Annotated in this window: 238 protein-coding genes, 1 tRNA gene and 1 pseudogene (2 of these 240 only partly in view); 127 read left to right on the top strand and 113 right to left on the bottom strand. The window is 62.8% G+C overall.

The features are described from left to right. The 9 genes from B015_RS0114260 to B015_RS0114220 form a co-directional block, all read right to left on the bottom strand. Positions 1-1,606: the 5' portion of an ASKHA domain-containing protein gene (locus tag B015_RS0114260; protein WP_026227279.1), read on the bottom strand. 500 nt of this gene lie to the left of the window's left edge; the window shows 1,606 of its 2,106 coding nt (coding positions 1-1,606); it begins with the start codon at positions 1,604-1,606; its stop codon lies off the left edge, out of view. Between the two features lie 174 nt (positions 1,607-1,780). Beyond that, entirely contained in the window at positions 1,781-2,749 is a 969-nt protein-coding gene (locus B015_RS0114255; RefSeq protein WP_018428386.1) for a methyltetrahydrofolate cobalamin methyltransferase, read from the bottom strand. A gap of 75 nt (positions 2,750-2,824) precedes the next feature. Beyond that, on the bottom strand, positions 2,825-3,925 hold the full coding sequence (locus B015_RS0114250) for a methylenetetrahydrofolate reductase (RefSeq protein WP_018428385.1): 1,101 nt from the start codon (positions 3,923-3,925) through the stop codon (positions 2,825-2,827). Next, positions 3,922-4,530: a methylenetetrahydrofolate reductase C-terminal domain-containing protein gene (locus tag B015_RS0114245; RefSeq protein ID WP_018428384.1), complete on the bottom strand. Its 609-nt coding sequence runs from the start codon at positions 4,528-4,530 to the stop codon at positions 3,922-3,924. The genes B015_RS0114250 and B015_RS0114245 overlap by 4 nt, the downstream gene beginning before the upstream one ends. Further along, on the bottom strand, positions 4,523-4,825 hold the full coding sequence (locus B015_RS0114240; protein ID WP_018428383.1) for a virulence factor: 303 nt from the start codon (positions 4,823-4,825) through the stop codon (positions 4,523-4,525). Before B015_RS0114240 ends, B015_RS0114245 begins: the two co-directional genes overlap by 8 nt. Before the next feature lie 134 nt (positions 4,826-4,959). Beyond that, on the bottom strand, positions 4,960-5,727 hold the full coding sequence (locus B015_RS0114235) for a formyl transferase (protein WP_018428382.1): 768 nt from the start codon (positions 5,725-5,727) through the stop codon (positions 4,960-4,962). A gap of 5 nt (positions 5,728-5,732) precedes the next feature. Further along, positions 5,733-6,380 (bottom strand): exopolysaccharide biosynthesis protein, encoded by a 648-nt coding sequence (locus B015_RS0114230; protein WP_040456767.1) that lies wholly within the window; start codon positions 6,378-6,380, stop codon positions 5,733-5,735. 153 nt (positions 6,381-6,533) lie between these two features. Further along, positions 6,534-7,109 (bottom strand): DUF4893 domain-containing protein, encoded by a 576-nt coding sequence (locus B015_RS0114225; RefSeq protein WP_018428380.1) that lies wholly within the window; start codon positions 7,107-7,109, stop codon positions 6,534-6,536. Positions 7,110-7,154: 45 nt separating this feature from the next. After that, positions 7,155-7,793, bottom strand: coding sequence for a DUF1638 domain-containing protein (locus B015_RS0114220; RefSeq protein ID WP_026227278.1), 639 nt, complete (start codon positions 7,791-7,793; stop codon positions 7,155-7,157). Between the two features lie 64 nt (positions 7,794-7,857). Here B015_RS0114220 and B015_RS0114215 point away from each other — a divergent pair, with 64 nt between their 5' ends. Next, positions 7,858-7,992 carry an entericidin A/B family lipoprotein gene (locus B015_RS0114215; protein WP_018428378.1) on the top strand — a complete coding sequence of 45 codons (135 nt, stop codon included), beginning with the start codon at positions 7,858-7,860 and terminating at the stop codon, positions 7,990-7,992. Between the two features lie 63 nt (positions 7,993-8,055). Here B015_RS0114215 and B015_RS0114210 read toward each other — a convergent pair whose 3' ends face one another. After that, positions 8,056-8,754, bottom strand: a complete 699-nt coding sequence (locus B015_RS0114210) for a cobalamin-binding protein (protein WP_018428377.1) — start codon at positions 8,752-8,754, stop codon at positions 8,056-8,058. A gap of 252 nt (positions 8,755-9,006) precedes the next feature. Here B015_RS0114210 and B015_RS0114205 point away from each other — a divergent pair, with 252 nt between their 5' ends. From B015_RS0114205 to B015_RS0114150, 12 genes are all read left to right on the top strand, one after another. Then, the gene (locus B015_RS0114205) at positions 9,007-10,581 is read left to right on the top strand and encodes a trimethylamine methyltransferase family protein (protein ID WP_018428376.1); all 1,575 of its coding nucleotides are present in this window, start codon (positions 9,007-9,009) and stop codon (positions 10,579-10,581) included. A gap of 96 nt (positions 10,582-10,677) precedes the next feature. Continuing rightward, positions 10,678-11,361, top strand: a complete 684-nt coding sequence (locus tag B015_RS0114200; RefSeq protein ID WP_018428375.1) for a hypothetical protein — start codon at positions 10,678-10,680, stop codon at positions 11,359-11,361. 98 nt (positions 11,362-11,459) lie between these two features. Next, positions 11,460-12,137 carry an FCD domain-containing protein gene (locus tag B015_RS0114195; RefSeq protein ID WP_026227277.1) on the top strand — a complete coding sequence of 226 codons (678 nt, stop codon included), beginning with the start codon at positions 11,460-11,462 and terminating at the stop codon, positions 12,135-12,137. After that, on the top strand, positions 12,134-13,444 hold the full coding sequence (locus tag B015_RS0114190; RefSeq protein WP_018428373.1) for a CynX/NimT family MFS transporter: 1,311 nt from the start codon (positions 12,134-12,136) through the stop codon (positions 13,442-13,444). Before B015_RS0114195 ends, B015_RS0114190 begins: the two co-directional genes overlap by 4 nt. Before the next feature lie 59 nt (positions 13,445-13,503). After that, positions 13,504-14,235 (top strand): dienelactone hydrolase family protein, encoded by a 732-nt coding sequence (locus tag B015_RS0114185; protein ID WP_018428372.1) that lies wholly within the window; start codon positions 13,504-13,506, stop codon positions 14,233-14,235. Between the two features lie 97 nt (positions 14,236-14,332). Then, on the top strand, positions 14,333-15,511 hold the full coding sequence (locus tag B015_RS0114180) for an NAD(P)/FAD-dependent oxidoreductase (protein WP_018428371.1): 1,179 nt from the start codon (positions 14,333-14,335) through the stop codon (positions 15,509-15,511). 116 nt (positions 15,512-15,627) lie between these two features. After that, entirely contained in the window at positions 15,628-16,713 is a 1,086-nt protein-coding gene (locus tag B015_RS0114175; RefSeq protein WP_018428370.1) for a hypothetical protein, read from the top strand. Positions 16,714-16,778: 65 nt separating this feature from the next. Beyond that, on the top strand, positions 16,779-17,336 hold the full coding sequence (locus B015_RS0114170; RefSeq protein ID WP_026227276.1) for an RNA polymerase sigma factor: 558 nt from the start codon (positions 16,779-16,781) through the stop codon (positions 17,334-17,336). A 2-nt stretch (positions 17,337-17,338) separates the two neighbouring features. Then, on the top strand, positions 17,339-19,384 hold the full coding sequence (locus tag B015_RS0114165; protein WP_026227275.1) for a VWA domain-containing protein: 2,046 nt from the start codon (positions 17,339-17,341) through the stop codon (positions 19,382-19,384). 159 nt (positions 19,385-19,543) lie between these two features. Beyond that, positions 19,544-19,990, top strand: a complete 447-nt coding sequence (locus tag B015_RS0114160) for a hypothetical protein (protein ID WP_157632739.1) — start codon at positions 19,544-19,546, stop codon at positions 19,988-19,990. A 295-nt stretch (positions 19,991-20,285) separates the two neighbouring features. Beyond that, on the top strand, positions 20,286-20,828 hold the full coding sequence (locus B015_RS0114155; RefSeq protein WP_245262175.1) for a PadR family transcriptional regulator: 543 nt from the start codon (positions 20,286-20,288) through the stop codon (positions 20,826-20,828). A 187-nt stretch (positions 20,829-21,015) separates the two neighbouring features. Then, positions 21,016-21,396 (top strand): hypothetical protein, encoded by a 381-nt coding sequence (locus B015_RS0114150; RefSeq protein WP_018428365.1) that lies wholly within the window; start codon positions 21,016-21,018, stop codon positions 21,394-21,396. A 71-nt stretch (positions 21,397-21,467) separates the two neighbouring features. On the opposite strand, the gene bmt is transcribed toward B015_RS0114150, so the two are convergent. The 3 genes from bmt to B015_RS0114135 form a co-directional block, all read right to left on the bottom strand. Further along, entirely contained in the window at positions 21,468-22,484 is a 1,017-nt protein-coding gene (gene bmt, locus B015_RS0114145; protein ID WP_040456760.1) for a betaine--homocysteine S-methyltransferase, read from the bottom strand. Between the two features lie 60 nt (positions 22,485-22,544). After that, positions 22,545-23,147 carry an urea carboxylase-associated family protein gene (locus B015_RS0114140; protein ID WP_018428363.1) on the bottom strand — a complete coding sequence of 201 codons (603 nt, stop codon included), beginning with the start codon at positions 23,145-23,147 and terminating at the stop codon, positions 22,545-22,547. A gap of 68 nt (positions 23,148-23,215) precedes the next feature. Further along, positions 23,216-24,064, bottom strand: a complete 849-nt coding sequence (locus B015_RS0114135; protein WP_018428362.1) for a helix-turn-helix transcriptional regulator — start codon at positions 24,062-24,064, stop codon at positions 23,216-23,218. 217 nt (positions 24,065-24,281) lie between these two features. Between B015_RS0114135 and B015_RS0114130 the strand changes: the two genes are divergently transcribed. Further along, on the top strand, positions 24,282-25,292 hold the full coding sequence (locus B015_RS0114130; RefSeq protein WP_018428361.1) for a fatty acid desaturase: 1,011 nt from the start codon (positions 24,282-24,284) through the stop codon (positions 25,290-25,292). Between the two features lie 47 nt (positions 25,293-25,339). Next, a complete protein-coding gene (locus tag B015_RS0114125) occupies positions 25,340-26,140 on the top strand; it encodes a PhnD/SsuA/transferrin family substrate-binding protein (protein WP_018428360.1) in 801 nt (266 codons plus the stop codon). Positions 26,141-26,239: 99 nt separating this feature from the next. Here B015_RS0114125 and B015_RS0114120 read toward each other — a convergent pair whose 3' ends face one another. From B015_RS0114120 to B015_RS0114105, 4 genes are all read right to left on the bottom strand, one after another. Continuing rightward, the gene (locus B015_RS0114120) at positions 26,240-27,592 is read right to left on the bottom strand and encodes a Xaa-Pro peptidase family protein (RefSeq protein WP_018428359.1); all 1,353 of its coding nucleotides are present in this window, start codon (positions 27,590-27,592) and stop codon (positions 26,240-26,242) included. A gap of 81 nt (positions 27,593-27,673) precedes the next feature. Further along, a complete protein-coding gene (locus B015_RS0114115) occupies positions 27,674-30,247 on the bottom strand; it encodes an FAD-dependent oxidoreductase (RefSeq protein WP_026227274.1) in 2,574 nt (857 codons plus the stop codon). 49 nt (positions 30,248-30,296) lie between these two features. Then, positions 30,297-30,680: a RidA family protein gene (locus B015_RS0114110; protein WP_018428357.1), complete on the bottom strand. Its 384-nt coding sequence runs from the start codon at positions 30,678-30,680 to the stop codon at positions 30,297-30,299. Positions 30,681-30,689: 9 nt separating this feature from the next. Beyond that, a complete protein-coding gene (locus tag B015_RS0114105) occupies positions 30,690-32,267 on the bottom strand; it encodes a trimethylamine methyltransferase family protein (RefSeq protein WP_018428356.1) in 1,578 nt (525 codons plus the stop codon). A 259-nt stretch (positions 32,268-32,526) separates the two neighbouring features. On the opposite strand from B015_RS0114105, the gene B015_RS0114100 reads away from it, so the two are divergent. Continuing rightward, the gene (locus B015_RS0114100; RefSeq protein WP_018428355.1) at positions 32,527-33,669 is read left to right on the top strand and encodes an MFS transporter; all 1,143 of its coding nucleotides are present in this window, start codon (positions 32,527-32,529) and stop codon (positions 33,667-33,669) included. 63 nt (positions 33,670-33,732) lie between these two features. Here the strand turns inward: B015_RS0114100 and B015_RS0114095 are convergent, their stop codons facing one another. Beyond that, the gene (locus B015_RS0114095) at positions 33,733-34,110 is read right to left on the bottom strand and encodes a hypothetical protein (RefSeq protein ID WP_018428354.1); all 378 of its coding nucleotides are present in this window, start codon (positions 34,108-34,110) and stop codon (positions 33,733-33,735) included. A gap of 200 nt (positions 34,111-34,310) precedes the next feature. Further along, positions 34,311-34,688, bottom strand: a complete 378-nt coding sequence (locus tag B015_RS0114090; protein WP_018428353.1) for a hypothetical protein — start codon at positions 34,686-34,688, stop codon at positions 34,311-34,313. 321 nt (positions 34,689-35,009) lie between these two features. On the opposite strand from B015_RS0114090, the gene B015_RS0114080 reads away from it, so the two are divergent. From B015_RS0114080 to B015_RS0114070, 3 genes are all read left to right on the top strand, one after another. Further along, positions 35,010-36,389: an aspartate aminotransferase family protein gene (locus tag B015_RS0114080; RefSeq protein WP_018428351.1), complete on the top strand. Its 1,380-nt coding sequence runs from the start codon at positions 35,010-35,012 to the stop codon at positions 36,387-36,389. A gap of 54 nt (positions 36,390-36,443) precedes the next feature. Then, positions 36,444-36,854, top strand: coding sequence for a carboxymuconolactone decarboxylase family protein (locus B015_RS0114075; RefSeq protein ID WP_026227273.1), 411 nt, complete (start codon positions 36,444-36,446; stop codon positions 36,852-36,854). 114 nt (positions 36,855-36,968) lie between these two features. Further along, on the top strand, positions 36,969-37,340 hold the full coding sequence (locus B015_RS0114070) for a hypothetical protein (protein ID WP_040456220.1): 372 nt from the start codon (positions 36,969-36,971) through the stop codon (positions 37,338-37,340). A gap of 351 nt (positions 37,341-37,691) precedes the next feature. Here the strand turns inward: B015_RS0114070 and mmsB are convergent, their stop codons facing one another. Together mmsB and B015_RS0114060 are read right to left on the bottom strand one after the other, a co-directional pair. Beyond that, positions 37,692-38,576 (bottom strand): 3-hydroxyisobutyrate dehydrogenase, encoded by an 885-nt coding sequence (gene mmsB / locus B015_RS0114065; protein WP_018428348.1) that lies wholly within the window; start codon positions 38,574-38,576, stop codon positions 37,692-37,694. 108 nt (positions 38,577-38,684) lie between these two features. Further along, positions 38,685-39,851, bottom strand: a complete 1,167-nt coding sequence (locus B015_RS0114060; protein ID WP_018428347.1) for an isobutyryl-CoA dehydrogenase — start codon at positions 39,849-39,851, stop codon at positions 38,685-38,687. A gap of 116 nt (positions 39,852-39,967) precedes the next feature. On the opposite strand from B015_RS0114060, the gene B015_RS0114055 reads away from it, so the two are divergent. Both B015_RS0114055 and B015_RS0114050 read left to right on the top strand, forming a co-directional pair. Beyond that, the gene (locus tag B015_RS0114055) at positions 39,968-40,573 is read left to right on the top strand and encodes a dimethylsulfonioproprionate lyase family protein (RefSeq protein WP_018428346.1); all 606 of its coding nucleotides are present in this window, start codon (positions 39,968-39,970) and stop codon (positions 40,571-40,573) included. Between the two features lies 1 nt (position 40,574). Beyond that, positions 40,575-42,044 carry a cobyric acid synthase gene (locus tag B015_RS0114050; protein WP_018428345.1) on the top strand — a complete coding sequence of 490 codons (1,470 nt, stop codon included), beginning with the start codon at positions 40,575-40,577 and terminating at the stop codon, positions 42,042-42,044. Positions 42,045-42,050: 6 nt separating this feature from the next. On the opposite strand, the gene B015_RS0114045 is transcribed toward B015_RS0114050, so the two are convergent. The 3 genes from B015_RS0114045 to B015_RS0114035 form a co-directional block, all read right to left on the bottom strand. Further along, the gene (locus B015_RS0114045) at positions 42,051-42,470 is read right to left on the bottom strand and encodes a VOC family protein (RefSeq protein ID WP_040456758.1); all 420 of its coding nucleotides are present in this window, start codon (positions 42,468-42,470) and stop codon (positions 42,051-42,053) included. Positions 42,471-42,550: 80 nt separating this feature from the next. Next, positions 42,551-43,387 carry a helix-turn-helix transcriptional regulator gene (locus B015_RS0114040; protein ID WP_018428343.1) on the bottom strand — a complete coding sequence of 279 codons (837 nt, stop codon included), beginning with the start codon at positions 43,385-43,387 and terminating at the stop codon, positions 42,551-42,553. A gap of 60 nt (positions 43,388-43,447) precedes the next feature. Beyond that, positions 43,448-44,233, bottom strand: coding sequence for a TSUP family transporter (locus B015_RS0114035; protein WP_018428342.1), 786 nt, complete (start codon positions 44,231-44,233; stop codon positions 43,448-43,450). Positions 44,234-44,385: 152 nt separating this feature from the next. Here B015_RS0114035 and B015_RS0114030 point away from each other — a divergent pair, with 152 nt between their 5' ends. Continuing rightward, positions 44,386-44,817, top strand: a complete 432-nt coding sequence (locus B015_RS0114030) for a TerB family tellurite resistance protein (protein ID WP_018428341.1) — start codon at positions 44,386-44,388, stop codon at positions 44,815-44,817. A gap of 93 nt (positions 44,818-44,910) precedes the next feature. Here the strand turns inward: B015_RS0114030 and B015_RS0114025 are convergent, their stop codons facing one another. The 8 genes from B015_RS0114025 to B015_RS0113990 form a co-directional block, all read right to left on the bottom strand. Beyond that, positions 44,911-46,530 (bottom strand): dipeptide ABC transporter ATP-binding protein, encoded by a 1,620-nt coding sequence (locus tag B015_RS0114025; protein WP_018428340.1) that lies wholly within the window; start codon positions 46,528-46,530, stop codon positions 44,911-44,913. Further along, positions 46,527-47,396 carry an ABC transporter permease gene (locus tag B015_RS0114020; protein ID WP_018428339.1) on the bottom strand — a complete coding sequence of 290 codons (870 nt, stop codon included), beginning with the start codon at positions 47,394-47,396 and terminating at the stop codon, positions 46,527-46,529. The genes B015_RS0114025 and B015_RS0114020 overlap by 4 nt, the downstream gene beginning before the upstream one ends. Continuing rightward, positions 47,393-48,340, bottom strand: coding sequence for an ABC transporter permease (locus B015_RS0114015; protein WP_018428338.1), 948 nt, complete (start codon positions 48,338-48,340; stop codon positions 47,393-47,395). Before B015_RS0114015 ends, B015_RS0114020 begins: the two co-directional genes overlap by 4 nt. A 198-nt stretch (positions 48,341-48,538) precedes the next feature. Further along, the gene (locus B015_RS0114010; protein WP_018428337.1) at positions 48,539-50,020 is read right to left on the bottom strand and encodes an ABC transporter substrate-binding protein; all 1,482 of its coding nucleotides are present in this window, start codon (positions 50,018-50,020) and stop codon (positions 48,539-48,541) included. A gap of 137 nt (positions 50,021-50,157) precedes the next feature. Beyond that, positions 50,158-51,438 (bottom strand): acetylornithine deacetylase/succinyl-diaminopimelate desuccinylase family protein, encoded by a 1,281-nt coding sequence (locus tag B015_RS0114005; RefSeq protein WP_018428336.1) that lies wholly within the window; start codon positions 51,436-51,438, stop codon positions 50,158-50,160. Positions 51,439-51,552: 114 nt separating this feature from the next. Next, on the bottom strand, positions 51,553-52,053 hold the full coding sequence (locus tag B015_RS0114000) for a RidA family protein (RefSeq protein ID WP_040456756.1): 501 nt from the start codon (positions 52,051-52,053) through the stop codon (positions 51,553-51,555). 64 nt (positions 52,054-52,117) lie between these two features. Beyond that, positions 52,118-52,531, bottom strand: coding sequence for a cytochrome c (locus tag B015_RS0113995; protein WP_026227270.1), 414 nt, complete (start codon positions 52,529-52,531; stop codon positions 52,118-52,120). 50 nt (positions 52,532-52,581) lie between these two features. Continuing rightward, complete coding sequence (locus B015_RS0113990) at positions 52,582-54,183, bottom strand: flavin monoamine oxidase family protein (protein WP_040456215.1); 1,602 nt, start codon at positions 54,181-54,183, stop codon at positions 52,582-52,584. Between the two features lie 307 nt (positions 54,184-54,490). On the opposite strand from B015_RS0113990, the gene B015_RS0113985 reads away from it, so the two are divergent. The 4 genes from B015_RS0113985 (at position 54,491) to B015_RS0113970 (ending at position 60,009) form a co-directional block, all read left to right on the top strand. Further along, positions 54,491-54,916 (top strand): L,D-transpeptidase, encoded by a 426-nt coding sequence (locus B015_RS0113985; RefSeq protein ID WP_018428332.1) that lies wholly within the window; start codon positions 54,491-54,493, stop codon positions 54,914-54,916. Positions 54,917-55,319: 403 nt separating this feature from the next. Next, positions 55,320-58,160 (top strand): molybdopterin oxidoreductase family protein, encoded by a 2,841-nt coding sequence (locus B015_RS0113980; protein WP_018428331.1) that lies wholly within the window; start codon positions 55,320-55,322, stop codon positions 58,158-58,160. Between the two features lie 169 nt (positions 58,161-58,329). Beyond that, positions 58,330-59,091 (top strand): 4Fe-4S dicluster domain-containing protein, encoded by a 762-nt coding sequence (locus B015_RS0113975; RefSeq protein ID WP_018428330.1) that lies wholly within the window; start codon positions 58,330-58,332, stop codon positions 59,089-59,091. Positions 59,092-59,094: 3 nt separating this feature from the next. Next, on the top strand, positions 59,095-60,009 hold the full coding sequence (locus B015_RS0113970) for a DmsC/YnfH family molybdoenzyme membrane anchor subunit (RefSeq protein ID WP_018428329.1): 915 nt from the start codon (positions 59,095-59,097) through the stop codon (positions 60,007-60,009). A 6-nt stretch (positions 60,010-60,015) separates the two neighbouring features. Here the strand turns inward: B015_RS0113970 and B015_RS0113965 are convergent, their stop codons facing one another. The 6 genes from B015_RS0113965 to B015_RS0113940 form a co-directional block, all read right to left on the bottom strand. Beyond that, positions 60,016-60,975 (bottom strand): lipid A biosynthesis lauroyl acyltransferase, encoded by a 960-nt coding sequence (locus B015_RS0113965; RefSeq protein ID WP_018428328.1) that lies wholly within the window; start codon positions 60,973-60,975, stop codon positions 60,016-60,018. Positions 60,976-61,027: 52 nt separating this feature from the next. Beyond that, entirely contained in the window at positions 61,028-62,056 is a 1,029-nt protein-coding gene (locus B015_RS0113960) for a zinc-binding dehydrogenase (protein ID WP_018428327.1), read from the bottom strand. A 90-nt stretch (positions 62,057-62,146) separates the two neighbouring features. Beyond that, positions 62,147-63,418: a beta-ketoacyl-ACP synthase gene (locus B015_RS0113955; protein ID WP_018428326.1), complete on the bottom strand. Its 1,272-nt coding sequence runs from the start codon at positions 63,416-63,418 to the stop codon at positions 62,147-62,149. Positions 63,419-63,436: 18 nt separating this feature from the next. Next, positions 63,437-64,624: a beta-ketoacyl-ACP synthase gene (locus B015_RS0113950; protein WP_018428325.1), complete on the bottom strand. Its 1,188-nt coding sequence runs from the start codon at positions 64,622-64,624 to the stop codon at positions 63,437-63,439. Positions 64,625-64,641: 17 nt separating this feature from the next. Beyond that, a complete protein-coding gene (locus B015_RS0113945; protein WP_018428324.1) occupies positions 64,642-64,950 on the bottom strand; it encodes an acyl carrier protein in 309 nt (102 codons plus the stop codon). A gap of 136 nt (positions 64,951-65,086) precedes the next feature. Then, positions 65,087-65,632, bottom strand: coding sequence for a histidine phosphatase family protein (locus B015_RS0113940; protein WP_018428323.1), 546 nt, complete (start codon positions 65,630-65,632; stop codon positions 65,087-65,089). A 161-nt stretch (positions 65,633-65,793) separates the two neighbouring features. On the opposite strand from B015_RS0113940, the gene B015_RS0113935 reads away from it, so the two are divergent. The 4 genes from B015_RS0113935 to B015_RS0113920 all read left to right on the top strand — a co-directional run bounded on the left by B015_RS0113935 (position 65,794) and on the right by B015_RS0113920 (position 70,308). Beyond that, the gene (locus B015_RS0113935) at positions 65,794-66,744 is read left to right on the top strand and encodes an AEC family transporter (RefSeq protein ID WP_026227268.1); all 951 of its coding nucleotides are present in this window, start codon (positions 65,794-65,796) and stop codon (positions 66,742-66,744) included. Between the two features lie 181 nt (positions 66,745-66,925). Then, the gene (locus tag B015_RS0113930) at positions 66,926-68,383 is read left to right on the top strand and encodes an NAD-dependent succinate-semialdehyde dehydrogenase (RefSeq protein ID WP_018428321.1); all 1,458 of its coding nucleotides are present in this window, start codon (positions 66,926-66,928) and stop codon (positions 68,381-68,383) included. 271 nt (positions 68,384-68,654) lie between these two features. Beyond that, complete coding sequence (locus B015_RS0113925; RefSeq protein ID WP_026227267.1) at positions 68,655-69,095, top strand: FixH family protein; 441 nt, start codon at positions 68,655-68,657, stop codon at positions 69,093-69,095. A gap of 4 nt (positions 69,096-69,099) precedes the next feature. Beyond that, positions 69,100-70,308 carry a cytochrome c peroxidase gene (locus B015_RS0113920; RefSeq protein ID WP_018428319.1) on the top strand — a complete coding sequence of 403 codons (1,209 nt, stop codon included), beginning with the start codon at positions 69,100-69,102 and terminating at the stop codon, positions 70,306-70,308. On the opposite strand, the gene B015_RS0113915 is transcribed toward B015_RS0113920, so the two are convergent. Then, positions 70,309-70,761, bottom strand: coding sequence for an Lrp/AsnC ligand binding domain-containing protein (locus B015_RS0113915; protein ID WP_026227265.1), 453 nt, complete (start codon positions 70,759-70,761; stop codon positions 70,309-70,311). A 168-nt stretch (positions 70,762-70,929) separates the two neighbouring features. On the opposite strand from B015_RS0113915, the gene putA reads away from it, so the two are divergent. Then, positions 70,930-74,535, top strand: coding sequence for a bifunctional proline dehydrogenase/L-glutamate gamma-semialdehyde dehydrogenase PutA (putA, locus tag B015_RS0113910; RefSeq protein ID WP_018428317.1), 3,606 nt, complete (start codon positions 70,930-70,932; stop codon positions 74,533-74,535). 21 nt (positions 74,536-74,556) lie between these two features. Here the strand turns inward: putA and B015_RS0113905 are convergent, their stop codons facing one another. The 6 genes from B015_RS0113905 to B015_RS0113880 are packed head-to-tail and all read right to left on the bottom strand — an operon-like array spanning position 74,557 to position 79,412. Continuing rightward, a complete protein-coding gene (locus B015_RS0113905) occupies positions 74,557-74,928 on the bottom strand; it encodes a VOC family protein (RefSeq protein WP_018428316.1) in 372 nt (123 codons plus the stop codon). A gap of 2 nt (positions 74,929-74,930) precedes the next feature. Beyond that, positions 74,931-75,245 (bottom strand): antibiotic biosynthesis monooxygenase, encoded by a 315-nt coding sequence (locus tag B015_RS0113900; RefSeq protein ID WP_018428315.1) that lies wholly within the window; start codon positions 75,243-75,245, stop codon positions 74,931-74,933. Between the two features lie 11 nt (positions 75,246-75,256). Further along, positions 75,257-75,514: a hypothetical protein gene (locus B015_RS0113895; protein ID WP_018428314.1), complete on the bottom strand. Its 258-nt coding sequence runs from the start codon at positions 75,512-75,514 to the stop codon at positions 75,257-75,259. Positions 75,515-75,530: 16 nt separating this feature from the next. After that, complete coding sequence (locus B015_RS0113890; protein ID WP_157632738.1) at positions 75,531-76,811, bottom strand: TonB family protein; 1,281 nt, start codon at positions 76,809-76,811, stop codon at positions 75,531-75,533. 10 nt (positions 76,812-76,821) lie between these two features. Then, the gene (locus tag B015_RS0113885) at positions 76,822-77,250 is read right to left on the bottom strand and encodes a hypothetical protein (protein WP_018428312.1); all 429 of its coding nucleotides are present in this window, start codon (positions 77,248-77,250) and stop codon (positions 76,822-76,824) included. Positions 77,251-77,252: 2 nt separating this feature from the next. After that, complete coding sequence (locus tag B015_RS0113880; RefSeq protein WP_018428311.1) at positions 77,253-79,412, bottom strand: TonB-dependent hemoglobin/transferrin/lactoferrin family receptor; 2,160 nt, start codon at positions 79,410-79,412, stop codon at positions 77,253-77,255. A gap of 206 nt (positions 79,413-79,618) precedes the next feature. On the opposite strand from B015_RS0113880, the gene hemP reads away from it, so the two are divergent. Genes hemP through B015_RS0113855 form a run of 5 tightly spaced genes read left to right on the top strand, consistent with a single transcriptional unit; the run spans position 79,619 to position 83,746 of the window. Beyond that, the gene (gene hemP / locus B015_RS33575) at positions 79,619-79,843 is read left to right on the top strand and encodes a hemin uptake protein HemP (RefSeq protein ID WP_026227262.1); all 225 of its coding nucleotides are present in this window, start codon (positions 79,619-79,621) and stop codon (positions 79,841-79,843) included. Between the two features lie 10 nt (positions 79,844-79,853). After that, complete coding sequence (locus B015_RS0113870) at positions 79,854-80,909, top strand: hemin-degrading factor (protein WP_026227261.1); 1,056 nt, start codon at positions 79,854-79,856, stop codon at positions 80,907-80,909. Between the two features lie 11 nt (positions 80,910-80,920). Then, a complete protein-coding gene (locus B015_RS0113865) occupies positions 80,921-81,817 on the top strand; it encodes an ABC transporter substrate-binding protein (protein WP_157632737.1) in 897 nt (298 codons plus the stop codon). Positions 81,818-81,827: 10 nt separating this feature from the next. Then, positions 81,828-82,937, top strand: coding sequence for an iron ABC transporter permease (locus B015_RS0113860; protein ID WP_018428307.1), 1,110 nt, complete (start codon positions 81,828-81,830; stop codon positions 82,935-82,937). Between the two features lie 17 nt (positions 82,938-82,954). Next, positions 82,955-83,746 carry a heme ABC transporter ATP-binding protein gene (locus tag B015_RS0113855; RefSeq protein ID WP_018428306.1) on the top strand — a complete coding sequence of 264 codons (792 nt, stop codon included), beginning with the start codon at positions 82,955-82,957 and terminating at the stop codon, positions 83,744-83,746. Positions 83,747-83,780: 34 nt separating this feature from the next. Here B015_RS0113855 and rirA read toward each other — a convergent pair whose 3' ends face one another. Further along, complete coding sequence (rirA, locus tag B015_RS0113850) at positions 83,781-84,239, bottom strand: iron-responsive transcriptional regulator RirA (protein ID WP_018428305.1); 459 nt, start codon at positions 84,237-84,239, stop codon at positions 83,781-83,783. A 221-nt stretch (positions 84,240-84,460) separates the two neighbouring features. On the opposite strand from rirA, the gene B015_RS0113845 reads away from it, so the two are divergent. The 5 genes from B015_RS0113845 to B015_RS0113825 all read left to right on the top strand — a co-directional run bounded on the left by B015_RS0113845 (position 84,461) and on the right by B015_RS0113825 (position 89,212). Beyond that, on the top strand, positions 84,461-85,027 hold the full coding sequence (locus B015_RS0113845) for a GNAT family N-acetyltransferase (protein WP_018428304.1): 567 nt from the start codon (positions 84,461-84,463) through the stop codon (positions 85,025-85,027). Between the two features lie 69 nt (positions 85,028-85,096). Further along, complete coding sequence (locus B015_RS0113840) at positions 85,097-86,404, top strand: DUF445 family protein (protein WP_018428303.1); 1,308 nt, start codon at positions 85,097-85,099, stop codon at positions 86,402-86,404. Between the two features lie 71 nt (positions 86,405-86,475). Then, entirely contained in the window at positions 86,476-86,910 is a 435-nt protein-coding gene (phaP, locus tag B015_RS0113835) for a TIGR01841 family phasin (protein WP_018428302.1), read from the top strand. A 223-nt stretch (positions 86,911-87,133) separates the two neighbouring features. Further along, positions 87,134-88,642 carry an ATP-binding protein gene (locus tag B015_RS0113830; protein WP_026227259.1) on the top strand — a complete coding sequence of 503 codons (1,509 nt, stop codon included), beginning with the start codon at positions 87,134-87,136 and terminating at the stop codon, positions 88,640-88,642. 78 nt (positions 88,643-88,720) lie between these two features. Continuing rightward, positions 88,721-89,212 (top strand): MaoC family dehydratase, encoded by a 492-nt coding sequence (locus tag B015_RS0113825; RefSeq protein WP_018428300.1) that lies wholly within the window; start codon positions 88,721-88,723, stop codon positions 89,210-89,212. Between the two features lie 20 nt (positions 89,213-89,232). Here B015_RS0113825 and B015_RS0113820 read toward each other — a convergent pair whose 3' ends face one another. Beyond that, positions 89,233-89,931, bottom strand: coding sequence for a fumarylacetoacetate hydrolase family protein (locus tag B015_RS0113820; RefSeq protein ID WP_026227258.1), 699 nt, complete (start codon positions 89,929-89,931; stop codon positions 89,233-89,235). A gap of 268 nt (positions 89,932-90,199) precedes the next feature. Here B015_RS0113820 and B015_RS0113815 point away from each other — a divergent pair, with 268 nt between their 5' ends. The 7 genes from B015_RS0113815 (at position 90,200) to dusA (ending at position 97,354) form a co-directional block, all read left to right on the top strand. Next, positions 90,200-90,700 (top strand): (2Fe-2S)-binding protein, encoded by a 501-nt coding sequence (locus B015_RS0113815; protein WP_026227257.1) that lies wholly within the window; start codon positions 90,200-90,202, stop codon positions 90,698-90,700. Between the two features lie 122 nt (positions 90,701-90,822). Then, on the top strand, positions 90,823-93,174 hold the full coding sequence (locus tag B015_RS0113810; RefSeq protein ID WP_026227256.1) for a xanthine dehydrogenase family protein molybdopterin-binding subunit: 2,352 nt from the start codon (positions 90,823-90,825) through the stop codon (positions 93,172-93,174). Positions 93,175-93,298: 124 nt separating this feature from the next. Further along, complete coding sequence (locus tag B015_RS0113805; protein WP_018428296.1) at positions 93,299-94,096, top strand: xanthine dehydrogenase family protein subunit M; 798 nt, start codon at positions 93,299-93,301, stop codon at positions 94,094-94,096. Between the two features lie 73 nt (positions 94,097-94,169). Further along, positions 94,170-94,517: a VOC family protein gene (locus B015_RS0113800; RefSeq protein WP_018428295.1), complete on the top strand. Its 348-nt coding sequence runs from the start codon at positions 94,170-94,172 to the stop codon at positions 94,515-94,517. A 124-nt stretch (positions 94,518-94,641) separates the two neighbouring features. Further along, positions 94,642-95,784 (top strand): alpha-hydroxy acid oxidase, encoded by a 1,143-nt coding sequence (locus tag B015_RS0113795; RefSeq protein ID WP_018428294.1) that lies wholly within the window; start codon positions 94,642-94,644, stop codon positions 95,782-95,784. Between the two features lie 24 nt (positions 95,785-95,808). Next, complete coding sequence (locus B015_RS0113790) at positions 95,809-96,228, top strand: YbaN family protein (protein WP_018428293.1); 420 nt, start codon at positions 95,809-95,811, stop codon at positions 96,226-96,228. 121 nt (positions 96,229-96,349) lie between these two features. After that, positions 96,350-97,354: a tRNA dihydrouridine(20/20a) synthase DusA gene (dusA, locus tag B015_RS0113785; protein ID WP_018428292.1), complete on the top strand. Its 1,005-nt coding sequence runs from the start codon at positions 96,350-96,352 to the stop codon at positions 97,352-97,354. On the opposite strand, the gene B015_RS0113780 is transcribed toward dusA, so the two are convergent. Together B015_RS0113780 and B015_RS0113775 are read right to left on the bottom strand one after the other, a co-directional pair. After that, a complete protein-coding gene (locus B015_RS0113780) occupies positions 97,351-98,052 on the bottom strand; it encodes a TIGR02281 family clan AA aspartic protease (RefSeq protein ID WP_018428291.1) in 702 nt (233 codons plus the stop codon). The genes dusA and B015_RS0113780 overlap by 4 nt on opposite strands. Positions 98,053-98,067: 15 nt before the next feature. Beyond that, positions 98,068-98,298: a DUF1289 domain-containing protein gene (locus tag B015_RS0113775; protein WP_018428290.1), complete on the bottom strand. Its 231-nt coding sequence runs from the start codon at positions 98,296-98,298 to the stop codon at positions 98,068-98,070. A gap of 199 nt (positions 98,299-98,497) precedes the next feature. Here B015_RS0113775 and B015_RS0113770 point away from each other — a divergent pair, with 199 nt between their 5' ends. Continuing rightward, on the top strand, positions 98,498-99,493 hold the full coding sequence (locus B015_RS0113770; protein WP_018428289.1) for a nicotinate-nucleotide--dimethylbenzimidazole phosphoribosyltransferase: 996 nt from the start codon (positions 98,498-98,500) through the stop codon (positions 99,491-99,493). On the opposite strand, the gene B015_RS0113765 is transcribed toward B015_RS0113770, so the two are convergent. Further along, positions 99,490-101,001, bottom strand: a complete 1,512-nt coding sequence (locus tag B015_RS0113765) for an ATP-binding protein (protein ID WP_018428288.1) — start codon at positions 100,999-101,001, stop codon at positions 99,490-99,492. The two genes, B015_RS0113770 and B015_RS0113765, sit on opposite strands and share 4 nt — an antisense overlap. A gap of 76 nt (positions 101,002-101,077) precedes the next feature. Here B015_RS0113765 and B015_RS0113760 point away from each other — a divergent pair, with 76 nt between their 5' ends. From B015_RS0113760 to B015_RS0113745, 4 genes are all read left to right on the top strand, one after another. After that, positions 101,078-101,695, top strand: a complete 618-nt coding sequence (locus B015_RS0113760) for a thermonuclease family protein (RefSeq protein WP_018428287.1) — start codon at positions 101,078-101,080, stop codon at positions 101,693-101,695. A gap of 39 nt (positions 101,696-101,734) precedes the next feature. Continuing rightward, the gene (locus B015_RS0113755; protein ID WP_018428286.1) at positions 101,735-102,346 is read left to right on the top strand and encodes a glutathione S-transferase; all 612 of its coding nucleotides are present in this window, start codon (positions 101,735-101,737) and stop codon (positions 102,344-102,346) included. A gap of 8 nt (positions 102,347-102,354) precedes the next feature. After that, on the top strand, positions 102,355-102,981 hold the full coding sequence (locus B015_RS0113750) for a uracil-DNA glycosylase family protein (RefSeq protein ID WP_081623557.1): 627 nt from the start codon (positions 102,355-102,357) through the stop codon (positions 102,979-102,981). Positions 102,982-103,073: 92 nt separating this feature from the next. Continuing rightward, positions 103,074-103,565 carry an Lrp/AsnC family transcriptional regulator gene (locus tag B015_RS0113745; RefSeq protein WP_018428284.1) on the top strand — a complete coding sequence of 164 codons (492 nt, stop codon included), beginning with the start codon at positions 103,074-103,076 and terminating at the stop codon, positions 103,563-103,565. Here the strand turns inward: B015_RS0113745 and B015_RS0113740 are convergent, their stop codons facing one another. The 11 genes from B015_RS0113740 to B015_RS0113690 form a co-directional block, all read right to left on the bottom strand. Further along, positions 103,566-104,264 carry a DNA alkylation repair protein gene (locus B015_RS0113740; RefSeq protein ID WP_018428283.1) on the bottom strand — a complete coding sequence of 233 codons (699 nt, stop codon included), beginning with the start codon at positions 104,262-104,264 and terminating at the stop codon, positions 103,566-103,568. It lies immediately after the preceding gene. A gap of 9 nt (positions 104,265-104,273) precedes the next feature. Next, positions 104,274-105,143 carry an NAD(P)-dependent oxidoreductase gene (locus B015_RS0113735; protein WP_018428282.1) on the bottom strand — a complete coding sequence of 290 codons (870 nt, stop codon included), beginning with the start codon at positions 105,141-105,143 and terminating at the stop codon, positions 104,274-104,276. Between the two features lie 148 nt (positions 105,144-105,291). Beyond that, positions 105,292-106,122 (bottom strand): ABC transporter permease, encoded by an 831-nt coding sequence (locus tag B015_RS0113730; RefSeq protein WP_018428281.1) that lies wholly within the window; start codon positions 106,120-106,122, stop codon positions 105,292-105,294. After that, positions 106,119-106,832 (bottom strand): ABC transporter permease, encoded by a 714-nt coding sequence (locus B015_RS0113725; RefSeq protein WP_018428280.1) that lies wholly within the window; start codon positions 106,830-106,832, stop codon positions 106,119-106,121. Before B015_RS0113725 ends, B015_RS0113730 begins: the two co-directional genes overlap by 4 nt. A gap of 133 nt (positions 106,833-106,965) precedes the next feature. Continuing rightward, positions 106,966-107,745 (bottom strand): ABC transporter substrate-binding protein, encoded by a 780-nt coding sequence (locus tag B015_RS0113720; RefSeq protein WP_026227254.1) that lies wholly within the window; start codon positions 107,743-107,745, stop codon positions 106,966-106,968. Between the two features lie 164 nt (positions 107,746-107,909). Then, positions 107,910-108,425, bottom strand: a complete 516-nt coding sequence (mobB, locus tag B015_RS0113715) for a molybdopterin-guanine dinucleotide biosynthesis protein B (RefSeq protein WP_018428278.1) — start codon at positions 108,423-108,425, stop codon at positions 107,910-107,912. After that, positions 108,422-109,045, bottom strand: a complete 624-nt coding sequence (gene mobA / locus B015_RS0113710) for a molybdenum cofactor guanylyltransferase MobA (RefSeq protein ID WP_157632736.1) — start codon at positions 109,043-109,045, stop codon at positions 108,422-108,424. Before mobA ends, mobB begins: the two co-directional genes overlap by 4 nt. After that, positions 109,042-109,962, bottom strand: a complete 921-nt coding sequence (locus B015_RS0113705; RefSeq protein WP_026227253.1) for a DMT family transporter — start codon at positions 109,960-109,962, stop codon at positions 109,042-109,044. The genes mobA and B015_RS0113705 overlap by 4 nt, the downstream gene beginning before the upstream one ends. A gap of 90 nt (positions 109,963-110,052) precedes the next feature. Further along, positions 110,053-110,352, bottom strand: coding sequence for a hypothetical protein (locus B015_RS33845; RefSeq protein ID WP_245262173.1), 300 nt, complete (start codon positions 110,350-110,352; stop codon positions 110,053-110,055). 226 nt (positions 110,353-110,578) lie between these two features. Further along, entirely contained in the window at positions 110,579-111,583 is a 1,005-nt protein-coding gene (moaA, locus tag B015_RS0113695) for a GTP 3',8-cyclase MoaA (RefSeq protein ID WP_018428274.1), read from the bottom strand. A 181-nt stretch (positions 111,584-111,764) separates the two neighbouring features. Continuing rightward, on the bottom strand, positions 111,765-112,187 hold the full coding sequence (locus tag B015_RS0113690) for a lysozyme inhibitor LprI family protein (RefSeq protein ID WP_018428273.1): 423 nt from the start codon (positions 112,185-112,187) through the stop codon (positions 111,765-111,767). Positions 112,188-112,307: 120 nt separating this feature from the next. On the opposite strand from B015_RS0113690, the gene B015_RS0113685 reads away from it, so the two are divergent. The 3 genes from B015_RS0113685 to B015_RS0113675 all read left to right on the top strand — a co-directional run bounded on the left by B015_RS0113685 (position 112,308) and on the right by B015_RS0113675 (position 114,317). Next, positions 112,308-112,661 (top strand): DUF971 domain-containing protein, encoded by a 354-nt coding sequence (locus B015_RS0113685; RefSeq protein ID WP_018428272.1) that lies wholly within the window; start codon positions 112,308-112,310, stop codon positions 112,659-112,661. 62 nt (positions 112,662-112,723) lie between these two features. Further along, entirely contained in the window at positions 112,724-113,335 is a 612-nt protein-coding gene (locus B015_RS0113680) for a pyridoxamine 5'-phosphate oxidase family protein (RefSeq protein ID WP_018428271.1), read from the top strand. Positions 113,336-113,432: 97 nt separating this feature from the next. After that, positions 113,433-114,317: a ferric reductase-like transmembrane domain-containing protein gene (locus tag B015_RS0113675; RefSeq protein ID WP_018428270.1), complete on the top strand. Its 885-nt coding sequence runs from the start codon at positions 113,433-113,435 to the stop codon at positions 114,315-114,317. A gap of 257 nt (positions 114,318-114,574) precedes the next feature. On the opposite strand, the gene B015_RS0113665 is transcribed toward B015_RS0113675, so the two are convergent. After that, a complete protein-coding gene (locus B015_RS0113665) occupies positions 114,575-115,024 on the bottom strand; it encodes a MarR family transcriptional regulator (RefSeq protein ID WP_018428268.1) in 450 nt (149 codons plus the stop codon). 50 nt (positions 115,025-115,074) lie between these two features. On the opposite strand from B015_RS0113665, the gene B015_RS0113660 reads away from it, so the two are divergent. Next, positions 115,075-115,983 (top strand): alpha/beta hydrolase, encoded by a 909-nt coding sequence (locus B015_RS0113660; RefSeq protein ID WP_018428267.1) that lies wholly within the window; start codon positions 115,075-115,077, stop codon positions 115,981-115,983. A gap of 7 nt (positions 115,984-115,990) precedes the next feature. Here the strand turns inward: B015_RS0113660 and B015_RS0113655 are convergent, their stop codons facing one another. Continuing rightward, positions 115,991-116,386 (bottom strand): rhodanese-like domain-containing protein, encoded by a 396-nt coding sequence (locus tag B015_RS0113655; RefSeq protein ID WP_026227251.1) that lies wholly within the window; start codon positions 116,384-116,386, stop codon positions 115,991-115,993. A gap of 266 nt (positions 116,387-116,652) precedes the next feature. On the opposite strand from B015_RS0113655, the gene B015_RS0113650 reads away from it, so the two are divergent. Then, positions 116,653-118,518: a murein L,D-transpeptidase gene (locus B015_RS0113650; protein WP_018428265.1), complete on the top strand. Its 1,866-nt coding sequence runs from the start codon at positions 116,653-116,655 to the stop codon at positions 118,516-118,518. 61 nt (positions 118,519-118,579) lie between these two features. On the opposite strand, the gene B015_RS0113645 is transcribed toward B015_RS0113650, so the two are convergent. From B015_RS0113645 to B015_RS32190, 9 genes are all read right to left on the bottom strand, one after another. Further along, positions 118,580-119,650 carry a glycosyltransferase 61 family protein gene (locus tag B015_RS0113645; RefSeq protein WP_081623479.1) on the bottom strand — a complete coding sequence of 357 codons (1,071 nt, stop codon included), beginning with the start codon at positions 119,648-119,650 and terminating at the stop codon, positions 118,580-118,582. A 705-nt stretch (positions 119,651-120,355) separates the two neighbouring features. After that, a complete protein-coding gene (locus B015_RS0113640; RefSeq protein WP_018428263.1) occupies positions 120,356-121,399 on the bottom strand; it encodes a site-specific integrase in 1,044 nt (347 codons plus the stop codon). 154 nt (positions 121,400-121,553) lie between these two features. Further along, positions 121,554-121,925, bottom strand: coding sequence for a DUF4326 domain-containing protein (locus B015_RS0113630; protein ID WP_026227248.1), 372 nt, complete (start codon positions 121,923-121,925; stop codon positions 121,554-121,556). Next, complete coding sequence (locus tag B015_RS0113625) at positions 121,918-122,364, bottom strand: hypothetical protein (protein WP_018428261.1); 447 nt, start codon at positions 122,362-122,364, stop codon at positions 121,918-121,920. Before B015_RS0113625 ends, B015_RS0113630 begins: the two co-directional genes overlap by 8 nt. Next, complete coding sequence (locus B015_RS0113620; protein WP_018428260.1) at positions 122,357-122,587, bottom strand: hypothetical protein; 231 nt, start codon at positions 122,585-122,587, stop codon at positions 122,357-122,359. The genes B015_RS0113625 and B015_RS0113620 overlap by 8 nt, the downstream gene beginning before the upstream one ends. A gap of 31 nt (positions 122,588-122,618) precedes the next feature. Then, on the bottom strand, positions 122,619-123,131 hold the full coding sequence (locus B015_RS32195) for an HNH endonuclease (protein WP_018428259.1): 513 nt from the start codon (positions 123,129-123,131) through the stop codon (positions 122,619-122,621). Then, entirely contained in the window at positions 123,128-123,913 is a 786-nt protein-coding gene (gene dcm / locus B015_RS0113610) for a DNA (cytosine-5-)-methyltransferase (RefSeq protein ID WP_018428258.1), read from the bottom strand. The genes B015_RS32195 and dcm overlap by 4 nt, the downstream gene beginning before the upstream one ends. Positions 123,914-124,221: 308 nt before the next feature. Next, on the bottom strand, positions 124,222-125,064 hold the full coding sequence (locus B015_RS0113605) for a hypothetical protein (RefSeq protein ID WP_018428257.1): 843 nt from the start codon (positions 125,062-125,064) through the stop codon (positions 124,222-124,224). A 130-nt stretch (positions 125,065-125,194) separates the two neighbouring features. Continuing rightward, entirely contained in the window at positions 125,195-126,577 is a 1,383-nt protein-coding gene (locus tag B015_RS32190) for a hypothetical protein (protein ID WP_157632734.1), read from the bottom strand. A gap of 328 nt (positions 126,578-126,905) precedes the next feature. Here B015_RS32190 and B015_RS0113595 point away from each other — a divergent pair, with 328 nt between their 5' ends. Then, complete coding sequence (locus B015_RS0113595) at positions 126,906-127,340, top strand: hypothetical protein (RefSeq protein WP_157632733.1); 435 nt, start codon at positions 126,906-126,908, stop codon at positions 127,338-127,340. A gap of 193 nt (positions 127,341-127,533) precedes the next feature. On the opposite strand, the gene B015_RS33265 is transcribed toward B015_RS0113595, so the two are convergent. The 7 genes and pseudogenes from B015_RS33265 to B015_RS30860 form a co-directional block, all read right to left on the bottom strand. Then, a complete protein-coding gene (locus B015_RS33265) occupies positions 127,534-128,463 on the bottom strand; it encodes a DUF3800 domain-containing protein (RefSeq protein WP_157632732.1) in 930 nt (309 codons plus the stop codon). An 81-nt stretch (positions 128,464-128,544) separates the two neighbouring features. Beyond that, a pseudogene (locus B015_RS34085) lies at positions 128,545-128,673 on the bottom strand (helix-turn-helix transcriptional regulator); the annotation flags it as partial. 50 nt (positions 128,674-128,723) lie between these two features. Beyond that, positions 128,724-128,957, bottom strand: coding sequence for a hypothetical protein (locus B015_RS0113585; protein ID WP_018428253.1), 234 nt, complete (start codon positions 128,955-128,957; stop codon positions 128,724-128,726). After that, entirely contained in the window at positions 128,957-129,118 is a 162-nt protein-coding gene (locus B015_RS33260; protein ID WP_018428252.1) for a hypothetical protein, read from the bottom strand. The genes B015_RS0113585 and B015_RS33260 overlap by 1 nt, the downstream gene beginning before the upstream one ends. A gap of 56 nt (positions 129,119-129,174) precedes the next feature. Beyond that, entirely contained in the window at positions 129,175-129,414 is a 240-nt protein-coding gene (locus tag B015_RS0113575) for a helix-turn-helix transcriptional regulator (protein WP_018428251.1), read from the bottom strand. Further along, positions 129,398-129,724: a hypothetical protein gene (locus tag B015_RS30865; RefSeq protein WP_018428250.1), complete on the bottom strand. Its 327-nt coding sequence runs from the start codon at positions 129,722-129,724 to the stop codon at positions 129,398-129,400. The genes B015_RS0113575 and B015_RS30865 overlap by 17 nt, the downstream gene beginning before the upstream one ends. 18 nt (positions 129,725-129,742) lie before the next feature. Continuing rightward, positions 129,743-129,925 carry a hypothetical protein gene (locus tag B015_RS30860; RefSeq protein ID WP_018428249.1) on the bottom strand — a complete coding sequence of 61 codons (183 nt, stop codon included), beginning with the start codon at positions 129,923-129,925 and terminating at the stop codon, positions 129,743-129,745. A 147-nt stretch (positions 129,926-130,072) separates the two neighbouring features. Between B015_RS30860 and B015_RS0113560 the strand changes: the two genes are divergently transcribed. Next, entirely contained in the window at positions 130,073-130,321 is a 249-nt protein-coding gene (locus B015_RS0113560) for a hypothetical protein (protein WP_157632731.1), read from the top strand. 158 nt (positions 130,322-130,479) lie between these two features. On the opposite strand, the gene B015_RS32555 is transcribed toward B015_RS0113560, so the two are convergent. After that, positions 130,480-131,004 carry a helix-turn-helix transcriptional regulator gene (locus B015_RS32555; protein WP_081623478.1) on the bottom strand — a complete coding sequence of 175 codons (525 nt, stop codon included), beginning with the start codon at positions 131,002-131,004 and terminating at the stop codon, positions 130,480-130,482. Between the two features lie 83 nt (positions 131,005-131,087). Between B015_RS32555 and B015_RS32550 the strand changes: the two genes are divergently transcribed. The 5 genes from B015_RS32550 to B015_RS30845 all read left to right on the top strand — a co-directional run bounded on the left by B015_RS32550 (position 131,088) and on the right by B015_RS30845 (position 134,327). Continuing rightward, positions 131,088-131,294 carry a Cro/CI family transcriptional regulator gene (locus B015_RS32550; RefSeq protein ID WP_081623477.1) on the top strand — a complete coding sequence of 69 codons (207 nt, stop codon included), beginning with the start codon at positions 131,088-131,090 and terminating at the stop codon, positions 131,292-131,294. Continuing rightward, positions 131,291-132,790: an MT-A70 family methyltransferase gene (locus tag B015_RS32545; protein WP_018428245.1), complete on the top strand. Its 1,500-nt coding sequence runs from the start codon at positions 131,291-131,293 to the stop codon at positions 132,788-132,790. The genes B015_RS32550 and B015_RS32545 overlap by 4 nt, the downstream gene beginning before the upstream one ends. Before the next feature lie 82 nt (positions 132,791-132,872). Beyond that, positions 132,873-133,052 carry a hypothetical protein gene (locus tag B015_RS0113540; RefSeq protein ID WP_018428244.1) on the top strand — a complete coding sequence of 60 codons (180 nt, stop codon included), beginning with the start codon at positions 132,873-132,875 and terminating at the stop codon, positions 133,050-133,052. A 175-nt stretch (positions 133,053-133,227) separates the two neighbouring features. Continuing rightward, entirely contained in the window at positions 133,228-133,626 is a 399-nt protein-coding gene (locus B015_RS30850; RefSeq protein ID WP_157632730.1) for a hypothetical protein, read from the top strand. 152 nt (positions 133,627-133,778) lie between these two features. Next, the gene (locus tag B015_RS30845; RefSeq protein ID WP_157632729.1) at positions 133,779-134,327 is read left to right on the top strand and encodes a hypothetical protein; all 549 of its coding nucleotides are present in this window, start codon (positions 133,779-133,781) and stop codon (positions 134,325-134,327) included. A gap of 15 nt (positions 134,328-134,342) precedes the next feature. On the opposite strand, the gene B015_RS0113525 is transcribed toward B015_RS30845, so the two are convergent. Then, complete coding sequence (locus tag B015_RS0113525; protein WP_018428241.1) at positions 134,343-134,606, bottom strand: DUF982 domain-containing protein; 264 nt, start codon at positions 134,604-134,606, stop codon at positions 134,343-134,345. 172 nt (positions 134,607-134,778) lie between these two features. Here B015_RS0113525 and B015_RS0113520 point away from each other — a divergent pair, with 172 nt between their 5' ends. Beyond that, positions 134,779-135,333 (top strand): hypothetical protein, encoded by a 555-nt coding sequence (locus tag B015_RS0113520; RefSeq protein WP_018428239.1) that lies wholly within the window; start codon positions 134,779-134,781, stop codon positions 135,331-135,333. A 25-nt stretch (positions 135,334-135,358) separates the two neighbouring features. Here B015_RS0113520 and B015_RS0113515 read toward each other — a convergent pair whose 3' ends face one another. Beyond that, positions 135,359-136,015, bottom strand: coding sequence for a hypothetical protein (locus tag B015_RS0113515; RefSeq protein WP_018428238.1), 657 nt, complete (start codon positions 136,013-136,015; stop codon positions 135,359-135,361). A 101-nt stretch (positions 136,016-136,116) separates the two neighbouring features. Here B015_RS0113515 and B015_RS0113510 point away from each other — a divergent pair, with 101 nt between their 5' ends. The 10 genes from B015_RS0113510 to B015_RS0113455 all read left to right on the top strand — a co-directional run bounded on the left by B015_RS0113510 (position 136,117) and on the right by B015_RS0113455 (position 142,665). Next, positions 136,117-137,583, top strand: a complete 1,467-nt coding sequence (locus B015_RS0113510; protein ID WP_018428237.1) for a DnaB-like helicase C-terminal domain-containing protein — start codon at positions 136,117-136,119, stop codon at positions 137,581-137,583. Next, on the top strand, positions 137,583-137,765 hold the full coding sequence (locus B015_RS0113505; RefSeq protein WP_018428236.1) for a hypothetical protein: 183 nt from the start codon (positions 137,583-137,585) through the stop codon (positions 137,763-137,765). Before B015_RS0113510 ends, B015_RS0113505 begins: the two co-directional genes overlap by 1 nt. Continuing rightward, on the top strand, positions 137,762-138,109 hold the full coding sequence (locus B015_RS0113500) for a hypothetical protein (RefSeq protein ID WP_018428235.1): 348 nt from the start codon (positions 137,762-137,764) through the stop codon (positions 138,107-138,109). Before B015_RS0113505 ends, B015_RS0113500 begins: the two co-directional genes overlap by 4 nt. Then, the gene (locus B015_RS0113495) at positions 138,106-138,375 is read left to right on the top strand and encodes a hypothetical protein (protein WP_018428234.1); all 270 of its coding nucleotides are present in this window, start codon (positions 138,106-138,108) and stop codon (positions 138,373-138,375) included. Before B015_RS0113500 ends, B015_RS0113495 begins: the two co-directional genes overlap by 4 nt. Next, positions 138,372-138,815: a hypothetical protein gene (locus tag B015_RS0113490; RefSeq protein WP_026227242.1), complete on the top strand. Its 444-nt coding sequence runs from the start codon at positions 138,372-138,374 to the stop codon at positions 138,813-138,815. Before B015_RS0113495 ends, B015_RS0113490 begins: the two co-directional genes overlap by 4 nt. After that, positions 138,812-139,372, top strand: a complete 561-nt coding sequence (locus B015_RS0113485; RefSeq protein WP_157632728.1) for a DUF6362 family protein — start codon at positions 138,812-138,814, stop codon at positions 139,370-139,372. The genes B015_RS0113490 and B015_RS0113485 overlap by 4 nt, the downstream gene beginning before the upstream one ends. 366 nt (positions 139,373-139,738) lie before the next feature. After that, the gene (locus B015_RS0113475) at positions 139,739-140,047 is read left to right on the top strand and encodes a hypothetical protein (protein ID WP_018428229.1); all 309 of its coding nucleotides are present in this window, start codon (positions 139,739-139,741) and stop codon (positions 140,045-140,047) included. Positions 140,048-140,936: 889 nt separating this feature from the next. After that, on the top strand, positions 140,937-141,218 hold the full coding sequence (locus tag B015_RS0113465) for a hypothetical protein (RefSeq protein WP_051091907.1): 282 nt from the start codon (positions 140,937-140,939) through the stop codon (positions 141,216-141,218). Continuing rightward, on the top strand, positions 141,184-142,149 hold the full coding sequence (locus tag B015_RS30835) for a major capsid family protein (RefSeq protein ID WP_081623475.1): 966 nt from the start codon (positions 141,184-141,186) through the stop codon (positions 142,147-142,149). Before B015_RS0113465 ends, B015_RS30835 begins: the two co-directional genes overlap by 35 nt. Before the next feature lie 9 nt (positions 142,150-142,158). Beyond that, positions 142,159-142,665, top strand: coding sequence for a hypothetical protein (locus B015_RS0113455; RefSeq protein WP_018428226.1), 507 nt, complete (start codon positions 142,159-142,161; stop codon positions 142,663-142,665). Positions 142,666-142,708: 43 nt separating this feature from the next. Here the strand turns inward: B015_RS0113455 and B015_RS33565 are convergent, their stop codons facing one another. After that, positions 142,709-142,867: a hypothetical protein gene (locus B015_RS33565; RefSeq protein ID WP_018428225.1), complete on the bottom strand. Its 159-nt coding sequence runs from the start codon at positions 142,865-142,867 to the stop codon at positions 142,709-142,711. An 85-nt stretch (positions 142,868-142,952) separates the two neighbouring features. On the opposite strand from B015_RS33565, the gene B015_RS0113445 reads away from it, so the two are divergent. Next, positions 142,953-143,432, top strand: coding sequence for a DnaT-like ssDNA-binding protein (locus B015_RS0113445; protein WP_018428224.1), 480 nt, complete (start codon positions 142,953-142,955; stop codon positions 143,430-143,432). A gap of 191 nt (positions 143,433-143,623) precedes the next feature. Here B015_RS0113445 and B015_RS0113440 read toward each other — a convergent pair whose 3' ends face one another. Beyond that, complete coding sequence (locus B015_RS0113440; RefSeq protein WP_018428223.1) at positions 143,624-144,574, bottom strand: hypothetical protein; 951 nt, start codon at positions 144,572-144,574, stop codon at positions 143,624-143,626. A gap of 108 nt (positions 144,575-144,682) precedes the next feature. On the opposite strand from B015_RS0113440, the gene B015_RS0113435 reads away from it, so the two are divergent. After that, positions 144,683-145,039: a hypothetical protein gene (locus B015_RS0113435; RefSeq protein WP_018428222.1), complete on the top strand. Its 357-nt coding sequence runs from the start codon at positions 144,683-144,685 to the stop codon at positions 145,037-145,039. Here B015_RS0113435 and B015_RS0113430 read toward each other — a convergent pair. After that, a complete protein-coding gene (locus B015_RS0113430; RefSeq protein WP_018428221.1) occupies positions 145,036-145,443 on the bottom strand; it encodes a hypothetical protein in 408 nt (135 codons plus the stop codon). The two genes, B015_RS0113435 and B015_RS0113430, sit on opposite strands and share 4 nt — an antisense overlap. A 92-nt stretch (positions 145,444-145,535) precedes the next feature. On the opposite strand from B015_RS0113430, the gene B015_RS0113425 reads away from it, so the two are divergent. The 14 genes from B015_RS0113425 to B015_RS0113355 all read left to right on the top strand — a co-directional run bounded on the left by B015_RS0113425 (position 145,536) and on the right by B015_RS0113355 (position 160,618). Continuing rightward, the gene (locus tag B015_RS0113425; RefSeq protein ID WP_245262171.1) at positions 145,536-146,498 is read left to right on the top strand and encodes a head morphogenesis protein; all 963 of its coding nucleotides are present in this window, start codon (positions 145,536-145,538) and stop codon (positions 146,496-146,498) included. Beyond that, positions 146,498-146,950, top strand: coding sequence for a hypothetical protein (locus B015_RS0113420; RefSeq protein ID WP_018428219.1), 453 nt, complete (start codon positions 146,498-146,500; stop codon positions 146,948-146,950). The genes B015_RS0113425 and B015_RS0113420 overlap by 1 nt, the downstream gene beginning before the upstream one ends. Positions 146,951-147,135: 185 nt before the next feature. Continuing rightward, positions 147,136-147,555 carry a DUF4128 domain-containing protein gene (locus B015_RS0113415; protein WP_018428218.1) on the top strand — a complete coding sequence of 140 codons (420 nt, stop codon included), beginning with the start codon at positions 147,136-147,138 and terminating at the stop codon, positions 147,553-147,555. Between the two features lie 79 nt (positions 147,556-147,634). Next, positions 147,635-148,372, top strand: a complete 738-nt coding sequence (locus B015_RS33560; RefSeq protein WP_018428217.1) for a hypothetical protein — start codon at positions 147,635-147,637, stop codon at positions 148,370-148,372. Between the two features lie 9 nt (positions 148,373-148,381). Then, on the top strand, positions 148,382-148,780 hold the full coding sequence (locus B015_RS0113400; RefSeq protein WP_018428216.1) for a hypothetical protein: 399 nt from the start codon (positions 148,382-148,384) through the stop codon (positions 148,778-148,780). 185 nt (positions 148,781-148,965) lie between these two features. Further along, positions 148,966-149,115: a hypothetical protein gene (locus tag B015_RS33255; protein WP_018428215.1), complete on the top strand. Its 150-nt coding sequence runs from the start codon at positions 148,966-148,968 to the stop codon at positions 149,113-149,115. 42 nt (positions 149,116-149,157) lie between these two features. After that, on the top strand, positions 149,158-151,065 hold the full coding sequence (locus tag B015_RS32185; RefSeq protein ID WP_018428214.1) for a hypothetical protein: 1,908 nt from the start codon (positions 149,158-149,160) through the stop codon (positions 151,063-151,065). Next, a complete protein-coding gene (locus B015_RS0113385) occupies positions 151,065-151,754 on the top strand; it encodes a hypothetical protein (protein ID WP_026227238.1) in 690 nt (229 codons plus the stop codon). Before B015_RS32185 ends, B015_RS0113385 begins: the two co-directional genes overlap by 1 nt. Further along, positions 151,754-152,347: a hypothetical protein gene (locus B015_RS0113380; RefSeq protein WP_018428212.1), complete on the top strand. Its 594-nt coding sequence runs from the start codon at positions 151,754-151,756 to the stop codon at positions 152,345-152,347. Before B015_RS0113385 ends, B015_RS0113380 begins: the two co-directional genes overlap by 1 nt. 6 nt (positions 152,348-152,353) lie before the next feature. Further along, complete coding sequence (locus tag B015_RS0113375; protein ID WP_018428211.1) at positions 152,354-152,755, top strand: hypothetical protein; 402 nt, start codon at positions 152,354-152,356, stop codon at positions 152,753-152,755. Beyond that, positions 152,755-154,815 carry a phage tail protein gene (locus tag B015_RS0113370; protein ID WP_018428210.1) on the top strand — a complete coding sequence of 687 codons (2,061 nt, stop codon included), beginning with the start codon at positions 152,755-152,757 and terminating at the stop codon, positions 154,813-154,815. The genes B015_RS0113375 and B015_RS0113370 overlap by 1 nt, the downstream gene beginning before the upstream one ends. 45 nt (positions 154,816-154,860) lie before the next feature. Beyond that, complete coding sequence (locus tag B015_RS0113365; RefSeq protein ID WP_018428209.1) at positions 154,861-157,308, top strand: hypothetical protein; 2,448 nt, start codon at positions 154,861-154,863, stop codon at positions 157,306-157,308. Between the two features lie 71 nt (positions 157,309-157,379). Beyond that, complete coding sequence (locus tag B015_RS0113360; protein WP_018428208.1) at positions 157,380-158,579, top strand: polysaccharide pyruvyl transferase family protein; 1,200 nt, start codon at positions 157,380-157,382, stop codon at positions 158,577-158,579. A gap of 101 nt (positions 158,580-158,680) precedes the next feature. Beyond that, positions 158,681-160,618, top strand: coding sequence for a glycosyltransferase (locus tag B015_RS0113355; RefSeq protein ID WP_081623474.1), 1,938 nt, complete (start codon positions 158,681-158,683; stop codon positions 160,616-160,618). Here the strand turns inward: B015_RS0113355 and B015_RS0113350 are convergent. Both B015_RS0113350 and B015_RS0113345 read right to left on the bottom strand, forming a co-directional pair. Then, on the bottom strand, positions 160,615-161,310 hold the full coding sequence (locus B015_RS0113350; RefSeq protein WP_018428206.1) for a class I SAM-dependent methyltransferase: 696 nt from the start codon (positions 161,308-161,310) through the stop codon (positions 160,615-160,617). The two genes, B015_RS0113355 and B015_RS0113350, sit on opposite strands and share 4 nt — an antisense overlap. Before the next feature lie 160 nt (positions 161,311-161,470). Further along, positions 161,471-162,178 (bottom strand): hypothetical protein, encoded by a 708-nt coding sequence (locus B015_RS0113345; RefSeq protein WP_018428205.1) that lies wholly within the window; start codon positions 162,176-162,178, stop codon positions 161,471-161,473. A gap of 79 nt (positions 162,179-162,257) precedes the next feature. Here B015_RS0113345 and B015_RS30810 point away from each other — a divergent pair, with 79 nt between their 5' ends. From B015_RS30810 to B015_RS0113330, 3 genes are read left to right on the top strand one after another with little or no spacing between them, the layout of a single operon-like run. Then, the gene (locus B015_RS30810; protein ID WP_018428204.1) at positions 162,258-163,052 is read left to right on the top strand and encodes a hypothetical protein; all 795 of its coding nucleotides are present in this window, start codon (positions 162,258-162,260) and stop codon (positions 163,050-163,052) included. A 12-nt stretch (positions 163,053-163,064) separates the two neighbouring features. Then, positions 163,065-163,457 (top strand): hypothetical protein, encoded by a 393-nt coding sequence (locus B015_RS32180; RefSeq protein ID WP_018428203.1) that lies wholly within the window; start codon positions 163,065-163,067, stop codon positions 163,455-163,457. Between the two features lie 3 nt (positions 163,458-163,460). Continuing rightward, positions 163,461-163,787 carry a hypothetical protein gene (locus B015_RS0113330; RefSeq protein WP_018428202.1) on the top strand — a complete coding sequence of 109 codons (327 nt, stop codon included), beginning with the start codon at positions 163,461-163,463 and terminating at the stop codon, positions 163,785-163,787. A gap of 698 nt (positions 163,788-164,485) precedes the next feature. On the opposite strand, the gene B015_RS0113320 is transcribed toward B015_RS0113330, so the two are convergent. Both B015_RS0113320 and B015_RS0113315 read right to left on the bottom strand, forming a co-directional pair. Then, on the bottom strand, positions 164,486-164,671 hold the full coding sequence (locus B015_RS0113320; RefSeq protein ID WP_157632725.1) for a DUF3606 domain-containing protein: 186 nt from the start codon (positions 164,669-164,671) through the stop codon (positions 164,486-164,488). A 176-nt stretch (positions 164,672-164,847) separates the two neighbouring features. Further along, on the bottom strand, positions 164,848-165,039 hold the full coding sequence (locus tag B015_RS0113315) for a hypothetical protein (protein WP_018428199.1): 192 nt from the start codon (positions 165,037-165,039) through the stop codon (positions 164,848-164,850). A 113-nt stretch (positions 165,040-165,152) separates the two neighbouring features. On the opposite strand from B015_RS0113315, the gene B015_RS0113310 reads away from it, so the two are divergent. Then, a complete protein-coding gene (locus B015_RS0113310; protein ID WP_018428198.1) occupies positions 165,153-165,851 on the top strand; it encodes an SOS response-associated peptidase in 699 nt (232 codons plus the stop codon). Between the two features lie 48 nt (positions 165,852-165,899). Here the strand turns inward: B015_RS0113310 and B015_RS30800 are convergent, their stop codons facing one another. Beyond that, complete coding sequence (locus tag B015_RS30800) at positions 165,900-166,202, bottom strand: hypothetical protein (RefSeq protein WP_157632724.1); 303 nt, start codon at positions 166,200-166,202, stop codon at positions 165,900-165,902. Positions 166,203-166,273: 71 nt separating this feature from the next. Here B015_RS30800 and B015_RS0113300 point away from each other — a divergent pair, with 71 nt between their 5' ends. Further along, on the top strand, positions 166,274-166,585 hold the full coding sequence (locus B015_RS0113300) for a hypothetical protein (RefSeq protein WP_157632723.1): 312 nt from the start codon (positions 166,274-166,276) through the stop codon (positions 166,583-166,585). A gap of 7 nt (positions 166,586-166,592) precedes the next feature. Here B015_RS0113300 and B015_RS0113295 read toward each other — a convergent pair whose 3' ends face one another. From B015_RS0113295 to B015_RS0113285, 3 genes are all read right to left on the bottom strand, one after another. Beyond that, on the bottom strand, positions 166,593-166,979 hold the full coding sequence (locus tag B015_RS0113295) for a hypothetical protein (protein ID WP_018428195.1): 387 nt from the start codon (positions 166,977-166,979) through the stop codon (positions 166,593-166,595). Positions 166,980-167,094: 115 nt separating this feature from the next. Further along, positions 167,095-167,169, bottom strand: a tRNA-Val gene (locus B015_RS0113290). Between the two features lie 67 nt (positions 167,170-167,236). Next, on the bottom strand, positions 167,237-167,920 hold the full coding sequence (locus B015_RS0113285) for a phosphoglycolate phosphatase (RefSeq protein WP_018428194.1): 684 nt from the start codon (positions 167,918-167,920) through the stop codon (positions 167,237-167,239). A 143-nt stretch (positions 167,921-168,063) separates the two neighbouring features. Between B015_RS0113285 and rpiA the strand changes: the two genes are divergently transcribed. From rpiA to B015_RS0113265, 4 genes are all read left to right on the top strand, one after another. Continuing rightward, positions 168,064-168,762 (top strand): ribose-5-phosphate isomerase RpiA, encoded by a 699-nt coding sequence (gene rpiA / locus B015_RS0113280; RefSeq protein WP_018428193.1) that lies wholly within the window; start codon positions 168,064-168,066, stop codon positions 168,760-168,762. Between the two features lie 18 nt (positions 168,763-168,780). Continuing rightward, the gene (locus tag B015_RS0113275; RefSeq protein WP_018428192.1) at positions 168,781-169,344 is read left to right on the top strand and encodes a DUF2059 domain-containing protein; all 564 of its coding nucleotides are present in this window, start codon (positions 168,781-168,783) and stop codon (positions 169,342-169,344) included. Positions 169,345-169,537: 193 nt separating this feature from the next. After that, positions 169,538-170,932 (top strand): glutathione-disulfide reductase, encoded by a 1,395-nt coding sequence (gene gor, locus B015_RS0113270; RefSeq protein WP_018428191.1) that lies wholly within the window; start codon positions 169,538-169,540, stop codon positions 170,930-170,932. A gap of 157 nt (positions 170,933-171,089) precedes the next feature. Continuing rightward, on the top strand, positions 171,090-172,463 hold the full coding sequence (locus B015_RS0113265) for a 3-deoxy-7-phosphoheptulonate synthase class II (protein WP_026227236.1): 1,374 nt from the start codon (positions 171,090-171,092) through the stop codon (positions 172,461-172,463). Between the two features lie 51 nt (positions 172,464-172,514). Here the strand turns inward: B015_RS0113265 and B015_RS0113260 are convergent, their stop codons facing one another. The 3 genes from B015_RS0113260 to B015_RS0113250 all read right to left on the bottom strand — a co-directional run bounded on the left by B015_RS0113260 (position 172,515) and on the right by B015_RS0113250 (position 174,780). Beyond that, positions 172,515-173,285: an RES family NAD+ phosphorylase gene (locus B015_RS0113260; RefSeq protein ID WP_018428189.1), complete on the bottom strand. Its 771-nt coding sequence runs from the start codon at positions 173,283-173,285 to the stop codon at positions 172,515-172,517. Then, positions 173,245-173,625 (bottom strand): MbcA/ParS/Xre antitoxin family protein, encoded by a 381-nt coding sequence (locus B015_RS0113255; RefSeq protein WP_026227235.1) that lies wholly within the window; start codon positions 173,623-173,625, stop codon positions 173,245-173,247. The genes B015_RS0113260 and B015_RS0113255 overlap by 41 nt, the downstream gene beginning before the upstream one ends. Before the next feature lie 84 nt (positions 173,626-173,709). Then, positions 173,710-174,780, bottom strand: a complete 1,071-nt coding sequence (locus B015_RS0113250) for a GGDEF domain-containing protein (protein WP_018428187.1) — start codon at positions 174,778-174,780, stop codon at positions 173,710-173,712. Between the two features lie 331 nt (positions 174,781-175,111). On the opposite strand from B015_RS0113250, the gene B015_RS0113245 reads away from it, so the two are divergent. The 4 genes from B015_RS0113245 to B015_RS0113230 all read left to right on the top strand — a co-directional run bounded on the left by B015_RS0113245 (position 175,112) and on the right by B015_RS0113230 (position 177,477). Next, positions 175,112-175,531 (top strand): GFA family protein, encoded by a 420-nt coding sequence (locus B015_RS0113245; protein WP_026227234.1) that lies wholly within the window; start codon positions 175,112-175,114, stop codon positions 175,529-175,531. A gap of 104 nt (positions 175,532-175,635) precedes the next feature. Then, the gene (locus B015_RS0113240; RefSeq protein ID WP_018428185.1) at positions 175,636-176,433 is read left to right on the top strand and encodes a class III extradiol ring-cleavage dioxygenase; all 798 of its coding nucleotides are present in this window, start codon (positions 175,636-175,638) and stop codon (positions 176,431-176,433) included. 50 nt (positions 176,434-176,483) lie between these two features. Then, a complete protein-coding gene (locus tag B015_RS0113235) occupies positions 176,484-176,843 on the top strand; it encodes a diacylglycerol kinase (RefSeq protein WP_018428184.1) in 360 nt (119 codons plus the stop codon). 40 nt (positions 176,844-176,883) lie between these two features. Further along, positions 176,884-177,477, top strand: a complete 594-nt coding sequence (locus B015_RS0113230; RefSeq protein WP_026227233.1) for a hemerythrin domain-containing protein — start codon at positions 176,884-176,886, stop codon at positions 177,475-177,477. On the opposite strand, the gene B015_RS0113225 is transcribed toward B015_RS0113230, so the two are convergent. Both B015_RS0113225 and B015_RS0113220 read right to left on the bottom strand, forming a co-directional pair. Beyond that, positions 177,474-178,055, bottom strand: coding sequence for a DedA family protein (locus B015_RS0113225; RefSeq protein WP_018428182.1), 582 nt, complete (start codon positions 178,053-178,055; stop codon positions 177,474-177,476). The genes B015_RS0113230 and B015_RS0113225 overlap by 4 nt on opposite strands. Then, positions 178,052-178,615 (bottom strand): DUF1003 domain-containing protein, encoded by a 564-nt coding sequence (locus B015_RS0113220; RefSeq protein WP_018428181.1) that lies wholly within the window; start codon positions 178,613-178,615, stop codon positions 178,052-178,054. Before B015_RS0113220 ends, B015_RS0113225 begins: the two co-directional genes overlap by 4 nt. Before the next feature lie 120 nt (positions 178,616-178,735). On the opposite strand from B015_RS0113220, the gene B015_RS0113215 reads away from it, so the two are divergent. The 4 genes from B015_RS0113215 to B015_RS0113200 are packed head-to-tail and all read left to right on the top strand — an operon-like array spanning position 178,736 to position 182,895. Further along, positions 178,736-179,449: a DNA-3-methyladenine glycosylase I gene (locus tag B015_RS0113215; RefSeq protein WP_018428180.1), complete on the top strand. Its 714-nt coding sequence runs from the start codon at positions 178,736-178,738 to the stop codon at positions 179,447-179,449. 53 nt (positions 179,450-179,502) lie between these two features. Continuing rightward, the gene (locus tag B015_RS0113210) at positions 179,503-181,182 is read left to right on the top strand and encodes an NAD+ synthase (protein WP_018428179.1); all 1,680 of its coding nucleotides are present in this window, start codon (positions 179,503-179,505) and stop codon (positions 181,180-181,182) included. Between the two features lie 44 nt (positions 181,183-181,226). Beyond that, on the top strand, positions 181,227-181,646 hold the full coding sequence (locus B015_RS0113205) for a GNAT family N-acetyltransferase (RefSeq protein ID WP_018428178.1): 420 nt from the start codon (positions 181,227-181,229) through the stop codon (positions 181,644-181,646). A gap of 7 nt (positions 181,647-181,653) precedes the next feature. Further along, positions 181,654-182,895 carry an MFS transporter gene (locus B015_RS0113200; RefSeq protein ID WP_018428177.1) on the top strand — a complete coding sequence of 414 codons (1,242 nt, stop codon included), beginning with the start codon at positions 181,654-181,656 and terminating at the stop codon, positions 182,893-182,895. A gap of 3 nt (positions 182,896-182,898) precedes the next feature. On the opposite strand, the gene B015_RS0113195 is transcribed toward B015_RS0113200, so the two are convergent. Genes B015_RS0113195 through B015_RS0113185 form a run of 3 tightly spaced genes read right to left on the bottom strand, consistent with a single transcriptional unit; the run spans position 182,899 to position 184,246 of the window. Beyond that, positions 182,899-183,519, bottom strand: coding sequence for an ATP-dependent Clp protease proteolytic subunit (locus tag B015_RS0113195; protein ID WP_018428176.1), 621 nt, complete (start codon positions 183,517-183,519; stop codon positions 182,899-182,901). Positions 183,520-183,554: 35 nt separating this feature from the next. Beyond that, complete coding sequence (locus tag B015_RS0113190) at positions 183,555-183,935, bottom strand: SRPBCC domain-containing protein (protein WP_018428175.1); 381 nt, start codon at positions 183,933-183,935, stop codon at positions 183,555-183,557. Then, the gene (locus B015_RS0113185) at positions 183,932-184,246 is read right to left on the bottom strand and encodes a metalloregulator ArsR/SmtB family transcription factor (RefSeq protein WP_018428174.1); all 315 of its coding nucleotides are present in this window, start codon (positions 184,244-184,246) and stop codon (positions 183,932-183,934) included. Before B015_RS0113185 ends, B015_RS0113190 begins: the two co-directional genes overlap by 4 nt. Positions 184,247-184,584: 338 nt before the next feature. Here B015_RS0113185 and B015_RS0113180 point away from each other — a divergent pair, with 338 nt between their 5' ends. Together B015_RS0113180 and gltX are read left to right on the top strand one after the other, a co-directional pair. Continuing rightward, positions 184,585-186,387, top strand: a complete 1,803-nt coding sequence (locus tag B015_RS0113180; RefSeq protein ID WP_026227232.1) for an ABC transporter ATP-binding protein — start codon at positions 184,585-184,587, stop codon at positions 186,385-186,387. Positions 186,388-186,565: 178 nt separating this feature from the next. Next, a complete protein-coding gene (gltX, locus tag B015_RS0113175) occupies positions 186,566-187,939 on the top strand; it encodes a glutamate--tRNA ligase (protein ID WP_018428172.1) in 1,374 nt (457 codons plus the stop codon). Here gltX and B015_RS0113170 read toward each other — a convergent pair. From B015_RS0113170 to B015_RS0113160, 3 genes are all read right to left on the bottom strand, one after another. Beyond that, positions 187,857-188,924 (bottom strand): DUF2865 domain-containing protein, encoded by a 1,068-nt coding sequence (locus B015_RS0113170; protein WP_018428171.1) that lies wholly within the window; start codon positions 188,922-188,924, stop codon positions 187,857-187,859. The genes gltX and B015_RS0113170 overlap by 83 nt on opposite strands. A gap of 65 nt (positions 188,925-188,989) precedes the next feature. After that, entirely contained in the window at positions 188,990-191,323 is a 2,334-nt protein-coding gene (locus B015_RS0113165; RefSeq protein ID WP_018428170.1) for an NADP-dependent malic enzyme, read from the bottom strand. A gap of 239 nt (positions 191,324-191,562) precedes the next feature. Next, positions 191,563-192,342 carry an SDR family oxidoreductase gene (locus B015_RS0113160; protein ID WP_018428169.1) on the bottom strand — a complete coding sequence of 260 codons (780 nt, stop codon included), beginning with the start codon at positions 192,340-192,342 and terminating at the stop codon, positions 191,563-191,565. Positions 192,343-192,460: 118 nt separating this feature from the next. On the opposite strand from B015_RS0113160, the gene B015_RS0113155 reads away from it, so the two are divergent. Next, positions 192,461-193,282 (top strand): UDP-2,3-diacylglucosamine diphosphatase, encoded by an 822-nt coding sequence (locus B015_RS0113155; RefSeq protein WP_018428168.1) that lies wholly within the window; start codon positions 192,461-192,463, stop codon positions 193,280-193,282. Positions 193,283-193,596: 314 nt separating this feature from the next. Continuing rightward, positions 193,597-194,820, top strand: a complete 1,224-nt coding sequence (locus B015_RS0113150) for an MFS transporter (RefSeq protein ID WP_040456714.1) — start codon at positions 193,597-193,599, stop codon at positions 194,818-194,820. On the opposite strand, the gene dgcA is transcribed toward B015_RS0113150, so the two are convergent. Next, positions 194,782-195,765 (bottom strand): N-acetyl-D-Glu racemase DgcA, encoded by a 984-nt coding sequence (dgcA, locus tag B015_RS0113145; protein ID WP_018428166.1) that lies wholly within the window; start codon positions 195,763-195,765, stop codon positions 194,782-194,784. The genes B015_RS0113150 and dgcA overlap by 39 nt on opposite strands. Before the next feature lie 77 nt (positions 195,766-195,842). Here dgcA and B015_RS0113140 point away from each other — a divergent pair, with 77 nt between their 5' ends. The 4 genes from B015_RS0113140 to B015_RS0113125 all read left to right on the top strand — a co-directional run bounded on the left by B015_RS0113140 (position 195,843) and on the right by B015_RS0113125 (position 199,918). Further along, positions 195,843-197,030, top strand: a complete 1,188-nt coding sequence (locus tag B015_RS0113140; protein ID WP_018428165.1) for an ABC transporter permease — start codon at positions 195,843-195,845, stop codon at positions 197,028-197,030. 1 nt (position 197,031) lies between these two features. Beyond that, positions 197,032-197,853, top strand: coding sequence for an ABC transporter ATP-binding protein (locus B015_RS0113135; protein WP_018428164.1), 822 nt, complete (start codon positions 197,032-197,034; stop codon positions 197,851-197,853). Between the two features lie 14 nt (positions 197,854-197,867). Beyond that, entirely contained in the window at positions 197,868-199,241 is a 1,374-nt protein-coding gene (locus B015_RS0113130) for an MlaD family protein (RefSeq protein WP_018428163.1), read from the top strand. An 80-nt stretch (positions 199,242-199,321) separates the two neighbouring features. Next, positions 199,322-199,918: an ABC-type transport auxiliary lipoprotein family protein gene (locus B015_RS0113125; RefSeq protein WP_245262168.1), complete on the top strand. Its 597-nt coding sequence runs from the start codon at positions 199,322-199,324 to the stop codon at positions 199,916-199,918. A 375-nt stretch (positions 199,919-200,293) separates the two neighbouring features. Here the strand turns inward: B015_RS0113125 and B015_RS0113120 are convergent, their stop codons facing one another. After that, complete coding sequence (locus B015_RS0113120; RefSeq protein WP_026227229.1) at positions 200,294-206,836, bottom strand: kinesin; 6,543 nt, start codon at positions 206,834-206,836, stop codon at positions 200,294-200,296. 279 nt (positions 206,837-207,115) lie between these two features. Between B015_RS0113120 and B015_RS0113115 the strand changes: the two genes are divergently transcribed. The 3 genes from B015_RS0113115 (at position 207,116) to B015_RS0113105 (ending at position 209,008) form a co-directional block, all read left to right on the top strand. After that, positions 207,116-207,490, top strand: coding sequence for an Hpt domain-containing protein (locus B015_RS0113115; RefSeq protein ID WP_018428160.1), 375 nt, complete (start codon positions 207,116-207,118; stop codon positions 207,488-207,490). Between the two features lie 97 nt (positions 207,491-207,587). Then, positions 207,588-207,908: a 2Fe-2S iron-sulfur cluster-binding protein gene (locus B015_RS0113110; protein ID WP_018428159.1), complete on the top strand. Its 321-nt coding sequence runs from the start codon at positions 207,588-207,590 to the stop codon at positions 207,906-207,908. 71 nt (positions 207,909-207,979) lie between these two features. Continuing rightward, positions 207,980-209,008: an NAD(P)/FAD-dependent oxidoreductase gene (locus B015_RS0113105; protein WP_018428158.1), complete on the top strand. Its 1,029-nt coding sequence runs from the start codon at positions 207,980-207,982 to the stop codon at positions 209,006-209,008. Between the two features lie 18 nt (positions 209,009-209,026). On the opposite strand, the gene B015_RS0113100 is transcribed toward B015_RS0113105, so the two are convergent. Beyond that, positions 209,027-209,641, bottom strand: coding sequence for a DUF922 domain-containing protein (locus tag B015_RS0113100; protein WP_018428157.1), 615 nt, complete (start codon positions 209,639-209,641; stop codon positions 209,027-209,029). Positions 209,642-209,795: 154 nt separating this feature from the next. Here B015_RS0113100 and folP point away from each other — a divergent pair, with 154 nt between their 5' ends. From folP to folK, 3 genes are read left to right on the top strand one after another with little or no spacing between them, the layout of a single operon-like run. Further along, a complete protein-coding gene (gene folP, locus B015_RS0113095; protein WP_018428156.1) occupies positions 209,796-210,644 on the top strand; it encodes a dihydropteroate synthase in 849 nt (282 codons plus the stop codon). Between the two features lie 6 nt (positions 210,645-210,650). Next, positions 210,651-211,010: a dihydroneopterin aldolase gene (gene folB, locus B015_RS0113090; RefSeq protein WP_026227228.1), complete on the top strand. Its 360-nt coding sequence runs from the start codon at positions 210,651-210,653 to the stop codon at positions 211,008-211,010. Next, positions 210,994-211,518, top strand: a complete 525-nt coding sequence (gene folK, locus B015_RS0113085) for a 2-amino-4-hydroxy-6-hydroxymethyldihydropteridine diphosphokinase (RefSeq protein ID WP_026227227.1) — start codon at positions 210,994-210,996, stop codon at positions 211,516-211,518. Before folB ends, folK begins: the two co-directional genes overlap by 17 nt. A gap of 6 nt (positions 211,519-211,524) precedes the next feature. Here folK and B015_RS0113080 read toward each other — a convergent pair whose 3' ends face one another. Continuing rightward, on the bottom strand, positions 211,525-212,178 hold the full coding sequence (locus B015_RS0113080) for a hypothetical protein (RefSeq protein ID WP_018428153.1): 654 nt from the start codon (positions 212,176-212,178) through the stop codon (positions 211,525-211,527). Further along, positions 212,175-212,474: a DUF3572 domain-containing protein gene (locus B015_RS0113075; protein ID WP_026227226.1), complete on the bottom strand. Its 300-nt coding sequence runs from the start codon at positions 212,472-212,474 to the stop codon at positions 212,175-212,177. The genes B015_RS0113080 and B015_RS0113075 overlap by 4 nt, the downstream gene beginning before the upstream one ends. Positions 212,475-212,686: 212 nt before the next feature. Between B015_RS0113075 and B015_RS0113070 the strand changes: the two genes are divergently transcribed. The 4 genes from B015_RS0113070 (at position 212,687) to B015_RS0113055 (ending at position 216,859) form a co-directional block, all read left to right on the top strand. After that, positions 212,687-213,058, top strand: a complete 372-nt coding sequence (locus B015_RS0113070) for a response regulator (protein ID WP_026227225.1) — start codon at positions 212,687-212,689, stop codon at positions 213,056-213,058. Between the two features lie 30 nt (positions 213,059-213,088). Further along, complete coding sequence (locus B015_RS0113065; protein WP_018428150.1) at positions 213,089-214,462, top strand: PleD family two-component system response regulator; 1,374 nt, start codon at positions 213,089-213,091, stop codon at positions 214,460-214,462. Positions 214,463-214,827: 365 nt separating this feature from the next. Beyond that, the gene (locus B015_RS0113060) at positions 214,828-215,556 is read left to right on the top strand and encodes an alpha/beta fold hydrolase (protein WP_018428149.1); all 729 of its coding nucleotides are present in this window, start codon (positions 214,828-214,830) and stop codon (positions 215,554-215,556) included. 31 nt (positions 215,557-215,587) lie between these two features. Then, entirely contained in the window at positions 215,588-216,859 is a 1,272-nt protein-coding gene (locus B015_RS0113055; protein ID WP_018428148.1) for an alpha/beta hydrolase, read from the top strand. A 63-nt stretch (positions 216,860-216,922) separates the two neighbouring features. Here B015_RS0113055 and rpmG read toward each other — a convergent pair whose 3' ends face one another. The 4 genes from rpmG to B015_RS0113035 all read right to left on the bottom strand — a co-directional run. Beyond that, positions 216,923-217,090 carry a 50S ribosomal protein L33 gene (gene rpmG, locus B015_RS0113050; RefSeq protein ID WP_018428147.1) on the bottom strand — a complete coding sequence of 56 codons (168 nt, stop codon included), beginning with the start codon at positions 217,088-217,090 and terminating at the stop codon, positions 216,923-216,925. Positions 217,091-217,193: 103 nt separating this feature from the next. After that, on the bottom strand, positions 217,194-218,351 hold the full coding sequence (locus B015_RS30795; RefSeq protein ID WP_198292899.1) for an MFS transporter: 1,158 nt from the start codon (positions 218,349-218,351) through the stop codon (positions 217,194-217,196). Positions 218,352-218,397: 46 nt separating this feature from the next. Continuing rightward, positions 218,398-219,138, bottom strand: coding sequence for an NUDIX hydrolase (locus B015_RS0113040; protein ID WP_018428145.1), 741 nt, complete (start codon positions 219,136-219,138; stop codon positions 218,398-218,400). Between the two features lie 73 nt (positions 219,139-219,211). Continuing rightward, positions 219,212-219,636, bottom strand: the 3' portion of a protein-coding gene (locus B015_RS0113035; RefSeq protein WP_018428144.1) for a DUF983 domain-containing protein. 13 nt of this gene lie beyond the right edge of the window; the window shows 425 of its 438 coding nt (coding positions 14-438); its start codon lies beyond the right edge, outside the window; the stop codon is at positions 219,212-219,214.

Genomic DNA, 219,636 nt, shown 5'->3' with positions numbered 1-219,636 from the left:
GCGGCTCACCTTGGCGGCCTTCGCGCAGCAGGTAGGAGAAGGTGCGGCCGTTGGCGATGATGCGCGGGCTCTTGGCGGCGAGCGCGCCGTCGATGACGCCGTCTTCCGAAATGATCCCGGTGAGATACATTTCGGCCACGACCTCGATGATCGCCGAACCGCAGATACCTGTGACGCCGGTCTTCCAGGAGGCTTCGTCGAAACCTTCCTCGTCCGACCACTGCTCGGTGCCGATCACGTGGTAGCGCGGCTCCAGCGTTTCCGGGTCGATGCGGACGCGTTCGATGGCGCCGGGGGCAGCACGTTGGCCGGAGGAAATCTCCGCACCCTCGAAGGCAGGACCGGTCGGCGACGAGGCAGCAACGACGCGCTTGTTGTTGCCCAGTACGATCTCGGCATTGGTGCCGACATCGACGAGCAGCATCATCTTGTCCTGGCGATACGGGCCTTCCGACAAGGTGGCGCCGGCGGCGTCGGCGCCGACATGGCCGGCGATGCAGGGCAGCGTGTAGAGGCGCGCGCCCTGAGATACCTCGATGCCGATCTCATGCGCCCAGAACTGCAGGGCACCCGACACGGCGAGTGCGAAGGGCGCCTGGCCGAGTTCCGTCGGGTCGATGCCGAGGAACAAATGATGCATGATCGGGTTGGCGACGAAGACGCAGTCGAAAATGTCGTGACGATCGACATTGCCTTCCTCGCAGACCTTGCCGATCAGCGAGTTGACCGCCTCGCGAACGGCCTTGGTCATGGCCTCGCGTCCGTCCGGGTTCATCATCACGTAGGAGACACGGCTCATCAGGTCTTCGCCGAAGCGGATCTGCGGGTTCGACGTGCCCGAGGACGCAGCGATGCGCCCAGACAGCAGCGACACCAGATGCATGGCGATGGTGGTCGAGCCGATGTCGCAGGCGATGCCGTAGGCCTCGTTCTTGAGGCCGGGGTAGAGGCCGATGATGAAGGGCCGCGACGAATCCATGTCGCGGTGGACGACGGCGGTGACGCCCCATTTGCCGGGGCTGACTTCCGGCTGATCGGGCAGCTTGGTGCGCAGGATCTTCTGGACCTGGGGGATGAGATGGGGGGCAACCAGCAGGTCTTTCCAGCCCCAGTCCTTTTCCAGCGCGACCTTCAGCCGGTCGAGATCGCCGAGCGGCTTGTGCATGTCCGGCTCTTCCAGCTCGACATAGCAGAGCTGGACAGCGGCGTTGCGCTCGATGACGCGGTCGGTGGCAGCTTTGCGCACCACCTGGGCATTGATGACGGTGTCCTGGGGCACGTCGATGACGAGGTCGCCCATGATCATGGCCGAGCATGACAGACGGCGTCCTTCGGGCAGGCCGCGGACGCGTTCGTAGCGCTCCTCCTTGGGACCCTTGGGCGAGATATGGTCGTTGGACGAGACGATCTTATGCTTGGCGAAATTGCCTTCCTGCACCTCGATCTGGCAGCGCCCGCAGGTCGCACGTCCGCCGCAGACGCTCTCGACATAGACGCCAAGCTGGCGCGCCGCGTCGAGAACCGGCGTTCCCACCGGGAACCGTCCGCGCTTGCCCGAGGGCATGAAGAGAACCAGCGGATCGGTGATGTTGGCGGGCGAATTCATGGCAATGCTCCAGTCTGCACCGGCCATGCGATCGGGCTGTCCACGATCCGCAATCCGGCACCTTCTCCCCGGAACCGGGGAGAAGGAAAATTCCGAGACGCCGCGTCCTGTGGCTCCCCTGCAGCGGGAGCGCGACCAGGATTATGCGCGGCGTTCCTGTTCACGATAGGCTGGTTATCCCCTTGCCATGCGAGCTTCGCGGCCACCGCGGCGGCGACCGCCGGCGGCAGCGCCGTCAGCCGGCGAGGTGACGGCAACGGGGGCCGGCGCTGTGTGTTCGCCCGGCTTGTAGTCCTTGTAGGTCTTGATCCAGTTGGTGCAGTGCTCGTCGGTGCCGTTGAGCACGTTGGCACCGCGCACCGCTTCCATTTCCTGGGGGCGAACCGGGTTCATGATCGCCGAGGTCATGCCAGCGCCGATGACCATCGGGATGAAGGCGGCGTTGATGCCGTGGCGGTGCGGCAGGCCGAAGGAGATGTTGGACAGGCCGCAGGTGGTATTGACCTTGAGCTCCTCACGCAGGCGGCGCAGCAGGGCAAAAACCTGGCGACCGGCGTCGCCAAGCGCGCCGATCGGCATGACCAGCGGGTCGACGACGACGTCATGGGCGGGAATGCCGAAATCGGCGCAACGCTCGACGATCTTCTTGGCGACGGCGAAACGGACGTCAGGGTCCATCGAAATGCCGGTCTCGTCGTTGGAGATGGCAACCACGGGCACGTTGTACTTCTTGACCAGCGGCAGGATGGCCTCGAGCTTTTCTTCCTCGCCGGTGACGGAGTTGACCAACGGACGGCCCTTGGCGACCTTGAGCGCGGCTTCGATGGCGGCAGACACCGAGCTGTCGATCGCCAGTGGCAGGTCGACGAGATTCTGGACGATCTCCAGCGTCTGCACCAGCAGCGCCGGTTCAGTGGCGTTCGGGTCGACCGCCGTCACGCCGGCATTGATGTCGAGCATCGTTGCGCCGCAGGCGGCCTGTTCGAGCGCGTCCTTGATGACCGTCTCGAAATTGCCGGCGACCATTTCCGCGGCCAGCTTCTTGCGGCCGGTCGGGTTGATGCGTTCGCCGATGACGCAGAAGGGCTGGTCGAAACCGATGACGATTTCGCGGGTCGCCGAAGCAACGATAGTGCGGGTCATAAATCCTCCGTGGGATATAAAGATTTCTTTATATCGTTATCTGGTCTCGTTCAAGCGCCGGTCAGGCACCCTTGTTCAGTGTGCAGTCTTGACCATGTCGACCTGGGATTCGGTGACATCGTCATGCAGTATGTGTTCGAGCCTGTCGGCGACGAGCCGGTCGTCGGCGCGGGGCTCGCGGACCCATGGGCGGCGGCCCTTGAGCACGCCTGATTCATCGACGATCTCGGCGACATATTCCTCCTGGCGATAGGCCATCACATGGATGCCCGATACGCCCGAGATTTCCTTCACCTCGTTGATGATGTCGATGCAGATCTGCTTGCCTTCTTTCTTCTGGTCCTGAGCGCCTTCGAGCCGCGTGATGATGGAATCGGGAATGTGGATTCCCGGTACGTTGGAGCGGATCCACTTGGCCGTCTTGGCGGAAGCCAGGGGGCCGACGCCGCAGAGGATGAAGACCTTTTCGGTGTGGCCGAGGTCGCGTGCCCGCTCCATGAAGGTGCGGAACATCGGCACGTCGAAGCAATATTGTGTCTGCACGAACTGTGCGCCGGCGGCGATCTTCTTGCCCAAATGGATCGGGCGGAAATCGAAAGGCGGAGCGAAGGGATTGACGGCAGCGCCCAGGAAGACCTGTGGCGGCGTGGTGAGCTTGCGGCCGGAGAGGAACTTGCCGTTGTCGCGCATGATGCGAACGGTTTCGAGCAGCGACATCGAATCGAGGTCGAATACGGGCTTGGCGCCCGGCTGGTCGCCGGCCTGCACGCCGTCGCCGGTGAGGCACAGGATGTTGGCCACGCCCATGGCGGCGGCACCCAGCACGTCGCCCTGGATGGCGATGCGGTTCTTGTCGCGGCAGGCGATCTGCATGATCGGTGCGTAGCCCATGCGGGTCAGAAGAGCACAGATGCCGACCGACGACATGTGGCAGTTTGCACCAGAGGCATCGACAGCGTTGATGCCATCGACCCAGCCGTCGAAAATCCTGGCGCGGTTGTAGACGTCCTCGGGGTCGGCGCTGTCGGGCGGGTTGAGCTCGGTCGTCACCGCGAACTCGCCGCGGCGGAGCACGCGCTCCAGGCGTCCGCGCGAGGAATGGCCGGGCAGGGCGTCCAGCGGCAGGTCGATGCCATCGGGATGCTCGTCGATCTGGCGTGGGCGCGGCGGGGTCATGCGACTTCCTTGCTTGCGGTTTCGCGTGCGGCCGCTGCCTGCGCCGTCACTCTGAGCCAGGCCGAGGTTTCGCGCAGCGATTGGTCGACCGGCTTCTGGACGTTGAGGATGGCGTCGCCCTTGGCCATGTTGCGCGAGCCTTCCCAGGCCTTGACCCAGACGCAGGGCATGTCGGGCTCGACCTCGCAATTGCCGTTGGCGCGCACGCCGCCGCAAGGGCCGTTGCGCAGCTGCTTGGGGCAGTTCATCGGACACGACATGCCAGTCGAGGACAGCACGCACTGACCGCACATGCGGCAGTCGAACATGAAGCCTTTGACGTGCTTTTCGACGAACTTGACCGGCGCTTCGACGCGGCCGTAGCCGATCTTCTTCCACAGCGGGTGAAGCGTCAGGAATGCATCGGCGAAACGGCTGTAGAACCACTCCAGCATGCGCGAATGGCGGATCGACCATAGGCGCACTGCAAATGTGCGCTGTACGCGGCGCTGCGGCGACACGTCGGCCGGCTTGTAGTCGCTCTTGGGCGCGGCTTTCTTGACCAGCGTCGCCTGGGTGGCGCCGGAATGAGGTGTCGCGCTCGATGTCGGCTGGGTATCAACCATCTTCCTTGCCGCCTGCCTTGACGAGAGCGACCAGCCGCTCCCTGGTGAATTTTGCGTCGATGTCGGCCATTGCCCTGTCTGCCTCGGCTTCGAGGTCGTCGCCGACGGGAATCGGATCCGCCTTGCGCCATTCGGCCAGATAGGCGTCGGTGTCGCCGGCGCCTGTCCGCATCGCGCACATGTCGATTGCTTCGGTGAAGCGCAGCGGCAGTTCGCGCTTGGCGTTCTGCCGACCCTTCTTGACGATCACCTGTGCAGGGATGTCGCGCCAGTAGACGATGATCAGATCGGCCATTTCGGTCTCGCTTTCAGTGTGTCGAGCATTGCCGCAACCGGTGGGGTGCCGCTTGTTATGGGACGACGCGCGCGCCTTCAAAAGCGACGCGGCGAGGTGTCGCAAAGAGATATGCAGGGGACGTTGCTGCGGCGCTACCAGACACCGCGACGAATGCCGGTCCAAAGGTACTGCCAGATGGTCGGATGGTACCATTGCCGGGACGGCAATCCGGTCTCGACCGGGTTCAATCTGCCTGACAGCGCATCGTCGATGGCGCTGGCGCAAATGGCGCGCGAGAACGCCGCCTGGCGCAGGGGATAGGTTGAGATCGTGTCGCCTTTTTCAGGCTTTCCCCGAGCGTGATAGAGCACGCCGCCCGTGTCGACGCCCGCGTCGACAAGGTGGACGGTCGAGCCGAAATTTCCAGCGTCGCCCGAAGCAAGCGCCCAATAGCCGCCGTTCATGCCGCGATATTTGGGATTGATGCCGGCGTGGTAGTTGAGAACCGGGCAGGGGATGGCGGCCAGGGTCGTCTCCGACAGCAACCGGCATCCGGCGAGAAACACCACTGAGGGCTTCAGCCTGTCGACGATTTCAAGAACTTCCGGGCTGTTGGCCGAGGCGACGTCGATGATTTCCTGGCCGGGCCGCGGCTCTGGTTGTAGGCCCTCCGCCTCGACGATGTGCCGGATGCTGCCCCCAAACAGGCTCTTACCCAGGCGGACCAGCACCATGGTGCCCAATTGGCCAGCGACGTTCATCCAGCCGAGTTTCCTGGCCCGGCGCATGAGCAGGTCGCGTTTGGAGTAGGGTGTTTCCTGGATGACGGTGATGGGGCCGAAACGGTCGACGAGGCTGTTGGCGATCGCCCAAATATGTGGGCCGCCTTCGGTGACGAAGACGATCGGTCCGCGGCTCATTCAGGCTACCCCAGCCAGGCGAGAAATGCGTGGGTGGCAAAGCCGGCACCGCCGACGACCGCACCGACCACCACCAGCGAAGCGACGCCCACGACGCTGCCGACGGCAAAAAGGATGCCGTCGCGCTCTGAAAGTGCGAGCCCCAGAAGGGCGGTGGCAAAGGCCGGCAGCCAGTTGCCCAACGGTATGGGCAGCGTGATCGAGACCGACAGGATAAGGGCGATGATGCCGATGACGCGGTCGCCACGCCTGCGCCAGAACGGCCAGTAGCGCGGGCGCACCACCTCTTCGAGGCGGATCAGACGCGGAATGACCCAGTCGGTAACGTTGCGAAACTGTTCGGCCGACAGCGAGCGTTTGGTGATGAAGGCAGGCAGCCAGGCTTGATTGCTGCCGAAGGCCATCTGGGCGGCGACGATGAGCAAGGGCAGTCCGAGGATGGCCGAAGCGCCCGGCGGCAGGGGGAGAAGATTGAAAGCGGCAAACAGGACAAGAAGCGGCGCGAAGCTGCGTTTGCCGAGCGTATCCCTGATGTCGCCGATGGAGATGTCGCCTTTTGCGTTGTGGGCGAGTTCGGCGAAGATCGAGGACAGTCGGCGGCCACGACGGCGCCTTGGGGCGGTTTCGCCTCCTTGACCTTGCTCCCCGTTCAAGCCCTGCTCCATAAGTCCTTTTGCCTGTCTGCGACGTTGTTTGCCGGCACGTCGTCCCCGGTCGCAGTGTGCGACGGCGAGGTTAATCCTTGATGACGCCGGAAGGTTGCCTTGAACGCTGCAATGTGATGTCGGCTTGCGCCGATTGCAACGTCAGCGGCGGAATTCGAGAATATCCAGCTTGGATTCGTAATACGGGGCAGGGAGCTCCAGGCGCCATTCAGCCGGGCCGGTGCGGAAGGCGTAGCCGACCTGGTCGGTTTTCTGTCCGCGGCCATAGGCCTTGGGCTTTTCCCCCGACACATAACCCGAACCGAGATAGATCAGCCGCGTATCACTGTCGGTGTAGAAGCGCCCCCTGGTACGCTGCGAGCCCGAAATCTTCTCGAGCATCCAGCCCGATCCGTCGTCGGTGACCTTGCACTTGAACCAGTCGTAGACGACGAGCGGACCGATGCCCCCGGCCTTGATGGTGCGGCACTGCCAGTTTCCGGTCATGTCGAAATCGGAGAACGGCTGAGGTTTTTTGGCAACGATTGTGGCGAGAACATCCACCTCACGCTTGAGGCCACCCTTGGCCTCGTCGAGCGCCTCTTTGCGGGTGGCGTCGTATTTCTCGAGCTTGGCCTTGTCTGCCGGCGTAATCAGCTTCTGGACCACGCCGTCGGCGTGGGCAACGCCTGACGATACCAGCAGGAGTGCTGCAAGCGTCAATTTGCGAACGAGCATCGGACCTCTCCCGAACGTGCCTGTTCCTGTTGCGGAATCAGGCGTTCAGCGATTTGCCGCTGCAGACGTCGCGTTGGCAAGTGCCTGGGTGAGGTCGCCATAACCGGTGGCGCGACGCTCATAGACAAGGCCGAGCATTCTGGCGGCATCTTCCGCCACCTTGTCGAGGGCGGGGTCGTCGGTCTGGGCGAGGTAGATCAGCTTTTCATAATTGCCGAAATAATCGGTCACCAGCTCCGGGTGGCGGTCGAGACCGAGTGGCTTGATGAAGAAAGCCTGGAACTGGCGGCACAGGAAATCGGTCATGTAGAACGACATCATGTCGTCCTCGGCGACCTTGGCGTAGGCTTCGGCTCCCTGATAGAACGCAAAGCAGTGCGGCCCTTCGATGCGCTCGACGCCGTGCTTTTCGCAGACGCGGTCGAGCAGGCCGCCGGTGCCGCAATCGGCGTAGCCGACATAGATGTTCCGGTAGCCCTCCTGCCTGGCCTCGGCGATCGCCTTGTCCATGGCGGGCGCGATGCGGTCGGGATGGAAATGGAAGTCGGCCGGCAGGCAGGTGAGTTCGAGATGGTCGAGGCCGAGCCGCTGTTTGACCGCCAAAATCTCGCGCGCGATCATGCCGCAGCCTATGACCAGCACCTTGTCGGCGGATATCTGATGTTGTGTTCGCGGCGCGCTCATGCGACCAGTTTCGCAGGGTTTAGGGTCTCGGGGGCGAGTCTACAGAACGAGGGAGACATCGTCCATGAAGCTGTCACATCTGGCGCCGATCGCCGTCATCGCCTGCGCATTGGCGCTTTCATCCTGCGCCAACACCATCCGCGGCGTCGGCAAGGACGTCAAGGGCACCGCACACGCCATCCAGGACACGGTCCGCTAGGACGGCCCCCTGGGGCATAAACGAAAAGGCCGCGCTGCGAGGCGCGGCCTTTTCTGTTTTGGATTACGCCGAGGCGCGGACGTTGTGCCGGCGCTTCATGAAATCCTTGGCGGTTTCCACCGCAACGGCGGCGTCGCGGCAGTAGGCGTCGGCACCGACGGCCTTGCCGAATTCCTCGTTGAGCGGCGCGCCGCCGACCAGCACGACATAGTCGTTGCGGATGCCCTTTTCCTTCATCGTGTCGATGACGACCTTCATATAGGGCATGGTGGTGGTCAGCAGCGCCGACATGCCGATGATGTCGGGCTGATGCTCCTCGATGGCGTTGAGATAGTTCTCGACCGGGTTGTTGATGCCGAGGTCGATGACGTCGAAGCCGGCACCTTCCATCATCATGCCGACGAGGTTCTTGCCGATGTCGTGGATGTCGCCCTTGACGGTGCCGATCACCATCTTGCCCTGCTTCGGCGCGCCGGTGGCGGCGAGAAGCGGACGCAGGATGTGCATGCCGGCCTTCATGGCGTTAGCCGAGAGCAGCACTTCCGGCACGAACAGGATGCCGTCGCGGAAATCTTCGCCGACGATGCGCATGCCTTCGACGAGGGCCTCGGTCAGCACCTTGTAGGGCACCCAGCCGCGTTCGAGAAGGATGTTGGTGCCTTCCTCGATCTCTTCCTTGAGCCCGTCATACAGGTCGTCGTGCATCTGCTGCACGAGTTCGTCGTCGGAAAGCTCGGACAGGATGATTTCGTCGTCGGACATCTTGGAAGGCTCCCTGGTGCAGGCCGTATCGCGGCGTGCGGATACTTCGCTATTCCTAGCCTGCAAGCATTCCAAATCCATAGCTGATTTGCGACTTCCTGCAAGACGAAAGCGACTGACAATCTATCGTTTTTCTTGTCGAATTTGCGACAGCTCTTGGCGCTGACAAGCCGTTTCGATAAGGGTGCATGGCTACGATCCGGCAAGGAGCCGCGACAGGCGGCGCAAAACGGATTCAGGGAAGAAACGACGATGAGCGATAACCCGTCAGTCGATCAGGAACAGGCAGGCGGCAGGCGTGGGCGTGGCGCAAGCGGTGGTGCCGCGGCACGGCGCGCGGCGCGCAGCGGCGGCGGTCCGGGCACCCAGCTCACCTATATCAAGCGCAAGGTGAACGTGTACGAGGTGCTGAACGAGGAGGGTCTTGCCCTCATCGAGAGGAATGCCGACACGGTGCTGGAAGAGACCGGCATCGAATTCCGCGATGACGCCGAGGCATTGCAGCTGTGGAAAGAAGCCGGCTGCGACGTCAAGGGCGAGCGGGTCCACTTCCCCAAGGGCCTCTGCCGCGAGCTGCTGAAGACGGCACCGTCCATCTATACCCAGCATGCGCGCAACCCGGAGCGGTCGGTGCAGATCGGCGGCGACGCCACTGTTTTCGCGCCGGTCTATGGCCCGCCCTTCGTGCGCGATCTCGACGGCAACCGCCGCTACGCCACGATCGAGGATTTCCGCAATTTCGTGAAGCTCGCCTACATGGCGCCGTCGATTCACCATTCGGGTGGCACGGTGTGCGAGCCGGTCGATGTGCCTGTTAACAAGCGCCACCTCGACATGATCTACAGCCACATCAAATATTCGGACAAGCCGTTCATGGGCTCGGTGACCGCGCCCGAGCGCGCCGAGGACACGGTGGCGATGGCCAAGATCGTTTTCGGCGACGACTTCGTCGAAAACAACACGGTGCTGACCAGCCTGATCAATGCCAATTCGCCGATGGTCTTCGACGAGACCATGCTTGGGGCGCTGAAGGTCTATGCACGCCACAATCAGGCCTGCATCGTCACGCCTTTCATCCTCGCCGGCGCTATGAGCCCGGTGACGGTCGCGGGCACGCTGACCCAGGTTCTGGCCGAGGTTCTGGCCGGCGCCTCGTTCACCCAGCTGATCCGCAAGGGCGCACCTGTGCTGTTCGGCACCTTCGCCTCGTCGATCTCGATGCAGTCAGGAGCGCCGACCTTCGGCACGCCGGAGCCGTCGCTGGTGTCTTACGGTGCAGCGCAGCTGGCACGGCGGCTCGGCCTGCCGTTCCGCACCGGCGGTTCGCTCTGCGCCTCGAAGGTCCCGGACGCGCAGGCAGCCTATGAAAGCGCCAACACGCTCAACTCGACGCTGCTTGCCGGCACCAACTTCGTGCTGCATTCGGCTGGCTGGCTCGAAGGCGGTCTCGCCTCCTGCTACGAGAAGTTCATGATGGACATCGACCAGCTCGGCATGCAGCAGAAATTTGCCGAAGGCGTCGATCTCTCCGAGAACGGCCAGGCGATGGACGCCATCCGCCAGGTCGGCCCGGGCAGCCACTATCTTGGCTGCGACCATACCCAGGCGAACTTCCAGACGGCCTTCTACCGTTCGAACATTGCCGACAACAATTCCTACGAGCAGTGGCTGGCCGAAGGGCAGAAGACAGCACCCCAGCGCGCCAACGAACTGGCCCGCCGCTGGCTGGAGAGCTACGAGGCGCCATATCTCGATCCCAGCATTGACGATGGGCTCAAGGACTTCATCGCCGCGAAGAAGGCGTCGATGCCCGACGCCTTCACTTGAAGGGAGCCCGATACAGGCGGGGCTAAAGTCGCCAGCATCATCCACAAGGAAGTCTGGCGGAGCGCATTCTCCGACCCGGACCCGAAGGGGTAGCGCTTGCCGTCCCCCGACGTGGACATAATTTCCGCCGCGCTGGCCAGCCATGGCCTCATCCAGCGCGGCGGTTTCGTTTTCGGCAATGAGGAGACGGCACCGAATGGCCCGACAGGCAGGCCGGCGCAGTCGGTGCTGCTGATCGGGCAGGCGGGGGCGGCGCCGTGGCCGCATTTTCAGCGATGGCGCGCAACGCAGCCGGCCAAACTCGAAAACCCGCTCGACAGCTGGTCGCGTGAGGTGATCGGCGATGTCGCGAAAAAGTTCGGCGCGCGCGCCGTGTCGCCATCCGACAAGCCCTATCTGCCGTTCCAGCAATGGGCCATGCGGGCCGAAGGGCTCAAGCCGTCGCCGCTGGGCATCCTGATGCATCCCGAATATGGGCTCTGGCATGCTTATCGCGGGGCATTGCTGTTCGATGTCGGGCTGGAGTTTGCCGAGCTTCGCGAACAGAGTCACCTTTGCGATCTATGTGTCGGAAAGCCCTGCCTTAAATCCTGTCCTGTGGAAGCCTATTTGGTTGCGGGTTTTGCCTATGAACGATGCCTTGCGCATGTGCGCGGCCCTGACGGCGGGACCTGTCGCACGGCGGGGTGCGTTGATCGCAATGCATGCCCATATGGGACGGCCTATCGCTACCCGGCCGATGTTCAGGCCTTTCACATGAAGAGCTACGCCGGCCTCTGAGCTCGCTCGGCTGGCCCAATCGCTTTCCCGGCTCGCTTGTTGCCTTTGCCGGCCGACAGGCATATTCAAAGTCATCAGATGACTTGATGAATGTTGCCATGCAGCCAGCCACCCGAACCAATCTCACCGACAGCGCCGCCGACAGCCTGCGAGCCGAAATCGTCAGCGGCCGCTGGGCCGTGGGCGAGCGTATTCCCAATGAAATGGCATTGACCGACCTGTTGTCGGTAAGCCGCGGCACCGTGCGCGAAGCCGTGCGTGCCTTGGTCTCGCAAGGTCTGCTCGATACGCGGCAAGGCTCCGGCACCTATGTCCGCTCGGCAGTCGACCCTTCGGCGGTGCTGGACCGCGTCAAGCGCGCCGGCCTGCGCGACCAGTGGGAAACGCGCGCCGCCCTGGATGCGGAAGCGGCGCGGCTGGCAGCATTGCGCCACACACCAGCGGATCTGGTGAAAATGCGGCGGTTGCTCGAGGCGCGCGGCACCGTGGCCGATGGCGGGCACGAAGCCTTCATCCGCCGCGACATCGACTTCCACAAGTCGGTTGTCGAAGCTTCCGGCAACCGGGCGATGATCGAACTCTACGACTTCTTCACCGGAGCGATCACCGAGACCATCAAGGCGACGCTGTCGGGCGAACTGCCCGAGCCCGATGCGCCGGCCCATGAGGCCATCGTGGATGCCGTGGCCTCCGGCGATCCGGACCGGGCCGCAGCCGCGGTTCGCGCCTTCATGGCGCCCGTACTTTTCGAACTCGACAGGTTACTTGCCCAATGAACCAGACTTTTGTTCCCTCGGGCCGGGCCGCTGAGGCGGTGGCCATCGAAGGTCTCGACGACCAGCTGATCGATGCCGAGGTCGACAGCCGGCCGGCACCGCAGGCGCCGGTTCTGCGCAGCGGCATGGCGCGTTTCGTGCTCGGCGCCAGCCTGGTGCTGATCGCCTTCAATCTCCGCCCGATCTTTTCCAGCCTGTCGGTATTGTTGCCCGAGGTGATGCAGGCGACGGGCCTTTCGCCGGTCGGCGCCAGCATGCTGACGACACTGCCGGTGCTTTGTCTCGGCCTGTTTGCGCCGCTGGCGCCCAAACTCGCGCAGCGCTTCGGCGCCGAGCGTACGCTGCTCATCGCATTGTTGCTGCTCGCCTTCGGCACAGCCCTGCGGGGGCTTGGCACTGTGCCGCTGCTGTTTGCGGCAAGCTTCATGGCGGGTGCGGCAATTGCCATCGGCAATGTGCTGCTGCCCGGGCTGGTCAAGCGCGACTTTCCAGACAAGGCGGCGATGATGACCGGGCTTTATACCATGGCGCTGTGCGCGGGGGCCGCTTCGGCGTCCGGCCTCACATTGCCCATCGAACACCTTGTTACCGGGTCCTGGTCCGGGGCGTTGGCTGTCTGGGCGGTGCCGGCCTTCATCGTGCTGCTGATCTGGACCCCCCAGGCACTCGGCAGCCGCAGGCAGGTTAGCCACAGCGGCTTCCGCGTCGTTGGGCTGTGGCGCGACCGGCTGGCCTGGCAGGTGACGCTGTTCATGGGGCTGCAGTCGGCGCTCGCCTATTGCGTCTTCGGCTGGCTGGCGCCGATCCTGCGCGAACGCGGCTTCGACGCCACGACCGCCGGCGCCATCGTGTCGCTTTCGGTCATGGCGCAGGTGGTGACCTGCCTTGCCGTGCCATCCATCGCCGTCCGCCGCAAGGACCAGCGCGGCGTCAACGTGGCGCTTGCCGCGGCTGCGGTCATTGCACTGCTGGGCATCCTGTTTGCGCCGACCTCGACCATCCTGTTCTGGGCGGTGCTGCAGGGCATCGGTCAGGGCGGGCTGATTGCGGCGGCGATGACGCTGATCGTGCTGCGCTCGCCGGATTCGCATGTCGCGGCCCATCTCTCCGGCATGGCGCAGGGCGTGGGTTACACGCTGGCTGCCATCGGCCCGCTGCTGGTAGGGCTTATCCGCAACTGGACCGGCAGCTTCGCTGCCTCCTCGGTGCTGTTCGTGGCGCTTGGCCTCGGCGTCGCCGTGATGGGGCTGGGCGCGGGCAGGGCGCTACATGTCGGTGCCCGCGCGGAGCCGATCGACGCCGCCTGAGCTTGTCTGGCTGGCCGGAGTCCCTATGTTCGCGACGGGACATCAGAAGGAGCTTTGCCATGGCGACCAAGCGCGACATCGAAATTGTGACGGCGGATGGCGTCGCCAAGGCCGGACTGTTTGGACCTTCGAATGCGAAAGCCGGTGTGATCCTCTACATGGATGCCTTCGGGCCGCGAGCCGCGCTTGACGAGATGGCCGAGCGGCTGGGCAGCGACGGTTACGCGGTGCTAGTGCCCGACCTGTTCTATCGTGCCGGCGCCTATGGTCCCTTCGACGCCAAGACTGCCTTCTCCGAGGAAAAGACGCGGACGGAACTGCGGGCTCTGATCGGCGGCACCACGCAGGAGATGACGATGCGTGACACCGGCGCCTTCATCGAGGCGCTGGCGGATGCTGGCGTTGCTGGCCCGGTCGGCGCCGTCGGCTATTGCATGGGCGGCTCGCGCGCGCTCAATGCGGCCGCGACCCATCCCAACCGCATCGTTGCCGCGGCAAGCTTCCATGGCGGCAATCTTGCCGGTGATGCACCCGACAGCCCCTGGCGCAACGCCGCCAGGCTCAAGGCGCGCATCTATGTCGGCTCAGCCGGCGTCGACGGCAGCTTTCCGCCCGAACAGTCGGCGCTGCTCGCCGAGGCGCTGCGTTCGGCCGGGGTCGACCACATCCTCGAAAACTATGTGGGCATGGGCCATGGCTGGTGCGTGCCCGATCATGGCGTCTATGACGAGGCGGGCGCCGAGCGCCACTGGCGGCGCCTGCTGACGCTGTTTGCGGAGACGCTCAGCTAGCGCCCGGCTTTGCCAATTCCATCGATGTCGGCTATCAGGCCGGCACATGCGTCCGGCTTGCCGTCGGGCGCCGATTTTTTGCCAGCGGAAAATCCTGATGCAATCCTTTGATGTGGTCGTGATCGGCGCAGGCGCAGCCGGCATGATGTGCGCTGCCGAAGCGGGCAAGCGCGGCCGCTCGGTGCTGATCGTCGATCATGCCTCGGCACCCGGCGAAAAGATCCGCATCTCCGGTGGCGGACGCTGCAACTTCACCAACATCAACGCCAGCCCGAAGAATTTCCTGTCGCAGAACCCGCATTTCTGCATTTCGCCGCTCAGCCGCTACACCCAGCGCAACTTCATCAGTCTCGTCGAGCGTTACGGCATCGCCTATCACGAAAAGACACTAGGGCAGCTGTTCTGCGACGGCTCGGCGCGCCAGATCATCGATATGCTGGTGACCGAGATGCGCCACGGCGGCGTCGAGCTGCGGCTTGCGACGTCAGTCGAGAGCGTGACGCGCTCGATTGACGGCTTCGACCTGAAGCTGGACGGCAACAAGGTGCGCTGCAAGTCGCTGGTCGTTGCCTGCGGCGGAAAGTCTATCCCCAAGATGGGCGCCACAGGCTTCGGTTACGAGATCGCCGCTCAGTTCGGCCTGCCTGTCGTCGAGACGCGGCCGGCGCTGGTGCCGCTGACCTTCGACGCCAACACGCTCGAGCGGCTTGCGCCGCTGTCGGGTGTCGCCGTCGACGCCGAGGTTTCCTGCAACAAGACGCGTTTTTCCGAAGCGATGCTGTTCACCCATCGTGGCATCAGTGGCCCGTCCATCCTGCAGATCTCGTCCTATTGGCGCGAGGGCGACGAAATCGCCATCTCGATGCTGCCGGGAACTGACGTCGCCGCCATTCTGCGCGATGCCAAGCGGGGCAACGGTCGCCAGGCGGTGCAGACCGTGCTTGCGGCCCATCTGCCCAAGAAACTCGCGCAGACGATTGCCGAACGGCTCGGCTTCAACGGCAATCTCGCCGATTTGAACGATGCCCACCTGAGGTCGGTCGACGCGGCGGTCAACCAGTGGCGCATCAAACCGGCGGGTTCGGAAGGCTATCGCACGGCCGAGGTGACGCTGGGCGGGATCGACACGCGTGTGCTCGACCAGAAGACCCTTCAGGCGAAGACCGTGCCCGGCCTCTATTTCATCGGCGAGGTTGTCGACGTCACCGGTTGGCTCGGCGGCTACAATTTCCAGTGGGCCTGGTCGTCCGGCTGGGTCGCCGGGCAGGCCGTCTGATCTCTCCGGTCTCTGTCGCCGATCTGCATCCGGTGCGGAGGGCATCGCGACATCCTGCGGATACATAGGTTTCCGATACCGACCGACATCTTTCTCAATCAGAAGGTGTGGTGCGGATGTCGTCAACAATCAAGGCGTTTGCTGTTTCACTGGCGCTCGGAGGCACTCTGGCGATGCCAGCTTTGGCCAACCAGCAGCAATGCTCGTGCGGGAACCTGCAAAGCGTCCAGGAAGAGCTGAAGAACGCGGACTATCTGGCCAAGTTCTTCGCTGACATGGCAGCCCAGCTCAAGGCGGTCGAGGACCCGCTGATCGAGGCGCACAGGGACCCGACGCACCCCGATTCCGATGTCAGCATCCACGATCGCTCGTCGCGAAGGCGGGCCGAGATTATGTTGACGTTCAGGCTGCCCCATCGCCCCGCGCATGGTTACACGGGGCCGGCAACGGTGGATATGAGATATGGCAGCTGCGAGCAGAAGCCGGCCATGCTCGAAGCCTTGCGGGCAGGTTCCCAGTGCAAGGAACTTGCCGACTTTGCCTTGGAACACGAGGCCGCGCATCGCACGAAATGCACAAAAGACACCGTTGCCGCCTACTGGGACCGGTATCCGAGCCAGTTCGCTGCCGAAGAAGCCGAGCGCTACCGCGAGCAGGCCAAGGCCACGCGCGCGTTGCTCAAACGTATCATCGACGAGGGTACCGTTACCATCGAGGCGAAGCTCGAACCGCGCATTTCGGGGCCGCAGTTCGACGTGACCTATTCTTACGTCACGCAATCGGCGGAGATGGAAGGCAACAGCTCGCCGGGATCTGACACCTGGACGCTGAAGGGCAAGACGCGACGAGCGGGCAAGATCAAGAACATCAAGCTTGCCGGCATGTCGTGCACACCGAGCGGCCAGATAAACGACGATATCGACCTGGCGCTGAAGCTCGACGGCCTGACCATGGGGCTCGACAGCAAGTCCAAGGGCAAGCCGGGCGACGTCAAGATCCGCTGCAAGGGTGGTCACGGCATGTCGATGCGGCCGCAGGGCGAGGTCTCTGGCGGCAATATCTTTGCCGATGAAGCCTTCACCATTGGCACCGACGTGTCGCAGGACGTCCGCAGCTTGCCATTCGCGAGATACGTGCCCAGCGGCATGTCCGTCAGTGGAACGAACACGGTCAGCGTCAAGCTGGTCTGCCCGGGCAACTGAGGGAGGCGAAAAAAACTTCCCACCACCCCAAGGATCGCCCAAAAGCTTTCGTCCAAGTGGCGATGATGGCGATGATGCTGGAAGAGGGCGAGGCCTCCGACACTGATCTGGTCGGACGGGCCCGCGATGGGGACAGGCAGGCTTTCGGCGAACTCGTCGGGAGACATTACGACTTTATCCATCGCGTCGCCTGGCGCTGGTGCGGCAACGCATCTGATGCCGAAGACATCGCCCAGGACGTCTGCGTGCGCCTGGGGCGCGCCGTGAGGGACTATCGCGGCGGTGCGGCCTTCACCACCTGGCTCTACGCGATGACGCTGAACGCCGCGCGCGACGCCTTGCGCAAATCGTCAAGGGAAACCGCCAAGACCGCGGCCTATGGTGTTCACACGCTGGTCGCGGAAGGAGCGGCGCCGGTCGAAGACCCGGCGGAAGCCTTGTGGGCGGCGGTCAGGCTGCTGCCGGACAAGCAGCGCGACGCGGTGCTTCTGGTCTATGGCGAGGGCCTGTCGCATGCCGATGCGGCAGAAGCCATGGCAATCGCCGAAGCCACCGTCTCGTGGCACATCCATGAAGCGAAGAAACGGCTGAAGCTGCTCATGCGCTCGGCCGGGGAAGTATGATCATGGTCGACGACACCGAACTGGACATGCTCAGGGGCATGAAGCCGCCGGCGCCTGGTGCAGCCGCCAGGTCGCGCGCGATCGCTGCCGCCATGGCTGCTTTCGACGAAGAAAAAATCGCAGCTACGCCCCAAGGAACCGAACCGGGCAATCGTCTCACCGAGCGAGCAAGGAAGCTCTGGAGAGACATCATGCACAAGAAGCTGATCGCGGCGCCGGCACTGGCCGGACTCGTCGCCCTGCCGATCGCCGGCTACGCCACGTTTTACCTGATGGAGCAGTCGCCGTTCCAGTTTTCGGCGCCAGAGAAGGCGGAACTCGCACGCCAGCGCGCCGAAGCCCCTGTCACAACGGCCGAGCCCCTGCAGAAGCCAGATACCGAACTCGGCAACAGCGTCGCCAAACCGTTGGCGGCCTCGGGGGCGGCCAAGCAGAAGGCGGAAAGCGCAAGCGGCGAGGCTGCCGTCATGAGTGAGATTGCGCCTGCCAGCCCGGTTGCGCCTGCGCCGATGGCGGATGCCGCGGCACGGATGAGCGTGCAGAACATGCCGACGCTGATGGTGCAGCCGCAAGCCACCATCGCGCCTGGCGACATGCCGATGGCGCCGGTCGAAAACCGTGACCGCATCCAGGACTTCAAGACCAACCCGGTGCGCTCGGCGCTGGAGGACCCTGTCTCGACCTTCTCCATCGATGTCGATACCGCGTCCTATTCCTTCGTTCGACGCTCGCTGAAGGAGGGCGTTCTTCCCCAGCCAGACACCGTCAGGGTCGAGGAGATGGTCAACTACTTCCCTTATGACTGGAAGGGGCCGGACCAGGCGTCCGTGCCGTTCAACACGACAGTCAGCGTCATGCCTGCGCCGTGGAACGAGCACACCAAGCTGATGCATGTTGCGATCAAGGGTTATGACGTGCAGCCGACTGAGCGGCCCAAGGCCAATCTGGTGTTCCTGATCGACGTCTCGGGCTCGATGGACGAGCCAGACAAGCTACCGCTGTTGCGCTCGGCCTTCCGGCTTCTGGTCAACAAGCTGTCGCCGGACGATACAGTCTCGATCGTCACTTATGCCGGTGACGCAGGCACCGTGCTCGAACCGACCAAGGCGTCGGAGCGCGACAAGATCCTTGGCGCCATCGATACGCTTTCGCCTGGTGGCTCCACCGCAGGCGAGGCCGGCATCCGCGAAGCCTACCGGCTGGCGCAGAAGTCGTTCGTCAAGGATGGCGTGAACCGGGTGATGCTGGCAACCGACGGCGACTTCAATGTCGGCCAGACCGACGACGACGACCTCAAGCGGCTGATCGAGGACAAGCGCAAGTCGGGCGTGTTCCTGTCGGTGTTCGGCTTCGGCCGCGGCAACCTCAACGACCAGATGATGCAGACCATCGCCCAGAACGGCAATGGCACGGCCGCCTATATCGACACGCTGGCCGAAGCCGAGAAGGTGCTGGTGCAGGATGCATCGTCGACGCTGTTCCCGATCGCCAAGGATGTGAAGATCCAGGTCGAGTTCAATCCGGCCGTGGTCGCGGAATACCGGCTGATCGGCTACGAAACCCGCGCGCTAAACCGCGAGGACTTCAACAACGACCGCGTCGATGCCGGCGAAATCGGCTCGGGCCATTCGGTGACCGCGATCTACGAGATCACGCCCAAGGACAGTGCTTCGCTGGCGATGGATCCGCTGCGCTACGGCCAGGCCTCGACCGGCACAGGCGGTGTCGTCAACGCAGACGAATATGCCTTCGTGAAGATCCGCTACAAGGCACCGGACGGCGACACGAGCAAGCTGATCACCACGCCGGTGACCAAGGCCAACGAAGTCGCGAGTTTCGATGCGGCAGGCACCGACCAGCGTTTTTCGGTGGCCGTGGCAGCTTTCGGGCAGAAGCTGCGCGACGAAGATGCCACCGACAAGTTCGGCTTCGACAAGATTTCCGAGATCGCCTCGGCGGCGCGCGGAGCGGACCTCTACGGCTATCGCGCCGAGTTCCTGTCGCTGGTGCGGCTCGCATCGTCGCTTGAGGGCAGCAACAGACCCTAAAGGTACCGCTGGGGCAGGTGGGCCGGCCGGCGGAAAGGGGGCTTTCCGCCGGCCATTCTTCAATGATCTCCAGGCGGCGGAAAGGGGGCTTTCCGCCGGCCGTTCTTTTGTGATCTCTAGGCGGCCAGCCGAAAACGGGTGGCGCTTCGGAGAATGTTGATGGCTGACCGGCAGCTTGACGAATGGGATATCGCGCATGGCGGCCTGCGCTCGCTGTCGTCGCGTGAGATCAAGATTTTCTGGGACGGCTATCTCGCTCGCCGCAACGACCCCAGGATACGCCATGGCAGCCTCTATTCGCGCTGGCGGCATGTCGCCGACGATCTGGTGGTTTCACTCTACCTGACCAACCGAAGCGTCGGGCTGTTCGTCAGGGGCCAACGCGGCGAGGGTTTTACAACCACCTTGAACCGGCTGTCAGCCTTCGAGCCGGCGTTGGGCAAGGCGCTCGGCGTCAGCCTGCGTGGCGAGTATGCCCTCTGCTATCTGTCCAACCATCGGGTCGCAATGATCGATCCGGCCAACTGGCCACAGGCCTACGAGTGGCTGGAGAGACAGGAAAAGCACTTCAGTAATGTCCTGAGCGACATGGTTGTCGGCACCTAGACGTCTGGCGAAGCGAAATTTTCTATCGGCAGCCGAAGTGCTCGCCAGAACATATCTATTCACCTGTAACTATCTGAAAATCATCGGAAAACCGATCTGGCAACAGGCTGGAAAGGGAAGTCCTTGCCCGCCCTTTTCCGCACGCGGTCCAGCCGCGGGCGCAGAAATCGTTACGTTCTATCTTGCAAAAGATATATCTTTGAATAGATATAGCGGCATGAAGCAAACATCCTGGAGAGGTACTCACATGTTCAATCACCCCAATTTCAACGATCGTTGCCGCGGAGAATGGTCCATGTCGGGCCAGAACGAAGGCGGCAGGGGCGGCGGCCGCCACGGTCGCGGCGGTCCCTTCGGCCGCCATCGCGGCGGACCCTTCGGCGGCCGCGGCCCGCGCATGTTCGATCCCGGCGCGCTGCGCCTGGTCGTGCTCGGCCTGATCGCGGAGGAGCCGCGCCACGGCTACGACATCATCAAGGCTCTGGAGGCTAAATTCCAGGGCGCCTACAGCCCGAGCCCGGGTGCGATCTATCCGATGCTGCAGATGCTGGAGGAGGCCGACCTCGTCGTCTCCGTCGCCAACGGCAACAAGAAGCTCTATTCGATCACCGAAGCAGGCCAGGCCTATCTGGACGAAAACGCCGCCGAGCTGGCCAAGATCAATGGCCAGATCGAGGAAAACTCGACCCAGGTCAGTGGAGTCGCCCTCGGCGACGAGGTCAAGGCGCTGAACTTCGCCGTGTTCAGCCGGCTGCGCAGCGGCTCGCTGACGGCTGAGCAGGCCGAGAAGGCACGCGAGATCCTCAAGAAGGCGCGCCGCGACCTCGAAGACCTCTGATTCCCGAGACCCGCAAGACTGCTGGAGCTCCCGTCGCAAGGCGGGAGCTTTTTTGTGCAAAACTGAGCAAAAGGCCAGATTTGCGAGCCGTTACGAACAATTCAAGTTAAAGGCAGAGCTCTTCCAAAACCTGATCGCAACGATCCTTGGCTAATATAGCTGCGGGTGAACAAAGGGTGGCTTGAGAATGCAGGTTGGTGGCGTGATGTCGGGTGCGGTTTCGAATGTTCGCACCGCCGACCCCTTGGTGATGCCCGCGAGACCGGAGGCCGCAAACGACGCGGCGCAGGTCGAGCAGGCGGCCGCCAACAGCCATATCTATGTGCCCGCCAGGCCGATCCAGCAGGTTGAGCAGGGCTCAGTTCGAGGCCCGTCGCCATCGCGGATGAGCGCCATCGACGATGCCCACCGCACGGCCTGGTCGGCGCTCAACAACGAACGCTTCCGGCTAGCCATGGAAAAGCTGGCCGACGTCAGGACGTTGGATGCGGTGATGATGATGCGTCCGGTCGAAGGTGCCGGCACCGACGTCAGGTCGGCGCTTGCGCGCTACGAAGAAAACAGCTGACGCCAGCGCATCGCCCCCGAAAATCGGAATCGATTTTCGGAAAACAGAATGCACAGCCCCAGTGAATTGTCTCAGCTGCGGCGGCGACGCTCGCGGCGGCCTTCGCTCGTTTCCGGAGCGTTCGCTTCGGCAAGCTTGTTGCGCATCGGGCCGATGCGCTCGATGATCGCCTCGACGGTCGGGCGCGCGTCCTTCTTGTGGGCGTCGAGCGCCTTGCGCATGGCGGCCAGGTGCTCGAACGAGGTGCCGCAGCAGCCGCCGATGATCTTCGCACCGCCATCGACCGCGAGGCGGACATAGTCCGACATCAACTCGGGTGTGCCCGAATAGTGGATTTCGGTGCCGCGGAATTCCGGGATACCGCAATTGCCCTTGATGATGATGGTGGCGTCGGGCTTGGCTTCGCTCATGTCGAGCAGCGAGGCCAGGATGTCGGAGGCGCCGACGCCGCAATTGGCGCCCACGCCCAGCGGCGCCTCGGTTAGGCCATCGGACACCGCATGGATGTCCTTGGGCAACAGGCCCATCATGGTGCGGCCAGCGGTGTCGAACGAGCCCGTGTAGGTGTAGGGCAGGCCGACGCGGATGGCAGCCTCGGCCGCCGCACGGATTTCGTCCGGCGCGGACATCGTTTCGATCCATGCGACTTCGGCGCCACCGGCCTTCAGGCCTTCTATCTGCTCGGCGAATGCGTCCACTGCCTGGTCGTAGGTCAGCGCCCCGAGCGGCACCAGCAACTCGCCGGTCGGACCGACGGAACCGGCGACGATCACCTTGCGGCCGGCCTTGTCGGCGACGGAACGCGCGATTTCGGCGGCGCGCTTGTTGAGTTCGAAGACGCGGTCCTGGGCGTGGTGGAGCTTCAGGCGATGGCGCGTACCGCCGAAGGAATTGGTCAGGATGATGTCGGCGCCGGCGTCGACGAATTTCTGGTGCAGCGTCTCGATCTTCTCGGGCGCGCTCTCGTTCCACAACTCAGGCGCTTCGCCGGCCTCGAGGCCCATGCCGAAAAGATTGGTGCCGGTGGCACCGTCGGCAAGCAGAACGCCTTTTTCAGCAAGCAGGGCATCGATCGGATTGGCGGTCATCGAGACGGCTTTCATCTATCTGGAGGATGGATAAGGATATAAAGAAGTCTTTATGTCTCGTCAATGTCCGGTGTCGCCGCCGGCGAACACCTCGACCGCAATCTCGGTGCAGATGCCGCCGTTGGTCGGGTAGTGGTCGACCGAGCAGGCGGTGACCACGACCAGCAGGTCACATTCGGCGCGCAGGGTGACGTTGCCGCCGGGCGGATTGATCGAGGCAAATACGTCGATCGTGCCGTCGGGCTGGGGCAGTGAGTTCTGGAACAGGTCGACCGGATCCGGCGTGAAGGGCAAGACGAGGCCTTCCGAGGCGAGGGCGGCGTGCAGATTGTCCTGGCAATTGGGGTGCTGGTCGAATCCGGCACGAACGTAAAGAGCATGGTTGCAGGCCGGATACAGCATGTCGTGCGGGCCCGGCGATGCGTCCTCGATCAGCGTCAGCAGCTTGTTTCCCGTCGTGCCGTAGAAATGTTCGCCAACCTTGGGGAACAGCCGTTCGCCGATGTCGCGGGTGTTCGACGTGCTCAGCCAGTCCTTCATGTCCGATGTGAATGCCCAGAGGTCGGCCACCTGCTGGCCCTTCACATCGGTGATGCGGACAAGCTCGCCCTTGCTGACGCGCAGGGCGCGGCCGGATTGCGGCGGGATGACGATGCTGTGCACGGATTTTCCCTCTGGAGAGCGGCTTGCGGGATCGTTGCGCGAACTTCAACTATGCCTGAGGTAAGCGGTCAACTCGTGAAGAACGAGTTCGCCAGCTTGCGGGCAAAACCTGCCGTCTCATGCGGGTTGATGTCGGCGGCGCGGATCAGCTGCTCGAAATGGCGGGTCAGCGTGCGGATCGGCTCGGTCGCATAGAGCACCAGATACATGTCGCCGACATAGATGGCCGCACGCGCCTGACCGAAGATCGTATAAGGGACGGAATAGCGCAGGCGGCCGTCATAGAGAAACAGCCGGAATGTCGGATAAAGGTCGTCGAGCAGATCGGCCATATGGCGCAGCTGCGCCTTGCGATGGCGATCGGGGAAACCGGACCATACGCCGAGCCCACGGGCGAAGATCTCCAGCGTGTGGCGCGGCATGCAGACCTCCATGTCGGTCTCGGGGCGCCTGTTGTAGTCGATGCGGTACTGGGTCTCGCCGGCCTGCGTCTCGCGGCTCTTGTTAGAGATGTCGGCCTCGTAGTCGACCAGCGCCTCGGTGCGCAGCAGATCGGGAATGCCCGCCGGCACGTAGCGGATCTTGGTGCCGGCAGCTTCCGCGTGCCATTTGGCGATGAGCGTGCGCTCGAAGCCGCCCGACGCCTCCTCGATCTCCAGGCTTTCGCGGATTTCGCCGGTCATGCCTTCGTCCTGGCTGACGCCGAGCAGCCAGTCGAGCGACACCTTGTGGACCGAGACGATCGTCAGCAGCGTCTCGGCGCGCGGAAGGCGCGTGGTGGTGCCTGACAGAAGCTGCGACAGCGCCGAGCGGTCGATGCCGACAGATGCGGCAAAGGCCGACTGGTTCTGGCCCGAGCGCTGCACGAGGATGCGCAGGCGCTCCCTGAAGACATCAGATAGATCGCGTTTGTCCATGCCCTGGCACCTCCCGGATTCAAATTGCCCCGAGGGCAAGTTTGCCTGCGGAAAATAGATTCATCGTCCTGTGTGTTTACTAAGTGTAACATCTGCGGCCTAAGCAGCGCAATGTAAACATTATGTGCGCATTGTCGCGTTGAAGCAGCGCATGATTACTGACAACATTATGTCAGGAATCATTAGGTTCCAGCATTCGGGGACAGCAGGCATAAGCATGGCACAGCGAGGCAAAAGGCGCGGCACGGCCACGGCGGTCGAGTGGCCGACGGTATTTCTCATCGCCGCCTGTTACGGTGCGTGGCTGGTGGCGGGCTTCTTAATCTGGCCGAACTATCCCCTGGTGGCGCTGGCGCTGATGATTTTGACGGTTGGGCTGCAGTCGTCGCTGGTCCACGAGGTGCTGCACGGACACCCGACGCGCAACGCGCGCCTCAACGAGGCGCTGGTTTCGCTGCCGATCGGATTGCTGTGGCCCTACAGGCGCTTCAAGACCATCCACCTGCGCCACCATGCCGACGACAAGCTGACCGACCCGTTCGACGATCCGGAGAGCTACTACCGGGCGCTGTGGCAGCACGACGACCTGCCGGAGGCGATGAAGTTCGTGCTCAAGGTCAACAACACCATGGCCGGTCGCTTCGTGCTCGGGCCGCTGCTCTCCTGCATCGGCTTCTTCATTGACGACGCCAAGGCGATTGCCGCTGGCGACAAGGCCATCCGCAAGGCGTGGCTGCTGCACGCCGCAGGGCTCGCCATCGTGTTGCCGGTGATCCAGTTTGGCTTCGGCCTGCCGCTCTGGCTCTATGTGCTGGTGCCGGTATGGCTCGGACATTCGCTGATCTCGATCCGTACATTCGCCGAGCATCAGTGGTCGGAGCATCCGGAAGGGCGCACTGTCATCGTCGAGCGTTCGCCGCTGGCGATCCTGTTCCTCAACAACAACCTGCACTTCGTCCACCACAAGAGCCCGACGGTTGCCTGGTACAAGCTGCCGGCGCTGTTTCGCGAACGCCGCGAGCACTGGCTCAAGCTCAACAAGGGCTATGCTTATCCGAACTACCTGTCGCTGGTGCGCGCCTATGCGTTCCGCGCCAAGGAGCCGGTCTGCCATCCGGCACTGCGCCGCGCGCCCGAGCCGGGCAGGGCATTTGCGCCGCGTGTCAGGGCGCGCAACGTCAACGGCCTGGGCACTGCTCCCGTGCCAGCGGAACCACCGAAGGAATGATATCGGTTCTGCTTGCCCTGATCTGCATTCAAGCCTGAAATGACATCATGAGCGACTTCATCGCCGCATTGCCCATGTATGACTGGCCCGAGATGCGGGCCGAAGTCGACGCCCGATGGGCGCAACTGCGCGACCGGCTGCACGTCATGGGCGTCGATGCGCCCGTTTCCGTTGTCAGGCGCAATGGCGACATGCCAGCGGTTTCCGGCGGCATCCGCAACGCCGCAAGCGAACTGGTCGCGCCAGATCCTGCGACGCTGCCGCCCGACGAACTCCACCTGCCGACGCTCTGGAGGCATCCGCGGCTCTTGTTCGGCCAGACCTGCTGGGGGCCGATGGAAACAACCGGCCTCGCCGGCGATGTGCGCGTCATCGGCCAACCGAGCTATGACGGCGTCGAGGGCGGGCGCGGAGGTGACTATTCCAGCGCCATTGTCATGCGGCGTGGCGTGGTCGCCGGTGACGTGCCGGCGCCTCGGGGCGAGGCAGCATCCGTGCCGCTCGATCTGATGCGCGGCAAGCGTTTTGCCTTCAACAGCCATGATTCGATGTCCGGCTACGTCGGCATTTCGCGCGATCTGGCCGCGCTGGGCGAGAGTCTGGCGATCTTCCCTGATCTCCATGAAAGCGGCGGGCACCGGGCGTCGATCGTGGCAATCGCCCAAGGGCGGGCCGATGTCGCGACCGTCGATTGCCAGAGCTGGGCGCTGGCCCAGCGTTTCGAGCCTGCCGCCAAAGAGGTCGTGGTCGTCGGCTGGACGGCCAAGCGCAAGGGATTGCCCTATATCACCTCCAGAACAACGCCGGAGGCTGTCGTCGGGGTGCTTGTAGAGGCGCTTCTGGCTTAGAGCTTTGTGCCTCCGAATGGACGCGCAGTGTTTCGATGAACGGAGCGCGCCTTCCGAAAGCCTGCTGCGGTTTGCTTCGCGGCCCTTTGGTCCTGGCCGCTAACCGAGCAGGCGCTTGTCCAGCGGGTAGCTCGACAGCTGCTCGTAGCCGGTTTCGGTAATCAGGATCTGTTCCTCGATCTTGACGCCTTCGTGCCCGCCGAGGCGGCCAATATAGCTTTCGACGCAGACCACCATGCCTGGTTCCAGCACACCGTCCGGCGTGTCGGCAGTCCAGTCGGAGGCATGGGGTAGGGTGGGATATTCGTCTGCGAGGCCGACGCCATGAAACAGCACGCCATAACGCGCTGGATAGCAGTCGGGCGGCGGCACGGCTGCACGCTCGACCAGTTCGCGGAAGCCGATGCCGGGTTTCAGCAGCGCGGTGTTGTAGGCGATCTGGTCGGCGGCGATCCTGTAGAGCTCGCGCTGTTCATCAGTGGGGTCGCCATCGCCGCACAGCCAGGTCCGCGACAGGTCGGCGCAAAAACCGTAGGGGCCGATGAGGTCGGTGTCGAAGGCGACGAGGTCGCCCGCCTCGACAACACGCGACGAGCATTCCTGGAACCACGGATTGGTGCGCGGGCCCGATGCCAGCAGCCGGGTCTCGATCCATTCGCCGCCGCGGGCGATGTTGCCGCGATGCAGTTCGGCCCAGAGCTCGTTTTCGGAAATGCCAGGGCGAAGTGCTGCCTCCATTTCGCCCATCGCCGCCTCGCAGGCTGTGATTGAGCGGCGCATGCACAGGATCTCGTCCGGCGATTTGATCAGGCGGGCGTTTTCCATCACCGCTTCGCCGTTGCCGACCGAAATGCCCAGCCTGGCAAGAGCGTCGACGCCCTCATGGTCGAGGTGGTCGACGGCGATGCGCCTGGCGCCGCCGCCATGTTCGCGGACGACGTCGGCAATGCCTTGCGCCCAGCGCTCGACCTTCATGTCGGTCAACTCGCCGCTGTAGAGATACATCCACGACACCGCCGGACGAACCTCGTCGACGATGCCGGAATGGTCGGACAAATGCTCGCAGGAAAAATAGTCGAACAGGACCACCGGGCCGTCGGTCGCGACGAAACAGTGGCGGGTCGGATTGTGCGCCACCCATAGCTGCATGTTGGTCGAGTCGGTGGCATAGCGGATGTTGACGGGATCGTAGAGCAGGGCGCCGGCATAGCCGCGCCGCCTGAGTTCGGCACGGATGCGCTGCAGCCGGTATTGGCGCATTGCCGGCATGTCGGGCGCCGCGATCCCGGCTGCTGCCCATTCGGCTTCGGCTTGCGCGCCGTAACCAAGGATGTGGCTGTTGAGCCCGGCAGCCTTGGTGCGGGCCTGCTCACGCAGGTCTTCCACCGAGCCCGGCTCGAACGGCATGATCTTGCGGTGGCGGCCGAATTTGCCTTTCGTTGAGGCGTCCATCAGCGAGGATCTCCCCCCTTGTGGGGGAGATGTCCGGCAGTACAGAAGGGGGCGACGTAGCGCATCTGTTCTCCTGAGGCCTTATCCCCGCATCTTCTCCCCGCTCGGGTCGAATGGCGGCTCGACATTGATGCGGGCAGGGCGGCGGTGGCCGAGTATCTCGATCTCGAACAGGCCTTCCGCCTCGTTTTCGGCGAGTGCGGCCGGCACGTAGCCCTGAGCCATCGATTTCTCGACATAGTGGGCGTAGCCACCCGAGGTGACCCAGCCGACCACACGCCATTCGCCGTCGACGATGCCGCGCACCGCCGATGCGCCACGGGCGGCGTCCGAGCCGCGCACTTCCTTGCCGGCCTCGTCAAAGCGGGGTGCGCCATAACCATGCGGCTTTTCGATCGTTCCGTAGTCCTTGGCTCCGATCCTGGCCCAGATAGGTTCGTCGCCCATCACGTCGGCATCTGCAGCGTCGACATAGAAGGAGACGCGGCGCAGCTTCGGACCGTCGGCGTGCTCCTTTGCGGCAGCCTCGCGGCCGATGAAGTCGTTCTTCTCGAGCTTGATGAAGCGGTCCATCGCGCCTTCGAACGGGCCGTAGATCGGACGGAGCTCGCGGAACCAGGTCGGGAAGTTCTTTTCGAGGCGCATGGACAGCAGCGCACGCATGCCGAAATCGACAATGCCGAACTCTTCGCCGGCATCCTTGATCGCCTTGTAGACCAGGCGCTGATAGGCCGGCGCCATCCAGATCTCGTAGCCGAGATCGCCGGTATAGGTGATGCGGTTGACCATGCAGGGCGCGCCGCCGACGGCCATCTCGCGGAAATCCATGAAGCGGAAGGCCTTGCTCGACACGTCGACATCGACGAGCTTCTGCAACAGCGCCTGCGACTTCGGGCCGGCGATGGACAGGCCGACAAGCGTCTGGTCGAAGCGGTGGATGCGCACCGAACCATCGCTGGGCAGGTGCTTCTCGAACCAGCGCATGTGGTACTTCTGCGCCGCCGACGAGCCCCAGATCATGAATTTGTCGTCGCCCGTCTTGGCGATGGTGAAGTCGCCGATCAGGCGGCCGAATTCGTTCAGCATCGGCGTCAGCACAATGCGGCCCTTTTTCGGCATGCGGTTGGTCATCAGCCGGTTGAGGAAATCCTCCGCTGCCGGGCCCGACACCTCATACTTGGCGAAGTTTGCGATCTCGGTCACGCCGACGCGGTCGCGCGTGGCACGCACTTCATTGCCGATGTGCTCGAAGTCGTTTGAACGGTGGAAGGAGACGATGTCCTTTGGCTCGGTTCCCTTGGGGGCAAACCATAGCGGCGTCTCCAGGCCCCAGCTGTCGCCCATGACGGCGTTGTTGGCGACCATGGTGTCGTAGAGCGGGGTGGTCTGGGCAGGGCGGGCTGCCGGCAGCTCCTCGTTGGGAAAGCGGATCGAGAAGCGGCGCGAATAGTTCTCACGGACCTTGGCGTTGGTGTAGCGCAGGCTGGCCCATTCACCCCAGCGCGCGACGTCCATGCCCCAGACGTCGAAGCCCGGGTCGCCGTTGACCATCCAGTTCGACAGCGCGAGACCGACGCCGCCGCCTTGGCTGAAGCCGGCCATGACGCCGCAGGCGACCCAATAATTGGTCAGGCCCTGGACCGGGCCGACCAGTGGGTTGCCGTCGGGCGCAAAGGTGAAAGGGCCGTTGATGACCTGCTTGATGCCGGCGTTGGCGATGCCTGGGAAGTGCTGGAAGCCGATTTCCAGCGACGGTGCGATACGGTCAAGGTCGGGCGCCAGCAGTTCATGGCCGAAATCCCAGGGTGTGTTGACAGGCGACCACGGCTTGCAGGCCTTCTCATAGGTGCCGAGCAGAATGCCGTTGCGCTCCTGGCGCGTGTAGATCTCGCCCTTGAAATCGAGCACGCCGATCATTTCGCGGCCGGTTTCCTTGTTGAAAGCCTCGACCTCCGGCATCGGCTCGGTCAGCAGATACATGTGCTCCATGGCGAGCACCGGAAGCTCGACGCCGACCATGCGGCCGACCTCGCGCGCCCACAGGCCGCCGCAATTGACGACGTGCTCTGCCCTGACGGTGCCCTGTTCGGTGACGACGTTCCAGGTGCCGTCGGGATCCTGGGTCAATTCCTTGACCGGGTTGCGCAGCACGATCTCGGCACCGAGCTTCTTCGCCGCCTTGGCGTAGGCATGGGTCGTGCCCGAAGGATCGAGATGGCCTTCGACCGGGTCCCACATGGCGCCGACGAAGTGCCTTTCGTCCATCAGCGGGAACATCTTTTTGGCTTCGGAGGGCGTGATCAGCTCGGTGTCCATGCCGAGATAGCGGCCCTTGGCGTGCGCGAGCCGCAGGAAGTCCATGCGCTCCGGGCTATCGGCCAACATCACGCCGCCGGTCAGGTGCAGCGAGCAGGACTGGCCGGAAATCTCCTCCAGCTCCTTGTAGAGCTGGACCGTATAAGCCTGCAGCTTGGCGACGTTGGGGTCGCCGTTGAGAGTGTGGAAGCCGCCTGCGGCGTGCCAGGACGAGCCGGAGGTGAGCTCCGAGCGCTCGATCAGCATGATGTCGGTCCAGCCAGCGCGGGCGAGGTGGTAGAGCACCGAGCAGCCCACAACGCCGCCGCCGATGACAACTGCTTTCACATGGGATTTCATAAGGTTATGTCCGGTTTTGCGTAAGATGAATCAGGAGTAAGGTCGCGCGTCAGGCGGTGGCGACGCCTTCGATTTCGAGCAGCCAGGCCTCGTCGAAGATGCCGGCTATGATCACGGTCATTGCGATTTTCCTCTCACCGAGAACCTGAGCGCGTATGCGCCTGTTATCGAGGGCATGGGCGCGGTCGGACAGGAAGACGGTGACCTTGACCAGATTGTCGAGGTTCATGCCTGCTGCGTGCAACTGGGCCTCGAGATTGCGCCAGGCGAGCCAGCATTGGCCTTCGAAGTCGTCGGGAATGGCGCCGTCCTTGGCAACGGGGATCTGCCCGGAGATGTAGAGCGTGCGGGCGTTGTTGGTTACTTCGATCGCCTGGGCGTAGCCACCGGCGGGAAGCGGAGCGTCGGGCGAGTTGATTTCGCGCTTGTGCATAGAGCCCTCCTAGAAATCCGTCGGCGCGCCGCCCTCGGCCTTGCGCTTGTCGACGAAGGCGTTGAGCTCTTCGCGGATGGCGGGGTCCATCCATGGCTCCTCATAGGAGGCGAGGCGCTCCTTCCAGACGCGATTTGCCTTTTCCACCGCGGTCGGGCTGCCCGCCTCGGCCCAGGTCTCGAAATTGCGCCAGTCGGAGATCACAGGCGAATAGAAGGCGTTCTTGTAGCGCGACTGGGTATGCGGCGTGCCGAAGAAGTGGCCGCCGGGGCCGACGTCGCGGATGGCATCGACGGCGAGCGCGTCCTCGGACAGGTCGAGCGGGGTCAGGAACTCGGCCACCATCTGCAGCATGTCGATGTCGAGGATCATCTTCTCGTAGGAGCAGCGCAGTCCGCCTTCGAGCCAGCCAGCGCCGTGCAGCATGAAGTTGGCGCCGCTCTGGACGGCGCCCCACAGCGAGAAGACGCTTTCATAGGCGGCCTGCGCGTCGACGGCGTTGGCGGCGCAGACGTTGGAGGTGCGGTAGGGAATATTGTAGCGGCGCGCGAGCTGGCCGCCGACGAGCTGGGCCTTCATGTATTCGGGGGTGCCGAAGGCGGGCGCGCCCGACTTCATGTCGACATTCGAGGTGAAGCCGCCATAGCCCACGGGCGCACCCTTCTTGACCATCTGGGTGAAGGCGAGACCGGACAGCGCTTCGGCGTTCTGCTGCACCAAAGCACCGGCAATGGTGACGGGCGCCATCGCGCCCGACAGGGTGAAGGGGGTGACGATCACCACCTGGCCCATCGACGACATCTGGATGATGCCTTCCATCATCGGCACGTCGAGCTTGAGCGGCGAGTTGGTGTTGATGATGGTGTAGACCGAGGGCTCTTCCATCATCTGCTCGCGGGAAATGCCGCGGGCGATGCGGGTGATCTCGATGCCGTCGACATTGCGTTCCTTGCCGAGCGAATAGATGTGGAACACCTTGTCGGTCAGCGTCGCGAGGTCCCTGATGCATTCGAGGTGGCGGACCGAGGGGTGGATATCCACCGGCTCGACCGGATAGCCGCCCGTCGTGTTCAGGATGTTGTGCATCTGGGCGAGCTTGAGGAAATTGCGGTAGTCGGCCTGGTTGCCCGGGCGACGGCCGCGATCGAGATCCGAGCAGTTGGGTGCCGACGCCATCTGCGAAATGACGAAATTGTTGCCGCCAAAGCGTACGTTGTGCGCCGGATTGCGGGCATGCAGGGTGAATTCGGCCGGCGCATGCGAGATCAGCTCGAGGATCATGTCGGAATCGAAGCGGACGCGCTCGGAGCCGTCGCGCACGTCGGCGCCATGCGCCTTCATGATGCGGCGTGCCTCGTCGTGCAGAACGTCGACACCGATTTCCTTGAGCACCCTGAGCGAAGCGAGATGGATCGATTCCAGCTCGTCGTCCGAGATCAGCTTGGTCGGTGTGAAGGGAATCTTGAGCTGGCGGAATGGCGGCTGCTCGAAGGCCTGAGAGCCGCCGGCGCGCTTGCCGGCACGGCCGCCACGGCGAGCGCGGTCGGAGGCGGGAGCCTGTTCGGCTGTTTGCAGGGCCACGGTCATGGAATCCTCACGGCAAGCTTCAGTATCGCGGGCATAATGGACTGGGGCAGCGAAGCTCATTGCGGTGGCGGCGACCAGTAGCGCGAGGGAAACGACATTGCCGGTGGGCTGTTGGGGACTGTGGCCAATGGGACTGGACCGACGTTCTCCGTCGTGGTGAAGCATCCGGCACATGGCCGTCCCTCTGTAGGATCGGCGCTGATCGATTCTCGTGGTGACAAACTTGTCTTCTCCCGCTTCCACTGCCGCCGAACCGCCGTTGAGGTGGGCTCCGCTTGTCGGCGTCACCGCAGCACTTGCGATGTTCGGCGCAGCCCAAGGGCTGAGCTATCCGCTGTTTTCTCTTTTGATGCAGAAGCAGGGCATGTCGCCGGCGATGATAGGCCTGTCGGCAGCGATGATGCCGATGGGGCTGATCGCGTCAGCGCCATTCGTTCCGGCGGCGGTGCGACTGTTCGGCGGGCGCAGGCTCGCAGTGTGCTGCTCGATTGCGGCTGCAGTCTGCTTCCTGCTGATCGGCTATCTGCAGGACTGGTTCGCCTGGTTCGTCGTGCGCTTCATGATCGGCGTCGTCATCAACCCGCTCTACATCCTTGGCGAAGTGTGGGCGCTGTCGATGGCGCCACCGTCGCGGCGTGGGCGCGTCATGGGGGTGTTCAACACGCTGATGGGCATAGGCTATGCCAGCGGGCCGCTGGTGCTGACCTTCGTCGGCACGGCCGGCTGGACGCCGTTCGTCATCGCAATCGTCGGCTTCCTCGCCTGCGCCGCCGTCCTGCGCATCATGTCGGTCCAGTCGGGCTTCGAGGAGGACGGCCAGTCCAAGGGCGGCGTGCTCGGCTTTGCGGCGCTCGCGCCGGCGCTGCTGTTTGCCGTTCTTGTCTCTGCTGCCAACCAGCAGAGCACCTATTCGCTGCTGCCCGTGTTCGGCGCGGCTCATGGACTGCCCGAAGCCATGCTTGCGGCCATGCTGACGGCACTGTCGATGGGCAACATCCTGCTGCAGATACCGCTTGGGCTGATGGCCGAGCGGGTCGGAGGGCGCACGATGATCCTGTTCTGTGCCGCAGCGACCGCAACCTGCGCCGTGCTGCTGCCGCTGCTGATCGATACACCGCTGATCTGGGTTGTGCTGGTGGTGATGGGAGCCGTCGGCTACGGCGTCTACACCATGGCACTGGTCGAGCTTGGCAACCGGTTCAATGGCAGTCTGCTCGTTGCCGGAAATGCTGCGTTCGCGCTCATGTGGGGCCTGGGTGGCATTGTCGGCCCGCCGAGCTCCGGGCTGGTGATGCAGAGCTTCGGACCGATCGGCCTGCCGGCGGTGCTGCTGAGCCTCAATCTGGCCTTGCTCGCCTTCGCCTTTTATCGGGCCGCGGCGCGCAAGCGCAGCGGAGGCTAGCGAAGCGGGGAAAGGGTAGGCAGGTCGACGCGGCGGCAATCCAAGACAGCGGTTTGCGCCGGGTCATTGAGCCTTGGCGACGTGCCACTTTCCACCCATGTCGTTGCCTTTCATTTCACCGGCTTTGGTGTCGAGCGCAAATGTGTAGAGCGGCCTGCTGTCGTAGGCCCACATATGGGAGCCGTCCGGTCGCTTGACGATCGTCCATTTGCCTTCGGCCTTGGCGTCAGCAGCTGCCTTGAAGGGCAGCCAGGTTTCGGTACAGGTTGCCTCGCAATTGGACTTGCCCTTGGCGTCTTCGTCGAATGTGTAGAGGGTCATGCCCTTGGCTGTGGCGTAGATCTTGCCGCTCGGACTGTCCATCACCTTGGCCGGGGTGGCGGCCAAGGAGACGGCCGAGCTTGCGAGCAAGACTGCAAATGCCGAGAGTATCGTTTTCATCGTGATCGCTCCCTTTTTTGCAGTGGCCGGGGAACATTCCGGCGCACCCCCGATAACGATTATTGCCGGGGCGGTGTTCCCGATCTACGAGGGATGAAGACGCCTGGCACCTGTCGGCGGGCGCGCAGGCACAGCGGGAGCCGAACGAGAGGTTAGGCGAACCTGCGCGGCAGCCGAAGGGCGCCGCGCAGGGAAAAAAATCAGTTGGCCTTGGCTACATGCCAGACGCCGCCCTTGCCGTCGCCGGCCATATCTCCGGCTTTCTTGTCGCCGACAAATGTATAGAGCGCCTTGCCGTCGTAGGCCCACATATGCGAGCCGTCCTTGCGCTTGATGAGGGTCCATTCGCCCTCGGCCTTGGCGTCCGCTGCAGCCTTCAGCGGCGGCCAGTTCTCGGCGCAGGTGGCTTCGCAGCTCGACTTGTCCTTTGCGTCCTTGTCGAAGGTGTAAAGCGTCATGCCCTTGGCATCGGTGTAGATCTTGCCGGCCTTGCTATCCATGACCTTGGCAGGTTCGGCCGCGTAGGAGGCGGCCACGCTGGCAAGCAGAATGGCAAGTGCAGAGACTAACGTTTTCATTGATGTGCTCCCTATCCAGAAGACCGGCCAGAAAAGGCCGGCCACACACAAGGACAACGAAGCTGGAGGCGCTGGTATTCCGGGGCATGCGCGAAAGGGTGTCGCCGGTGCTTGTCGTGTCGCGAAATGCCGGGTTAGACTGTGGTCATGTGCGCGCTCAACGCCCATACTCCGCTGCAGGAGGCCGCATCGAAGCCGTCGCCGCGCACGCGGCATACGGAGCTTCTGCGTCTTTGCGCGCGCATCGGCTATTCGCCGCCTTGCCGTCTTTGAATCCGCCCCGGCGCTTGCCGGATTGATTCAAGAGAAAGGCACAAGCCAATGACCTATCAGAACTATTCGCTGACACAGCTTCAGCAGATCGACGCTGCGCATCATCTCCATCCCTTCACCGACCACAAGGAACTGCGCGACATCGGCTCGCGCATGATCACCCGTGCCGAAGGCCCGTTCATCTACGATTCGGAAGGGACGGAACTGCTCGACGGCATGGCCGGCCTCTGGTGCGTCAATGTCGGCTACGGGCGCACCGAACTGGCGGAGGCTGCCTATCAGCAGATGAAGGAGCTGCCTTACTACAACTCCTTCTTCAAATGCTCGACGCCGACGCCGGTGCTGCTGTCCAAGAAGCTCGCGGAATTGGCGCCGAAGAACATCAACCAGGTATTCTATGGCTCGTCGGGTTCCGAATCCAACGACACTGCGCTGAGGCTCGTCCGTCACTACTGGGCGCTCGAGGGCAAGCCGCAGAAGAACCGCATCATCTCGCGCAAGATGGCCTATCATGGCTCGACTGTCGCCGGCACCTCGCTCGGCGGCATGGACGGCATGCACCACCAGCTTGGCGGCGCAGTGCCCAACATCGTCCATGTGATGATGCCTTATGCCTACGAACTGGCGCTGCCGGGCGAAAGCGACCATGATTTCGGCCTGCGTGCCGCAAAGTCGGTCGAGGATGCTATCCTGGAGGCAGGTGCGGAAAACGTTGCTGCCTTCATCGGCGAGCCGATCATGGGCGCCGGTGGCGTCAAGATTCCGCCGGCGAGCTATTGGCCTGAAATCCAGCGCATCTGCCGCAAGCACGACGTGCTGCTGATGCTCGACGAGGTCATCACCGGTTACGGCCGCACCGGCGAATGGTTTGCCGCCCAGACCTATGGCATCGAGGCCGACACCATCACCACCGCCAAGGCGCTGACCTCGGGTTATCAGCCGCTGTCGGCTCTGCTGGTCGGCGATCGCATTGCTTCTACGCTGGTCGACAAGGGTGGCGAGTTCTACCATGGCTACACCTATTCCGGTCATCCGGTCGCCTGTGCGGTCGCGCTCAAGAACCTCGAGATCATCGAGCGCGAAGGCCTGGTCGAGCGCGTCAAGAACGATACGGGCCCGTATTTCGCCCAGATGCTCAAGGATCGTATCGCCGGTCACGGCCTCGTTGGCGAGGTACGGTCGGTCGGCCTGATGGGCGCCATCGAGATCGTCAAGGACAAGGCGACCAAGGAGCGGTTTTCGCCCGGTGGCAGTGCTGCCGTCGTTGTCCGCGATCACGCCATTGCCAATGGCATGATGATGCGGGCGACCGGCGACTCGATGATCCTGTCGCCGCCGCTGATCTGGACCCGCGCCACCATCGACATGGCCGGCGATCGCATCGTGAAAGCGCTCGACCTTGCCGAGCGCGATCTGAGGAAGGCCTGATTACGGGGCCGGGCAGGGCAACCTGCCCGGCCTTTTCCAACCAGGGAGGAAATGATGAGCGGAAAACCGATCGTGCCATTGATCGAGTACGAGCAGGCAAACGAAGCCGTTCGCGCCGTCTATGACGACATCATGGCAACCAGGAAGGTCGATTGGGTCAACAATTTCTGGAAGGTGCTGGCGCATGACCCGGCATTGCTCAAGCGCACCTGGGACACGCTGCGGGAAGTGATGGCGCCGGGCGCGCTTGATCCGCTCGTCAAGGAAATGATCTACATCGCGGTTTCGGCGACCAATGGCTGCGAGTATTGCACATATTCGCACACCGCTTCGGCGCGCGCCAAGGGCCTGAGCGAGGCGCAGCTGATGGAGTTGCTCGCGGTCGTCGGCATGGCCAACGAGACGAACAGGCTCGCCAACGGCCTGCGTCCGCCCGTCGATGCCGCCTTCGAGCCCAAAGGCTGATTGCTTCCTGCTTGTTCATGACAGGCTTGTGGCATATATTGTGCACTGCACAATAATTCTCGACCGCCACTGGCGATCGAGGCGGGCCTGTTGCCCAGCAGGAGTGCCTTTCGCATGAAAAGACACCAGGCGATGAAGGCGCAGCGGCAGTCGACGGCCATTGCCGGCAGCTTGATGCTGGCGCCGATGGTGATGGCGATGCGGCTGCCGGTCATGGCGACCGAGGCCCACAGCGGCAGAGTGCTGAAAGGCGAGAGCCTTGCGGCAGTCACGGAAAAGACGGCGGCCATTGCCGAGGGCATGGTTGCTGCCCAGATGTCCTATTTCCAGTCGGCGATGCAGTTCTGGCCGGAGGTGCTTTCCGGCAAGACGCCGTCGGTGCTGAATGGCGTGGCGGCACAACGTTCGGTCACGGCGGCCCTTCGCCCGGCCAGTAAGAGGGTCAAGGCGAACTTCCGGCGCCTTTCGACAAAGGCAGGCGGGTAAGAAAGCTGAGATAGGGGCTGAACGCAAAAACCGCGCCCCTGACGGGAACGCGGCTTTGCCACTTTCAACGCATGGCCCTTCGCAACTGACCCGCGAAGGTTACAGCTCCGGTACGCGATACCTGATCCGGAGCGCCGGCGGCTGCGATGACCGCCTTGCAAACCGTTTTAGCGGAACATCGTTACCGCCCGGTTATCGAGAGCTTAATCAATTCTAAATCTTAGCTTTTTTTGACTTAATCGATGCGCAGGACAGGCGGCACTTGCCGCCGAACATAGCTGTCCTCGACGACAGGAGTATTTCTGCGCGTCATTCAGGCGCGCAGGAAGCTGTTCGATCCTGGAGGCGCGGTCAGCCGACGTCGCCGCGCAGGAACTTGATGATGCCGGAGAAGTCGGTGCCGCCATGGCCCTGGCCGGCGAAGAGCGAATAGAGCTGCGTTGCCTCTGCCCCGAGCGGGGTCGCGGCACCGGCCTGCTGGGCTGCCTCCTGCGACAGCTTCAGGTCCTTGAGCATCAGTGCCGCGGCGAAGCCCGGCTGGTAGTCGCGGTTGGCTGGCGAATTGGGCACCGGGCCGGGCACGGGGCAATAGGAGGTCAGCGACCAGCACTGGCCTGACGAGGTCGAGGCGACGTCGAACAGTGCCTGGTGCGACAGGCCGAGCTTCTCGGCCAGCACGAAGGCCTCGGCCACGCCGATCATCGATATGCCGAGGATCATGTTGTTGCAGATCTTGGCGGCCTGGCCGGCGCCGGCGTTGCCGCAATGGACGATGCGCCCGGCCATCGGCTTCAGCACCGGCTCGGCCGCATCGAAGGCTGCCTTGGCGCCGCCGGCCATGAAGGTCAGCGTTCCCGCGGTCGCGCCGCCGGTGCCTCCGGATACGGGAGCGTCGACCGAGAGCAGGCCGTGCTTGGCTGCAATGGCGTGAGCCTTGCGGGCGGAATCGACGTCGATGGTCGAGGAGTCGATGAGCAGCGCGCCTTCCTTCACCTTGGGCGCGATGTCTTCGTAGACTGACAGCACATGCTTGCCGGCCGGCAGCATGGTGATGACGACGTCGGCGTCTTTGACCGCCGCGACCGCATTGGCCATGACCACGACGCCGTTGCTCCTGGCCGTCTCCAGATGCTCGGGCATCAGGTCGAAACCGTGGACGGCATGGCCGGCCTTGACGAGATTGGCCGCCATGGGATTGCCCATGTTGCCCAGACCGATGAAGGCGACAGTTGTCATTGGGTGGTTCCTCCGGTGAGAAGGGAGTAGCGAACGGCGAATAGAAAGAGGGCTGGGAGGACAGCGACGGCTTACGTTCAGCTTGCTCTATTCCCTATTCGCCCTTCGCTATCTCCCGATCAGATGCCTGGCGATGATGACGCGCATGATCTCGTTGGTGCCTTCGAGAATCTGGTGGACGCGCAGGTCGCGGACCAGCTTCTCGATGCCGTAGTCGTGCAGGTAGCCGTAGCCGCCGAGCAGTTGCAGCGCGTTGTTGGCGACGTCGAAGCCAGTGTCGGTGACGAAGCGCTTGGCCATGGCCGACCATTTCGAGGCGTCGTGCGCCTTGCGGTCGAGCTTCGAGGCGGCCGCATAGAGGAACAGGCGGGCGGCCTGCAGTTCGGTCTCCATGTCGGCGAGGCGGAACTGCAGCGCCTGGAAGCGGTCGATGGTCTGGCCGAAGGCCTTGCGTTCGGCAGTGTAGGCGAGTGCCTTGTCCAGTGCCGACTGGGCGCCGCCGACCGAGCATGCGGCGATGTTGAGCCGGCCGCCGTCGAGGCCTGCCATGGCAATGCCGAAGCCCGCGCCCTCGTCGGACAGCCGGTTCTCGACCGGCACGCGGCAATCGGTGAACATCACCTGCCGCGTCGACTGCATGTGCCAGCCCATCTTGTGTTCATTGGCGCCGAAGAACAGGCCCGGCGCGTCCTTGGGCACGACGATGGTCGAGATGCCCTTGGGGCCATCGACGCCGGTGCGCACCATGACAACATAGATGTCGCTGTCGCCGGCGCCCGAGATGAATTGCTTGGCGCCGTTGATGACGTAGTGGTCGCCGTCACGCACGGCGCGAGTGCGCAGGGCGGCGGCGTCGGAGCCGGAACCGGGTTCGGTCAGGCAGTAGCTTGCCAGCCATTCCATCGAGATCAGCTTGGGCAGGAAGCGCTGGCGCTGCTCCTCGTTGCCGAAGCGGTCGATCATCGACGCGGCCATGTTGTGGATGGAAATGAACGACGAAAAACCGGGACAGGCCTGTGCCAGCTGCTCGAAGACGAGCACCGCGTCGAGCCGGGTCAATGCCGAGCCGCCGACATCGTCTCTGACATAGAGCCCGCCAAAGCCGAGCGGGCCGGTCTCACGGATCACATCTGCGGGGAAGGTCTTGGCCTTGTCCCATTCGAGGGCAAAAGGGGCCACCCGCTCGGCGGCAAAGCTGCCTGCGAGTTCGCGAATCGCCAGTTGGTCTTCGTTGAGTTCGAATTGACCGGCAGTCGCTTCGTTTGCGGCGTCCATGTCGGCCTCCCTGACGTTTTTGGCTATGCGCGAAGTTCAATCTAGACCAATGATGCGGCCGCGCAACCCGATGACTGACAGAGCGGCTGTGCGCAAATGCATATGCGGGAAGCGACGTGACGACAAATTTTGATGAGCTGCTGGCGGCGTTTCGAAGCTATTTGCAAGACTGCAGCGCCAACCCTGTTGTGACCAGCTTTCTGGCCGAAATCGACTGGTCGATGCCTGCCCGGACACTGGAGCCGAATGCCGTCGCATGTTCGGTCCTCCTCGATCGCGCCATCATTCTTGCATCGGATGCAACGCGGCCACTGACCGAGTTGCTGGCCAGGCATCGCGACGAACTGCGCTGGGGACAGACCTACACGGCAGCCGATTTCGGTCAGCATTTCATCGACAACTATGGCTGGGTCGAACTCTTTGGCACGCGTGGCCATTTCGCCAATGAGCAACTGGCGGCGGGTTTTCTGGTCCTTGGCCCCGATGTCGAATATCCCGACCATCACCACCTTGCCGAAGAGCTCTACATCCCGCTGTCAGGCGGCACCTGCTGGCGCATGGGCGGTGAGCCGTTCCGCCTGCGTTCGGCAGGCGAGATTGTTCACCACGCCTCCAATGTCAGCCATGCGATGCGTACGGGCAACGAGCCGCTTCTGGCGCTTTATCTCTGGCGCGGCGGCCCATTGGCGCAACGCTCGACAATCTCTGCGACGGGAGCCTGACATGGCGAAAGCGATCATGCTCCAGGGCACCGGCTCCGACGTCGGCAAGACAGTGCTGGTGGCAGGACTGTGCCGGGCCGCGCGCAACCGCGGCCTCAGCGTCCGGCCGTTCAAGCCGCAGAACATGTCTAACAATGCTGCCGTCGCCGATCTTCCAGGCGAGGTGGGCGGCGGCGAGATCGGGCGCGCGCAATGGCTGCAGGCCATAGCCTGCGGGGTCAAGCCGTCCATCCACATGAACCCGGTTTTGCTCAAGCCGCAGAGCGACATCGGCAGCCAGGTGGTGGTGCAGGGCAAGGTATTTGGCCATGCCAAGGCACGTGACTACCAGCAGCTCAAGCCGCAGCTGATGGGGGCGGTGCTCGATTCATGGGAGAAGTTGGGCGACGGCGCCGACCTGATCATCGTCGAGGGGGCGGGCTCGCCGGCCGAGATCAATCTCAGGCCACGCGACATCGCCAATATGGGCTTTGCCACCCGCGCCGACGTACCCGTCATCCTGGTCGGAGACATCGACCGCGGCGGGGTGATCGCGTCCGTGGCCGGCACACATCTCATCCTGCCCGACGATGACCGGCGCATGATCGTCGGCTACCTCATCAACAAGTTCCGCGGCGACGCCAGCCTGTTCGACGAGGGCATCGACGCCATTGGCCGCTTCACCGGCTGGCGCTGCTTCGGCGTGGTGCCGTGGCTGAAGGCGGCAGCACTGCTGCCGTCGGAGGATTCGGTGATCCTCGAACGCCTCGCCGGCGGCGAAAAGCGGGCGCTGAAGGTCGCGGTGCCGATGCTCGGCCGTATCTCCAATTTCGACGATCTCGACCCGTTGCGGGCCGAGCCACAGGTGGAGGTGGTGTTCGTGCCGCCCGGCCAGCCGCTGCCCGAGGATGCCGGGCTGGTGGTGATCCCCGGCTCCAAATCGACCATCGGCGACCTTCTGATGTTCCGCGACAATGGCTGGGATCGTGACCTGGAGGCCCATCGCCGTCGCGGCGGCCATATCGTCGGCATCTGCGGCGGCTACCAGATGCTTGGGCAGGTGGTGCGCGATCCCTTGGGCATCGAGGGCAGCGTCACCGAAACGCGCGGCCTCGGGTTGCTCGACGTCGAGACTGTCATGGAGCCGGAGAAGACAGTGCGCAATGTCGAGGCACGCTCGCTGCGCTTCGACGCACCGCTGACGGGCTATGAAATCCATCTCGGCCGTACGACCGGACCGGACTGTTCGCGTCCGGCTGCAATCGTCAACGGCGTCGAGGATGGCGCCACCTCGGCCGACTGCAAGGTGTTCGGCACCTATATGCACGGGTTGTTCGGCGCCGATGTGTTTCGCGGGCGTTTCCTCGAAAGCCTCGGCATCAAGGGTGGCGGTATCGACTACCGCGCCGAGGTCGAGCGCGCGCTGGACGAGATCGCCGCCGAGCTGGAGCGCCATCTCGATTGTGATGCGATCTTCGCCGCAGCGCGCTGACCGCGGCTATTCGGCTGGCGCTTCGACCTTCGGCCAATAGGTACCGAAGCACCAGACGTCGCCTTCCGGGTCGCGACAGATGAATTCGCGGCTGCCATAGTCGCGGTTGGCCAGTTCCTGAACAATGGTCGCATCCGCGGACCTTGCCCTGAGGTAGACCGCGTCGACATCCTCGACCGCGATATAGACCGACTTGCCGCCATTCTGGCCGGGTTCGCCAACGATGCTGCCATAGCCATCCGGACGCGACGAGCCGATCATGATCATCGAATGCCCGAAGGCGAGTTCGGCATGACCGACGTCGTCGCCATTCATGTACCTGGCATGGATCGTGAAGCCGAAGGCTTGGCCGAGCCAGTCGATCATGGCGGCGGCATCTTTGTAGCGCAGTGTCGGGAAAATGCGTGGAGCTTCGGGAGCGGGCATCTGTACCTCCTGCATGGTGGGTTGAGGAGGCCCCAATCTGCCGAAGCGCGGCTCTGCCGTATTGAACAAATGTTACCGGATCAGCCGAGGCCGAACAGGACCGTCGGCGGTGCGCCTGCCAGCTCGCGGAACTCGCGCACCAGATGCGCCTGGTCGGCATAACCGCAGTCTGCGGCAAGAGCGGCCCAGCCGATGCGGTCGACGTCATCGGACATCCGCGCGGCGCGATTGAACCTGACGATGCGCGAAATCGCCTTGGGGCCGATGCCGACCTGGTCGGCGAAGCGGGCGGCCAGATGTCTGCGGCTGCAGCCGATTTCGCTGGCGAGGGCCGCGACGCGGATGCGACCGCCGCTCGACGCGATCCTTGCCATGGCCCAGTCGACGTCGGCTGCGGCTGCCGGCGAGCTCGACATGCGCTCGACCAGGTAGCATTCAGTCAGGTCCAGGCGGCGGCTCCAGTCGGCTTCCTGCCCGAGCCTTTCACGCAGCGCGTTGCCATTCGGGCCGAGCACTTCGTCGAGCGTGACCATGCGATCGGCGAGTTCGTACATCGGGATGCCGAAGAAGCGACGCGCGCCCAATGGCGTGAAATTGACCTGGATGCAGCACGAACTGCCGAAGGAATCGATGATCACAGGTCCGGCATGGAGGCCGGAGGCAAAGCTGGCGAAACGGTCGTTGTTGCCGGGCGTCCGGCTCAGGCCGATGGCGAACGGTTCGCCGAAGCTGATGACGAGCGGCACGGTCAACGAAGCACCTTCCGTCTGCCTAGTGTAAGCAGGGGCAAGTTCACGGTAGCCGATGAGGTCTGTGACGATGCCCGCCAGCACCGGCGATGGCGCGCGCCGCATCATCTCGACCTGAGTTGCCGGATGATCGGCAGGTCTGATCGCTTGTGGCTCGCTGCTGGCCATTTGCCCGGTTCCGCTGGAGCTGCAAACGTAACTCAGCGACAGGAGCCGGTCAAAACGGCGTCAGAAGCCCACCATTACCCGCAATGGGTTGGTCGGGTCGATCAGGAGCTTGATGGCCAGCGCCACGCAGGTGCAGACCAAAAGCGGCTTGATCAGCTTGGCGCCGCTGCGCATGGCCATGTGGGCGCCAAGCCTAGCGCCGAGGAACTGTGCTGCGCCCATCAACAGTCCGATCTTCCAGTGGACCGCGCCGACGAACGCGAAGGCGACCAGCCCGCCGAGATTGGAGGCGAAATTCAGGAACTTGGTGTGGGCAGTGGCTTTGAGCACGCCGTAGCCGGCCAGCGCCACGAAGGCGAGCATGAAGAACGAGCCGGTGCCCGGGCCGAACACGCCATCGTAAAAGCCGATGGCGGGCACCACGGTCATGCCGAAGAGGAAGGGCGAGATGCGCTCGCTGCGATCCAGATCGTCCATGTTCGGCTTGAAGGCGAAGTAGAGGGCAATGGCGACGAGCAGGATCGGCATCACCACACGCAGGATGTCGCCGGGCAGCACGGTCGCCAGCAAGGCGCCGGCCACGGAGCCGACAAAGGCAACCGCAGCCCAGGGCAACTGCTTGCGGATGTCGACGTGACCCTTTGCGGCATAACTGATGGTGGCTGATCCCGAACCGAACAGCGATTGCAGCTTGTTGGTGCCGAGCGATTCCACCGGCGGCACGCCGGCGAGCAGCAAAGCGGGGATGGTGATCAAACCGCCGCCGCCGGCGATCGAATCGATGAAGCCGGCTATGAAGGCGGCCGCAGTGAGGACGAGGACGATATCGGTGGAGAGTTCAAACATCTGCGCCGGCTTGGGCTGGGAAGGATGGCGCCTTCGAACACAGCCGGGCGGCCGGTGCAATAGCGGCGGTGGCCGAGCCGTTGGGCCAAGTGTATTTCAAGCCACTTTGTTCTATATCGGAGACAGCAACCGCTGACGTGGAGAGGATTCGCATGGCGACAGGACTGCTGGCCCAGATTCGTTCGCTGTTTGAAGGTGACGCTGGCGTGCGCAGGGTGGCTGAAGACCCGGTGCTGTCGGCGGAACTGCTTTTGCTGTTCCGCATGATCCTCGCCGACGGTGTAGCGAGCGAAAGCGAGATGGCGGTTTTCCGTCGGATCTGCACCCAGTCCTTCGGCATCGCCGAGGGCAGCATCGACGCGGTGATCGAATATCTCAACGACTTTGGCTACGAGACCAACGGCTCGCAGGCAATCGCCATGTTCCAGGACCTGGATGTCGAGCGCCGCAAGCTTCTTGCCCGCCACATGGCCGACCTCGCCAAGGCCGACAAGCACCTTGCCGAGAACGAGGTGAAGCTGCTGCGTCGCACGATGGATCTGCTCGACATCAGCCCTGTCGATGTGGTGAAGCCGGCAGGTTAGGGCTTCCAGGCCGCCGGCCGGCCCCCATTTCCCGGCGTTTACCTGCTGCTACCCTTCAGGCGCGCCACCGGCACGCCCTTGCGAAGCGGCCGGTTACCCCTGTTCCTGAAGGCGGCGGGCGATGGCCCGGTGCAGGTCAGGCGCTGCCGAAACCAGCGCCTGGGCCGCCTCAGACTGCGGGTGGTCGAGCACCTCCGATGTCTTGCCGCGCTCGACGATGCGCCCTTCATGCATCACCAGCACGTCGTCGGTGATGGCCCGCGCCACGGTCAGGTCGTGGGTGATGAACAGGTAGCTGATGCCGAGGCGGTGGTTCAACTCGGCGAAAAGATCGAGAATCTGGGCGCGGATCGACACGTCGAGGGCCGAGACGGGCTCGTCGGCAACAATGAGCTTTGGCCTGGTGATGATGGCGCGGGCGATCGACAGGCGCTGGCGCTGGCCGCCTGAGAATTCGTGCGGGTATTTCTCCATGTCGGCACGGCCAAGACCGACTTCGTGCAGCGCCTTGGCGACCATTTCACGGCGTTCCTTGCGGTTGAGCCGCCGGTCGAGCAGGTACAGCGGCTCGGCCACCAGGCGCTCCACCGTGTGGCGCGGGTCGAAGGAGCCATAGGGATCCTGGAAGACGACCTGCATGTTGCGGCGCGGACGCCTCAACTCATCGTCGCTTGCCTTGGTGATGTCGAGGCCGCGGAACCTGATGGTGCCGGAGGTCGGCTTGTCGAGGGCGAGGATCATGCGAGCGAGCGTGGATTTGCCGCAGCCGGAGCGACCGACCAGCGCAATCGACGCGCCCGGCTTCATCGTCAGCGATACATTGTCCACTGCGCGCACAGGCTCCGGCCTGGAAAACAGCGACCGGCGTCGGCCGGGATAGTCGCGCGTCACATTGGTGAGCTCGAGCAGGTTCTCGCTGTCATCGACATAAGGCTTGGTCCGCAGCGGCATATGCATCGAAGCGAGCGCCAGCTGGCGCGTGTAGGGGTGGCTGGCTTCCGAAAGCGTACGCGCCGTGTCTCCGGTTTCGGTCACCTGGCCCTGTCTCAGGATGGTGATCCTGTCGGCCATCTCGGTGACCACGGCCAGGTCATGCGAGATGAACAGCAGGCTCATCTTGTTCTCGGCGACGAGTTCTCGCAGCAGGTCGAGGATTTGCGCCTGCAACACGACGTCGAGTGCGGTCGTCGGCTCGTCGGCGATCAAAAGCTTGGGCTTGAGCGCGCAGGCAATGGCAATCGCCACACGCTGGCGCTGGCCGCCCGATAGTTCGTGCGGATAGCGCGACAGCGGAAATTTCTGTTCTGGCATGCCGACGCGGTCAAGGATCTTCCGCGCAAGCGCTTCCGCCTCGGCGCGGCTGGCCCGGGTGTGCCATCTGATGCCCTCGGCGACCTGTGCGCCGATCGTCTTCACCGGGTTCAAGGCCGTCATCGGCTCCTGGAACACCATGCCGATATCGTCGCCGCGCAGCGCGCACATCTGCTGTTCGGTCGCATTGAGGATCTCGGTGCCGTCGAAGGTGATGCGCCCCTTGATGCGGGCGTTGGCCGGTGCGAGCTGCATGACGGCAAGCGCGGTCATCGACTTGCCCGAGCCTGACTCGCCCACGAGCCCCATCACCTCACCGGGCGCGATAGACATGTCCACGTCGTTCAGCACAAGCTGGTTGCCGATCTTCAGGCGCAGCTTTTCGATCGCAAGAAGGCTCATGCGCGACGCCTCGCGCGCGGATCGAAGATGTCGGAAATGCCGTCACCGAGCAGGTTGAGGCCAAGCACGGTGAGCAGGATGGCGCAGCCGGGGAACAAAGCGAGCCACGGCGCCACCATCATCACCGTCTGGGCATCGAACAGCATGCGGCCCCAGCTCGGCATCGGCGGTTGAGTGCCGAGCCCGACATAGGACAGGCCGGCCTCGGCCAGAATGCCGAGCGCGAACTGGATAGTGCCCTGGACCAGCAGCAGGTTGGCGATGTTGGGCAGGATATGCTCGACGGTGATGCGTGCGGGGCCCTTGCCGGCGGCGCGGGCCGCAAGGATGTATTCGCGCGGCCAGATCGACAGCGCGCCGGCACGCGCCACGCGGGCAAAGACAGGAATGTTGAAAATGCCGATGGCGATGATGGCGTTGATCGCACCGGGTCCGAAGACGGCTGTTATCATGACGGCCGAGAGCAGGGCGGGGAAAGCGAAGACAACGTCGTTGAAGCGCATCAGCACCTCGTCGACCCAGCCGCCGCGCGCGGCCGCCCAGCAGCCCAGCGGCACGCCGATGCCCATGCCAATGCCAACGGCGACCAGCGCCACGGCAATCGAATTGCGCGAGCCGATCATGATCATCGACGCCACGTCGCGGCCAAAATGGTCGGTGCCGAACCAGTGCTCGGAGGAGGGCGGCTGCATGCGGTCGGCGACGACAAGCTTGGCGACGTCGAACGGCGTCCAGAAAAACGAAATCACAGCCATCGCAACGACGATGAGCGTGATGAAAAGCCCGATGACGAAAGAACGGTTGGACAAGGCACGCCTGATGAAGCCGCTCCAGCTATGCTGTTGGTGGGTGACGGCGCCGGTCATTGCCGTGTCCTCAGGCGCGGGTCGACCAGCGCATAGGAGAGATCGACGAGCAGATTGACCACCACGACGGTCGCGACCAGCAGCATGACCACGCTTTCCACCACGATCAGGTCGCGCTGGGTGATGGCCTGGAACACCAGCCGGCCGAGCCCGGGCAGGTAGAAGACGTTTTCGATGATGATGGTGCCGGCGAGCAGGAAGGCGAATTGCAGGCCCATGATTGTCAGCACCGGGATCATGGCGTTGCGCAGGGCGTGGCGCCAGAGCACTGCCCGCATCGGCATGCCCTTGGCGCGGGCGGTGCGGATGTAGTCCTCGCCGAGCACCTCGACCAGGGCGGCGCGGGTAACGCGGCTGAGGATCGCGGCCTGGGGCAAGGCAAGTGCGACCGCCGGCAGGATGAGCGCCTTGAGCGCTGGCCACATGCCTGCGCTCCAGCCTGGGAAGCCGCCCGCCGGAACAAGCCGTAGCCAGACGGCGAAGATGTAGACGAGCAGCAGCGCGAACCAGAAATTGGGCATGGCGACCCCCACCTGTGCTGCGGCCATCGCGGCTGTGTCGGCAGGTTTGCCACGCCGGGCGGCGGCGAACAGCCCGACGGGGATTGCGATCAACGTCGAGAGTGTCAGCGAGATCAGCGCAAGCGGCAGCGAGACGACGAGCCTTTCCCTGATCAGGTCGATGACCGGCACCGAGTAGGTGTAGGACTTGCCGAAATCCAGCTGCAGCAGGCCGCGGATCCATTCGAGGTAGCGCAGGATGAGTGGCTGGTTGAGCCCCATCTGCTCGCGCAGCAGTTCGACCTGGGCATCGCTGGCGTTCATGCCGAGCATCAGCCGGGCAGGGTCGCCAGGCACCACCTCGAGCATCAGGAACACCACGACCGAGGCGACGACGAGGGTCGCAGCTCCGATCAACAGGCGTTTGAGCAGGTATGCGGTCATTGGCTCAAACTGCCCGAGAAAACACCGCTCCGAAAGCTCGCACAGGTTGCGCAGCGGTGTCTGTTCACAGGGTTCTTGTGATGCCCCCAGAAAGAGTGGCCGTGAGACTGGCCATTCGAACCTTCATGTTCGAATGGCGGGATGTCGCGTCCGCAGGCTGGAGTGTGGCCGCACCGCTGGAGGTGCGCCGCCTCGTCATCAATCCACCCACTTCACCTTGGTCAGGTCGTTGGCCTGGATCGGGGAGTTCTCCCACAGGCCTTCGACCTTGGCGTCCCAGATGCCGACCTTGGGCAGTTCGAACAGGAAACCGTTGACGGCATCGTCGGCGAGGATCTTCTGCGCCTGCTTGTAGAGCTCGGTGCGCTTGGCCTCGTCGGAGGTCAAGTTGAGCTCATCGATGACTTTGTTGAAGGCCGGGTTGTCGTAATTGAAGTAGTAGTCCTTGCGGGCATAGATATCGATGTCGTTGGGCTCGGTGTGCGAGACGATCGACAGGTCGTAGTCCTTGTCGGTGAACACCTGCTTCAGCCAGTCGGCCCATTCCACTGGGATGATCTTAAGGTCGATGCCGATTTCGCGCAGTTGCGAGGCGATGATTTCGCCGCCCTGGCGGGCATAGCCGACCGGCGGCAGTTTCAGCGTCGCCTTGAAGCCGTCGGGGAAACCCGCTTCCTTGAGCAGTTCCTTGGCCTTGGCGATGTCGTACGGATAGGTGCCGGTCAGGTCGACATAAGCAGGATTATGCGGGGCAAAATGCGACCCGATCGGGGTGCCCAAGCCGCCCGTTGCGCCGTCGATCAGCGCCTTGCGGTCAATGGCGTGGGCAATCGCCTGGCGCACCTTGAGGTTGTCGAAGGGCGGACGCTTGTTGTTGGTCGACAGGACCGTCTCGCCTTCGGTTGTGCCAATCACCACCTTGAACCTGGGGTCGGCGCGAACCTGGGCAAGTGCGTCGCCGAGCGCGAAATTGGGCAGCGCCTGGACGTCGCCCGACAGAAGTGCCGGCACGGCGGCGGCGGCATCGGGGATGATGCGGAACTCGGCCTTGTCGAGCGCGATCGGATCGCCCCAATAGCCGTCGGCCTTGACCAGCGTGATCGACGAGCCCTTGGCCCAGTTCTGGAACTTGAACGGCCCGGTGCCGACAGGCTTTTCCTTGTTGGTGTCAGCCGTCTCCGGCGCGACGATGACGGCGTCGCCCCAGCCGAGATTGTAGAGGAACGAACCGAGCGGGTTCTTCAGCGTCACCTTGACCGTCGCGGGGTCGACGACTTCGACGGTATCGATGGCGGCGAACAGTCCTTTCTGGGCGTTGACCGAGTTTTCGCCGCGGGCGCGGTCGAGCGAGAACTTGACATCAGAGGCGTCGAAGTCGCTGCCGTCATGGAATTTGACACCGGTGTGAAGCTTGAAGGTGTAGACCTTGCCGTCGTCGGAGATTGTCCAGCTCTCCGCCAGGTCGGGCAGCACTTCGCCGCGCGAGCCGATGCGCGTCAGTCCCTCGAAGACATTGGCATAGAGCACTTCGTCGATCGCTGCGGCAGCACCGGCGGTCGGGTCGAGATGCGGCGGCTCCAGCGGCATGCCAAGCACCAGGTCGGTGCGGGCGGCCATGGCGGCGGTGCTCGATGCCAGCGCCATCGCTGCGGCTGCGAGAATGGTCTTCCACTGTGTCATCTTGTCATTTCCCCCGCTTGGACTTGTCGAGCCGGATAGAAGCGTGAAATTCCGGCCGAGTAAATCATGTTTGTTGCAATCGCAGCGCCGGAACAGGAATGAAATTCCGGCGCCATGTTCCTGTTTTGCTTGGCTGATCAGCCCTTGGCCCGGCCACGCAGCAAGACGTCGAGGCCGACAGCCATCACCTTGGCCGACTGCACCATGTCGTCGATGCCCACCCATTCGTCGGGCCGGTGCGCGAGGTCGAGGATACCAGGACCGTAAGCGATGCAATCGTACAAATGGCCGATACGGGCGACATGCTTCTGGTCGTAGGTGCCGGGCGAGATGACATATTCGGGCTCTTTGTCGAAGATCGCCCTGATGCCCTCGGCGATAGCCGAGGCAACCGGGGCGTCGCGCTCTGTCATCAGCGGCTGGACCTCCATGATGTCACGGATCTCGTAGTCGAATTTTTTCCGCTCGCGTTTCAGCTGGTCGAGGATGCCGGTCACCTCGCGCTTCACGTCGTCGATCTTTTCTTCCAGCAGGAAGCGGCGGTCGATGGTCAGCCGGCAGGAGTCGGGAACGTTGGGCGAGGGCAGGCCGGGGCGGAAGTCGTCGGTCTGGCCGCCATGGATCGAGTTGATGTTCATGGTCGAGCGCCGGGCGCCTTCGGGCACCACCGGCATGCGCGTTGTCTTGAGGTCGAGCGCTGGAAAGAGGTCGCGTTCGAAGGCTTCGAGCACCGCACCCATGTGGCGGACGGCGCAGTCGCCGAGGAAGGGCATCGAGCCATGGGCGATCTCGCCCTTGGTCTCGATCTCGGCCCACCACACACCCCGATGGCCGAGGCAGATACGGTCCTTGTTCAGCGGTTCAGGAATGATGACGTGGTCGACCTTAGGCCTGGAGAAATAGCCCTTGCCGGCGAGATAGGCGACGCCGCCGAACCCGCCCGATTCCTCGTCGACCGTGCCCGAAATCTCGATGGCGCCGGGAAAATCGGGATTGACGTCCATGAAGGCTTCGGCCGCGATGATGGAGGCTGCAAGCCCGCCCTTCATGTCGCACGCGCCGCGGCCATAGACGCGACCGTTCCTGATGACGCCGGCAAAGGGATCGACCGTCCAGCCTTCGCCTGCCTCGACCACGTCGATATGCGAGTTGAAATGGACGGTCTGTCCCTTCGACCTGCCGTCGAAGCGGGCGATGACATTGATGCGCGGATAGCGATCGGTGTCGCCGGGCGTACCCTCGGCGCGAACATATTCGACGCCGAAGCCGCGTTTCTCCAAGCGCCTGCCGAGATAATCGGCACAGGGGCCATAGGCGTCGCCGGGCGGATTGATGGTGGGGAAGCGGATCAGTTCTGCCGTCAGTTCCGCCAGTTCGTCACGACGATCGTCTATAGTCTTGAAAAGCTTGTCATACATGCTGCTGACGCGAACCTGTTTGCCTTGGTCGACCGCCAGTCTTGCGCATCCCGGCAAGCGTGTCGAGCACAGCCGGCCGCCCCGATATAGGGACAGCCGGGGACAAGATTTCCGTCAGGGGCGCACGGCCGTCACTTCGATCTCGACCAGCCAGCCGGGTGCGACGAGGCCCGCGACCTGCATCACCGAGCGCGCCGGCAGGTTCGGCTGCTCCTTGGTACCGAAGAACTGCGTGTAGCCTTCCATGAAGCCTGCAAAATCCATCTTGCCGCCCATAGCGGGGTCGCCGACGAGGAAGACCTGCATCTTCACCACGTCGCCCATCTTGAGCCCGAGATCGGCAAGCGTCTTGTCGATCGACTTCAGCACCGATTCGGTCTGGGTCTTGGTGTTGCCATAGGCGGCGAGGCTGCCTTTCTCCGCCTTTTCGTCGACGACCGAAGGGACGGCGCCGCTGACATAGACAGTGGTCTTGCCCGACGGCACTTCCACGGCGCGGGCGATCGGGAAATCCGAGTTCGGCGTCTTGTGGCGAATGACGTCCTCGGCCAGCGCGCTGCCTGACATGAAAACGCCAGCCAGCAGCGTGGCGGCGGCGATCCGCATCTTGGTCATTTCTGTCTCCTTTTTTGGAAGGGGAGCGGGCGGCCCTGCCTGGAAAGCCGCCCGGCCTTTCTTGTCAGCGGGCGCCGGCGACATCCTCTGCCGTCACCGGGTCCTTGTAGTCGTTGCCGAAATTGGTTCGGACATAGTTGACGACGGCGGCGACCTGATCGTCGGACATCATCTGGCCGACCGGCGGCATTCCCTTGAGGCCGTGCAGGATCACGAAGACGGGATAGCCGCCCGTTTCGAGATTCGTGTTCTTGGCGAGTGCGGGATATTTGCCGGCGCCGACTGCGCCCTGTCCCTTGTCCATGTGACAGGCCTGGCAGACATTGGCGTAAAGCTCCTGGCCGGTCTTTTCCGAGAACTTGTCGCCCGTGGAAAACGTCGCTCCGGCTGAATCTGCCAGGGCCGTGGTTGCCGAAAGCGCTGTTGCGAATGCCGTTGCGACGAGAAGGCCGAGTGGCCGTGCGTGTTGCTGGGTCATGGTGGCATGCCTTGCGAAAACGAGGGGTGAGGAATGACAGGCCATGGCCGTCATCCCGAAACGACGCGCTGATGCAGCCGGGTGATCGCATCCAGCGACGACAGGATCGCTCCTTCCATCCAGGCGGGAATGTAGGAGGCGTGTTCGCCTGCCAGCACGATGCGCCCGTCGATCTTGCAGAGGTTCTCGTAGTGCTCCTTGCGGGCTTCCTCGGTCCAGTCGCCGGCGCAGCCAAGGGTGAAGGGCGAGCGGTGCCAGGCCATCGAGATGCCGTTCTCGAACTCGTCCTTGTATTGCGGATGGATCATCGTGCCGTATTCGACGGCGCGCTTGACCCGCTCCTCCGGTGCCATGGCGGTGAACTCGTAGGAGTGCGGGCCGTTCCAGGTGTAGGCGCCGAGCAGCACGCCCTTGCCGTTGGTGTTGAAGCTGGTGCTCGGATAGGAGATCTGGGTGATCGGCAGGTCGGTGTAGCTGACGCCGCCGAAGATCAGTTCGTCCTGTTCCCAGAAGCGGCGCTTGAACTGCAGGCCGACCTTGACCGAAGAGGCGTAAGGCACGGCTTCGATTGCCGCCTGCATGGGGGCGCTGACGTTGAGCTCGATCTGGCTGAGAATGGTCAGCGGAATGGTGCAGATGCACCAGTCGGCCTTTTCCTCGACCATGGTGCCGGGCTTCTGCTGGTCTTCATAGGTGACCGTCACGCCCTTGTCGTCCTGGTGAATCTTGGTGACCTTGGCGTGGTAGGCGATGAGGTCGCCGACTTCCTTGGTGAAGGCCTTGCCGATCATGTCGATGCCGCCGACAGGCTGGAACATGGTCGTCTGGAATTCATAGAGGGCGAAGTTGGCGAGGCTGCCCCACAGGCCCGAGCTCAATATATCCTTGAGCGCGATCGGCTCGCTCGGCGTCGGCACCGCGGTCAGGCCGCCGCCGGGATCCTTTGCAAAGCCGCGGAATTCCGATGTCGCAAGGCTCTTCACATAGGCATAATCCTTGTCGAGCGCGCCCCAGGACTGGAGCGCTTCGAGCAGCATCTCCTGGTCTTCCTTGGTCACCGCGCCTTCGAGCTTGCCGGTGTGGGCAGCCTTGGCCAGCAGTTCCGAGACATGGCCCTGGAAGTCGATCTTGATGTCGCGGACACGCTGCGGTTTGCCGCCGAAGGCCTTGGACGAGTGCAGGAAGGCGTTGTGGTTGAGCTGCTGGAACGGTTCCAGCGTCACGCCGAGGCGGCGGCAATAGGCGAGCAGGCCATTGTGGTGGTAGGGAATACGCCACGGACCGGGGTTGATGTAGAGGCCCTCGTCGAACTCGCATTTCTGCGTCGCGCCACCGAGCTCGGTGTAGGTGTCGCCGCCACGCAATGTCCAGTTACGGCCGCCGGAGCGGCTGTTGTATTCGAGAATCTTAACCTTGTAGCCTACTGCCCGCAGTTCCAGCGCAGCTGTCATGCCGGCGAGGCCGGAACCCAGGATCAGGACGGTAGCGCCCTTGGGGTCGCCTTCAAGCTTCGGTGGTCCTCGGTATCCGGATTCAACGGCGAGGCCCAGGCTGGTCATTGCCTGGTACATGGCCGCCGAACCGGCGGTCAGGCCGATCAGGGACAGCAATTGGCGCCGGCTCATACCGGTAAAATACTGGGATTGTTGCATGATTTGACATCCTCCGGGCGACGGTGGGCGGGGGCCGCACGTTATCCGGCTGGAGCATCGTGGAACCAGGCTCCAGCTGCAGCACGCAGCCTATGCCCATGCTCGGGCGTGTCAACTGGGCCAGATCAGGGCGGCGATAGGGGCTGGCTGGACCAGTTTGGAGCCGGCAAAGGTCATTTTCAGGCGCCAGTATTCAGGGAAGCCGGCGGCTTTCCGCCATATGATCGGTTTACCAACCGTATAATCTTTCGTGGTCCCATTTCTCCTGGAAGGCAGAAAAGCAGTTGGTTCAGGGGATGGGCGAAAGATGTTCAAGACGCTCTTCATGGCCGCGGGCTTGGCGATGGCGGGATTTCCCTGTCAGGCCTTTGCGGATGTTCTTGTGGCCAGGGTCAGCATTGCCACACAGACAATGACCGTCAGCGTCGACGGGAGGGTCATCCATCAATGGCCGGTGTCGACGGCCCGCAAGGGTTATGTGACGCCACGCGGCAGCTGGCGGCCCAAGCGGCTGCATCGCATGTGGTATTCGAGCAAGTATGACAATTCGCCGATGCCCTATTCGGTCTTCTACAATGGCGGCTACGCCATCCACGGTACCGGCTCCGTACGGCAACTCGGCCGGCCGGCCTCGCATGGTTGCGTTCGCTTGCAGACCGGCAATGCCGCGTTGTTCTATTCGCTGGTCCGCGAGGTCGGAGCCGGCAATACGCGGATCATCGTCACGAATTAGGTGAGGTGAGAGCTATGACGTTGGCCACTTAGTTGCCGATTTACCTCACTGGCGCAGCGAATGTGCCTGACGAGGCGGGATTGGCGCGTTAGGCGCTTGGACTAATTTGGTCAGATGCTAATATAGACGCATTCAATATTCTGACGTCCTGACCAAGCTTGGTCGTGGATGTCGAAGCGCGGCGTGGGGATGCGCCGCGAAGACGGTACGGGGATGACGGGCCTACGAGAGGGCCGGGGAGTGGGGACTCCCCGGCCTTTTCATTTCCGGCTTCCGACGCGACTTTAGCTGTCCAACCTAAGTTCCCTCGAAGATATAGACAAATTTTGCCCGGGAGCGTCGTTCTGGGGCATTTCCTTTCGCGACCTCACTCGATAGGACTCATTGTCAGGGAGGTCGCCTGATGAAATCGGAACCGCGCGTAGCGCTTTCGGAGCCCGTCTCCGACGAGATACGCAAGACCACCTGCTATATGTGCGCCTGTCGCTGCGGCATCGACGTCCATCTCAAGGACGGTAAGGTCCGCTACATAGAGGGCAACCGCGACCATCCGGTCAATCGCGGGGTGCTGTGCGCCAAGGGTTCCGCCGGCATCATGCAGCACTACGCACCGGCGCGGCTGAGTGGGCCGATGCTGAGGACCGGGCCGCGCGGCTCCGGCGAATTCAAGCAGATCTCCTGGGATGAGGCGCTGTCGCTTGCGACGAGCTGGCTCGACGACGTCAGGCAGAACGATCCGAAAAAGCTCGCCTTCTTCACCGGCCGCGACCAGTCGCAGTCGCTGACGGGCTTCTGGGCCCAGCAGTTCGGCACGCCCAATTATGCCGCCCATGGCGGCTTCTGCTCGGTCAACATGGCCGCCGCCGGCATCATGACCATCGGCGGGGCGTTCTGGGAATTCGGCGCGCCCGACTGGGACCGGACCAAGCTGTTCGTCATGTTCGGCGTGGCCGAGGATCACGATTCCAACCCGATCAAGATCGGCATCTCAAAGCTCAAGAAGCGCGGTGCCCGCTTCGTCTCGGTCAATCCCGTGCGCACCGGCTATTCGGCCGTCGCCGACAACTGGATCGGCATCCGTCCCGGCACCGATGGCCTGCTGATCCTGTCGCTGGTGCACGAATTGCTCAAGGCGCGAAGAATCGATGTCGACTACGTCGTGCGCTATTCGAACGCGACATGGCTGGTGATCGACGCGCCTGGCACGCCCGAACACGGGCTGTTCCTGCGTGACAAGGATGGCAAGGTACAGATCCACGAGACTGTCACCGAACAGGTGGTGCCGCTGGGAACGTCAGGCGCGCGGGCAGGGCTCTACGGCCGCGTCGGGCTGCCGGATGGCCGCTTTGCAGTGCCGGCATTCCAGTTGCTGGCGGAAAAGTATCTCGATCCGCAATATGCGCCGGAGGCGGTCGAGAAGGAAACTGGCGTTTCGGCGGAGACGATCCGTGGGCTGGCCACCGAGATCGGCCGTGTCGCCTTCGAGGAGACGATCTCGATCGACCAGCCATGGACCGACGTCAACGGCCAGCGCCACGAGAGTTTTGTCGGCCGGCCGGTCTCGTTCCATGCCATGCGCGGGCTTTCCGCCCATTCCAACGGTTTCCAGACGGCGCGCGCGCTGCATATGCTGCAGGTGCTGATCGGGGCGGTCGACTGTCCCGGCGCCTTCCGTTTCGAGCCGCCCTATCCGAAGCCCATCAGCGCTCATCCGACGCCGCATGGCAAGGCCGAGCACTTCGGCTCCAACAAGCCGCTTTCGGGGCCACATCTCGGCTTTCCCAGGGGACCGGAGGACCTTCTGGTCGATCCGGAAGGACGGCCGATGCGCATCGACAAGGCCTTTTCCTGGGATGCGCCGATCTCTGCCCATGGGCTGATGCATATGGTGATCGCCAATGCCCATGCCGGCGATCCATATTCTGTCGATCTGATGTTCCTCTACATGGCCAACATGGCCTGGAACTCGTCGATGAACACGTCAGGCGTCATCAAGATGCTGGAAGACAAGGACCCTGATACAGGCGAGTACCGCATCCCAAAGATCATCTATTCGGATGCCTATTCCTCGGAGATGGTCGCTTACGCCGACCTCATCCTGCCCGATACGACCTATCTCGAACGGCACGACTGCATCTCGCTGCTCGACCGGCCGATTTCCGAGCCCGATGCCGTGCAGGACGCCATTCGCTGGCCGGTGGTCGAGCCAGACCGGGATGTGCGCGGCTTCCAGACGGTTCTGCTCGATCTCGGCGCGCGTCTGAGGCTACCGGGCTTCGCCGACAACCACGGAAAGCCGCTTTACAAGGATTACGCAGACTACATCGTGCGCCATGAGCGGCGGCCGGGCATCGGACCGCTGGCCGGCTTCCGCGGCAGTTCAGGCGATCGCGCCGGACGAGGGGCGTCCAATCCCGAACAGCTGGAACGCTACATCGAGAACGGTTCTTTCTTTTCGGCCCACATTCCGCTGGAGGCGCAGTTCTTCAAGCACGCCAACCAAGCCTATCAGGATTTTGCCGTGCGCATGGGCTTCTTCGACACGCCCCAGCCGGTGACCTTCCAGCTCTACCAGGAGACGCTGCAGAAATTCGTGCTCTCGGCGGAAGGTGTGCGCGAGCCGTTTGCACCAGAAACGCACCGGGAGCGCATCCTCGAAACCTTCGATCCGCTGCCTGTCTGGTATCGGCCGTTCGAGGAAGCGGCGGTGAGCGGCGAAGAATACCCCTATCACGCCATCACCCAGCGGCCGGCGGCGATGTACCATTCCTGGGGCTCGATGAATGCCTGGCTGCGCCAGATCCACACCAAAAACCCGCTTTATGTGCCCGGCGCGATCTGCGATCAGCACGGGCTTTCGACGGGCGACTGGGTCTGGGTCATCTCGCATCACGGCCGCATCAAGGTCGAGATCGCGCGCATGGAGGCGGTCAATTCCAGCACGTTGTGGACCTGGAACGCGATCGGCAAGCGGGAAGGGGCATGGGCCCTCGATCGCGATGCACCGGAAGCGCAAAAAGGCTTCCTGATGAACCATCTGATCCACGAGCTTCTGCCGCCCAAGGGCGACGGGATGCGCTGGTCGAACTCCGACCCGATCACCGGACAGGCCGCCTGGTACGACCTGCGCGTGCGCATCGAGAAGGCCGAGCCTGCAAAGGTCAGCGAACCGCATTTCTCGGCGGTGGCGCAGCGGCGGCGGCATGCGGAAGAGCTGCGCTACGGCCAGGAGTGGGCAAAATGAGGGGAATGTCGGGCAAGACCTTGCGGACAAGTCGCCTCTCCCCGTTCACGGGGAGAGGAAGCCGGCAGGCAGGTGAGGGGCAGAGTAATCGCCGCAGGTTCGCTCTGCCCCTCATCCGGTCCTTCGGACCATCTTCTCCCCGTGAACGGGGAGAAGGAAGTGAGGGCTCATGACCAGCCTGCCGTCACTGCCGACGCCGAAGAAACTAGGGCTGGTCATCGACCTCGATGTCTGCGTCGGTTGCCATGCCTGCGTCATCAGCTGCAAGGAATGGAACACCGGCGGCTACGGCGCGGCGCTGTCGGATCAGGAGCCTTACGGTGCCGATGTCTCGGGCACCTTCCTCAATCGCATCCACACATTCGAGGTCGTGCCCGAGGGCGGCAAGGTGATCGGCGAGGCGGGCGACGCCCGGATCGTGCATTTCCCAAAATCCTGCCTGCACTGCGAGGATGCGCCCTGCGTCACCGTCTGCCCGACCGGTGCTTCCTACAAGCGAGCCGAGGACGGCATCGTTCTCGTCGACGAGAGCAAGTGCATCGGCTGCGGTCTGTGCGCCTGGTCCTGCGCCTATGGTGCGCGCGAGATGGACCTCGCGGCCGGGGTGATGAAGAAGTGCACGCTCTGTGTCGACCGCGTCTACAATGAGACACTCAAGGAAGTCGATCGCATCCCATCCTGCGTGCGCACCTGCCCGGTAAACGCCAGGCATTTCGGCGATCTTGGAGATCCCGGCTCTGACGTTTCGCGCATGGTCGCCGAACGCGGCGGTTTCGACCTGATGCCGGAGCAGGGTACGCGCCCGACCAACAAATATCTGCCGCCACGCCCGCGCAAGTCGCTCGCCGCAAGTGCTGCCATGCTTGCTGAAAACACCGACGGGGCTAGGGGCTTCTTTGCCTGGCTCGATGGAATGCTGGACAGAATCTGAAACATGCATCCAGCACCTTCCATCATCATCTTCACCACGCTTTCGGGATTGGGCTACGGACTGGCCGCCATGCTCGGGCTCGGCCTGCTCGATCCCTCCGCCGTAGCCACCAAACTCGCCCATGTGCTGGCGCTGGCAATGATCTCGGGCGGGCTCCTGGCATCGACGCTGCATCTCGGCAATCCGCAGCGCGCCTGGCGGGCGCTATCGCAATGGCGTTCGAGCTGGCTGTCGCGCGAGGGTGTGATGGCGCTGGCGACCTTCGTGCCGCTGGCGCTTTCGGCCTGGTTTGCCGTCATCGACGGACGCTACGTGCCGGCAGTTGGCGTCGTCGGGGCCGTGATGTGCGCGGTAACCGTCTACTGCACCGGCATGATCTATGCCTCGCTGCGGTCCATTCAGGGCTGGAACACGCAAGCGACGCCGCTCTGCTACCTGCTTTTCGCAGCCGCCGGCGGGCTTGTGCTCGCGACGGCATTCGCCGCCGTCGCAGGCAGCAGCACAGTCGTGCCGGCGATAGTGGGCATCATAGCGGTCATGGCCGCCTGGTGCGCCAAGCATGTCTGGTGGATCCGGCTGCGCACGCTATCGCCTTTGTCGACGCCCGAGACCGCCACCGGTCTTAGCGGTATCGGACGCGTCAGGCTGTTCGAGCGGCCGCATATCAACGACAACTACCTCACCCGCGAAATGGGCTTCAAGGTCGCGCGCAAGCACGCGCTGAAGCTGTCGAAGCTTGCGATGATATCGGGCGGAGCCGTGCCGATCCTGTTGCTGGTGGTCGCGATGCTCTCAGGCGCGGGCGCCGTGGCGGTCACCGCATCGGTGCTGGCGGTGGCGTTTTATGCGCTCGGCGTCGTCACCGAGCGCTGGCTGTTCTTCGCCGAGGCCAAGCACGCGGTTATGAACTACTACTGACGATAATCAGGAGTCGGCAGCCAGCTTGCCGGCCTTGTTTGCCTTGCGCGGCTTGCCGTCCGAGAGCATCCAGCGCTTGTGGAACCACATCCACTGGCCGGGATCCTCGCGCACCCAGCGTTCGACCGTGTCGTTGAGCATCTGGGTAAGGGACTGGACATCGACTGCACCATCCTCGCGGCGCGGCAGCGCGAGCTTGTCCTCCACCGTCAGTCGGTAGCGATTGCCAGGCAGGCGGATGCAATGGGCCGGGTAGACGTCGCAGTCATAGTGGCGGGCGAGCATGGCGAGCACCGGGTTGGTCTCGCATTCGCGGCCGTAGAAGGTCGTCCTCAGTCCGCGATTGAACTTCTGGTCGACGAGCACGCCGACATTGCCGCCGCGGTCGAGGATGCCGGCGAGGGCGAATGAAGCGCCGCGCTGCGATGCCAGCAGGTCGCCCATGTTCGAGGTGCGCCTCGAAAGGATGTATTCGGCGAGGTAGGGATTGTTGGGCGGCCTGAACAGGGCGGTGATCTTCATGCCGAAAGTCGCGGCCGCGATCGGCAGTAGCTCGAAATTGCCGAGATGGGCGGTGAAGACGATGTGTGGTTTGTCTTCGCCTGCGATCTCCAGGAAATGGTCGATGCCCGACACCTCGATGCGACCGGGCGTCTTTGCCGCGGGGTCGAAATCGAAGATCTGGTCGAGGAAGATGTATTCCGCGCCCAGCCGGCCCATATTGCCCCACATGTCCAGGGCGATGGCCTCGATCTCGGCGTCGCTCTTTTCCGGATAGGCGTTGCGCAGATTGTCGACGGCGACGCCATGGCGGCCGACCCAGGGGCCGACCGTGCGGGCTGCCCGGTCGGCGAAGTTCAGCGCCCTGTCGACAGGCAGAAGTCGAAGCAGCTTCAGCACCACCAGTGCCACCTGGGCGACAAGCCAGTAGTTGAGCATGCGGAGCCGCCCCATGATGCGCATCATCGTGGGGTTGGGAATCTTGCTGGCCTTCCTGCGGGGCAATTCGGAACGATCCTCAGTCGATGCGGAGGATGATCTTGCCGAAGACGTCGCGGCCTTCCATGCGCTTCAGCGCCGTGTCGATGGAGCCGAAATCGACCTCAGTGTCGATGACAGGCTTGACCAGCCCGGCGGCCATCTTCTGCATGGCGTCGGCCATATTTTCCATGCGGCAACCGAAGGAGCCGAGCAGCTTCAGCTGCTGTTGGAACAGCATCATCAGGTTTACTTCGGTCGACACACCAGAAGTCGAGCCGCAGGTGACCAGACGGCCGCCGCGCCTCAGGCTGAACATCGAGCCGGCCCAGGTGTCCTTGCCGACATGCTCGAAGACGACGTCGACCCCCTTCTTCTTGGTCAGCTTGCGCACCACGCCTTCGAAGCGATCCTCGCGGTAGTTGATGACGTGGTCGGCACCGAGCGCCTTGGCCTTTTCGATCTTGTCGTTGGAGCCGACAGTGGTGATGACGGTGCAGCCCATCTTCTTGGCGAGCTGGATCGCTGCCGAGCCGATGCCAGAGCCGCCGGCATGGATGAGAATCGTCTCACCGGGTTCCAGCTTGGCGTTGTCGAACAGCATGTGCTCGACCGTGCCGAAGGTGACAGGTGCAACTGCAGCGCCAACGGCGTCGACGCCGGGAGGGGCCGGCACCAGCAGGCGCGCCGGCAGGTTGATCTTTTCCTGGGCGAAGCCGTCGAGATGAAAGCCGTGCACGCCCGAGACGTGTTCGCAGAGATTGTCGCGGCCTTCGCGGCAGGGGCGGCACAGGCCGCAGGTGCGGGCGCCGTAGATGGACACCAGCTGGCCGGGCGCAAGGCCGGTCACGCCGGGGCCGACCTGGTCGACTTCGCCAGAGGCTTCGGCGCCGATGACCAGCGGCAGCTTGCGCTTGGCGAACGCCATGCCGCGCCAGCCCCAGACGTCGATGTGGTTGAGGGCAACCGCCTTGATGCGGAGCGTGACTTCGCCGAGGCCTGGAGGCGGCGGCGGGGCAATGTCGACCTGCTCGAGCCGGCGGTCCTCAACGAGCTGCAATGCGCGCATGGTGTCGCTAATCCTTGTCGCTGCGGCGCCCGCGCATCGCATTCGATGCCCAAGCGGCGTCGCAGTGCCTAATTTCGTGTAGGCGGTCGCTTAGACCGGTTCCCGCGCCATGACAAGGCAGGTGTTCTGGCCGCCAAAGCCGAAAGAGTTGGAAAGCACGGTGCGAACCTCGGCCTTCCGCTTCACATTCGGCACCACGTCGAGCTCGATCGAGGGATCGGGATTGTCGTAGTTGATGGTCGGCGGAATGACGCCTTCGCGCATGGTCATGAGCGAGAAGGCGGCCTCGATGGCGCCAGCTGCCGACAGGGTGTGGCCGATCATCGACTTGTTCGACGACACCGGAATCTTGCGGATACGCTCGCCGAACACGGTCGAAAGCGACAGATGCTCCATCTTGTCGTTTTCGGGCGTCGAGGTGCCGTGGGCATTGACGTAGTCGATCTCGTCTTCGCTGAGGCCCGCATCGGCAAGCGCTGCCTTGACCGCACCGATGGCCGGCGAGCCGTCGGGCTTGGAGCGGGTGCGGTGGAAATCGTCGGCCTTTTCGCCGCAGCCCCTGAGGATGCCCAGCACTTCGGCACCGCGGGCAAGCGCGCTTTCGAGCGATTCCAGCACCAGCGCCGCAGAGCCTTCCGCCAGCACAAAGCCGTCGCGGTCCTTGGAGAAGGGCTTCGATGCCTTTTCGGGCACGTCATTGTTGGTCGAAAGGGCCGACAGCAGCGAGAAGCGGATCAACGCCTCGGCGGTTGCCGAGCCGTCGGCGCCGACCGACAGTGCGCGGTCGCATTCGCCGCGACGGATCGCCTCGACGCCGAGCTGGATGGCGGTGGCGCCCGAGGCGCAGGCCGTCGAGGTGGTGATCGGCAGGCCGCGCGTGCCGAAGCGGTCGGCGAGGCGATCGGCGATCGAGCCGAACTGCGACGTCTCGAACATATCGAGCGAGTTCTGGTTGCCCGCTACCTTGAGCAGGCGCTCCGAGGCCGAGCCTTCGTCGTCGCCGGCATAAAGCGCAAAGCGGTCGCGCCAGTCGAGCTCGACCGGCGGGGAGGCAAGGAACAGCGGGCCGTCGAAATCGCCGCCGGCAAAACCGGCTTCCTCGACGGCTTCGCGTGCTGCCGTCTCGGCCAGCTCGTAGGTCAGGGCGCTGGCGCCTTTGGTGCTCGACGGCAGGAAATCGACCATGCCGGAGATGCGGGTGTTGAGCAGCTCGGTGGGGAAGCGGGTGATCGGGTGGATGCCCGACTTGCCCGCGGTCAGCGCTGCCCAGTTGTCGGCCTTGCCGACACCAAGCGAGGTGACGACGCCGATACCGGTGACGGCGACCACTGGTCTGCCGAGATGATCCTTCAGATTGGCCATGTTCTGTCCTGACACCCTTCAGCGCGGCGCGGAGACGAGCGCCAAGCCTTCGAATTGGTGATAGCCGACGGCAGTTGCGAGAACATTGCGCGGCTTTCCGGCAAATTCCTTCTCGCCAGCCTCGAAAGCCGGGTAGCCCGCGCCGCGATCGACGGCGAGCGCGGCAAGGGCCACGGCAAAGGGAAACTGAGCTTCTTTCATGTGGCCGGTGAGCGACGAGAGCGCGCGTGCGGCAATGGGCTTGGCGCCGAGCACTGCTTTTTCGGTCGCGGTGGCGGCATGGGCGCCTGATGCACCCGAGATCGCCAGCAACTCACCGTCGGGCAGCTGCGCCCTGGTCAGCAGTTCGGCAAACCCGGCCTCCAGGCCACCGTCGCGGCGACGACGGGCGCGTCCCGAAACGACGGGACCGAGCTGCGCATAGATCTTCTGGCCGCGGGCTTCGGCATGCTCGCGCGATTCAAGCACCAGGAATGCGCCGCCGGAGCCGGAAACCACGCCGCCGCCTTCGGAGCCCTGGCGCTGCCACACGGGCTTCCATGGGCCACGATGAAGGTAGCCGGCCAGTTCGTAGCCGAGCAGCATGTCGGAGTGTTCGGTCTGGAAGGCACCACCAACCAGCACATGGGTCGACTGGCCGGAGCGGATGCGCGCTGCAGCCGTCTCGATGGCCGAGACGCCTGCGCCTTCCTCGCCCATGAAGGTGCGCGAGGAGCCGGTGACCTTGTGGACGATCGAGATGTTGCCGGCCAACAGGTTCGAAAGCTGGGCCAGGAACAGTGTGGGGCGCAGTTCGGTGGTCAGCTTCTCGTTCAGCAGGACGTCGCGGTCGCCGCGCGTCTCCGACGCGGCAAGCACGCCGGCGTCGACCGTTTCATCGCGTTCGCCGCCACCGGCAGCCACGACCATGTCCATGGTCGTGCTGAGCTCGTCATTGCCCTTGATGCCCGCGTCATCGAGCGCCATGCCGGCAGTGTAGGTGCCCAGCCGCTGCCAGGTCTCCATCTGCCGCTGGTCGCCGCGCTTGGCGATCTGCAGGCCCCAGTCGATTTCCGGGAGGGGATGGATCGAGTAGGGCGAGAAACGCTCCACGTCGATGACGGGCGCAGCGTCAGGGGCGCTGAGCTTCTGCCAGTGAGCCTCGCCGCCTTCGCCGAGCGAAGAGACGAGGCCGATGCCGGTGATGACGACGTCGCGATTGGCCATGGGCGGCTTCAGTGTTCTCAGGCGCTCTTGGCGGCGACGAGTGCGTCGATCTTGGCGCACAGGTTCTTCATGACGAAATATTCGTCGGTCGAAGCCTTGCCGTCATTGACTTCCTGCGTCCACTTCTCGAGCGGCACCTTGATGCCGAACTCCTTGTCGATCGCAAAGACGATGTCGAGGAAGTCGAGGCTATCGATGCCGAGGTCGTCGATGGTGTGGCTCTCGGGCGTGATGGTGTCGATGTCGATCTCACTCGTCTCGGCAATGATCTTGGCGACTTTCTCGAAGGTCGTGGACACGGCTTTTCCTTTGATGAGTGCGGTCATGAACCTGAAACAGATTCTGCGCGCATAGTGTTGAGGGGCTGTCTAATCGGTTTTTCCGGACAGGAAAAGGCCAAATTCTGCGCCTTGGTTGACGCATCCGGGCCCGTCCGCCGGGGAAGGTGCGGGGTTCGGAGCGTCAAAAGACGATGCGGCCAAGCACATGCAGCTTGTCTCCCTGAAGGCCGACGATCAGCGCCTCACCCTCGCGCGCGGCTGCGCCAGTCAGCGCCTGGATGTTCTCCAGATGAGTGACGAGCACGATGTTGTCGGAGCCCGAGAAGTTCTTGATGATGTCCATGACAGCAGCGACGTCGGCATGCTGGGTGGCGTCGGTGGGCTTGTCCAGTGCCGCCATCGGCTCGACGGACTGGTCATCGAAGGCGAGGCGGGCTGTCTCCAGCGTCCGGCAATAGCGGCTCGCCAGCACCTTTTCGACCGGTGCGGCGCGGGCGGCAAACAGCGCACCGATCTTGCGCGCCTGCTGGCGTCCACGGTCGGAAAGGTTGAGCTGGGTCGAGCATTTCTCGATGTCGAAGTTGGGAGGCTCGACGGTGCCCGTCGTCATGGCGTTGCGCAGGAGCACGACGTGGCCGCCATTGCGCAGCAGGGCCCAGCCGGCCTCGGTGGCTTGGGCAGGCACTGCAAAAGACAAAAGCAAAAGCGCAAAGGCAATTCTGAGCATGAAAGATCCTGGCCGGCGTTGCGGATATAGGGATGCCAAAGCCGATTGAAAGGCAAGGCGCGCAGAAAGTGCTTTCGCTATACTGGCTTAACCATCCAAGCTTGATCGGCGCGGCGACGGCGGCGATGCTCGTCCCGTTCGATTCCCGAGAAAAAGCGCAGATGTCCCCACTCGTTGAAACCGTGCTCTTCGTCTTCGGCCTGGTGGCACTGGGATATCTTGCCGGCGTCACCGGCTATCTCAGGGTTGAGGCCGGCGATGCGCTCTCGGAATTCGCCATCGGGGTGGCGCTGCCGCTGCTTCTGTTCCGCACCATGATCGGGGCGGATTTTCACGGTTCCGCGCCCTGGGCGCTGTGGGCCACTTATTTCGCTGCCGTCATCGTCACCTGGACGGCTGGCCATCTGGTGACGACGCGATTGTTCGGGCGCGACGGGCAGGCCGGGGTCGTCGGCGGCGTGTCGTCGGCGTTTTCCAATCTGGTCCTGCTCGGCATCCCCTTCATGCTCGGCGTTTTCGGCCAGCAGGGTTTCGAAGTGCTGTCGCTGATCATCTCGGTGCACCTGCCGACCATGATGATGGCCTCCATCATCCTGTTCCAGCTGTTCGGGCCGCGCCGCGACGAGCCGCTGCATCCCCTCGAAATCATCAGGGACTTCCTGCGCAAGGTGTTCACCAACCCGCTGATCCTCGGCATCCTGGCCGGACTGGCGTGGCGCGCGACCGGATTTCCGCTGCCGGGACTTGCCAGCAGATTCGTCGATGCACTGGCCAACATCGCCGGCCCGCTGGCCCTGTTTGCCATGGGGGTAGGGCTCAGGAAATTCGGCATCTCGGGCAACATCAAGCCGGCGCTGGCCCTGTCGGTGCTCAAGCTGATGCTGATGCCGGCAGTCGCATTGGGGTTTGCCTGGCTGTTCGGCCTGCCGCCCTTGCCGGCCAAAGTGGCCGTGGCCGCCGCCAGCCTGCCGTCGGGCGTCAATTCCTACCTGATCGCCATCCAGTTCGGCACCGGGCAGGCGCTGGCCTCGAACCAGATGACGATTGCAACCGGCTGCGCTGTGTTGACCACGGCTTTCTGGCTGACGGTCGCCACCATGGTGTTCGGCTGACGGCATTTGGTTGCGGCTGGACCAACGTATCTATGCCATAATCCGGTTGCTCGGCGGGCTCGCGGCACGCTACTAGTCTCTGACATGGCGTGCCGGACATCGACCGATCCGCGCGGACGCCGCTTCGACGAATTCCAAGATCAGTTCGCGTCCGTTAGACGCCACACAAGGAGGCCAATCCATGCTCCAGAAAGCCAGCCAGTTCATGAGGCAGGCCAATCTCATCAACGGCGAATGGGTGCAGGCTGATTCCGGCAAGACCGTCGACGTCATCAACCCCGCCACCGGCCTGAAGATCGGCACCGTACCGCGGTCCGGAGCCGCCGAGACCCGCCGCGCCATCGAAGCCGCGAGCGAAGCCTTCAAGACCTTCCGCAAGACCTCGGCGCTCGAACGCTCGAAGCTTCTGCGCAAGCTTCACGACGCCATCATGGACAATCAGGACTCGCTCGCCGAGCTTTTGACCATCGAGCAGGGCAAGTCGCTGACGGAAGCCAAGGGCGAGATCGGCTCGTCGGCAGCCTATGTGCTGTGGTTCGCCGAGGAAGCGCGCCGTACTTATGGCGACGTGGTTCCGTCGCCATGGGCCGATCGCCGTGTGCTTGTCACCAAGGAGCCGGTGGGCGTCATCGCGGCCATCACGCCGTGGAACTTTCCGTCTTCCATGCTGTCACGCAAGCTCGGACCGGCACTGGCGGCGGGTTGCACCGCCGTGGTCAAGCCTGCTTCGCAGACGCCTTATTCGGGCCTTGCCTGGGGCGCGCTGTGCGAGGAGGTCGGCTTCCCCAAGGGTGTGGTCAACGTCGTGACCGGTTCAGCCGGCGAAATCGGCGACGAGATCTGCGCCAACCCGCTGGTCAAGAAAATCACCTTCACCGGCTCTACCGAGGTCGGCAAGATGCTGATCGCCAAGTCGGCTTCGACCGTGAAGAAGGTGTCGATGGAACTCGGCGGCAATGCGCCGTTCCTGGTTTTCGACGACGCCGATATCGATCGCGCCGTTGAAGGCGCCATTACTGCGAAGTTCCGCAACTCCGGCCAGACCTGCGTCTGCACCAACCGCTTCTTCGCCCAGGCCGGCATCTACGACAAGTTCGTGGCCAAGCTGGCCGAGGCCTCGAACAAGCTCAAGGTCGGTTCCGGCCTGGATGCCGGGGTGCAGCAGGGCCCGCTGATCGACGAAAAGGCTGTCGAGAAGGTCGAGGAGTTCATCGCCGACGCAACCGCAAAGGGCGGCAAGGTGGTTGCCGGCGGCAAGCGCCACGCGCTTGGCGGTTCGTTCTTCGAGCCGACGGTCATTTCCGACGCCACGCCTGCCATGATGTTCATGAAGGAAGAGATCTTCGGCCCGGTCGCTCCGGTGTTCAAGTTCGAGACCGAAGAGGAGGCGATTGCGCTCGCCAACGACACGGAATTCGGCCTCGCGAGCTACTTCTACACCGGCAATCTCGGCCGCGCCTTCCGCGTGATGGAAGGACTGAAATACGGCATGGTCGGTGTCAACGAAGGCCTGATCACCACGCCTGAAGCGCCGTTCGGCGGCGTCAAGGAGTCGGGTCTTGGCCGCGAGGGCGGTCATCAGGGCATCGAGGACTATCTCGACACCAAATATGTCTGCATCGGCGGACTGGGGCTCTAGGGCGCGCCATCGCTGTGCCAAGGGCAGCGCGCGGTCCAAGCCGGACCGCGCGTTTTCTTTTGTCGTTGAATCCGAAAACTCGCGTAAGTTGCTGTAGTTGTTTGTTTTCGGCCGATCCAGTGAGGCGGCCTGGCTCATGGGCGTCGGTCACGTGTCACTGATCGAATAGCCAAGCTGGTGAGATCGGGCCATCTTGCGGATGCCGCGAATCCGATGCGGTCGGGAAGGCGTGCCGTCGGCAATACGTTGTCGGCAGGCGGGAGGAAGTGGAATGACTTCAGCGTGGCGCATGGTCGTCGGGGCGTTCGGGCTGGTTGCCCTCGCGGTTGGCTTTCTCGCTGTCGTCTACCTGACGGCGCCGGAGAAGCCGGGGCCTGACCTCGCGCGCGCCAAGAATTCGGCCAAGGGCCTATACGCCCTGTCTATTGCGCCCGAGGCCGGCGAGCCCAGGCAGGGCGACCTGCACAATTGGGTGCTGACGGTGAAAACACGGCAGGGCGCGCCGGTTGAAGGGGCAGCAATCACCATCGGCGGCGGCATGCCCGAGCATGCGCATGGTCTGCCGACCAGCCCCGAGGCGACGGCCTATCTGGGAGACGGGCGCTATCGCATCGAGGGCATGAAATTCTCGATGACTGGCTGGTGGCAGCTCAAGTTCGGTATCACGGCTCCGGCTGGCGCCGATGACGCCACCTTTAACCTGGTGTTATGAGGCCATGGCACGCGGCCCGCTTTCCAAACTGACAGCGGCCGCGGCGCTCGTGGCAATGCTGGCAGGCTGCAGCGATGCCGACTTCACAGATACCGAAAAACGCACGATCGCCTCGATGTCCTTGTCGGCGCTGGCACCGCTGCCGCCCGATCCGACCAACCGTTTCGCCGACGATCCGGGGGCTGCAGCGCTTGGAGCGACGCTGTTCTTCGACACCGGCATGAGCCGCGACGGCAATGTTGCCTGCGGCACCTGCCACAAGATCGACCGCCAGTTCCAGGACGATCTGCCGCGCGGCAAGGGCGTGGGCGAGACCAACAGGCGCACCATGCCGTTGGCGGGCGTGGCGCGCGATCCGTTCTTCTTCTGGGACGGCAGGCGCGACAGCCTGTGGTCGCAGGCGCTGACGCCGCTCGAGAATCCGCTCGAACATGCCGGCACACGCACGGCCTATGCGCACTACATCAAGCGCCGCTTCGGCGAGCGCTATGAGCGGATCTTCCGGCCGCTGCCCGACCTTTCAAACCTGCCGGCAAGTGCCGGACCGTTCGGGACGCCCGCCGAACAGGCGGCCTGGGCCGGGATGACCGACGCCCAGCGCGACGGCATCGATCGCCTCTATTCCGACATCGGCAAGGCAATCGCTGCCTTCGAACGTTCGCTCGTCCATGGCAAGACCCGTTTCGACCGCTTCGCCGATGCTTTGGCGCAAGGCCGGCAACCATCGGCCGGAGACGATCTGACTTCAGAGGAACGGCAGGGGCTCCGGCTGTTCATCGGCAAGGCCAATTGCTCGACCTGCCATACCGGCCCGCGCTTCACCGACAACCATTTTCATAACACCGGCGTTCCGCCGGTGTCCGGTCTGTTTGAGGACCGCGGCCGGGTCGCCGTTCTCGCGGAGGTGCAGGCCGATCCGTTCAACTGCCTCGGCAAATTCCGTGATGGCGGCGAGGAGGCCTGCGGAGAGTTGCGTTTCATGCAGAAGAGTTCACCGGAACTGGTGAGGGCCTACAAGACGCCGTCCTTGCGCGGGGTGGCCGAGCGCCCGCCTTACATGCATGCCGGCCAGTTCGTGTCGCTGGAGCAGGTCGTCAGCCACTATGCCACGGCCCCGAAGGCTATCGAGGGCGAAACGGAGATACATCCGGTGGCACTTTCCGATCGTGAAAAGGCGGCGCTGGTGGCCTTCCTCAAGACGCTCAGCGAGTAGTCAGCGGTCCTTTACCGTTTCCATCGCCACGAAAGTCGATGTCTGGGCGACGTGGGGCAGGGCGGAAATGCGTTCGCCCAGAACCCGACGGTAGGTGGCTATGTCCCTGGTGCGGACCTTCAGCAGGTAATCGAAGCTCGCCGCCATCATGTGGCATTGCTCGATCTCGCGCACCGCATGGACCGCACGGTTGAAATCGTCGAGGGCTGCCGAGCGGGTGTCGGAAAGCTTGACCTGGACAAAGGCGACGTGGCCTTCGCCCATGCGCTCGCTGTCGATGACCGCCTGATAGCCCCTGATGAAGCCCTCTTTCTCCAGTCGCTTGACCCGCGCCTGCACCGGGGTCTTGGAAAGTCCCACTTTTGTGGCAAGCTCAGCCATCGACAAGCGTCCGTCGCGCGAAAGGGCGAACATGATGTTGCGGTCGATACGGTCCAATTGATCTTCAGACATGGATATTGCGGCTCATTTGGAAGATAATTGCCTTCGATCCTAGGTCAGTTAGTCTGCAAAGTCGAATTATTTGGACCGGCCGGAATCCGGGCGACGTGCTAGTTTTCGTCAAAATGCTCGGGCGTGGGTTCGCGCCGGGCGTAGCCTCAACCGCTCCACAGGATCGCCATGTCAGCGCTCGACGCCATCCGCCAGGAAATTCGCGCCAACTACCTTCCAGACGAAGCCGCCGCCGTGAAGCGGCTGGCTGATCTGGCCAACCTTTCCGCCGACGACCGCAAGGCGATTTCCGCCCGTGCGGCCGATCTCGTGCGCGCCGTTCGCGGCTCGACCGATCCGCGGCTGATGGAAGTGTTCCTGTCCGCCTACGGCCTGTCGACCAAGGAAGGCGTGGCGCTAATGTGCCTGGCCGAGGCGCTGCTGCGCGTGCCCGACACCGAGACCATGGACGATCTCATCGCCGACAAGATCGCGCCACATGACTGGTCGTCGCATTCGGGCGGTTCGAGCTCGATCTTCGTCAATGCCTCGACCTGGGCGCTGATGCTGACCGGCCGCGTGCTGGACGAAGGCGAGGGCTCGATCGAACGCACGCTGCGTTCCATGGTGCGCCGTCTCGGCGAGCCGGTGATCCGCACCGCGGTTGCCGCTGCCATGCGCGAAATGGGCGAGCAGTTCGTGCTCGGCCGCACCATCACCGAAGCGGTCAAGCGTGGCCGCTCGATGATCCAGAAGGGCTATCTCTACTCCTTCGACATGCTGGGCGAGGCCGCCCGCACCGAAGCCGACGCACTGCGTTATCACCGCGCCTATGCCGAGGCGATCTCGTCGCTCGACAATGGCACCAACGGCCCTGACATCCGCTACAACCACGGCATTTCGGTGAAGCTGTCGGCGCTGCATCCGCGCTATGAAGTCTCCCACAAGGACGACATGCTGCCTGTCATGGCCGAGCGGCTGCTGTCGCTGTGCCTGGCCGCCAAGCGCGCCCGCATGGGCCTCAACATCGACGCCGAGGAGGCCGACCGCCTCGACCTGTCGCTCGACGTCATCGAGCGCGTGCTCGCTCATCCCGACCTCGCCGACTGGCACGGCTTCGGCGTCGTCGTACAGGCCTATGGCCCGCGCACGGCGTTTGCCATCGACTGGCTCTATGCTCTCGCCAACAAGCTCGACCGCAAGATCATGGTGCGCCTGGTCAAGGGTGCTTATTGGGACACCGAGATCAAGCGCGCCCAGACGCTGGGCCTGCCTGGCTATCCGGTGTTCACCCGCAAGGCCAATACCGACGTCTCCTACATGGCCTGCGCCCGCAAGCTCTTGTCGATGACGGATCGTATCTACCCGCAGTTCGCCACGCACAATGCGCACACGGTCGCCGCCATCCTGTCGATGGCCTCGGATCGCACCTCGTTCGAATTCCAGCGCCTGCATGGTATGGGCGAGGCCCTGCATGAGACGGTGCGCAAGGCCGAGGGCACGCGTTGCCGCATCTATGCGCCTGTCGGCGCGCATTCCGACCTGCTTGCCTATCTGGTTCGCCGCCTGCTCGAGAACGGCGCCAACTCGTCCTTCGTCCATCAACTGACCGACGAGGACGTGGCCCCGGAGGACATCGCCCGCGATCCGCTCGAAACGGTGGAGACGCAAGGGCCGGCCTCCAATCCGTCGATCCCGACCCCTTCGGCGATCTTCGGCGCTGGCCGTCCCAATGCCAAGGGCTGGGACATCACCGACATCACGACGCTGGCAGCGATCGATCATGCCAAGTCGGCATTCAAGGGCCCGGACCGCTGGACGGCCAAACCGATCACGCGTGCTGCTGGCTATGGCGCCTCGCGCAAGGTGATCAACCCAGCCAAGCCGTCCGACGTCGTCGGCACCGTGACAGAGGCTGCCGCCAAGCAGGTGGACACGGCCGTTCGCATCGCCGTCGAGGCGCAGCCGGCCTGGGCGAAGAAGCCTGTCGCCGAGCGTGCGGCCATCCTGCGCCGCACCGCCGACCTCTATGAGGCCAATGCGGTCGAGTTCTTCGCGCTTGCCACCCGCGAGGCCGGCAAGTCGCTGTCCGACGGCGTGGCCGAGGTGCGTGAGGCGGTCGACTTCCTGCGCTACTACGCCGCCGAAGCCGAGAAGGCTGAGGCCGGCACCGAGGCGCGCGGCGCCATCGTCTGCATCTCGCCATGGAACTTCCCGCTGGCCATCTTCACCGGCCAGATTGCAGCGGCACTTGTGACCGGCAACACCGTCATCGCCAAGCCGGCCGAGCAGACGCCGTTGATCGCGGCGCGTGCCGTCGAGATGATGCGCGAGGCCGGCGTGCCCGAGGACGTGATCCAGCTTTTGCCGGGTGATGGCCCCAATGTCGGCGGACCGCTGACGGCCGACCCGCGCATTGCCGGCGTCTGTTTCACCGGTTCGACCGAGGTCGCCAAGATCATCGAGCGGCAGCTTGCCGAGACCGCCCGGCCCGACGCCATGCTGATCGCCGAGACAGGCGGCCTCAACGCCATGATCGTCGATTCCACGGCACTTCCCGAGCAGGCGATCCGCGACGTGCTGGCCTCGTCGTTCCAGAGTGCCGGCCAGCGCTGTTCGGCGCTGCGCGTGCTCTACGTCCAGAAGGACGTCGAGAAGAAGATGGTCGAGATGCTGAAGGGCGCCATGGATGCGCTTACCGTCGGCGATCCTTGGCATCTGTCCACCGATGTCGGCCCCGTCATCGATGAGGAAGCGCAGAGCGGCATTCGCGATTACTGCGCCAAGATGGAAGCTGGCGGCAAGCTGATCGCCAAGCTCGACGCGCCTGCCGACGGCCGTTTCGTTGCCCCGCATGTCTTCAGGGTCAAGGGCATCGAGGACATGGAGCGCGAGGTCTTCGGCCCGGTGCTGCATGTCGCGACCTTCGATGCCGATCAGATCGACGAGGTGGTCGCGGCCATCAACCGCAAGGGCTACGGCCTGACCTTCGGCCTGCACACCCGCATCGAGGGACGCGTGCAGCACATCGTCGACAGCATTCATGCCGGCAATATCTACGTCAACCGCAACCAGATCGGCGCGGTGGTCGGCTCGCAGCCCTTCGGCGGCGAAGGCCTTTCCGGCACCGGTCCCAAGGCGGGCGGCCCGCACTATCTGCGCCGGTTCCGCAAGTCGGCCGAAAGCGGCCAGGTCACGGCTGACGGCCGCAAGGTGACGGCAACCGAGCTGGTCGACAATCTGGTCGATGCCGGCGAATGGGCGACGCGCGGCGACCGTATCGCCATCCTGCGCAAGCATTTGCGCGGTAAGGGTGCGCAGGCAATCGCCGCTGCTGCCGGAATCGATTTCGGCCAGGTCGACCTGCCCGGACCGACCGGCGAGGCCAACACGCTGTCGCTCAACCCGCGCGGACGCGTGCTCGTGCTCGGGCCCGATACCGAGACGCTGCTCGCCCAGGCGATCCAGGCGCTCGCCGCTGGGTGCTCGGTGCTGGCGGTTGCCCCCGGTGCCCCGGCGGCCCTGCAGGCGCTGCTTGGCAAGGGCCTGCCTGTGGCTGCTCTCGACGCTCGTGCCGACCCGGTCGAGGCGCGGGCGCTGGCAGTCGATGCGGTTGCCTATTCAGGCACGCAGGAAGGCATGAAGACCATTCGCAAGGTGCTGGCCGAGCGCAAGGGGCCGATCGTTCCGCTGATCAGTGAAACGATCTACCCGGCAGCCTATGCCCACGAGCGGGCGGTCTGCGTCGACACGACAGCCGCCGGCGGCAACGCCAGCCTGCTGGCATCTGTCTGATCAAAAACGAAAGGGGCAGGCTCAGGCCTGCCCCTCGATCTCTTCCGGCGCGCATCCGAACCGCAGCAGATTGCCGTGCGGATCGTGGATGTAGAATTCCTTCATGTTCCACGGTCGCACCGTAAAGGGGCTCAGCCGTTCCACCGCTCGCGCCGAGAATTCGGCGTGCAGGGCAGGGACCTCGCCGCCCCTGATGTAGCAGGACGTGACCTCGGGCAGCTTGCGGTCGTCCGTCTTCCAGAAATGGATCTCGACCTCGCCACGCCGGACGATCAGGTAGGCGTCCATGTCAGGCCCGATGACCTCGAAGCCTAGCCGGTCGCGGTAGAAGTCACGGCTCTCGCCAATGTCTGGCGAGGGCATGACGGGAATGCTGCGGGCCAGATCTGTCATTCTCAGGCGCCTTCGACGACCGAAAAGCCCTCGAACTGCGGATGGCCGACATAGGACGCCTTGGACGAACCGGCATTCTTGTGCGCGGCGCGGAAATTCTCCGACTTCGTCCAGGCGATAAAATCGTCCTGGCTCGCCCATACCGTGTGCGAGGCGTAGAGCGTGTAGCCCTCGGCCTCGTTCACCGGCCCACGCAGCAGGTGGAACTCGCGAAAGCCCTTCATTTCGCTGAGGGTCGAATCGCGGTTCTTCCAGACGTCCTCGAACGCCGTCTCTGAGCCGTTCTGAACCTTGAAGCGGTTCATGGCGATATACATGCTTTTTCCTCTCAGGTGTTCGTGCCGGCATCGGCTGGCCGGATCGGGTGGAATGTCACAATCTTTTCGTCGGCGAGGCGCGCCGCGTTTACCGGATTCGGGCCGGCCTGACGGATGCCTGCGTCGCGATAATGAGCGAGTTCGGTGACCTTGTCGCTCAAGGACGTCGCTGCCATCCGGTCGATCAATTCGCGCAGTTCTGGCCGCAGGCCGTCACCGCGCACAGCCGAAATGGCATCCAGAGTGTTCAACAAAGACATTGTCGTCATCCTCTTTCGAAGCTGATCATCGCGTTTCCAGAGGGATTTCGAAGTGCCAGGTCGAGCGTCCAGCTTCGGGTGGAATGGGAGGGAAAGGAGCCGCGCGGCGCACGGCGTCGAGGCCAGCCTTGTCGATCGCCGGCACGCCGGAACTGCTTGTCACACTGATTGAACTCACGCTGCCATTTGCCGTGACGACGAACGAAACGACCACCACGCCCTTGCCTCTCGACATTCTGAACGATCTTGACAGCTTTGAGCGGACCTTGCCGGAATAGTTGGAGACTGCGGCATTGCCTGCCGATGCGCTGCTGCCGTTCTTGCCTTTGGTGGTGGTGGTGCCGTTGTCCGCGCCGTCGGCCGCGCCCCTGCGCGCGTCGGCCTGGCCCTTGCCGCCGGATCCTGCCTTGACGGGGGCAGGCTGCCTGGCAGGGGCCTTTTCCAGCTTCTTCGGCTGCTCGGCCTTTTTCTCGGGCTTCTTGACCGGTCTCGGCTCGGCCTTCTTCACCGGTTCTGGCTTCACGGGCTCAGGCTTTGGTTCTGGCTTCACGACTTCCGGTACAGCCTCGGCGACGATCTCTTCAGCAACCGGCACCGTCTCGGTTTCGGTCTCGACCGGTTCGACCTTTGCCATTTCGACCGGCTTCTGGACGATGTTGTCGTCCTCGACGGGCTCGATCTTGTCGGTGGCAAGGATTTCCGGCAGCGGATCGGTGGTCGTCGGCTGCACCGGCTGGTCGGTGACCGGCTGGATGGTTTCAGCGACAGGCGTTTCCTGGGCCGCGGTTTCAACTGCCTCTGCAGGTGTGAATTCCGGCACGGCCTGGGCTTCGACCGTCTCGACGGGCTTGGCGTCCAGCATCGTGACCATCGTCACATTGGTGATGGTATTCGGATCGATCTCCGACTGATCGCCTGCAGCCGACTGGTCCTCGGAGGCATTGCCGAGCAAGGTGATGCCGGCATTGGCGCTGCCTTCGATCAGAACCTGATCTTCGTCGCCCCGCGTCATGAAGAACATGGCGACCGCGGCGTGGAAAACACAAGAAGCCAGGATCGCGGCCAGCCACTTGCGGCTGCGAAGCCTGACCGTGGATTGCCTCGGCGACAGCGGCTCGCTTGCCGGGACCTGAAGCAGCGGGCTGGCGTCGGCCAGAACGCTTCCGTGCGCGGTGTCGCGGGCGCAGATGCGCAGTGCGCCGCGCGGGATTGCGAATTCGGGGTCGTCGGGCTCGGCCGGCCAGGCACCGATGCCAGCCAGAGGCCAGGCGACTGTGCTTTTGGCGAAGGCCGGTTCCAATCCCACGTCTGCCCCCTCAGATGCCGAACGCGATGCCGGATTTGGATGCGGTGCGCAGCGACTTCACACAGGCGCCGGGCTCGATGCCCGGGCCGGTGCAATCGGTGGCATGGTTGATCAACACGCGGCTGACCTTGGTGCAGTCGGTTCCCGGCAGGTCGAAACGCGTCACCTTGGTCTTGCCCGCGGGCAGGTCCTTGAAGTCGAGCACGGTCAGCCGGTCGACCACGCCGGCGTCGTTGAACAGCGCGATCTCGAAGGCGGCCTTGGACAGCTCGGTGCCGAGATTGTTGCTGACCACAAAGGTGAAGCGGCAGCCCTTGTCTGAGGGCTGCGCTGCGTTGAGCTCGAGCACAAGCTCGGGAGAGGGGCTCTGGGCGACGGCGGTTGCCGCCGTCGCGAGAAGAGCCGCCGCCCCGACGAACGATGTCGCGAGGTGGCGCATCGTTACCAGCCGAACTGCTTGGACAGGGAAACCTTGAACGTACGGCCCTTGGCGTCGTCGTTCACGAGGAATTCCTTGTACTGCTTGTTGAACACGTTATCGATGCCGAAGTTTGCTTCCCAGCCGGACAGCTGACCGTCCTGCGGCTTCCACGTGAAGAAGATGTCGTGGACATCGAAGGCCTTGGAGTAGCGCGTCTCGTTGACCGGCGGTGTGCTGGTGTCGCGGCTCTTGTCTTGCGGTCCTGCAACAAAGCGGGCCTTCCAGCCAAACCTGATGTCGTAGTCCGGCACCTTGCCGCCAAGCGTGAGGGCAAGTTCATGCGGCGCGATCGTCGTCAGATAGGCATTGGTTTTCTTGTTCTTGCCGACGACGTACGAGTACCCCGCATTGGCGAAAACATAGTCAGAATCATATGCCGCCTCGACTTCGAAGCCATAGAGTTCGGCCTTGTCGATGTTTTCGAAGCCGGGCTTGTTGTTGAAACCGGCGGCGAAAGGCCTGTTCAGTGCGATCAGATTCGTCACATCGTTATAAAAACTTGTAACCTTCAACTGTCCCGCGTCGCCGTCCTGCACCAGATCGTTGCCGGAGAGCGCAAACCCAGCTTCGAAATTGTTTGACTGTTCCTTCTTCAGGCCAAGGCTTGGCAGGAATGTCGACGACGAACTCGCAGTCGAGAACACCTCGTCGATGGTCGGGAAGCGTTCAGTGTGTGCGATGGACCCAAAGACCGCGACAGCGTCGTTTATCTTGTAGTGGGCGGCAATCTTCGGCGAGAAGGCGGTGTCGTCGCTGTCGGCTGCGGTCGTACCTGTTCCAGGATTGATAACAGCGGAATCTGGTGACAAGCGGTGCCAGTCAAGCCGCATGCCGGAAATCAGCGTCAACCGCTCGTCCCAGACGAACTCGTTCTGAGCGAAGACGCCGTTTTTTACGTCGGTACCCTCTGGATGGAAGGTAACCGGAAACTGGGTGCCGTCGTTGCGGAATGCCTCGGCCTCGCGCGTCTGATAGCTGGACTGTGAACCTACGGTCAGATGGTTGACCCAGTTGTCGCCAGTCCAATCCATCGTGTTCTGGGCATTGAACTGCCAGGTCTGGTAGCCGTAGTTCGAATCGCAGACGACCGCGAACGACCCGGCGCTGCAGGATGACCGCAGGTCGGCATTGCGCTGTTCATTGGTCGTGTTGGAGTACGACGCCGACACCTTCACATCGAGCATGTCGTTGTCGGAGAACGGGTTCTCGTAGGAAACGACCGCGGTGCGATCGATGACGTGCCGGTCGATCAGGCCAAAGAACGCGGCTGCGCTGGTCTGCGACAACTGCTGGTCATCGAGATTGGAGTCCCACTGCTGGTAGGACATCCGCAGCTTGCCTTCGTCGCCAACGTTGAAGGTGCCCTTGGCGAGACCCGACCAGGCTTTGAAGTTCGAGCCGATGACCTCCTTGCCATTGCCGGACTCGTAAGGATCGGACGCGCGGTAGTTGCCGGTCAGCAGGAACTCGGCGTTCTCGCCCCAACGCTGGGCCAGCACTGACGAGAGCAGGTAGCCATTGCCATTGCTGTTCCAGGAGCTCTTGAGCCGCAGCGCGCCTGTCTGTCCCTCGGCGATGAAGTCGGAAGCGTCCTTGGTCTCGAAATTGATGACGCCGCCAAGCGCGCCCGAGCCATAAAGGGTGGACGAAGCCGGGCCGCGCAGCACTTCGACGCGCTTGTACAGTTCCGGATCGGAGAAGAACGAGCCGAGACGATACTGTTCGTAGAATTTCTGGGCGCCGTCGACATTGACGATGATGCGGCCGCCGTCGCCCGTGTTCTCAGGCGCCCCGATGCCACGGATGTTGAAGCTCTGGCCAAGCAACCTGTCCGAGCCGGTAACATTGACGCCGGGCGTGGCGCGAATGATTTCACCGATGGTCTCGGGCTGAAGCCGGTCAATGTCCTCCTGGTCGACGACGGTAACGGCCTGAGGTGTGTCGATCGCCACCTTTTCCTTGCCAGCGCCGATGACGAGGCGCTGCAGCAGCGTCACGCGGCCTTTCTTTTCCTGTTCATTCGTCTGCGCTTCCTGCGCTTGTGCGGCCTGCAATCCGACCAGCACCATCATCGCCGCTCCGCCCAGCAGAGCAGCCTTGTTCCGAGCAACCAGCCCCATGTCCCAACTCCAAATGTCCCATGCTGGCTCGCTCGGCGCTTGCTTGCATTTTTTTCGTCTGCCGGTCGCGTCTTAAATCTTGACTCGTTCACTCCGGTATTGCACTGACTAATAAACATGATTGTTCGAGTCAACTAATTGATTTGAACCTGATGGACCACGACCGGCTGGGCCGGCGGGGCGAACGGACAAAGGAGTGCAATGAGATGAATTCGCACGACCCGAACCACTTCCGTTCCGGCCAATATCGGCACGGATACCGCAGGCCCGAAGGGCAGGGTGGGCCTCGTCCGATGGCGGGAACGCTGGCCGTCAGGACGCTGACCAGCGAGTCGCTGTTCCTTGGCGATTTCGAGATCGGCATCGACCATGGCGGCGCACTCTACCGCCTCAAGATTACCCGTCAGGGCAAGCTCATTCTCAACAAGTAGGTATTCGAAAATGGACCAGCGCGTTAAGCCCAACCCACAGGAAATCAGGCGGGCCCGGGCCGAGAGCCCGAAAATGCGCGAGCGCGATCTCGCCAGCCAGCTAGCCATTTCCGAGGCCGATCTGGTCGCCGCCCATTGCGGCGACGGGGTCTTCCGCATCGAGCCGCGTGTCAACGACATGCTGGCCGGTCTGGAGGCAGTCGGCGAGGTCATGGCACTGACCCGCAACGAAAGTGCCGTGCACGAGAAGATCGGTATCTACGACAAGGTCGTACCGGGCAAGCATGCCGCCATGGTTCTTGGCGAGCAGATCGACCTCAGGATATTCCCGAGCGCCTGGGCGCATGGTTTTGCTGTCGAAAAGCGCGACGGCGACGATATCCGCCGCAGCCTGCAGTTCTTCGATGCCGCGGGCACTGCCGTGCACAAGGTGCATCTGCGGCCGGCGTCCAATCTCTATGCCTACCAGAAGCTGGTTGAGACGCTTGCATCGGACAATCAGGACCCGTCCGTCGCGACGGTTCAGGCGACTGTCGCCGAGCCCGCCGGCCAAGGCGCGGCAAGCATCGACGAATTGCGCGAGCGCTGGAGCAAGCTGACCGACACCCACGAGTTCTTCGGCATGTTGAAGTCGCTGAAGCTCGGCCGCCAGCAGGCGATGCGCATGGTTGGCCGCGATTATGCCTGGACGCTGGACAAGGACGCGCTTCCGGCCATGTTCGACCAGTCGGCCCAGAGCAGCCTGCCGATCATGTGCTTCGTCGGCAACCATGGCTGCATCCAGATCCACTCCGGGCCGGTGAAGAACATCAAACCGATGGGGCCGTGGATCAATGTGATGGATGAGACCTTCCATCTCCATCTGCGGGCCGACCATGTCCAGGAACTCTGGGCTGTGCGTAAGCCGACCAAGGATGGTCATGTGACCTCGGTGGAAGCTTATGACGCCAATGGCGACATGATCATCCAGTTCTTCGGCAAGCGGAAGGAAGGCCAGGACGAGCGTACCGAATGGCGCGGCCTTGTCGAGAACCTAGCTGTTTCCGCGCAGCAGAACGCGGCGTGAGGACTATGAACATGTCGATTTCCAAGGGGCTTCTGCGCTCGGCCGCGCTGGGGCTTGCCCTTCTTTCTGCCACCGCCGCCAGCCAGGCGGCAGAAGGGCTGAGCGTTCTGCCGGACCGCTCGCGCGTTGCATCCGTCGGCGGCTCGATCACCGAGATCGTTTATGCGCTGGGTGAGGAAAAGTCGCTTGTCGCCCGCGACTCGACCAGCGTCTATCCCGAGGCAGCTTTCAAGCTGCCCGACGTCGGCTATATGCGGGCGCTGTCGCCGGAAGGCGTGCTGTCGGTCAATCCATCGGGCATCCTGGCGCTCGAGGGCAGCGGCCCGAAGGAAGCGGTCGACGTTCTGAAGAAAGCGAGCATTCCCTTCATCAACGTGCCCGAAGGCTTTAGCCACAAGGGCATCATCGACAAGATCCGTGTCGTCGGAAAGGCGCTCGACGTCGAAGCCAAGGCGGAGGCCCTGGCCAAGGAGGTCGACGGGCAGCTGAGCGAGGCCGAGGCGCTGACCAAGGACATTCCCGCCGACCAGCGCAAGCGCGTGCTGTTCATCCTGAGCATGCAGGGCGGCAAGATCCTGGCCTCCGGCAGCAACACTGCGGCCGACGGCATCATCGCCATGGCCGGAGGCGTCAACGCGGTCGAGGGCTACTCCGGCTACAAGCAGCTTACCGACGAAGCGGCGATCACCGCAAAACCGGACATGATCCTGATGATGGATCGCGAGGGCCAACTCGCCATCGATGACAGCCAGATCTACGGCCATCCGGCAATCGCCTCGACCCCTGCAGGCCAGGCCAGGAAGGTGATCCGCATGGATGGTGCCTATCTTCTGGGCTTCGGGCCGCGCACTGCCGGTGCGGTCAAGGATCTTGCCGCAGCGCTCTATGGCGACGCGGTCAAGAAATAGGACCGGTAAAGTGACGGATGAAACTATTGCCGGCGTTGCCGCCACCGGCGCGGACGGACGCCATGCGAGTGGCGACCGTTCGGCCAGGGCAGTGATCGTCATTTGCCTGCTCGCCTTTGTGCTTGCCTTCACGGCGCTGACCAGCCTGACCTGGGGCGCCTCCGATGCCTCGGCACTCGGTCTGGTCAGCGAATGGCTGTTCGGCTCGACGCCGGGCAACGAGGCACTGTCGGCGCGAGACGCCATCATCGTCTACGACATTCGCCTGCCGCGCGTGATCCTGGGCATCCTGATTGGAGCGGCGCTCGCCGTATCGGGTGCCGTGATGCAGGGCCTGTTCCGCAATCCGCTGGCCGATCCTGGCCTTGTCGGCGTTTCCTCCGGTGCAGGCCTGGGCGCCGTCTTGATCATCGTGCTCGGAGCCAGCGTGTTGATGCCCGTCACGGCCCTGTTGGGCACCTATGCTCTGCCGCTGGCTGCCTTCTTTGGCGGACTGCTCACGACCATCATTCTCTACAACGTCGCAACCCGTCAGGGGCGAACCTCCATGGCCACCATGCTGCTCGCCGGCATCGCACTGGGGGCGATGGCAATGGCGCTGACCGGGGTGATGGTCTACATGGCCGATGACCGGCAGCTGCGCGACCTGACCTTCTGGCAGCTCGGCTCGCTGGCGGGCGCAACCTGGATCAAGATCGCCGCCGCCGGTCCGATCATCGTCCTGGCGCTGGCGGTGACTCCGTTCCTGGCAAAGGGGCTGAACGCCCTTTCGCTCGGCGAGGCGACCGCCGCCCATCTCGGCGTCCCCGTGCAGCGGCTGAAATATATCGCCATCGTCTCGGTCTCGGCGGCAATCGGCGCGTCGGTTGCCGTCAGCGGCGGCATCGGCTTCATCGGCATCGTCGTGCCGCATTTGCTGAGATTGGCCATCGGCCCCGACAACCGCTACCTGCTGCCGGCTTCGGCGCTGCTTGGCGCCAGCCTGCTGCTGCTCGCCGATGCCGTCAGCCGCACCATCGTTGCACCGGCGGAGCTTCCGATCGGCATCATCACAGCCGCGGTGGGCGGGCCGTTTTTCCTGTGGATCCTGCTGCGCAACCGCAGCGTGATCGATCTCTGAGCCTTGGGGACGTGAACATGCTCGAAGCACGCCAGGTTTCCGTCTCGATCGGCGCCAAGCGGATCGTCAACGACATCGACTTCACCGTCCGCCCAGGCGAGCTCGCCGCCATTGTCGGTCCCAATGGATCGGGCAAGACCACGTTCCTTAAGGCGCTGACCGGCGAGCTGTCCTATTCCGGCAGCATCTCGCTCAACGGCAAGGACATTTCGGCGCTGAAACCCTGGCAGGCCGCCTCCATGCGGGCGGTACTGCCACAGTCGACGGCGCTGTCGTTTCCATTCACCGTTCGCGAGATCGTCAAGCTCGGGGTGACCGGCGGCCGTTCGGGCGCGCTGGCGGGAGAGGATGATCGACTGCCCGACCGGGCGCTGGCGCGCGTCGATCTCGAGGGATTTGCCGGGCGCTTCTATCAGGAACTGTCGGGCGGCGAGCAGCAGCGGGTGCAGCTGGCGCGCGTGCTCTGCCAGGTGTGGGCGCCGGTGCTGGACGGCAAGCCGCGTTACCTGTTCCTCGACGAGCCGGTGTCGAGCCTCGACATCAAGCACCAGCTTATCATCATGAACATTGCCCGCGACTTTGCGCGGCGCGGCGGGGCGGTGGTCGCCATCCTGCACGACCTCAACCTGACGGCCATGTATGCCGACAGCATAGCCGTCATGCATCGTGGCTGCCTGGCCGCGATGGGCGCGCCCCAAAACGTTCTGAGCGACGAGCTGATCGAGAGGGTGTTCGGTTGCCGGCTACGTGTCGGCGCCTTGCCAGCGGCCAACGTGCCGTTCGTGTTGCCGCAATCGGCAGTCGCCTGATACCGGCTTGCCCGGTATCAGCTGGCTGCCGCCATCAGCTTGCCAGCGATTGCGGCTCGGGGAAGTTGATCCCCAGCGTTTCGCGCATGTTCGGGCGGGCAGCGACGAGATCGGCGATGGTGTAGCGTCCAAGCACTTCGAAGAAGGCGTTCAGCGCTTCGCGCAGCGCCGAGTTCAGGCCGCAGCTGTCCATCAACGGGCATTCGGCATCGGCCTCAAAGCACTCGGCCATGGCAAAGCTCTCTTCCGTCACGCGCACCACGTCGAACAGCGAAATCTTGTCGGCAGCCTTGCCGAGGCGCACACCGCCGTTGCGGCCGCGAACGGTCTCGACGAGGCCAGCCTCGACCAGTGGCTGAAGAATCTTGAACAGGAACAGCTCCGACACCGTGTAAGCGGTTGCGATTTCCGGAACGCGGCTCAGCCGGCCCTGATTGGCCGCGCAATACATGAGAATGCGCATGGCGTAGTTGGTCTGGCGGGTAAGACGCATTGGTGATTCCTCGCTGTGGCGCGGACAGGCCTCTTATATGGCCTACACCTTAGAACAATTCCAGACAAGCGATGTCAACAATTTGCGTCGCGATGCGCCTCCAGTGCAAGCCAGCCTTGCGTAACTGGCCGAGCTCGCGGGTTGAAGTTTTTGTTGCATTGCACAATATTGCGCATGTCGGGAGTCAGAGACTCTGGGGAGGAACCCATGAGGACTACGACATGGAACAGATCAAGTTTGCCCAACGCCCGCTGGTCGGCACGATCCGCCAGTTGCGGCCGTCCGATCTGCCCCGCTTTGCCGAACATCTCCTGAGACTGGATGGGCAGAGCCGGCGCGACCGGTTCAACGGGCTCATGGACGACGGCTTTCTCCAGGCCTATGCAGAGCGCTGCTTCCACCAGGGCGTGACCGTCATCGGCTATGTCGAGGGCGACAAGGTCCTGGGTGCGGCGGAGTTGCATGAGCGCCCCGAAGAGCAGGAGCCGACGGCCGAGATCGCCTTCAGCGTCGAGCGCCAGCTTCAGCACCGTGGCATCGGCGGACGCCTATTCAGGCGCCTTGTTGCCCAGGCGAGGGGGCTCGCCTACAGCCGCCTTCAGGTTTCGACCCATTCCAGCAACAATGCCATGAAGGCGCTGGCGCGCCGTTTCAACGCCAAACTCAGCTTCGAGAACGGCGAGACCAACGGCGTCATCGAACTGGACGCCATAACTGATGCCGACGTCGAATGGCAGGTTCCGGCCGACCTCGGCAGGCGCAGCACCGGCAAGGCAATTGCTGCCTGACGCATTTCGAATTGAAGCGCTGGCTGCGCGTGCCGATATTGTCCCTGTGACCAACAGGGAAGGCATCTGATGTCCTCATCGCAAAGCCAGGCTGTTCAGGCCGGCATCAATGCCTCGACCGGCGGCCCGGACACAGAGAAGCTTGCAGTTCTCAGGCGAACGAAGTTCCTGGCAACCGCTGCACTTGCCCTCTGTGTCATCGTCTTCGCGACGGCCAAGTCGCTGCAGGGGCGCTGGCCTTGGCTCGGCTTCGTTGCCGCGTTTGCCGAAGCAGCCACCATTGGCGGGCTGGCCGATTGGTACGCCGTTGTCGCTCTGTTCAAGCGGCCGCTCGGGCTGCCCATTCCGCACACAGCGATCATCCCCTCCAACCAGGAGCGCATCGCCGACAATCTGGGCCGGTTCATCGAAGCCAACTTCCTGGCGCCCGAACCTGTGCGGCGCAAGCTCGGCGAGGTGGATTTCGCGGCGCTGGTGGCCGACTGGCTGTCGGATCGCGGCAAGGCCGAGGGACTGGCCCGTTTTGTCGCCCGGCTGGTGCCGAAGATGCTCCAGGCCATCGAGGACACCGGCCTGCGCGACTTCGCCACAAGGCGCATGCTCGAACGCATCGGCAAGGTGGAGGTGGCTCCGCTGGCGGCAGAGCTGTTGTCGGCCTTCACCGACGACCGCAGGCACCAGCGCCTGCTCGACGAATTCACCGTGATCATCGGCAATTTCCTCAAAGACGAGCAGGCGCTGGCCGTGCTGCGCGAGAAAATCCGCGAGGAGTTGCCGTCCGTCTTCAACCTGTTCCGGGCCGATGCCTATCTGCTCAAGCGCATCGTCGCCTCGGCCGCAACGCTTCTCGAAGAGGTGCGCGCCGATCCCGGTCATCCGCTTCGCGGCGAATTCGACAGCTTCGTCCATGGTTTCGTCGAAAAGCTGCGACATTCCCCCGAATATGCCCGGCGAGCCGAGCAGGTGAAGCGCAATTTCCTCGCCCGGCCCGAACTCAGGGGGCTGGCCAACGACATGTGGCGCAGCATGCGCCGCTTCATCGAGCAGGATGCGGCGGCGGACCAGTCGATGACGCGCAGGCACCTCGCCAGCCTGTTTGTCGAGATCGGCCAAAATCTCGCCCGCGACCCGCAGATACGTTCCGACATGAACGAAGGCTTCGTGGTCGCACTCGCTTCCTTCGTGGAAAGCCAGAAAAGCGGCGTTTCCGGCTTCATCGCCGAGCAGGTGAAGAGCTGGGACCTTGGCCAGATGACCCGTATCATCGAGCTCAATGTCGGCCGCGACCTGCAATATATCCGCTTTAACGGCATGCTGATCGGCGGGTTGGCTGGCCTCGCGCTTTATTCGGCCGAGTTGCTGCTGCTTGCGAATTGACCGGGAGCGTTGCTGGTCTATTCTCACCTTGCGACCTCCGGGGGACGCCCGGAGCCAAACGGGAGCGAGCCATGGCGAAGAAGCCGGAACCGGAATCCTTCATGGATATGTTTTCGAAATTCGGGCGTGACCTGAAGATGCCCGGCGTCGATGTCGATGCGATCATCGGCCATCACCGCAAGAATCTCGAGGCGCTGGAAAAATCGGTCAAGGCTACGGCGTCAGGCGCTGCTTCGCTGATGTCAAAGCAACGCGAAGTGCTGCAGGACGCGCTGCGTGAGATCACCGAAAATGCCCAGGAACTCCGCGCGCACGGCAACCCGCAGGAGCTGATCTCCAGGCAGGCCGATTTTGCCAAGCGCTCTTTCGAGGCAGCGGTCAAGAATGCCGGCGAGGTGGCAGAGATCGTACGCAAGTCGGGCACGGAATCTGTCGACATCCTGCGCAGCCGCATCCATGAGTCGATCGAGGAAATCCGCGAGAGCTTCGACAAGAAAAAGCCGTAGCCGCCTGTTCGCCAGATCCTGGACCTTTGTCGCTCTCCTGTGGGTTTCGCCAGACGGACCGAGCATTGGCGGCCGGCGGGTGCTAAGAAACGCCTCTCACATTTGCAGCGCTGCCGTCTTTAAGGCTGGCAAAAGACGCTGCAGCACTTAGAACCTGTGCGTGAAAATCCGGCAGCCGATTCCCGCCGCCGGAGACAGGCGCTGACATGCACCGAGGAAGAGGATGAAAGTAGGTATCGAGATGGGAGCGGCGTCCGGAGGGACGAAGGCTCAGCTTGATCTCGAGGAGCTTCTGGCGACCCGCCTGCTCGTGCAGGGCAATTCGGGTTCCGGCAAGTCGCACCTGCTTCGCCGCCTGTTGGAGCAGAGTGCGCCCTGGGTCCAGCAATGCATCATCGACCCAGAGGGTGATTTCGTCACGCTGGCCGATCGCTTCGGCCATGTCGTGGTCGATGCCCAGCGCACCGAGGCCGAACTGACCCGCATCGCCGGCCGCATCCGCCAGCACCGCGTTTCGGTCGTTCTCAATCTCGAAGGCCTCGATGTCGAGCAGCAGATGCGCGGTGCGGCCGCCTTCCTCAATGGCATGTTCGATGCCGAGCGCGACTTCTGGTATCCGGTGCTGGTGGTCGTTGACGAGGCGCAGCTGTTTGCCCCTGCGGTGGCCGGCGAAGTGTCCGACGAGGCACGCAAGATTTCGCTCGGGGCCATGACCAATCTGATGTGCCGTGGCCGCAAGCGCGGCCTGGCCGGTGTGATCGCTACCCAACGCCTTGCCAAGCTTGCCAAGAACGTGGCTGCGGAAGCATCGAACTTCCTGATGGGCCGCACCTTCCTCGACATCGACATGGCGCGCGCTGCCGACCTGCTCGGCATGGAACGTCGTCAGGCGGAAATGTTCCGCGACCTGGCGCGCGGCAATTTTGTCGCGCTCGGGCCGGCGATGTCGCGCCGGCCGCTGCCGATCGCCATCGGCCCGGTCGAAACGTCGGCGCGTTCGGTCAGCCCCAAGCTGATGCCGCTGCCGGACGCCAACGACGACACCCGCGATCTGATCTTCGCGCCGGCGCCGCTCGAAGCGCGCCAGCCCGTGCGGCGGCCGCCGCCGCCAACCCCGACACCGACCGCCGACATCATCGCTCAGCTCACGCAGGCACGCGCCGAAGCCTCGGCACCGGTGGCCGAGCCGATCTTCCCGCTGTTCGACGAGGCGGAGCGCGAGGCGCTGATCGACACGATCGTGCGCGAGATGGTCGAGGATCCCGACGCCGCGTTCCGCACGGACGCCGTGCTGTTCCAGGATTTTCTCGTGCGTTGCCGCATCAAGCGCATGCAGGGCGAGCCGCCGACGCTGGCAATGTTCCGCCGCCGCTACGCCGTGGCGCGCTCGGGCATCGACGAGGAGACCGCATCGAGCGACACCTGGCAGCAGGCGCTCGGCATGTCGGCTGCCCTGCCGGAGGACCTGCAGGCGGTGTTCCTGATCGTCGCCCAGGCGGCGGTAAAGGGCGCGCCGTGCCCGTCCGACGCGGCAATCGCCCATGCCTATGGCAGCCACTCGGCACGGCGGGCGCGGCGCTTGCTCACCTATTTCGAGGAGCAAGGGCTGGTCGTGGTGCGCACCGATTTCCACGGCAAGCGCTCGGTGGCATTCCCCGATCTCGGTTGCGAGACCGCACCCGGTGACCCCGAGCGGACGGACGACCTGGTTGAACGGCAGGCGGCGGAATAGGTTTCTGACCGCTTCCGAGGTTGACAGCAGGCAAGGCTTCATGGTCCGCAGTTTGCGCCAAGCTTTCGGAGGTGGGACATGAGCCTGGAAAAACCGATCGGGACCTTTGAGGAACTGCGCGCCAAGGTCGGCGAGGAACTCGGCGTGTCCGATTGGGTCGAGGTCGATCAATCGCGCATCGATGGCTTTGCCGATTGCACCGGAGACCGCCAGTGGATCCATGTCGACCCTGAAAGGGCGCGGCGCCAGAGCCCGTTCCGCACCACAATTGCCCATGGCTTCCTGACGCTTTCGCTGATCGGCGCCTTGATCCAGGAAATTGGCGTCATCCCCGAGAACACACAGGCTGCCTTCAACTACGGCCTCGACAAGGTGCGCTTCATTGCACCCGTCAAGGTCGGGGCGCGCGTGCGCATGCGCACGGTGCTGGTGTCGATGGAGGACAAGGGCCCTGGGCAGTATCTGCTCAAGTCCGAAAACACCATCGAGATCGAGGGGGCAACCAAGCCTGCGCTGGTCGCCGAAACGCTCGTCATGCTCTACGAGCGCCGAAAGAAGGCGACGGCGTAGAGTTCCTTTCCCTCAGGGCGCTAGCGGCGCGCCCCGATGGTGATCTCGATCTCGCCAATACCTTCGACGCCACCGGTGACCTTGTCGCCGGCATTGACCGCGCCGACGCCTGCCGGCGTGCCGGTGTAGATCAGGTCGCCCGCCTTCAATTCCATCGCCTGGCTGCAAATGGAAATGACTTCTGGGATCGTCCAGATCAGTTCATTGAGATTGCCTTCCTGCATGACCGTACCATTGACCGCCAGCCAGACACGGCCATGCGATGGGTGACCGCTCCGTGCGACGGGCACGATCGGGCCGCATGGCGCCGACTGGTCGAATCCCTTCGACCAGTCCCAGGGGCGCCCCATCTTCTTGGCCGTGTCCTGCAGGTCGCGGCGGGTGAAGTCGATGCCGACACCATAACCCCATACGTGCTCGAGCGCCTTGGCTTCGGGGATGTTGGAGCCGCCGCGGCCGATGGCGACGACGAGCTCGATCTCGTGGTGGAGGTCCTCGGTCAGCGTCGGGTAAGGGATGGTGATGCCGCTGTCGACGACGGCATCAGCCGGCTTGCCGAAAAAGAACGGCGGCTCGCGGTCGGGATCCTTGCCCATCTCGCGGGCGTGGGCGGCATAGTTGCGGCCGACACAGAAGATGCGCCGCACGGGAAAGCGCTCCGAAGAGCCTGATACGGCGACCGATGCAGGTGTGGGAGGGGCGAAGACGAATTCCGACAAGGCTGGTCACTCCGTGAGAGCACTGGCCAAGAAAGCGTTGGCCAAGAAAGCGCTGGCGACTTCTCGCACGATCCGCCGTCTGCTGTCACGCCAGCCCCGTCTGCTTCCAACTTTTCGGCCTTCAGGCGAAAGAATTTGCGCTGGACTGCACGCAATGCGTGTCTGGTCTCCAAATTGTGGCTTGCAGCCGCAATTTGCAGGGATAGGATTTGATCACCTGACGGGTGCGGGGTCTGCCTGGCCGGTCGCGGCAACAGTGGGAGGTTTCATGTCAGAGGTTACTTTGGTCGTGAATGGCCGAAAGGTCAGCGCTGCGGTGGAGGACCGCACGCTTCTTGTACATTTCCTGCGCGAGAATCTGGGTCTTACCGGCACGCATGTCGGCTGCGACACGTCGCAGTGCGGCGCCTGCGTCGTCCATGTCGACGGCAAGGCCGTGAAGTCCTGCTCCATGCTCGCGGCCCAGGCTTCGGGCTCGACCGTGACCACTATCGAAGGCCTCGCCAACGGCGCCGACCTTCACCCTGTACAGGCGGCATTCAAGGAACATCATGGCCTGCAGTGCGGCTTCTGCACGCCGGGCATGATCATGACGGCGACCGACATGATCCGGCGCCATCCCGACGGCCTCGACGAGGCAACCGTGCGCGCGGAGCTGGAAGGCAACATCTGCCGCTGCACCGGCTACCACAACATCGTCAAGTCGATCCTCGCGGCATCGAAGACCATGGCCAAGGCATCGAGGAGCAAGGCGAAGAAGGCAGCGTAGGAGCAAACAGGGAGTGGCCGGTCGCGAGTAGGGAAATCTCCCGAAAGCCGGCATGGACTCCCTTTATCGCCACTCACTATTCGCTATTCGCTATTCGCTCTTTGGGTTCGGGAGGAACTGAAATGGGAATGGAAGGCATCGGCGCGCGCGTGACGCGCAAGGAAGACAAGAGGTTCATCACCGGCGGCGGCCGTTATGTTGACGACATGGTCGTGCCCGGCATGAAACACGCGGCATTCGTACGCAGCCCGCATGCGCATGCCGACATCAAGAAGATCGACATAAAGGCGGCCGAAGGCATGCCAGGCGTCATTGCGGTGCTGACAGGCAAGCAGCTCAAGGCCGACGGCATCGGCAACCTTATCTGCGGCTGGATGATCCATTCCAAGGACGGCTCGCCAATGAAGATGGGCGCCTGGTCGCCTTTGGCGGTCGACCGGGTCCGTTATGTCGGCGACGCTGTCGTCATCGTTGTCGCCGAGACCAAGGGACAGGCGCGTGACGCGGCCGAGGCAGTCGACATCACCTACAAGGAGCGCAAGGCAGTCATAGACGCTGGCGAGGCACTGAAGAAGGGCGCACCGCAGCTGCATCCCGAAGCCGAGGGCAATCTGATCTTCGATTGGGAGATCGGCGACGGCAAGGCGACCGACGCCGCGCTCAAGGCGGCAGCTCACGTGACCAGAGTAACCATCCACAACAACCGGCTGGTGCCCAACGCGATGGAGCCGCGCGCGGCACTCGGCCATTATGACAAGGCCGAAGACCACTATACCTGCTGGACCACCTCGCAGAACCCGCATGTCGCACGCCTTGTCATGAGCGCCTTCTACAATGTGGCGCCCGAAAACAAGCTGCGCGTCATCGCACCCGATGTCGGCGGTGGCTTCGGCTCGAAGATCTACATCTACCCGGAAGAGATCGTCTGCCTGTGGGCCTCCAAGCGCGCCGGTGTGCCGGTAAAATGGGTGGCCGACCGAACCGAAAGCTTCCTCACCGACGCGCATGGCCGCGACCATGTCTCAGAGGTCGAGATGGCCTTCGACAAGAACAACCGGATCATCGGGCTTAAGGTCGACACCATCGCCAATCTCGGCGCCTACATGTCGCTGTTCTCGTCCTGCGTGCCGACCTATCTCTACGCTACGCTGCTGTCGGGCCAGTACGACATCCCGGCGATCCACGCCAATGTCCGGACGGTCTACACAAACACCGCTCCCGTCGACGCCTATCGCGGGGCAGGGCGTCCGGAGGCGACCTATCTGCTCGAGCGGACGATGGAAATCGCCGCGCGTGAACTTGGTGTTTCGCCTGCTGACCTCAGGCGGACCAACTTCATCACCCAGTTCCCGCACCAGACGCCTGTGATCATGAACTATGACGCTGGCGACTACGCCGCCTCTCTCGATGCGGCAATGAAGCAGGCCGACTATGCCGGCTTCGCCAAGCGCAAGGCTGCAGCCGCCAAGAAGGGCAAGCTGCGCGGCATCGGCATGAGCTGCTACATCGAGGCCTGCGGCATCGCGCCGTCGGCGGCGGTGGGTTCGCTCGGCGCCGGTGTCGGCCTGTGGGAATCCGCCGAGGTCCGGGTCAACGCCGTCGGCACCATCGAAGTGCTGACCGGCTCGCACAGCCACGGCCAGGGCCACGAGACGACCTTCGCCCAGTTGGTCAACTCACGCTTCGGCGTGCCGCTCGACAGCGTCTCCATCGTCCATGGCGATACCGACAAGGTGCAGATGGGCATGGGCACCTACGGCTCGCGGTCGGGTGCGGTCGGCATGTCGGCCGTCGTCAAGGCGCTCGACAAGGTAGAAGCCAAGGCCAAGAAGATCGCGGCTCATCTGCTCGAGGCCGACGAGGGCGACATCGTCATCGAGAACGGCGCGCTGAAGGTGGCCGGCACCGACAAGAGCGTGCCGTGGTTCCAGATGGCGCTTGCCGCCTACACGGCGCACAATCTGCCGTCGGGCATGGAACCGGGGCTGAAGGAGACGGCGTTCTACGACCCGTCGAATTTCACCTTCCCGGCCGGCTGCTACATCTGCGAGGTCGAGGTCGATCCGGAAACGGGCATGACCGATATCGTGCAGTTCGTCGCCGCCGACGATTTCGGCAACATCATCAACCCGATGATCGTCGAAGGCCAGGTGCATGGCGGCATCGCCCAGGGGGTCGGCCAGGCGCTGCTGGAAGGCGCGGTCTACGACGCCGGCGGACAGCTTTTGACGGCAAGCTACATGGATTACACCATGCCGCGCGCCGACGATCTGCCGTCGTTCCAGGTGTCGACCACCAACACGCCATGCCCGGGCAATCCGCTCGGCATCAAGGGCTGCGGTGAGGCAGGTGCGATCGGCTCGCCGCCTGCCGTCATGAACGCCATCACCGACGCGCTCGGCCACGACAACCTGAACATGCCGGCAACGCCGGGCAGGGTGTGGGCAGCACTTCGCGCCGGCACGAAGCACTGAGAGAAGCGAACAGGGAATAGGGAGCAGCGAAATGGTGGAAGAGGTGAAGGCGGGCGCAGAGACGAAATCTCCACTCGCTATCAGCTACTCCCCATTCGCTCTTTCCCCGAAGGGAGAAAGATAAATGTATTCCGTCAATTACCATCGCGCTGCCTCGGTCGCGGACGCCGTCAAAAAGGTCAAATCCGGCGACGGCAAGTTCCTGTCCGGCGGTATGACGCTGATCCCGGCGATGAAGACGCGGCTTGCAGCACCCTCAGATGTCGTCGACCTTACCCACATTGCCGATCTCAAGGGCATCAAGGTCTCGGGCAAGAACGTGACCATCGGTGCTGCGGTGACGCATTTCGACGTCGCCAATGATGAGAAGCTCATGAAGGTCTGCCCGGCTTTGTGCGGACTGGCCAGCCACATCGGCGATCCCGCAGTCAGGCATCGCGGCACGATCGGCGGTTCGGTCGCCAACAACGATCCGGCGGCCGACTATCCGTCAGCGCTGCTGGCGCTGGGCGCAACAATCGTCACCAACAAGCGCGAGATCGCGGCCGATAAGTTCTTCAAGGGGCTGTTCGAAACGGCGCTCAAGGACGACGAGGTGGTCACCGCGATCAGCTTCGTTGCACCCGCCAAGGCCGGCTATGCCAAGTTTCCCAACCCCGCGTCGCGTTACGCCATGACCGGTGTCTTCGTGACCAAGGGCAAGGACGGCGTGCGTGCGGCCGTGACCGGGGCCGGCGACGACGGCGTGTTCCGCTCCAAGGAGATCGAGGCGGCCCTCACCAAGAAGTTCGAAGCTGCCGCACTCGAGGGTGTGACGGTGCCATCAGGCAGTCTGATGACCGACATCCACGCGTCGGCCGAATACCGCGCCAATCTCGTGGTGGTGATGGCCAAGCGCGCCGTGGCCGCCGCGAACGCCTGACCTTCGGACCACATGGAATACACAAAGGGGCCTTCGGGCCCCTTTTCGTCTCGGAAAAGACAGGGGACCCAAAATGGCCGTTCGCCGTATCGTCGCCAATCTGTATGCAGCCGATCCGGCGGCCGCCCGCGCTTTCTATGGCGAGTTTCTGGGTCTCGACGTCGTCATGGATCATGGCTGGATACTGACCTTTGCGTCCGGTGGGACGATGACGCCGCAGCTCGGTGTCGCGAGCGAAGGCGGCTCCGGCACCCCGGTGCCGGTGCTGTCGATCGAGGTCGACGATGTCGACGAGATCTATCGACGCGCCAGGGCGGCGGGCTATGAGATCGTCTACGACCTTTCGGACGAACCCTGGGGTGTCAGGCGTTTCTTCCTGCGCGATCCCTTCGGCAACGTGGTCAACATTCTCCGGCACTGAGCAGAACCAAAGTCTGGTGTTCCCCGGCAAACATCTTGCCGGGTGGCCCTTGGCATCGATCGCCAAGGCGGCTTACATGCCGCGCACGGTTTCATCGCAGTCCCAAGACGTGGAGCATAACGGAATGGCGCGTCCGATAACCTCGATCGCCGACCTTCGCGCAATCGCCAAGCGCCGCGTGCCGCGCATGTTCTACGACTATTGCGATTCCGGCTCCTGGACCGAAAGCACCTATCGCGAAAACGAGAGCGATTTCGTACCGATCAAGCTGCGCCAGCGCGTGGCCGTCGACATGCGCAACCGCACGCTCGAAACGACGATGGTCGGCGAAAAGGTGTCGATGCCGGTAGCGATCGCGCCGACGGGCCTGACCGGAATGCAGCATGCCGACGGCGAAATCCATGCCGCGCGCGCAGCCGAGAAGGCGGGCATTCCCTTCACGCTGTCGACCATGAGCATCTGCTCGATCGAGGACATCGCAGAGAACACCTCGAAGCCGTTCTGGTTCCAGCTCTATGTGATGCGGGACCGCGAATTCGTCATGAATCTCATCCGGCGCGCCAAGGCTGCCAACTGTTCGGCCCTGGTGCTGACGCTCGACCTCCAGATCCTCGGACAGCGCCACAAGGACGTCGTCAACGGTCTGTCGACGCCACCGCGCATGACCATCCCCAACATCATCAATCTCGCCACCAAGCCGCGCTGGTGTTTCAACATGTTGCGCACCAACAGGCGCACCTTCCGCAACATCGCCGGCCACGCCAAGGGCGTCACCGATTTGCGCTCGCTGTCGTCGTGGACGGCCGAGCAGTTCGATCCCGCGCTGAGCTGGGACGACGTGAAGTGGATCAAGGACCAGTGGGGCGGAAAGCTGATCTTGAAGGGCATCCTCGATCCGGAGGATGCCGAGAAGGCGGCGGCGAGCGGTGCCGACGCCTTGATCGTTTCCAACCATGGCGGCCGCCAACTCGACGGCGCGGTGTCGTCGATCTCGGCGCTGCCAGAGATCGTCGCGCGCGTCGGCGACCGCATCGAGGTCTTCATGGACGGCGGCATCCGCTCGGGCCAGGACGTCATCAAGGCCATCGCCTACGGCGCCAAAGGCGTGTTCATCGGCCGCGCCTTCCTCTACGGCCTTGGCGCTGGCGGTGAGGCCGGCGTGACCGCCTGCCTCGACATCATCCGCAAGGAACTCGACGTCACCATGGCCTTCTGCGGCCTGCGCGACATCAAGGACGTCGACATCAGCATCATCGCCCGGCGCTGACCGGGCGGCTGGGCCGAAAAGACCATGAAACGGTTCGTGCGAGGTGCCGGCGCGGTGACGTCGAATGCGAAGCGCGGGGTCTATTTCGCGCTCGGCCTGCTGATGCTTCTGCTTGGCATCATCGGCGCTTTCCTGCCGGTCATGCCAACAACGATCTTCGTCATCCTGGCTGCCTGGTGCTTCGGCCGTTCGTCGCCGCGTTTCGAGGCATGGCTGCTCGGCCATCCCACCTTTGGTCCGCCCTTGCGTGCCTGGCGCGAGGAAGGCGCCATTCCGCGCCGCGGCAAGCTGATGGCCTGGACCGGCATGGCCATCGGCTACGGCCTGTTCTGGCTCAGCCAGCCGGGCGCGATCGTGGCGTTTGTCGTGACGTTGTTCTTTGCCGCCGGTGCCCTCTATGTGGGAACCCGGCCCGATCCCGGGTCTCCTGACGCGGATGGCTGATAGCAAGCGTATCGATCAGCCTCGACAGGGTTGAAGGACTGATTTGGTCTCCAGCGCCTTGTTGTGCTACGGAGCGGCCTTATCTGAAGGCGGTTGCCGCCCCACGCACATTCGAGAAACCATGACCAAGCTTTATGCCGACGGCGCCAAGATCGTCGCTGTCGCACCCATGATGGACTGGACCGATCGCTGCTGCCGCAACTTTCACCGGCAGATATCAAGCGATGCGCTGCTCTACACGGAGATGGTGGTGGCAGATGCGGTGATCCATGGCCCGCGCGAGCGCCTGTTGGGTTTCGATGCCGTCGAACACCCGATCGCGCTCCAGCTCGGTGGTTCGGATCCGGCCAAGCTTGCCGAGGCCGCGCGCATCGGCGAGGGCTTTGGCTATGACGAGATCAACCTCAATGTCGGCTGTCCTTCCGACCGGGTGCAGTCGGGTACGTTCGGCGCTTGTCTGATGAAGACGCCGGAGCTGGTCGCCGAATGCGTTTCGGCGATGAAGGATGTGGTGAGCGTGCCTGTGACGGTGAAGTGCCGCATCGGCGTCGACCACCAGGACCCCGAGCCGGCGCTCGACGCGCTGGCCGACATGGTCTTTGCCGCCGGCACCGACGCGCTGTGGGTGCATGCCCGCAAGGCCTGGCTCGAGGGGCTGAGCCCCAAGGAAAACCGCGAGATCCCGCCGCTGGACTATGATCGGGTCTATCGCCTCAAGGCGCGATACCAGGACAAGTTCATCGGCATAAACGGCGGCATCCAGACACTGGACGAGAGCCGGGCGCATCTCCACAAGGTCGATGGCGTCATGCTCGGGCGTGCCGCTTATCACACGCCGAGCGTGCTCGGCGGCGTCGATGCATTGTTGAATGGCGATGTGGCCGAGGACATCGACTACGCCGCGCTGATCGACGCCATGGCCGACTATGCCGAGCGGCATATCGCTTCAGGCGGTCGCCTCGGTCATGTCACACGCCATATGGTCGGGCTGTTCCATGGTCTTTCGGGCGCGCGGCGCTATCGCCAGATCCTGTCGACCGATGCGACGAAGCCGGGCGCAGGCGCCGATGTGCTGAGGCGGGCGTTCGAAGCGGTCGACCTGACCCGCGCCAGCGAAGCTGCTTAATCCCTCAGGATCATCCGGTCGCCGCGGACATCGAAGCCCGACAGCGAGCCGATGAAGTTCATACCGAGCAGGCTCTGGAAGAGCCCTTCGTCGGCGACCAGCATGGGCAGGTTCTTGCGCTCGATGGCACCGAGCTGGACGGTTCCTGCCGTCACGCGCGCCGCATGCGCCACGCCGTTGGCTGTCGAAACGGGGATGGTGAAGCTCAACTGGCCAGGGTCGAAGCCGGCCTTGATGGCGTCAGCCTTGGTCAGCACCGTGGTGGTGGCGCCGGTGTCTACCATGGCGTCGATGGTCGCACCATTGATGGACAGCCGGGCGCCGAAATGGCCGTTGGACAGCTTGTCGAGCGTCACCGTGGCACGGCCGTCGCCGTCGAAAGCGGACATCGGGCTGCCGGGAATGAGGCCGGCCGTCACGCGGCTGCTGATGTCCTGCAGCTCGTAGCGGTACTGGTAACCGGCGACGAACACGAGCACGATCAGCAGCCACATGGCGATGTTGCGCAGGCCGTCGCTCCACCGCACGCGGCGGCCGACCATGCCTGCGCCTATGACCAGAATCAGCGCTCCGAGATAGACCAGGCGGCCAAAGCTGTCATTGTCGAGGCCGAAAGTCTGGCCCGCCTTGTCGTTGAACATGAGCAGCAGCAGTCCGCCGCCGAGTATCGCGATGACGATCCAGTAGAGGCGGCTCATGTCAGGTGATGATCCTCAGGCAATGCCGCGTTCGCGGGCCATACGGGTGCGCCGTGTCTCGCGACGAGGGCGGCGTTCGACCGTTTCCAGGCGTGCGGGAAGAGTGGCCATGACCTCGCGGCGCTCTTCGGGCGTCATTTTAGTCCAGGCCCACACCTCGTCGCGGGTCCGTCCGCAGCCGTAGCAATAGCCGGTCTTGTCGTCGATCTGGCAGACCAGAATGCAAGGCGTTTCAATCGCGGTCATGAAGTCTTCCGGAGGCGGGTCATGCCAACATGCATACAATGTCAGCCAAAGAGATGATGTAGCCTTTGCGTCATTGCAAGCGCTTTCCGGCGGTTGCCTCGTCTGAAATGCCATGCGAGGGCATGATGCCGCGATTGTCTTCGGACAGCTGGAGAGCTATGCCGCAGGCATTGATTTGTGAACGGCAGGCCCCGATCCCATGAGCAGCGCTTCTCCCTTCGACGATTTTCGCAACCTCTTTGCCCATTTGCCCGAAGGCGACGTGGCGCAGGCGGGAAAGGTGTGGTCGCTGTTTGCCAAGGCCGACAAGCCCAGGGGCTCGCTCGGACGCATCGAGGATATTGCTGCCTGGCTGGCGCGCTGGACCGGGCGGGCGCCGCCGTCGGTGCTGAAGCCGACGGTTGCGATCTTCGCCGGCAATCACGGCGTCGCGGTCCATGGCGTTTCGCCACGGCCGATGGAAGCCACTGCCCAGCGCGTCGAACTCTGCGCGGCGGGTGGGGCTGCGATCAACCAGATCTGTGTCGCCAACGACCTCGGCCTCAAGGTCTTCGACCTCGCGCTGCATCTGCCCACCGCTGACATGACGGTCGAGCCGGCGCTCGACGAGCGTGGTTGTGCTGCGACCATGGCCTTCGGCATGGAGGCCACCGCCGGCGGCTTCGACCTGTTCTGTATCGGCGATCTCGGTGTCGCCAATACGACCGTTGCGGCAGCGCTTTCGGCCGCCCTGTTTGGCGGCAAGGGGGCCGATTGGATCGGTCCGGGTTCTGGTGCCGACGTGGCCATGCAGGCGCGCAAGGCCGCAATCGTCGACCGGGCGCTGGCACTCCATGGCGAACATCTGAGAGATCCGTTCGAGGCGCTGCGCCGTGTCGGCGGCCGTGAGTTCGCGGCAATCGCCGGTGCGATCCTTGCTGCCCGCATGGAAAAGATCCCGGTGCTCATTGACGGCTTTGCGACGACAGCCGCTGCTGCCGTGCTCTATGCCCAGCATCCGAACGCGCTCGACCATTGCATGTTCTCGCATGTCTCGACCGAGCCGGGGCACGCACGACTGCTGGCCAAGCTCGGCGTACGTCCTCTGCTCGGCCTCGGCATCGATCATGGCGAAGGTGTCGGCGCAGGCCTTGCTGCCGGCCTGGTCAAGACCTCGGCGCAGATCAGCTCGGGCATGGCAGCCGCGGTCGCCTAGCGTCCGCCGGCTGCGCTGCGCGGCTGGATCGCCGGCAATCGGTCGATCACCCGCACGGCCGGGAATATGGCAATTGCCTCGGTGCCCTCGCGCAGCTTCGAATGAAGCTCGAACTCGCCGCCGTGCAGGGCAAGCAGGCCCTGCACGATCGGCAGGCCGAGGCCGGTGCCCTGTTCGGCGCTCTTGATGGCGATGGCGCCCTGGCCGAAGGCGGAGAGCACGATGGGGATTTCTTCCGGCGGAATGCCGGGGCCGTTGTCCTTGACCGAAATGTACTGGCCACCGCCGGCGGTCCAGCCGACGCGGACGCGGATTTCGCCGCCGGTCGGCGAGAACTTGATGGCGTTCGACAGGAGATTGAGCGTGATCTGGCGAATGGCGCGCTCGTCGCCCAGAAGGCGCGGCAAGGCCGGTTCGAAGTCCTGGATGATGCGCAGGTCCTTGTTGCGGGCCTTCAGCTCCATCATGTGGCAGCAGTCCTCGACGATCGAAAGCACCATCTGCGGCTCTTCGTTGAGCTGGTAGCGGCCGGCTTCGATGCGGGACAGGTCGAGAATCTCGTTGATGAGGTCGAGCAGGTGCTGGCCCGAGTCGTGGATATCGCGGGCATATTCGCGGTAGGTCGGACTGTTAATCGGGCCCAGCACTTCGCCGGCCATGACCTCGGAAAAGCCGAGGATAGCGTTGAGCGGCGTGCGCAGCTCATGGCTCATTGTGGCGAGGAAGCGCGATTTGGCGAGATTGGCGTCCTCGGCGCGGCGGCGCGCCTCGTCCGACATCGACTTGGCGGTCTCGAGTTCGGCAATCAGCGCGTCCATCTCTGAGCGGAACGACATCAGCATCAGCGCTGAGCGGTTCATGACCTTCGCCACATAGGAGAAGAAGGGTAGGGCCGTGATCAGCAGCGCCACCATGATGATGCCGATCGGCTCTGTGAGCCTGACTGCGAAGGCCGCATAGGCTGCCACGGGAGCGGCGAATGTGAGCAGCAGCGCGCCGCGCAACGACGACGCCACGATTGCTGTCGCAGCCATGGCACCGAGCAGGAAGGCGCCCTTGACGATCGCCAGCTGTTCGGGATCGCATGCCTCGCACGACATTGCTGCGAGATAGGCCCAGGCGAGGCCGGTGACGAAATGGCCGACGAGGAAATTGCGTCGTGCAGATGCCGGTGCCAACTCGGTGGAGGCGTCGATGCGCCGGGCCAGGATCGCCAGCCCCACATAGGCCATGACCCCGACCAGCGCCCACATCAGCATGTCGCCATCGGCGCCGAGCGCGAGGCCGGCGGCGGCAAAGGCCACGACCATCAGCGGCATGGTGGCCGAATTGGCGACGATGGATTGGGCGTGGAGCTTCAGCAGTTCGCGGTCGAAGGCAAAGCCGCCCGGCTGCTGCGACAGACGATCGCGCGTCTTGCGCACCGCACGCGCGACATCGCTGTTGCGATGGCGTTTCCTGCGGTCCACAATGATCTTGTCCGCCGTGTTCGAGCGTTGCAACGGCATTTGAAGTTTCGATATTCGCGCGCGCTTTCTTTGCTTCCATAAGCTACCCCGGAATGATTAAGGGATTGTTTGCCATATGAGCCGTTCGTGGTCCGGCAGGCCGCGGCAGCGCCGTTTCCAGCGTCCGCACAGCCGATGGCGCAAGCTTGCCGATTACGCGTTGACGGCTGCGATCCTTGGCCTTCTGGTGCTGGTGTCGGCACGCCTCGACCGCTTGGGCACACGCACCGCCGAGGGCGTTGCCGTGATCAACGACGGCGATTCGATCACGCTGCAGGGCGAACGCATCCGCCTGCGCGGCATCGATGCGCCTGAGTACGCGCAGATCTGCCGCAAGGACGGCGAGGACTATCCCTGTGGTCGGCGTTCGCGCGAGGCGTTGTCGAAGATGGTGGCTGGCAAGACTGTCAGCTGCACCGGCTGGGAGCGCGACAAATACGGCCGGCTGCTCGGCGAATGCACCGCCGGTGGCGTCAATCTCAACCGCGCGCAAATTGTTGCGGGTTGGGCAGTCGCATACGGCGACTACGATGCCGAGGAGGACATTGCGCGCCGTGGCCGCCTGGGCGTCTGGGCCGGCGATTTCGAGCGTCCGCGCGACTGGCGCCGCATGCACGACGACATGGTCGAGATCGAGCACGGACCCTATGGTCGGATATGGAACTGGCTGCGGGAAATTTTTCGATTCTCGTAGCTTGCGGCCTATAGTTGGCATGGAGAGCAAGGAGGCATCATGAAGCTGTTCGATGGAGGCAAGGCGCCTAATCCGAGGCGCGTGCGCGTGTTCCTGGCCGAAAAGGGCATCGAGGTGCCTGTCGTGCGTGTCGACATGGGGGCGTTCGAACACAAGCAGCAGGATGTCACCAGCCGCAACCCGCTGCAGCGGCTGCCGGTTCTGGAACTCGACGACGGCACCGTGCTTACCGAATCCGTCGCCATCTGCCGCTATTTCGAGGAGCTTCATCCGGAGCCGGCACTGTTCGGGCGCGGTGCGCTGGGCAAGGCACTGGTGGAGATGTGGCAGCGCCGCATCGAGCTTAACCTGTTCTTGCCCGTCGGGTTCGCTTTCCGCCACATCCATCCCGCCATGAAGACGTGGGAGGTGCCCCAGGTGCCGGAGTGGGGCGAGGTCAACAAGCCCAAGGCTGTCGACTTCCTTGGCCTGCTCGACAAGGAGCTGGCGGGCCGCGAGTTCGCTGCCGGAGATGCGCTCTCGATTGCCGATATCACCGGACTGATTGCCATCGACTTCATGAAGCCCGCGCGCATTGCAGTGCCCGAGGAACTTTCGAACGTGCGGCGCTGGCATGCCGCGCTGTCCGCACGGCCGAGTGCCGCCGCGTGACGATCTCGATGGAACTCGGCGAACTTGTCGCTGAGATCAAGGCCTGCCGCATCTGCGTGGAACAGCCTGTCGGCAAGCCATTGCCGCACGAGCCGCGACCGGTGGTGGTGCCCTCGGCCTCGGCTCGCATCCTGATCGCCGGACAGGCGCCGGGCACCAAGGTGCATCTCAGCGGCGCGCCGTTCACCGATGCGTCGGGTGACCGGCTGCGCGATTGGCTGGGAGTCAGTTCTGATGAGTTCTACGACCCAGACAAGTTCGCGATCGTGCCGATGGGCTTCTGCTTTCCCGGGCAGGACGAAAAGGGTGGCGACCTGCCGCCACGGCGCGAATGTGCCCCTGCCTGGCGCGCGCGGCTGATGGCGGGCATGAAGCAGGTCGATGTCGTGCTGGCGATCGGGCAGTATGCGCAACGCTGGCACATGGAGGCGGCGAGGGCGCGGTCTCTGACCGATACCGTGGCCGACTGGCGGGCTGCCTGGGCGCGCTCGTCTTCGCCGCACGTCCTGCCTTTGCCTCATCCTTCCTGGCGCAACACAGGTTGGATCAAACGGAATCCGTGGTTCGAAATGGAATTGCTGCCTTTCCTTAGGACAGAAATCCGGCGTCGTCTGCATGCCGGCGCGCGCAAATAATAACCGCGAATGCGGGGTGCGTGGAGAATTCCTTTCTTGTATGATGGTCTGATTATCACGATTATGGCGAACCTTTTCTAACGGAGCCAAAAATGGACCGCCTCGACAGAAAAATTCTCCGCCTCCTCCAGGAGGACGCTACGCTGGCCGTGGCCGACGTTGCCAAGAAAGTCGGACTGTCCACCACGCCTTGCTGGCGCCGCATCCAAAAGCTGGAGGAAGAGGGCGTCATCAAGCGTCGCGTAGCGCTGCTCGATCCCGAGAAGATCAATGCGCGCGTCACCGTCTTCGTGGCGATCCGTACCAATTCTCACAGCCATGAGTGGCTTCGTCGGTTCTCCGAAGTGATTCAGGAGTTTCCCGAGGTCATCGAGTTCTACCGCATGAGCGGTGACGTTGATTATTTGCTGCGTGTGGTCGTGCCCGATATCGGCGCTTACGACGCCTTTTACAAGCGGCTGATCGCCAAGATCGAGATCCGCGACGTGTCGTCGTCCTTCGCCATGGAGCAGATCAAGTACACGACCGAAATGCCGCTCGACTACATGCTGCTCGACAAGGAAAGCGGCGCAAGCGCCGCCTGATCAGCGCTTTGCGTCGATGCGCGCAAGCGTCTTCGGATCGGTGAGTTCGCGTACGGCGTCCTTGCCGATCCAGCGCGCCGCCTTGTTGTCCAGGGCGGCCAGCTTCTCCGACAGCCGAAGTGCCGGAGCGTGAAGGGCAAGCGAGCGCTTGCCGACCTGTCTCAGCGCCCAGTTCACTGCCTTCTTGACGAAGTTCCTGTCATCGCCTGCGCGAGCCTCAATGAGGTCGAGCCAGGCGACGAACGTGTCGTCTGGTTCCTTCTTCAGATGAACGGCCGCAGTTGCGATGGTCGAGAAGGCCGTGCGGCACACGAACTCGCGTTCGTCCGCCGCGTAGGCCGGGATGATCTCGTGTGCGAGCTTTGCCTCGCAGATGAGATAAGCCGCGTGGTCGACGATTTCCCAGCTGCCGAACCCGGCGGCCATTGCATCGACTTGCGCTCGCGTGACCTTCGATGGCTCGTCGGTCAGGATCGCCAGAAGGCGCGCCTCGCGGACGTCGCTAGTCCATAGGACTCGGGCGCGGACGTGATCGCGCTTCAGTTGACGCGCGATCGGGTTGAGCACGGCGTTGGAGATGCCGAGGGCAAAGTCGGTGACGATGCCGAGGCGGGCCATGCTCGCACGGCTTTCGTTCGAGGCGAGCGTGTGCAGATGCGCCACGATCTCGTCTGCGGTCGATGCCGGCGACAGCGCCATGTGGCGGCTCTATTTCTCGAGTCGGGCGAGCAGGGACGAGGTGTCCCAGCGGCCGCCGCCCATCGCCTGCACGTCCTTGTAGAACTGGTCGACCAGCGCGGTCACCGGCAGCTTGGCGCCGTTGCGGTCGGCTTCGGCCAGGCAGATGCCGAGATCCTTGCGCATCCAGTCGATGGCAAAGCCGAAATCATACTTGCCGGCATTCATGGTCTTGTGACGGTTCTCCATCTGCCAGGAACCGGCCGCGCCCTTGGAAATGACGTCGACCACCTTTTCGATATCGAGCCCGGCCTGCTTGCCGAAATGGATGCCTTCGGCCAGGCCCTGGACGAGGCCGGCGATACAGATCTGGTTGATCATCTTGGTCAATTGGCCGGAGCCCACCGGGCCCATCAGGCCGACCATGCGGGCAAAGGCGTCGATCACTGGTCTGGCGCGATCGAAGCTTGCCTGGTCGCCGCCGACCATGACCGTCAGCACGCCGTTTTCGGCGCCGGCCTGGCCGCCAGAGACGGGGGCGTCGAGGAAGTGGAAGCCACGCGCTTCGGCCTCCGCGGCGAGCTCACGCGCGACCTCGGCCGATGCGGTGGTGTTGTCGATGAACACCGAGCCCTTCTTCATCGCGTCGAACGCGCCGTTCGCGCCGATCGTTACCGAGCGCAGGTCGTCGTCGTTGCCGACGCAGGCGAAGACGAAATCTTTGTCCCGGGCCGCTTCAGCTGGGGTCGGGGCATGGCGGCCGCCGTGCTGGGCTGCCCATTTTTCGGCTTTGGCCGCGGTGCGGTTGTAGACGGTGACGTCGTGCCCGCCTTTGTTCTTGAGATGACCGGCCATGGGATAGCCCATGACCCCGAGACCCAGGAACGCGACCGATGCCATGCCAGACCCTTTCAAAACGCTGTTCGTTGCCCCGTGGTCTAGCGCATCGGCACGAAAATCGGAATCGATTTTCGGAAGGCACGATGCGTCGTTTCAAACACATAGAGCGACTTGGGCAGATTCGTCAGGACTATGACGCCAGAGCCGGCTAGCGATGCAGATGGCGAGTAATCCGGCGCTCGATCCAGTCCACTCCGTGACGCAACGCCTCAACCATCGACAGGTAGAGCAGGGCGGCCCACAGATAGGTCTGAAAATCGAAGGTGCGCGAGAATGCGCGCCTGGTCTCGCCCATCAGGTCATAGACCGTGATGATGGCGACGATGGCCGAGCCCTTGACCATGAGGATGATCTCGTTGCCGTAGGGACGCAGAGCCACGACCAGCGCCTGCGGTAGGATCACCTTGTACATCGTCTGCAGCTTGGACAGGCCGAGCGCGGAGGCTGCTTCCCACTGCCCCTTGCCGACGCTCTCGATGGCGCCGCGCAGGATTTCCGCCTGGTAGGCAGCCGTGTTCAGCGCAAATGCAAGCACCGCGCAATACCAGGCTTCGCGGAAAAATCCCCAAAGGCCGATGGCCTCGAGCTGCGGGCGGAAGGAGCCAAAGCCGTAATAGATCAGGAATGTCTGGGCGAGCAGCGGCGTGCCGCGGAAGAAATAGACGTAGCCGTAGGAGATCGCATTCAGCACGCGGTTGCTGGACATGCGCGCATAGCAGATCGGCAGCGACAGGATCGAGCCGAGCACGATGGAGATCGCAACCAGCGTCAACGTCACGCGGACGCCGGACAGGTAGCTCGGCGCATATTTGTTGAAGAGCTCGGGGTTCCAGGCGCTGATCAGATAGGCGACCAGGGCGATACCAAGGGCGATCCAGAGACTGACGAAGACCCAGCCGAGAATGCGCTCCCGTGGCCATCCGCGCGGCGGTGCGGGCGGACGCTGAACTTTCTCCACCGTTTCGGTCGAAGCGTTCATCGTGCGGCCTCCCGCTTGCCGACTTTGCGCTCGATGGCGCGGATGCCGAAAGACGAGATGATGGCGAGGGCCAGGTAGATGAGGCAAGCGACGCTGTAGAACAGGAAGGCCTCCTTGGTGACCCGCGAGGCGATGCTCGCCTGGCGCAGGATGTCGGTCAGGCCGATGGCCGACACCAGCGCGGTGTCCTTGAGCAGGATCAGCCAGAGATTCGTCAGGCCGGGCAGGGCGATGCGCACGAGCTGCGGCAGGACCACCAGACGCATCGTCTGCCGTGGCGAAAGCCCGACCGAATAGCCGCCCTCATATTGCCCGCGCGGAATGGCGCGGAAGGCGGACAGGAACACTTCGCTGGCGTAGGACGAGAAGACGACGCCGAGCGCGACCATGCCGGCGATGAAGCTGTTGATTTCCACCGTGGTGTCCGGGCTGATGAGCCGGACAACCTGCTGAATGCCGATCTGCGCGCCGTAAAATACAAGGAACAGCGTCAGCAGTTCGGGCAGGCCACGGAAAATGGTGGTGTAGATGTTGCCGGCCAGCCGCATGGACGGTTCGCTCGACTGCTTGGCGAGCGCGACCAGGAAACCGATCAACAGGCCCAGCGGCAATGTGACGAGAGCGAGCGAGACGGTGGTGAAGACACCGTAGGCAAGGGCGCTGCCCCAGCCTTCTGGCCCGAAACTTAGAAGCGCCCAGATGCTCTGCATCGGTCGACTGTCCCCTTTTGCCTCACCTTGCGGGAGGCGGTCCGCCTTTGGCGGCGGCTTGTTGTTATGTCCATGTTAGCCGAACGGCGGGAGCTTGTCCCGCCGCCCGTCAATCCTTCAGGCCGCTATGGGCTTAGTCGCCATAGACGTCGAACTTGAAGTACTTGTCGTTGATTTCCTTGTACTTGCCGTTGGCGCGGATCGCGGCGATGGCCGCCGTGAACTGATCGGCCAGGGCGGTGTCGCCCTTGCGGACGCCGACGCCGGCGCCTTCGCCGTGGATCTCAGGCATGTTCGGAATGGTGCCGACGATCTTGCAGCAAGCGCCATCCGCGGTTTCAAGCCACTGCGAGATCGAGACGAGATCGTCGCTGACGGCGTCGAGACGGCCATTGGCCATGTCGAGCTTGTATTCTTCCGCGCTCGGATAGGACTTGATGGTGCTGTCGGTGAACACCTTCTCGGCGTAGTTGTAGTGGATGGTCGAGCCCTGCACGCCGATCGTCTTGCCGGCCAGGTCTTCCTTGGTCACACCCTTGATGTCGCTGTCCTTGGCGGCGGCGATCACGGCGGGCGTGTTGATGTACTTCTTCGAGAAGTCGATCTTTTCCTTGCGCTCGGGCGTGATCGACATCTGGGCGATGATGGCATCGAACTTGCCGGCCTGAAGCGCCGGGATCATGCCGTCCCATTCCTGGGCGACGATCTCGCACTTGACCTTCATCTCGTCGCAAAGCGCGTTGGCGATGTCGACGTCGAAGCCGACCAGCTTGCCGTCGGAGGTCAGGTTGTTGAAGGGAGGGTAGGCGCCCTCGGTGGCGATCGTGATCTTCTTGTCTTGCGCCTGCGCAGCTCCAAGGGTGAGCGCGAGTGCCGCAGTGGCGGCCAAGGCGATACGCGTGGAAATCCTCATAATGCTCCTCTCTGTACGCTTCCGGTCGTTACCTGTCCCAATCGCCGGATGCCGGAAGCGTTCCTTCCGTTGATGGCGGGGATACTCCCACTGTTTTCAGTTAGAAATCAATCGTGAATCGGGCTTTTGTTACACTGGTTGCAAGCATTCGGGCTGACGTAGCGTCAGTGTTTTGCAAGGCCCAGGCGTTGCTCGATGAAGTCGGCGATGGCCCTGATATCGTCGATGCCGAAGACGGGAACATTCTCTCCTTCGACCTGATGATCGGCTGCAACCGCCACGATGGACGGATCGTTCGGCGCCAGCGGCGCGCGGTCCTTGGCCTCGATCCGGCGGGCCTCGATCTTGAGGTGGCCCTCGCGCTTGTAGCCTTCCACCAGCACCATGTCGCATGGAGCGATGCGGCCGAGCACTTCGTCCAGTGTCGGCTCGTCTTCGCCGCGCAGTTCATGCATCAGCGCCCAGCGGCGTCCCGAGACGATGGCGACTTCGCTTGCGCCGGCCTCGCGGTGGCGGAAGCTGTCGGTGCCCGGCTTGTCGATGTCGAAGTCGTGGTGGGCGTGCTTTATGGTTGAGACCTTCCAGCCACGCCCGGTCAATTCGGTGACCAGGCGCTCGGTCAGGGTCGTCTTGCCCGAGTTTTTCCACCCGGTGATGCCGAAGACACGATGGGTCATCATTCAACTCCGGCGAGCAGGCGTTCCGCCTCGGCGAGATCGTCGGGCGTGTTGATGTTGAAGAACGGATCGACCCTGGCATTGCCGAAACGCATCTCGGGGAAGTCGACTGCGGCCATGCCCGCCTGTTCCATGAAGGTCATGACGCGACGGCTGTCGGCGCCTTGGAGAAAGCCGGCAAGGGCGACGCGCAGCGACACCGGCCACAGTGCAAAGGTCGGGTGCACGCGGCCATTGGAAGCCGCTACAGCGATGCGGTCCTCGACTGCATGATGGGCGAGCTTCTGGGCCAGGTCGGCTGGGAAAAACGGCGTGTCGCCGGCGACGCTCAGCACATGGGTAACGCCGGCGAGCTCCTTTGCCCATTCGAGCCCGGTCAGAACCCCGGCCAGCGGTCCCTGGTAACCTGCAATCGTATCGGCAATCACCTCGGCGCCGAAATGCGCGAAATGCGCCGGATCGCCATTGGTGTTGATAACGACAGGCGACGCTTGCGGCGCGAGCCGGTCGAGCACATGGCGGATCATCGGTCGCCCGCCGAGCGCAAGCAGGGTCTTGTCGGTGCCGCCCATGCGGCTGGAGCGTCCGCCCGCAAGGATGAGGCCTGCGATAGCAGTCATCACACGCCGTCCGGAGCCATTGTCGGGCTCGTGCTTTCGGCCGCGGGACGACCTTTGCCCACGAGGCGCTCGCGATAGAGCGAATAGAGGCCCGACGCGACGATCATTGCGGCACCCGTGATCATGGCGGTATCGGGAATGTCGCCGAAGACGAAGATGCTGAGCGAGATCGCCCAGATGAGCGCCGTGTAGCGGAAGGGCGCGATGAACGAGACCTCGCCTTCACGCATCGCCATGATGACGAACTGGTAGCCGAACAGCACCAGCACTGCCGCGCCGCCGAGGTACATCACGAGTTCCAGCGGCATCGGCGTCCAGCCGCCGAAGGGCACGATGGTGAATGCGCCGGTCAGCGTGATGACGATGGTGGTGACGGTCGAAACGAACAGCGAGGGCACATGCCCGGGAATCTGGCGGGTCGCCAGGTCGCGCACGGCGCAGAAAGCAACCGAAAGCAGCGCCAGCAGCGAAAAGGCGTTGAAGCCGTCAAAGCCGGGCCGGACGATGATCAGCACGCCGCCGAAGCCGACCACGATGGCCAGCCATCGGCGCCAGCCGACGCCTTCGCCGAGGAACAGCGCCGCCCCCATGGTAACTGCAAGCGGCAGGGCCTGAAGCACGGACGAAATGTTGGCGAGCGGCAGATGGGGCAGGGCCGCGAGGAAGCAGACAGTGCCGCCGACCTCGCCGATCAGGCGCAGCAGCACCATGGGGTGCCAGTAGTCGCGGGCGCCCTTGAGCGCTCCCCGGTGCCAGGCCAACAGGCTGATGAGAACAGTGGCAAAGACGCCGCGCACCAGCATCAGCTGGCCGGGATTGATCGTCTGGGCAGCAAGCTTGCTCAGCGTATCGTTGAAGGTGAAGGCGGCCATCGCGACAACCATGAAGCTGGCGCCGCGAACATTCGAGGAAAGTGGCAATTGAGCCTTCCATTGCTGCTGTTGCCTACGGCTTAAGCAGAGCCGCGCCAAACAGCAATGCCAAACACATGGACCAGCCCGGCAATTGCGTCACGGACCGTTGAGACTGTCGGCGATACGACCGATGAGCGGGTCGTATTTCGCCTTGGCCGTGGCAGGATATTTGAGCAGGAAAGCGTGAATGACACCGCTGCGACCGAATTCGAGGCGCTGGTAGAAAATGGAATTGCCGTCATGCCCTGACAGCACGACCCAGTCCTTGCCCACCTTGCGATAGGTGACATTCATGCCTTCGGAACTGAAATCGGCGAGTTGGGCCGGTGTCTGCTCGAGCGCATTGTAGGAGCCATAGACTGCGAGACTTGCCCCATCCGCGGCAGTGAATGTCATGCCGTCGCCATTGGCGGGCGGTGGCAACCGATCGATGAAGATGTCGCGCGGAAACGTCACCGAGGTCCAAAGCGGGCGTTGGTGTAGATGAAGGGCTTTGCCACAGCAGGTGCTGCAACCGCCAATGACAAGGAAATTGCGGGCAGCATCGTTGCCAGCCGGTAAGCCATACCACCCACTCCTTCTATGGAAGTCCAATGCTTGCGCGGTTAGTGGCGCCGTGCCGTCAGCCGCCGGTGACGCTCATGTGGCGCGATACGGACGGGCGGTTGGTGTGGCGGTCTATGATGAAATCATGCCCCTTGGGCTTGCGGCCGATCGCTTCATCGATTGCCCGTGAAACCAGCTCGTTGCCCTCTGAAGCGCGCAGCGGTGCGCGCAGATCGGCGTCGTCTTCCTGGCCGAGGCACATATAGAGCGTGCCGGTGCAGGTCAGGCGGACACGGTTGCAACTTTCGCAGAAATTATGCGTCATCGGCGTGATGAAGCCGAGCTTGCCGCCGGTCTCGGCGACCTCGACATAGCGGGCGGGACCACCGGTCTTGAACGGGATGTCCTTCAGCGTGAACTGGCGTTCGAGGCTTGCCCTGAGCAGCGACAGCGGCAGGTACTGGTCGGTGCGGTCGGCGTCGATCTCGCCCATCGGCATGGTTTCGATGACCGTCAGGTCCATACCGCGGCCATGGGCCCAGCGCATCATCTCAGGGATTTCCAGGTCGTTGAAGCCCTTAAGGGCAACGGCGTTCAGCTTGACATGGATTCCGGCGGCAAGTGCCGCATCGATGCCTTCCATTACCTTGGCAAGGTGACCCCAGCGCGTGATGGCGTGGAACTTAGTGGGGTCGAGCGTGTCGAGCGACACGTTGATGCGGCGCACGCCGCGATCGGCTAGTTCGCTGGCGAAACGCGACAGCTGCGAGCCGTTGGTCGTCAGAGTCAGCTCTTCAAGCGCGCCGCTTTCGAGATGGCGCGACAGCTGGCGCACCAGATGCATGATGTTCTTGCGCACGAGCGGCTCTCCGCCGGTGAGACGCAGCTTCTTCACGCCTTTTTCGATGAAGACGGTGCAGAGCCGATCGAGTTCTTCCAGTGACAGCAGGTCCTTCTTGGGCAGGAAGGCCATGTCCTCGGCCATGCAATAGGTGCAACGGAAATCGCAGCGGTCGGTCACCGACACGCGCAGATAGGAAATCGCACGCCCGAACGGGTCGATCATGCTGGTGTCGTGCATTCCCATGTCGCCTCTGCTCACTCCCTGCAAGCGGTTTCCCAGACCGCTCTCTTTCATGTCGTTCAAAAAACATTACCCTTCAAGTGCCAAGGGCCCTGTTCAGGTAACATTTAGCTGGCTGGCAGGGCAATCTTTGCCGGCCACGCCGCCATTATTGCATTTTTCGAAGCCGGATCGCCTATCAATTTGCTGATGGAACCGGGCAGCTCGTGTCGCCTTCATCGCATTTGAGGTAGTTCCGGAAGTCCTTGATCCGTTGTTCGGTCATGCCGTCCCTGCATTGCAGCACCGTCATTGGGTAGATGGAGCCCTGGGCAACACCCGAGCTGGAGAATTCGCATTCGGCGTCTCGGAAGGCGACCCAGGACCTCTGGGCACTGACCAGCAGCTTGGACGCCGCCCGGTCGTCCTTCAGCCGGCCCTGTATCTGCTTGTAGAGCGCATTCAACTCGGCGTCCGACGCGATCAGCGCCTTGTCGGCACACTCGGTCATGGCCGCCTGGTTGCTGGCGCTCGAGCAGTCGTCGACCGCATATGCGGCTGGCGCTGCCGCAAGGGCGAGGAGGCCGGCGACCACAGGCATTTTGAAGGCCAGGTTCCGCATTTCAAACTCCTTCCAGCCAGTCTCGCTGCCAGGTTTCCAGCAACACGCTAGCAAGGGCAGGGCATGCTTGCCAATCGGTGCGGTTTGGGCGTAACCGGAAGTGTCATTCAGGGAGCAGAAATGTCAGCGCCAAAGGAACTCAGGGTCTCCAAGGACCGCAAGCTGTTGACGGTGACTTTCCCAGATCACCATCCCTTCGAGCTGCCGGCAGAGCTGTTGCGCGTGCTTTCGCCTTCGGCCGAGGTCCAGGGCCATTCGCCGGAGCAGCGCGTGACCGTGCCGGGCAAACGCGATGTTGCGATCCTGAAGATCGAGCCGGTGGGCAACTACGCCGTGCGCATCACCTTCGACGATTTCCACGACACCGGCATCTTCACCTGGAACTACTTGCACACGCTCGGCCACGAGAAGCAGACGCGCTGGCAGGCCTATCTCGACGAGCTGGCCGAGAAGGGGCTTTCCCGCGACAGATAGGGCTGTCGTCGCCAGTTCACACTTGTCGGCTAAGGACCACGCGCACAGCGAAAGGCAGGACGATGTCGGTGATCTCGACGGTTGAAGAACTCGAAGCGCTCTACGGCCTTCCCGGTGAAACCTCGCTGGTGAAGGAACTCGACCATGTCATCCCTGAGTATGCGGCCTTCATCGAGGCCTCGCCCTTCGTTTCGCTGGCAACCACCGGGCCCGAGGGACTGGACTGCTCGCCGCGCGGCGATCTTCCGGGCTTTGTCCGCATCCATGATCCGCGCACGCTGATGATGCCCGACAGGCGCGGCAACAACCGTGCCGATTCGCTGAAGAACATCATCAGGGATCCCAAAGTGGCGCTGCTGTTTCTTGTGCCGGGCTCTGGCACGACGCTGCGCGTCAACGGCCGCGCTCACGTTACCATCGACGCCGAGCTGTGTGCGTCGTTCACCGTCGAGGGCAAGCCAGCGCGCTCGGTTACGGTCGTCCAGGTCGATTCGGTCTATTTCCAGTGCGCCCGCGCCATCGTGCGTTCTGAATTGTGGAATCCGGAGCGCCATGTCGATCCGAAGTCGCTTCCGACGCCCGGGCAGATTCTTGCCGTGACGAGCCGGGCAAACATCGACGGCGAGGCCTATGATCGCGAATGGCCGGAGCGGGCCAAGAAGTCGATGTGGTGACGACGGTCACCGGCGATTCAAGACAAAGTGATCCGGCGACTGTAACTTCGGCGGAGCCTAGGACGTATACCGGCCATCAAGCTGGGAGATGTTCCGTATGAAGCCCTGGACCGACCGTGCCGGCAAATTGTCGCCGGTGAAGGCAATCGTATTCGCCGGCACGTTCGTGCCGGCCGCACTGCTTGCCTACTACGCGACGGCAGGTTTCCCTCAAGGGGGCTCGACCAGCAGCTTGCTCGGCCCGCGTCCCTATGCGGCGGCCATCCATTTCACCGGCGACTGGGCGATCCGCTTCCTGATGATTTCGCTCGCCATCACGCCGCTCCGGCGCATCGGGCAGTGGCCCAAGCTCATCATGGTGCGCAGGATGCTCGGCATAGCAGCGCTCTGCTATGCGCTCGGCCACCTCGTGCTCTATTTCTTCGACATGAACTGGGACGTGCTCAGAGTTGCCAGCGAGATCGCGCTGCGTATCTACCTGACGATCGGTTTCGTCGCCTTGCTTGGGCTGGCGGCATTGGGTGCGACGTCCACGGACGCCGCCATCAAGCGTCTCGGAGGCAACTGGAACCGGCTGCACAAGATCGTCTACGGCATAGGCATCCTGGCTGCGCTGCACTACTTCATGCAGTCCAAGGCCGACGTCTATCAGCCGACCCTGCTGGCGGGCTTCTTCATGCTGCTGACGCTGTATCGGCTGGCACATTGGCGCGGCTTGAGCCTGAACTCGGCATGGGTGCTCCTGGGCATCGCGGTGACGGCTGCGCTTGCGACCGTCGTCGTCGAAGCCGCCTGGTACGGGCTGGCGACTGGCGTTCCGGTCAACCGCGTGCTCGCTGCCAACCTGCAGTTTTCCTACACCATCCGCCCGGCATGGTGGGTGTTGGCTGTAGGCATGGCCGTGACCGCGCTTGGCGTCGTCAGGTCATTCGGCAAGGCGCCGGCATCGCGAGGGCGGCGGATGGCAAAGGCGGCTGCCTAGGGGTAATCTCAGGACCTCTGCGGCATCTCCGACATTTTCTGGATCACCCGCCCGAATAGGAATGCATAGGTATCCTCGATGTTCGCGACCGCGTGACGATGCAACTCTTCGTCTGCGGGGCATTGCGAGATGATCGCAGCATCATGGCGCAAGCCTGTCACGACCTGGGTGGCCATGGTCGACCAGACCAACCACAAGAGATCGTCATCAGGCCGACTGCGCGTTTATGAGTCTCGTCCTGGTCTGCGAACGGCCCGCTAGTCCCTCAGCGCTTCGGCAACGCGCAGCATATGCGCGCCGATCATGTCGCATTGCTCGGGCGTCGAAGCGCTCATCGCCTTTTCGATCAGGGCGCCATAGGCCTTCAGTGCCTGCAGGAGCAGCGCCTCGCCATCGGGCGTGAGCCTGAGGCGCATGATTCGCCTGTCCTTGGCGTCGGCCTCGCGGTGGACGAGGGCGCGCTTTTCCAGCTGCGGCAGAAGCATGGTGATGTTGGAGCGGCCGACCAGGAGCTTGCGGGCGAGGTCGTGCTGCGACATGTCGGGATGACGGTAGAGGTTCATCAGAACGTCGAGCTGGGCCGGCTTGAGGTCGTGCGGCTGCAACGCGTTGGCCAGCGCACGCTCCATGGAATGGCAGGCCTTGGCCACCGCGACCCAGTTGCGGAAACGCGGATTGTCCCAGGGCAGGTCTTGTCTATTGTTCATAGTTGAACTAATAATATGTTCATGATTGAACTGATGGATGGGCGTTCAATATGGCATCAATCGGGCTGAAGGTCATCCGCCAGCTGATGGGCGTCGGCGAGGTCGTGGCACCTGCGTGGACAGGCCGCGCGGCGTTCGAGCTTTTTCGGCGCGTGCCCAGCGTGCGGAAGATGAGCGATGGCGAAAGACGCGCCGTCGCGCGGGCACAGGACTTCATGTCCGAGGCGCGTCATCACCGAATCAAGACGAGCGGCGACTGCGTTGCCGCCCACGAGTTCCGTCCGCTACAGAGACGGTCCCTGGGCACCGTTCTGGTCATCCATGGCTGGCGATCGCGCACCGAATACATGCGCTCGCTGATCGAAGGGTATCGCGACGCCGGCTACAAGGTCGTGTCGCTCGATCTGCCGGGCCATGGCGGCTCGCTTGGCCGTGCACTCGACATGGCCAAGGCAGTCGAGGCCGCGAGTCTCGCCGCCCAGTGGTTCGGCCCGTTCGCCGCCGTCGTCGGCCATTCCTTCGGTGGAGCGGTTGCCGTCAATGCCGCGGCCGGGACCGTCAGGGGCTTTGCCCCGCTTGCGACGGAGCGGCTGGTGCTGATCTCCGCGCCGAACTCGATGCCGCGACTGTTCCAGGAATTCGCCGGCTACCTCAAGCTGGGACAGCGTTCTCATCGCGCCCTGGAGACACAGGTCGAGCGCGTGACGGGTACGCCGCTGGAGCGCTTCGTCGGTTCGGCGTTGCTGGCCCGACTGCCGGTGCCGACACTGGTGATGCATGCGCCGGACGACCGGGAGGTGTCCGCTGCCGATGCCCGTGCCATGGCCAGCGCTGGCGACCATGTCCGGCTGTTCTGGGCCGAGGGGCAGGGCCACCGCCGTATTCTGTCGAACCGCGAGGTTGTTCGCGAGGCCGTTGGCTTCGTTGCCGACCAGCCGCAGCCGGCCCTGGTTCACTGAACCCTTTTCAGCCTTTCTTGTCGCCAGGTTCGACCGGCAGTCCGGCTGCGCGCCAGGCGGTGAAGCCGCCGAGGATGTGGCGGACCGGTTCCAGTCCCATGTCCTTGGCGGTCTTGGCAGCCAGCGCCGAACGCCAGCCGCCGGCGCAGAAGAACACGAAGCTCTTGCCGCTCGAAAAGAACGCCTTGTGATAGGGGCTATCTGGGTCGATCCAGAATTCGAGCATGCCGCGCGGGCAATGCTGGGCGCCGGGAAGCTTGCCGTCACGCTGCAATTCGCGCGGATCGCGCAGGTCGACGAAGATGGTGCCTGGGTCGTCGAGCAGGGTCGCGGCCTCTTCCGGCGACACCACCTCGACCACGGCATTGGCCTCGTCGAGCAGTTCCTTGTAGCCCTTCTTCACTTTCGACCTCGTCCTGAAATCCATCGGCCTGCAATTTGATCGCATGGCGGGGCGGCATCTGTCATCCCGGCCGGATTGTGCCAGGGGCGGCGGCGGTCACGATGATGTGAAACTGTTCGGCAACAGCTACCCGGAAATTTATGGAAGCTTAACGTTATCGGTATGAATCGATACGTCTGCGCCTTACATCCGCCATTAGGCGACAGGAATGCCCCGAGCGGCGCATGGGGGTTCCAATGAAATTCCCGGGCGGGGGTGGGTGTCCTATGAAGATTGCTTTCCTGAAGAAGCCGATTTCCCTTCCGCTGGTGGCGCTGGCTGCCAGCGTCGCCATGGGGGCACCGCACGCGGGCGCGCAGACATTGCTTGATGTGCTGTTCGGCGGCGGCGGCCGGAGCCCGCGCCAGCAGCACGGCGAGTTTCCGCCGCCGCCCGAGCCGGTGAAGAAGAAGCCGGTGCAGGCAGCCAAGATCAGCGCGCCGACCTATTACAATTACAAGGCCGATGCGATGGTGTCGGTCGACTTCGCCAAGCTGAGCGCCGGCACGCAGTCGGTGTCGCTGGAGCCGTCGCTGGCCGGCACCAGCTTCCGCGAAGCGATCGCCGGCCTCGATGGCTACGATCTCAGCGCTGAAAAGGAAATCGCCAAGGCGCTGCTTGACTACTATTCGGCCAACCCCGAATTCATCTGGGTGACCGGCTATACAGCCAACAGCCGCGCCGAAGATGCCATTCGTGTTCTGGGCGACGCGGCCGGCCATGGGCTCAACCCGGTCGACTATTCCGTTTCCGCGCCGCCGGCCGCCTATGCCCTCGACGACACCAGCGGCAGGCTGAAGACGCTTATCCGCTTCGAGATGGCGCTGTCGGCGCGCGCGTTGCGCTATGTCCACGACGCACTCGGCGGCAGGATCGATCCGAACCGGATCTCCGGCTACTATGATTTCGCAGCCAAACCGCTCGACATGGTCGACGTGCTGAAGAAGCTCAGCCAGGCGCAGGATATCAGGGGCTTGATGGAGTCGTTCCATCCGCAAAACCCGGAATACAAGGCGCTGCGCGTCGAGCTCGAAATGCTTCGCGCCAGCGAGGAAAACACCATCGTTGTCGACCCCAAGCTTTTGCTGAAGCCAGGCGAAACGAGCCCCGAGCTGCCCAAGCTGCTGCACCTGATCAGCCGAAATCTCGATGACGAGATGGGCGGCGAGTTCGGCGAGCTGCTGGCGCGTGCGGTCAACAGCGAGATCTACACGCCGGACCTGGTTCCCGTATTCGAGGCGGTGCAGAAGCGGGCAGGGCTCAAGGCCGACGGCGTCGTCGGTCCGCGTACCGTCGCAACCCTTGCCGGGACGTCGAAGGCCGATCGTCTCGACAAGGTGCTGGTGGCGCTCGAGCAGATGCGCTGGCTACCATCAGACCTCGGCAGTCCCCGCGTGTTCATCAACCAGCCGGCTTTCACCGCGAGCTACATCGACGGTGGCACAGAGAAGCTGAAGATGAAGACGGTGATCGGCAAGACCACCAACCAGACCAGCTTCTTCCAGGACGAGATCGAGCAGGTCGACTACAACCCCTATTGGGGCGTGCCGCAGTCGATCATCGTCAACGAGATGCTGCCGCGCCTGCGCAGCGATCCGAGCTATCTCGACCGCGCCGGCTATGAGGTCACCGATTCGCGTGGCCAGCGTGTTCCTTCGTCGGCGATCGACTGGAGCCAGTACGGCGCCAAGGTGCCTTACAGCGTGCGCCAGGCGCCGAGCGAAGCCAATGCGCTTGGCGAGCTCAAGATCCTGTTCCCCAACAAGCACGCCATCTACATGCACGACACGCCGCAGAAGGCGCTGTTCAATCGCGACAACCGGGCCTTCAGCCATGGCTGCATCCGCTTGTCCGACCCGCGCGGCATGGCTGCGGCCGTGCTTGGCACCGATGTCGATCACGTCGCCGCCAAGCTCAAGCAGGGCCATTCCTTCGAGAAGGTGAACCGCAAGATCCCTGTTTATGTCGCCTATTTCACGGCCTGGCCGGATCTCAACGGCAAGGTCGCATATTTCGGCGACGTCTACGATCGTGATGCCAGGCTGATGGAAGCGGTAGCCAAGACCGAAACGGTACGCGCGCCGAGCATGTAAGGCCCAGTCCGGCTGCATTTCCTGAACAAGAATGGCTTCTGTCAGGTGATGCGGCCGCTCGTTATGACAGCCTCGATGTGCGGACCATGTCGTCCTGCGCCCGATCGATCAGCGCCACGAGCCGCTGGACATCGACATGATAGCCGTCTTCCGCCTTGTCGGCGACGATGGTCGCCATCCGCTGGTCGAGCGCCGGCACCATGTCGGCGATCAACGCATTGAACGTGTCGCAAGGATTGATGACGACGATCAGCGCTCCAAGTGCTGCGCCAAAATGAGCATGCACCCACTGGCTGCCTTCGACGGTGACGACCACTGGCACCTGCGCCAGCGTCGCCAGCAGTTCGGGAAGAGGGGATGTCACATCGCAGATAGCGTAACCTCGGGCAGCCAGAACCTCGGCCACGGCATTCTCATTGATCAGGTCGCGTTTTGCACCGGTCGTCCCCCGGCGCAGGAAGGCGCCCGAGTGTCTTGATGGTTCCAAACCCGAATGCAGCTTCGCATGCAGGGCCCGTGTGCGGGCGTGGCGATGGGTGTTCATTCCACGATCGTCGGTCAACCACATCTCTCGCGCATGAATCATCGGTGCGGGCGAGGGCGACAGGCCGAACAGTTCGCAGTAGGCGCGGCCATGATGCCATGACGGGTTGTAGGGCAGGCAGAGGGTCTCACCCGGTTGAATCAGAAGCGATGCCGGCAAGGAGTCGTTTATCAGGTGGCCAAAGTAGGCCATCGCCACTGGTGTCATCGGGAAAAAGGCTCTGTCTGTGCGCTGGATGGGGTTTGCCAGGGCAGGCTGCAGTGGCGCAGGACCATGGCGCTGCAGGCTGCGGGAAAAGCTGAAAACGCCGCGCGGCGTCGCCAATGCATCGCCGAGCCGGTAGCGAATGGTTCCCCCATGTTGTCGCAACCCGCCCGCAATCCGCATTCGTTCATTGTCGAGATTCGTCGACGGCTGCACGCCAATGACACGATCCCAGTCAGATGGCTCCATGTAGGCCGGCGCCTGCACCAAGCTCTCCGCTTTGGCAATTTGCTCGGATTGAACATCTTCGAGCGCGCCCCGCGACTTTCGCAGTCGTTCGAAGAGCGAGCCTAAAAGAGGATAGAGCCTTGAAGCAACGGACATGCCCCTCATTCCCCCACAGAACTTCGGTATTATAGACTGTTGCTTTATCTATTTCTATTGCTGTTAACCGAGGGGCATTTCCATCGATATTGAGGGAAATAAGTTCGCGAATGCCGCGTTTGGTGCAGTAGATGAACCGGCTGGTGACGTGCAGAAGGCGGATCTGCACCCGCTGGTCGAGCCTGTCGCGGTCGAGCGGACTTTTATGTCCGCCGCATCGGCTTTTCAAACCCGCTCGCCCGGCACGATCTTCGAGTTTGATCTCGCAGCCGCCCTTCCCACGGGGCGTGCACTCCGTTGTCATCGCGCTCTTATTGGCTGCTGAAGGTCACGGTGGGGGAGGTGTCGTGTCGAGGGCAATCAGGCGAATACACGGAGCAACCTGAGCAGTAGTCCACGGATGTTCCGCGGATTAAGCTGCCATTGTCTGCCTGTGCTCGCCGGTCTGTGCTGAATAGCACTTATGGCCCGTTTCCGGCCCAAGCAAAAAGTTCATCAATAACAAGAGGATATAAGATAGAAGAATGGTGGGCGATATAGGGATTGAACCTATGACCCCACCCGTGTGAAATGTCGGCCCACAAGCAAAGCCGCGCAATACAGCCATTCTTAAAACCAAAGTAGCTTCGTTGTGCTCACTATGTTCTCTCTGCGTTCTGGTGTGAACCAGTTTTGAACCAGAGGGAACACCCTCACCAGCCGAGTTCACCCGGTTTTCACCTGACCGAATTCGAGATCGAGCACGTCGGCGGCGTCCTGCATGTGGCTCGGCGCATAGCGCCCATAGACCCGCTGAGTGATCCGGTCATCGGAATGCCCGAGGTACTGAGCGATCTTCGCCATGGGGATGCCAGCCTCTGCTTGCCAACGTGCGGCCGAGTGGCGGAACACATGGGCAGTAACCTCGGACAGGCGCGCCTTTTCTGCGGTCTTTGCCAGTGAGCGCTTGACCGATTTGACCGGGTTCCCGGCCCACTCGATGACATAGTCTGTTTCAGCGGCCTTGCGGGCCTCTTGGAGCGCCGCGCGAATTGTCTTGTTCATCGGCACCGAAGCGCGCCCCTTGCGCTTGTGGGGCGCCTGCTGGTCGTCCAGATGGATGATGCCGCGGGCGAAGTCGACCTGGTCCCACTTTAGCGTCAGGAGAGCTTCCTTGCGGCCGCCAGTGGCAATCGCCAGCACGATGAAGAGCCGGATGTGGTCTGCGGTCGCGTTGTCCTTCAATCGGGCTACTTCATCTCGTGTAAGCCAGCGATCCATTGGCGCTGGCTTCGGCGGCATCGAAATGTATGGCGCTCGAGCTATCCGGCCGCGCTTCACCGCCCAACCCATCACGATCCGCAGGTGGTTGAGCTCGGTCCAGATTGTCCCGTCGGATCTGCCATTAGGGTAAGCAGGCCTGTTGCCAATTTTCTCGGTGGGCTGCCGGCGCATGCGGATATAGTCTTGGCACGTCTCGTCGCCGATCGCCTCGGCCTCGCGGGCCGCAAAAGTGCCCTTCAGCGCCTTCCACGTCGTAAGCATGCTGGCAGCGATCCGGCGCCCGCGCTTCTCTTCGCGATATGCGTTCCAAAGGGTTTCGACCGTCTGGCCAGGCGCGCGCTCTGCTTCGGCATTCAGCTTATCGATGGCCGTCTGAGCGGCTACCTTGTTATCTGTGCCAAGCGTATTGCGGTGACGTTTTCCGGCATCGTCGTAGTAGACCGCGACGAATTCACCCCGGAGTCGTCCGAGACGGTATTTTGACATTGGTAGTCCTCCACGGCCTTGGGTTCGATGCGCAGTAGCTTCCCAATTCGGAAGGCACGCAACTGGCCGTTGTTGATGAGATTGCGCACATGCTGCTCGGAGCAGCCCCAGGACATAGCCAGGGAGCGCGGTGAGTAAACGTTCGGGTGCGCTGTCATTCCGCCTGTTCCTTATGTGCAGGGAGGGGTGCGTTGGCGAGTTCGAGCAGCACGTCAGCATGGCAGGGCTGATCGAGCCTGCACCAGCAGGCAAGGTTCTTGCCGCGAAGTTCCGGCAGGCGCGCGCGCAGTTCGAAAGCACGCTGCCCCGGCTCGGCTGGGGCTTCCAGCATTTCGCGATATGCCGCGACCGCATCTTCTACAGTGGGCATGCAAATGTACGAAGCGCCTGACCCGCCGCCGGCTTTGACAAGCGGGTTCACAATGAAGGGATTGCCCCACAATCCCGGCCGCGACACCTTCACGGTGTTCTCGGGCATCTTCCAGCCCTTCTTACGCGAAAGCTGGACCCGGACGGGCTCACCCATTTCTATCTTCCTTATCTATACGGGAGGGAGGAGCGGGGAGAGGCTGCCACATGGTGAGGCGCAAAACTTCGTCCTCGGCGGTCAGATCCTCGGCGTCGTGGATACGGCCATCGGGCAGATACTCGTCGCCGAACTCGTCCATGAAACCGCCATCAGGCATCCGGCAGCAAGTGAACGCTCGCGCGTCGGCGCGGCGAGTGACGACACAACCCTCCTTGTAGGTGTGCCATCTCTCGATGGAGCCAGCGTTGACCGCCAGAAAGGTGCTCCCATCCTTCGGCGCGCTCTCGATAGACTGCCAGCCGCTCTCCGCTATTCGCTTATGAGCGTCGTCGAGGGCGTCGAGGAGGGTGCGCAGATCGGCGTGGCCAACCGTGTTGAGCCTAAGACCTGCATCGTGGTCGATTGTGGCCCGCAGTTCCTTCGCGACGTCAGCCACGGCCCGCCTCCTGAGAGAGAAGGGCGCGACCGGCTTCGGTGATGTGACTGCCTGTATAAGCCGTCCATACGACCGGGACGGTCACCAGCCCCTTTCGGTACAGCGACATGGCCGTTCGGACCTCGTGTCCATCGTGAGGTTGGGCGCCGATGCCGCTGCCATCACTGTATGAATGGCGGAGAGCACGCGTCAGGAATTCGCGCTGCTTCGGTGTCAGCTTCATTTGCTTGGCTCCTGAGAAAGGGCGCGGAGGGTCATACCCATAGGGCACCCTTTTTGATGCGCTGAATCGTCGTGCGGTGAACGCCAAGCTGTTTGGCGAGCGCCCTTGGCCCATCGTTGCTCTCGCGGATAAGGGCAACCGCCTCTTTCGAGAGCTTGGCCTTCGGATTACGCGCGCCCCGCGTCCATGTGTTCTGCCGCCCGTTTGCCGCCCCGATAGCGCGCGCACGTAGGGGCTCGACCTGCGTCCAGTGCCGCTTGCGATCGAACATGTCGGCGACGTTTGTCTTGCCATCCCCGACATAAAGATGATCCGGGTTTGCGCATCGCGGGTTGTCGCAGTGATGGCAAAGCATGGCGCCCGTGGGGATTGGCCCGAATAAGGCCTCCCACACAGCGCGATGGTGAAGTTTGAGCTTACCGTCACGCCAAACGCGACCGCGACCTCTTTCGTCGGTTTTGCCGGTCCAAAGCCAACAATCACCAGATCGGTCCAGCCGCTCGATAAGCCCGCGCAGCCGCTCCACAAGGTCTGGGGTGGTCATGCTGCGGACCTCGCTTCGAGAATAGCGCGGCCGATCAGCTCGGGGATGAATGGGACAACGCTGTCGCCTGTCGCCCTTATTCGAGCGATGTCCAGCCTGGATGGTATCCCATCAACCACGCGTGCCACATCGGGCTCGGTACGCCACCAAGCCATCGGTCCAAAGTCACGCTCTTGTTGGTCGAGAAGTTGAGCGCTTCGATTGAAGTGCAGGTACGGCGGATATGGTCCGAAGCTGTCGGCGTCGGCACGGAATGCGTCTTCTTGCCGGTAAGCGAGTATCCAGATGCGGTCACGACGGTGAGGCGCGCCAACATGGGCTGCGGGTATACAATGCCATTCCGCATCATACCCGATCTCAGAGAGGCCCCCGAGCAGGACGTCCAGTCCGCGAGAGCGAAGCTTGGGGGAGTTTTCGATAAGGGCATAGGTCGGGCGGATTTCTCCGATAATCCGGAGGAATTCGAACCATAGTCTGGACTTGGCGCCGGCAAGCCCGCGGCCTTTCCCCGCAATGCTGATGTCCTGGCAGGGGAAGCCCCCACAGATGACGTCGATGACAATTCCATCTCGGGCCAAAGCATCGGCTGTGAGGTTTCGGACATCTTCATACTGCCTCACGTCAGGCCAATGCTTCGAAAGAATCGAGCGGCGGTACGGGTCAATCTCGCAGAAGGCTACTGTCTCGAAACCGCCTGTGCGTTCCAGGCCGAGATCAAAACCGCCGATTCCCGCGAAAAGGGAAAGGACGCGCAGCCGCTCCACAAGGTCTGGGGTGGTCATCTAGTCCTCCTTCTCGTTGCTTGTGCTAACCGGATCGGAGGGGACTGCGCGCGCGTCCAGATCGCTCAGCTCTTTACAACGACGCTTTGTTTCGTCGGCTTCGCTGTTGTCGCCATAATCGCAATCGCCGCAGATCTCGCACTGAAGGACAGGCACTGAGCACCCGCAATATGGTCCACAGCCAGCATTGCAGCCGCCAATCGAAACCCATTGATGGCGTCCCAACTCGTGACAGGTAGCGCTCGCGGCTTGCCGCTCCAGGCGAGCGACCTCCGCGCGCGCTTCGTCCAGCTTTTCGGCCAAGGTGCTCACTCGCCGCCCTCCTTCGCCGTCTGGCCTACTGGAGAAGAAGAGCGGAGGGCGGAGAGCGTCTTTCGAGCGAAGGCGCAATTTTCTTTCGAAGGGAAGGCGCGGCCACGATCTTCATCTTCCAATCCGGCCAGGATTTCTGCGCACCTGATCAGGTCCGTCAGATCCGCCCCGCCCTTCGCCTGGCTTGTGGCGGGGCCAAGCGCAGAGCGGATGCGCTCATAGGCGCTGTTCATTTCCGGATCGTAGCTGGTCCACGCGACCGTTACAGGGCCACCACCTTCGCAGGCTTTCCAACCGGATACGAACGCATGCTTGAGCGCATTGGACAGATCGAGCGGCCTGACTGTGGCCTTGATCCCCGGCTCTCCTGCATCTGCTGGGGATGGGGAGGAAGCGCGCTGAACGATGGCTATGGCGTGGTGTGTCTTGGCGGTGCAGACGAGGTTGTTGTGCTCGTCGTAGACCCACGCGTAGTTCGCTTCACCATCTGGCCCGTACTGGATATCATAGCGCCACGTGACCGGCACCGCCTCCGCTTGTTGGCTTGAGAGGGCCAAAACAGCGCGGACTGTGTTTTCGATGCTGTCGGCGCGGATGAAAGTCCCCTCATTGTCGCCGTCTATTTCAAGATTTTCGCTGGCGATCTCTACTGCTGCCTCGACCATCTCCTCGCTCACCTTGCCTGCATGGGGAAGGGCGGAGAGATAGGCGGTGATGCCTGCGACAACTGCATCATTCACGGCATTTTCGTCTGACGCCATGTAGGCGTCATCTGCCGCTCGCTGTGCCGCTTCCAAAGCCTTTGCATCCAGATCTGCCTTTACCGTCTTGTTGGTCATGACCAACCCCCGACGAGAAAGGCATAGGCACGGGCACCGAAGCCGCTGCCAGATCCAGTTCCGCCGACACCACCAGGACCTGACCCAAATCCGGATCCGCTGCCCGTGCCGACTAGATAGAAGCCGCGCATCAGACGATCTCCCGCGGCTTGACCCCGGCAATGCCGGCAATCAATTCGAGGGTGTCTCCCGCATCCTGCTTGCCTTCGCAGACGGCCTGGCATGCCCGTAGGATCGACATGCCTTTTGCTCGAGCAGCCTCGCTGATAGTTGCCGGAGTGAAGTCGTTGCGGACACCGGTGAACTGGTTCTTCAGCGTCTCGCCTTCGCCCGGGCCAGTGGCGGCCCACAGCGTCCTGGCGACAAGTTTCAGCCAGTCCCGGTCTTCCTGAGTGAGGTCGGAGGAAGGCGCTACCTGCTCACCATGAGTGGCTTCTGTTGCGCCTTCCTCCGCTTCGCCGTTTCCGGCGGTCTGATCGGCAGCGGGGGCGGGGTTTTCTTGGGGGAGCTCCCCGCTGCCGAAGCCCGATGCAGGGACATCGGACTGTTCGTGATGGATCGAGGTTTTGCGTCCGAGCGTGTCGGTCACATGCCCGAGGCTGAAACCCTCTTGGCTGTCGGAAGCACTGTCACCGTTCGCTGCCTTGGCCTGCGCCAGCCGGTCAGCAGGATCACCGCCGCCGGCGTCGTTGATATCGGCCTTCAACTGATCCGATGCGCGAGCAATGGACTTGAACGTCTCCTTCATGCCCTCCAGCGACGATTGCCGGGTGCCTAGACCTTTCCACCAGTCGAGCAGTGCCGCCATTCCGTTGTTCGCCGCGAACAGGCCCTCGCGCTTGGCAGCCTCCAGCGCCTCGTCCAGCGCCACACCCTGATCGCTCCATTGGCGCACGCTGCCGCCGGCATCGGTCGTGATGCGTCGGCCTTCGGGGAAGGCGAACAACAGGTCTCCGGGGCACTTCTGGATCAGCGGGACGTGAGTACCTTCGCCGAGCATCATCGAGACGGTCATCTCGTAGATGAACGACTTCTCCTGGACGACGACGAAGCCCTCGTTGACGATCTCGGTCTTGCCGTTCGCACCCTTGACCTGCGCGACCTTCTCCTTGACCCGGCAACAGAAGATCAGGTGCGCCCTGGTCTGCAGAAGCTCGTTCATCAGCTTCTTGTGGCCGGCCTTGGGCTTCTGCCAGCAGTGCAGGCCTGCACGTTTGGTCGACTGCTCGATAGCTTCCGCCTGCTCCAGCACGCCGCCGGTGCCTTCCCACTCATGGGAAATGCTGTCGACGATGATCGCGGTGTAACCGGCGTCCTCGAATGCCCGGATCGCTTCGACATAGCGCTGAGAGCTGAACGGCGGGTCGCCGCGTCGATCGTGTTGATGGGGAGTAGGGCGTTCATCTCGGTTCCCTCTGCGCCACCAGATCAGCCCGGAGAGGCGTCTTGCGTAGTGGCTTGATGGAGATATGAAAGCATATCTTTCACATCTGCGCAACAGAAAAGAAAGCATTGCTTTCACTTGTGGTCGAGCGTACAAACCCGATCAGCGGCGACCGGGTGCAATTCCCGTGCAGGTGAAGCCGCAGGCGCGGGTGTCGAAAGTCCTACCGTGCTGCCTGAAAGTGAGGACCGCCTATCCGAGAGGACGGCGTTGCATGTGTCCCATCCCGGCTCCGGCCTTCAGGACATGGCAATGGGCGCCCCGTCCTCTTTGGCTCAGGCCATAGGGGAGGGGGTGTCTGTTGCCGGAACCCTCCCTCACCAACCTTCAAAACCAAAGATTTCTGGAGATGTTCAACAGTCAGAGGATATAGCGAATGCCTATCTCAGCAGAGAAGATGAAGCTCTACCCAGGCGGATCGATCAAATCGCCTGAATGGCAAGAGATCCGCGAACGCATCCGCGGCCGGGCAGGAAATCGCTGCGAGAAATGCGGCGTTGAAAATTACGCGCTGGGTGGCCGGCTGCGAAGCACAGGCAAGTTCTTGCCGGCCCAGCCGAAAGGCGACAACGGCCTGAGGATCATCTGGCCGAAGCCAGGCGAGGAATGGTGGTGCGGGGAGGGCGAACCGATCTGGCTACGCATCATCAAGATCGTCTGCACGGTCGCGCACGTCGACAACCATCTCACCGACCACTCGGACGAAAACCTGCAGTTCTGGTGCCAGCAGTGCCACCTACGGCATGATGCCCGGCAGCATGCGGCGAGCGCCAGGCTCACGCGCCGGCGGAAGGCGCCGCAGATGGATATCGAGGATTGGTTGGGGCACTGACAGTGCTTGTCAGTAGTGCTGCATTTTTGGGGATTCCGCGACTCAACTGATGTGCTAATCTGCGAGTGGCAGCAGACGCTGGAGCACCCTCAGTCTTCCGATTAAGTTACGGAAGGCAGGTGAAAGGATGGTCGCCATATGTAGGCGGCCTAACACCTTCACTGAAACGATGGCCAGGGGCTGCCACCTTTTCTCACAAGACATGCCCATAGTATCGGAAAATGTCCTTGAAGATGGCGTCGATCTCGACCTCATAAGCCGGAGGTTGAAGGACAAGCCCAAAATCATCCACGCGCCTGTTTTCAGTAGCCATTATCGGTCGTAGTCGGCGCGCTGGCTCTATTGCCGCATCGGTGGATGGGCGGCGAAGGGCTGAAAAGAATGCGCTGGCGACCACATCTGCTAACTGAGCTCCAGCCGAACGGTTGGCCTGAATTCGGTCTATCAGTCGCCAATCTATAGCCTCGGGAACAATTACTCGTCGCTTCAGGATGCTAGTTCCGTGCTTCGCCTGTTGGCGAAGATGATCAAGATACACAGCCATTTGGCCATACGCATGGCCCCCGCGCTCGGCCAGGACAATTCGTATCGGACGAACTGGGTGGCCATTGCGCTCGCATGAGGCTTGTACTGCGGCTGTTACTCGTTCGAGCATTAGTCTGAGGCACCAATTGTAGAACCAGTCCGGCGCCGACATTCGGGAGGCAGCTCTGGCGTTGTAGTAACTTTTCATATTGAGCTTGTGGGATGCCACGGCGAATGCCTTCACGGGCAGGCCTGAGACCAAGTCACAGGCCCGAAGGCGCTTTGTTGCGGACAGGCTTCGAAAGTGAAGACTGTCACCTTGGATAGCATTGATGTCTTTTCGAATTGCTTTGACCCAAGACACTGTGTCGGGTTCGTATTTTGCTCGCAGTAGTACTGCGCCAAGCACGAACCATTCGCTCGCACCCTTTGCGTCGTGCGGGGCGATAGCCTTTAGGCCGGGGTCGCCGGCCTCATCAACGTAGAGAACGAAATCAGCATCTGGTGCAATCAATCGCGGCACCATTCCTTTGTGGTGAGCTTGGTCATTGCAGGTGCTGAGCGCACTCGTAAGAGGTTGCGCAAGCACAGTCCCCATTCCATCTTCACCGATGGGAGTATTTGCGCAAGAGCCTGACGACCTCTTCGGCATCGCAGGCGCGATCAACTGCGTTGGCTTGATCCCTAGGGCCATGGCTAGTGCAGCGACCGTCACAATCGTAGGTGCTTGCTCTCTTCGCTCGAGAGCACCGACGTAGTGCTGGCTCAACCCCGCTAGCCAGGCGAGGGCGTCTTGAGAAAGTCCGCGCCCGCGCCGAAAAGGCGCGCAGGTTGTTTGCGAATATCTCTATGTCGAGGTCACCGCAGTTCGGCCTCGATGATCTCCCGCGCGGCCTCGTACACCGTCTTCAACTCCGGCTCATTGCTCTGGTGCTGCTCAAGCAAGTAGAGGGCTTGTTCGTAGACTTCTCGAACCTCCTCATCGGACAAGATACCCTTTGCCCCCAGCATGCCGATCAGAGAGGCGAGTAGGGACGAGGATACCAATTCGCTGGCGGCGAGGGCGTCTATCCGCGGGTCTCGGCCAGTCATCACCGCTTGGCGCCCTTGCGGTCGTTCGAAATCCTTGTCAACTCTATCCGCTTGGCCTCGATCCTGTCGGCGGCAGCCAGGAGGATTTCGACCACCTCGGCTTTGGTCCGCGATGCAGGGTTTGCAGCGATTGCGCGCAGATCCTCAACGATTGTCGGCATGTGGTGTCTCCATTTGTTCGTTCTAAGCCCCAAAATGTCGAGGCGTTCTTGCGTCATCACTCGCCACGATTCACCAACACCGGCGCCAACAGCTGCGTTGCCTTCACATCCAGGGCCGCGGCGAGCTCGGCCATCGTGTTGATGGTCGGGTCGACTTCGCCGCGTTCGATGATCTGGAGGTATCGCTCACTGTAGCCGACCCGCCGCGCCAACTCGGTGAGCGTAAGCCCTTTCGCCTGGCGCAAGGCCCGCAGGTTGGTCACGAAGATCCCAATGATGTCAGGCTCTGCCGTCATTCGAGGTTGACCTCCGCTTCTCCTCGATCTGCGCTTTGCAAGCTTTCATGACTTCCACGGCCTCAAGCAGCATCGCCGAGACTTTCTCAGCGGGGAAGAGGTCGATCGCGCTGGCCATGGCGTTCAATTCGAAGACGATGTCGTCTTGGGTGAGGTCATGTGCAGGGCCACCGGAGAAGGCGATTTGCTCGCGGTAATCTCGTATGGTGTTCGCGGCCCGCTGCAGCATCCGGGCCATTTCAGGACGAGTCAATTTCGATATCTCATTCGCGGTGCGTATCAGCTCCGAGATGAAATAGCTCGTTACCATTTTGAGCGCCCGATCCCACTATTCGGCTTTGCCTGTTTGCGGCGGGGCACCTGGGATGTCGCGCTCCAATAGGAGCATAAGGACATCACTGACCTCGACCAGGAGTTTTCTGATTTCCTCGCGGCTCAGGCTATCGATGTGATCCTTAGCGTCCATGACCTCGAGCAGAAGGTCGACGCCACGTTGATGCAGTACCGGCAATGTGAACTCCTCTTTCTTGCCTGCCGATCTAAGCGCGCACCTGTCTGTTGATCAATCGAGGAATTTGTTCCTCTTTCGTTCTTGACTCTGTCGATAGGACAGCGTTCCTATTGGGCATCCAACAAGAACGCCATGGGAGGCGAGAGTATGAGTGCAATGTACGTAGTCCAGAGCTATCAGCCGGGTAAGCGCGGCGCCGTCGTCGCGGATACCCCAGTCGAGGCCCGCGACTTGGTTCATGCCAAGCAATTGGCCGAACGGCTGGCCGGCCGGAAACCCCTGGTCATCGCCTTTGTGCGCGAGGGTGACGCCATCACCGGAGATTTCGAAGATCCGAAGCTGATCGTCGCGTATGGCGAGCTGCCCGAAGAGCTCAATGAAATGCAGCGCATGTAGCGGCCGGCGGGGGCACGAATTGGCGATACAGCATCAGATCAAGCCGCGCTTTGCATCGCGGAACGAGGAAATCGTCGCCGGCCTTATCGAAGCGGCCGGCGCAGTCGCACCGCTGGATCCGGTCATCGTCATCAAACGAAAGGCAGCGGAGATATCCGTTATGATGGCGCTTTTGCATGGTGGGGACTGGCGGGTTCAGATCGACCACGAAGCGTATTTTGTTTCGATTCGTCAGCGTTAGCCGCGAGCATATCGCTGATCTCGCTGAGCAGTTGATGGACGTTCTTCTGTTTAAGACCGACAACTCGATTGAGGGTGGATTCAATCGCGCGGATACCGACAATCGGTTCGTCGACATCGCTGGCGCGAAGCGGTTCGTCCCTTGCCGGCTTTTGTTCAGCTGGGCTCTCAATCACGACGGGCAGCGGGCTTGGGTGCTGCATGGCGCCCAGAACCGGCTCGCCGCGGTTCGTGGCTAACCAATCGAAACTCACGCCGTAGACGAGTGCGATCCTTTCCAGTCGCTTCCGGTCAGCGCCATGCCCACGTTCCCAGTTGACCACAGCTTGCCTTGTCACATCCAACGGCCGCGCGAACTCTGCAGGCTTAAGCCGTTGTTGCTCGCGCACCCATTTGATGCGCTGACCTAGCGCGATGTCTTCCGGTTTGGGTTCTTTTCTCATGACCCGACAATGTCAGACGAAAGCCGCGCTTTCACTGAAAGAGATGCTTGCTATTATGTGAAAGATATGCTTTCACTTTCGGCATGGCTGACGCAATCGAAACAGCAGTTGAAGTGGCAGGCGGTCCTGCGGCCTTGGCCCGTTCCATCGGGGGCTTAACGCCCCAGGCCGTCTCACAATGGCGGAAGTGCCCGCCTGAACGGGTTCTCGATGTTGAGCGCATCACAGGTGTCTCTCGCCACCTGCTCCGGCCTGACATCTTTGGTCCTGCTTCGGAGACTGCAGCATGAGCCTGGCGCACCAGATCATGCCGACTGGCGAGCATCCCGTGCCGTCGCTCATCCGCTACGATGCCGCCTGCAAGGCGCTGGCCGAAGCGAAGTCCGTCGACGACGTGAAGGACATCCGCGACCGCTCCGAAGCCATGCGGGCCTACGCCAAGCAGGCGAAGAACAAACAGCTCGAGGTGGACGCCGCCGAGATCAGGATCCGGGCCGAGCGTCGCCTTGGCGAGATGATCGCTGGGCAGCGGGCGACGGTCGGACTTAGCGAAGGCGGTCGTCCCAAGAAAACCCCTTCCGTCGAGGAAGTGGTTTTCAGCAGGCCAGTCTTGGCTGAGGCCGGCATCGACCACAAGCTTTCTGCTCGCGCGCAGAAGATGGCCGCCGTCCCGGAAGCCGAGTTCGAATCCATGGTCGGCGAATGGCGCGACAGGGTCGAGGCTGAACACGAGCGCGTTACCACCAATCTGCTCAAGGCAGGCGAAAAGCGTCTTGCCCGAGACGAGAAGGAGGCCGCGCTTGCTGCGAAGATGCGCGCCGCTGCCGCGAGCCTTGGGCAGGGCAGCTTTGGTGTCGTCTACGCCGACCCGCCTTGGCGCTTCGAACCTTACAGCCGCGACACCGGCATGGATCGCGCGGCAGACAATCACTATCCGACCATGCTGCTCGACGACATCGCAGCGCTGGAAGTGCCCGCAGCCGACGACTGCGTCCTGTTTCTCTGGGCCACCGCTCCGATGCTCCCCGAAGCTTTGCGCGTCATGGCGGCGTGGGGCTTCACCTACAAGTCGCACATCATCTGGGCCAAGGATCGTATCGGCACGGGTTATTGGACCCGCAACAAGCACGAGTTGCTGCTGATCGGTACCAAGGGTTCGATTCCTGCGCCCGAGATGGGCACCCAGCCAGAGAGCCTGATCCTGGCAGCCGTCGGCGCTCATAGCGCCAAGCCCGAACTGTTCGCGGAACTGATCGAGCGCCAGTTTCCGAATCTTCCCAAGATCGAGATGTTCGCGCGCACGGCCCGGCCTGGATGGCACGGCTGGGGTGCGGAAGCAGGACAGCCGGTATCGGCTGACGACGCAGGCCGGTTCGACTCCGGCTCGCTGACCGAGATCGTGGTGAATACGCAGGTTCAAGTCCTGCCCGGCATGCCTATCCAGGGTGCTAAGGGAGGCCCCACCGGTATGGGGCGGTCTGACAGCGTGGAAAGACATGCACCCAATTCCCAATCGGATGGCGACGCATTCGCTGCAGTGAAGGGCAAGGCCCGACTGGCGAACGTCAATGACGTTGAACCGTCGCTGTCCGGTACTGATCCGCAGAAGCCGAACTCCTCCCCGGCTGCGGATAAGGCCGAGGCCCCGTCCTCCTCCCCGGAAGCCTCGGCCACCCAATTCACCAACACACGCTGCCAGAAACCGGACTCGTGCAAATGGGCTCATAGCCAAGCCTCGTGCGCCTCCTGCAGCGCCGCATGGATGAAGGCGAGGGCCGCAGCATGACGCTGTTTCTGCTTTGGTGGTTTTCGCTGTCTGTCGCCGCGACGTTCGGCTGGGTCGCCCACGCATTGATGTCGAGGGCGTCATGACCTGGCTGGCCTCAGCCCTTTATGCGCTCGGCGTTATTGGCGCTGCCTCGGCTGTATCCCGCGATGCCCCTTTGGGGCTCCGCGAAAACGTCGTCATCATTGTCTGGCCGATAGCGGTTGCAGCCGCGATCGGCCTTGGACTTTTCACCTTCGTTCGCAGGGCTTGCAGGCCATGAGAACGAAAACTGCAGCTGCACACTCTGACGGGCTCGGCGGTTCTGATGAGTGCGCATGGTTCGATCCTTTCATGGATCTGACGTTGGACTACTCCGACGGGACACCCCGCCTAGTGGGCTACCCGGCGGAAATAGCCGGCAACCCACGGTTCAAACGTAACCGTGGAGACCTGGAATGTGCGGCAAACGTTTTTCCGAGCACGGAAAAAGTTCTTCCGAGGGCGGCATGAGTACCGTTGCACTGAACGAAGCAAAGACCTGGGCCGATGCTCTGCATGACGCTGAGTATCGGGGCAGGAAAGATACTGACGGGGCGGCAAGGTTCCGGCTTTCGAAGCGGATCGGGGTTCGCGAGAGCTACCTCTATCGGCTCCAGTACAGGGTCGGAGAAATGTCAGACGTGGCCGGTGAGGCGTATCGCCGGCTGAAGCTCGCATACGACCAGATGTGCGAGCGAACCGAGGCCGCCGCCGACCGCAAAGACGCGGAGCGGCACGAACTGAAAGCGACCCGAGATGCGGATTACCAAAAGCCTACGCAGGTGGGCACGAGCGACTTTGATGCTCGAAATTGAGCGGGTGAGGCACCGGCCGGCGCGAGGGGTTGCTTATGCAGCCTGCGCGGCTGCGGCGGTCCTTGTGACCATCTGGGCCATCGACGCCAACAGCATGGCCATCACCCAACGACCGACAACCCAACGCGCCACGGTGTGGTGAGGAGAGCAACATGAGCATAGCAGGACACAACAGCGAGTTGAGCGTCGGCGAACAGCGCGCCCTTATGTTCCACCACTTCAATCTGATCGAGGCGCAGAAGGGCATCGTCAGGTCGGCGCAGGACGCGCTGAAGAAGCTGAAGAAGACTGCGAAGGCCGACGGTCTGGTCATGGCCGATCTGGATTACATGGCACGGTGCGCAGCGCTCGAAGACCCCGACATTGTGCCGGCGGAAATTCTTCGTCGTGCCGAGATTGCATCGTGGTTCGCGCTGCCGGTCAACTTCCAGCCTGACATGTTCGTCGATCGCACACCGCTTGAAGACAGGGCATTCGAGGAGGGCAAGGCGGCTGGTCTGCTCGGCAAGGGTCCAGAAGCTCCGTATGACGCAGCATCTGCTGCAGGTCAGGCATGGTTGCAGGGCTGGCACGAAGGCCAGCGCATCATGCGCGAAGACCTGCAGTCAGCGATGGAGAAGCGGAACGCGGCCAAGGGCGGCGACGAGCTGATCCAGGGTGGCGAGGAAGTCGGTGACCCGTTCGCCGAAGCGGCGGAGTAAGTGATGCTGAAGCCGCTACATGAGAACGGCCGGGTCGACACGCATGCCGGCGGCTCTGATTGCTGCGACAAACGTGGACGTCGCGCTTTCCACGGAAACCGTGCCTGCGGCGGCAAGAGCGCACTGGTTCATGGCGTCAAGCCACCGAATACTGTCGTTTCCCGTCCAATGAATGAAGAGGAAGTCCGCGGCGTCGTCGATGGTGGAGACAAGGTAAAATTTGGTCGGGTGACCGGCGCAGAGTACGAGCGTCGCCGGGAGCTTGTGCTTGCTGTTCATTCCGCAGCCTACGCCTCATGGGCGGACAACGCGAGCGGCAAATGCGGGGAGGCTGCGTAATGGACGGTCCCATCACGCCATTGCGTCGCCGGCTGGCTGCAATCTGCCTGTGGGGCTGCGCCACGTCTGCTGCCTATGCCTTCGTGCTGTTTATGACGGTGGTGCGCCCCTGATGCTTATCCTCGGCCTCGACATCGCAACGGTAACCGGCTTCGCCTGGTACGAGCCCGGCTCGCCTCTCGCATCAATCAAGACAGGCCTCATCAAGGCTGAAGGTGACAACGCCGAGGAAAAGGCGGCGTCGCTCGCTCAGAAGCTCGTGGTGATGTTCAAGGCTGGCCGGCCCGACTTCGTCTCGATCGAGCAACCCATGCGAAACGTGAAGACCTTCACGAAGAAGCGGCAGGACCTCGGCGGCCTAGTCGAAGAGCAAACCATCAATCCGAACGCACTGCAGCTCGAAGGGCTGGTGTGTGCCGCTGTGGCGATCATCGCCGCCTATCGCATCCCTTGGGAGACGATCCCGTCGGCGACATGGCGAAAGCACTTCCTCGGCATGGGGCGCTCGCCTGGGTTTGATCGGGCGGCATGGAAGCGTGCCGCAGTCGACCGGTGCCGGGCATTCAAGATCGATGTCAAGAACGCGGACGCGGCAGAGGCTGTGGGTGTCGCCGTGGCCGGCCAAGCGACGCAGACATACCGAATGATAGTCGAGAGGGCGGCTTAGAATGGCACAGGAAAGGCCAAGTATTTTAGCCGCTAGTCATCGTGGCCCACACCCCGATCCGTCGGTTGTGTTCGTCAGCCAAGAGCATAGAAGCTCCGATTTTGGTGTTGCCGTCCTGATCCAATGGGTCGCCGTCTTTCGCGACGGTAAAGAAAACTCGCGCGTGATGTGGAGGTTTCGACCTGTCCTCCCATCCTGGGATTATCAGTGGCCAACAGTGCGGGCCTTCAGCATCTTCCGCTTCTCCGTCAATCTCCCAGCGATATGCTTGAAGGAGGTTGAGATTGTGGTTCGCTATCTCAAAGTTGCCACTCCAAATGAGGGTCCTTCTGTTCCAGTTGACTATCCGCAATACCGCGACCTTCGCTCGCCGAACTCTAACGAAGTCCATCGTTGGCATTGCATCGCCCACTGTAAAGTTGGTTTGCTTTCGCTGCTCCGCGAGCTGGTCATAGAGCGCTGCGAGTTGGCTGTAGAGCGCAAACAAAGTTACCACCGCAGCGATCGCGGCCGCCCAACCACTAAGCGCTCCGACCCATTCTCGAATGCAGGCGCCGTAGTTCTCATCAGGACCACAAAACCCCAATTGCGCAGTTGCATTCAACCAAACGAATGCGGCCAGAGCCCCCATGAAGCCGAGTGCCAGACCCAGCGCCAAATGGCCGTCCTTGTTCCAACGCATGAACGTGTCCCCTTCTCGCCCAACGAAAACATAAGAATGTCTCCAGTGCGCACAAGAGCTTGGGGCTGCAACCGGCTGTCTTCGGTCCCAATGGAGGTTGCATGAACGCGCACCCTGGTTCTTTCCGTGAAGCGCTCCCCGACGCCCTGGAAGCGGAACAGGCGCTCCTTGGCGCTATTCTCACCTCGAATGATGCCTATTGGCGCGTCGCCGGCTTCCTGAGGCCGCAGCACTTCGCCGAGGCCATCCACGGCCAGCTATACGAGATCATTGGCACCATGATCGCCGAGGGCAGGGGCGCCAATCCGATCACGATCAAGCCGTACATTCCGGCTATGGCGATGGTGGGCGAACTGACCCTGTTCACCTATGTCGTTCAACTGGCGGCTGGCGCGGTCACGGTCATCAACGCCTACGACTACGGTCGGGCAATCATCGAAATGTGGTCACGGCACCAATTGATCGACGCCGCGCGGAATCTGGAAGCGCTCGCCCAGAACATGCCGATCGATATGACGCCCGAGAAGATCATCGGCGAGACAGCCAGCAGGTTGACCAGGATCGCCAGCGAAGGCAACGAACGAGCTGCGTCCGCCCAGTATGGCGTCATCTTGCCGAATGCCGTCGACAAGGCTGCCAAGTCCAGCGGCGACGCATCCTCCCGCATTCCGTGGTTCTTGCCCGAGATCACGTCGGCCCTCGGCGACATTCGCCGAGGCAACCTGATCGGCCTCATGTCGGACAGCGGTGGCGGCAAGACGTCGTTCAGCCTGCAGCAGTGCCGGTTCGCGGCCTCGCGTGGGTTCAAGTCGGCATTCTTCTCGATCGAGGTTACGGACGAGGAGGCGGCTCTTCAGGCAGCAGCGCAGCAGAGCCACATCACCCTCGGCCGAATTGACGCCTACACCTTGACTTCGAAGGAAACCGGTGACCTCGAGCGCGAGATGATCGCCTCGACCGATCTGCCCTTCTACATCGTCGGGTTCGGGGAGTGCACACTGTCTGACATCCGCATCAAGGCGGAGGCGATGGTGAAGAGCCAGGGGCTCGACCTGATCGTCATCGACCATGCCAAGATGATCGCGCTGCCGAACCCCAAGGACATGTTCGCTGAGCGCATCAACGCGCTGTATCGGGGCCTCAAGGCGCTGGCCAAGACGCTCAACGTCGCCGTCGTCATCCTGATCCAGCGTAATGACGACTGGAAGCGTCGGTGGCAGTCCAGCGGGGCTTACACAGCCTTCCGGCCAGTCATGGGTGACGCCTACGGTGGCGGCTCCATCAAGCAGTCCCTCGACGTCTGGTTCAGCCTGTACCGGCCCGAGCCGCTGTTCCGCGAAATGCTGCCGACCATGCCGCCGGAGCGCGTGAAAGAGGGCGAGCTGACCAAAAAGCAGATCATGATCCAGAAGATGGAAGAGGCACGGGGGCAGGCGGCAATCATCAATCACAAGCGCCGGCGCGGTGAACCTGGTCGAGCCCCGCTGATCGGCTTCGACGCCGAGTTCACCATGTTCAAGTCGCTGGCTCAGGAAGAGCCCGAGACGTTGTTCGGGGAGGGCTTCTGATGAGCAACCGCAACGGACTGAAATGCCCGGTCTGCAAGTCGCACCTGCTGAAGGTGATCGACAGCCGGCCCAAGTTCGACACGGCCCTTCGCCGGCGCAAATGCCACAAGTGCGCGCTGCTGTTCACCACCATTGAGGTCATCAGCGACAGCAAGGGCCAGCCGATCAAGGAGATGGCATGAGCGGCGAATTCCTCCCCGACTATTCCCACATGCCCTGGAACGGGCGCTATCGGCCGCTGTTCAAGCTCTTCGCCACTGAGCGTTGGCGTTATGTCCGCAAGGATGGAGCCCCGGTCGAGTGCGATACGGCTGGCCAGGCCATCGAGGCGGCAAAGGAATGCGTTCGGCGCATCCTGAATCCAACCATCTATTCCGAGCGCACGGCCGTAGTTGAGGATGTGCTCGGCGTAGCTGCATGGCATGAACAGCGCGCAGCTAGAGCCGCCAACGATCAAGAGGCGGTGTTGGGCGCTATCGTCGTGAAGGGCCGACAGGTGAAGATCGAGAGGAGGCGCAGGGCGTGAGTGAGAGCGACAACATGGAACGTCATCATGCCGCCGTCTGGGCTGCAATCGAGATGGTCGCCGCGACGATGGGCATTTCCGTGTCTCGGTTGGCAATCTTGGCCGAGCATGACGCAACAGCGATGAACAAGTCCAAGCGGATTACCCGCGGCGGGATACTGCGCTGGCCGTCGACGCTGCTCGTAGCGCGCATCATCAAGGTTGCTGGCATGTCGTTCGGCGAGTTCGGCGCCATTGTCGATCAGAAGGTGAAGGATCAGGCTTGAAGCAGCACCCCTGCGACATCTGGAAGGTAGCCCGCGAATGCGGGGTCATCCTGCGGGAAGGGCACGAGCATAGCCCTACCAGCCGGAAGCCGCGGGAGTGTTTTTGCAAGCCGACGCTGAGGGAGATCGGCCAGGATCATGGCGAGGATCACTTGCGGCTGGTGCTGATGCTGATGACGGGGACCAAGGCCAATTCAGCCGAGCTCTACGCAGACATGATCAAGGCGGTGTCGTCGGTGCTCCTCAGGAAGCCGGAGCTGATGCGCCGGCCGTCTCTGGTTGACGACTTCAATGCGATCGAGCTCGGTGAGTTGAGGCACAAGGCCAAGGCCATGAATGCACCGGTGGCGACAACCGATGTCCTGCGGGTGCTCCTGACCCTGAGGTTCTTCGAACCGCTGCAGGGCGATCTGATCGAATGGATGAGGAGAGCGGCTTGAACTACGAGGCATGGACCGCGAAAGCAGTTGAGGAGCGTGTGCTCGAGGCGGCAGAGACGCTGATGCTCATGCCCAATGCGCCGGGACCGAGGGAGTTCGGTAACTCGATGCCGCCAGTGGTCGAGGATGGCCGATCCGAACCGTCGCGGTACAAGGCTCGGCCCAGCCGCGCTGCCATCGATCGGATGCCCCAGACCTGGGAGTGGATCAACGCCCTTCCCAAGCAAGCCGACCGTGTGCTTCTCTACGCGTGGGCATGGGTGAAGACCCGCCGCGGACGCTCGATCAACGATTTCGCCAGCGGCGAGGGCATGAATGTCAGAACGTTGCGCCGGGCTGTAACCCGTATCTGTCAACTGATTGCGAACGACTTGAACCGAATGCAGCTTGTTCGGTTGAACAGTGCCGTTGACCTCGTGTCCGAAAATCAGGCAGAACTACACCCAGAACAGATATCTTCGGTGAGCTACGCCAATCACTGGCGCGCCGCCGATGCCAAGCCCCGGCACCTCCCTGAACTTCTGGATCAAAGGGCACCCGTTAAACGGGCGGGGTGACTGCGCCATACTGAGCATACACTTGCAAGGCGAATGCCAAGGCTGCGATCAGAGCGGCGATGGCTGTCGCCCACGCGGCGAGAGCAGCAAGGAAGAACTCGCGCTTCCCGAGCTCGTGCTTCGTGATAACCGGAACACCATCCCAATGGAGTGCCTTAGTCTCGCGATGGAAGCCCAGCATCTCGAACCCATCGAGAGGCAACGGCTCAACTCCAGGGGGCCATGGCTTCCCGTTTTGGCTCAAGCGCTGCTGTCCCATTCGCCCCTCCCGTTGAGGCGGGCATCCTCCCATCACTCTCGACACCTGTCGAGATGAGTTCCCGGCCGGGCGGGTGATCCCGGCAATCAACCCCGAAAGGAACCCAGATGGTTCGAACGTTCCGAAGTCTCTTCTTCGGTGGCCTCGCCATGCTCGCGGCTGCCATCCTGTTCAGTATGCCGGCATCGGCGGTGGACCGTGATGTCGGTCTATACAGCGTCTCGCCTGACACCTACGTCTATGTGCTGCCCGAGGTGGTGTCGGTCGATGCGATCCTCGTCGCCGAGCGACAGCATGACATGCGAAGTCGTGACGCCCACGCTGTGACCTACGCCGTTGCCAACCAGCCGCTGACCGCCTGGCGTTTCAACATCGACGCCTACTCGCGCATCGACCCGCACATCCGTCTGGGCTGATCCTTGGAGGGCCGGTTGCCTACTGCGGTGCCGGCCCGCTCTGTATCTGTGGCTTGCCGGGGGGCGGTGTCTAGTTTTCTTAGCTTTGTCCCTCCAATGGAGGCCGACGTGCAGCGACCATGGCCGGCATGGTAATCAGGTAGCGCAAGAAAGCGTCCGCGAAGTCTCGCGCGGCCAACACGTCATCTCGTGAAACGCCATCGTCGTGCGCGCCGTCATTTCTAACCACGCGTACTTCCGTCGCCCAGTCCGCCATAGCTTGAGGCAACACTCGATCAGCCGCCAAGCGGGCTATTCGCTGTGCCAGCGTCCCAGTTACGTTGGGGTGAGCGTACTTCAACCCCAGCTCGATAGCTCTGCCGTAAAACACGGCCGCAGGTTCTTCACAACCGGGCCGTTCAAAGTTCGCATGAGCTTGCTGTAAGGCGCGTCCAACTTTCTCTGGGAGGTGCTCCAAAGACGGGGCATCTGCCTCTACGGTAACAAGCCTCCAAGTCAGATCGAAATGCTGCACGTCAGCTGGGTGTGCAAGGGCCTCCTGAAGGAGGCTGTTGCTGTCTGGTATGTTCCGGTCCTTGCCGGGGCCAACTCTCACTCCAAAGGGCGTCAGGCACTTGCCACAGTAGACCCCCGCAAAACCAAACCAATTCTTGTACTCATTGTTGAATAGGTTCGGAGTGGCATGCATAGCGCCAAACAAGGGCATTCCAACATGCTCTGCTCCGCAGTGTGGACAATCCGTTGTTAGGTAGCCCATCCGCCGCTGTTCCTTTGAAAAACAATCAAACCCCAGTGCAGGAAATCAAACATGTCTCGCGGCGGCAATAGGCCTGGGGCAGGGCGCAAGCGTGGTGCACCGAATAAAGCGTCAGTAGAGCGGCAGAAGAAGGTGGCGGCCACTGGCGACACACCTCTCGACTACATGCTGAAGGTCATGCGCAACAGCAAGGCAGATGCCGCTAGGCGCGATGATATGGCCAAGGCTGCCGCGCCCTATGTGCACCCGAAGCTCGCCGCCCACCAGCACTCAGGCCCCCGTGGCGGCCCAATCCAGACAGTCGACCTGACGAAACTGAGTGGTGATGAACTCGATCAGCTCGAACGCATCTTCGGCCCGCTTGCCGGACCCGGCGACGATGATGCGCCAGATCCGAGCGGAGAGGGCGCGTAGGGCGGCTGAAGCCGAGCGGGAGCGGGTAGCTCGGGATGCGGAACGCATCAGGGCGCGGTGCCAGACGCTCTCTGGGTTCATTCGTGAGGCCTGGCACGTCGTCGAGCCCAACTCGACCTTCGTGCATGGATGGCACCTTGACGCGATATCCGACCACCTCGAGGCAGTAACCGCCGGGCAGATCAATCGCCTGCTGATCAATGTGCCGCCTGGCACGATGAAATCACTGCTGACGTCGGTGCTATGGCCGGCCTGGGAATGGGGGCCGGTTGGGAGGCCGTCGCTGCGATATCTGACGACCTCCTATGCGGAGAAGTACGTCAAGCGCGATAGCCGGCGCATGCGCGACCTGGTGCAGTCGGAGTGGTACCGGGCGTTATGGCCTGAGGTCGAGCTTGTCAGGGCTGGCGAAGCTTCTTTCGCCAACACCAAGACCGGCAATCGTGAAGGCGTGCCGTTCGCCAGCCTCACCGGTGGCCGCGGCGACCGGGTGATCATCGACGACCCGCATTCGACCGAAACTGCCGAGAGTGAGGCAGAGCGGATCAACACGAGCCGCATCTTCCGAGAGTCCGTGCCAACGCGCCTGAATGACCCCATCCGGTCGGCGATCATCGTCATCATGCAACGACTGCACGAGGATGACGTCTCCGGCCAGATCAACAAGCTCGGGCTCGGGTACACGGCACGTACAGGCCGTCCGCTGACCATCCGGGCGGTCTTCGGTCTGGAAACGGCCGGCGCCGGCGGCACTCAGCGTATGGTGGCCTACCGTCGCACGCCCGATGTCGTGAAGATGCACGTACCGATGCCGCTGCGTTGGCTCCAGGCCGAACAGCGTCTCCTGAAGTTCGAGGTTCCGGGCATCTTCCGCACCGGTGGCGTTGAAGTGCGCCGCCCGGGCGCGATGCGCTACCTCGATGGCATCTGAGGTGTCGTCATGACGAAGCAAGTTACTCTGGAAAACACCCGTCCGGGGGGCTTCGGCCTCCCGACCGGGCAGGTCGTGCCCGGCCACGGTTCAATCGTCGTGGAGCCCGATATCTGGGAGGCAGCCAAGGGCCATCCAGTCGTCAAGGCCATGGTCGACGGCGGTCACCTCGTCGTTGATGGCAAGGGCAGGAAGAAGGCCTCGGGCGGCGATGAGCGTGACGAGAATGGCGATACGGCTGAAATGGCAGAGATGCGCAAGCGTTTCGATGCCTCGTTCGCGGCCGTGACGACCGAACTGCAGGCCGAAAAGTCGAAGGTTGCCGATCTTGAAGCGCAGTTGGCCAAGTTGAGCCAGGGCAACGGTGAGGCCAAGTCGCCCGCTGACGTTCTCGCCATGGCCGACGGCAACTTCATGGCGTTCAAGTCGGCAGCTTCCAAACTGCTCGGCGACAAGACCCCGGACAAAAAGGCCGAGATCGTCGCCGCGCTCGAGGAACTGGCAACTCAGCCCTGACGTCAACCGGCGCGGCAGCGAACCGCCGCGCCGGCCCATGCTTTCAATCGAAGATCGTTTCGATCTCCGTTTCGAACCCCTGCTCGTATTGATCGTGGTCGAGTGAAATCGGCGGGTACCTGTTATCGTGCCGGCCTTCACGCGCCGCCTGCTGCCCCTTTTCAAACGCTCGCTGCCGAGCAGTTGCCTGGTTCTTCGTCATCGCCACTTTCTCCTTTGAAGGTCGATGAGTGAGTTATATCGGCCGAGCCATCGCGGTGACGCAGGATCTTGGAGAAATTCTTCTTATGCCTGGCTACGGAACCAACGAGGGCTTCACGACCTATGCCACCGCCGCCGGCTATACTGTGCCCGCTGGTGATATTGGCGCGGCTCGTCAGCGGGGCAGTGCCTATATCGACGGCGCCTATGGAGCGCGCTTCACCGGCATCCCAACGGGTGGCATTGACCAGGAGCGAGCATGGCCGCGCACTGGCGCCTCAGCGTTCGGATCGGCACTAGCATCCGACATAGTGCCGTTGCGCGTCGTCAACGCCAGCTACGAGGCCGCCTATATCGAACTGAAGCAGCCCGGCTCTCTGTCGGTGGTGACTGACCCTGCGAAGCGCGTGAAGCGTCAGAAGGTGGACACGATCGAACGTGAGTTCTTCGAGCCGGGTGGCGGCAGCGTATTCGCGCCTGATACACCGGTATCTTCGGTCATTGAGGGCATTCTCGCCCCATTGATCGGCCCGCCCTTCGATCTGCCCGCAATTGCAGTGGTGTGATCAGGCTTTGAGGCCCACTCATTGAGGTGCCCCTATCGAGGTTCAGTGCGCCGTCGGCGCCGGCGGAGTTGCCAGCCAGCAGCCGATTTCACGTGTGATTGACGGGATACTCGCTGCCCCTGATCGGTCTGGCCCAGCCCTACACAGCAACTGCGGTGCGCGGCTGATAATATTGTCCGACCCAAAGATGCCTACTTTCGAGCGCTGCAAGTGACGCGAGAAACCCGGTCGCATTCGCGCTTATCGCACAGCACCTTACCGCCGATGACCATCGTCGGAGGACTGTCCATAATTACCTTCGCGTCCGTGGCGTCGCCAAGATCGATGCCGTGGCACCAGAGATCGGCGGCAGGAAGACCGTTTACCCCGTTGGCGTTACAACTCGATGCCCATCCGGCACACATGTCGAGCGCATAGGATTTGCCTGAGCCATCTGAAACGACGGGCGAGTAGAAGGTGAATTCCGTCGGCGCCGGCGCTGGTGGCACGTAGGCGGGGATAGAGATCGTCTTCGTACTTACTTCGGTATTTACCGCTGCTGCTGTGATCTCAACGGAGGTATTTTGATCGCGGCTGCATGAGAGATCTACGCCACCACTACGGATATCAAACGAGAAAGTTTCCCCGTCCGTGGTCGATTTATCGAGGATCGGTGACTTGCAGGTGGCACCTTCGACAATGGCCCTGACTGTGTCGGAGTTGGTTGCTCCGAAGCTTTTGAACGAAAAGCGGATGTTGAAACGCTTCGGATCCGAGTTGGTGTGAACGACATAAGTTACGCCTGGTTCACTTTTGCCGAGGCATTCATTGAAGCCGTTGATTATGTCACGGTTGATAGTGCGGGCTACCGAATTGAAGAAATACGACTCATGTTCCTTTCTCGAACTGCTTGAGCACATGTTGTCTTCGAAACTGGCGCTCCCTTCTACCGGCACACCTTTGATCGGAATGGTGAACCCCCCAGAATCTTTGGATGAGCTGCAGTAAGCTTCCTTGGTTGCGAGGAACTTCTCTTTGCTCTCCACAACATCGTATTGGTCATAGATTCCGAATTTCAGCAGCGCCGAACATTCTTGAGGTGTGAACGCACTGGCTGCTTCCGCCGAAAGCAAAAGCAGAGCGCAAGACAGTAGATATCGCATGTAATCCCCCCCGGATTGATTTGGTATTTCAACCACAGTGTGCGCCAAAATGCGATGGCTTTTGGATGACGCCTGACCACATTTCCTACCAACCTTTCGAGGGCGTTGATGTCCTTCTACGATGAGATGCGCGACGTCGCTGACGAATTGCTTGGCGAATTCAAGCAGGGCTCGGTCCAACTCAAGCGCGTCACCACTGCGCCAGGCCCGAACGAATGGACGCCGGCGCCTGAAACGGTCGAGACGTGGCCACTGTCGGCCACCATCACGCGTCTGCACCAGCGCTACGAGAATGGCGTCCTGATCGTCCAGACGGGCGACATGGTGACGTTTGCCGTGCCAGCGGTCGAACCGCAGATCACCGACAAACTCATCATCGACGGTGCCGAGCGGGTCATCACCAACCTGACGCCGATACCGTCGGCAGGGACTGTTGTGGCGTGGAAGGCGTGGTGCTCGGCCTAGTTGGGCGCTGCTGGCATCAAACTTGCCGCCAGACCAGCGAACGTGATTCCCACGCCAAGAAGCCAGACCACAGACGCGAACAAGAGGCCCCATGTGCCGAGCCAGGCGAAAAGAAAGCCTGAATTTCCAGGCTGTTTTCCGAGGTCGCTAGACGCCTTCAAAAGTGGCCAAAAAAGACCGTAAGCCGCGAAGGCCGACGTAAGGCACGCCAACGCCATTACTGGATACCGCAAGACAGTAAACGCAGCGATATGGTCATATTCGGTTGTGGACCAAATAAGCGTAACCAAGAAAGCGGACAGTCCGACCCAAGCTGTGGCGGTTGTGGCAACGCCGACGATCTCGTTGATCGGCCGTACTGCGGCCAACCGCCTCTCAAGAACCTCATTGATCTCGTCGGACATTTGGCTGCCTCCCCATGCTCAAACGCCTATCACCTCGCGAGCGACTGGAACAGCTTGTCGCTGACCTTGCACCTATGCTCCGCGCTGCCTTCATGGATGCCATCGACGACATCCGCTCGAACATCGTCTTGCGCCGGATCATCGAGCGCCTGGAGCGCGGTGACGTTTCTGGGGCGATCGACGCCATGCACCTCGATCAGGCCGCGTTCCGGCCTCTGGAAGAGGCAATCCGGCAGGCATTCAACGGCGGCGGTGTGGCGGCTGTCGAGCAGATACCGACCCTACGTGATCCGAACGGCCATCAGATAGTCATCCGGTGGGACGCGAGGAACCTGGCCGCCGAGGAATGGCTGCGCGAGCACAGCACGACACTGGTCAGCAACATCATCGCCGACCAGCAGTCGGCCATCCGCACGGCGCTGTCTGAGGGGCTTGCTCGAGGTGACAACCCGACGAGGACGGCCCTTGGCATCGTGGGGCGGGTCAACAGGGTCACAGGGAAGCGCGACGGAGGCATTCTCGGGCTCACGGCTCAGCAGGCCGCCTATGTCGACCGAGCGCGCCAGGAACTGCTCTCCGGCGATCCTACGGCCATCAGGAACTTTCTGGAGCGCACCCGGCGGGACAAGCGTTTCGACCGGACGGTACTCAAGGCGCTGAAGGACGGCAAACCACTGCCGGCCGAGGCAGTCGACCGCATCACGTCCAAGTACGCCGACGGCCTGCTGAAGCTTCGAGCCGACACGATCGCGCTGCACGAGACTTTCCAGTCCATGGCGGCTGCGAAGGATATTGCTTTCCGCCAGCAGATCGAGAAAGGCACCCTACAAGCACAGCATGTCACCAAGACTTGGAGGCACACGCCACAGAAGCACCCGCGTGAGGATCATGTCGAGATGCAAGGGCAGGTGGTGCGGTTCGATCAGCCGTTCGTGGCGCCGGATGGTACGCGCATCATGTACCCGCATGCTGAAGGGACGCCAGCGAGGCACACGCTCGGATGCAAGTGCTTGGCCGAATACAAGATCGATTTCGTCGCTCGCCTGGTGACGTGATGGCCCAGTCGTTTGCAGCTCAGGTCGGGCAATGGGTCGAAAAAGTCGACGGTGCGCTCACTGCGGTGTTTCGAGAGAGCGCGCAGGAGTTGGTCAGCCAATTGGATCAGCTCCTTGCGGACACTGTTTATGAGCGGCCGCAGACGCCCGGATACAATAGGACGGGCTTTCTTCGCGCGTCGCTCATAGCTTCGACGGACGCGATGCCAACGCTCTCGCGGACCAATCCCGGCGTCCCAGTTCCGGCAGACTTGGGCGACGTGATCCTGGTCATCAATGGTGCCGATGTCGGGGACACGATCTATCTCGGCTACACGGCGAACTATGCCGCTTTCGTGCATTTCGGGGCACAGGGCCGGTCGCCAAGGCCTTGGGTGACGATGGTTGCTCAGCGGTGGGAAATGATCGTCGCCGAGAAGGCTGGCGAAGTGAAGCGCCGGCTGGGGCTCTAATGAAGCCTGATGCCCGGCTTAGTGAGAAGCGACACGGCTAGTTCCGTCAACACCAGACGTGCCGTTTCGAGCGCATGGTTTGCCCTGTCGCTCTCTGCTGGTTCGCTGCCGAGCGCTGTACGAGCAGCTTTGAGCAATTCGTGGGCCTGAGCGTCGCTTAGTGGCTTCATGATTTGAGGGATAGCATGGCCACACCGTCGGTCGAAACCAGTATTTGGCTCGCTCTCAAGTTGAGAGCGCAGGCACTTGTTCTCTCGCCAGTTCTGCCTGTAGCCTGGCCGAACGAGAGCTTCAACAAGCCCGCGGGCGGATACCTCAGGGTGACGCACATCCCGAATGTGAACCGACGCCTGTTCCTGGGCTCTACCGATCCTCACCAGCGCCTTGGGCTCCTGCAGATCGATGTCTTCGGCCGGAAGAATGAGAACGCCGCAGTTGCGGTCGAGATCGCTGGCAAGGTGGCTGAACACTTCGTCTGCGGGACCGAGATGTGGCGCGATGGGCTTCGTGTGAGTGTCATCAAGGCGCCAGACGTCGGGCAACCCATCGATGGCGACACGCATGTCCAGGTGCCGGTCACAATCGCCTACGAGTGCTTCGCATAACCATTCCCGGCCATCCGGGTTCATGAGGCGGCTTTCGGGCCGCCTTTTTCATGCCAGCCATTGAAAAGGAGAAACCACGATGGCGCGGACCAACAAGGACCGTAAGGTCTACATCTGCACGACGCCCCAGCCCGGCGATCTCAACCAGGCCGCATATGAAGCCCTGACCTGGGTCGAGGTGGGCAACGTCGGCGCCGTCGGCGAGGCCGGCACGAACACCAACATCGTCAGCTACGACGAGCTCTCGACCGACGTCACCCAGAAGGGCAAGGGCATCTCAAATGCTGGTGATCCGACCATCGAGTGCGCCCGCAATCCGACCGATCTCGGCCAGCAGGCTTTGCGCGCCGCGGCGAAGACCAATTTTACCTATGCGTTCAAGTTCGAGGACAAGGACGCGCCTACGGCCAATCACACCAACTCGGTCTACTACAACCGCGGCCTGGTGACCGGCCCGACCCGCCCGAACGGCCGCAACGAGGACTTCATTCTTGAGGTGTTCACGCTTGCGTTGAACCAGCGCGAGATCGTCGTCGATCCGGTATCGCTGGTCGCCCCGACGAACACGCTGCTGCCGTCGATCGCCGGGGTGCTCACTCAGGGCTCGGTTCTCACTGCCCTTTCGGGCACGTGGACCGGCAATCCGACCTTCACTCACCAGTGGAAGCGGGATGGCACCAACATCGCCGGCGCCACCGGTGCGACCTACACACTGGTGGCCGGTGACGCGACCAGGAGTATCTCGGTCACCGTGACTGGCACCAACCCGGCAGGCAACGCTTCGGCCACGTCCGCCGCCACCGCCGCTGTCGTCTAAGGAGTTCGCATGGACATTCTGGCAATCCAACCGTCGACGATCTCAGTCGATATCAAGCACCCGGCCACTGGCGCAGCGATCGGTCTCAAGGTCGAGTGCGTCAGCCTGGAGGATGATCGGGTCAAGCAGGTCGAGCGGGCGATCAAGAACCGGGCGCTCCGTGGCGGCCGCAACACTGTCACCGCGGAGAAGATCGAGGACAACACGGTCGAGATCTTGTCGGCGGCCGTCGTCGGGTGGGAGTGGGCAGACGACCTCACTCTCGGCGACCTCAAGGCCCCACAGTTGACCAAAATCAACGTCGGCAAGCTCCTGGCCGTCGGCTGGATTGCCAAGCAGATCGACATGGCTCTCGGAGACGAAGCCGCTTTTTTCTCGAACTCGGGCCTGTCCTCGCCGAGCACGTAGCCCAGCACGTTCGGCTCAACACCCCGGACGAGAACGGCGAGACACGTCGGCAGAGAAACGAACGCTTCGGTCTGCCGGCGACTGAGCTAGATCCGGTTCATCCGGACTTCGAGTATCTGCTCGAATGGTTCTGGGACATCAGTGCCGGTCGCTCCCACGGCTTCAACGGGCCTAACCCGCTTTCCATGACCGAGATTGCCAACTGGTCCGCGCTTACCGGCGCCGTCATCAGGCGCGAGGAGATTGCCATCCTTCGCGCTATGGATGAGGCGTTCGTGGCGGCGGTTGCCAAGGAACAGTCCGAGGCAACGGATCGGTCTAAATCGCGCTCGTAGCGCATTGGGTTCAAGCGCTCATCGTTCACGAGGTGAAATCCCATGGCTGACGTGGCCACCCTTGGTTTGGAGGTTCGCTCCGATCAGGTCGAGAAGGGTTCACGTGCCCTTGACCAGCTCACCAATTCGGCAAAGCGGGCCCAGGCCGCGGCCAGCGGCGTGTCGACAGCAACAAAGAATGCCGGCGGGGTCGCAGCCAATGCCAATTTCCAGTGGGAGACGTACGAGGAAACTGTCGCAAGGCTGGGTGTGCAGCAGAAGAAGGTTGGCGCCGCCACAGTGGCCGCGACCGCAGCAGTCAAAGCAGAGACAGCAGCGGTTCAAGTCGCCGGCCAGCGTGCGCAGGTCGCTTCGGTCGGCTTCGCTGCGTTTGCATCGGCAGTGAGATTGGTCAGCACCGCAATTGGTGGGTTCTTGATGAACGCTTTGTCGGTCGGGTTTGGCGTCTTGCTCGCTGATTTGGCCAAATTGGTCGATTGGGGGAAGCTAGCCGCAAACGCTATCATCTGGGTAGCCGACGCATTGGTAGCGGTCGCGCCGTATGCGGTGGGGGCTGCTGCTGCGTTGGCGCTTCTATACGCGCCAGCACTTGTTGGTGGCCTTTTCACCCTTATCGGATTGCTTGGCCAACTTTCCGTCGCAGCGCTTGGGGTTGCTGCGTCCTTTGCTGCTGCCAACCCAGCGGCTGCCTTCGTTCTCGGGATCACGGCCGCGGTTGCTGCTGCCAACATCTTCCGAGACGAACTGACACAGATTTTCGGCATCGACATCGTCGGAGCGGCGAAGACTGGCGCCAACTATGTCATCGGCTCGTTTGTCGCAGCCTTTGAAGATTTGAAATTCGTCTGGAACCAGTTCCCGAACATCGTCGGCGCGGCTGCAGTCGGAGCCGCGAACGCCGCGCTCTCCGCGATGGAGAGCATGATCAACACCGCCTCCGGCATGCTCAATGGGCTGATTTCGAGCCTCAACAACGCGCTGGCGAGCCTGCCTGGCGGTTTCCAGATTGGTGAGATTGGACAGGTCGACTTTGGCGAGTTCAACAATCCTTTCGCCAAGGCTCTCTCGGGTGCCGTCGCAGATCGCAACGCTGCTGTTCAGGGGGCATTGAGCAGAGACTACCTCGGCGAGTTCGGGTCGGCCATCTCCAGCAGCGCATCCGCAGCATCAGCCAAACTGAAGGAACTGGCCGGTAGCTTCACCAACGTCGAGGATGCAGCCGGCAAGGCGGGAAGGGCGGCAAAGGGAGCTGCGGGCGGCGCAAAAGACCCGTGGGACGGCCTCCGCAATGCGGTTGACCGGACCAAAGATGCCATGAGCTTTGCTCGCGATCTGGCTGGTGGGTTCCTGTCCGATCTTCGTAGCGGGCTGAAGCAAGGTGAAGGGTTCTGGGCAAGCTTCAAGAATGCCGCCCTGAATGCCTTGGATAAGATCGTCGACAAGCTCCTGAACAATGTTCTCGACGCACTGTTCCAGGTGAATTCAGCAGGCTCAGGTATAGGTGGCGGCGGAGGTGGTATCGGCGGCCTGCTTGGGGGCATCTTCTCGATCTTCGGCTTTGCAAGAGGCGGATTTACCGGTCGGGGAGGCGCGTCCGAAGTAGCTGGTGTGGTCCACGGCGGCGAGTATGTATTCTCCAAGCGAGCAACAGACAGGATCGGCGTTGGGGCGCTCGAGCAGCTTCATCGGACAGCCAAGGGGTATGCCAACGGCGGCCATGTCACCCCGGCCATGCCTCGCGTTCAGGCCCCCGCCAACGGCAATGGTGAGCCCCGAGAGGTGATCGTGCGGGTGGTAGGTGAGGCCGGTCCCATGTTCATCCCCACCATCCAGGCCGAGAGCAAGGATGTCGCCGTTCAAGTCACGCAGGCCGGCATCGGGCAGTACGATAAGCAATTGAACCGGACGCTGGGCGGTAAGATCGCCAACGCACAATCGAGGCAGCTGTGATGGCGATCATCTGGCCATGCTCGCGGCTGGTTCCACGAAACATCTCGGTCGATCCGGCATCACGCACCATGGCTGGGCCGGCCTCGGTCAGCGGATTTACACAGGTCGTCGCTTCGGACGCTGGCCTCTGGAAGGCGACCTACGAGGAAATCCCCGTGCGGGACGCGCAAGGCATCGGTCTTGTTCAGCTATGGCGAGCCATTGCCGTTCAGGCAGAGGGCCGGCTCAACCCCATCTTGATCTGTGTGCATGACATCGAGCGAAAGCCTTTCCCCATTGGTCTGTCTGATGCGGACCTAAAGGGGGAGGTCCCCCATTCCGATGACGCTCTTTTCGACGATGGCGCCGGCTATGTATCGTCAGTGATAGACGTCTCGCTGTTGTCGGATGCGACAATCCGATCCACCATGTTGAACGTAATCAAGGCCTTGTCAGGCGATCTTGAGCCAGGACATCGCTTCTCCATCGGCGAGCGGCTCTATCAGGTTAGAAGCGTGGTTGCCCAGGATGCTGTGACCGCCACCATCAAGATATGGCCGCCATTGCGTGAGGCATGGCACGCCGGCTCTCGCCTGGAGTTCGACCGCCCGGTACTTCGCGTGCGCCTTGCGAGTGACAAGGAAATGGACCTACCGCTCGAACTGGGACGCTGGTCCTTTCCGACCGTCAATTTCATCGAGGATCTGTGATGGACTTCTTCACGCCTGATCAGATTGCCTTGCTGTCGGCCTCGACGGTGCGGTGCGATTTCCTCGTGAAGTTCGAGTTCGCGTCTTCGACCATGTTCGCCTGGAACGGTAACACCAAGCTCGACGCCGGTGGCGAAACGTGGCTGCCCATGTTCGGTTTCGGCCAGATCGACGGGCTGGGGATGTCGGGCGGCGGCACTGTGTCCGAGGCTGTAACCCTGTCGCTGAACGGCCTTCCGGGGCAGGCGCTGGACATGCTGTCGGTAGCGTTGGCTGACACGCCGGAAGTCGACCAGCAACTGCTGACTGTCTTCCTGCAGCTGTTCACTGATGACTGGCAGCCGGCCGGAGTGCCTATCCCGATCTTTAGAGGCTTCATGCAGCCGCCGACGGTGTCGCGCTCGGCGATGCAGGGAACCGAAGGTGCAACCCAGTCCATCTCTGTCAGCGCCGAGAACATCTTCTACAGCCGGTCACGGCCAGCCTATGGCCGCTGCACCGACCGTGACCAGCAGTCGCGTTCGCCCGGAGACCGCTTCTTCGGCTTCGTTTCGTCGCTGATCCAGAAGACGATCCGCTACCCCGACTATTGAGGCGTCATGCACGACTGGAAAGCTGAGGTCTCGGCGTTCATCGCGTCAGAGAGCGAGAAGCCGTTTGCCTGGGGGCTGACGGACTGCGCCACGACGGCTGATCGCTGGGTTTGTGGCGTACTCGGTGCGTCGCCGCTGCGCATCTTTGGGCGCATGCATAGTGACGAGGCAGAAGCGCATGAATGGCTCGAGCAGCCTGGCGGCATCGCCGTAGCAGTCAACCGTGTCTGCCGATCAGCTGGATTGCGAAAGGCAGTATCGCCGGAGGCCGGCGATGTCGGGCTGATCATCCATGGACAGAAGCTGTGCGTGGCCATCCATGCGGGCGAGTTCTGGTTTTCCCGCGACGCTGACGGCCTGATCGGCGCGTCGCTGGCCTCCTTGTTCAAAGCCTGGAAGGTGGTTTGATGCCCGGCGTTATCGAAAGCTTCGTGCTGTTCGTGCTGACTGCCGCCGGCGTATCGGGTACGGCACTCGCCGTCGGCGTCTCGCTGATCACCGGAGCCATTGGCATCGGCCTCAGCGTCGGACTTTCCTATCTGGCTTCGTCGCTGTTTCGCCCTGAACCGCCCAAACCAGAAGACATTCAGGTGACGCTCAAGAGCCCGGTTGCTCCACGTCAGCGCCATTACGGACGGGTCAAGACCTCGGGTGTGCTGACCTTCGCCGAAAGCAAGAACGGCGCCTTGTTCAAGGTGCTTGCTCTGGGCACGGGCCTTCTGGATGCAATCGAGGAGCTCTGGGTCGACGACAACCGGGTGGTGAACAGTGGCGCCAACGGCCTCGTGCCAACTGCGCCGTACGGCAATCGGCTGCTGATCCAGACCAGGCTCGGGCTCGCCACCGAAACGCATTACGCGCACCTGTCCGGCTTTTTCACCGAGTGGACGTCGGCGCATCGCGGCGACGGCATGTCGTCGCTCTACGCGGTCCAGTATGCGGTGAAGCAGGATCAGATCTCGTCGATCTTTCCCAATCTGTCGAACACGCTCTATCGGGCTGTGGTCCGTGGGGCCAAGGTGCTGAACCCGGTGACCGGCCTCGTGGACTGGAGTGACAACGCGGCGGCGGTAGTTCGCGATTACATCGTCCATGCGGATGGCATGCGGCTTCCCGTCTCGCTGGTCTCGACGTCTCAAGCTGCAGCAGGCTGGCTTGCTGCATACAACAGGGCTGCTGAAGCCGTTCCTCGCAAGGGTGGTGGCACGGAGCCGCGCTATCGCCTTTGGGGGACCTATCGTTTCGACGAGCGGCCGGCCGATGTTCTTGGTCGGATGCAGGAGTGTTGCGACGCCCGCATCGTGCCGACACCTGACGGTGGGGTGACGCTGGATATCGGCGCATGGGAAGAGCCGACAGTCATTCTGGACGAGGATGCAATCGTAGGTTTCTCCGAGGTGTCGCGTGGTCGCGATATCCTGACCACGGCGAACACGATCCGCGCCACCTACCTGTCGTCGGTCCATGATTACCAGTCGACCGATGCCGATCAGTGGATCGACGATGCCGACGCTGCCTTGCGCGGCGAGATCGTCACAGAGCGCCAGTTCATTCTTGCGCCCAGCCACAGCCAAGCGCGCCGGCTGATGAAGCTTGCGGCCTATCGCGCCAATCCTTCCTGGATCGGGAATTTTCAGTTCAACCTGAAGGCGCTGGCTGCCTTCGGCAAACGCTTCGTCCGGATCCGCTATCCGTTGTTCGGCATCAACGAAGTTTTCGAGGTGCAGGATTTTCGCTTCAATATTGGCGAAGGCGGAATCCTGACAGGCGTATCGATGCAGCTGATATCGATGCCTTCGACTGCTTATGCTTGGAACGCTGCGACGGAAGAGGGGACGGCGCCGGTCAGTGAGAATGTCGTGGTCGATCGGACAATCCCGCTGCCTACGGGTTTCTCGTTTGGCGTAAATCGCATCACTGTCGGCGGCCAGATGGTGCCGGTTGGCGTGATCCAGTTCAACCTCGCGCCCGCCGGCCTCATGATCGAAGGACGCTACAAGCGCACCGCCGACAGTGCATGGCAGGTAATCCCCGTCGGCGACCAGGCGACCGAAGCCCAGACGGGTGCTCTGTCCGACGGCGACCAGTACGAAGCGCAGGTGCGCCATATCACTGTGACGGGCCGGCAGGGCGCTTGGACCGCCAGCCAGACTTTAACTGTCGTGGCCGACACAACCGCGCCAGGTGTGGTGAGCGGCGTCACCAAGACCGGTGGGGCAGGAACAGTAAACCTTGGCTGGACCAGCCCCAACAGCGCGAACTATTCGGCGGCCAATATCCGCCGCAACACGGTCAACACCGAAGGAACAGCGTCGCTGGTGCGCACCGAGTATGGCGCGCCCTCGGCTGCCGATGGATGGCAGGACACCGGCCTTGCTGCCGGGACGTATTACTACTGGATCAAGGCGCGCAATGCCTCTGGCGTGGAAAGCGCCAGTGTGGCGACCGGCGCCGTAACCGTCACCTAACCCCCTCCTGAAACACACCAACTTCGAGCATTGGAGCGCCTTGGCATGGTCAAGCGTGGCAACGAAATTTTTCGCGACTTCGAAACCGATGGCGTTCCGTCGTCCGGTACTCACAAGCCGCACAAAGCCGACATCAGGCCGTGGGCGACGTGGCTAGAGGCACGTCAAACGGGCACCGGTATGCTCTATGGCTTTGCCTCGGCTACCGGGGACGCAGATCCTGGCCCTGGCCTGTTTCGGGCGAACAATGCTGCCGCAGCTTCGGTGACTGCGCTCTTCATCGACGACAACGACGCGAGCGGCGCGAATGCCGGCGACGTCATCGCGGCATGGGATGACAGCAGCAATCCCGTTCGCGGGACCCTAACGCTTCGTGGCGTTGACGGCGACGCGCTGTCCCGCACCTACAATGTGACAGGAACGGTTGTCGATGGCGCAGGCTATCGAAAGGTGACGGTCTCGCATGTCGGCGGCAGCGGAGAGTTTGTGGCCGGCGCGCAATACGTCATTACCTTCTCTCGGGCCGGTAACGCGCTGCCCGCGCCAACCACGCGTGCCGAACTAAAGCTCTTGCCAGCGGAGGGTGCTGCACTTTTGCAGGAAACTGGCCGCGCGGGGCTTTTTGTCTGGCGTAGCGGTAATTACTCCGGCCAGGTTGCGGCGGACCCTCAAGAGGGCGTCTACATCAAGGCAACTGCGGTTGCCGCAACGGTCGGGGCGTGGGTGCGTGACGGCATCGGCGACGGGCTGGAAGTGGGGTGGTTCGGTGCAAGCCCGGGTGCGGCGATGGCCGCGAACACGCTCGGCATACAATGCGCCATGAACCTGGCGCTGTTCCTTGGTGGCGGCCGGGTGCTTCTCGACATCGGCGTCTACCTGCTCGGCTACACTTCCACGGAGAGCTACACGACAGCAGCCATGCCGGTGCCTGACCAGTTGCATTACGGTGTGCTGGTGCCTTCGGGTGTGACGCTGGAGGGGCGCGGCAAGAACTCGATCCTGAAACGCGGCACAGCGACCTCCATGGCCGTCGTTGTGGTGGCCAACGGCAACGGTTCTCAGGTTCGCAATCTGCGGATCAATGGCGACAACACGACCAATCCCATTACCGGCGCTACGTATGGCTCCGGCTCGGGTCTGATCGTCGAGAGCACCAGTGTCACCGAAGACAAAGAAACGATCATCGACACAGTTTGGATCGAGGACACGCCCGGCTATGGCATTGGCTGCGAGTGGGGCAACCACCGTGGGCTGACGATTGAAAATATCTGGATCGACGGCACAGGGTCAGATGGCATCGACATCAAGCGGATGAATTCTGGCGGTTTCGATGCCAGAGACATCGTGCTCGACAACATCCATGTCACCAACTTCGGCCGTACGGCGACGGACCCTGGCGGCCAGGCAGGTATCGATCTGCGTGGCTTCTTCACGGCAAGCAATCTGCATGTCTACGGAGCCTGGGGCGCGCAGGCTGGCTCTGGAATTCGCATGCAGGGCGGCGTAGCCGCTGACACAGTCATCGGCTCCCATTATTCGTCGGTGACTAACGCATATGTGAGTCGAGCGTCAGGCGGTCTGGCGACCACCTATGGCATACGAATTGGTGGTGACTCCTCATCTCTCGTGAATGCGGTGGCGATCGGCTGCCATGTCAATTTCTGGGTATTCGAGACCGGAAACTCTGGTGTCCTTAAGGAGCCGTCTTTGTCCGCCTGCCGTTCGCTCAATGCGATTGGCTATGGCTTCGACGTGGCCGCATCGGCGCAGGGTGCCCGGCTGGCCAGTTGCTCGGATGAGGGCTCTCCCATCGGCTTCTATCTCGAAGGCGATGACACGGTGCTCATGGGGCCAGTTTGCGACAACAACGCCACGACTCACATCGAAGTCGTCACTGGCGCTCTGCGGAACCAGATCCTTGCTCCGGTTTTCCGGAATACTGGCACGAACAAGATCGTCAATGCGGAGGCTGGGACGATCATCGAGCCGCGCGAGGTCATTTCATCAAGGCTGACTTCTACATTTGTTGGCACGGATGTCGCTTCCGCTCAGCCGTGGTTTGGTTCGGCCCAGGATACTCTGACGGTTCCCGCTGACCGCAGCTACCAAATCGACGCTGTCCTGTTCATCTCGCGTGCAGCCGGCACAACCTCACACACCACGAGCCTTCTCTTCGGTGGTACGGCGACAGTCTCGCGTATCGCCTACCTCGCCGAGGTCATCAACCCGACCGGAAATGTCCTCTCTGCAATGTCTGCAATCCGCTCGGATGTGGCGACTGCTGTCGCAATCACGGCGGCGAACGCGAGCGCCACGGAGAACATTGCTGTGCGCATTACCGGCATGGTTGACTTCTCGGCCGCCGGCACCTTCATCCCTCAATTCCAATTCAGTGCAGCCCCCGGTGGCGCCCCGAGCGTTCTTCGCCAGACTTTCTTCAAATTGATCGAGGTCGGCACCGCCAACCAGTCGCGCCGCGGGAATGTTGACTAGCGGGGCGTGACGAGCGCGTCGCTATCGCTTTTGTGTTATGTCTCCCGCGGATATTGTTGTTTGAGGGATTTATGAGACGGGTTGGTATCCTAGGCACGTTTGATGTGGCCAATTTTGGGGACCTTTTGTTCCCGCTGATTGCTCAAAAGAGACTCGGTGCGTTAACCCCGTGTGAAGTGGTGGCTCTTTCTCCTGCTGGCGGCGATCCAATTTGGGGGGATTGCCTCCCGTCACGCCGGCTTGCGGCTGCGAACGAATGCGATGCCTTGTTGGTGGGTGGCGGAAACGTCATCAGAATGTCAGCGGCAACCCTTGATGAATACCAAATCGACGCTGCGGCCATGGCCGGATATTCGATGCTATGGGCTGGCGTTGCTGACGTGGCCGCGTCGGGAATTCCTTTGTGTTGGAATGCCCCCGGCGTGCCTGAGGCTTTCCCTCAGTTCCAGCACTCGCTCGTGAGAGTTGCGCTTGACGCCGCGACGTATTTGTCGGTTAGGGATGACGACAGTCGCAGCTTGTTGCTTGACGTGCACCCCGACGCAAACATCGACGTGATCCCTGACACGGCTTGGGATATCCCCATCCTCTGGTCAAACGTTGAATTGGATGACGCCTATCGGCAGGTGGTTCAAGGGCGAACAGAACGCACAATCGCTATCCATCTGAATGAACGCTACCTGGGGTTGCCCGAAGCGGAGGTGGCCTCCTGCCTTGACGAGATCGGCTTCGCGACGGACAGCACGCCATTGTTGCTAGCATTAGGGCCATGTCACGGAGATGATCGTCTTGCGATGCGCGTGGCCAAGAAAATGACATCCAACCCGCTGGTCGTCGACCACCCGTCGTCGCTTCGGGAAGTCGTGGCGTGTTTGTCTCGGTCGAAAGCTTATCTGGGATCATCGATGCATGGTTTCATCACGGCCATGGCTTTCGGCGTACCAGCGTTGAATATTGCTTCGCAAAAGGTGGTGAAGTTTGCGGGGCTGCAGCGGTTGCTAGGCCCTCGCACCATCTGCGTTCAAACGTGGTCAGAGGCAAAAGACTGGGCCAGCTCTCTGGACGGGGCGGCTAGCCTTCCTGCTGAGATCAGCACCCGACTTGACGCGCATTGGAGCCGAATAGCGGACAGCGTCAAGTTCCCTCAACAGCGCCAGATTATTCCTGCGGTGGAAGGTTTGAACGAGGCGATACTCGCGGCTACCTTTCAGGACTTGGTCGGAAGATTCCGGAAGCAGCAAATGCGCCTGAAAAACTTGATGAAGTCGTAGATGGGGACGTGTTTTTCTCTGAATACAGACATTCCCTGCCGTTGAGAAATCCCTTCAAACCCGGTACTCCCTAGTAGCGTGCCGATTGCCAACGGGGGGATGTGAGCATTCTACAGAAGCTAATACGCCGTCTTTCATCGCTTTCCGATCAAGTCAGTGCACTACCCTCTGGCGACGACGCACGGCGGCTTGCACAAGAATTGGACAGAAGGCAGTGGGGCAAAAGAGTCGCCGAGGCCGAAGCAAGCTTCGATAAACGCAACTGGCCGGAAGCAATCGATCGGTGGCGCCAATTAGCCGAAGTCTACGGGGATTTCCACGGGACAGCCTCAAAGGCTCGCCTGGCAATTAGTGTGTCCGAACGGCTTTTGGCACTCGAGTATCCGAAGTGGCTAGGGCGCCGTCGCCGGGAGGTCAGCGGCAATCCAAGGGTCGTAGTCTATACGGCCATTGTTGGCAATTATGACGCGCTGCGCATCCATGAATGCATCAACGAGAATATTAGGTATGTCGTCTTTTCAGACAACGACATCCCAGATCTCGGTCTGTTCGATGTCCGTCCAATCCCGTTCCACGAGGATGATCCGACCAGGGCGGCACGGTACATAAAGACGCATCCGCACCACCTTCTCGGTGATTGTGATATCGCGATCTGGATCGACTCCAACATAATGATCGTCGAACCGATCGAGCAATTGATAGAGCAGTTCCTGGCGACTGGACGAGCTGTAGCGGCTATTCCCCACCCACAAAGAGAGACATTGCAGCAAGAAGTTGCCGCATGTGCGGAGCGCAGTAAAGACGACCTTGAAACGATGGTGTTTCAGCTCGACACTTATTCAGATGGTGGATTTAGGACCAAAGACCTTATTGAATCCAATTTTCTAATGATCGACCTGCGGCAGCAGAAGTCGCGAGTATTTCTCGATGCATGGTGGCGAGAGATATCGAAATTCAGTCGGCGCGACCAGTTGAGTATCAACTTTGCGCTTAGTGAGGCCGGTATCAGTCCTCATTGGATAACGCAGAAGCCGCACAGTGTACGGGATCATCCATCGTTTGCTTTCTCACCTCATGATCTGGGCGAGGGGCCGGCGCAAGTCCTGTTCAATCAACTAAAGCAAGTGGTTCCGTCTCGGGCAACGGATGTTGCATCTTACGCAGACGTAAAGGCGAGCCGACTTGCGACGGTGGCTGACAAAGAAATTGATATCGTCGTTTGCGTTCACAACGCGCTGGAGGATGTACGCGCATGTCTTGCGTCGGTGGAGCGGAAGCGTGCCGATTTGCATCGACTAATCATAGTCGATGATGGATCGGGTAAAGAAACGCGGGAATTTCTTTCGTCGTTCAAGAGTGGCCGTGATTGGGTAACCCTACACCGCAATGCCACTCCGCTAGGCTATACCAAGGCAGCGAACATCGGCATCGATCTTTCGTCTGCCTCGTTCGTCATACTTCTCAACAGCGATACGGTTGTTACTGACCAGTGGGCTGAAAAGATGGCTGACGCAGTTTTCTCGACGCCAGGCGCAGGTATCGTCGGGCCAATGTCGAACGCCGCTAGTCACCAGTCTCTGCCAGAGCACATTGGATCTTCAGGGCAAACCGCGATCAACGCATTGCCGCCCGGCGTTTCAGCAGACGACATGAACTCGCTTTGCGAACAATGGGCCAAACCGTCGTTCTTGCCGCGAGTGCCATTGGTTCATGGCTTCTGCTTCGGCGTGACACGTGAGGCACTTATTAAACTTGGGCCATTTGACGAAGAGCTTTTTCCGAACGGGTACGGTGAAGAGAACGACTACTGTATGCGTGCGACCAATGCAGGCGTCGGTCTGGTTCTGGCCACTCACACCTACGTGTACCATGTAAAGTCGAAGAGCTATTCTTCTGAAAAGCGCGTGGCGTTGATGAAGGCTGGTTCCGAGGCGTTCAACCGACGACACGGCCCATCGCGCATCCGCCGGTGCGTTCTCGCAATGCAGACCAACCCAGAACTGGTGAGGCTTCGCGAACTTGCCAGGAAGCTGTTTTAAGCGCCGGAGGCAAAGACAACCGTGTCCCAGGGTACCTTTCCCTCGACCTCTTCCAAGGTTGTCGAACTGCCCTTCAGGATCGCAATGCACATGATCTGCTTAAAGACCGGGCGGTCAAAAGGTACCGCAGGCTTGGGATCATGGGTTCCAGCTTTCCATTCATGTTGATCGATCGGGGAACCAATCGGATGCACTGCAGGGTGGTCGCTGTCTAGAATGGGGTCGCGCCCATAAATCCGGAAGTCTTCGATGTTGGGGATTCTCGACAGCACGTTGTGAAACTCTAAGCTGGTCATCGCGTTGGGATGCCCCCTCCAATCAGACCAGTAGAGCTTCAGTCCTAGCGACATGAGATATCCGTCCGAGTCGAACCATGGCTGGCGGATAAAAATGAAATCTTTCGCTACTTCGGAGGCTGAGAGGATGCAGGTTCGGGCATCACTGATGCCGGGTAAGTGCTCGAGAAAGTCCAGCATCGTTACGAACGAAACGGCTTTCGGATAAGCAGACAATGTTCGGGCATCCGCCAACATCGCCTCGAAGCCTGCTTGGCGCGTCGCCTCGACTTTCTCAGGACTTATGTCAATTCCGATTCCCCGTGGCACTCCGAAGGCCTTCGCCGCGTAGGCAATAGAACCGCCCTTGCTACAGCCAAAATCAATGAAGTCGTAGTCATTCAAACCTGTAAGCATGAGAATGCTTTAGCTCTTGATTGACCCTTCTTCAATATCACCTGGAGCACCACATGGACCTTCCGCGCGTAAGATCTCTTGTTCGCATTGCCAACGACACGTAGTGGCAGCTTTGTCAGATCCGAGCCGATGATGCAGCGGGATTGAAGGTGCTGGGTTCTCAGCGGGGCAGATCGACTAATTTTCTCGAAGCTTCGCGTTGTGAGCAGTGCACCGCTCGCCGCCAGACGTCGTTCGTGATGTTCGATATTGTTTCGGCGGCGAACCCGTCTGGCACAGCGTTCGAAATTGAGGCGTTCGGCCGTGTTGACCAATATGCCTTCAGCGAAATCGGGTCGGTAATAGTTACGCCTAGAAATTGAGGCAATGACACCAACAGGTTGGCCCAATCCTGGTGAAGGACGACCGGGCAGGACGTCTCTTCAGCAAATTTGACCAGGTATTCGTTGACGGTGCGCCAGTGGAGGGCGATGCGCATGGCTAGCGCGAATTCCTCGTTTCCAGGTGGAAGCAGACGGTATTGATCCCAATAGTTGCCTTTGCTGAGAACTCGCTTCGAGTGCGCTGAAAGTACATATTCCAGCGGCTTGCGAACTACGATCAGAAATCTTGTCTGCGCAGCAACCTCTCGAATGTCATGCAAGAGATTCGGCGCGCGGAACGATTCACCATAGCGACCAGACGTGGCAAAGCCCTTCATTCGCTCATGAAATGCGTCGGTCTTGTAGTTTTGTCCGCGGTCTTTCAGCCACGCTTCTTCCAGCAGAGTTGGCGTCGGCTCGTGCCTCACGACGTGATCTGAGTAGCGGCTAAGCCCCTCGCAAATAGCTTCGGTTCCGCACCGGCCGCTGCTGGCAATAATGAACATGTGGCGATTTCTAGCGGCCGGGGGCGCTTGCCGCAATGCGGCGCAAGTATCTCATCCACCCATAATCTGAGGAAATCCCATGGACCGTAGCAAGTTCTACGCGGCCTTGCGCGCGCGCTCGTCTGGCGTGTTCGGAACGTCGCTTACCGGGAGCCAGGTCGCCAATCTCGAGGCGATCCTTGACGAGATCCAGGCGGCCGGCCTTCCGCTCCGGCATGCGGCTTATGTGCTGGCCACGCCTTATCATGAGGTTGGGCCGGGCATGGCACCGAAGGTTGAGAACCTGACCTATTCGTCGGCCGAGCGCATTCGCGCGGTCTGGCCGAAGCGGTTCCCTCAGATCGGTGATGCGCTGCCCTATGTCCGCAACCCGCAGGAACTCGCCAACAAGGTCTATGGCGGGCGAATGGGCAACACCACCTCTAACGACGGCTGGACCTACCGGGGCCGCGGCTACCCGCAGACGACCGGGCGGGAAAACTACGAGCGCTTTGGCCGGCTGCTCGGGCTCGATCTGCTCGGCAATCCCGACCTTGCGCTTCGCCCCGACATCTCTGCCCGCATCCTCATTACTGGCATGAAGGATGGTCTGTTCACCGGCAAGAGGCTTGCCGAGTTCATCAGTGGCGACAAGGCCGACTATCGCAGCGCCAGGGCGATCATCAACCCCGATGTCGAGGCCAATGGCGACAGGGTCGCCGGTTACGCCCGCGCCTTCGAAGCTGCTCTTCGTGCGGGCGGCTATCTCGGCGTAGCGCCCCAGCCCCGGCCGACCGTCTCCGAACCGATGGTTGTCATTCGTCCCGATCCAGTGCCCGCGCCTGAGCCTGCGCGCGGCTGGCTGTCCCGCGTCCTCGCCTGGCTCTTCTCGTAGAAGGAAACGAACATGTCTCAGCCACAGAACTTCCTTGGCCCGCTGATCGCTGGAAAGGTGCTCGACACGGTGATCGGTCGGGTGCTCGACAAGGTCGCGAGCAATCCGAAAATCTCGCTGGAGCCGACCGACGTGCCGGCCGTCCGCGACATCGTCACTGAAACCGTCCGCCACGAGCTGGAGGTGCGCGAACAGCACGCCACCAACAGCGAGCCGGCCTATCAGTCGCGTGTGGCGCAGGGCTCCTTGGCCTCGATCCTCGGCGCAAGCGCGCTGCTCGTCGACCTGTGGACCAACGGCGTGCCTGATGCCCCGACGCTCTACGTCGCGCCGCTCACGATCCTGGTCGGCGCCGGTTGGGCACTCTACGGGCGCTTCATCGCCAAGAAGCCGGTGGGGGCGTAAGGCATGCAGGATTTTCTTGACCTTCTCGGCATCAAGGCTTCGGTCTTGATTGCAGGCTTGTTCGGCGGCGTCCTGCGCGCGCTGTCGCATCGACACTACAAACTACGCGAGCTGTTCGCCTCGCCCGTCTGCGGGGCGCTGGCGGCGGCCTATCTGACCATGCCGTCGGTCTACTATCTGCGGTCGCTCAACTGGCCGTTGCCCGATGACCCGGCAGCCACGCACGCCACAGCCTTCCTGATCGGTGTGTGTGCGATGTGGATCTCGGATATTGCCTTCGACGTCATCATTCGAAGGTTGAAAGGCAGTCCGCCGCCAACTACATTTTGATCGGCATTTCAGATCCTCGCCCCGCTGCCGAAAGGTGGTGGGGCGTTCTTCGTTTGCGGCCGGCGGGACAACTCCGGGGGAGGCACATCCCCCAGCCGCAAGATGGATATGGAGTGGAATAAGCCCGTTAGTCCCGCCATAAAGCCAGCGCCCTAAGGCTTCGGAGTGGGTGGAGAGAGACTCCCATCCTTCTCTTCTGCGAGCAGTCGTAAGAGCAACTCGCGATTTACGGGATCTGTTTCCGTTTCGAGCTTCTTCTCGAAGTTTTTGATGTTCTGAAGGTGCACGAACTCGTAGTGTCTGCTCGGCATAGCGCGCTCCTTTCGGGGAGGGCTTTTCTGGCGAGCCGGCACCATATGCCTTCAACAGCAGCGTGTCCAATCAATGAAAAATCTTTAGCTGAGACACTGCCGCAGAGGCGCTGGGCTTGACTATCGTTCCCCACAATGAGGGCTTGCTGAGTGTCCCGGCGTTTCTGCCAATCGTAGACCGTGCCGCCCGGGCGTGCGAAGCGGCGGGAAATCTCTTTCGTTCCCCCGTGCATGGCCTGCTGGCGCTTGGCTGCTCGGCAAGGCGCTGTGGTGGCTCGGTTGTGCAGTCCTGGCCGCAGCCTCGTCAGCCGCAGCGATGGGGTGTCAGCTGACGGGCGGTCCGCCGCCGTAGCGGCCCATGGATTAGCGCCATGGCGAAGCATGCTTTCAAGCGTGGTAGCGCTCTGCCAAGATAGCGTCCAGCTTGCTGCGCGACGACCCATAGCGTTTGATCAGCGCGGCGGCTTCTCCACGGCTTAGGTCATATTTATGGGAAAGCTCGCCGATTTCATATTGCCGGTTTGTCTCGGCGATTTTGCGTTCCTCACGCTTCTGCATCGGTTGGATGTGCATACTCGCTGCCTCCCGTTTCAGCATCTGACCGAAACGCGAAACTGGCCAATCCGATCCAATAGACGGCGATCACATTATTTGCATCTCGGCATGTTGCCATGCGCCGCTCCCCCGCTAGGTCCGCCTGGCGGGGCTTTTTTCGTTTATGAACGTTACATGGCAGAGGGGGCGAGGAATCAAAGAAATGGCTGCGCTGCGATAATCTTGTCGAGTTTGAGCCGCCCCGGGCCGTGGATTTTGATGAGGGCACGGGCTTGGCCGTCGGACAGTCCGTATTCTTCCGCCAGGGTGTATGCGTCGTAGATTGCTTCCTTGGCGATCTGCCGGAAGAGTTCGAGTTGTTCGTTAGCGTTTGGGTCGTCGATCATAGCGACTTCCTCCCGCCACTAAACGCGGAAGCCATCACAAACGATCCCACCTTTTCCGGGCGAGTTGCCCGGTCCCATTGCCTGGGCGTAGCTTTCGGGGCAGTCTTCCCGCCATGTGCGGCCGTGTCTTCGTCAAGTCGACCCTTGCTGAATTGGTGCGTGGCTTCAGCTTCGCCGATCCTGCCGGCGTGGATGGGCTGGGTAATGCCTTCCCGCGGTACAACGGCGCGCCGACGCTGATCTATCCGATCATCGTGCAGGATGAAGCCCAGAAGGGCAGCGCGATGTTCGTCTCGGCCAAATGGGGCCTGATTCCGTCTTGGCAGAAGGAAGCGAGCTCGGGCCGCCCGCCGCCGATCAATGCCCGCTCGGAGAGCATCGCCACCAACGGCATGTTCAAGCGCGCCTATGCCTCCAAGCGCTGCCTAGTGCCTATCGACGGCTATTTCGAATGGCGCGACATCCATGGCACCGGCAAGGACAAGCAGCCCTATGCCATTGCCATGAAGGATGGTTCGCCGTTCGCGCTGGCCGGCATCTATGACGTTTGGCGCAATCCCGAGAGCGGAGAAATGCTGCGCACGTTCTCCCTGGTCACCTGTCCGCCGAACGAACTGATGGCGACGATCCATGACCGGATGCCGGTCATCATTGCGCCGGCAGACTATCAAAGGTGGATCGGTCCAGAAACGGACCCCCGCGACCTGATGAAGCCGTTCCCGTCAGAATTGATGACGATGTGGAAAATCGGGCGCAAGGTCGGCTCGCCCAGGAACGACACGCCCGATATTCTCGACCCTTTAGAGGAGTAGGGCGCGCAGACGCTAAGATTTCTTCGATCGCGACCACTCTGGCGGGTGTTACTGCTGGCTGGTTATCGCTTGATCATACACGACGAAGGCAAATCCCTCTTCGGAAGCCTCTTCAGCCGCGCCTCGGAGAACTTCGTCTTCGATCTCAGCAACTGGTGTTTGCAATTCACCGTATCGCTCAAACTGAACCTCGTGCCATTGGCATTCTGTCAGCTGTTCGGCAGCCGGCACCCAGATCTGATCTTCGTCATCCGCTCTGATGTAAAGCAGTATCGGATACCGCATGCCATCAAGGTAGCGTGCATGGCCTTCTGGGACCGCCGATAGCCTCACTACAAACAATGTCGACACCACGGTCTCCTCTGATCGCCATGAGCCTGCCGTGCGCTGCGGTCGGCGTCAATCAAGCGCGGTGATGTGAATTGACACTGCAAGGCATTTGTTCCTATTTCGTTCCGATGAGCAACCTGCCGGACGTACAGTGGCGACACACCTGGGACGATGATCTCGATCGCGAGGATTACAGCGCCTTCGACGGGAGGCGTCGGGTAGGCCGCATCTATTCAGATAGCATTCGCGGCGAGAGGTATTGGCGGTGGTTTCCGGCCTGGGGAGGTGCCCGTGGTGCGGATCGCTGCGAAAGCAGAGCGGCGGCGATGATGGCTCTGGAATCCGCCTATCTCGAGGTGCTTGAGCGTCACCCGAACCCGGCGAAGTTATTTCACGACCGTTGAGGCGTGATCACCCGCACCAGGGCCGCTTCACCTTCGGGCGCCAGATAATGGCGTGTCCCTCGGCAAGCAGGATGTTCTCTGCCAATCGCCCGTCAGATAGACGGATGCGCACCAACGGCCGGCGCTGGCTAGTCTTGTCGCGGTAACCGGTGTCCTCGATCCGCAAGCCGGGGTCTTCCAGCAACTCGGCCAGGCGCTTCTTTGCCGCCTTGGCCAGAATCCTTTCCCGCTCACATTTGGCCCGTCCACCCGTCTCGGGTGTGTCGATCCCCGTCTTGAACGGGACGGCATCGCCTATCAGGCGCATGTTCTGGCCGTTGCAACGAATCGTGTCGCCGTCGACGGCAGTTAGGGTGGAACAGGAGAGGATGGTGGCCGCAAGCAGGGTGATCATAGGCCGACGATATCGTGGGAACGGAAAAAGAACAAAGCAAGAAATGCCTGCCACACTGGTTCAAGTGAACCATTACGGTGTCGCAACGAAAATTGGCTAAGTCTTTGAAAGTAAATGGTGGGCGATATAGGGATTGAACCTATGACCCCACCCGTGTGAAGGGTGTGCTCTCCCGCTGAGCTAATCGCCCGTCCGAGGCCCTTAGGCCGAACGTGACGGCGATATAGGGGAGGGGCGGGAGCTGTGTCAAGGCGGCTTTAGCGACTTCCCGCAGCTATCAGCTTTTCAGCCAGGCCAAGCGTCAGTTCGTCATAGTGCGAGATGATTGCCGAGGGCTCGAATTCACTGACGTGGCGATCCGTGTAACCGAAGTCGACGGCGACAACGGGGATGCCGGCGGCCTTGGCCGTGTCGATGTCGGTGACCGAATCGCCGACCATGACAGCACGCGAGGCATCGCCGCCGGCCATGGCGATGGTCTTGGTCAGGTGCCTCGGGTCGGGTTTGCGGATGCCGAATGTTTCTGGGCCGGTGATGGCGGCGAAGCGGTCGGCAAGGCCGAGCCCGCCGATCAGGTTGCGGGCAAGCGTCTCGTATTTGTTGGTGCAGACGGCAAGCAAGTAACCGGCATCGGCGAAGCGCTCCATGGCAGCCACCACACCCGGATAGGGCTGCGAACGGCCGGGGATGTTGAGCGTGTAGTGATCGAGGAAAATGTCGTGCATGCGCTCGTGCTCTTCGCCCGCAAGCGCCTTGCGCTGCGCGGCATAAGCCCGTTCGATCATGATCTTGCCGCCCATGCCGACGAACCGGCGGAAGGCATTGTCGTCCACCTGGGCGAGGCCGCCGGCCACCAGCGTGTGGTTCAGGCTGTCGAGCAGGTCGGGAGCAGTGTCGACAAGGGTTCCGTCGAGGTCGAATACGATGATCGGTCTGGACATGGCTTGCTTTCACGGGTTCATATTTCGCCAAAGGCGATAGCCTTCGCGCCCAGGCGGCGCAACCCGCGGTCCATAAAGCCTTTGACCCAATCGGCAAAAATGCTAGGAGCCAAGCCTGTAATCTGGGAATTTGCGAACAAGTCATGGATGCCAAGGCTTTGAAGATCGAGGCGGCACGGGCCGCACTCGGTTATGTCGAGAGCGGTATGCGCCTGGGCATCGGTACAGGTTCCACCGCCGAGGAATTCGTCCGCCTGCTGGCCGAAAAGGTTGCGGCCGGCATGCAGGTCATCGGCGTGCCGACGTCTGAACGGACCGCCACGCTTTGCCGCGAGCTGGCGGTTCCGCTGTCGACGCTGGAAGAGACACCCGAGCTCGACCTTACCATCGACGGTGCCGACGAGATCGATCCAGCACTTACGCTGGTCAAGGGCGGCGGCGGTGCGTTGCTGCGCGAGAAGATCGTCGCGGCGGCCTCGGCGCGCATGATCGTGATCGCCGACCAGTCCAAGCTGGTCGAGACGCTCGGCCGCTTCCCACTGCCGATCGAGGTCAATCCGTTTGGTCTCAGAGCCACCGAAATCGCCATCGCAAAGGCAGCGGAAAAGCTCGGCCTTTCCGGTTCGCTGGTGCTGCGCAAGACCGGCGGCGAGACCTTCGTAACCGACGGTGGACATTTCATTATCGATGCATCTTTTGGCCGCATTCCCGATACAAGAGCGCTTTCGGATGCCCTTCACGCCATTCCTGGCGTCGTCGAGCATGGTCTCTTTCTCGGCTTGGCCACCGTTGCCGTCATTGCCGGCTCCGACGGTGTCAGAACCGTTCATCCGGCTCTCTAAACAGGAGTTCTATTCATCATGATTTCGACAAACCGGCTTCGCGGCTTCTCCGTCATGGTGGCGGCTTCGGCTTTTGCAGCCATTGCGTTCTCGGCCCAGGCCCAGGAGATCGGTGAAGCCCATCTCAAGGCGGCCCATGCGGCCATCGCTGCGATTCACGCAACCGATTCGTTCGACGGCATCCTGCCGCAGGCGGCATTTGCGCTGAAGCAGCAGCTGATCCAGCAGAACCCCGACATGCAGGAAATCATCACCCAGACGGTCGATGAGAAGACGCTTGCCATGGCCGCCCGTCGCGCCGATCTCGAGAAGGAAGCGGCGATTGCCTACGCCAAGTCCTTCAACGAGAAGGAACTGACCGAGATCGCGGCCTTCTACAATTCGGAAGCCGGCAAGAAGCTGATCGAGAACGGCCCGATCGCCTCGCGCGAACTGGTGAAAGCTGCAGACATCTGGCAGAACGGCATTGCCCGCGACCTTGCCCAGCAGGTCGGCGAGAAGCTGACGGCGGTCGCCGGCGCCAAGGCTCCGGCCGTCACCGAGGGTGCTGCGCCCGTGACCCCTGAGGCGCCGAAGAAGTAATCGGCCGCGACCAACAGTCACGATGAGACGGGCCCGGCTTATGCCGGGCTTTTCTTTTTGTGCTTGCACCACTACCTGTGGCGCACCGCGGCACGCCAAGTATCGGCGTTGCAGCATCCTTGAATTCACATGCGTCCGGGCAATGCTCCCTATGGCCTGAGGCGCGCACCGATTGCCTGCAGGAAGGAACACCATGGCCCAGTACGACTACGACCTCTTTGTCATCGGCGGTGGCTCGGGCGGGGTTCGTGCGGCGCGTGTGGCGGCAGCCATGGGCAAGCGCGTGGCGCTGGCCGAGGAGTTCCGCTTCGGCGGCACCTGCGTCATCCGCGGTTGCGTGCCCAAGAAGCTCTATGTCTATGCCTCGCAGTTCCCCGAGCATTTCGAGGATGCCGCCGGCTATGGCTGGACGGTCGGTGAAAGCACGTTCGACTGGAAGACGCTTGTCGCCAACAAGGAGCGCGAGATTTCGCGGCTTGAAGGCATCTACAAGCGCAATGTCGAGAATTCCGGCGGCGAGACCATCCATTCGCGCGCCACGCTTGTCGACAGGCACACGATCCGCCTCGAAGCGGATGGACGTACTGTCACGGCAGACCAGATCCTGATCGCGACCGGCGGCCGGCCGAGCACGCATCCGGCGCTTCCTGGCCACGAGCACTGCATCTACTCCAACGAGGTCTTCGATCTGCCGGAACTGCCCAAGGCGATCATGATCGAGGGTGGCGGCTATATCGCCGTCGAGTTTGCCAACATTTTCCACGGCCTAGGCGTCGACACCACGCTGGTCTATCGCGGGAAGGAGATCCTCAGCCGCTTCGACATGGACCTGAGGCGTACCCTGCATGAGACGATGGAGCAGAAGGGCATCAAGATCCTGCTGCACTCGGTCTCGCAGGAAGTCGCCAAGCGCGGCGACGGCCGCCTTGATGTCAGGCTGAACACCGGCCAGCAGCTGACCGTCGACCAGGTGCTTCTCGCCATCGGGCGCACGCCGAACACCGAAGGCCTCGGGCTTTCGGACGCGGGCGTCGAGCTCGACAAGTCGGGCGCTGTGGTCGTCGACAGCTATTCTCGGACCAGCGCCGACAACATCTGGGCGGTGGGCGACGTCACCAATCGCGTGCAGCTGACGCCGGTGGCGATCCACGAGGCCATGTGCTTCATCGAGACCGCCTTCAAGGGCAACCCGACCACGCCCGACCATGACACCATTCCAACGGCTGTGTTCTCGCAGCCGGAGATCGGCACCGTCGGGCTTTCTGAGGACGATGCGGCCAAGCGCTACAAGAACCTCGAGGTCTATCGCGCCAGCTTCCGGCCGATGCGCCACACGCTGTCGGGACGCCAGGAAAAAATGCTGATGAAGCTGGTGGTCGACGCCGATACGCGCATCGTCGTCGGCGCCCATGTGCTTGGGCCGGATGCCGGCGAGATGGCGCAGCTGCTCGGCATCGCGCTCAAGGCGCGTCTTACCAAGGACGCCTTCGATCAGACCATGGCGGTGCATCCGACCGCGGCCGAAGAGCTGGTGACGATGTATAAGCCGACCTATCTGGTAAGGGATGGCTCGCGCGTCGAAAACTGACGTTGCGGCGGCTTCCGGACCTTCCGCAGTGAAACCTTGGTCCCTAGGGGATTCCGGGGTGGAATAGAGGCTCGTCATCGTGTAAACAGCCGCGTTCCCGTAATGGCGGGTCACAGCGCGGGTGAGGTGCCCGCTGACAAAACTTTTGGGTGCTAACATGACGAAATGGTCACCGAATTCCTGGAGAAGCATGCCGATTCAGCAGGTTCCGGCTTATCCGGACGCTGCGGCTCTCGCAGAAACGGAAGCCCGTCTCGCCACGTTTCCCCCCTTGGTTTTTGCAGGTGAAGCGAGAAAGCTGAAGAAGCAACTGGCAGCCGTCGCCAATGGCGAGGCCTTCCTGCTCCAGGGCGGCGACTGCGCCGAAAGCTTCGCCGAGCACGGCGCCGACAATATCCGCGACTTCTTCCGCGTCTTCCTGCAGATGTCGGTCGTGCTGACTTTCGCCGGCGCGCAGCCGGTGGTGAAGGTCGGCCGCATTGCCGGCCAGTTCGCCAAGCCGCGTTCGGCCGACAACGAGACCAAGGGCGACGTCACGCTGCCGAGCTATCGCGGCGACATCATCAATGGCCCGGCCTTCGACGAGAAGTCTCGCGTGCCCGATCCGGCACGCCAGGAAATGGCGTACCGCCAGTCGGCTGCGACGCTGAACCTTTTGCGCGCCTTCGCCCAGGGTGGCTATGCCAGCCTCGAGAACGTGCACAAGTGGATGCTCGGCTTCGTTTCCAACAGCCCGCAGGGCGAGCGCTATGAGGCACTGGCCAACCGCATCACCGAGACGATGGACTTCATGAAGGCCGTCGGCATCACCTCGGAGACGAACTACGCGCTGCGCGAGACCGACTTCTACACCAGCCACGAGGCGCTGCTGCTCGGCTACGAGCAGGCGCTGACCCGCGTCGACTCGACCTCGGGCGACTGGTACGCGACCTCGGGCCACATGATCTGGATCGGCGACCGTACGCGCCAGGTCGATCACGCGCATGTCGAGTACTGCCGTGGCGTGAAGAACCCGCTTGGTCTCAAGTGTGGTCCCTCGCTGACGCCCGACAGCTTGTTGAAGCTGATCGACCTGCTCAACCCGGAGAACGAGGCAGGCCGTCTGACCCTGATCGCGCGCTTCGGCCACGACAAGGTCGGTGAGCATCTGCCGAAGCTGATCCGCGCCGTCGAGAAGGAGGGCCGCAAGGTCGTCTGGTCGTGCGATCCGATGCACGGCAACACGATCACGGCTGCCGGCTACAAGACGCGCCCGTTCGACCGCATCCTGAGCGAAGTGCAGAGCTTCTTCGACATCCATCGTTCGGAAGGTACGCACCCGGGCGGCATCCATGTCGAGATGACCGGCAACAATGTCACCGAATGCACGGGTGGCGCGCGCGCCATCACCGCCGAGGAGCTGCAGGACCGCTATCACACGCATTGCGACCCGCGCCTCAACGCCGATCAGGCGATCGAACTGGCCTTCCTGGTTTCGGAACTGCTGCGCAAGGGGGCTGTGACCGAGCAGAAGAAGGCCGTCAACGCCTGATCCGCAGGTCGGATATTCAATCGAAGGCGCCGGTTTCGACTGGCGCCTTTTTCATTTGCGGGTCCAGCGCATATCCTTGAGGCGAGGATCGCCGGCAAAGCTCTGGCGGTCGAAGCCGATGCGCTTTTCGGGGAATTCGCAGATTGCCTGCACGCCTGTCGGCCCTAGCCGGATGCGCCAGGTCTGGCGCTCGACAGGTGCTGCCTTGGCGAAGATCGTGCAGGTCAAAAGCGCCAGGTTGGCGCCACCCTGGGGATCGCGCACCGAGCGATAGCGTATCGCCTGCATGGCTGCTTCGCGTGCGTCGTCAGTCAGTTGCTGGCAGGCAGTGTAGTCCGTCGGGTGCGTCCAGGTTTCGGCGTCTTCCGACAATGGCGGCAATGTCAGGTCGACCGCGCGCGCAACTTTGAACGATGCTGCGAAGGCCGTGTATTCGGCCGCGTCGCTCGGCCATGGCGTGTCGGGCGATTCCGAGAAGAACAGCAGGCGATAGAAAGCCATTTCGGCGACCGCCGTCTGCACCTTCTCGGCGGCGTAGTAGATACCAAGCGATTTTCCGGCGCGACGGAAGCGCGAGCCGGTGGGATAGTTGGAGCCGTAGCGGAACGGCGTCGCCAGCAGGTAATGCAGCTTGCGGCACTCGATGGGAACAACGGGCTTGGTCGCCTCGATCAGTTCCTCGAGCACTGCCTGTTCGTCGAGATCGTCGACGAGCTTCAAAGTCGAGACGCGGTGCTGCGCCTCCACCAGTCGCCAGCACCGGCCTTCGAGGGCGCGGGCCTCAGACGAGAGCGCGGCGGGCGTCCAGGTAGGCGATGACATCGACGAGCCCGGTGATGGTGGCGATCTTTTCAAGGGGGGCAGCGCCTAGTGCTGCGTTGTCGTTTTTCAGCCAGGCGCGGGCGACAGGCTCTTCGCCGCCGACGATGGCGTCGAGCGAGCGGAACAGCCGCACGAACAGGACCGCGAGTTCGAACGGCTTGCTGCCGGTTTCGAGCGCAAATTCCTGCCGGCGCATACGGGAAATCGTCGCCTCGGAGACGCCGATGATCGCAGACAATGCCTTGGCGGTGACGCCGAGCATGTCGGCGGCGCGCAAGGTTGCCTTGGTGATGACTGCGCCGGGAGCAGCGGAAGGTCCCGGACTTGTCTGGCTACGCATGGGATGCTCCATTTCTCTGGAAAATATAGGTCAGAAAAATGCCCATGGAAAGGGTCAGGTCGAAGCAGGGGGCAAAATGCCCCGTCAGTCCTTCTTGTACAGCATCCAGCTCTTGCCCTGGCGCTCGGCGATCGTCGAATAGCGGGTGACGCGATTGCGGCCGACCAGCTTCGAGCGATAAAGCGCCCGATCGGCCTTGGCATAGAGGTCGTCGGGGCTTTCGGCCTCTGACGCCATGCAGATGCCCATCGAAACCGTGACCTGGCCGCAGTTGAGGCCCGGCTCGATGTCCTTCAGCTGGGTCTGGGCGACAAGCAGGCGGATACGGTCGGCGATCTCGTAGGTGGCGTCTTCGGTCGTGCCTTCGATGATCAGGGCGAACTCCTCGCCGCCGGTGCGCGCCACGAACATGTCCTGGTGGACGCTGGACTGGAAGATGTCGGCGATGATGCGCAGGATCTTGTCGCCGACAGGGTGGCCGTGGCGGTCGTTGATGTCCTTGAAACGGTCGATGTCGGCCAGGATCAGGGCGCTGAACAGGATGCCCTTGTTGTTGTTGTAGATACTTGCGATGCGCTTGTCGAAGGCGCGGCGGTTCCACACATGGGTGAGGGGGTCCGTGTCGGCCAGGCGCTTGTATTCCTCGAGCTTCGACTTGACGGTCTCGAGCTCTGCCGACTTGTCGCCCAGCTGCGTCGCGAACTGTTTGCCGTGGTCGATCGTGGATGCTGTCGCCACCGACATCACGCTGACGATCTTCTGCAGCAGGTCCTGCGACATGGCGGTGCGGCTGTTGAGTCCGCTCGACGTCTCGTCCAGAACCTTGCCGTAGCGTTCGATGTGGCTGCGCTCGTTGCGCAGCAGGCCGGCCACGCCTTCGAGCTCGCGCGCCAGCACTTCACGCGCGTGCTCGACGATGCCCTGGCCATGGCTCTGGGCGAAGAATTTCTGGCCGATCTGGTCGAGCTGCTCCTGGGTCGGGCGGTTGCCGAGTGCGATCACCTCGAGGCTCAACGCCGTATTGGAACCGGTTAGGGCTTCGTAGAAGATTTCGTAGTTGCGCGGCAGGCCGACGACACCCATCTGGCTCATCGTCGCCACGACGGTGCTCGCAAGGTCGTTGCCTCGATCGGTCGGGGCTGCGGCAGGTTGCATTTAGTTCCCATTTCAGTTGGCCGGCCAACAGCCAAAACGCCTGCGATGCACGGGCGAGTGGCCGGTCGGGGGCGTGAACGGCATGAAAGAGAGTGCTGGCAACGACGCAGGTCCCCTCTGCTTTCGTCGCTTGTATGAGCCTTAATTCGGGCGGGCTAAAGTTTCCTTAATTTGCATGGTCACTTCGCCTGTTTTTCTACCACAGGGTGTATATTCCAATGTGCCAGAAGCGATCTCTGTGCTGGCCGCAACATCCGATGTCGCGAATCCCTGTGCATATTACCTTTAGGGAAGCTAACCTGCGACCTACAGCCAGCAGAAGAGGACGGCAATGGAGAATCTACACAAGGGGTCATGTTTGTGTGGAGCAGTGCGCTACACAGCAGAGGGCGCGCTTCGCGACGTCATTTATTGCCATTGCACCATGTGCCGCAAGCAGAGCGGTCATTATTACGCCGCGACCAATGTCGGCGACGACATGATCGACATCGAGGGCAGCGAGAATGTCACCTGGTATGCGGCATCCGACTTTGCCCGCCGCGGGTTCTGCAGCCGCTGTGGGTCGGTGATGTTCTGGAAGCCCAACGACGACAACTACGTCTCGATCATGGCCGGCTCGTTTGATGAGCCGTCGTCGCTGTCGGGCGGCTATCACATCTTCGTAGCCGACAAGGGCTCCTATTACGAACTCGACGACGATCTGCCGAAATACGATCGCTCTTCGCCATCGCTCAAGGTTCTGGAGGATTGATCGGCGAGACGACGACCGTTCTCATTTGTTGAACGCTTCGTCGTGTTTCGACGCTCTGCCGGAAACAGTGGCAAGGACGTATATCTCTGGCAAGGAGAAAGAATATGACCTCGTTGCCTACCCTTTTCATCTCGCATGGCGGCCCCGACATCGTGCTGGCCGACACGTCGGCGCGCCATTATCTCGAAGGTGTTTCCGGCCTGATTTCGAAGCCGAAGGCCATCGTCATCGTTTCCGCGCATTTCGAGACCGACGGCGTTGCTGTCGTAACCGATCCCAAACCGGGCATGATCTACGACTTTGGCGGTTTCGCGCCTGAACTCTACAGGATGGTCTATCCGGCCGCCGGGGAGCCGGCCCTGGCCGAGAAGGTGTATGGCATGCTCGAGGCTGCCGGCCTTGAGCCGCATACTTTCGAGAAGCGCGGCTACGACCATGGCACGTGGACGCCGCTCATGCTGGCCTTCCCCGATGCGGACATTCCGGTCGTGCAGGTGTCGATCGATCCGCGCCGCGATGCGGCTTGGCACCATGCCATCGGCAAGGCGCTGGCACCGTTGCGCGAGGAGGGCATCCTTTTGATCGGGTCCGGGCATATCACCCATAATCTGCGCGCCTATTTCACCACGCTCAGGCATGGCGCCGAGCCAGATCCGGCGCTGGCCGGCAAGGTCACCGCGTTCACCGAATGGTTCGCCGACAAGCTTGGCTCCGGTGACACCGATGCGCTGCTGCAGTGGAAGGAGCGTGCCCCGTATCCGTCGGAAAACCACCCGACGGACGAGCATTTGATGCCGATCTTCTTTGCCTATGGCGCTGCCGGCAGCGGGGCAAAAGGTCGCCGTGTCCACGATTCGGTCGATCACGGCTTCTTTGCCAACGATTCCTATCTGTTCGAGTGACCGCCAAGCCGCTACATGATGCCCTTTCGACAGACTTGAAAGGGCATTTCATGGAGCGGCTGGTAAAGGCTTTCCAGAACTCGGTGCGTGCGTTCTCGCGGCTCATTCGCACCGAGGCGGCGTTCCAGCAGGAAGTGATGCTGCTGATCGTGGCACTTCCCATCGGCTGGTTCGTTGCCGGCACCTGGAGCGGCTACGCGTTGCTGATCGGCGCCATCCTGTTCCTGATCACGGTGGAAGTGCTCAACACCGGCATCGAGGCCGCGTGCGATGCCGTCAGCCGCGAGTTCAACATCGACATCCAGCTTGCCAAGGATTGCGGTTCGCTCGCCGTGCTGATCTCGATCTTCATCGTTCTGGGCATCTGGGGCTTCGCCATCGCCGAGCGTCTGTTCGGCCTTCCGATCTGAAGGACGCGTACCTACATGTCGGTTACCAAAGGAGACCGACATGGCTGACCAAGCCGATATCCATCATCTCGAATCCAGGGCGGGGTTGCCCGAGGACCTGCGCTGGCTCGTCGCCAAGTATCCGCGCGAGAACTGGCTAGACCATGACAACGTCCATGGCATGGCGTCGATGTGGCTGCAGCGACACGACATGTTTCGCGAATTGGGAGGCATGCTGACTGCTGGCATCGGCGACTATCGCGAGGGCCGGATGGACGCCGCGCAGTTTGCCCGCTGGTTCGCACCACGCCTCAACCATTTCCTCGGCAACCTCGACGGTCACCACAATGTCGAGGACCATCACTACTTCCCTGTTTTCGCCAAGGCGGAGAGCAGGCTGAAGCGCGGCTTCGATATTCTCGACGCCGACCACCACCTCATCCACGAGGCACTGGAGCGCAACGCACATTCCGCCAACGGGTTCATCCGCGCGCTCCAGGAAAGCCAGGACAAACAGCGTTTCGCTGCGGACGCCTACGCCGACGAGAATGCACGGCTGGTGGCGATGCTGACCCGGCACCTCGATGACGAGGAAGACCTGATCATTCCGCTGATCCTCGATCGCGGCGACCGCGAGCTCCTTGGGTCGGACTAGTCCTTGGGCTGCTTGCGGGCGATGTGGTGGGCCAGGAACCATGTTGCAAGTGCAACCGCGACACCGATGCCAAGCCCCAGGAACAGGCGATGATGGGCCTTCAGCGTGTCGCCGAGGATGTGCTCGGCGCCGAGGCCGAAGACATAACCCAGGCTGACGAAGATGCCGGCCCAGGCCAACGCCGACAGGCCATTCAACAGTAGGAACAGCGGCACCGGGATACGTGACAAGCCGGCGGCGATGCCACCGGCGAGCCGCATGCCGTAGACATAGCGGTTGCCGAGCACGAACAGGTAGGGATGCGCCTGTAACGTCCGGAAGGCATGGCTGAAGCCGGGCCTGCGGCGTAAGAGCCTGACCCATTTGTGGTTGGAGAAGCGGCGGCCAAGCACGAAAAAGAGCGTGTCGCCGAGGAAGGCACCGACGGCTGCCACCGCGAATGCATTCCATGGCTCGAAGAACCCCTGGTGGGCGAAGAAGCCACCCAGGATGGCGAAGCTTTCGCCCTCGGCCATGCAGCCTATGAAGACAGCCAGCAGGCCGTAATGGGCGACGAGATGGTGGAGCGTTCCGATCATCGAGCAGGCGACTGGACTGCGGAGGCGTCGGCGATGCGCTTGATCTGGGCGGTGAGGTCGCTCACCTGCTCGCGCAGCAGGATGATTTCCTGGAAGCGAATCTCGTCGAGCTTCTCGTGCAGCGCCATGATCTCGATCTCGGCCTTGAGATTGACCGCATAATCGTGGGCAGCGTCGACGCGATCGCGTTGGGCCTGGCGGTTTTGCGACATCATGATGATCGGGGCCTGGATGGCAGCCAGCATCGACAGCACCAGGTTGAGGAAGATGAACGGGTAGGGGTCGAAGGCGTCGCGGCCCAAGAGCCAGGCATTGAGCAGCGTCCAGAGCACCAGGAAGGCAAGGAAGGCGAGGATGAAACTCCAAGAGCCGCCAACGCGCGCAAGGCCGTCGGCCAGCCGGTCACCCCTGCTTTCGCAATGGGAAATGCTTTCGTTGACGTCGCGAGAAACCGGCTTGCGCTCGATTGCGCTCTGCAGAACCTTGTGCTCAAGCTCGCTCAAATGCTCCGGCGTCCGCCTCAGCCAGCGCCCTGCCAGCTCCGCCACGGTCTTGTTCATCGTCGTCTCCGAGTGAAGGCGCCAGCTTGGCAGCCGCGTATCCTTATACGAAGATAATGGCACGCGGCGCCACAATGCGGTTGGCAAGCGCTGTTGCCCAATGTGGATGAAGGAAACGTCATGCCGGACTTTGCCAGGATCAGGGCTCGGGCCGCCGAGCGCAAAGGCGGTGAGGCGGTACTCAAGTCGCTGCTCGGGCCGGTGCCCGACAATGTGGCGCTCGCCAAGATCTCCGACGACCGGATCCTTTCCACTATGGCGGAGCGCGTTTTCGCTGCCGGCTTCGTCTGGCGTGTCATCGAGCAGAAATGGCCCGGCTTCGAGGAAGCCTTCCTGGGGTTCGAGCCGAAGCGCCTTTTGTTCCAGCCCGACGACTTCTGGCACGAGCTTGCCTCCGACAAGCGCATCGTGCGCAATCCCCAGAAGATCAGGTCGGTTCACGAAAACGCTGCCTTCGTCGAGCGCGTGTCGAAGGAACATGACGGCTTCGGCAGGTTCCTGGCTGACTGGCCGGCCGACGACCAGATCGGGCTGACGGCCTATCTCGGCAAGCATGGCAGCCGGCTCGGCGGCAATACCGGCCAGTATCTTCTCCGCTGGCTTGGCTGGGATACTTTCATTCTGTCACAGGACATGATCTTGGCATTGCGCGATGCCGGGCTCGATATCGGCGATGCCGCATCGTCGAAGAAGGATCTCGCCAAGGTGCAGGCGCAGATCAACGCGTGGGCGCAAGATACCAAGCTGCCGCGGGCCCATATTTCGCGCATCCTGTCGATGTCGATCGGGACCAATCGTCCGGCCGACGAATTGCGCGCTTATATGGACGAATGATGGCCCAATCGAACTGCATTGCTCGACTTCACAACGCAGGCTAAACCGCTGACATGACGAAAAAAACTCCCGATATCCTGCGCATTGCAGTTGCCCAGCTCAACCCGACGGTCGGCGATGTCGCCGGCAACATCGCCAAGGCGCGCGAAGCGCGAGCGGATGCGGCGCGGCAGGGTGCCGACCTCGTGCTGTTCACCGAACTGTTCATCGCCGGCTATCCGCCGGAGGATCTGGTGCTGAAGCCTGCCTTCGTTACCGCCTGCGAGCGCGCGGCCGAGGAGTTCGCCAAGGAAACCGGCGACGGCGGGCCTGGTGTCATCATTGGCGTGCCGCTCAGGCGCAAGAGCGGGCTGCACAACTCGGTCATCATCGCCGACGGGGGCAAGATCATTGCCGAGCGCTTCAAGGTCGACCTGCCCAACTACGGCGAGTTTGACGAGAAGCGGGTCTTCCAGGCCGGTCCCGATATGCCCGGTCCGGTCAATTTCCGTGGCGTGCGCCTGGGCATCCCGATCTGCGAGGACATCTGGGGCGAGCTCGGCGTCTGCGAGACACTGGCCGAGAGCGGCGCCGAAATCCTGCTGGTGCCCAACGGCTCGCCCTACTACCGCGCTAAGATGGACGTGCGCCATCAGGTGGCGATCCGCCAGGTGATCGAGAGCGGCCTGCCGCTGCTCTATGCCAACCAGCTTGGTGGCCAGGACGAGCTCGTTTTCGACGGCGCATCCTTTGCCATCAACACCGATCATTCGCTGGCCTTCCAGATGAGCCAGTTCGAGGAAACGGTGGCGATCACGACGTGGAAGCGAAATGGCGAGGGCTGGGCCTGTGTCGAAGGCCCGATGTCGAAGATCCCCGAGCGCGAGGAGGCCGACTATCGCGCCTGCATGCTGGGCCTGCGTGACTACGTCAACAAGAACGGTTTCAAGAACGTCGTGCTCGGCCTGTCCGGCGGCATCGATTCGGCGATCTGCGCAGCGCTTGCCGTCGACGCGCTTGGCGAGGAGCGTCTGAGGGCGATCATGATGCCCTATCGCTATACGTCGAAGGACTCGCTCAAGGACGCCGAGGATTGTGCCCGTGCTCTCGGCTGCCGTTATGACATCGTGCCGATCCACGAGCCCGTCGACGGTTTTTCGCATGCGCTCACCCAGCTGTTCGAGGGTACCAAGGAAGGTATCACCGAAGAAAACCTGCAGAGCCGCGCCCGCGGCACGATCCTGATGGCGGTGTCCAACAAGTTCGGTTCAATGGTGGTCACGACAGGCAACAAGAGCGAGATGTCAGTCGGCTACGCCACGCTTTACGGCGACATGAATGGCGGCTTCAATCCGATCAAGGACCTCTACAAGATGCAGGTCTACGCGCTGTCGCGCTGGCGCAACACGCATGTGCCGCCAGGCGCGCTCGGGCCTTCGGGCGAGGTCATTCCGAAAAACATCATCGACAAGGCGCCGTCGGCGGAACTGCGGGAAAACCAGACCGACCAGGATTCGCTGCCGCCTTATCCGGTGCTGGACGACATCCTTGAGTGCCTGGTCGAGAACGAGATGGGCGTCGACGAAATCTTTGCACGCGGCCACGACCGCGACACCGTGCACCGCATCGAGCACCTGCTCTACATTGCCGAATACAAGCGTCGGCAGGCGGCGCCTGGGGTGAAGATCACCAAGAAAAATTTTGGCCGCGATCGGCGCTATCCGATCACGAACAGATTCAGGGATCGCGGCTAACCAGCTGAAACGATACGAGATCAGGCATTCACTAGAGGACGGCCATGGCTGTGATCGAGATCAGCTTCGACCTTTCACGGATCGACTTCGACAGGACCTCCGACGAGATCAGGCAGAGCTACTGGGGGCGCGCGCGCAATGACGATCTCAATCGCCGCGCGCTTGATAACTCGCTCTGTGTCGGCGCCTATCTCGACGGAAAGCAGGTGGGTTTCGCGCGCGTTGTCACCGACTATGCCTGCTTTGCCTATGTCTGCGACGTCATCGTCTGGGCCGAACATCGCGGGCTGGGCATCGGCAAGACGCTCATACAGGCGTTGCTCGACCATCCGGAGCTGCAAAGCGTGACCGGCTGGAGCTTGCGCACCAGCGACGCGCACAGCCTCTACGAAAAGTTCGGCTTCGTGACCTCGGCTGACGGCATGTACATGCGCTTCGCGCGGCAGCCGGCCGCGCAAGCATAGCCGCGGCGTGGGCTATCTTTCCTTCCTTCGCGACAACAGCCGCTGGCTTACAGGCGGTTTTCTGCTCACCTTCTTCTCGACCTTCGGCATGACGTCGTTCATCGCGCTGTCGGCCGGCGATATCCGCCGCGACTATGGCCTGTCGCATGGCGAATTTGGCACGCTCTACATGTTTGCCACATTGGCCAGCGCCTTGAGTCTGCCGCGGCTTGGCCAGATCGTCGACCGCTACAGTGTGCGGAAAGTGGTGCTGTTCGTCGTGCCGATGCTGGCGCTTGCGAGCGCCTCGATGGCGCTGTCACGGCACCTCGTCCTGCTGTTTGTGACAATCTATCTGCTGCGCCTGTTTGGCCAGGGCATGATGGTGCATGCCGCCTACACGGCGACGGCGCGCTGGTTTTCCGCTCAAAGGGGGCGGGCGCTTTCAGCTGTTATTCTCGGCCACAATGCAGGTGACGCCGTCATTCCGATGGGCTTCGTGCTGATCGCCGCCTCGGTTGGCTGGCGCAACGGCTGGCTGCTGGCGACCGCAGCGCTGGCGTTGATCGCCGTGCCGGCAATCGCGTTGCTGGTTGCTGAGGACAGAAAACCGCGCTCGTCCGATCCAGAGGTGCCACGGATAGATGCGCGCGACTGGACGCGGGTTGAGGTGGTCCGCGATCCTGTGTTCTATCTGCTGCTTCTCGGCGTCATGGCGCCGGGGCTGATCGTGACGACCCTGTTCTTCCACCAGGTCTATCTGGTGGAATTGCGCGGCTGGTCGCTGGAGGTGTTCGCCTCGTCCTTTCTGGTGGCGGCGGTGGTCAATGCCGTCTTCACGCTGGTTGTCGGCCTGCTCCTCGACCGCTTTTCCGGGGTGGCGCTGCTGCCTTTCGTGTTGCTGCCTCTGGGGCTCGCCTGTCTGTTGCTGGGCCTCGTCGATGCGCAATGGGGCGCGTTCGGCTTCATGGCGCTGCTCGGCATTTCCAACGGTCTGTCGACGACGCTGTTCGGCGCCGTCTGGCCCGAAGTCTATGGCCTGAAGCACCTGGGCTCGATCAGGGCCCTTATCGTTTCCGCCGGCGTGTTCGCGTCGGCAATCGGGCCCGGCTTGACCGGGTTCCTGATCGATGGCGGCGTCAGCTACCCGGCCCAGATCGTGGCGATGGCGATCTACTGCTTCGCCATCTCGTTCGTCCTGCTCCTGGCTTCGCGGCGGATCCGCGCGCGAAGCCAGGAGCAGGCAATCCCTGTTGCGGTTGGCGTGTAGCCGCTATTTCGCGGAAAAGCCTTCGACGGTTTCGCGGCGATCATAGACGTGGTCGACGATGCCCCAGTCCCTGGCTTCTTCGGCGGTGAAGAAGAAATCGCGGTCGAGCACGCGCGCCACTTCCTCCTCGGTGCGCCCGCAATGCTCGGCATAGAGCCTCGTCATGCGCCGCTTGAGCTTGAGAATATCCTCGGCATGGCGCTCGATGTCGGAGGCCTGGCCGCGGAAGCCGCCGGAGGGCTGGTGCAGGATCACGCTCGCATTGGGCAAGGCGATGCGCCGGCCGCGAGCACCGGCCATCAGCAGGAACGAGCCCATCGACCCCGCTGTGCCCATGCACAGCGTCGACACAGGGCAGCGGATGAACTGCATCGTGTCGTATATCGCAAAGCCGCTGCTCACCACGCCGCCGGGCGAATTGATGTAGAACGAGATTTCGCGGGTCGGATTTTCCGACTCTAGGAATAGCAGTTGCGCGCAGATGAGCGAGGCCGAGTTGTCGTCGACCTCGCCGTTGAGGAAGACGATCCGCTCGCGCAGGAGCCGGGAAAAGATATCGAAGGAGCGTTCGCCACGCGGCGATTGTTCCACGACCATAGGGACGAGCTGCATCGTGTCGCGCATGCGCGAGTTCCTTTCAGCGATTGAGTTGCTTGAGCTTAAGCGGCGCGCATCAGCGGCGGGCTGTTCGAATTCGCCGGCGCGGCAATGGTTCTCATCGGCTCGGCGCTGTGGGTCAGCCGGAACCATGTGCCGCCGCCCGGCTGGGCCTCTAGGTCGAAGGTCACGAAGGTTTCGGGCTCGCTCGCACTGGCGTCGTTCCAGGCGTAGCGAACCCGCGAGAAGGGCAGCGCCTCGATGATCCGGTAGGCAGGGCCAGTCGTATCCGCAGTCACTTTGTCCGCAACGGGCACGTCGAGCCAGGCCGACACCAGTTCCGGCACCGTCAGCGCGCGCCAGACCTTTTCCGGCTCGGCCTCCAGCTCGCATTCGACGACGATCGCATCGCTCCGGTCTTCAGCCTCGAGAAAGTCCGTCATTGGTCCATCTCCTTGAGCAGGGTCTTCAGCCGTTCGACGCGATCCGGCCAGAACGCGCGGTAGCGGGTCAGCCAGTCGAACAGCGGTTTCAGCCCATCCGGGTTGACGCTGTAGTTGGTGTGACGGCCGGCCCGTTCTTCATTGATCAGCCCGGCGCCGCGCAGCACCGCTATGTGCTGCGACACGGCAGGCTGCGAGATTTCGAGCCCTTCGCGCAGTTCGGTCGCGTTTTTCTCGCCCGCGAGAAGGCGATCGAGCACCGCACGGCGCGTCGGATCGGAGAGGGCACGGAAGACGTCGGATTCGTTCATGCGATTTAGATAAGCATAGACTTATCTGTTGCGCAAGTGCCACCCCGACAGACGGCTGAACTGGCACAACAGGTTTCGGTCCAGAGCGGGGCTTGGCTAAGCAAAAATGCTCGGTTATAAGCAAACTCTTCGCGGCCACTAGCAGGGAGGTCTGAATGCCAGAGTATGACATGTCCTCCCGAGGTTCACGCCGAGGTCGTTGACCTCGCGAACCGCCTCCGGCGCTTGTTTTTCCTGACGCCGCCGCACCGCGACTTCCTGATTTCGCAAGAATTATTCGTCGCGCCTTTGAACATATTTTCCCAGGGATGGCGTCGGCTTTCGACGTCTCATGCATCATGGCTCGTATTCGTATCGACCTGCGCGGCGGAGCGTTCCGCAGCGTTCTCGGATTCACTTTCAGGCACTGGCAGCGCCAGCCGGTGCGTCTCTTGCTGATTTCGGCGGCCGTGCTCATCTCGACCATGGCCGACGTCCTGACGCCGCTCTATTCGGGCCGGCTGATCGACGCCGTGGCCAGCGGTGCTGCCACCGACGAGGTGGCATGGAATGCGGCGTTGACGGCATTCTTCACGCTGCTCGCGCTGGCGACAGGCTCGCTCGTGTTCCGTCACTTTGCCTTTGCCGGCATCATCGAGCTGACGCTCAAAATGATGTCCGACATCGCCCAGGATGCGTTTCATCGCGTCCAGCGCTTCTCGACCGACTGGCACGCCAACAGCTTCGCCGGCTCGACCGTGCGCAAGGTGACGCGCGGCATGTGGGCGCTCGACCTGCTCAACGACACGCTGCTGGTGGCGCTGCTGCCGTCCTTCGTGATGCTGCTCGGCTCGACCATCCTGCTCGGCTGGCACTGGCCGATGATGGGCCTGATCATTGCTGCGGGTTCGCTCGTCTTCATCGCGCAGACGGTGCTGATGTCGCTTGGCTTTGTTGCGCCGGCGGCAAGCCTTGCCAACAGCTGGGACACGCGGCTCGGCGGTTCGCTGGCCGATGCCGTCAGCTGCAACTCCGTGGTCAAGGCGTTCGGCGCGGAGGAGCGCGAGGAAAACCGGCTCGCCAAGGTGATCGGCAAGTGGCGTCACCGCACGGGGCGCACCTGGATGCGCGGCACGATCAACGGCACGTCGCAGAACATCACGCTTGTCCTGCTGCGTGCCGCGATCATCGGCTTTGCGCTGATGCTGTGGGCTGGCGGGCAGGCGAGCGCGGGCGACATCGCCTTCGTGCTGACCTCGTTCTTCCTGCTGCAGGGCTACCTGCGCGATGTCGGCATGCACATCCGCAACCTGCAGCGTTCGGTCAACGACATGGAGGAACTGGTCGACATCCAGGGCCAACCGCTCGGTGTTGCCGATCGCCCCGGCGCCAAGCCGATCCAGATCCGGGATGGCGGCATCGAGTTCAAGCATGTGACGTTCCACTACGGAACGCATGCGAACCCGCTCTACCGGGACTTCTCGGTGTCGATCAAGCCGGGCGAACGTGTCGGCCTTGTCGGCCACTCCGGCTCGGGCAAGACGACCTTCGTCAAGCTGATCCAGCGGCTCTACGACGTCGGCGACGGCCGGATCGTGATCGACGGGCAGGACATCGCCAAGGCGACGCAGTCCTCGCTGCGTTCGCAAATCGCGATCGTGCAGCAGGAGCCGATCCTGTTCCACCGCTCGCTGGCCGAGAACATCGCCTATGCCAGGCCGGGTGCGACACAGGCCGAGATCGAGCACGCTGCGAAACTCGCCAGCGCGCACGACTTCATCCAGCGGCTGCCCAAGGGCTATGGCACGCTGGTCGGCGAGCGTGGCGTCAAGCTGTCGGGCGGCGAACGCCAGCGCGTGGCGATTGCCCGCGCCTTCCTGGCCGATGCACCGATCCTGATTCTCGACGAGGCGACTTCGAGCCTCGATTCGGAATCGGAGGTGCTGATCCAGCAGGCGATGGAACGCCTGATGGTCGGGCGCACGACGCTGATCATCGCGCACCGGCTGTCCACCGTCCGGGCGCTCGACCGGCTACTCGTCTTCGATCGTGGTGAGATCGTCGAGGAGGGCCGGCACGAGACACTGGTTCGGCGCGACGGCGGCATCTACCGCCGCCTGTTCGAGCGGCAGGCACTGGAACTCACCAAGGGGCTGGTCTGAGCCCGGGTGCATGCCGCTCCGCTGAAGTCCTGACAATGCAGCGGGCCACGAAATGCGGCCCGTTCGCGTTCCTGGCCATCCTATGGCCGGCTTCCAATCGCCGAAGGCATGTTCTATGTCTTGGGCGAGGAGCGGGGGCTGCCTTGTCAACGCCAGAGCCATCCGCTACGCCCCAAACATGACAGTTACCGTTCGTTTCGCCCCTTCGCCCACCGGCCGCATCCATATCGGCAATGCGCGCACGGCCTTGTTCAACTGGCTCTTCGCCGTGAAGAACAGGGGCCGCTTCATCCAGCGCTTCGACGACACCGATGTCGAACGTTCGCGTCAGGAGTTTGCGGACTCGATCCTCTACGACCTGCACTGGCTCGGCATCTTCCCCGACCAGACCGAATATCAGTCGCGCCGTTTCGAAAGCTACGATGCCGCCGTCGAAAAGCTGAAGGCCGCCGGCGTGCTCTACGCCTGCTACGAGACGCCTGAGGAACTCGACCTGCGCCGCAAGGTGCGCCGTACCCGTGGCTTGCCGCCGGTCTACGGCCGGGAGGCGCTGAAGCTCTCCGCCGCTGACCGAGCCGAATACGAGCATGACGGCCGCCGGCCGCACTGGCGCTTCCTGCTGCCCAACTTCAAGTCCGATCCGTTCGAGACGGAGCGCACCGAAATCCACTGGAACGACGTGGTTCGCGGCGAGGAGACGGTCGACCTGGCGTCGCTTTCCGATCCCGTTCTGGTGCGCGAGGACGGTACCTATCTCTACACGCTGCCATCTGTCGTCGATGACATAGAGATGGGCGTCACCCACATCATCCGCGGCGATGACCATGTCACCAACACAGGCGTGCAGATCGCCCTGTTCCATGCGCTCGGCGCAGAGGCTCCTGCCTTCGGCCACCACAATCTCCTGACCACCAGTTCGGGCGAGGGGCTGTCGAAGCGCACCGGGGCTCTGTCCATCGAAAGCCTGCGCGAAAGCGGCATCGAGCCGATGGCGGTGGCGTCACTGGCGGTGCTGGTCGGTACCTCCGAGAACGTGGTGGCGACGCCGAGCCTCGCTGAGCTTGCCGAAAAATTCGATCCGGAGGCGACCTCCAAATCGGCTTCCAAGTTCGATCCCGACGAACTCGTGGTGCTCAACCGCGCGCTTTTGCATCACATGTCGTTTGCCGAGGTGCGTGACCGTCTCATGCTGCTTGGCATCAGCGGCGATCACGCGGAGCCGTTCTGGTTGGCGGTGCGTGGCAATCTCGACAAGCTCTCGGATGCCACCACCTGGTGGCGCATCCTGCGCGAAGGACCGCAGCCCGCTGCCGAATTCGGTGACGAGGATCGCGAGTTTGTCGGCCAGGCGCTCGACCTGCTGCCCGATGAGCCGTGGGACGGCAATGTCTGGAAGAACTGGACGGGAGCCGTGAAGAAGGCCACCGGCCGCAAGGGCAAGGCGCTGTTCATGCCGCTCAGGCTGGCCCTTACCGGGCTGGAGTCTGGCCCGGAGCTCGCAGATCTATTGCCCCTTGTGGGTCGGGAAGGAACTCTGGCCCGACGGCCCTGACCTTGCGGTTGGGATCCGGCGGCTGGCTCGGGCTGGCCGCTGGAGGTGCCGGTTCGGCCACTGCCGCCGGCTTCGGCTTGGCCGTCACCGCACGGCCTTCGCCTGCCAGGATGGAAAAATCCTTGTTCTGGCTGATGTTGCAGCCGCATGAGGGCACGCGTGGCAGGTCGACGCGCTTGTAGCGATAGGCTGTCGGCAGGTTGCGATAGGGCTGGCCGGAGCGTGCCGACACCATGCTTTCCTGCGGCTGGCCGTCCCTTAGATGGTAGAACAGCTCGATCTCGGTTCCCGGGCAACTGGCTTCACAGTTCTGCTGGTCGCGCTGGAAATCCTGCAGGTCGGCCCCATTCGACATCGGGAACGAATAGCCGTCGCAGGTCCGCACGCACAGCGTCCGGTATTCGCCCGTGCCCGGCTCATTGCTGCGACCGATCACGATGTGCTGCGGATAGCTTTCGTTGGAGCTCAGGCTTTCCGCCGCGCCGCCACGGATGATCGTCACATCCGATGGCTCGTCGAGCGGATCCTCTTCGCCGCTGGCCGCCGCGGCCTCTTCCGGTGTCTGTGCATTGCAGCCGGCAAGCTCCAGCGCATCGAGGATGCGGATGCGCTCGCGCCTGTCGGTTTTGCTCGGCGCGGTCGCGCCGTTCTGCTCGAGCCTGCCGAGATTGTCCTGCATCGCCGAAATCCTGGCGTTGAGCTCGGCGCAGGCCGCGACGGTTTCGCCCGATACAGCGCGGTCGCAACCGAGGTCGGCTGCCCTGATCCGGGCAAGGTCGATCTGGTCGCGCTGCGTGTCGGCGGCGTTGCCATATTCATCGAGCTGCACGACGCTGCCGGACAATTGCGCCAGTTGTCGTTTCAGCAACGCGCATTCGGGCGGTGCTGCGAGCGCTTGGGCCGTGGCAAGCAGCGACAGGGCCAATGCCATCGGCCAGGCCGCCGCCCGTTTGCTTGTCGTCTTGCCTGTCTTGCGTCCGAACATGCAGCTCCCCGCAAGGATCGACTCAATCCCTGCGTTCGGCAGCTTAGTCATTTTCGTCGCAACGATCAGCCCGCCGGCGACTGCACCGTCGCCTGGGCACGCTGCGAAGCTTCCACGACCGCGAGTGCAGTCATGTTGACGACGCCGCGCGAGGTGACCGAAGGTGTCAGGATGTGTGCAGGCTGTGCTGTGCCGAGCAGGATCGGCCCGACATGCAGCGCATCCATCATCGTCTTGACCGTGGTCAGGGCGATGTTGGCCGCATCGAGATTGGGGAAGACCAGGAGATTGGCTTCGCCCTTCAGCGTCGAATGCGGATAAACGCGCTGGCGCAACGCCTCCGACAATGCCGAGTCGCCATGCATTTCGCCGTCGGCCTGCAGCTTCGGCGCGATGCGCTTCAGGATCTCGGCGGCTTCGCGCATCTTGCGGGCGCTCGGCGTGTCGCGCGAGCCGAAATTCGAATGCGACACAAGCGCGGCCTTGGGCTCGATGCCGAAGCGGCGGATTTCCTCGGCGGCGAGGATCGTCATCTCGGCGATCTCTTCGGCCGAGGGGTCGACGGTCACATAGGTGTCGGTGAAGAACAGCACGCCGCGCTGCGAAATCAGCATCGAGAGCGTCGACAGATCGCGATCCTGGATGCCATCGCGGACGCCTACGATCTGCTGGACGTTGCGCAAATGGCGCTCGAAACGGCCTTCGAGGCCGCAGATCATCGCGTCGGCATCGCCGCGCCGGACGGCGATGGCGGCGATCACCGTATTGTTGGTGCGCACCATGGTGCGGGCTGCTTCGGGTGTGATGCCGCGGCGGCCGCCTAGCTCGATCAGCACCTCCACATAGTGGCGGTATCGCGGATCGTCCTCGGGGTTGATGATGTCGAAGTCGACGCCCGGCCGGATGCGCAGGCCATAGCGCTTGAGACGCACCTCGATGACATGCGGACGGCCGATGAGGATCGGCCTTGCCAGGTCTTCCTCGAGCACGACCTGAGCGGCGCGCAACACACGCTCATCCTCGCCGTCGGCATAGATGACGCGCTTGGCCGTCGCCTGCTTGGCATTGGAGAAGATCGGCTTCATCACCAGGCCGGAGCGGAAGACGAAGCGGCTGAGCTTGTCGACATAGGCGGCGAAATCGGCGATCGGACGGCTCGCCACGCCGGTCTCGCAGGCAGCCTTGGCGACCGCTGGCGCAATGCGCAGGATCAGGCGCGGATCGAAGGGCGAGGGGATCAGGAAGTCGGGGCCGAAGGTCGGCGTCTCGCCGGAATAGGCGCGGGCGGCGACATCCGACGGCTCCTCGCGCGCGAGCGCCGCGATGGCGCGCACAGCAGCCATCTTCATCTCCTCGTTGATGGCGCGTGCGCCGCAGTCGAGCGCGCCACGGAAGATATAGGGGAAGCAAAGGACGTTGTTGACCTGGTTGGGGAAGTCCGACCGGCCGGTGCAGATCATGGCGTCGGGGCGGGCGGCGCGCGCCTCCTCGGGCATGATCTCTGGCTTGGGGTTGGCGAGCGCCAGGATCAGCGGCTTCTCGGCCATCTCCTTCAACAGTTCGGGCTTCAGTACGCCGGCTGCCGAAAGGCCCAGGAACACGTCGGCGCCGCCGATGACGTCGGCCAGCACGCGGGCGTTGGTGTCCTTGACGTAAGGATCCTTCCAGCGGTCCATTTCGTCGACGCGGCCCTTATAGGCGACGCCGAAGCGGTCGGTGACCCAGATGTTCTCGACCTTGGCGCCGAGCGAGACCAAGAGGTTGAGGCAGGCAAGGGCTGCGGCACCCGCGCCCGACGTCACGATCTTGACGTCCTCGATCTTCTTCCCGGCGAGTTCCAGGCCGTTGAGCACGGCGGCGGCGACGATGATCGCGGTGCCATGCTGGTCGTCGTGGAAGACCGGAATGGCCATCTTGGCCTTCAGTTGCGCCTCGACCTCGAAGCACTCGGGCGCCTTGATGTCTTCGAGATTGATGCCGCCGAAGGTGGGCTCGAGCGCAGCGATGGTGTTGACCATCTGGTCGATCTCGGGTGCGTCGATCTCGATGTCGAAGACGTCGATGCCGGCGAACTTCTTGAACAGCACCGCCTTGCCTTCCATCACCGGCTTGGACGCCAGCGGGCCGATATTGCCGAGGCCGAGAACGGCGGTGCCGTTGGAGATCACCGCGACGAGATTGGCCCGGCCGGTGTAGTCGGCGGCGGTCTCGGGGTCGTCCTTGATGGCGAGGCAGGGCGCGGCGACGCCAGGCGAATAGGCGAGCGCCAGGTCGCGCTGGTTGCCGAGCGGCTTGGTCGCCTGGATCTCGAGCTTACCGGGGACAGGGTGCTTGTGGAAGAAAAGGGCGGCGTGATCCAGATCGGACAGCGCGTCCTTCTTCTTGTCTTCCCCAGCCATGTCCCGCTCCTTCAGATTCCAATAGCAAAGGTCGTTATTAGCACGGCCTGCACGATTTTCGAGGCGTCAACGGCCAAATGGACGTTGAATCACTTTCAAGCGGCAGAACTGCAATCATTCCAGCGGCTTGCAGGTGGCGGTTGAGAGCTCGATTCGGTCTTTTGTGAGGCTCGGCGAAACAGCGCGTCCTTAAGACGCGCTGCCGGATGCCTTTGGGGCAGTTTCGGGTCGCAGCGAGCCTAGAACGAGCTCACATAGAGCCCGCCGTCAACAGGGATGTTCTGCCCGGTCATGTAACCAGCATGTGTCGAGCACAGGAAGGCGCAGATCTGGCCGAATTCTTCAGGCGTGCCGAGGCGACCGGCTGGAATGCCGGCGCTGAGCCGCGCGCGGCGGGCTGCACCTTCCGCCGGATCCTCGATGCTTCCGGGCTCATGCGGGCCGCGCAGGCGGTCGGTGTCGAGCTTGCCGGGCAGCATGTTGTTGATGGTGACGTTGCGGTCGGCAACCGTGCGCGCAACGCCTGCCAGGAATGCTGTCAGGCCGGCGCGGGCACCGGAGGACAGGTCGAGGCCGGGGATCGGCGTGTAGACCGACAGTGAGGTGATGTTGACGATGCGGCCGAAGCCGCGCGCCGCCATGCCGTCGATGACCGCTTTGATGAGCTCGATCGGGGTGACCATGTTGTTGGTGACGCCGGCGAGAATCTTCTCCCGGTCGAGTTCGCGGAAGTCCCGGTAGGGCGGCCCGCCATTGTTGTTGACCAGGATGTCGGGATCGGGGCAGGCCGAAAGCAGCGCCTTCTGCACGGCCGGATCGGAGATGTCGCCGACAATCTCGGTGACCGGCACGCCGCAGCGCTGGCGGATTTCCGTTGCCGTGCGGCTGAGGATGCCGGCGTCGCGACCGTTGAGGAACAGCTCGCAGCCGGCTTCGGCCAGCGCTATCGCGCAGCCCTTGCCGAGGCCCTTGCTCGAGGCGCAGACGATTGCCTTCTTCCCGCTGATGCCGAGATCCATGATGCGTTCTCCTGTCGGTGATGACCCAGCCTAGAACCGCCCGGCCCAAGCCGCAACCGTCATACGCCTGTTGCATGAATCTGGGCATAGCCACGGCAAAAGCAACGGGTCGAATGCCATGTCCGGCACGAACACACGCAATTTCCGCACGCTGTTCATCTCCGACGTGCATCTGGGGTCGAAGGCCGCCAAGGCCGACTTCCTCATCGACTTCCTGCGACACCACGAGGCCGAGAAGATCTTTCTGGTCGGCGATATCGTCGATGGCTGGCGTCTGCGCCGGCAGTGGCATTGGCCGCAGTTGCACAATGACGTGGTGCAGAAGCTGCTTCGACAGGCGCGCAAGGGCACCGAGATTACCTACATCGCCGGCAACCACGACGAATTCGCCCGCAATTTCCAGGGCGTGCATTTCGGTGGCATCGTCGTTGCCGACCGCGCGATCCACGAGGCCGCCGACGGCAAGCGCTTCCTCGTCATCCATGGCGACCAGTTCGACGCAGTCGTGCAGAACGTGCGCTGGCTCGCTTACCTCGGCGATTTCGCCTATGACGCGGCGATGGCCACCAACCGCGTGGTGGCGCGCTTTCGCCGCACCTTCGGCATGCCCTACTGGTCGTTCTCGTCCTGGGCCAAGGTCAAGGTCAAGAAGGCAGTCAATTTCATCGGCGCCTTCCAGCAGGTGCTGACCGAGGAGGCGCGCCGCTCCGAGGTAGATGGCGTCATCTGCGGCCATATCCACCATGCAGCCATCGAGGATTTCGACGGCATCCAGTACATCAATACCGGCGACTGGGTCGAAAGCTGCACCGCTGTCGCGGAGGATTTCGACGGCAGCTTCGTTCTCCTGCACTGGCCGCATGTGATGGCCGGCCAGTTGGCTTCCGAGGCTCTCGTGCCGATGGTTCTCGACCAACGGCGCGTCGAAAAAGCCGCCTGAACGGAAGGCTTTGGAAGGCTTGCCATGTGCGCCCCTGCTTCCATTCCACGCCGCTGGCGGGAGGGCCCCGGTCACGCCTCGATCGCAAGCCGTGGCGAAGGCCAGTCGCTGCGTCGCGCCGCGCGCCATGCCCATGCTGTCGCATCGATTGAGCCGATGCCGAACGGGGCGGCAAGGCGGTTGTCGAGGCTGGCCCAACCGCTTCGCTCAACGGTGGGCGCAGCGGCTTTCGTGCCCGGCAGGCTCGTGATAATGGAGCAGGCAAATCGGTGAGGCTTGGTTGGTTCGGGTCTGCACCCGGACAAATGCCCGCCATGACGCTTCCGCCTCTGACACCAGAACAGCAGATCAAGCCGCGCCGCTTCGAACTGCGAATCTCGCTGCTTTTTGCAGCACTCTTCGTGCCGATGGGCGTGCATCTGCCGTACTTCCCGCTGTGGCTGGAAGCCAAGGGTTTCGACCCCGAGCAGATCGCCATCATCCTGTCGGCGCCGATGTTCCTGCGCGTCGTCACCACGCCGCTGATTGCGGCCATGGCCGACAAAGCCAAGGACCGCGCCAGCGTCTTCATCTTCCTCGCCGCCTCGTCGCTGGCGATCTCCCTCGGCTACTTCCTCGAACCGGCCTATCTGACGGTGCTGGTCGTGTCGCTGGCGCTTTCCGTAGTCTGGACCCCGCATTCGCCGATCGCAGATTCGCTGGCGCTGTCGGGCGTGCGCCGCTTCGGCTCGGATTATGCGGCGATGCGCATCTGGGGGTCGATCGCGTTTCTTGGCGGCAGCCTTGCCGCAGGCTTCATCCTGTCGTGGACGGGCGCCGAGGCCGTGCCTGCGATCATTTCGCTCGGACTGCTCGGCTGCTTCCTGATGTCGTTCATCACGCCGAGGCTCGGCCGGCCACGCCGGGCATCGCCACTGTCGGCCACCGACATGCAGCAGCAGGCGCCCAAGCTGTTCAACCGCTATTTCCTGATCATGGCCGGCGGCACAGGCGTCATCATCGCCAGCCACGGGTTCCTCTATGGCTTCGTGTCGATCTACTGGAAATCCTTGGGCATCAGTGAAACCGTCGTCGGCTTGCTGTGGAGCTGGGGCGTCGCCGCCGAGATAGCCATGTTCATGGTGTTCACGCGCGTCTTCGGCCGGCGCTCCACTGCCTTCGTGCTGTTGCTTGCAGGTGCCGGCGCCATCGTGCGCTGGATTGCCTATCCGCTGATCTGGCCGCTCGGGCTCGGCGTGCCTGGCTTCTTCGCGGTCCAGAGCCTGCATGCATTTTCGACCGCGCTGGTGCTCATCGGTGTGCAGAAGCTGATCGCCGAATCGGTGCCCGAGGAACGTACCGGCGCTGCCCAGGGCGTCGCCTATTTCACCAACGGCATGTCGATGGCTGTGGTGACGCTGGCGTCCGGGCCGCTTTACCAGAACTTTGGCGCCAACGGCTTCTACTTCATGGCCGGCGTTGCCGCCGTCGCCATCATGCTGGTGCTTGTCGGCGCCCGTTCAGCCCCAAAGCTCGGGCAGGGGCGGCGACACCATTGAGCCCTCATAGATAAGGCCGGGCGTGCGGTCGCGGGCCAAAAGCAGCGGTCCGTCCAGGTCGACGAAATCGGCGCCCTGCGCCAAAAGCACGGCTGGCGCCATGGCCAGCGACGTGCCCACCATGCAGCCGACCATGATCTGGAAGCCGAGCGCGCGGGCCTGGTCGCGCAGCTCGATTGCCGCGGTCATCCCGCCTGACTTGTCGAGCTTGATGTTGACCGCATCATAGCGGCCTTTGAGCTCCGCCAGGTTGGCCGCGACATGCACGCTTTCGTCGGCGCAGATCGGCACCGGGTGCGGAATTCTGGCGAGGATCGCGTCGGCGCCAGCCGGCAGCGGCTGCTCGATCAGGGCGATGCCAAGTTCGGCTGCCGTTGCCAGATTCTCGGCGATGTTGGCGTCGGTCCAGCCTTCGTTGGCATCGAGGATCAGGCGGCTGCTGGGGGCGGCCTCGACCACCGCGCGGATGCGCGCGATGTCGTTGTCGCCGCCGATCTTGACCTTGAGCAGCGGACGCGCGGCATTGGCGCGCGCCTGGGCCGCCATCGCCTCGGGCTCGCCCAAGGACAGGGTGTAGGCGGTTTCCAGCGCGTGGGGAGCGCCGAGGCCGAGGGTGCGGCTGACCGGAACGCCGCTCAGCTTGGCCTCAAGGTCCCACAGCGCGCAGTCGACGGCGTTGCGCGCAGCACCCGGCTGCATCAATCCAAGCAATTCGTCGCGCGAGGCGCCGTCTTCGACCGCTCGGCGGACCTGCTCGATCGCCTCGGCAACGCTCTCCATGGTCTCGCCATAGCGCTTGTAGGGCACGCACTCGCCGCGCCCGATTGCACCTGATTCGGCGATCGTGACCGAGATCACCTCCGCTTCGGTCTTGGAACCGCGCGAAATGGTGAAGGTTCCGGCGATGGGAAAGCGCTCGGAAATGGCCGAAAGGACACGCGACATGGAAAACTGCTCCGATCAACTGCTTGGCACGGCTACGAAAATCGACAGGTCGCGGCCGACGCGGTAAACAGTCTGCCATGTTGACCATCGGCAAACGGGAAGCAAGCGGCGGGGCGGCCGGCGAAAGCGACCACCGACCGCAGGTTGCGGTGGCGGAGCGCGGCGACGCGCTGGCTTGCGTGTTTTCGGGGATATGGACGACCCGCACCGTCGCCTTCGTCGATGCCGAAATGCGCGGGATCGAAGCGCGCAAGGGCTACAGCACCATCGTTCTCGACCTGTCGGCCATCGAAAAGATGGACACGGCCGGGGCCTGGGTCATCGACCGGTTGGTGAGCGCCAACGAAAAGAAGGGTGTCGCGATCAGGATGGAGGGGCGCAGTGAGGCGGCCGACATCCTGCTGGGCGCCGTCGGCGAAGCGGTCCGGCGCGATACGGGCTCGGGCGAACAGGGCCAGCCGAACATCGTTATCCGCGCGCTGGAGGCCGTCGGCCGCCGCGTCTACGAGATGCGCGACGACTTCCTCTCGGCCATGAACATCCTCGGAGCCACCATCCGGGGCGCCCAGATGAAGCTCGGCCGTGGCCATGCCGTCAATCCGGCCGCTATCTTCAACCAGATCGACCGCATGGGCGTGGGCGCCATCCCGGTCGTGCTCTTGATGTCGACCATCGTCGGCGCCATCGTCGCCCAGCAGGGCGCTTTCCAGCTCAGCTATTTCGGCGCCGACATCTTCGTCGTCGACCTGATCGGCGTGCTGGTCCTGCGCGAACTCGGCGTGCTGATGACGGCGATCATGATCGCCGGCCGTTCCGGCAGCGCCATCACCGCCGAAATCGGCTCGATGAAGATGCGCGAGGAGGTCGATGCGCTCACCGTCATCGGTCTCAATCCCATCGGCGTCTTGGTGTTTCCGCGACTTGTGGCGCTGGTGGTGGCGCTGCCGTGCCTCACCATCATCGCCAATTTCGCAGCCCTTGGCGGCGGCATGGCAACGGCCTGGTTCTACTCCGGCATCCCGCCTGCGGCTTTCATCGACCGCCTGCGCGTGGCGATCGATCTCGGAACTATCTTCGCCGGTCTCATCAAAGCGCCGTTCATGGCCCTGATCATCGGCACGATCGCTTCGGTCGAAGGCATGAAAGTTGGCGGCAGCGCCGAATCGCTTGGCCAGCACGTCACCGCATCGGTGGTGAAGGCGATCTTCATCGTCATCATCCTCGATGGTTTGTTTGCCATGTTCTACGCAGCGATCGGGTTCTGACATGGGCAGCCGCGCCAAGGCCATCGCTGTCGATCACAACATCCAGCCCGCCAATGGCGATGTCGTGCTGTCGGTGCGCGACCTCACCGTCGCATTCGGCACGAGGGTGATTCTCGACAAGCTGTCGCTCGACATCAGACGCGGCGAGATCCTCGGCTTCGTCGGTGCTTCGGGTGCCGGCAAGTCGGTGCTGCTGCGCACCATTCTCGGCCTTACACGCAAGCAGTCGGGCACGATCAAGCTGTTCGATGTCGACCTGGAAAAGGCCAGCGACGAAGAACGGCTTCGCATCGACATGCGGCTCGGCGTGCTGTTCCAGCACGGGGCGCTATTTTCGGCACTGACGGTGCTCGAAAACGTCCAGGTGCCGATGCGCGAATATCTGGATCTGCCGCGCAAGCTTATGGACGAGCTTGCGATGCTCAAGATCGAGCTGGTCGGCCTGCCGTCGGACGCTGCCTACAAATATCCCTCGGAGCTGTCGGGCGGCATGATCAAGCGCGCGGCGCTGGCGCGTGCGTTGGCGCTGGACCCCGACATCGTGTTCCTCGACGAGCCGACATCGGGTCTCGACCCGATCGGCGCCGCCGAGTTCGACGAACTTGTCGCCAAGATGCGCGACACGATGGGGCTGACCGTCTACATGGTCACTCACGACCTCGACAGCCTGTTTTCCGTCTGCGACAGGGTCGCGGTTCTCGGCAACAAGAAGGTGCTGATCGAGGGCACGATAGACGACATGCTGCAGAGCGAGGAGCCGTGGGTTAAGTCCTACTTCCGGGGCAAGCGTGCCCGGCAGCTCGATCTCGCGGCGCGGATCTAGGATGGGATGAGTTGATGGAGACAAGGGCCAATTACGTCATCGTCGGCATCTTCACGCTGGTCTCGATCCTGGCTGCCTTCGCCTTCGTCTACTGGACGGCGGCGATCGGTGAGCGTGGCGCCACAACGACGCTGCGCGTGCGCATCCCAGGCTCTGCTTCTGGCCTCAGCCGCGGCAGCTTCGTCCTGTTCAACGGCGTCAAGGTCGGCGACGTGCGTCGCGTCTATCTCGATGTCAGCAATCCAACCGTCGCCATCGCCGACACCGAGATCGACGAGCTCACCCCCATCACCAAGTCGACCCAGGCCGACATCGGCCTTGCCGGCCTGACGGGGCAGGCGAATATCGAGCTGAAAGGCGCGAGCGTCAGCGAGCCCAACCTGCTGGCGGAAGCCAACAAACAGGGAACCATCGCCGAGATCGTCGCCAATCCGTCTGCGGTGACCAACCTCCTGCAGACGGCCCAGGACATCTTCAAGCGCGCCGACACGGTGCTTTCCAATCTCGAAGGTTTCACCAATGACGTGCGCGGTCCGCTGACCGAGACCGTGACCAATGCGCAGAAATTTTCCGAATCGCTCGCCCGCAATGCTGACGGCGTCGACAAGTTCCTGGCGAGCGTGAGCGCGCTTTCGGAGGAACTGCAGGGCGTTTCGGGCAAGCTGGATGGCACTATCACGGCAGCTGAAGGCCTGCTCAAGTCGGTCGACAAGGAGCAGGTGAAGAACATCGTCGCCAACATCGACACCTTCACCGCCAGCCTCGCCAAGCAGAGCGACCAGCTCGACGGCATCGTCAAGGGCGTGGAGAGCGCAGTTGCCTCGATCAATGGTTTTGCCAAGCAGACGCAACAGACATTGTCCAAGGTCGACGGTGCGCTGGAGGGCGTCGATGCCGAGACCGTGCGCAAGACGCTGGCTGACATCAGCAAGGCCAGCGAGAATGCCAGCAAGGTAGCGGCCGACATCGCCAAGGTGACCGACAAGTTCGGCAACCGCTCCGGCGATATCGACCAGATGGTCACCGACGCCAAGGAGATGATGGGCCGGCTGAACCAGGCCTCGGTTCGCGTCGACGGCGTCCTGGCCAAGGTCGACAAGCTGCTCGGCTCCGGCGACGCCCAGGGCGTTATGGCCGATGCGAGCGCCACCCTGAAATCCTTCAAGCAGGTGGCCGATACGCTGAACTCGAAGCTCGGCACGATCATGGACGGGCTGTCGCGCTTCTCCGGCCAGGGGCTGCGCGATGTCGATTCGCTGGTCCAGGATTCCAGGCGCTCGATTACCCGCATCGAACAGGCGATCTCGGATCTTGAGCGCAATCCGCAACGCATCATCACCGGTGGCGAAGGCTCGGTGCGCGAGTTCGACGGAAGGGTGCGTCGTTGACATCGCCGGCATGCCGCAGCATGACAGCGGGTGAGGGTGGTGCGCGCGAGGCGCGGGTGAGTCTTGGCCGGGGACAGCACGTGAAGGCTGCTAGATCTATATGGCTGCTTGCAGCAGCGTTGGCGCTGTCCGGTTGCACCTCGCTGTTCGTCAGCACGCCGCCGCCGCTCGATACCTATGAACTGACCGCGCCTTCAGTTGCGGGCCGCAGCGGGTCCAGCCATCGCCAGATACTGATTGCTGAGCCTTCCGCGCTCAAGTCGCTTGACGGCCAGAGCATGGTCATCAACCCGACGCCGGGCTCGATCCAGTTCCTCAAGGGCGCGCAGTGGTCCGACCGGCTGCCGCGCATCGTCCAGGCGCGGCTCGCCGAGACATTCCAGCGCGCCGGCGGCTACATCGGCGTCGGCAAGCCCGGCGAGGGGCTGGCGATCGATTATCAGGTGATCGTCGAGATCCGCAATTTCGGCATCAAGCTCGATGGCACCGACCGTGCCGAGGTCGAGCTTTTCGTCAGGCTGCTCAACGACCGCAATGGCCAGGTTCGCGCATCGCGCGTCTTCACGGCAAGCGCGCCTGTTTCGGGCGCAGGCAACGGTGCCTATGCCGCGGCCCTCGATGCCGCCTTCGGCACGTCCGCCACCGACATCGTCAAGTGGACGGAATCACTCATCTGACCTGAACGACCGGGCTGTGGGGAGCAGGGCGGCAAGTGTCCGCTCCTGCGATCTGCACTCGTCCCGACGTAATCGGCGCCTGGCACCTTGCCTTGCGATCCTTGCTTGCCTGGAAGACATGCCGGCGGCGCCTATCGCGAGATGCGGGGCACATCGGCGATCCAAAATCCAGTACGATCCAGGCACAGTTCGAGGTTAGAGCGCTGCGCGTCCGAATGGGCGCTTGCCGAGTGTTTTGACAGTGTCTGACCCCTACGCCCATGCTGTCCGCAGATCGGCACCGGTTTCGAGCCGATACGCCAGATAGCAAAAAGGGCAGCAGGTACGAACCTGCTGCCCTCTTTTTGGTTGGCTCAGTGCCCTGTGGGCGACGCCCTACTTCAGGCGCCCTGCCGCGTGGGCGAGCATCGTGTAGACCTTGCCCGTGTCTGACGTCAGGTAGGTCTTGGTCATGATCGAGTCGCGGTCGTTGCGCGAGACGTCCTTCAGCAGCTTCTCGAAGTCGTCGCAGTAGCGGTCAACGGCCGAGCGGAACTCTCCGTCAGACTGATACTTGCGGCGGATCTCGTCGAAGGTCTGCTGGCCCTTCAGCGTGTAGAGTCGGCGGGTGAAGACGTCGCGCTCGCCGCGGCGATAACGATCCCAGAGCTCGATCGAGGCGTCATGGTCGATGGCGCGGGCGATGTCGACCGACAGCGAGTTGAGCGATTCGACCACATGCAGCGGCGAACGCTGTGCAGGGACCGCACGCGGCTCGGGCTGGGCTGCCGGACGTGCCGGCTGCTGTTCGCGCGATGCGCCGGTCAACAGGTCGCGGACCCAGCCGCCCTGCTGGCCGCCACGGGCTGCCGGCTGCGGCTCGGCCGTCGGGCGCTCGATGTCGAGCGTGCCGCGCAGGCCTGCACCACCGAGCGGCACCTGAGGCGCAGCAGGTGGTTCGTTGCGATGCTCGGGCTGCGGGGCAGGACGACGCGGTGCCGGCTGCTGCGTGTTGCGCAGCGAGGCATCCGAAACGTCGACCGTGCGGCCCGACTTGGCGACGATGGCCGACAGCTCCTTGAGCGCGTTGATCTGCTCGGAAACGGCGCGGCGGATCGCGGTTGTCGATTCCTTGGCCTCCTCCGGCATGTCGAGCACGCCCTTCTTGAGTTCGGCGCGGGTGCTTTCGAGCTCGGTCTTGATGGAGCCGGCGGTGCGGCGCATGTCCTCGGTGGCGTCGGCGAAGCGCTTGGTCGCGGTTTCGACGACGTCGGAGATAGCGGCGCGGATCTTCTCGGCCGATTCCATCGTCTTGCCTTCAGCACTTTCCAGCGTCTGGCCGACGAGGCGCTCGAACGACTGCATGACGCGCTCGAGGTCCTCCGACTTCTTCACCAGGCCGACAGCGAGGTCTTCCAGCGACGACTGGCGCTCAAGGGTGTGCTCGAGGTTGCTCTGCGCCGAGGCGAGAAGGTTGGAGGCGCTCGACAGCAGACGGCTATGCTCGTCGAACTTGGTGGCGATGGAGGCCACTTCGCGCAGCGTGCTGGACGACAGGTCCGTCAGGCGGTTGGTGTTCGAATCGACCAGGCGAGCGGCGCTGGAGAAGGTCTGTGCGGCCTTTTCCGTCGTTGCTGCGAAGGTCGAGGTGCTGCCGGTCAGGCGATCGTCGACGCTGGCCAGGTTCTGCGCCGCGCGTTCGATCAGGTCGCCGAGCTGCGAGCTCGAAGCCGACATGCGGCCGATGAGATCGGCCACGCTTTCTGCCAGCGTCGAGCGTGCGCCTTCAACAGCAGACAGCGTTTCGCTGGTGCGGCTGGCGAGTGCGTCGACAAGGGCTGCGTTTTCGGCGCGCAGCTTTTCGGTCGCACGAGCGGTCGCCAACTCCATGCTCCGCTGCAGCTCGGTGCCGCCTTCGGCGAACCTGTCGACCAGCGGGCGGGCGGTCTCGTCGAGGATCTTGGCGATCTCGCCCGAGCGCTCGGACAGCATGGCGTTCAGTTCACGCGTGTTGGCGCCGATGGTGCGTGCGGCTTCGTTGGTGCTCTGGCCGATGTGCTGGCCGACGGCCGTGAAGGTCTCGGCAATCACATTGGCACGGGCAACGAGTTGCGCTTCGGCCTGGGTGACCTGCTCGTTGAGCTTCTGGCCCATCGTTTCGGCGCCGTAGGCGAGGCGATTCTCGGCGCTCGACAGGTGTTCGCCGATGCGGGCCGCAACGCCCTGTGCGCCGGCAGCCAAGCGCTCGTCGACATTGGCGAGCGTTTCCTCGATCGCTTTGGCGCGGGCGTCGAGATCGGCCGATGTGCGGTGGGCGCGGGCAACCACGCGCTGTTCGGTTTCGGCGAACGCGTTGGCGATCTGGGCTGCATGGTCGCCGATGCCGGAGGTGCTCTCCGAAATGCGGGCAGCGAGCTGCTGGCCAGCCTCGTCGAATGCCTGGCCGATCTCGCTGGCGCGGCCGAGCAGGGACTGGGAGGTCTGGTCGACGCGTGCGGCGAGCTGGCGGCCTGCTTCGTCGAAGGCAGCGCCGATTTCCGACGTGCGGCCGATCAGCGACTGCGACGTCTCGTCGATGCGTGCAGCCATGCGGCCGTCTGCTTCCTCGAAGGTACGGCCGATTTCGGCGGCCCGGCCGGCAAGCAGGTCGGCAGTCTGGGTGACACGAGCCGCAAGGCGCTCGTCCGCCTCCTCGAAGTTGCGGACGATCTCGCCGGCGCGGCTGCCGAGTGTTGCCGAACTGTCGGCGACGCGGGCGGCAATGCGCTCGTCGGCGGCGTCGAAGATACGGCTCAGTTCGCCGGCACGGTTGCCGAGCGAATCCGCGCCCTCAGCGATGCGGGTGGCGAGCTTCTCGTCGGCGGTGTCGAAGATGCGGCCGAGTTCGGCCGCACGGGCGGCCAGCGCATCGGCCGACTCGCCAATGCGCATGCCAAGACGTTCATCAGCGTTGTCGAAGTTGCGCAGGATGTCGCCGGCACGTGCCGACAGCGATTCCGCCGTCTCGATGGCGCGGGCGATGAGCGAGCGGTCGGCCGCGTCGAAGGTGCGGGCGATCTCGCCGGCCTTGGCCGACAGCGTATCCGCGGTTTCCTCGGCGCGTGCCAGCAGCGAGCTTGACGTCTCCTGGGCGCGGGCGGCGAGCCTGACGTCGGCGTCGTCGAAGGCGCGGGCGATGTCCTCGGCGCGGGCGAGCAGGGCCTGCGAGGTCTGATCGGCGCGTTCGGCGATGCGGCGGTCGGCGTCGGTGAAGGCCTGGCCGGCCTGCTCGTGCAGGGCAGCCGTCACTTCCATGACCTTTTCGCGCAGGGCGCCGGCGACGAAGACAGCGCTCTTCTCGAGCACGCCACGGACATTGTCGACGCCGAGCGAGAGCGCGCGTTCCATCGTGCCGGTACGCTCTTCGATGACGCCGGTCTGGCGCCGGAAGGCTTCTTCGATCTTTTCGATGTCACCGGCGATGGCGTCGGAGATGTCGACGCGGCGGGCGGCGATCTGGTCGATGTGGCCGGAAATCGCAAGATCGATCTCGCGGCGCGTGTCGCCGAGCTTGCCGAGGTCTTCGTCAAGCGCACGGGCCAGCGTGGCGCGGCCTTCGGCGAGCTTGCCGACATGGCCGGCGACGATGTCGTCGATGCCGGAACGGCTCTCGTTGAGCATGGCGAGATCGGCTTCCAGCGCCTTGGTCAGCGCATCGCGGCCGGCGGCCAGCTTGTCGACCTGGCCGAGCATCATGCCGTCGATCCGGGCGAGATCGGCTTCAAGCGCGCGCCTGAGGATGTCGCGGCCCTCGGCCAGCTTCTCGACCTGGCCGGCAACGAGCCCGTCGATGCCCGAGCGGCTCTCGGACAGCTTGGCGAGGTCGTCTTCCAGGGCGCGCGACAGCGTCATGCGCTCGGAAACCAGTCGCTCGGCGTGGCTGGAAACCAGGCCCTTGACGCTGTCGAGGTCGGCTTCGAGCGAACGTGCCAGCATGGCGCGGTCTTCGGCCAGCTTGTCCGACTGCGACGAGATGGTGTTGCGGATCGTGTTGAGGTCGGTTTCCAGCGCACGCTTGAGGATGTCGCGGCCTTCGGCCAGCTTCTCGACCTGACCGGCCACCAGGCCGTCAATGCCCGAACGGCTCTCGGCCAGCTTGGCGAGGTCGTCTTCCAGCGCCTTGGAAAGCGCGCCGCGTTCGACGACGAGGCGCTCGGCATGGGCCGAAACGAGGCCCTTGACGTTGTCGACGTCGGCCTCCAGGGCACGCGACAGCATCGCACGGTCGCCGGCGAGCTTCTCCGACTGGCTGGAAATCGTGTTCTGGATGGCGTTGAGGTCGGCTTCGAGGGCGCGCCTGAGGATGTCGCGGCCTTCGGCCAGCTTCTCGACCTGGCCGGCGACGAGGCCGTCGATGCCGGCGCGGCTTTCCGCAAGCTTGGCAAGGTCGGATTCCAGCGTCTTCGACAGCAGCACCCGCTGGTCGGTGAGCTTGGCGGCGTGATCCTCGATCAGGCCATGGACGGCGGAGATGTCGGTCTCGAGATTGCGCGACAGGTTGGCGCGATCCGAGGCCATCTTGGTGGAGTGGCCGTCGACGAGGGCCTGGATACCTGCCAGGTCGGACTCGAGCACCTTGGCGAGGCCGGCACGATCCGAGGCCATCTTGGTGGCGTGACCGTCGACGAGGGCCTGAATGCCTTCGAGGTCTGATTCAAGCGCCTTGGCGAGGCCGGCACGGTCGGTTGCGATCTTCGAGGAGTGGCCTTCGACCAGCGCCTTGATGCCGTCGAGATCCTTTTCCAGCGCGGACGCCAGGATGGCGCGGCCTTCGGCGATCTTCTCGACCTGGCCTGCGACCAGACCGTCGATGCTGCTGCGGCTGTCGGCCAGCTTGTTGAGGTCGGCTTCCAGAGCGCGCGTCAGGATCGAGCGGCCCTCGGCCAGCTTGCCGACATGCCCGGCGACCATTTCGTCAATGTTCGTACGGGCCTGGACAAGTTTCTCGGAGTCTTCGACGAGGGCCTGGGCGAGCTGTTCGCGGCCCTGGGCCAGCTGGCGGAACTGGCCGCCGAGCGTTTCGTCGATTGCCTGGCGCGACTGCTCGAGCTTGCGCATGTCCTCGTCGAGGGCACGGCTGATAAGGCTGCGGCCTTCGGCGAGCTTCTGCACCTGGAAGCCGACGGCGGCCTCGATGCTGGCGCGGCCTTCGGCGAACTTGCTGAGGTCGTCCTTGAGCGCTGCAGCCATGCGGTCGCGGGCTTCAGACAGCTTGCGGGTGTGGTCGTCGACTGCCTGTTCGATGCCGACACGAGCGTCCGACAGGCGCTGGATGTCGCCGTCGAAGGCGCGCGACACCTGATGACGTGCCGCCTCCATGCGGCCGGCGAAATCGCTGGCGCGGGCCTCGAGCATCGTCGAGGTCGAGGTGATGATGTCGGCGAGGTCGGTGCCGATCTGGGTCTTGCCCTGGTCGATCATGGCCGACAGCGAGTCGCGGCCCTCGACGAAGGTGGTGGCGATTTCGCGAGCGCGCTCGACCAGCGTCTCGTTGATCTGGCGGGCACGGGCCTCAAGTGCCGCATTGAGCTTGGCGGTGCCGGTATCAAGTGCCTCGGCGCGGGTCTGGAACTCGCCGATAAGCGCCTGGCCGCGCTCGGCCAGGGTGCGCTCGATGCCGTGAAGGCTGGCCTCGAACTCGGAATTGATCGTCCTGGCTGCGCCGCCGAGCAGCGACACCATGCCGGACGTGCGGTCGTCGAGCAGGTCGGTCAGCGAGCGGGTGACGTCGTCGGTGCTCTGGGTCAGCTTGGCGATGCGGGTGTCGAGCAGGCTGGCGAAGGCTTCGCCTGAAGTCGACAGACGGTCGCTGATCGAATCCATGCGGTTGTCGATAGCCTCGAACAGGCCCATGCCGCCTTCATTGATGCGGTCGATCAGCGTGTCGCCGGAGCTGGTGATTGTCATCGACAGCTTGGTCGATGCGTTCAGGATGCTGTCGCGGATGATGTCGCTGGCGGAGCCCAGCTCGTCGCGCAGCGTCTCGTGGGCGCCGGCAATCGAGGAGCGAACGCGCTCGGCGTGGCTGACCACCGCCTCGCGCTCGCTGCCGAGGCCGTCGACCAGCGAACGGATGCGGGCGGCGTTTTCCGAATAGGAGCGCTCGATCTGGTTGACTTCGGTGTGGACGAGCGTTTCCAGCTCGACGGCACGCGCCAGCGTGCGCTCGATGCCTTCGCCCATGGCGGCGACTTCGCGGCGCACCGCCTGACCGACCATCATGACGCGGTCCTGGGCCATGTTTTCCGGCTCGGCGAGACGGAAGGCGACTTCAGTCATCGACTGGGCGGCTATGCGCATTTCCTGGGCGCGGCGTATCATCGCGGCAAAAGCCCAGAACAAGGCGATCGGAATGACTGTTGCGAGAACGAGCATCAGCAGGCCCGGGCGGGCGAGGGCGTCGTCAAGCGAACGGATGGCCCAGATGCTGGGCGTGACGAGGCGATCGGCCAGGGCTGCTGCGCCTGCGACCCACGCGAGCGATACGAGGCCGACCATCCAGTAGATGGTGCTCGAGGCGCGGCGGTTGAGGCTGTGCAGGAGCGACTTGTAGTCCTTCTGGCGCTCGTCATTTGCGGGCTTCAGGCCTTCGGGCTGAAGCGGGCGCGGCGGATCGATCGGGCGAAGCGAGGTCGGCGGCTCGGCAATGGCCTGCTTGACCGGAGCCTGCTTGACGGGCGCTGGCGCGGGCTTGGGAGCAGCTGCAACGACAGGCTTCTGCTTGTTGCTCTCTTGAGCCAGTTCGGCGGCAGCCTGGGAAATCTGCGCCTCGAAGTCGTCGATCGATGCCGTCATGTCCAGGCCACCGTCATCGGCGCCCGTCAGATCGAGATCGAGGGCTGCCTCGAGCTCCTTTGCCACATCCATGTCGATTTTTGTGGGAGTGGATTTTTTCGCCATGCCTTCGCTACCCTGTACTAAAGACGCGGAATTACTGGACTTTTTGTCCTATTTTTGACCGCGTCCGAGGCTCAATATGGACCGCCCGTATCGTAGTGACACAATCGGGTAAAGAAAACATGCATTCTCCCCGATACGTAAAAGTTTAAATATAAGGTTAACATTGGAGTGATTAATCGGCCCGGTTCCGCGGGATTGCTGGGGTTGGCGGGTTAACGGGTTATCCACATGGTGGGCCTAGGCTACCAACCCTTGGGCGAGTAGCGGAGGCGGGGTTCAATGGGTGCGCGTGAGACAGAGTCCGTAGCCTTCAACATGCCCGGCGGCGAATCTTCGGGCACCGCCCACAGCCGTCCGGTCGACCTCGAGCACCTGGCTCGGCAGACCATGGACGACCGCGATGTCGAGCGCGAGGTGCTCGACATGTTCGTGCATCAGGCGCTTTCGGTTCGCGACGCGATCGGACCGGCCGACATCGCCGAGCGCCTGCGTTTGTGCCACGCGCTCAAAGGCGCGGCGCGCGGGGTCGGCGCATTCCCGATCGCGTCCTGCCTCGCTCAGATCGAGGCCGAACCCGACGACGCCAGGCTGATCGGCCGCCTCAGCCGGCTGATCGAAGAGGTGCGCGACTTCATCGCCGCCATCAACCGATAGCCTCGATCGCGATCCCGACAGGAAGCGGCGCATTTGCGCGACAGTTGACTTGCTGGGTGGAGTGATTATCTGCCGGGTGACCCATTCAGGAACGAGCATGACCAAGCTTACTTATATCGCCCATGACGGCACGCGCTTCGACGTCGAGGCCGAGAACGGTTCGACCGTGATGGAAAACGCGATCCGCAACGCGGTGCCGGGCATCGAAGCGGAATGCGGCGGCGCCTGCGCCTGCGCCACCTGCCATGTCTATGTCGACGAGGCGTGGATGCCTGCTGTCGGCGAGCCAGAGGCCATGGAAGAGGACATGCTCGACTTCGCCTACGAGGTGCGCCCCAATTCGCGCCTGTCGTGCCAGATCAAGGTGCGCGACGAGCTTGACGGGCTGGTTGTAACTGTTCCCGAGCGGCAGGGCTGATCGCTTCGTCCGCTTGGCATGACCTCCGGGGTCATGCACAGTCGACAATGTAGTGAGCGGCGAGGCAAGCCTTGAGCAACATCACCAGGACCGACGTCGTCATTGTCGGGGCAGGGCCGGTGGCCCTGTTTGCGGTGTTCGAGCTCGGCCTGTTCGACATGCGCTGCCACCTGATCGACATTCTCGACCGCCCCGGCGGGCAATGCGCCGAGCTTTATCCCGACAAGCCGATCTATGACATTCCCGGTTATCCGGTCATCGGCGCGCAGGAGCTGATCGACAAGTTGCTCGAGCAGATCGCGCCGTTCAAGCCGGGCTTCACCTTCAATCGCATGGTCACCTCACTGGAGAGGCTGGGCGATGGCAGCTTCCGGCTGACCACCGACGAGAAAGAAGTGTTTGAAGCAAAGGTGGTGGTGATCGCCGCCGGGGCCGGCTCGTTCCAGCCCAAGCGCCCGCCCATCCCCGGCATCGAGGCCTATGAGGCTCAAAGCGTCCGCTATGCCGTCAGGCGCATTGAAGAGCTGCGCGGCCATGACGTGGTCATCGTCGGTGGCGGTGACTCGGCGCTCGACTGGGCGCTCAACCTGCAGCCAGTGGCGCGCCGCGTGACGCTGGTCCATCGCCGGCCGGATTTCCGGGCTGCACCGGACAACGTCAACAAGATGCTCGCTTTGCGCGACGCCGGTGCGCTCGATCTGGTCATCGGCCAGGTTTCGATGCTGGAAGGTGAGGGTGGCGGCCTGAGCGCAATCGTCGTCAATGGGCCGGATGGCGCGACAAAGATCTCCTGCTCGCGCCTGCTGCCGTTCTTCGGTCTGACGATGAAGCTCGGCCCAGTGGCCGAATGGGGGCTCGACCTGCACGAGAACCAGATCCCCGTCGACACCGAGAAATTCCAGACGTCGGAGCCCGGTATCTTCGCCATCGGCGACATCAACTGGTATCCGGGCAAGTTGAAGCTGATCCTGTCGGGCTTCCATGAGGCGGCGCTGATGACGCAAGCCGCCAAGCATGTCGTCAGTCCGAAGGAGCGGATCGTGTTCCAGTACACGACCTCGTCGACGAGCCTGCACAAGAAGCTCGGCGTTCCCGACTAGCTTCTTGCGAACCGCTGCTCAGCCCTTGAGCTTGGCGGCGTCCATGCGCTCCAGGCGATACTGCAGCAGCCGCATCATCCGGCTTTCGAAATTGATGCCCTCGATGCGGTCGAATTCTTCCTGCGCGCGGTCGTGCGCCGTCAGGATCTTGTCGCTGGTGGCCTTGGCCTTGGCGGCAGCGATCTCGCAGCTCTTCTGCTTGCCGATCGCCTTCAGCGCCTGCTCCAGTTCGTGGGCGTGGTTCTTGGCGATGACCACATGGCTCTCTTCGTGGCGCTTGATGTCGGAAGACAGCGTGTTCCAGATCAGCCTGACGTCCTGCGGCGCCTTGCTGTTCTTGCGCCAGCGCGGAAGGATGATCTTCGCCTTGACGGTCACCTGCGCCGAGACGATGGAGCAGCCGCCCTTGACCGGGGCGTAACCGATACGGCTGGTGAACTCCATCTGGGTGGCGCCCGGATGGCGGCCGCCGGAGCTCTTGACCTCGGGTCCGCGCGTCATCAACTGCTGCTCGAGTTCGTCGAGGGTTTTGCCGGTTACGGTGAAATAGCTGTAGGTCTTGGCAACGTTCGCCGCCTGAACGGGTAGGCAGAATCCTGCCGCAAGGAAGGTGGCGAGAAAGAGTTGCTTCATTTAGTTGCCTCTTGGCCTACCTTGCGTTAGGGGCGATGGCGGCGCAATGGAAATAGGATCGTGCCGCAGAAAGTGACCGCACGGGCGAGTTGATGCTGCAAGCGTTGATATTTCGTGTCGCGTCAGTCCTCTGGAGTTCTTTTGTGGCGACGGCATGACCGGCAGGCGATGGAAGTTGGCGCATGGGCGTCATCTGGACTTTGGTGACAAGGCGCTCGTCATGGGCATCCTCAATGTCACGCCGGACAGCTTTTCCGACGGCGGCGCCTTCGATGCGTCCGGGCGCGCGCTCGAGCAGGCGCGGCTCATGATCGGCCAAGGTGCGGTAATCGTCGATGTCGGCGGTGAATCCACCCGCCCTGGCGCCGCACCGGTTTCAGCCGCCGAAGAGCAGGGCCGCGTTCTCCCCGTCATCGCCGAGCTCGCCAAGGTGGGCGATGCGCTGATTTCGGTCGACACCTATCGCGAGGAGACGGCGCGGCTCGCCGTGGAAGCCGGTGCCCATATCGTCAACGACGTCTGGGGCCTGCAACGCGAGCCTGGTATCGCCAAGGTCGCAGCCGAGACGGGCGCCGGGCTCGTCATCATGCACACCGGTCGCGAGCGCCAGAAGCTGCCCGACGTCATCGACGACCAGTTCCTGTTCCTGCGCCGTTCGCTGGAGATCGCGCATGCCGCGGGCGTCGGCGAAGATCAGATCATGCTCGATCCGGGCTTTGGTTTTGCCAAGGAAGCCGAGGAGAATCTGGAGCTTATGGCCCGTTTCTCCGAGCTTGCCGCACTCGGCTATCCGCTGCTTGCCGGCACGTCGCGCAAGCGTTTCGTCGGCCATGTCACCGGTCGCGACGCCACTGACCGCGATGCCGGCACGGCGGCTACGAGCGTCATACTTCGCATGCAGGGCGCGGCTATATTTCGCGTCCACAATGTCGCAATCAACGTGGATGCGCTGGCATTTGCCGATGCTATGCTTGCGCGCAACGCCAACCCGTCGGGGCACTGACCGCACATGTATTTGATCCGTATGAAGAACTGCGCCTTCTTTGCGCGGCATGGCGTGCTCGACGAGGAAGAGACGCTCGGCCAGCGCTTTTACGTGGATGCCGAACTGACCGTCGATCCCGACCGTCCGCTGCACGAGGATTCGATGCAGAGCACGGTCGACTATGGCGTCGCCTTCGAAGTGATCGAAAAGATCGTCACCGGGCAGCGGCGCTTCCTGATCGAAGCGCTGGCGCTCGAAGTCGGCAAGGCGCTCAGCGCTCGCTTTCCGCAGATCAAGAAGGCGGAAATCACTGTCCGCAAGCCCAATGCGCCAGTGCGCGGCGTGCTTGATTATGTCGAGGTGACCGTTGTCTGGCCGCAGTGAAGAGCGGGCTTTCCTGAGCCTCGGCGGCAATCTCGGCGATCCTGCAAAGACTATGGCCACGGCGTTGCACATGCTCGATGCCGAAGGCGGCACGCGCGTCGTCGCCGTGTCGTCGCTCCACCGCACGCCGCCATGGGGCAAGGTCGACCAGCCCGATTTCCTGAACGTCACTGCCGAAGTCGCGACGTCACTTTCGCCGCTCGAGCTGCTGGAACTCTGCCTGGAGGTCGAGCGCAAGCTCAAGCGCGTGCGCGTCGAGCGCTGGGGCCCACGCCTCATCGACATCGACGTCCTGCTGCATGGCGAAAGCAATGTCAGCGATGTCGGGCTGGAAATCCCGCATCCGCGCATGCTAGCCCGCGCCTTCGTGATGGTGCCTTTGGCGGAGATTGCGCCCGACCTGAAGCTGGCCGGCAAGTCGGCGGCGGATTGGGCGACCGAACTGGACCGCACCGGCATCGAAAGGCTCGATTCCGGGCGCGACTGGTGGCGCCGCCAGCCCGACTGAACAGCTTCAGATGCCCAGTGCGGCGGCGATCTTCGGCGCTGCTTGCGACCAATCGTCGGCAACGATGATGTCGTCCGGCAACGGCGGCAGCAGCGGGCGCATGTCGCGATAGGCCATCAGATTGAACAGATGGGCGTCGGCGACCGCTTCGCGCACCGAAATCAGGTTGTGCGGGATATCGTCGACAAAGGCGACCGGACGGCGGCTGTCGCCCCTGAGCTGCTTCAGCGCAGGCCCTTTTGCCGCTTCGGTGGTGAGCAGCGGATAGGGGAAGCCCAGCGCGTCGAGATGGATGCGCCTGACGTCGCGGTGGCGATGCGGCATGGCGGTCAGCATCACCACCTCTGCCTGGGAGGCCAGACCCGCCACGGCCTCGGCTGCACCCGTGGCGGCGGCCTGCCAGTCGCGCTGGGCCGCGAAGAAGCCGTCGAGCAGGCCGCGCACCGCTTCCGCGTCGAGCGGGGCCTTGGTGCGCTTGTCCAGAATATTGCCTGTCAGCCGGAACGACAGCAGCAGGAACTCGAGGTCCTGGGCGTCGAGAAAGCGAATGAACGGCGCCATGAATTCGAGCAGCACCTCGTCGACGTCGAGCACCAGCAGCGGGCGGGTGTCGCGAGCGAGTTCCGCGATCTGGCGCGCGGTTTCGGGATCTTCACTCATATGGAACGCTCATGGTCTTCGCCGCCGAGCGGCAAGGCGCGTGCGGCGATGCCAACTTCCGACGGCGCAATGCCTACGGCCTCGGAAAAGCGCAGCAGCGTCGGCTCGTGGGCAAGGATGAATTGCAGCACGCCGGCAAGGAAACCCGGCTCCATGGCAGCGCGGCGGATCTGATGCGCCTCGATGCCGGTAACTGCCAGAAAGCGCGGCAGGAGTTCGGGATCGGACGCGACGAAGCCGAGCGCCTGGATCGCAAGCGCCTCAGCGCTCTCACTGTTTTGTTGGCTCTTCAGCATCATATCTCGTCCATCGGTCCTGATCCCGGAGTAGCGTCATGCGGATAATCCGGCAACCCGCAAAGCAGGCCGCTCGCCGATCCGTGATTTGGGCCGGCGTTTTACGTTTCGTAATGTTCTTGAGTTAACGTCGGATTCGGGCTTGGTGTGCGCAGTCGGTGCGCACGATGATTGCCGCCGAATCGTGGCGTGCAATCCGGACGGAAATTTCGATGGCTAAGAAGGTGATGATCGTCGAGGACAATGAGCTCAACATGAAGCTCTTTCGCGACCTCATCGAAGCGAGCGGCTACGAGACCGTGCGCACGCGCAACGGCCTGGAGGCGCTCGACCTTGCGCGCACGCATCGGCCCGATCTCATCTTGATGGATATCCAGCTGCCGGAGGTTTCGGGCCTGGAGGTCACCAAGTGGCTGAAGGAGGATGACGACCTGCATTCCATTCCCGTCATCGCCGTCACCGCCTTTGCGATGAAGGGCGACGAGGAGCGGATCAGGCAGGGCGGCTGCGAAGCCTACATCTCCAAGCCGATCTCGGTGCCGCGCTTCATCGAGACCATAAAATCCTATCTTGGCGATGCCTGACATGCTCGCCGGCTGCCACAGGGTACCAGCATGACCGCTCGCATCCTCGTCGTGGACGACATACCGGCGAATGTGAAACTGCTCGAAGTCCGGCTGCTGGCCGAATATTTCGAGGTCCTGACGGCCTTCAACGGACCGGACGCGATCGCCGCCTGCGAAGGCGGCAAGATCGACGTGGTGCTGCTCGACGTGATGATGCCGGGCATGGACGGCTTCGAGGTCTGCCGGCGGCTGAAGGCTGATCCGGCGACGGCCCACATCCCCATCGTTATGGTGACGGCGCTCGACCATGTCAGCGACCGCGTGCGCGGCCTCGAGGTCGGCGCCGACGATTTCCTCACCAAGCCGGTCAACGACCTGCAACTGGTCACCCGCGTCAAAAGCCTCGTCCGGCTCAAGGTGCTGACCGACGAACTGCGCCTGCGTGCCGTGACCACCCACGACATCGGCATGGACGACCTTGTCGCCCGGACCGATCTGTTGCAAGGGCCCTTACCCAAGGTGCTTCTGGTCGACGAGCAGGGCTCTTCGGCTGCCCATATCTGCGCGTTGCTCGACGAAGCCGCGGAGGTCCAGATCGCGCCCGATCCGCAAAGTGGGTTGTTCCATGCCGCCGAGGGCGGTTTCGAATGCGTGATCGTCTCGACCGGCTTTGTCGATTTCGATCCGCTGAGGTTGTGCTCACAGCTGCGCTCGCTCGACCGGACGCGTTCGCTGCCGATCGTCCTGCTTGTCGGAAAGGAAGAGGACGACCGCATCATCCGCGGCCTCGAACTCGGCATCAACGACTATCTGGTGCGGCCGCTCGATCGCCAGGAACTGATTGCACGGCTGCGCACGCAGGTGCGGCGCAAGCGCTACAATGACGAACTGAGGCAGAGTGTCAGCCAGACCATCGAGATGGCAGTGACCGATGGGCTGACCGGGCTGCACAATCGCCGCTACCTCGACAGGCACCTTCCCAGGCTCGTCGAACGTGCGGCTGCACGGCGGCGGCCGCTGTCGTTGATGATCACCGATCTCGACCGTTTCAAGCGCATCAACGACACGTTTGGGCATGATGGCGGCGACGAGGTGCTGCGCGAGTTCGCCCGCCGCCTCAAGAAGAGCGTGCGCGGCATTGATCTGGCTTGCCGATTTGGCGGCGAGGAATTCGTCATCGTGATGCCGGATACCGACGGCGTTCTGGCCGAAAAGGTCGCCGAGCGCATCCGGGCCGAGGTCGAGCAGACGCCATTTACGGTTGCCGGCGGCACACAGAGCGTGTCGGTGACGGTGAGCGTCGGTGTATCGGCGCTGGCTCCAGCCGGCGATACGGTCGCCGGTTTGATGAAGCGCGCAGACCTCGCTCTCTACGACGCAAAGACCCATGGAAGGAACCGCGTGGTCGCGCGTGCGGCCTAAGCCGAAAGGGCGCATTCAATGGCAGTCGCGTTAAGCTCAATTGTTTACCTTAACCCAATCGATTCGCGAGCCGTGGTTAAGAAAGTGTTGATTTTCAAGTAATCTTGCGCGACTGTGTAGAGGAGAAGAAGGACGGGCGTCGGCACGAGGAGCACAGGCCGAATTGCCCAGATTGATACCCCATGATGCTCAGGTCCGCCGCATCTCCTGGGTCCGTGGGGTCGGCCGGCCGGCACTGGCACATAGTGGCCTCCTCGTACCGCTGCCAGACGCCGACCGGCCCCCTTTCTCGCCGAAATCAAGATGATCTTGCCGTGTAATCCCGCAGGCTTGCAACCTGCGGTGAATCGACGATAGTCGAGACCATGCGTTTCCTTGCGGTCCTCCTGTTCTTCCTGTTTTCGCCGGCAGCCTTTGCGCAGGAATGCGTGGTGATGCTGCATGGCCTGTCGCGCACCGATGTGTCGCTCATGCTGATGGAAGAGACGCTGAAGGCGTTCGACTACAAGGTCGTCAACGACAGCTACCCGTCCACGGATGCGCCGGTCGACCAGCTCATGGCCTATGTCGATGCGTCGGTGGCGCAATGCGGCGACGCCGGCAAGATCCATTTCGTAACGCATTCGATGGGCGGCATCCTCGTGCGCGCCTGGCTGATGAGCAACCGGCCGAAGAACCTGGGCCGCGTCGTCATGCTCGGGCCGCCCAATCACGGATCGGAAGTGGTCGACGTCTTCGGCTCGATGAGGCTTTTCGAATTCGTCAACGGGCCCGCCGGTGTCCAGCTCGGCACCGGGCCGAACAGCGTTCCCAACCAGCTGGGCGCGGCCGATTTCGAGGTCGGCATCATTGCCGGCGACCGCTCGCTCAATCCGTTCCTGTCGAGCATGTTCAAGGGTCCGAACGACGGCAAGGTGTCGGTCGAGAGCACCAAGCTCGAGGGTATGAAGGACCACATCGTCCTGCCGACCACCCACACCTTCATGATGAACAATCCGCTTGTTATCGCCCAGACGCTGAATTTCCTGCGCAAGGGCGAGTTCGACCACAAATTGACCCTCGGCGAACTGCTGCGCCGCGGGCTCGGCAACTGAAAAGGCCTCGTCGCGGGCAAGGGGGAGAGAAATGCTTCGCTACGTTGGTATCTTTGCCCTTGTCGCAGCCGCCGCGACCGTGGCCATGTCGTTCTACCAGCCGCCGATGCGGTTGATGCCGGCGCCGATGGTGTTTGCCGAGGGGCAGGCCAACGCGTTTTCGGCAAATCCTGAAGCCCTGGCCGATCCGGAGATTTCGCTTTTCTACGCAACCAACCGGCTGCCGGTGGGCCCGCGCGACAGCAGGCTCTACGCGGTGGTTCCTGGGTTAGACATGCGGGCAGGGGTGTCCACCGTCCGCATCGGCGAGCAAGGCACGACCTGGGACAAGATTTATGCATGGTCCACAGGCGCCAGCGAAGATCGGAGGCCGTTCCTTCATCTCGAGCGCATGAACGAGCAGGCGACCCTGGACGCCGAAGGCGGGCTGCCGCCGGAAGCCAAGGCCTGGTTCGCGTCCATCAACGCCGCACTCGCCCAAAGCCGAGACAAGGACATCATTGTCTATGTCCATGGCGCCAACACCACCGTCGAGCGGGCAGCGGGGCAGGCGGCCCAACTGCACCATTTCACCGGGCGAAATTCGGTCGTCGTGCTGTTCGTCTGGCCGACGGCGGAAAATTTCCTGCGCTATTCCAGGGACATGGTGACCGCCTTTGGGGCTGCGCCCCATCTGGCCAAGCTGGTCGAACTGCTTTCGGCAAACACCGACGCAAGGAACGTCAATGTCTTCACCTACAGCGCCGGCGCCACCGTCGGCAGCGATGCGCTGGCGATGGTCGGGCGCGATGCCGCCCAGCCCGGAGCGATGGGGCCGCGGTTGGGCGAGGTCTATCACGCGGCACCTGACGCGGATTTCCGTGGCTTCGTCGACGACATGCGCGACTATGCCGACAAGTCCGAGCGGGTGACGGTTGCCGTCAACATGAGCGACAGCGCGCTTCGGCTGTCGCAGGTCGTCAATCGCGCTTCCAGGGCAGGGCGGCCGGACATGCGCGAGCTCGAGCCGGAAGCGACGAACTGGCTGCTCGATGCCAGCAAATCATACGGCACGGAACTTCTGCGGGTGAGGCCGGAGAACATCCCTGGCCTTTCCAGCGGCTCGCACACCTTCTGGTATGATGACCCGTGGGTCAGCAGCGACGTGCTGATCACGCTGCTCTACCACCTGCCGGCTGGCGAGCGTGGCCTGGCCGGCGGCGAAGCGGCGACAGGCGCGCATTATTGGACCTTCGCGCCGGATTATCCCGAACAGCTCGCCAAGGTGATGGCGCGACTGCGCGAGCAGGGGAAGACGAAGTAGCAGGCCCCAAACGCAAAAACGCCGCCCGGTGGGCGGCGTTTGGCATTCCTGAAGGCAACCAGATTACTTGATCTTGGTTTCCTTGAATTCGACGTGCTTCTTGGCAACCGGGTCGTACTTGCGGAACGACATCTTTTCCGTCTTCGTGCGGCTGTTCTTGCTCGTCACGTAGAAGAAACCGGTGTCGGCGGTCGACAGAAGCTTGATCTTGATATTTGCAGCCTTGGCCATGATTCTCGTCCGTTAAATGTCTAGAGTTGCACCCGCCTCATTGACGGGTATGCGACCCGGACGCGGAAAACCTGCGCGACACATAAAGATCGCGCCCGGAAAGTCAAGCCTCAGAGCGCGAGACGCCCGATTTCGCGGCAATCCGGCCCAGTCCGATCACTATGTAGCCGAAGAAGAAGATGGCCAGTGCCCAGCCGAATCCATTGGGGCCGAAGATATCCATGAAGATGCCGATGGCCTGCGGGCCGAGGATCATGCCGAGGCCGTAGCAGAAGATGAAGGCGGCATTGGCTGAGGCGAGGTCGCGGCCGGACAGCTGGGCGCCCAGGTGGGCCAAACCCACCGTATAGAGTGCTGCAACCACGCCGCCCCAGACAAACAGCATGCCCGCCATGACGTGCCAGTTGCCGGCAAGCCATGGCATTGCGAGGGTTCCGGCAAGGCCGGTTGCCGCGCAGATCAGGAGCAAGGTGCGGCGGTCGCGCACGCGGTCGCTGATCATGCCGATTGGTATCTGCAGGATGACGTTGCCGAGACCGATCATGGTCAGAAGCAGTGCTGCTTCGCCCTCGGAATAGCCGATACGCTGGCCATAGACCGGAAACAGCGCGAATCCGCCTGTCTCCACCGCCCCGAACACCAGAACGGCGGCGGTCGCCGTGGGAACGATCCAGATGTAGCGGAAAAAGCCGCTCTTGCCGCCCTCGGAGACGATCCTGGGGCTTTCCGAGCGCGCCAGAAGCACGGGAATCGCTGCGACCATCACCAGGCAGAATGTCAGGCCGAAGGGCAGGAAGCCGCTGCTGCCGATCTGCGAGAACAGCCAGGGGCCGGCGGCGAAGCCGAGCGACAGCACGGTGGCATAGACGCCGAGCACGAGGCCGCGGCGATGCGGCGGGGCGCAGGTGCTGATCCAGAATTCGGAGAGGATGAACAGCACGGTCAGCGCGAAATGGAGGATGGCACGGAGCGGGAACCACATCCAGAAAGATGGCGCGAAGTGAAATCCAACGAAAGCGACCGCGCCGGCGAGAATCATTACGAGCATTGTCCAGACGACGCCGAATCGCATGGCGATGGGCGTCGCCAGGGGCGCGGCGGCAATCGAGGCGATGCCGGCGATGGCCGTGTTCAGCCCGATCATCGAGGGCGAGTAGCCGCGCTGCTCGAGGATGACGCTGAGCAGCGGGATGCCGAGGCCGATCGCGATGCCGACGACGCTGATGGAGGCGATGGCTGCCGAGATCGACCGCCAATGCACCCGCTCGGTGACCGCTGTCCCCTGGATGGTCTCGTTCATGTAAACCCTAGAGGATGTCGCGGCGGAAGCGCTGGTTGATCATGCGGTAGAACGGCACCTCGGCGCCGGGCGTGAGGTCGGGGTCGACGGCCAGCCGCTGCTTGAGATCGCCAAGCACCGATTGCGTGATCGCCGGAATGTCCGCTGCCATGGCCTCGTCCAGCGGCAGCCAGACCAGTTCCTCGAGCTCGTTGGTCGGGCCGCCCTGGGGCAGTTCGACGGCGACGTCGCTGCGCCAGGCCGAGAGGAAGCGCGTGTCGAATCGCCTGACACGTCCGGGCGGCGTTACGGCGCGCGCGATGAAGCGCAGCCGGGCGAGGGCGGGCTCGACGCCATTCTCGGCAAAACCCTGCCAGTCCGCCTTCGAGGTCGAGAACGAACCGCGACGACCGATCAGCAGGCCTGCCTCCTCATAGGTCTCGCGAATCGCCGACAGCGCGATGGCTCGTGCCCGCGCGGCGCTGACGCGACCGATGCCGGCCCGGAGCTTGGCCGCCTCGTCGGGATGCAGTTCGTCGGCGACCCTGATGCGGCTGTCGGCGGGGTCGGTGCGTCCGCCGGGGAAGACAAATTTGCCGGGCATGAAGGCATGCTTCATGTGGCGCCTGCCCATGAGCACCAGCACATCGTTGCCACTGCGGTCGAGCAGGATCAGGGTTGCGGCGTCGCGCGGCCGCAATGGGGTCGCGCTGCGCGCCAATTCGCGCGCTTCGAGCTTGTCGAGTTCTGCTTTGCTTATGCCATCCATCGCGGCTGTCCTAACGGAATGTCGGCGTGGAAGGAAGCGCTTGCCTGGGGTGTCGTGTTGCGCCAGCGCCTGATCAGGCCTCGGGATGGGCGTCGATGACGTCCTCTTCGCCGCCGAAGCCGTGCATGTAGAGCGCCCATTGCATGCCAACCACGGCGCCCTTGATCGGACGCAGCAGGGCGAGCGCCGAGATGATCGTCAGCGGCACCCAGATGGCGAGATGCTGCCACATCGACAGCGTGCTGCTGGCCTCGACCGCCATGAAGGCACCGACGACGATGTGGCCGACAATGACCACGACCAGATAGGCGGGCAGGTCATCGGCACGATGGTGAAAGATTTCCTCGTGGCAAACCTCGCAGCGGTCCGCCGTCTTGACGAAGGAAGCAAACAGCCGGCCTTCGCCGCAATGCGGGCACTTGCCCATCAGGCCGCGCTTGACCGCCGGCCAAAGCGGACGGGCCTGCCGGGCAGCCTGGTTGCGGCCGCCGCCGAAAA

The organism is Hoeflea sp. 108 (assembly GCF_000372965.1).
Lineage (GTDB): Bacteria > Pseudomonadota > Alphaproteobacteria > Rhizobiales > Rhizobiaceae > Aminobacter.
Note: the sequence above shows the minus strand (reverse complement) of the source record. Positions and strands in the feature narration are given on the sequence as shown.

What these genes read in the sequence shown, in the direction of transcription:
- B015_RS0114255 (WP_018428386.1), bottom strand. Translation starts at nt 2,749, where the DNA reads ATGACCCGCACTATCGTTGCTTCGGCGACCCGCGAAATCGTCATCGGT.
- B015_RS0114250 (WP_018428385.1), bottom strand. Translation starts at nt 3,925, where the DNA reads ATGACCCCGCCGCGCCCACGCCAGATCGACGAGCATCCCGATGGCATC.
- B015_RS0114245 (WP_018428384.1), bottom strand. Translation starts at nt 4,530, where the DNA reads ATGGTTGATACCCAGCCGACATCGAGCGCGACACCTCATTCCGGCGCC.
- B015_RS0114240 (WP_018428383.1), bottom strand. Translation starts at nt 4,825, where the DNA reads ATGGCCGATCTGATCATCGTCTACTGGCGCGACATCCCTGCACAGGTG.
- B015_RS0114235 (WP_018428382.1), bottom strand. Translation starts at nt 5,727, where the DNA reads ATGAGCCGCGGACCGATCGTCTTCGTCACCGAAGGCGGCCCACATATT.
- B015_RS0114225 (WP_018428380.1), bottom strand. Translation starts at nt 7,109, where the DNA reads ATGCTCGTTCGCAAATTGACGCTTGCAGCACTCCTGCTGGTATCGTCA.
- B015_RS0114220 (WP_026227278.1), bottom strand. Translation starts at nt 7,793, where the DNA reads ATGAGCGCGCCGCGAACACAACATCAGATATCCGCCGACAAGGTGCTG.
- B015_RS0114215 (WP_018428378.1), top strand. Translation starts at nt 7,858, where the DNA reads ATGAAGCTGTCACATCTGGCGCCGATCGCCGTCATCGCCTGCGCATTG.
- B015_RS0114210 (WP_018428377.1), bottom strand. Translation starts at nt 8,754, where the DNA reads ATGTCCGACGACGAAATCATCCTGTCCGAGCTTTCCGACGACGAACTC.
- B015_RS0114205 (WP_018428376.1), top strand. Translation starts at nt 9,007, where the DNA reads ATGAGCGATAACCCGTCAGTCGATCAGGAACAGGCAGGCGGCAGGCGT.
- B015_RS0114195 (WP_026227277.1), top strand. Translation starts at nt 11,460, where the DNA reads ATGCAGCCAGCCACCCGAACCAATCTCACCGACAGCGCCGCCGACAGC.
- B015_RS0114190 (WP_018428373.1), top strand. Translation starts at nt 12,134, where the DNA reads ATGAACCAGACTTTTGTTCCCTCGGGCCGGGCCGCTGAGGCGGTGGCC.
- B015_RS0114185 (WP_018428372.1), top strand. Translation starts at nt 13,504, where the DNA reads ATGGCGACCAAGCGCGACATCGAAATTGTGACGGCGGATGGCGTCGCC.
- B015_RS0114180 (WP_018428371.1), top strand. Translation starts at nt 14,333, where the DNA reads ATGCAATCCTTTGATGTGGTCGTGATCGGCGCAGGCGCAGCCGGCATG.
- B015_RS0114175 (WP_018428370.1), top strand. Translation starts at nt 15,628, where the DNA reads ATGTCGTCAACAATCAAGGCGTTTGCTGTTTCACTGGCGCTCGGAGGC.
- B015_RS0114170 (WP_026227276.1), top strand. Translation starts at nt 16,779, where the DNA reads ATGGCGATGATGCTGGAAGAGGGCGAGGCCTCCGACACTGATCTGGTC.
- B015_RS0114165 (WP_026227275.1), top strand. Translation starts at nt 17,339, where the DNA reads ATGGTCGACGACACCGAACTGGACATGCTCAGGGGCATGAAGCCGCCG.
- B015_RS0114160 (WP_157632739.1), top strand. Translation starts at nt 19,544, where the DNA reads ATGGCTGACCGGCAGCTTGACGAATGGGATATCGCGCATGGCGGCCTG.
- B015_RS0114155 (WP_245262175.1), top strand. Translation starts at nt 20,286, where the DNA reads ATGTCGGGCCAGAACGAAGGCGGCAGGGGCGGCGGCCGCCACGGTCGC.
- B015_RS0114150 (WP_018428365.1), top strand. Translation starts at nt 21,016, where the DNA reads ATGCAGGTTGGTGGCGTGATGTCGGGTGCGGTTTCGAATGTTCGCACC.
- bmt (WP_040456760.1), bottom strand. Translation starts at nt 22,484, where the DNA reads ATGACCGCCAATCCGATCGATGCCCTGCTTGCTGAAAAAGGCGTTCTG.
- B015_RS0114135 (WP_018428362.1), bottom strand. Translation starts at nt 24,064, where the DNA reads ATGGACAAACGCGATCTATCTGATGTCTTCAGGGAGCGCCTGCGCATC.
- B015_RS0114130 (WP_018428361.1), top strand. Translation starts at nt 24,282, where the DNA reads ATGGCACAGCGAGGCAAAAGGCGCGGCACGGCCACGGCGGTCGAGTGG.
- B015_RS0114125 (WP_018428360.1), top strand. Translation starts at nt 25,340, where the DNA reads ATGAGCGACTTCATCGCCGCATTGCCCATGTATGACTGGCCCGAGATG.
- B015_RS0114120 (WP_018428359.1), bottom strand. Translation starts at nt 27,592, where the DNA reads ATGGACGCCTCAACGAAAGGCAAATTCGGCCGCCACCGCAAGATCATG.
- B015_RS0114115 (WP_026227274.1), bottom strand. Translation starts at nt 30,247, where the DNA reads ATGAAATCCCATGTGAAAGCAGTTGTCATCGGCGGCGGCGTTGTGGGC.
- B015_RS0114110 (WP_018428357.1), bottom strand. Translation starts at nt 30,680, where the DNA reads ATGCACAAGCGCGAAATCAACTCGCCCGACGCTCCGCTTCCCGCCGGT.
- B015_RS0114105 (WP_018428356.1), bottom strand. Translation starts at nt 32,267, where the DNA reads ATGACCGTGGCCCTGCAAACAGCCGAACAGGCTCCCGCCTCCGACCGC.
- B015_RS0114095 (WP_018428354.1), bottom strand. Translation starts at nt 34,110, where the DNA reads ATGAAAACGATACTCTCGGCATTTGCAGTCTTGCTCGCAAGCTCGGCC.
- B015_RS0114090 (WP_018428353.1), bottom strand. Translation starts at nt 34,688, where the DNA reads ATGAAAACGTTAGTCTCTGCACTTGCCATTCTGCTTGCCAGCGTGGCC.
- B015_RS0114080 (WP_018428351.1), top strand. Translation starts at nt 35,010, where the DNA reads ATGACCTATCAGAACTATTCGCTGACACAGCTTCAGCAGATCGACGCT.
- B015_RS0114075 (WP_026227273.1), top strand. Translation starts at nt 36,444, where the DNA reads ATGAGCGGAAAACCGATCGTGCCATTGATCGAGTACGAGCAGGCAAAC.
- B015_RS0114070 (WP_040456220.1), top strand. Translation starts at nt 36,969, where the DNA reads ATGAAAAGACACCAGGCGATGAAGGCGCAGCGGCAGTCGACGGCCATT.
- mmsB (WP_018428348.1), bottom strand. Translation starts at nt 38,576, where the DNA reads ATGACAACTGTCGCCTTCATCGGTCTGGGCAACATGGGCAATCCCATG.
- B015_RS0114060 (WP_018428347.1), bottom strand. Translation starts at nt 39,851, where the DNA reads ATGGACGCCGCAAACGAAGCGACTGCCGGTCAATTCGAACTCAACGAA.
- B015_RS0114050 (WP_018428345.1), top strand. Translation starts at nt 40,575, where the DNA reads ATGGCGAAAGCGATCATGCTCCAGGGCACCGGCTCCGACGTCGGCAAG.
- B015_RS0114045 (WP_040456758.1), bottom strand. Translation starts at nt 42,470, where the DNA reads ATGCCCGCTCCCGAAGCTCCACGCATTTTCCCGACACTGCGCTACAAA.
- B015_RS0114040 (WP_018428343.1), bottom strand. Translation starts at nt 43,387, where the DNA reads ATGGCCAGCAGCGAGCCACAAGCGATCAGACCTGCCGATCATCCGGCA.
- B015_RS0114035 (WP_018428342.1), bottom strand. Translation starts at nt 44,233, where the DNA reads ATGTTTGAACTCTCCACCGATATCGTCCTCGTCCTCACTGCGGCCGCC.
- B015_RS0114030 (WP_018428341.1), top strand. Translation starts at nt 44,386, where the DNA reads ATGGCGACAGGACTGCTGGCCCAGATTCGTTCGCTGTTTGAAGGTGAC.
- B015_RS0114025 (WP_018428340.1), bottom strand. Translation starts at nt 46,530, where the DNA reads ATGAGCCTTCTTGCGATCGAAAAGCTGCGCCTGAAGATCGGCAACCAG.
- B015_RS0114020 (WP_018428339.1), bottom strand. Translation starts at nt 47,396, where the DNA reads ATGACCGGCGCCGTCACCCACCAACAGCATAGCTGGAGCGGCTTCATC.
- B015_RS0114015 (WP_018428338.1), bottom strand. Translation starts at nt 48,340, where the DNA reads ATGACCGCATACCTGCTCAAACGCCTGTTGATCGGAGCTGCGACCCTC.
- B015_RS0114010 (WP_018428337.1), bottom strand. Translation starts at nt 50,020, where the DNA reads ATGACACAGTGGAAGACCATTCTCGCAGCCGCAGCGATGGCGCTGGCA.
- B015_RS0114005 (WP_018428336.1), bottom strand. Translation starts at nt 51,438, where the DNA reads ATGTATGACAAGCTTTTCAAGACTATAGACGATCGTCGTGACGAACTG.
- B015_RS0114000 (WP_040456756.1), bottom strand. Translation starts at nt 52,053, where the DNA reads ATGACCAAGATGCGGATCGCCGCCGCCACGCTGCTGGCTGGCGTTTTC.
- B015_RS0113995 (WP_026227270.1), bottom strand. Translation starts at nt 52,531, where the DNA reads ATGACCCAGCAACACGCACGGCCACTCGGCCTTCTCGTCGCAACGGCA.
- B015_RS0113990 (WP_040456215.1), bottom strand. Translation starts at nt 54,183, where the DNA reads ATGCAACAATCCCAGTATTTTACCGGTATGAGCCGGCGCCAATTGCTG.
- B015_RS0113985 (WP_018428332.1), top strand. Translation starts at nt 54,491, where the DNA reads ATGTTCAAGACGCTCTTCATGGCCGCGGGCTTGGCGATGGCGGGATTT.
- B015_RS0113980 (WP_018428331.1), top strand. Translation starts at nt 55,320, where the DNA reads ATGAAATCGGAACCGCGCGTAGCGCTTTCGGAGCCCGTCTCCGACGAG.
- B015_RS0113975 (WP_018428330.1), top strand. Translation starts at nt 58,330, where the DNA reads ATGACCAGCCTGCCGTCACTGCCGACGCCGAAGAAACTAGGGCTGGTC.
- B015_RS0113970 (WP_018428329.1), top strand. Translation starts at nt 59,095, where the DNA reads ATGCATCCAGCACCTTCCATCATCATCTTCACCACGCTTTCGGGATTG.
- B015_RS0113965 (WP_018428328.1), bottom strand. Translation starts at nt 60,975, where the DNA reads ATGATGCGCATCATGGGGCGGCTCCGCATGCTCAACTACTGGCTTGTC.
- B015_RS0113960 (WP_018428327.1), bottom strand. Translation starts at nt 62,056, where the DNA reads ATGCGCGCATTGCAGCTCGTTGAGGACCGCCGGCTCGAGCAGGTCGAC.
- B015_RS0113955 (WP_018428326.1), bottom strand. Translation starts at nt 63,418, where the DNA reads ATGGCCAATCTGAAGGATCATCTCGGCAGACCAGTGGTCGCCGTCACC.
- B015_RS0113950 (WP_018428325.1), bottom strand. Translation starts at nt 64,624, where the DNA reads ATGGCCAATCGCGACGTCGTCATCACCGGCATCGGCCTCGTCTCTTCG.
- B015_RS0113945 (WP_018428324.1), bottom strand. Translation starts at nt 64,950, where the DNA reads ATGACCGCACTCATCAAAGGAAAAGCCGTGTCCACGACCTTCGAGAAA.
- B015_RS0113940 (WP_018428323.1), bottom strand. Translation starts at nt 65,632, where the DNA reads ATGCTCAGAATTGCCTTTGCGCTTTTGCTTTTGTCTTTTGCAGTGCCT.
- B015_RS0113935 (WP_026227268.1), top strand. Translation starts at nt 65,794, where the DNA reads ATGTCCCCACTCGTTGAAACCGTGCTCTTCGTCTTCGGCCTGGTGGCA.
- B015_RS0113930 (WP_018428321.1), top strand. Translation starts at nt 66,926, where the DNA reads ATGCTCCAGAAAGCCAGCCAGTTCATGAGGCAGGCCAATCTCATCAAC.
- B015_RS0113925 (WP_026227267.1), top strand. Translation starts at nt 68,655, where the DNA reads ATGACTTCAGCGTGGCGCATGGTCGTCGGGGCGTTCGGGCTGGTTGCC.
- B015_RS0113920 (WP_018428319.1), top strand. Translation starts at nt 69,100, where the DNA reads ATGGCACGCGGCCCGCTTTCCAAACTGACAGCGGCCGCGGCGCTCGTG.
- B015_RS0113915 (WP_026227265.1), bottom strand. Translation starts at nt 70,761, where the DNA reads ATGTCTGAAGATCAATTGGACCGTATCGACCGCAACATCATGTTCGCC.
- putA (WP_018428317.1), top strand. Translation starts at nt 70,930, where the DNA reads ATGTCAGCGCTCGACGCCATCCGCCAGGAAATTCGCGCCAACTACCTT.
- B015_RS0113905 (WP_018428316.1), bottom strand. Translation starts at nt 74,928, where the DNA reads ATGACAGATCTGGCCCGCAGCATTCCCGTCATGCCCTCGCCAGACATT.
- B015_RS0113900 (WP_018428315.1), bottom strand. Translation starts at nt 75,245, where the DNA reads ATGTATATCGCCATGAACCGCTTCAAGGTTCAGAACGGCTCAGAGACG.
- B015_RS0113895 (WP_018428314.1), bottom strand. Translation starts at nt 75,514, where the DNA reads ATGACGACAATGTCTTTGTTGAACACTCTGGATGCCATTTCGGCTGTG.
- B015_RS0113885 (WP_018428312.1), bottom strand. Translation starts at nt 77,250, where the DNA reads ATGCGCCACCTCGCGACATCGTTCGTCGGGGCGGCGGCTCTTCTCGCG.
- B015_RS0113880 (WP_018428311.1), bottom strand. Translation starts at nt 79,412, where the DNA reads ATGGGGCTGGTTGCTCGGAACAAGGCTGCTCTGCTGGGCGGAGCGGCG.
- hemP (WP_026227262.1), top strand. Translation starts at nt 79,619, where the DNA reads ATGAATTCGCACGACCCGAACCACTTCCGTTCCGGCCAATATCGGCAC.
- B015_RS0113870 (WP_026227261.1), top strand. Translation starts at nt 79,854, where the DNA reads ATGGACCAGCGCGTTAAGCCCAACCCACAGGAAATCAGGCGGGCCCGG.
- B015_RS0113865 (WP_157632737.1), top strand. Translation starts at nt 80,921, where the DNA reads ATGTCGATTTCCAAGGGGCTTCTGCGCTCGGCCGCGCTGGGGCTTGCC.
- B015_RS0113855 (WP_018428306.1), top strand. Translation starts at nt 82,955, where the DNA reads ATGCTCGAAGCACGCCAGGTTTCCGTCTCGATCGGCGCCAAGCGGATC.
- rirA (WP_018428305.1), bottom strand. Translation starts at nt 84,239, where the DNA reads ATGCGTCTTACCCGCCAGACCAACTACGCCATGCGCATTCTCATGTAT.
- B015_RS0113845 (WP_018428304.1), top strand. Translation starts at nt 84,461, where the DNA reads ATGGAACAGATCAAGTTTGCCCAACGCCCGCTGGTCGGCACGATCCGC.
- B015_RS0113840 (WP_018428303.1), top strand. Translation starts at nt 85,097, where the DNA reads ATGTCCTCATCGCAAAGCCAGGCTGTTCAGGCCGGCATCAATGCCTCG.
- phaP (WP_018428302.1), top strand. Translation starts at nt 86,476, where the DNA reads ATGGCGAAGAAGCCGGAACCGGAATCCTTCATGGATATGTTTTCGAAA.
- B015_RS0113830 (WP_026227259.1), top strand. Translation starts at nt 87,134, where the DNA reads ATGAAAGTAGGTATCGAGATGGGAGCGGCGTCCGGAGGGACGAAGGCT.
- B015_RS0113825 (WP_018428300.1), top strand. Translation starts at nt 88,721, where the DNA reads ATGAGCCTGGAAAAACCGATCGGGACCTTTGAGGAACTGCGCGCCAAG.
- B015_RS0113815 (WP_026227257.1), top strand. Translation starts at nt 90,200, where the DNA reads ATGTCAGAGGTTACTTTGGTCGTGAATGGCCGAAAGGTCAGCGCTGCG.
- B015_RS0113810 (WP_026227256.1), top strand. Translation starts at nt 90,823, where the DNA reads ATGGGAATGGAAGGCATCGGCGCGCGCGTGACGCGCAAGGAAGACAAG.
- B015_RS0113805 (WP_018428296.1), top strand. Translation starts at nt 93,299, where the DNA reads ATGTATTCCGTCAATTACCATCGCGCTGCCTCGGTCGCGGACGCCGTC.
- B015_RS0113800 (WP_018428295.1), top strand. Translation starts at nt 94,170, where the DNA reads ATGGCCGTTCGCCGTATCGTCGCCAATCTGTATGCAGCCGATCCGGCG.
- B015_RS0113795 (WP_018428294.1), top strand. Translation starts at nt 94,642, where the DNA reads ATGGCGCGTCCGATAACCTCGATCGCCGACCTTCGCGCAATCGCCAAG.
- B015_RS0113790 (WP_018428293.1), top strand. Translation starts at nt 95,809, where the DNA reads ATGAAACGGTTCGTGCGAGGTGCCGGCGCGGTGACGTCGAATGCGAAG.
- dusA (WP_018428292.1), top strand. Translation starts at nt 96,350, where the DNA reads ATGACCAAGCTTTATGCCGACGGCGCCAAGATCGTCGCTGTCGCACCC.
- B015_RS0113780 (WP_018428291.1), bottom strand. Translation starts at nt 98,052, where the DNA reads ATGAGCCGCCTCTACTGGATCGTCATCGCGATACTCGGCGGCGGACTG.
- B015_RS0113775 (WP_018428290.1), bottom strand. Translation starts at nt 98,298, where the DNA reads ATGACCGCGATTGAAACGCCTTGCATTCTGGTCTGCCAGATCGACGAC.
- B015_RS0113770 (WP_018428289.1), top strand. Translation starts at nt 98,498, where the DNA reads ATGAGCAGCGCTTCTCCCTTCGACGATTTTCGCAACCTCTTTGCCCAT.
- B015_RS0113765 (WP_018428288.1), bottom strand. Translation starts at nt 101,001, where the DNA reads ATGCCGTTGCAACGCTCGAACACGGCGGACAAGATCATTGTGGACCGC.
- B015_RS0113760 (WP_018428287.1), top strand. Translation starts at nt 101,078, where the DNA reads ATGAGCCGTTCGTGGTCCGGCAGGCCGCGGCAGCGCCGTTTCCAGCGT.
- B015_RS0113755 (WP_018428286.1), top strand. Translation starts at nt 101,735, where the DNA reads ATGAAGCTGTTCGATGGAGGCAAGGCGCCTAATCCGAGGCGCGTGCGC.
- B015_RS0113750 (WP_081623557.1), top strand. Translation starts at nt 102,355, where the DNA reads ATGGAACTCGGCGAACTTGTCGCTGAGATCAAGGCCTGCCGCATCTGC.
- B015_RS0113745 (WP_018428284.1), top strand. Translation starts at nt 103,074, where the DNA reads ATGGACCGCCTCGACAGAAAAATTCTCCGCCTCCTCCAGGAGGACGCT.
- B015_RS0113740 (WP_018428283.1), bottom strand. Translation starts at nt 104,264, where the DNA reads ATGGCGCTGTCGCCGGCATCGACCGCAGACGAGATCGTGGCGCATCTG.
- B015_RS0113735 (WP_018428282.1), bottom strand. Translation starts at nt 105,143, where the DNA reads ATGGCATCGGTCGCGTTCCTGGGTCTCGGGGTCATGGGCTATCCCATG.
- B015_RS0113730 (WP_018428281.1), bottom strand. Translation starts at nt 106,122, where the DNA reads ATGAACGCTTCGACCGAAACGGTGGAGAAAGTTCAGCGTCCGCCCGCA.
- B015_RS0113725 (WP_018428280.1), bottom strand. Translation starts at nt 106,832, where the DNA reads ATGCAGAGCATCTGGGCGCTTCTAAGTTTCGGGCCAGAAGGCTGGGGC.
- B015_RS0113720 (WP_026227254.1), bottom strand. Translation starts at nt 107,745, where the DNA reads ATGAGGATTTCCACGCGTATCGCCTTGGCCGCCACTGCGGCACTCGCG.
- mobB (WP_018428278.1), bottom strand. Translation starts at nt 108,425, where the DNA reads ATGATGACCCATCGTGTCTTCGGCATCACCGGGTGGAAAAACTCGGGC.
- B015_RS33845 (WP_245262173.1), bottom strand. Translation starts at nt 110,352, where the DNA reads ATGACATTCACTGCCGCGGATGGGGCAAGTCTCGCAGTCTATGGCTCC.
- moaA (WP_018428274.1), bottom strand. Translation starts at nt 111,583, where the DNA reads ATGCACGACACCAGCATGATCGACCCGTTCGGGCGTGCGATTTCCTAT.
- B015_RS0113690 (WP_018428273.1), bottom strand. Translation starts at nt 112,187, where the DNA reads ATGCGGAACCTGGCCTTCAAAATGCCTGTGGTCGCCGGCCTCCTCGCC.
- B015_RS0113685 (WP_018428272.1), top strand. Translation starts at nt 112,308, where the DNA reads ATGTCAGCGCCAAAGGAACTCAGGGTCTCCAAGGACCGCAAGCTGTTG.
- B015_RS0113680 (WP_018428271.1), top strand. Translation starts at nt 112,724, where the DNA reads ATGTCGGTGATCTCGACGGTTGAAGAACTCGAAGCGCTCTACGGCCTT.
- B015_RS0113675 (WP_018428270.1), top strand. Translation starts at nt 113,433, where the DNA reads ATGAAGCCCTGGACCGACCGTGCCGGCAAATTGTCGCCGGTGAAGGCA.
- B015_RS0113665 (WP_018428268.1), bottom strand. Translation starts at nt 115,024, where the DNA reads ATGAACAATAGACAAGACCTGCCCTGGGACAATCCGCGTTTCCGCAAC.
- B015_RS0113660 (WP_018428267.1), top strand. Translation starts at nt 115,075, where the DNA reads ATGGCATCAATCGGGCTGAAGGTCATCCGCCAGCTGATGGGCGTCGGC.
- B015_RS0113650 (WP_018428265.1), top strand. Translation starts at nt 116,653, where the DNA reads ATGAAGATTGCTTTCCTGAAGAAGCCGATTTCCCTTCCGCTGGTGGCG.
- B015_RS0113645 (WP_081623479.1), bottom strand. Translation starts at nt 119,650, where the DNA reads ATGTCCGTTGCTTCAAGGCTCTATCCTCTTTTAGGCTCGCTCTTCGAA.
- B015_RS0113640 (WP_018428263.1), bottom strand. Translation starts at nt 121,399, where the DNA reads ATGTCAAAATACCGTCTCGGACGACTCCGGGGTGAATTCGTCGCGGTC.
- B015_RS0113630 (WP_026227248.1), bottom strand. Translation starts at nt 121,925, where the DNA reads ATGGGTGAGCCCGTCCGGGTCCAGCTTTCGCGTAAGAAGGGCTGGAAG.
- B015_RS0113620 (WP_018428260.1), bottom strand. Translation starts at nt 122,587, where the DNA reads ATGAAGCTGACACCGAAGCAGCGCGAATTCCTGACGCGTGCTCTCCGC.
- B015_RS32195 (WP_018428259.1), bottom strand. Translation starts at nt 123,131, where the DNA reads ATGACCACCCCAGACCTTGTGGAGCGGCTGCGCGGGCTTATCGAGCGG.
- dcm (WP_018428258.1), bottom strand. Translation starts at nt 123,913, where the DNA reads ATGACCACCCCAGACCTTGTGGAGCGGCTGCGCGTCCTTTCCCTTTTC.
- B015_RS0113605 (WP_018428257.1), bottom strand. Translation starts at nt 125,064, where the DNA reads ATGACCAACAAGACGGTAAAGGCAGATCTGGATGCAAAGGCTTTGGAA.
- B015_RS32190 (WP_157632734.1), bottom strand. Translation starts at nt 126,577, where the DNA reads ATGCTTTCTTTTCTGTTGCGCAGATGTGAAAGATATGCTTTCATATCT.
- B015_RS0113595 (WP_157632733.1), top strand. Translation starts at nt 126,906, where the DNA reads ATGAAGCTCTACCCAGGCGGATCGATCAAATCGCCTGAATGGCAAGAG.
- B015_RS33265 (WP_157632732.1), bottom strand. Translation starts at nt 128,463, where the DNA reads ATGGGGACTGTGCTTGCGCAACCTCTTACGAGTGCGCTCAGCACCTGC.
- B015_RS0113585 (WP_018428253.1), bottom strand. Translation starts at nt 128,957, where the DNA reads ATGACTGGCCGAGACCCGCGGATAGACGCCCTCGCCGCCAGCGAATTG.
- B015_RS33260 (WP_018428252.1), bottom strand. Translation starts at nt 129,118, where the DNA reads ATGCCGACAATCGTTGAGGATCTGCGCGCAATCGCTGCAAACCCTGCA.
- B015_RS0113575 (WP_018428251.1), bottom strand. Translation starts at nt 129,414, where the DNA reads ATGACGGCAGAGCCTGACATCATTGGGATCTTCGTGACCAACCTGCGG.
- B015_RS30865 (WP_018428250.1), bottom strand. Translation starts at nt 129,724, where the DNA reads ATGGTAACGAGCTATTTCATCTCGGAGCTGATACGCACCGCGAATGAG.
- B015_RS0113560 (WP_157632731.1), top strand. Translation starts at nt 130,073, where the DNA reads ATGAGTGCAATGTACGTAGTCCAGAGCTATCAGCCGGGTAAGCGCGGC.
- B015_RS32555 (WP_081623478.1), bottom strand. Translation starts at nt 131,004, where the DNA reads ATGAGAAAAGAACCCAAACCGGAAGACATCGCGCTAGGTCAGCGCATC.
- B015_RS32550 (WP_081623477.1), top strand. Translation starts at nt 131,088, where the DNA reads ATGGCTGACGCAATCGAAACAGCAGTTGAAGTGGCAGGCGGTCCTGCG.
- B015_RS32545 (WP_018428245.1), top strand. Translation starts at nt 131,291, where the DNA reads ATGAGCCTGGCGCACCAGATCATGCCGACTGGCGAGCATCCCGTGCCG.
- B015_RS0113540 (WP_018428244.1), top strand. Translation starts at nt 132,873, where the DNA reads ATGACCTGGCTGGCCTCAGCCCTTTATGCGCTCGGCGTTATTGGCGCT.
- B015_RS30850 (WP_157632730.1), top strand. Translation starts at nt 133,228, where the DNA reads ATGTGCGGCAAACGTTTTTCCGAGCACGGAAAAAGTTCTTCCGAGGGC.
- B015_RS30845 (WP_157632729.1), top strand. Translation starts at nt 133,779, where the DNA reads ATGAGCATAGCAGGACACAACAGCGAGTTGAGCGTCGGCGAACAGCGC.
- B015_RS0113525 (WP_018428241.1), bottom strand. Translation starts at nt 134,606, where the DNA reads ATGAACAGCAAGCACAAGCTCCCGGCGACGCTCGTACTCTGCGCCGGT.
- B015_RS0113520 (WP_018428239.1), top strand. Translation starts at nt 134,779, where the DNA reads ATGCTTATCCTCGGCCTCGACATCGCAACGGTAACCGGCTTCGCCTGG.
- B015_RS0113515 (WP_018428238.1), bottom strand. Translation starts at nt 136,015, where the DNA reads ATGCGTTGGAACAAGGACGGCCATTTGGCGCTGGGTCTGGCACTCGGC.
- B015_RS0113510 (WP_018428237.1), top strand. Translation starts at nt 136,117, where the DNA reads ATGAACGCGCACCCTGGTTCTTTCCGTGAAGCGCTCCCCGACGCCCTG.
- B015_RS0113505 (WP_018428236.1), top strand. Translation starts at nt 137,583, where the DNA reads ATGAGCAACCGCAACGGACTGAAATGCCCGGTCTGCAAGTCGCACCTG.
- B015_RS0113500 (WP_018428235.1), top strand. Translation starts at nt 137,762, where the DNA reads ATGAGCGGCGAATTCCTCCCCGACTATTCCCACATGCCCTGGAACGGG.
- B015_RS0113475 (WP_018428229.1), top strand. Translation starts at nt 139,739, where the DNA reads ATGGTTCGAACGTTCCGAAGTCTCTTCTTCGGTGGCCTCGCCATGCTC.
- B015_RS30835 (WP_081623475.1), top strand. Translation starts at nt 141,184, where the DNA reads ATGATGCGCCAGATCCGAGCGGAGAGGGCGCGTAGGGCGGCTGAAGCC.
- B015_RS0113455 (WP_018428226.1), top strand. Translation starts at nt 142,159, where the DNA reads ATGACGAAGCAAGTTACTCTGGAAAACACCCGTCCGGGGGGCTTCGGC.
- B015_RS33565 (WP_018428225.1), bottom strand. Translation starts at nt 142,867, where the DNA reads ATGACGAAGAACCAGGCAACTGCTCGGCAGCGAGCGTTTGAAAAGGGG.
- B015_RS0113445 (WP_018428224.1), top strand. Translation starts at nt 142,953, where the DNA reads ATGCCTGGCTACGGAACCAACGAGGGCTTCACGACCTATGCCACCGCC.
- B015_RS0113440 (WP_018428223.1), bottom strand. Translation starts at nt 144,574, where the DNA reads ATGCGATATCTACTGTCTTGCGCTCTGCTTTTGCTTTCGGCGGAAGCA.
- B015_RS0113435 (WP_018428222.1), top strand. Translation starts at nt 144,683, where the DNA reads ATGTCCTTCTACGATGAGATGCGCGACGTCGCTGACGAATTGCTTGGC.
- B015_RS0113430 (WP_018428221.1), bottom strand. Translation starts at nt 145,443, where the DNA reads ATGTCCGACGAGATCAATGAGGTTCTTGAGAGGCGGTTGGCCGCAGTA.
- B015_RS0113425 (WP_245262171.1), top strand. Translation starts at nt 145,536, where the DNA reads ATGGATGCCATCGACGACATCCGCTCGAACATCGTCTTGCGCCGGATC.
- B015_RS0113420 (WP_018428219.1), top strand. Translation starts at nt 146,498, where the DNA reads ATGGCCCAGTCGTTTGCAGCTCAGGTCGGGCAATGGGTCGAAAAAGTC.
- B015_RS0113415 (WP_018428218.1), top strand. Translation starts at nt 147,136, where the DNA reads ATGGCCACACCGTCGGTCGAAACCAGTATTTGGCTCGCTCTCAAGTTG.
- B015_RS33560 (WP_018428217.1), top strand. Translation starts at nt 147,635, where the DNA reads ATGGCGCGGACCAACAAGGACCGTAAGGTCTACATCTGCACGACGCCC.
- B015_RS0113400 (WP_018428216.1), top strand. Translation starts at nt 148,382, where the DNA reads ATGGACATTCTGGCAATCCAACCGTCGACGATCTCAGTCGATATCAAG.
- B015_RS33255 (WP_018428215.1), top strand. Translation starts at nt 148,966, where the DNA reads ATGACCGAGATTGCCAACTGGTCCGCGCTTACCGGCGCCGTCATCAGG.
- B015_RS32185 (WP_018428214.1), top strand. Translation starts at nt 149,158, where the DNA reads ATGGCTGACGTGGCCACCCTTGGTTTGGAGGTTCGCTCCGATCAGGTC.
- B015_RS0113385 (WP_026227238.1), top strand. Translation starts at nt 151,065, where the DNA reads ATGGCGATCATCTGGCCATGCTCGCGGCTGGTTCCACGAAACATCTCG.
- B015_RS0113380 (WP_018428212.1), top strand. Translation starts at nt 151,754, where the DNA reads ATGGACTTCTTCACGCCTGATCAGATTGCCTTGCTGTCGGCCTCGACG.
- B015_RS0113375 (WP_018428211.1), top strand. Translation starts at nt 152,354, where the DNA reads ATGCACGACTGGAAAGCTGAGGTCTCGGCGTTCATCGCGTCAGAGAGC.
- B015_RS0113370 (WP_018428210.1), top strand. Translation starts at nt 152,755, where the DNA reads ATGCCCGGCGTTATCGAAAGCTTCGTGCTGTTCGTGCTGACTGCCGCC.
- B015_RS0113365 (WP_018428209.1), top strand. Translation starts at nt 154,861, where the DNA reads ATGGTCAAGCGTGGCAACGAAATTTTTCGCGACTTCGAAACCGATGGC.
- B015_RS0113360 (WP_018428208.1), top strand. Translation starts at nt 157,380, where the DNA reads ATGAGACGGGTTGGTATCCTAGGCACGTTTGATGTGGCCAATTTTGGG.
- B015_RS0113350 (WP_018428206.1), bottom strand. Translation starts at nt 161,310, where the DNA reads ATGCTTACAGGTTTGAATGACTACGACTTCATTGATTTTGGCTGTAGC.
- B015_RS0113345 (WP_018428205.1), bottom strand. Translation starts at nt 162,178, where the DNA reads ATGTTCATTATTGCCAGCAGCGGCCGGTGCGGAACCGAAGCTATTTGC.
- B015_RS30810 (WP_018428204.1), top strand. Translation starts at nt 162,258, where the DNA reads ATGGACCGTAGCAAGTTCTACGCGGCCTTGCGCGCGCGCTCGTCTGGC.
- B015_RS32180 (WP_018428203.1), top strand. Translation starts at nt 163,065, where the DNA reads ATGTCTCAGCCACAGAACTTCCTTGGCCCGCTGATCGCTGGAAAGGTG.
- B015_RS0113330 (WP_018428202.1), top strand. Translation starts at nt 163,461, where the DNA reads ATGCAGGATTTTCTTGACCTTCTCGGCATCAAGGCTTCGGTCTTGATT.
- B015_RS0113320 (WP_157632725.1), bottom strand. Translation starts at nt 164,671, where the DNA reads ATGCACATCCAACCGATGCAGAAGCGTGAGGAACGCAAAATCGCCGAG.
- B015_RS0113315 (WP_018428199.1), bottom strand. Translation starts at nt 165,039, where the DNA reads ATGATCGACGACCCAAACGCTAACGAACAACTCGAACTCTTCCGGCAG.
- B015_RS0113310 (WP_018428198.1), top strand. Translation starts at nt 165,153, where the DNA reads ATGTGCGGCCGTGTCTTCGTCAAGTCGACCCTTGCTGAATTGGTGCGT.
- B015_RS0113295 (WP_018428195.1), bottom strand. Translation starts at nt 166,979, where the DNA reads ATGATCACCCTGCTTGCGGCCACCATCCTCTCCTGTTCCACCCTAACT.
- B015_RS0113285 (WP_018428194.1), bottom strand. Translation starts at nt 167,920, where the DNA reads ATGTCCAGACCGATCATCGTATTCGACCTCGACGGAACCCTTGTCGAC.
- rpiA (WP_018428193.1), top strand. Translation starts at nt 168,064, where the DNA reads ATGGATGCCAAGGCTTTGAAGATCGAGGCGGCACGGGCCGCACTCGGT.
- B015_RS0113275 (WP_018428192.1), top strand. Translation starts at nt 168,781, where the DNA reads ATGATTTCGACAAACCGGCTTCGCGGCTTCTCCGTCATGGTGGCGGCT.
- gor (WP_018428191.1), top strand. Translation starts at nt 169,538, where the DNA reads ATGGCCCAGTACGACTACGACCTCTTTGTCATCGGCGGTGGCTCGGGC.
- B015_RS0113265 (WP_026227236.1), top strand. Translation starts at nt 171,090, where the DNA reads ATGACGAAATGGTCACCGAATTCCTGGAGAAGCATGCCGATTCAGCAG.
- B015_RS0113260 (WP_018428189.1), bottom strand. Translation starts at nt 173,285, where the DNA reads ATGTCATCGCCTACCTGGACGCCCGCCGCGCTCTCGTCTGAGGCCCGC.
- B015_RS0113255 (WP_026227235.1), bottom strand. Translation starts at nt 173,625, where the DNA reads ATGCGTAGCCAGACAAGTCCGGGACCTTCCGCTGCTCCCGGCGCAGTC.
- B015_RS0113250 (WP_018428187.1), bottom strand. Translation starts at nt 174,780, where the DNA reads ATGCAACCTGCCGCAGCCCCGACCGATCGAGGCAACGACCTTGCGAGC.
- B015_RS0113245 (WP_026227234.1), top strand. Translation starts at nt 175,112, where the DNA reads ATGGAGAATCTACACAAGGGGTCATGTTTGTGTGGAGCAGTGCGCTAC.
- B015_RS0113240 (WP_018428185.1), top strand. Translation starts at nt 175,636, where the DNA reads ATGACCTCGTTGCCTACCCTTTTCATCTCGCATGGCGGCCCCGACATC.
- B015_RS0113235 (WP_018428184.1), top strand. Translation starts at nt 176,484, where the DNA reads ATGGAGCGGCTGGTAAAGGCTTTCCAGAACTCGGTGCGTGCGTTCTCG.
- B015_RS0113230 (WP_026227233.1), top strand. Translation starts at nt 176,884, where the DNA reads ATGGCTGACCAAGCCGATATCCATCATCTCGAATCCAGGGCGGGGTTG.
- B015_RS0113225 (WP_018428182.1), bottom strand. Translation starts at nt 178,055, where the DNA reads ATGATCGGAACGCTCCACCATCTCGTCGCCCATTACGGCCTGCTGGCT.
- B015_RS0113220 (WP_018428181.1), bottom strand. Translation starts at nt 178,615, where the DNA reads ATGAACAAGACCGTGGCGGAGCTGGCAGGGCGCTGGCTGAGGCGGACG.
- B015_RS0113215 (WP_018428180.1), top strand. Translation starts at nt 178,736, where the DNA reads ATGCCGGACTTTGCCAGGATCAGGGCTCGGGCCGCCGAGCGCAAAGGC.
- B015_RS0113210 (WP_018428179.1), top strand. Translation starts at nt 179,503, where the DNA reads ATGACGAAAAAAACTCCCGATATCCTGCGCATTGCAGTTGCCCAGCTC.
- B015_RS0113205 (WP_018428178.1), top strand. Translation starts at nt 181,227, where the DNA reads ATGGCTGTGATCGAGATCAGCTTCGACCTTTCACGGATCGACTTCGAC.
- B015_RS0113195 (WP_018428176.1), bottom strand. Translation starts at nt 183,519, where the DNA reads ATGCGCGACACGATGCAGCTCGTCCCTATGGTCGTGGAACAATCGCCG.
- B015_RS0113190 (WP_018428175.1), bottom strand. Translation starts at nt 183,935, where the DNA reads ATGACGGACTTTCTCGAGGCTGAAGACCGGAGCGATGCGATCGTCGTC.
- B015_RS0113185 (WP_018428174.1), bottom strand. Translation starts at nt 184,246, where the DNA reads ATGAACGAATCCGACGTCTTCCGTGCCCTCTCCGATCCGACGCGCCGT.
- B015_RS0113180 (WP_026227232.1), top strand. Translation starts at nt 184,585, where the DNA reads ATGGCTCGTATTCGTATCGACCTGCGCGGCGGAGCGTTCCGCAGCGTT.
- gltX (WP_018428172.1), top strand. Translation starts at nt 186,566, where the DNA reads ATGACAGTTACCGTTCGTTTCGCCCCTTCGCCCACCGGCCGCATCCAT.
- B015_RS0113170 (WP_018428171.1), bottom strand. Translation starts at nt 188,924, where the DNA reads ATGTTCGGACGCAAGACAGGCAAGACGACAAGCAAACGGGCGGCGGCC.
- B015_RS0113165 (WP_018428170.1), bottom strand. Translation starts at nt 191,323, where the DNA reads ATGGCTGGGGAAGACAAGAAGAAGGACGCGCTGTCCGATCTGGATCAC.
- B015_RS0113160 (WP_018428169.1), bottom strand. Translation starts at nt 192,342, where the DNA reads ATGGATCTCGGCATCAGCGGGAAGAAGGCAATCGTCTGCGCCTCGAGC.
- B015_RS0113155 (WP_018428168.1), top strand. Translation starts at nt 192,461, where the DNA reads ATGTCCGGCACGAACACACGCAATTTCCGCACGCTGTTCATCTCCGAC.
- B015_RS0113150 (WP_040456714.1), top strand. Translation starts at nt 193,597, where the DNA reads ATGACGCTTCCGCCTCTGACACCAGAACAGCAGATCAAGCCGCGCCGC.
- dgcA (WP_018428166.1), bottom strand. Translation starts at nt 195,765, where the DNA reads ATGTCGCGTGTCCTTTCGGCCATTTCCGAGCGCTTTCCCATCGCCGGA.
- B015_RS0113140 (WP_018428165.1), top strand. Translation starts at nt 195,843, where the DNA reads ATGTTGACCATCGGCAAACGGGAAGCAAGCGGCGGGGCGGCCGGCGAA.
- B015_RS0113135 (WP_018428164.1), top strand. Translation starts at nt 197,032, where the DNA reads ATGGGCAGCCGCGCCAAGGCCATCGCTGTCGATCACAACATCCAGCCC.
- B015_RS0113130 (WP_018428163.1), top strand. Translation starts at nt 197,868, where the DNA reads ATGGAGACAAGGGCCAATTACGTCATCGTCGGCATCTTCACGCTGGTC.
- B015_RS0113120 (WP_026227229.1), bottom strand. Translation starts at nt 206,836, where the DNA reads ATGGCGAAAAAATCCACTCCCACAAAAATCGACATGGATGTGGCAAAG.
- B015_RS0113115 (WP_018428160.1), top strand. Translation starts at nt 207,116, where the DNA reads ATGGGTGCGCGTGAGACAGAGTCCGTAGCCTTCAACATGCCCGGCGGC.
- B015_RS0113110 (WP_018428159.1), top strand. Translation starts at nt 207,588, where the DNA reads ATGACCAAGCTTACTTATATCGCCCATGACGGCACGCGCTTCGACGTC.
- B015_RS0113100 (WP_018428157.1), bottom strand. Translation starts at nt 209,641, where the DNA reads ATGAAGCAACTCTTTCTCGCCACCTTCCTTGCGGCAGGATTCTGCCTA.
- folP (WP_018428156.1), top strand. Translation starts at nt 209,796, where the DNA reads ATGACCGGCAGGCGATGGAAGTTGGCGCATGGGCGTCATCTGGACTTT.
- folB (WP_026227228.1), top strand. Translation starts at nt 210,651, where the DNA reads ATGTATTTGATCCGTATGAAGAACTGCGCCTTCTTTGCGCGGCATGGC.
- B015_RS0113080 (WP_018428153.1), bottom strand. Translation starts at nt 212,178, where the DNA reads ATGAGTGAAGATCCCGAAACCGCGCGCCAGATCGCGGAACTCGCTCGC.
- B015_RS0113075 (WP_026227226.1), bottom strand. Translation starts at nt 212,474, where the DNA reads ATGCTGAAGAGCCAACAAAACAGTGAGAGCGCTGAGGCGCTTGCGATC.
- B015_RS0113070 (WP_026227225.1), top strand. Translation starts at nt 212,687, where the DNA reads ATGGCTAAGAAGGTGATGATCGTCGAGGACAATGAGCTCAACATGAAG.
- B015_RS0113065 (WP_018428150.1), top strand. Translation starts at nt 213,089, where the DNA reads ATGACCGCTCGCATCCTCGTCGTGGACGACATACCGGCGAATGTGAAA.
- B015_RS0113060 (WP_018428149.1), top strand. Translation starts at nt 214,828, where the DNA reads ATGCGTTTCCTTGCGGTCCTCCTGTTCTTCCTGTTTTCGCCGGCAGCC.
- B015_RS0113055 (WP_018428148.1), top strand. Translation starts at nt 215,588, where the DNA reads ATGCTTCGCTACGTTGGTATCTTTGCCCTTGTCGCAGCCGCCGCGACC.
- rpmG (WP_018428147.1), bottom strand. Translation starts at nt 217,090, where the DNA reads ATGGCCAAGGCTGCAAATATCAAGATCAAGCTTCTGTCGACCGCCGAC.
- B015_RS0113040 (WP_018428145.1), bottom strand. Translation starts at nt 219,138, where the DNA reads ATGGATGGCATAAGCAAAGCAGAACTCGACAAGCTCGAAGCGCGCGAA.